This window comes from Kitasatospora paranensis (assembly GCF_039544005.1).
Lineage (GTDB): Bacteria > Actinomycetota > Actinomycetes > Streptomycetales > Streptomycetaceae > Kitasatospora > Kitasatospora paranensis.
Genome location: NZ_BAABKV010000001.1, coordinates 1,692,706 through 1,917,779, shown reverse-complemented (window position 1 = coordinate 1,917,779; position 225,074 = coordinate 1,692,706). Strand labels below are relative to the sequence as shown.

The 225,074-nt window shown below is 73.7% G+C and carries 197 protein-coding genes, 1 tRNA gene, 3 rRNA genes, 30 pseudogenes and 2 riboswitches (2 of these 233 only partly in view); of the genes and pseudogenes, 115 read left to right on the top strand and 116 right to left on the bottom strand.

Going from position 1 to position 225,074, the window contains the following annotated elements:
* From ABEB13_RS09640 to ABEB13_RS09620, 6 genes are all read left to right on the top strand, one after another.
* A protein-coding gene (locus ABEB13_RS09640; protein ID WP_425559875.1) for a hypothetical protein crosses the window boundary here: on the top strand, window positions 1–439 show its end. 3,632 nt of this gene lie to the left of the window's left edge; only the last 439 of its 4,071 coding nucleotides appear in the window; its start codon lies off the left edge, out of view; its stop codon occupies window positions 437–439.
* The gene (locus ABEB13_RS40450; RefSeq protein WP_425559874.1) at window positions 388–933 is read left to right on the top strand and encodes a hypothetical protein; all 546 of its coding nucleotides are present in this window, start codon (window positions 388–390) and stop codon (window positions 931–933) included. Before ABEB13_RS09640 ends, ABEB13_RS40450 begins: the two co-directional genes overlap by 52 nt.
* A 212-nt stretch (window positions 934–1,145) precedes the next feature.
* Window positions 1,146–1,700, top strand: coding sequence for a hypothetical protein (locus tag ABEB13_RS09635; protein ID WP_345705149.1), 555 nt, complete (start codon window positions 1,146–1,148; stop codon window positions 1,698–1,700).
* Window positions 1,701–1,820: 120 nt separating this feature from the next.
* Window positions 1,821–2,582, top strand: coding sequence for a metallophosphoesterase (locus tag ABEB13_RS09630; protein WP_345705148.1), 762 nt, complete (start codon window positions 1,821–1,823; stop codon window positions 2,580–2,582).
* Between the two features lie 78 nt (window positions 2,583–2,660).
* Window positions 2,661–3,353 carry a VOC family protein gene (locus ABEB13_RS09625; protein ID WP_345705147.1) on the top strand — a complete coding sequence of 231 codons (693 nt, stop codon included), beginning with the start codon at window positions 2,661–2,663 and terminating at the stop codon, window positions 3,351–3,353.
* A 90-nt stretch (window positions 3,354–3,443) separates the two neighbouring features.
* Window positions 3,444–4,307, top strand: coding sequence for an SMP-30/gluconolactonase/LRE family protein (locus ABEB13_RS09620; protein ID WP_345705146.1), 864 nt, complete (start codon window positions 3,444–3,446; stop codon window positions 4,305–4,307).
* 69 nt (window positions 4,308–4,376) lie between these two features.
* On the opposite strand, the gene ABEB13_RS09615 is transcribed toward ABEB13_RS09620, so the two are convergent.
* Window positions 4,377–4,739 (bottom strand): SSI family serine proteinase inhibitor, encoded by a 363-nt coding sequence (locus ABEB13_RS09615; RefSeq protein ID WP_345705145.1) that lies wholly within the window; start codon window positions 4,737–4,739, stop codon window positions 4,377–4,379.
* A 171-nt stretch (window positions 4,740–4,910) separates the two neighbouring features.
* On the opposite strand from ABEB13_RS09615, the gene ABEB13_RS09610 reads away from it, so the two are divergent.
* Together ABEB13_RS09610 and ABEB13_RS09605 are read left to right on the top strand one after the other, a co-directional pair.
* Window positions 4,911–5,108: a hypothetical protein gene (locus ABEB13_RS09610; protein WP_345705144.1), complete on the top strand. Its 198-nt coding sequence runs from the start codon at window positions 4,911–4,913 to the stop codon at window positions 5,106–5,108.
* A 2-nt stretch (window positions 5,109–5,110) separates the two neighbouring features.
* Window positions 5,111–5,455, top strand: a complete 345-nt coding sequence (locus ABEB13_RS09605) for an ArsR/SmtB family transcription factor (protein WP_345705143.1) — start codon at window positions 5,111–5,113, stop codon at window positions 5,453–5,455.
* Between the two features lie 52 nt (window positions 5,456–5,507).
* On the opposite strand, the gene ABEB13_RS09600 is transcribed toward ABEB13_RS09605, so the two are convergent.
* Window positions 5,508–5,861 carry an ArsR/SmtB family transcription factor gene (locus tag ABEB13_RS09600; protein ID WP_345705142.1) on the bottom strand — a complete coding sequence of 118 codons (354 nt, stop codon included), beginning with the start codon at window positions 5,859–5,861 and terminating at the stop codon, window positions 5,508–5,510.
* 113 nt (window positions 5,862–5,974) lie between these two features.
* Between ABEB13_RS09600 and ABEB13_RS09595 the strand changes: the two genes are divergently transcribed.
* Window positions 5,975–7,066 carry an NADH:flavin oxidoreductase/NADH oxidase gene (locus ABEB13_RS09595; protein WP_345705141.1) on the top strand — a complete coding sequence of 364 codons (1,092 nt, stop codon included), beginning with the start codon at window positions 5,975–5,977 and terminating at the stop codon, window positions 7,064–7,066.
* A 30-nt stretch (window positions 7,067–7,096) separates the two neighbouring features.
* Here ABEB13_RS09595 and ABEB13_RS09590 read toward each other — a convergent pair whose 3' ends face one another.
* Together ABEB13_RS09590 and ABEB13_RS09585 are read right to left on the bottom strand one after the other, a co-directional pair.
* Window positions 7,097–7,411: a hypothetical protein gene (locus ABEB13_RS09590; RefSeq protein ID WP_345705140.1), complete on the bottom strand. Its 315-nt coding sequence runs from the start codon at window positions 7,409–7,411 to the stop codon at window positions 7,097–7,099.
* A 146-nt stretch (window positions 7,412–7,557) separates the two neighbouring features.
* Window positions 7,558–8,253, bottom strand: coding sequence for a FadR/GntR family transcriptional regulator (locus ABEB13_RS09585; protein ID WP_345705139.1), 696 nt, complete (start codon window positions 8,251–8,253; stop codon window positions 7,558–7,560).
* Window positions 8,254–8,364: 111 nt separating this feature from the next.
* Between ABEB13_RS09585 and ABEB13_RS09580 the strand changes: the two genes are divergently transcribed.
* Both ABEB13_RS09580 and ABEB13_RS40445 read left to right on the top strand, forming a co-directional pair.
* Window positions 8,365–8,916 carry a gluconokinase gene (locus ABEB13_RS09580; protein ID WP_345705138.1) on the top strand — a complete coding sequence of 184 codons (552 nt, stop codon included), beginning with the start codon at window positions 8,365–8,367 and terminating at the stop codon, window positions 8,914–8,916.
* 34 nt (window positions 8,917–8,950) lie between these two features.
* A pseudogene (locus ABEB13_RS40445) lies at window positions 8,951–10,416 on the top strand (GntP family permease).
* A 233-nt stretch (window positions 10,417–10,649) separates the two neighbouring features.
* On the opposite strand, the gene ABEB13_RS09565 reads toward ABEB13_RS40445, so the two are convergent.
* From ABEB13_RS09565 to mmuM, 5 genes are all read right to left on the bottom strand, one after another.
* Window positions 10,650–12,245, bottom strand: a complete 1,596-nt coding sequence (locus ABEB13_RS09565; RefSeq protein WP_345705137.1) for a glycerol-3-phosphate dehydrogenase/oxidase — start codon at window positions 12,243–12,245, stop codon at window positions 10,650–10,652.
* 148 nt (window positions 12,246–12,393) lie between these two features.
* Window positions 12,394–13,911, bottom strand: coding sequence for a glycerol kinase GlpK (gene glpK, locus ABEB13_RS09560; RefSeq protein WP_345705136.1), 1,518 nt, complete (start codon window positions 13,909–13,911; stop codon window positions 12,394–12,396).
* A 109-nt stretch (window positions 13,912–14,020) separates the two neighbouring features.
* Window positions 14,021–14,740, bottom strand: coding sequence for an MIP/aquaporin family protein (locus tag ABEB13_RS09555; RefSeq protein ID WP_345705135.1), 720 nt, complete (start codon window positions 14,738–14,740; stop codon window positions 14,021–14,023).
* A gap of 342 nt (window positions 14,741–15,082) precedes the next feature.
* Window positions 15,083–15,847, bottom strand: coding sequence for an IclR family transcriptional regulator (locus tag ABEB13_RS09550; RefSeq protein WP_345705134.1), 765 nt, complete (start codon window positions 15,845–15,847; stop codon window positions 15,083–15,085).
* A gap of 93 nt (window positions 15,848–15,940) precedes the next feature.
* Entirely contained in the window at window positions 15,941–16,861 is a 921-nt protein-coding gene (gene mmuM / locus ABEB13_RS09545) for a homocysteine S-methyltransferase (RefSeq protein ID WP_345705133.1), read from the bottom strand.
* Window positions 16,862–17,076: 215 nt separating this feature from the next.
* Here mmuM and ABEB13_RS09540 point away from each other — a divergent pair, with 215 nt between their 5' ends.
* From ABEB13_RS09540 to ABEB13_RS09520, 5 genes and pseudogenes are all read left to right on the top strand, one after another.
* Window positions 17,077–18,315: an NUDIX hydrolase gene (locus ABEB13_RS09540; protein WP_345705132.1), complete on the top strand. Its 1,239-nt coding sequence runs from the start codon at window positions 17,077–17,079 to the stop codon at window positions 18,313–18,315.
* 755 nt (window positions 18,316–19,070) lie between these two features.
* Entirely contained in the window at window positions 19,071–20,063 is a 993-nt protein-coding gene (locus tag ABEB13_RS09535) for a hypothetical protein (protein ID WP_345705131.1), read from the top strand.
* 91 nt (window positions 20,064–20,154) lie between these two features.
* Window positions 20,155–21,480, top strand: coding sequence for an adenylosuccinate synthetase (locus ABEB13_RS09530; RefSeq protein WP_345705130.1), 1,326 nt, complete (start codon window positions 20,155–20,157; stop codon window positions 21,478–21,480).
* On the top strand, window positions 21,477–22,031 hold the full coding sequence (locus ABEB13_RS09525) for an NUDIX domain-containing protein (RefSeq protein WP_345705129.1): 555 nt from the start codon (window positions 21,477–21,479) through the stop codon (window positions 22,029–22,031). The genes ABEB13_RS09530 and ABEB13_RS09525 overlap by 4 nt, the downstream gene beginning before the upstream one ends.
* A 222-nt stretch (window positions 22,032–22,253) precedes the next feature.
* Window positions 22,254–24,258 (top strand): annotated as a pseudogene (locus ABEB13_RS09520) (acetoacetate--CoA ligase).
* Between the two features lie 102 nt (window positions 24,259–24,360).
* Here the strand turns inward: ABEB13_RS09520 and ptsP are convergent.
* Both ptsP and ABEB13_RS09510 read right to left on the bottom strand, forming a co-directional pair.
* Window positions 24,361–26,031 carry a phosphoenolpyruvate--protein phosphotransferase gene (gene ptsP / locus ABEB13_RS09515; RefSeq protein ID WP_345705128.1) on the bottom strand — a complete coding sequence of 557 codons (1,671 nt, stop codon included), beginning with the start codon at window positions 26,029–26,031 and terminating at the stop codon, window positions 24,361–24,363.
* Window positions 26,032–26,068: 37 nt separating this feature from the next.
* Complete coding sequence (locus tag ABEB13_RS09510) at window positions 26,069–26,518, bottom strand: PTS sugar transporter subunit IIA (protein ID WP_100891229.1); 450 nt, start codon at window positions 26,516–26,518, stop codon at window positions 26,069–26,071.
* Between the two features lie 700 nt (window positions 26,519–27,218).
* Between ABEB13_RS09510 and ABEB13_RS09505 the strand changes: the two genes are divergently transcribed.
* From ABEB13_RS09505 to ABEB13_RS40440, 14 genes and pseudogenes are all read left to right on the top strand, one after another.
* Window positions 27,219–28,740: ribosomal RNA gene (locus tag ABEB13_RS09505) — 16S ribosomal RNA — on the top strand.
* Window positions 28,741–29,022: 282 nt separating this feature from the next.
* Window positions 29,023–32,128, top strand: a 23S ribosomal RNA gene (locus ABEB13_RS09500).
* Between the two features lie 90 nt (window positions 32,129–32,218).
* A 5S ribosomal RNA gene (rrf, locus tag ABEB13_RS09495) occupies window positions 32,219–32,334 on the top strand.
* The 16S, 23S and 5S rRNA genes sit together here, the layout of an rRNA operon.
* A 125-nt stretch (window positions 32,335–32,459) precedes the next feature.
* Entirely contained in the window at window positions 32,460–33,068 is a 609-nt protein-coding gene (gene clsA / locus ABEB13_RS09490; RefSeq protein ID WP_345705127.1) for a cardiolipin synthase ClsA, read from the top strand.
* Window positions 33,069–33,211: 143 nt separating this feature from the next.
* Window positions 33,212–35,706 (top strand): annotated as a pseudogene (locus tag ABEB13_RS09485) (sugar phosphate nucleotidyltransferase).
* 158 nt (window positions 35,707–35,864) lie between these two features.
* The gene (locus ABEB13_RS09480) at window positions 35,865–36,860 is read left to right on the top strand and encodes a DUF881 domain-containing protein (protein WP_345705126.1); all 996 of its coding nucleotides are present in this window, start codon (window positions 35,865–35,867) and stop codon (window positions 36,858–36,860) included.
* Window positions 36,857–37,189, top strand: coding sequence for a small basic family protein (locus ABEB13_RS09475; RefSeq protein WP_030269510.1), 333 nt, complete (start codon window positions 36,857–36,859; stop codon window positions 37,187–37,189). Before ABEB13_RS09480 ends, ABEB13_RS09475 begins: the two co-directional genes overlap by 4 nt.
* Before the next feature lie 262 nt (window positions 37,190–37,451).
* Window positions 37,452–38,195, top strand: coding sequence for a DUF881 domain-containing protein (locus ABEB13_RS09470; RefSeq protein WP_345705125.1), 744 nt, complete (start codon window positions 37,452–37,454; stop codon window positions 38,193–38,195).
* 201 nt (window positions 38,196–38,396) lie between these two features.
* Window positions 38,397–39,281: an FHA domain-containing protein gene (locus ABEB13_RS09465; protein WP_345705124.1), complete on the top strand. Its 885-nt coding sequence runs from the start codon at window positions 38,397–38,399 to the stop codon at window positions 39,279–39,281.
* Window positions 39,282–39,399: 118 nt separating this feature from the next.
* Window positions 39,400–40,089 (top strand): transcriptional regulator FtsR, encoded by a 690-nt coding sequence (ftsR, locus tag ABEB13_RS09460; protein ID WP_425559958.1) that lies wholly within the window; start codon window positions 39,400–39,402, stop codon window positions 40,087–40,089.
* 103 nt (window positions 40,090–40,192) lie between these two features.
* Window positions 40,193–40,663 (top strand): bifunctional nuclease family protein, encoded by a 471-nt coding sequence (locus tag ABEB13_RS09455; protein WP_100891234.1) that lies wholly within the window; start codon window positions 40,193–40,195, stop codon window positions 40,661–40,663.
* A gap of 238 nt (window positions 40,664–40,901) precedes the next feature.
* Window positions 40,902–41,590: pseudogene (locus ABEB13_RS09450) on the top strand (MerR family transcriptional regulator).
* 229 nt (window positions 41,591–41,819) lie between these two features.
* Window positions 41,820–42,527, top strand: coding sequence for a SanA/YdcF family protein (locus ABEB13_RS09445; protein ID WP_380231169.1), 708 nt, complete (start codon window positions 41,820–41,822; stop codon window positions 42,525–42,527).
* Between the two features lie 86 nt (window positions 42,528–42,613).
* Window positions 42,614–44,189, top strand: a pseudogene (locus ABEB13_RS40440) (DNA polymerase IV).
* A gap of 14 nt (window positions 44,190–44,203) precedes the next feature.
* Here the strand turns inward: ABEB13_RS40440 and ABEB13_RS09430 are convergent.
* The gene (locus ABEB13_RS09430; protein WP_345705120.1) at window positions 44,204–45,691 is read right to left on the bottom strand and encodes an MFS transporter; all 1,488 of its coding nucleotides are present in this window, start codon (window positions 45,689–45,691) and stop codon (window positions 44,204–44,206) included.
* A 199-nt stretch (window positions 45,692–45,890) separates the two neighbouring features.
* Window positions 45,891–47,204, bottom strand: a complete 1,314-nt coding sequence (locus ABEB13_RS09425) for a DUF2382 domain-containing protein (protein WP_345705119.1) — start codon at window positions 47,202–47,204, stop codon at window positions 45,891–45,893.
* Window positions 47,205–47,440: 236 nt separating this feature from the next.
* Window positions 47,441–47,545, top strand: a riboswitch (glycine riboswitch).
* Window positions 47,546–47,680: riboswitch (glycine riboswitch) on the top strand.
* A gap of 88 nt (window positions 47,681–47,768) precedes the next feature.
* Here ABEB13_RS09425 and gcvP point away from each other — a divergent pair.
* Window positions 47,769–50,642: an aminomethyl-transferring glycine dehydrogenase gene (gcvP, locus tag ABEB13_RS09420; RefSeq protein ID WP_345705118.1), complete on the top strand. Its 2,874-nt coding sequence runs from the start codon at window positions 47,769–47,771 to the stop codon at window positions 50,640–50,642.
* Between the two features lie 113 nt (window positions 50,643–50,755).
* Here gcvP and ABEB13_RS09415 read toward each other — a convergent pair whose 3' ends face one another.
* On the bottom strand, window positions 50,756–50,947 hold the full coding sequence (locus tag ABEB13_RS09415) for a DUF5999 family protein (RefSeq protein WP_095876357.1): 192 nt from the start codon (window positions 50,945–50,947) through the stop codon (window positions 50,756–50,758).
* Window positions 50,948–51,285: 338 nt separating this feature from the next.
* Window positions 51,286–51,861 carry a hypothetical protein gene (locus tag ABEB13_RS09410; protein ID WP_345705117.1) on the bottom strand — a complete coding sequence of 192 codons (576 nt, stop codon included), beginning with the start codon at window positions 51,859–51,861 and terminating at the stop codon, window positions 51,286–51,288.
* A 352-nt stretch (window positions 51,862–52,213) separates the two neighbouring features.
* On the opposite strand from ABEB13_RS09410, the pseudogene ABEB13_RS09405 reads away from it, so the two are divergent.
* Window positions 52,214–53,712, top strand: a pseudogene (locus ABEB13_RS09405) (glutamate-cysteine ligase family protein).
* 46 nt (window positions 53,713–53,758) lie between these two features.
* Window positions 53,759–54,628: a CPBP family intramembrane glutamic endopeptidase gene (locus ABEB13_RS09400; RefSeq protein ID WP_380231138.1), complete on the top strand. Its 870-nt coding sequence runs from the start codon at window positions 53,759–53,761 to the stop codon at window positions 54,626–54,628.
* A 42-nt stretch (window positions 54,629–54,670) separates the two neighbouring features.
* Here the strand turns inward: ABEB13_RS09400 and ABEB13_RS09395 are convergent, their stop codons facing one another.
* The 6 genes from ABEB13_RS09395 to ABEB13_RS09370 form a co-directional block, all read right to left on the bottom strand.
* Window positions 54,671–54,967, bottom strand: a complete 297-nt coding sequence (locus ABEB13_RS09395; protein WP_345705115.1) for a hypothetical protein — start codon at window positions 54,965–54,967, stop codon at window positions 54,671–54,673.
* A 276-nt stretch (window positions 54,968–55,243) separates the two neighbouring features.
* Window positions 55,244–56,584, bottom strand: coding sequence for an MFS transporter (locus tag ABEB13_RS09390; RefSeq protein ID WP_345705114.1), 1,341 nt, complete (start codon window positions 56,582–56,584; stop codon window positions 55,244–55,246).
* A 74-nt stretch (window positions 56,585–56,658) separates the two neighbouring features.
* Window positions 56,659–57,372, bottom strand: a complete 714-nt coding sequence (locus tag ABEB13_RS09385) for a dienelactone hydrolase family protein (RefSeq protein ID WP_345705113.1) — start codon at window positions 57,370–57,372, stop codon at window positions 56,659–56,661.
* A complete protein-coding gene (locus tag ABEB13_RS09380) occupies window positions 57,369–58,841 on the bottom strand; it encodes a sugar porter family MFS transporter (RefSeq protein ID WP_345705112.1) in 1,473 nt (490 codons plus the stop codon). Before ABEB13_RS09380 ends, ABEB13_RS09385 begins: the two co-directional genes overlap by 4 nt.
* Before the next feature lie 76 nt (window positions 58,842–58,917).
* Entirely contained in the window at window positions 58,918–59,556 is a 639-nt protein-coding gene (locus ABEB13_RS09375) for an FMN-binding negative transcriptional regulator (RefSeq protein WP_345705111.1), read from the bottom strand.
* A 10-nt stretch (window positions 59,557–59,566) separates the two neighbouring features.
* The gene (locus ABEB13_RS09370) at window positions 59,567–60,220 is read right to left on the bottom strand and encodes a pyridoxamine 5'-phosphate oxidase family protein (protein ID WP_345705110.1); all 654 of its coding nucleotides are present in this window, start codon (window positions 60,218–60,220) and stop codon (window positions 59,567–59,569) included.
* A gap of 34 nt (window positions 60,221–60,254) precedes the next feature.
* On the opposite strand from ABEB13_RS09370, the gene ABEB13_RS09365 reads away from it, so the two are divergent.
* Window positions 60,255–61,601 carry an aminotransferase class I/II-fold pyridoxal phosphate-dependent enzyme gene (locus tag ABEB13_RS09365; RefSeq protein ID WP_345705109.1) on the top strand — a complete coding sequence of 449 codons (1,347 nt, stop codon included), beginning with the start codon at window positions 60,255–60,257 and terminating at the stop codon, window positions 61,599–61,601.
* A gap of 198 nt (window positions 61,602–61,799) precedes the next feature.
* On the top strand, window positions 61,800–62,951 hold the full coding sequence (locus ABEB13_RS09360; RefSeq protein ID WP_345705108.1) for a GDSL-type esterase/lipase family protein: 1,152 nt from the start codon (window positions 61,800–61,802) through the stop codon (window positions 62,949–62,951).
* A 10-nt stretch (window positions 62,952–62,961) separates the two neighbouring features.
* Here ABEB13_RS09360 and ABEB13_RS09355 read toward each other — a convergent pair whose 3' ends face one another.
* Both ABEB13_RS09355 and ABEB13_RS09350 read right to left on the bottom strand, forming a co-directional pair.
* Window positions 62,962–64,374 (bottom strand): glycoside hydrolase family 47 protein, encoded by a 1,413-nt coding sequence (locus tag ABEB13_RS09355; RefSeq protein ID WP_345705107.1) that lies wholly within the window; start codon window positions 64,372–64,374, stop codon window positions 62,962–62,964.
* 143 nt (window positions 64,375–64,517) lie between these two features.
* Window positions 64,518–65,885: an NAD(P)/FAD-dependent oxidoreductase gene (locus ABEB13_RS09350; RefSeq protein ID WP_345705106.1), complete on the bottom strand. Its 1,368-nt coding sequence runs from the start codon at window positions 65,883–65,885 to the stop codon at window positions 64,518–64,520.
* A 127-nt stretch (window positions 65,886–66,012) separates the two neighbouring features.
* Between ABEB13_RS09350 and ABEB13_RS09345 the strand changes: the two genes are divergently transcribed.
* The 4 genes and pseudogenes from ABEB13_RS09345 (at window position 66,013) to purB (ending at window position 69,518) form a co-directional block, all read left to right on the top strand.
* On the top strand, window positions 66,013–66,774 hold the full coding sequence (locus tag ABEB13_RS09345) for a HipA family kinase (RefSeq protein ID WP_345705105.1): 762 nt from the start codon (window positions 66,013–66,015) through the stop codon (window positions 66,772–66,774).
* Window positions 66,764–67,159 (top strand): DUF3037 domain-containing protein, encoded by a 396-nt coding sequence (locus ABEB13_RS09340; protein ID WP_345705104.1) that lies wholly within the window; start codon window positions 66,764–66,766, stop codon window positions 67,157–67,159. The genes ABEB13_RS09345 and ABEB13_RS09340 overlap by 11 nt, the downstream gene beginning before the upstream one ends.
* A 70-nt stretch (window positions 67,160–67,229) precedes the next feature.
* Complete coding sequence (locus tag ABEB13_RS09335) at window positions 67,230–67,676, top strand: MarR family winged helix-turn-helix transcriptional regulator (protein WP_100891252.1); 447 nt, start codon at window positions 67,230–67,232, stop codon at window positions 67,674–67,676.
* A gap of 403 nt (window positions 67,677–68,079) precedes the next feature.
* A pseudogene (gene purB / locus ABEB13_RS09330) lies at window positions 68,080–69,518 on the top strand (adenylosuccinate lyase).
* Window positions 69,519–69,593: 75 nt separating this feature from the next.
* On the opposite strand, the gene ABEB13_RS09325 reads toward purB, so the two are convergent.
* Complete coding sequence (locus ABEB13_RS09325) at window positions 69,594–71,084, bottom strand: MFS transporter (RefSeq protein ID WP_345705103.1); 1,491 nt, start codon at window positions 71,082–71,084, stop codon at window positions 69,594–69,596.
* 74 nt (window positions 71,085–71,158) lie between these two features.
* Window positions 71,159–72,064 carry an AurF N-oxygenase family protein gene (locus ABEB13_RS09320; RefSeq protein WP_345705102.1) on the bottom strand — a complete coding sequence of 302 codons (906 nt, stop codon included), beginning with the start codon at window positions 72,062–72,064 and terminating at the stop codon, window positions 71,159–71,161.
* A 124-nt stretch (window positions 72,065–72,188) separates the two neighbouring features.
* On the opposite strand from ABEB13_RS09320, the gene ABEB13_RS09315 reads away from it, so the two are divergent.
* Window positions 72,189–73,184, top strand: coding sequence for a PHP domain-containing protein (locus tag ABEB13_RS09315; RefSeq protein WP_345705101.1), 996 nt, complete (start codon window positions 72,189–72,191; stop codon window positions 73,182–73,184).
* Between the two features lie 55 nt (window positions 73,185–73,239).
* Here the strand turns inward: ABEB13_RS09315 and ABEB13_RS09310 are convergent, their stop codons facing one another.
* Entirely contained in the window at window positions 73,240–74,061 is an 822-nt protein-coding gene (locus ABEB13_RS09310; RefSeq protein ID WP_345705100.1) for a tyrosine-protein phosphatase, read from the bottom strand.
* Between the two features lie 237 nt (window positions 74,062–74,298).
* Between ABEB13_RS09310 and ABEB13_RS09305 the strand changes: the two genes are divergently transcribed.
* Window positions 74,299–74,865, top strand: coding sequence for a DJ-1/PfpI family protein (locus ABEB13_RS09305; protein WP_345705099.1), 567 nt, complete (start codon window positions 74,299–74,301; stop codon window positions 74,863–74,865).
* A gap of 79 nt (window positions 74,866–74,944) precedes the next feature.
* Here ABEB13_RS09305 and ABEB13_RS09300 read toward each other — a convergent pair whose 3' ends face one another.
* Window positions 74,945–75,880 (bottom strand): carbohydrate kinase family protein, encoded by a 936-nt coding sequence (locus ABEB13_RS09300; RefSeq protein WP_345705098.1) that lies wholly within the window; start codon window positions 75,878–75,880, stop codon window positions 74,945–74,947.
* A gap of 42 nt (window positions 75,881–75,922) precedes the next feature.
* Window positions 75,923–76,771: an alpha/beta fold hydrolase gene (locus tag ABEB13_RS09295; protein WP_345705097.1), complete on the bottom strand. Its 849-nt coding sequence runs from the start codon at window positions 76,769–76,771 to the stop codon at window positions 75,923–75,925.
* Here ABEB13_RS09295 and ABEB13_RS09290 point away from each other — a divergent pair.
* Window positions 76,760–77,365, top strand: a complete 606-nt coding sequence (locus ABEB13_RS09290; RefSeq protein WP_345705096.1) for a TIGR03086 family metal-binding protein — start codon at window positions 76,760–76,762, stop codon at window positions 77,363–77,365. The two genes, ABEB13_RS09295 and ABEB13_RS09290, sit on opposite strands and share 12 nt — an antisense overlap.
* Before the next feature lie 57 nt (window positions 77,366–77,422).
* On the opposite strand, the pseudogene ABEB13_RS09285 reads toward ABEB13_RS09290, so the two are convergent.
* A pseudogene (locus ABEB13_RS09285) lies at window positions 77,423–77,811 on the bottom strand (SCO5389 family protein).
* Between the two features lie 266 nt (window positions 77,812–78,077).
* On the opposite strand from ABEB13_RS09285, the gene ABEB13_RS09280 reads away from it, so the two are divergent.
* Complete coding sequence (locus ABEB13_RS09280; RefSeq protein WP_345705095.1) at window positions 78,078–78,332, top strand: DUF2630 family protein; 255 nt, start codon at window positions 78,078–78,080, stop codon at window positions 78,330–78,332.
* Window positions 78,333–78,462: 130 nt separating this feature from the next.
* Here ABEB13_RS09280 and ABEB13_RS40435 read toward each other — a convergent pair.
* From ABEB13_RS40435 to ABEB13_RS09260, 5 genes and pseudogenes are all read right to left on the bottom strand, one after another.
* Window positions 78,463–78,864, bottom strand: a pseudogene (locus tag ABEB13_RS40435) (ferritin-like domain-containing protein); the annotation flags it as partial.
* A gap of 170 nt (window positions 78,865–79,034) precedes the next feature.
* Window positions 79,035–79,816, bottom strand: a pseudogene (locus tag ABEB13_RS09275) (SGNH/GDSL hydrolase family protein).
* Between the two features lie 113 nt (window positions 79,817–79,929).
* Window positions 79,930–80,769: an alpha/beta fold hydrolase gene (locus ABEB13_RS09270; RefSeq protein ID WP_345705094.1), complete on the bottom strand. Its 840-nt coding sequence runs from the start codon at window positions 80,767–80,769 to the stop codon at window positions 79,930–79,932.
* 130 nt (window positions 80,770–80,899) lie between these two features.
* Window positions 80,900–81,316: a hypothetical protein gene (locus ABEB13_RS09265; protein WP_345705093.1), complete on the bottom strand. Its 417-nt coding sequence runs from the start codon at window positions 81,314–81,316 to the stop codon at window positions 80,900–80,902.
* A gap of 38 nt (window positions 81,317–81,354) precedes the next feature.
* Window positions 81,355–81,879 carry a hypothetical protein gene (locus ABEB13_RS09260; protein WP_345705092.1) on the bottom strand — a complete coding sequence of 175 codons (525 nt, stop codon included), beginning with the start codon at window positions 81,877–81,879 and terminating at the stop codon, window positions 81,355–81,357.
* 125 nt (window positions 81,880–82,004) lie between these two features.
* Between ABEB13_RS09260 and ABEB13_RS09255 the strand changes: the two genes are divergently transcribed.
* Complete coding sequence (locus ABEB13_RS09255; RefSeq protein WP_345705091.1) at window positions 82,005–82,364, top strand: UBP-type zinc finger domain-containing protein; 360 nt, start codon at window positions 82,005–82,007, stop codon at window positions 82,362–82,364.
* A 92-nt stretch (window positions 82,365–82,456) separates the two neighbouring features.
* On the opposite strand, the gene ABEB13_RS09250 is transcribed toward ABEB13_RS09255, so the two are convergent.
* Both ABEB13_RS09250 and ABEB13_RS09245 read right to left on the bottom strand, forming a co-directional pair.
* Window positions 82,457–83,158: a LysE family translocator gene (locus tag ABEB13_RS09250; RefSeq protein WP_345705090.1), complete on the bottom strand. Its 702-nt coding sequence runs from the start codon at window positions 83,156–83,158 to the stop codon at window positions 82,457–82,459.
* 86 nt (window positions 83,159–83,244) lie between these two features.
* A complete protein-coding gene (locus tag ABEB13_RS09245; RefSeq protein WP_345709606.1) occupies window positions 83,245–83,766 on the bottom strand; it encodes a MarR family winged helix-turn-helix transcriptional regulator in 522 nt (173 codons plus the stop codon).
* Window positions 83,767–83,872: 106 nt separating this feature from the next.
* Between ABEB13_RS09245 and ABEB13_RS09240 the strand changes: the two genes are divergently transcribed.
* The 3 genes and pseudogenes from ABEB13_RS09240 to ABEB13_RS09230 all read left to right on the top strand — a co-directional run bounded on the left by ABEB13_RS09240 (window position 83,873) and on the right by ABEB13_RS09230 (window position 88,025).
* Complete coding sequence (locus ABEB13_RS09240; protein ID WP_345705089.1) at window positions 83,873–85,405, top strand: MFS transporter; 1,533 nt, start codon at window positions 83,873–83,875, stop codon at window positions 85,403–85,405.
* Between the two features lie 206 nt (window positions 85,406–85,611).
* Window positions 85,612–87,281 (top strand): annotated as a pseudogene (locus ABEB13_RS09235) (FUSC family protein).
* 231 nt (window positions 87,282–87,512) lie between these two features.
* Entirely contained in the window at window positions 87,513–88,025 is a 513-nt protein-coding gene (locus tag ABEB13_RS09230) for a MarR family winged helix-turn-helix transcriptional regulator (protein WP_345705088.1), read from the top strand.
* A gap of 36 nt (window positions 88,026–88,061) precedes the next feature.
* On the opposite strand, the gene ABEB13_RS09225 is transcribed toward ABEB13_RS09230, so the two are convergent.
* The 5 genes from ABEB13_RS09225 to ABEB13_RS09205 all read right to left on the bottom strand — a co-directional run bounded on the left by ABEB13_RS09225 (window position 88,062) and on the right by ABEB13_RS09205 (window position 91,707).
* A complete protein-coding gene (locus tag ABEB13_RS09225) occupies window positions 88,062–89,252 on the bottom strand; it encodes a globin domain-containing protein (RefSeq protein ID WP_345705087.1) in 1,191 nt (396 codons plus the stop codon).
* Between the two features lie 83 nt (window positions 89,253–89,335).
* A complete protein-coding gene (locus ABEB13_RS09220) occupies window positions 89,336–89,785 on the bottom strand; it encodes an RrF2 family transcriptional regulator (RefSeq protein ID WP_345705086.1) in 450 nt (149 codons plus the stop codon).
* Between the two features lie 65 nt (window positions 89,786–89,850).
* A complete protein-coding gene (locus ABEB13_RS09215; RefSeq protein ID WP_345705085.1) occupies window positions 89,851–90,567 on the bottom strand; it encodes a ketopantoate reductase C-terminal domain-containing protein in 717 nt (238 codons plus the stop codon).
* Window positions 90,564–90,959 (bottom strand): 2-dehydropantoate 2-reductase N-terminal domain-containing protein, encoded by a 396-nt coding sequence (locus tag ABEB13_RS09210; RefSeq protein ID WP_345705084.1) that lies wholly within the window; start codon window positions 90,957–90,959, stop codon window positions 90,564–90,566. The genes ABEB13_RS09215 and ABEB13_RS09210 overlap by 4 nt, the downstream gene beginning before the upstream one ends.
* Window positions 90,960–91,116: 157 nt before the next feature.
* Entirely contained in the window at window positions 91,117–91,707 is a 591-nt protein-coding gene (locus ABEB13_RS09205) for a TetR/AcrR family transcriptional regulator (protein ID WP_345705083.1), read from the bottom strand.
* Between the two features lie 412 nt (window positions 91,708–92,119).
* Here ABEB13_RS09205 and ABEB13_RS09200 point away from each other — a divergent pair.
* Window positions 92,120–92,659, top strand: a pseudogene (locus ABEB13_RS09200) (zinc-binding dehydrogenase); the annotation flags it as partial.
* A gap of 102 nt (window positions 92,660–92,761) precedes the next feature.
* Here ABEB13_RS09200 and efeU read toward each other — a convergent pair.
* The 4 genes from efeU to ABEB13_RS09180 form a co-directional block, all read right to left on the bottom strand.
* Window positions 92,762–93,616: an iron uptake transporter permease EfeU gene (gene efeU, locus ABEB13_RS09195; protein ID WP_345705082.1), complete on the bottom strand. Its 855-nt coding sequence runs from the start codon at window positions 93,614–93,616 to the stop codon at window positions 92,762–92,764.
* A gap of 39 nt (window positions 93,617–93,655) precedes the next feature.
* Window positions 93,656–94,948 (bottom strand): iron uptake transporter deferrochelatase/peroxidase subunit, encoded by a 1,293-nt coding sequence (gene efeB, locus ABEB13_RS09190; protein WP_345705081.1) that lies wholly within the window; start codon window positions 94,946–94,948, stop codon window positions 93,656–93,658.
* An 84-nt stretch (window positions 94,949–95,032) separates the two neighbouring features.
* Window positions 95,033–96,172, bottom strand: a complete 1,140-nt coding sequence (efeO, locus tag ABEB13_RS09185) for an iron uptake system protein EfeO (protein WP_345705080.1) — start codon at window positions 96,170–96,172, stop codon at window positions 95,033–95,035.
* A gap of 229 nt (window positions 96,173–96,401) precedes the next feature.
* Complete coding sequence (locus ABEB13_RS09180; protein WP_345705079.1) at window positions 96,402–97,772, bottom strand: phosphoinositide-specific phospholipase C-related protein; 1,371 nt, start codon at window positions 97,770–97,772, stop codon at window positions 96,402–96,404.
* A 146-nt stretch (window positions 97,773–97,918) separates the two neighbouring features.
* Between ABEB13_RS09180 and ABEB13_RS09175 the strand changes: the two genes are divergently transcribed.
* Window positions 97,919–98,551 (top strand): class I SAM-dependent methyltransferase, encoded by a 633-nt coding sequence (locus tag ABEB13_RS09175; protein WP_345705078.1) that lies wholly within the window; start codon window positions 97,919–97,921, stop codon window positions 98,549–98,551.
* On the opposite strand, the gene ABEB13_RS09170 is transcribed toward ABEB13_RS09175, so the two are convergent.
* A complete protein-coding gene (locus ABEB13_RS09170; protein WP_345705077.1) occupies window positions 98,548–99,681 on the bottom strand; it encodes a GntR family transcriptional regulator in 1,134 nt (377 codons plus the stop codon). The genes ABEB13_RS09175 and ABEB13_RS09170 overlap by 4 nt on opposite strands.
* 331 nt (window positions 99,682–100,012) lie before the next feature.
* On the opposite strand from ABEB13_RS09170, the gene ABEB13_RS09165 reads away from it, so the two are divergent.
* The 3 genes from ABEB13_RS09165 to ABEB13_RS09155 all read left to right on the top strand — a co-directional run bounded on the left by ABEB13_RS09165 (window position 100,013) and on the right by ABEB13_RS09155 (window position 103,233).
* On the top strand, window positions 100,013–101,059 hold the full coding sequence (locus tag ABEB13_RS09165; RefSeq protein WP_380231171.1) for a sugar ABC transporter substrate-binding protein: 1,047 nt from the start codon (window positions 100,013–100,015) through the stop codon (window positions 101,057–101,059).
* 42 nt (window positions 101,060–101,101) lie between these two features.
* Window positions 101,102–101,899 carry an ATP-binding cassette domain-containing protein gene (locus ABEB13_RS09160; protein WP_345705075.1) on the top strand — a complete coding sequence of 266 codons (798 nt, stop codon included), beginning with the start codon at window positions 101,102–101,104 and terminating at the stop codon, window positions 101,897–101,899.
* A gap of 65 nt (window positions 101,900–101,964) precedes the next feature.
* Window positions 101,965–103,233 carry a sugar ABC transporter permease gene (locus ABEB13_RS09155; protein WP_345709605.1) on the top strand — a complete coding sequence of 423 codons (1,269 nt, stop codon included), beginning with the start codon at window positions 101,965–101,967 and terminating at the stop codon, window positions 103,231–103,233.
* A 164-nt stretch (window positions 103,234–103,397) separates the two neighbouring features.
* Here ABEB13_RS09155 and ABEB13_RS09150 read toward each other — a convergent pair.
* Both ABEB13_RS09150 and ABEB13_RS09145 read right to left on the bottom strand, forming a co-directional pair.
* Window positions 103,398–103,894: pseudogene (locus ABEB13_RS09150) on the bottom strand (GNAT family N-acetyltransferase).
* 184 nt (window positions 103,895–104,078) lie between these two features.
* Window positions 104,079–104,648: a helix-turn-helix domain-containing protein gene (locus ABEB13_RS09145; protein WP_345705074.1), complete on the bottom strand. Its 570-nt coding sequence runs from the start codon at window positions 104,646–104,648 to the stop codon at window positions 104,079–104,081.
* A gap of 181 nt (window positions 104,649–104,829) precedes the next feature.
* Between ABEB13_RS09145 and ABEB13_RS09140 the strand changes: the two genes are divergently transcribed.
* Together ABEB13_RS09140 and ABEB13_RS09135 are read left to right on the top strand one after the other, a co-directional pair.
* Window positions 104,830–105,189, top strand: coding sequence for an STAS domain-containing protein (locus ABEB13_RS09140; protein WP_345705073.1), 360 nt, complete (start codon window positions 104,830–104,832; stop codon window positions 105,187–105,189).
* Between the two features lie 135 nt (window positions 105,190–105,324).
* Window positions 105,325–105,810 (top strand): universal stress protein, encoded by a 486-nt coding sequence (locus tag ABEB13_RS09135; RefSeq protein WP_345705072.1) that lies wholly within the window; start codon window positions 105,325–105,327, stop codon window positions 105,808–105,810.
* 95 nt (window positions 105,811–105,905) lie between these two features.
* Here the strand turns inward: ABEB13_RS09135 and ABEB13_RS09130 are convergent, their stop codons facing one another.
* Window positions 105,906–106,274: a DoxX family protein gene (locus tag ABEB13_RS09130; RefSeq protein WP_345705071.1), complete on the bottom strand. Its 369-nt coding sequence runs from the start codon at window positions 106,272–106,274 to the stop codon at window positions 105,906–105,908.
* 115 nt (window positions 106,275–106,389) lie between these two features.
* Between ABEB13_RS09130 and ABEB13_RS09125 the strand changes: the two genes are divergently transcribed.
* On the top strand, window positions 106,390–106,893 hold the full coding sequence (locus tag ABEB13_RS09125; RefSeq protein ID WP_345705070.1) for a metallophosphoesterase family protein: 504 nt from the start codon (window positions 106,390–106,392) through the stop codon (window positions 106,891–106,893).
* 38 nt (window positions 106,894–106,931) lie between these two features.
* Here ABEB13_RS09125 and ABEB13_RS09120 read toward each other — a convergent pair whose 3' ends face one another.
* On the bottom strand, window positions 106,932–107,726 hold the full coding sequence (locus ABEB13_RS09120) for a metal-dependent hydrolase (protein ID WP_100891285.1): 795 nt from the start codon (window positions 107,724–107,726) through the stop codon (window positions 106,932–106,934).
* A gap of 158 nt (window positions 107,727–107,884) precedes the next feature.
* Window positions 107,885–108,331 (bottom strand): annotated as a pseudogene (locus ABEB13_RS09115) (DUF5990 family protein); the annotation flags it as partial.
* A gap of 114 nt (window positions 108,332–108,445) precedes the next feature.
* On the opposite strand from ABEB13_RS09115, the gene ABEB13_RS09110 reads away from it, so the two are divergent.
* Window positions 108,446–109,147 carry an N-acyl homoserine lactonase family protein gene (locus ABEB13_RS09110; protein WP_345705069.1) on the top strand — a complete coding sequence of 234 codons (702 nt, stop codon included), beginning with the start codon at window positions 108,446–108,448 and terminating at the stop codon, window positions 109,145–109,147.
* A gap of 31 nt (window positions 109,148–109,178) precedes the next feature.
* On the opposite strand, the gene ABEB13_RS09105 is transcribed toward ABEB13_RS09110, so the two are convergent.
* The 3 genes and pseudogenes from ABEB13_RS09105 to ABEB13_RS09095 form a co-directional block, all read right to left on the bottom strand.
* On the bottom strand, window positions 109,179–109,964 hold the full coding sequence (locus tag ABEB13_RS09105) for a HEAT repeat domain-containing protein (protein WP_345705068.1): 786 nt from the start codon (window positions 109,962–109,964) through the stop codon (window positions 109,179–109,181).
* Window positions 109,965–109,995: 31 nt separating this feature from the next.
* Window positions 109,996–111,810: a murein biosynthesis integral membrane protein MurJ gene (gene murJ / locus ABEB13_RS09100; RefSeq protein WP_345705067.1), complete on the bottom strand. Its 1,815-nt coding sequence runs from the start codon at window positions 111,808–111,810 to the stop codon at window positions 109,996–109,998.
* A 124-nt stretch (window positions 111,811–111,934) separates the two neighbouring features.
* Window positions 111,935–113,103 (bottom strand): annotated as a pseudogene (locus tag ABEB13_RS09095) (DUF5685 family protein).
* Between the two features lie 302 nt (window positions 113,104–113,405).
* Between ABEB13_RS09095 and ABEB13_RS09090 the strand changes: the two are divergent.
* Window positions 113,406–113,807 carry a VOC family protein gene (locus ABEB13_RS09090; protein WP_345705066.1) on the top strand — a complete coding sequence of 134 codons (402 nt, stop codon included), beginning with the start codon at window positions 113,406–113,408 and terminating at the stop codon, window positions 113,805–113,807.
* A 227-nt stretch (window positions 113,808–114,034) separates the two neighbouring features.
* Window positions 114,035–115,048 (top strand): alcohol dehydrogenase AdhP, encoded by a 1,014-nt coding sequence (gene adhP / locus ABEB13_RS09085; RefSeq protein ID WP_345709604.1) that lies wholly within the window; start codon window positions 114,035–114,037, stop codon window positions 115,046–115,048.
* Window positions 115,049–115,230: 182 nt separating this feature from the next.
* Here the strand turns inward: adhP and ABEB13_RS40430 are convergent.
* Window positions 115,231–115,512: pseudogene (locus ABEB13_RS40430) on the bottom strand (DUF6188 family protein); the annotation flags it as partial.
* Window positions 115,502–116,632 carry an NUDIX domain-containing protein gene (locus ABEB13_RS09080; protein WP_345705065.1) on the bottom strand — a complete coding sequence of 377 codons (1,131 nt, stop codon included), beginning with the start codon at window positions 116,630–116,632 and terminating at the stop codon, window positions 115,502–115,504. The pseudogene ABEB13_RS40430 and the gene ABEB13_RS09080, both read right to left, overlap by 11 nt.
* 96 nt (window positions 116,633–116,728) lie before the next feature.
* On the opposite strand from ABEB13_RS09080, the gene ABEB13_RS09075 reads away from it, so the two are divergent.
* Window positions 116,729–117,079 carry a DUF488 domain-containing protein gene (locus ABEB13_RS09075; protein ID WP_345705064.1) on the top strand — a complete coding sequence of 117 codons (351 nt, stop codon included), beginning with the start codon at window positions 116,729–116,731 and terminating at the stop codon, window positions 117,077–117,079.
* Here ABEB13_RS09075 and ABEB13_RS09070 read toward each other — a convergent pair.
* Window positions 117,076–117,417, bottom strand: a complete 342-nt coding sequence (locus ABEB13_RS09070) for a hypothetical protein (RefSeq protein WP_345705063.1) — start codon at window positions 117,415–117,417, stop codon at window positions 117,076–117,078. The genes ABEB13_RS09075 and ABEB13_RS09070 overlap by 4 nt on opposite strands.
* A gap of 35 nt (window positions 117,418–117,452) precedes the next feature.
* Between ABEB13_RS09070 and ABEB13_RS09065 the strand changes: the two genes are divergently transcribed.
* Window positions 117,453–118,187, top strand: coding sequence for an aldo/keto reductase (locus tag ABEB13_RS09065; RefSeq protein WP_465262245.1), 735 nt, complete (start codon window positions 117,453–117,455; stop codon window positions 118,185–118,187).
* Between the two features lie 497 nt (window positions 118,188–118,684).
* Here the strand turns inward: ABEB13_RS09065 and ABEB13_RS09060 are convergent, their stop codons facing one another.
* Window positions 118,685–118,876, bottom strand: a complete 192-nt coding sequence (locus ABEB13_RS09060; RefSeq protein WP_100891297.1) for a YegP family protein — start codon at window positions 118,874–118,876, stop codon at window positions 118,685–118,687.
* 102 nt (window positions 118,877–118,978) lie between these two features.
* Window positions 118,979–119,911 carry a non-homologous end-joining DNA ligase gene (ligD, locus tag ABEB13_RS09055; RefSeq protein WP_345705062.1) on the bottom strand — a complete coding sequence of 311 codons (933 nt, stop codon included), beginning with the start codon at window positions 119,909–119,911 and terminating at the stop codon, window positions 118,979–118,981.
* Between the two features lie 113 nt (window positions 119,912–120,024).
* Between ligD and ABEB13_RS09050 the strand changes: the two genes are divergently transcribed.
* On the top strand, window positions 120,025–120,369 hold the full coding sequence (locus ABEB13_RS09050; RefSeq protein WP_345705061.1) for a hypothetical protein: 345 nt from the start codon (window positions 120,025–120,027) through the stop codon (window positions 120,367–120,369).
* Window positions 120,370–120,494: 125 nt separating this feature from the next.
* Here ABEB13_RS09050 and ABEB13_RS09045 read toward each other — a convergent pair whose 3' ends face one another.
* The 9 genes and pseudogenes from ABEB13_RS09045 to ABEB13_RS09005 all read right to left on the bottom strand — a co-directional run bounded on the left by ABEB13_RS09045 (window position 120,495) and on the right by ABEB13_RS09005 (window position 129,758).
* Window positions 120,495–121,886 (bottom strand): NADP-dependent succinic semialdehyde dehydrogenase, encoded by a 1,392-nt coding sequence (locus tag ABEB13_RS09045; protein WP_345705060.1) that lies wholly within the window; start codon window positions 121,884–121,886, stop codon window positions 120,495–120,497.
* Window positions 121,887–122,065: 179 nt separating this feature from the next.
* Window positions 122,066–123,054 (bottom strand): annotated as a pseudogene (gene sph, locus ABEB13_RS09040) (sphingomyelin phosphodiesterase).
* 215 nt (window positions 123,055–123,269) lie between these two features.
* Window positions 123,270–123,926 (bottom strand): SDR family oxidoreductase, encoded by a 657-nt coding sequence (locus tag ABEB13_RS09035; protein WP_345709602.1) that lies wholly within the window; start codon window positions 123,924–123,926, stop codon window positions 123,270–123,272.
* Window positions 123,836–124,405 carry an SDR family oxidoreductase gene (locus tag ABEB13_RS09030; RefSeq protein ID WP_345705059.1) on the bottom strand — a complete coding sequence of 190 codons (570 nt, stop codon included), beginning with the start codon at window positions 124,403–124,405 and terminating at the stop codon, window positions 123,836–123,838. Before ABEB13_RS09030 ends, ABEB13_RS09035 begins: the two co-directional genes overlap by 91 nt.
* 107 nt (window positions 124,406–124,512) lie before the next feature.
* Window positions 124,513–125,085: a TetR/AcrR family transcriptional regulator gene (locus tag ABEB13_RS09025; RefSeq protein WP_345705058.1), complete on the bottom strand. Its 573-nt coding sequence runs from the start codon at window positions 125,083–125,085 to the stop codon at window positions 124,513–124,515.
* 156 nt (window positions 125,086–125,241) lie between these two features.
* Window positions 125,242–126,443 (bottom strand): annotated as a pseudogene (locus ABEB13_RS09020) (glycerophosphodiester phosphodiesterase).
* A gap of 163 nt (window positions 126,444–126,606) precedes the next feature.
* Complete coding sequence (locus ABEB13_RS09015; protein ID WP_345705057.1) at window positions 126,607–127,488, bottom strand: hypothetical protein; 882 nt, start codon at window positions 127,486–127,488, stop codon at window positions 126,607–126,609.
* Between the two features lie 273 nt (window positions 127,489–127,761).
* Complete coding sequence (lepB, locus tag ABEB13_RS09010) at window positions 127,762–128,517, bottom strand: signal peptidase I (protein ID WP_345705056.1); 756 nt, start codon at window positions 128,515–128,517, stop codon at window positions 127,762–127,764.
* 188 nt (window positions 128,518–128,705) lie between these two features.
* Window positions 128,706–129,758: a helix-turn-helix transcriptional regulator gene (locus ABEB13_RS09005; RefSeq protein ID WP_345705055.1), complete on the bottom strand. Its 1,053-nt coding sequence runs from the start codon at window positions 129,756–129,758 to the stop codon at window positions 128,706–128,708.
* Between the two features lie 301 nt (window positions 129,759–130,059).
* Between ABEB13_RS09005 and ABEB13_RS09000 the strand changes: the two genes are divergently transcribed.
* The 7 genes and pseudogenes from ABEB13_RS09000 (at window position 130,060) to ABEB13_RS08970 (ending at window position 135,712) form a co-directional block, all read left to right on the top strand.
* Window positions 130,060–130,995, top strand: coding sequence for an endonuclease/exonuclease/phosphatase family protein (locus ABEB13_RS09000; RefSeq protein ID WP_345705054.1), 936 nt, complete (start codon window positions 130,060–130,062; stop codon window positions 130,993–130,995).
* A 182-nt stretch (window positions 130,996–131,177) separates the two neighbouring features.
* Window positions 131,178–131,480 carry an urease subunit gamma gene (locus ABEB13_RS08995; RefSeq protein ID WP_345705053.1) on the top strand — a complete coding sequence of 101 codons (303 nt, stop codon included), beginning with the start codon at window positions 131,178–131,180 and terminating at the stop codon, window positions 131,478–131,480.
* Window positions 131,477–131,845 carry an urease subunit beta gene (locus ABEB13_RS08990; RefSeq protein WP_345705052.1) on the top strand — a complete coding sequence of 123 codons (369 nt, stop codon included), beginning with the start codon at window positions 131,477–131,479 and terminating at the stop codon, window positions 131,843–131,845. Before ABEB13_RS08995 ends, ABEB13_RS08990 begins: the two co-directional genes overlap by 4 nt.
* Window positions 131,838–133,603: pseudogene (locus ABEB13_RS08985) on the top strand (urease subunit alpha). The gene ABEB13_RS08990 and the pseudogene ABEB13_RS08985 overlap by 8 nt, the downstream one beginning before the upstream one ends.
* A pseudogene (locus ABEB13_RS08980) lies at window positions 133,600–134,258 on the top strand (urease accessory protein UreF). Before ABEB13_RS08985 ends, ABEB13_RS08980 begins: the two co-directional pseudogenes overlap by 4 nt.
* Window positions 134,248–134,937: an urease accessory protein UreG gene (gene ureG, locus ABEB13_RS08975; RefSeq protein WP_380231164.1), complete on the top strand. Its 690-nt coding sequence runs from the start codon at window positions 134,248–134,250 to the stop codon at window positions 134,935–134,937. Before ABEB13_RS08980 ends, ureG begins: the two are co-directional and overlap by 11 nt.
* Window positions 134,934–135,712: pseudogene (locus tag ABEB13_RS08970) on the top strand (urease accessory protein UreD). The gene ureG and the pseudogene ABEB13_RS08970 overlap by 4 nt, the downstream one beginning before the upstream one ends.
* 72 nt (window positions 135,713–135,784) lie before the next feature.
* Here ABEB13_RS08970 and ABEB13_RS08965 read toward each other — a convergent pair.
* Window positions 135,785–136,696, bottom strand: coding sequence for a cytochrome c oxidase assembly protein (locus ABEB13_RS08965; protein WP_345709601.1), 912 nt, complete (start codon window positions 136,694–136,696; stop codon window positions 135,785–135,787).
* A 275-nt stretch (window positions 136,697–136,971) separates the two neighbouring features.
* Between ABEB13_RS08965 and ABEB13_RS08960 the strand changes: the two genes are divergently transcribed.
* A complete protein-coding gene (locus ABEB13_RS08960) occupies window positions 136,972–138,111 on the top strand; it encodes an AI-2E family transporter (protein WP_345705050.1) in 1,140 nt (379 codons plus the stop codon).
* Window positions 138,112–138,192: 81 nt separating this feature from the next.
* Window positions 138,193–138,561 carry a hypothetical protein gene (locus ABEB13_RS08955; RefSeq protein ID WP_345705049.1) on the top strand — a complete coding sequence of 123 codons (369 nt, stop codon included), beginning with the start codon at window positions 138,193–138,195 and terminating at the stop codon, window positions 138,559–138,561.
* Between the two features lie 28 nt (window positions 138,562–138,589).
* Here the strand turns inward: ABEB13_RS08955 and ABEB13_RS08950 are convergent, their stop codons facing one another.
* Window positions 138,590–138,949, bottom strand: a complete 360-nt coding sequence (locus tag ABEB13_RS08950; protein WP_345709600.1) for a hypothetical protein — start codon at window positions 138,947–138,949, stop codon at window positions 138,590–138,592.
* 216 nt (window positions 138,950–139,165) lie between these two features.
* On the opposite strand from ABEB13_RS08950, the gene ABEB13_RS08945 reads away from it, so the two are divergent.
* The 5 genes from ABEB13_RS08945 (at window position 139,166) to ABEB13_RS08925 (ending at window position 142,873) form a co-directional block, all read left to right on the top strand.
* Window positions 139,166–139,549: a VOC family protein gene (locus ABEB13_RS08945; RefSeq protein ID WP_345705048.1), complete on the top strand. Its 384-nt coding sequence runs from the start codon at window positions 139,166–139,168 to the stop codon at window positions 139,547–139,549.
* A gap of 299 nt (window positions 139,550–139,848) precedes the next feature.
* Window positions 139,849–140,820 carry a SigB/SigF/SigG family RNA polymerase sigma factor gene (locus tag ABEB13_RS08940; protein ID WP_345705047.1) on the top strand — a complete coding sequence of 324 codons (972 nt, stop codon included), beginning with the start codon at window positions 139,849–139,851 and terminating at the stop codon, window positions 140,818–140,820.
* Between the two features lie 25 nt (window positions 140,821–140,845).
* Window positions 140,846–141,259: an ATP-binding protein gene (locus ABEB13_RS08935; protein ID WP_345705046.1), complete on the top strand. Its 414-nt coding sequence runs from the start codon at window positions 140,846–140,848 to the stop codon at window positions 141,257–141,259.
* 159 nt (window positions 141,260–141,418) lie between these two features.
* A complete protein-coding gene (locus tag ABEB13_RS08930; RefSeq protein WP_345705045.1) occupies window positions 141,419–141,841 on the top strand; it encodes a hypothetical protein in 423 nt (140 codons plus the stop codon).
* Window positions 141,842–141,931: 90 nt separating this feature from the next.
* Window positions 141,932–142,873, top strand: coding sequence for a hypothetical protein (locus tag ABEB13_RS08925; protein ID WP_345705044.1), 942 nt, complete (start codon window positions 141,932–141,934; stop codon window positions 142,871–142,873).
* Between the two features lie 27 nt (window positions 142,874–142,900).
* Here the strand turns inward: ABEB13_RS08925 and ABEB13_RS08920 are convergent, their stop codons facing one another.
* Window positions 142,901–144,106: a PP2C family protein-serine/threonine phosphatase gene (locus tag ABEB13_RS08920; protein ID WP_345705043.1), complete on the bottom strand. Its 1,206-nt coding sequence runs from the start codon at window positions 144,104–144,106 to the stop codon at window positions 142,901–142,903.
* 151 nt (window positions 144,107–144,257) lie between these two features.
* Here ABEB13_RS08920 and ABEB13_RS08915 point away from each other — a divergent pair, with 151 nt between their 5' ends.
* From ABEB13_RS08915 to ABEB13_RS08900, 4 genes are all read left to right on the top strand, one after another.
* Window positions 144,258–144,494 carry a DUF6296 family protein gene (locus tag ABEB13_RS08915; RefSeq protein WP_100891318.1) on the top strand — a complete coding sequence of 79 codons (237 nt, stop codon included), beginning with the start codon at window positions 144,258–144,260 and terminating at the stop codon, window positions 144,492–144,494.
* A 93-nt stretch (window positions 144,495–144,587) separates the two neighbouring features.
* Entirely contained in the window at window positions 144,588–145,088 is a 501-nt protein-coding gene (locus tag ABEB13_RS08910) for a hemerythrin domain-containing protein (RefSeq protein ID WP_345705042.1), read from the top strand.
* Between the two features lie 126 nt (window positions 145,089–145,214).
* Window positions 145,215–145,436, top strand: coding sequence for a hypothetical protein (locus tag ABEB13_RS08905; RefSeq protein WP_345705041.1), 222 nt, complete (start codon window positions 145,215–145,217; stop codon window positions 145,434–145,436).
* 103 nt (window positions 145,437–145,539) lie between these two features.
* Entirely contained in the window at window positions 145,540–146,121 is a 582-nt protein-coding gene (locus ABEB13_RS08900; RefSeq protein WP_345705040.1) for a hypothetical protein, read from the top strand.
* Window positions 146,122–146,203: 82 nt separating this feature from the next.
* Here the strand turns inward: ABEB13_RS08900 and ABEB13_RS08895 are convergent, their stop codons facing one another.
* The gene (locus ABEB13_RS08895) at window positions 146,204–146,575 is read right to left on the bottom strand and encodes a DUF1801 domain-containing protein (RefSeq protein ID WP_345705039.1); all 372 of its coding nucleotides are present in this window, start codon (window positions 146,573–146,575) and stop codon (window positions 146,204–146,206) included.
* Between the two features lie 214 nt (window positions 146,576–146,789).
* Here ABEB13_RS08895 and ABEB13_RS08890 point away from each other — a divergent pair, with 214 nt between their 5' ends.
* Window positions 146,790–147,152, top strand: coding sequence for a PRC domain containing protein (locus ABEB13_RS08890; protein WP_100891323.1), 363 nt, complete (start codon window positions 146,790–146,792; stop codon window positions 147,150–147,152).
* Between the two features lie 114 nt (window positions 147,153–147,266).
* Here the strand turns inward: ABEB13_RS08890 and gndA are convergent, their stop codons facing one another.
* Both gndA and ABEB13_RS08880 read right to left on the bottom strand, forming a co-directional pair.
* Complete coding sequence (gndA, locus tag ABEB13_RS08885) at window positions 147,267–148,712, bottom strand: NADP-dependent phosphogluconate dehydrogenase (RefSeq protein ID WP_345705038.1); 1,446 nt, start codon at window positions 148,710–148,712, stop codon at window positions 147,267–147,269.
* Window positions 148,713–148,865: 153 nt separating this feature from the next.
* Complete coding sequence (locus ABEB13_RS08880; RefSeq protein ID WP_345705037.1) at window positions 148,866–149,021, bottom strand: DUF6131 family protein; 156 nt, start codon at window positions 149,019–149,021, stop codon at window positions 148,866–148,868.
* A gap of 267 nt (window positions 149,022–149,288) precedes the next feature.
* Between ABEB13_RS08880 and ABEB13_RS08875 the strand changes: the two genes are divergently transcribed.
* From ABEB13_RS08875 to ABEB13_RS08850, 6 genes are all read left to right on the top strand, one after another.
* On the top strand, window positions 149,289–149,498 hold the full coding sequence (locus ABEB13_RS08875) for a hypothetical protein (RefSeq protein WP_345705036.1): 210 nt from the start codon (window positions 149,289–149,291) through the stop codon (window positions 149,496–149,498).
* An 89-nt stretch (window positions 149,499–149,587) separates the two neighbouring features.
* Window positions 149,588–149,664: transfer RNA gene (locus ABEB13_RS08870), tRNA-Met, on the top strand.
* A 236-nt stretch (window positions 149,665–149,900) separates the two neighbouring features.
* The gene (locus tag ABEB13_RS08865) at window positions 149,901–150,494 is read left to right on the top strand and encodes an NADPH-dependent FMN reductase (protein WP_345705034.1); all 594 of its coding nucleotides are present in this window, start codon (window positions 149,901–149,903) and stop codon (window positions 150,492–150,494) included.
* Window positions 150,495–150,815: 321 nt separating this feature from the next.
* Complete coding sequence (locus ABEB13_RS08860; protein ID WP_345705033.1) at window positions 150,816–151,718, top strand: hypothetical protein; 903 nt, start codon at window positions 150,816–150,818, stop codon at window positions 151,716–151,718.
* 23 nt (window positions 151,719–151,741) lie between these two features.
* Window positions 151,742–152,566 (top strand): OmpL47-type beta-barrel domain-containing protein, encoded by an 825-nt coding sequence (locus tag ABEB13_RS08855; protein ID WP_345705032.1) that lies wholly within the window; start codon window positions 151,742–151,744, stop codon window positions 152,564–152,566.
* Between the two features lie 214 nt (window positions 152,567–152,780).
* The gene (locus ABEB13_RS08850; protein WP_345705031.1) at window positions 152,781–153,350 is read left to right on the top strand and encodes an NUDIX domain-containing protein; all 570 of its coding nucleotides are present in this window, start codon (window positions 152,781–152,783) and stop codon (window positions 153,348–153,350) included.
* A gap of 132 nt (window positions 153,351–153,482) precedes the next feature.
* Here the strand turns inward: ABEB13_RS08850 and ABEB13_RS08845 are convergent.
* Both ABEB13_RS08845 and ABEB13_RS08840 read right to left on the bottom strand, forming a co-directional pair.
* Window positions 153,483–154,654, bottom strand: a pseudogene (locus tag ABEB13_RS08845) (serine hydrolase domain-containing protein).
* Window positions 154,655–154,825: 171 nt separating this feature from the next.
* Complete coding sequence (locus ABEB13_RS08840; protein ID WP_345705030.1) at window positions 154,826–158,098, bottom strand: LamG-like jellyroll fold domain-containing protein; 3,273 nt, start codon at window positions 158,096–158,098, stop codon at window positions 154,826–154,828.
* A 961-nt stretch (window positions 158,099–159,059) separates the two neighbouring features.
* Between ABEB13_RS08840 and ABEB13_RS08835 the strand changes: the two genes are divergently transcribed.
* From ABEB13_RS08835 to ABEB13_RS08810, 6 genes and pseudogenes are all read left to right on the top strand, one after another.
* Window positions 159,060–160,148: an ABC transporter substrate-binding protein gene (locus ABEB13_RS08835; protein WP_100891330.1), complete on the top strand. Its 1,089-nt coding sequence runs from the start codon at window positions 159,060–159,062 to the stop codon at window positions 160,146–160,148.
* A gap of 166 nt (window positions 160,149–160,314) precedes the next feature.
* Window positions 160,315–161,828, top strand: a pseudogene (locus ABEB13_RS08830) (sugar ABC transporter ATP-binding protein); the annotation flags it as partial.
* A 163-nt stretch (window positions 161,829–161,991) separates the two neighbouring features.
* On the top strand, window positions 161,992–162,960 hold the full coding sequence (locus tag ABEB13_RS08825) for an ABC transporter permease (protein WP_345705029.1): 969 nt from the start codon (window positions 161,992–161,994) through the stop codon (window positions 162,958–162,960).
* Window positions 162,957–164,006 (top strand): ABC transporter permease, encoded by a 1,050-nt coding sequence (locus ABEB13_RS08820; RefSeq protein WP_345705028.1) that lies wholly within the window; start codon window positions 162,957–162,959, stop codon window positions 164,004–164,006. The genes ABEB13_RS08825 and ABEB13_RS08820 overlap by 4 nt, the downstream gene beginning before the upstream one ends.
* Window positions 164,007–164,086: 80 nt before the next feature.
* A pseudogene (locus ABEB13_RS08815) lies at window positions 164,087–165,102 on the top strand (LacI family DNA-binding transcriptional regulator).
* A gap of 164 nt (window positions 165,103–165,266) precedes the next feature.
* Window positions 165,267–166,357 (top strand): annotated as a pseudogene (locus ABEB13_RS08810) (aldose epimerase family protein).
* Window positions 166,358–166,993: 636 nt separating this feature from the next.
* On the opposite strand, the gene ABEB13_RS08805 reads toward ABEB13_RS08810, so the two are convergent.
* Entirely contained in the window at window positions 166,994–167,371 is a 378-nt protein-coding gene (locus ABEB13_RS08805) for an aggregation-promoting factor C-terminal-like domain-containing protein (protein WP_345705027.1), read from the bottom strand.
* Window positions 167,372–168,072: 701 nt separating this feature from the next.
* On the opposite strand from ABEB13_RS08805, the gene ABEB13_RS08800 reads away from it, so the two are divergent.
* A complete protein-coding gene (locus ABEB13_RS08800; protein WP_345705026.1) occupies window positions 168,073–168,411 on the top strand; it encodes a hypothetical protein in 339 nt (112 codons plus the stop codon).
* Window positions 168,412–168,526: 115 nt separating this feature from the next.
* On the opposite strand, the gene ABEB13_RS08795 is transcribed toward ABEB13_RS08800, so the two are convergent.
* The 15 genes and pseudogenes from ABEB13_RS08795 to ABEB13_RS08725 all read right to left on the bottom strand — a co-directional run bounded on the left by ABEB13_RS08795 (window position 168,527) and on the right by ABEB13_RS08725 (window position 187,572).
* The gene (locus tag ABEB13_RS08795; protein ID WP_345705025.1) at window positions 168,527–170,005 is read right to left on the bottom strand and encodes a vWA domain-containing protein; all 1,479 of its coding nucleotides are present in this window, start codon (window positions 170,003–170,005) and stop codon (window positions 168,527–168,529) included.
* Window positions 170,006–170,167: 162 nt separating this feature from the next.
* On the bottom strand, window positions 170,168–171,358 hold the full coding sequence (locus ABEB13_RS08790) for a serine hydrolase domain-containing protein (RefSeq protein WP_345705024.1): 1,191 nt from the start codon (window positions 171,356–171,358) through the stop codon (window positions 170,168–170,170).
* A 488-nt stretch (window positions 171,359–171,846) separates the two neighbouring features.
* The gene (cpt, locus tag ABEB13_RS08785; protein WP_345705023.1) at window positions 171,847–172,395 is read right to left on the bottom strand and encodes a chloramphenicol phosphotransferase CPT; all 549 of its coding nucleotides are present in this window, start codon (window positions 172,393–172,395) and stop codon (window positions 171,847–171,849) included.
* Window positions 172,392–173,078, bottom strand: coding sequence for a hypothetical protein (locus ABEB13_RS08780; RefSeq protein ID WP_345705022.1), 687 nt, complete (start codon window positions 173,076–173,078; stop codon window positions 172,392–172,394). Before ABEB13_RS08780 ends, cpt begins: the two co-directional genes overlap by 4 nt.
* 111 nt (window positions 173,079–173,189) lie before the next feature.
* Complete coding sequence (locus ABEB13_RS08775; RefSeq protein ID WP_345705021.1) at window positions 173,190–174,332, bottom strand: LCP family protein; 1,143 nt, start codon at window positions 174,330–174,332, stop codon at window positions 173,190–173,192.
* Window positions 174,329–174,508 (bottom strand): hypothetical protein, encoded by a 180-nt coding sequence (locus ABEB13_RS08770; RefSeq protein WP_345705020.1) that lies wholly within the window; start codon window positions 174,506–174,508, stop codon window positions 174,329–174,331. Before ABEB13_RS08770 ends, ABEB13_RS08775 begins: the two co-directional genes overlap by 4 nt.
* A 31-nt stretch (window positions 174,509–174,539) precedes the next feature.
* A complete protein-coding gene (locus ABEB13_RS08765; RefSeq protein ID WP_345705019.1) occupies window positions 174,540–175,331 on the bottom strand; it encodes a hypothetical protein in 792 nt (263 codons plus the stop codon).
* Entirely contained in the window at window positions 175,328–177,274 is a 1,947-nt protein-coding gene (locus ABEB13_RS08760; RefSeq protein WP_345705018.1) for a glycosyltransferase, read from the bottom strand. Before ABEB13_RS08760 ends, ABEB13_RS08765 begins: the two co-directional genes overlap by 4 nt.
* Window positions 177,275–177,422: 148 nt before the next feature.
* Window positions 177,423–179,525, bottom strand: coding sequence for a hypothetical protein (locus tag ABEB13_RS08755; protein ID WP_345705017.1), 2,103 nt, complete (start codon window positions 179,523–179,525; stop codon window positions 177,423–177,425).
* Window positions 179,522–180,939: pseudogene (locus ABEB13_RS08750) on the bottom strand (D-ribitol-5-phosphate cytidylyltransferase). Before ABEB13_RS08750 ends, ABEB13_RS08755 begins: the two are co-directional and overlap by 4 nt.
* Before the next feature lie 722 nt (window positions 180,940–181,661).
* A complete protein-coding gene (locus tag ABEB13_RS08745; RefSeq protein WP_345705016.1) occupies window positions 181,662–181,967 on the bottom strand; it encodes a hypothetical protein in 306 nt (101 codons plus the stop codon).
* A gap of 300 nt (window positions 181,968–182,267) precedes the next feature.
* On the bottom strand, window positions 182,268–184,748 hold the full coding sequence (locus ABEB13_RS08740; RefSeq protein ID WP_345705015.1) for a pyridoxal phosphate-dependent decarboxylase family protein: 2,481 nt from the start codon (window positions 184,746–184,748) through the stop codon (window positions 182,268–182,270).
* Window positions 184,748–186,118, bottom strand: a complete 1,371-nt coding sequence (locus tag ABEB13_RS08735) for an MFS transporter (protein WP_345705014.1) — start codon at window positions 186,116–186,118, stop codon at window positions 184,748–184,750. The genes ABEB13_RS08740 and ABEB13_RS08735 overlap by 1 nt, the downstream gene beginning before the upstream one ends.
* On the bottom strand, window positions 186,115–186,771 hold the full coding sequence (locus ABEB13_RS08730; protein WP_345705013.1) for a TetR/AcrR family transcriptional regulator: 657 nt from the start codon (window positions 186,769–186,771) through the stop codon (window positions 186,115–186,117). The genes ABEB13_RS08735 and ABEB13_RS08730 overlap by 4 nt, the downstream gene beginning before the upstream one ends.
* 33 nt (window positions 186,772–186,804) lie before the next feature.
* On the bottom strand, window positions 186,805–187,572 hold the full coding sequence (locus ABEB13_RS08725) for a TetR/AcrR family transcriptional regulator (protein ID WP_345705012.1): 768 nt from the start codon (window positions 187,570–187,572) through the stop codon (window positions 186,805–186,807).
* A gap of 331 nt (window positions 187,573–187,903) precedes the next feature.
* Here ABEB13_RS08725 and ABEB13_RS08720 point away from each other — a divergent pair, with 331 nt between their 5' ends.
* The 3 genes and pseudogenes from ABEB13_RS08720 to ABEB13_RS08710 form a co-directional block, all read left to right on the top strand.
* Window positions 187,904–188,929: an MFS transporter gene (locus ABEB13_RS08720; RefSeq protein WP_345705011.1), complete on the top strand. Its 1,026-nt coding sequence runs from the start codon at window positions 187,904–187,906 to the stop codon at window positions 188,927–188,929.
* Window positions 188,848–189,327 (top strand): hypothetical protein, encoded by a 480-nt coding sequence (locus tag ABEB13_RS08715; protein WP_345705010.1) that lies wholly within the window; start codon window positions 188,848–188,850, stop codon window positions 189,325–189,327. The genes ABEB13_RS08720 and ABEB13_RS08715 overlap by 82 nt, the downstream gene beginning before the upstream one ends.
* Before the next feature lie 3 nt (window positions 189,328–189,330).
* Window positions 189,331–189,446: pseudogene (locus ABEB13_RS08710) on the top strand (helix-turn-helix domain-containing protein); the annotation flags it as partial.
* Window positions 189,447–189,510: 64 nt separating this feature from the next.
* Here ABEB13_RS08710 and ABEB13_RS08705 read toward each other — a convergent pair.
* The 4 genes from ABEB13_RS08705 to ABEB13_RS08690 all read right to left on the bottom strand — a co-directional run bounded on the left by ABEB13_RS08705 (window position 189,511) and on the right by ABEB13_RS08690 (window position 192,931).
* A complete protein-coding gene (locus tag ABEB13_RS08705) occupies window positions 189,511–190,023 on the bottom strand; it encodes a hypothetical protein (protein WP_345705009.1) in 513 nt (170 codons plus the stop codon).
* Between the two features lie 282 nt (window positions 190,024–190,305).
* Window positions 190,306–191,106 carry a class I SAM-dependent methyltransferase gene (locus tag ABEB13_RS08700; RefSeq protein WP_345705008.1) on the bottom strand — a complete coding sequence of 267 codons (801 nt, stop codon included), beginning with the start codon at window positions 191,104–191,106 and terminating at the stop codon, window positions 190,306–190,308.
* Window positions 191,107–191,228: 122 nt separating this feature from the next.
* Window positions 191,229–191,399, bottom strand: coding sequence for a DUF5670 family protein (locus tag ABEB13_RS08695; RefSeq protein WP_100891355.1), 171 nt, complete (start codon window positions 191,397–191,399; stop codon window positions 191,229–191,231).
* A gap of 212 nt (window positions 191,400–191,611) precedes the next feature.
* A complete protein-coding gene (locus ABEB13_RS08690; protein ID WP_345705007.1) occupies window positions 191,612–192,931 on the bottom strand; it encodes a serine hydrolase domain-containing protein in 1,320 nt (439 codons plus the stop codon).
* 264 nt (window positions 192,932–193,195) lie between these two features.
* On the opposite strand from ABEB13_RS08690, the gene ABEB13_RS08685 reads away from it, so the two are divergent.
* Window positions 193,196–194,827 (top strand): cellulose binding domain-containing protein, encoded by a 1,632-nt coding sequence (locus tag ABEB13_RS08685; RefSeq protein ID WP_345705006.1) that lies wholly within the window; start codon window positions 193,196–193,198, stop codon window positions 194,825–194,827.
* A 132-nt stretch (window positions 194,828–194,959) separates the two neighbouring features.
* Here the strand turns inward: ABEB13_RS08685 and ABEB13_RS08680 are convergent, their stop codons facing one another.
* Window positions 194,960–196,093: an FAD-dependent oxidoreductase gene (locus ABEB13_RS08680; RefSeq protein WP_345705005.1), complete on the bottom strand. Its 1,134-nt coding sequence runs from the start codon at window positions 196,091–196,093 to the stop codon at window positions 194,960–194,962.
* 145 nt (window positions 196,094–196,238) lie between these two features.
* Between ABEB13_RS08680 and ABEB13_RS08675 the strand changes: the two genes are divergently transcribed.
* The 4 genes from ABEB13_RS08675 to ABEB13_RS08660 all read left to right on the top strand — a co-directional run bounded on the left by ABEB13_RS08675 (window position 196,239) and on the right by ABEB13_RS08660 (window position 200,103).
* Window positions 196,239–196,934, top strand: coding sequence for a TetR/AcrR family transcriptional regulator (locus ABEB13_RS08675; protein ID WP_345705004.1), 696 nt, complete (start codon window positions 196,239–196,241; stop codon window positions 196,932–196,934).
* A gap of 110 nt (window positions 196,935–197,044) precedes the next feature.
* Window positions 197,045–198,712: a glycoside hydrolase family 43 protein gene (locus ABEB13_RS08670; RefSeq protein ID WP_345705003.1), complete on the top strand. Its 1,668-nt coding sequence runs from the start codon at window positions 197,045–197,047 to the stop codon at window positions 198,710–198,712.
* A gap of 57 nt (window positions 198,713–198,769) precedes the next feature.
* Entirely contained in the window at window positions 198,770–199,267 is a 498-nt protein-coding gene (locus ABEB13_RS08665; RefSeq protein WP_345705002.1) for a GNAT family N-acetyltransferase, read from the top strand.
* Between the two features lie 143 nt (window positions 199,268–199,410).
* Entirely contained in the window at window positions 199,411–200,103 is a 693-nt protein-coding gene (locus ABEB13_RS08660; RefSeq protein ID WP_345705001.1) for an SDR family oxidoreductase, read from the top strand.
* A gap of 133 nt (window positions 200,104–200,236) precedes the next feature.
* On the opposite strand, the gene ABEB13_RS08655 is transcribed toward ABEB13_RS08660, so the two are convergent.
* The gene (locus ABEB13_RS08655) at window positions 200,237–201,217 is read right to left on the bottom strand and encodes a tyrosine-type recombinase/integrase (protein ID WP_345705000.1); all 981 of its coding nucleotides are present in this window, start codon (window positions 201,215–201,217) and stop codon (window positions 200,237–200,239) included.
* Window positions 201,218–201,386: 169 nt separating this feature from the next.
* Entirely contained in the window at window positions 201,387–201,686 is a 300-nt protein-coding gene (locus ABEB13_RS08650; protein ID WP_345704999.1) for a DUF4193 domain-containing protein, read from the bottom strand.
* 194 nt (window positions 201,687–201,880) lie between these two features.
* Here ABEB13_RS08650 and sigK point away from each other — a divergent pair, with 194 nt between their 5' ends.
* Together sigK and ABEB13_RS08640 are read left to right on the top strand one after the other, a co-directional pair.
* Window positions 201,881–202,516 carry an ECF RNA polymerase sigma factor SigK gene (gene sigK / locus ABEB13_RS08645; protein WP_345709599.1) on the top strand — a complete coding sequence of 212 codons (636 nt, stop codon included), beginning with the start codon at window positions 201,881–201,883 and terminating at the stop codon, window positions 202,514–202,516.
* A gap of 149 nt (window positions 202,517–202,665) precedes the next feature.
* Window positions 202,666–203,061: a hypothetical protein gene (locus tag ABEB13_RS08640; RefSeq protein WP_345704998.1), complete on the top strand. Its 396-nt coding sequence runs from the start codon at window positions 202,666–202,668 to the stop codon at window positions 203,059–203,061.
* A gap of 25 nt (window positions 203,062–203,086) precedes the next feature.
* Here ABEB13_RS08640 and ABEB13_RS08635 read toward each other — a convergent pair whose 3' ends face one another.
* The 8 genes and pseudogenes from ABEB13_RS08635 to ABEB13_RS08610 all read right to left on the bottom strand — a co-directional run bounded on the left by ABEB13_RS08635 (window position 203,087) and on the right by ABEB13_RS08610 (window position 208,873).
* Window positions 203,087–203,401 carry a hypothetical protein gene (locus tag ABEB13_RS08635; protein ID WP_345704997.1) on the bottom strand — a complete coding sequence of 105 codons (315 nt, stop codon included), beginning with the start codon at window positions 203,399–203,401 and terminating at the stop codon, window positions 203,087–203,089.
* A gap of 95 nt (window positions 203,402–203,496) precedes the next feature.
* Window positions 203,497–204,462 (bottom strand): hypothetical protein, encoded by a 966-nt coding sequence (locus tag ABEB13_RS08630; RefSeq protein ID WP_345704996.1) that lies wholly within the window; start codon window positions 204,460–204,462, stop codon window positions 203,497–203,499.
* Window positions 204,463–204,563: 101 nt separating this feature from the next.
* Window positions 204,564–205,049, bottom strand: a complete 486-nt coding sequence (locus tag ABEB13_RS08625) for a hypothetical protein (RefSeq protein ID WP_345704995.1) — start codon at window positions 205,047–205,049, stop codon at window positions 204,564–204,566.
* 486 nt (window positions 205,050–205,535) lie between these two features.
* A complete protein-coding gene (locus ABEB13_RS08620) occupies window positions 205,536–206,753 on the bottom strand; it encodes an ABC transporter permease (protein WP_345704994.1) in 1,218 nt (405 codons plus the stop codon).
* Window positions 206,750–206,887, bottom strand: coding sequence for a hypothetical protein (locus ABEB13_RS40425; protein ID WP_425559986.1), 138 nt, complete (start codon window positions 206,885–206,887; stop codon window positions 206,750–206,752). Before ABEB13_RS40425 ends, ABEB13_RS08620 begins: the two co-directional genes overlap by 4 nt.
* Window positions 206,888–206,977: 90 nt before the next feature.
* Window positions 206,978–207,040 (bottom strand): annotated as a pseudogene (locus tag ABEB13_RS40420) (hypothetical protein); the annotation flags it as partial.
* A gap of 119 nt (window positions 207,041–207,159) precedes the next feature.
* Window positions 207,160–207,396, bottom strand: a pseudogene (locus tag ABEB13_RS40415) (ATP-binding cassette domain-containing protein); the annotation flags it as partial.
* Between the two features lie 112 nt (window positions 207,397–207,508).
* Complete coding sequence (locus tag ABEB13_RS08610) at window positions 207,509–208,873, bottom strand: peptidoglycan-binding protein (protein ID WP_345704993.1); 1,365 nt, start codon at window positions 208,871–208,873, stop codon at window positions 207,509–207,511.
* 323 nt (window positions 208,874–209,196) lie between these two features.
* Between ABEB13_RS08610 and ABEB13_RS08605 the strand changes: the two genes are divergently transcribed.
* Both ABEB13_RS08605 and ABEB13_RS08600 read left to right on the top strand, forming a co-directional pair.
* A complete protein-coding gene (locus ABEB13_RS08605) occupies window positions 209,197–209,622 on the top strand; it encodes a hypothetical protein (RefSeq protein ID WP_345704992.1) in 426 nt (141 codons plus the stop codon).
* Window positions 209,623–209,718: 96 nt separating this feature from the next.
* A complete protein-coding gene (locus ABEB13_RS08600; RefSeq protein WP_345704991.1) occupies window positions 209,719–210,639 on the top strand; it encodes a hypothetical protein in 921 nt (306 codons plus the stop codon).
* A 544-nt stretch (window positions 210,640–211,183) separates the two neighbouring features.
* Here the strand turns inward: ABEB13_RS08600 and ABEB13_RS08595 are convergent.
* A complete protein-coding gene (locus ABEB13_RS08595) occupies window positions 211,184–211,654 on the bottom strand; it encodes a GNAT family N-acetyltransferase (RefSeq protein WP_345709598.1) in 471 nt (156 codons plus the stop codon).
* 178 nt (window positions 211,655–211,832) lie between these two features.
* The gene (locus ABEB13_RS08590) at window positions 211,833–212,240 is read right to left on the bottom strand and encodes an arsenate reductase ArsC (protein WP_345704990.1); all 408 of its coding nucleotides are present in this window, start codon (window positions 212,238–212,240) and stop codon (window positions 211,833–211,835) included.
* Window positions 212,241–212,399: 159 nt separating this feature from the next.
* On the opposite strand from ABEB13_RS08590, the gene ABEB13_RS08585 reads away from it, so the two are divergent.
* Both ABEB13_RS08585 and ABEB13_RS08580 read left to right on the top strand, forming a co-directional pair.
* A complete protein-coding gene (locus ABEB13_RS08585; protein WP_345704989.1) occupies window positions 212,400–212,711 on the top strand; it encodes an ArsR/SmtB family transcription factor in 312 nt (103 codons plus the stop codon).
* Between the two features lie 116 nt (window positions 212,712–212,827).
* A complete protein-coding gene (locus tag ABEB13_RS08580; protein ID WP_345709597.1) occupies window positions 212,828–213,586 on the top strand; it encodes an aquaporin in 759 nt (252 codons plus the stop codon).
* 112 nt (window positions 213,587–213,698) lie between these two features.
* Here the strand turns inward: ABEB13_RS08580 and ABEB13_RS08575 are convergent, their stop codons facing one another.
* The 3 genes from ABEB13_RS08575 to ABEB13_RS08565 all read right to left on the bottom strand — a co-directional run bounded on the left by ABEB13_RS08575 (window position 213,699) and on the right by ABEB13_RS08565 (window position 216,108).
* Window positions 213,699–214,586, bottom strand: coding sequence for a hypothetical protein (locus ABEB13_RS08575; RefSeq protein WP_345704988.1), 888 nt, complete (start codon window positions 214,584–214,586; stop codon window positions 213,699–213,701).
* Window positions 214,583–215,245, bottom strand: coding sequence for a hypothetical protein (locus tag ABEB13_RS08570; RefSeq protein WP_345704987.1), 663 nt, complete (start codon window positions 215,243–215,245; stop codon window positions 214,583–214,585). Before ABEB13_RS08570 ends, ABEB13_RS08575 begins: the two co-directional genes overlap by 4 nt.
* A gap of 509 nt (window positions 215,246–215,754) precedes the next feature.
* Window positions 215,755–216,108, bottom strand: a complete 354-nt coding sequence (locus tag ABEB13_RS08565) for a metalloregulator ArsR/SmtB family transcription factor (protein WP_345704986.1) — start codon at window positions 216,106–216,108, stop codon at window positions 215,755–215,757.
* Window positions 216,109–216,239: 131 nt separating this feature from the next.
* Between ABEB13_RS08565 and ABEB13_RS08560 the strand changes: the two genes are divergently transcribed.
* On the top strand, window positions 216,240–217,622 hold the full coding sequence (locus tag ABEB13_RS08560) for an FAD-dependent oxidoreductase (protein WP_345704985.1): 1,383 nt from the start codon (window positions 216,240–216,242) through the stop codon (window positions 217,620–217,622).
* Window positions 217,623–217,659: 37 nt separating this feature from the next.
* Here the strand turns inward: ABEB13_RS08560 and ABEB13_RS08555 are convergent, their stop codons facing one another.
* The gene (locus tag ABEB13_RS08555; protein WP_345704984.1) at window positions 217,660–218,076 is read right to left on the bottom strand and encodes an SAV_915 family protein; all 417 of its coding nucleotides are present in this window, start codon (window positions 218,074–218,076) and stop codon (window positions 217,660–217,662) included.
* A gap of 418 nt (window positions 218,077–218,494) precedes the next feature.
* Here ABEB13_RS08555 and ABEB13_RS08550 point away from each other — a divergent pair, with 418 nt between their 5' ends.
* Window positions 218,495–218,719 carry a hypothetical protein gene (locus tag ABEB13_RS08550; protein WP_345704983.1) on the top strand — a complete coding sequence of 75 codons (225 nt, stop codon included), beginning with the start codon at window positions 218,495–218,497 and terminating at the stop codon, window positions 218,717–218,719.
* 93 nt (window positions 218,720–218,812) lie between these two features.
* Here ABEB13_RS08550 and ABEB13_RS08545 read toward each other — a convergent pair whose 3' ends face one another.
* From ABEB13_RS08545 to ABEB13_RS08535, 3 genes and pseudogenes are all read right to left on the bottom strand, one after another.
* Window positions 218,813–219,334 (bottom strand): universal stress protein, encoded by a 522-nt coding sequence (locus ABEB13_RS08545; protein ID WP_345704982.1) that lies wholly within the window; start codon window positions 219,332–219,334, stop codon window positions 218,813–218,815.
* 233 nt (window positions 219,335–219,567) lie between these two features.
* Window positions 219,568–219,711: pseudogene (locus ABEB13_RS08540) on the bottom strand (diaminopimelate decarboxylase); the annotation flags it as partial.
* 258 nt (window positions 219,712–219,969) lie between these two features.
* Window positions 219,970–220,365: a hypothetical protein gene (locus ABEB13_RS08535; RefSeq protein ID WP_345704981.1), complete on the bottom strand. Its 396-nt coding sequence runs from the start codon at window positions 220,363–220,365 to the stop codon at window positions 219,970–219,972.
* A gap of 330 nt (window positions 220,366–220,695) precedes the next feature.
* Between ABEB13_RS08535 and ABEB13_RS08530 the strand changes: the two genes are divergently transcribed.
* The 6 genes from ABEB13_RS08530 to ABEB13_RS08505 form a co-directional block, all read left to right on the top strand.
* Entirely contained in the window at window positions 220,696–221,244 is a 549-nt protein-coding gene (locus ABEB13_RS08530) for a universal stress protein (RefSeq protein WP_345704980.1), read from the top strand.
* Window positions 221,245–221,260: 16 nt separating this feature from the next.
* The gene (locus ABEB13_RS08525; protein WP_345704979.1) at window positions 221,261–221,692 is read left to right on the top strand and encodes a hypothetical protein; all 432 of its coding nucleotides are present in this window, start codon (window positions 221,261–221,263) and stop codon (window positions 221,690–221,692) included.
* Window positions 221,693–221,877: 185 nt separating this feature from the next.
* On the top strand, window positions 221,878–222,438 hold the full coding sequence (locus ABEB13_RS08520) for a hypothetical protein (protein WP_425559873.1): 561 nt from the start codon (window positions 221,878–221,880) through the stop codon (window positions 222,436–222,438).
* Window positions 222,439–222,576: 138 nt separating this feature from the next.
* On the top strand, window positions 222,577–223,251 hold the full coding sequence (locus ABEB13_RS08515) for a response regulator (RefSeq protein WP_345704978.1): 675 nt from the start codon (window positions 222,577–222,579) through the stop codon (window positions 223,249–223,251).
* Window positions 223,252–223,405: 154 nt separating this feature from the next.
* Window positions 223,406–223,657 (top strand): trehalase-like domain-containing protein, encoded by a 252-nt coding sequence (locus ABEB13_RS08510; protein ID WP_345704977.1) that lies wholly within the window; start codon window positions 223,406–223,408, stop codon window positions 223,655–223,657.
* On the top strand, window positions 223,615–225,074 hold the 5' portion of the coding sequence (locus ABEB13_RS08505) for a glycoside hydrolase family 15 protein (protein ID WP_345704976.1). The gene runs 160 nt beyond the window's last position; 1,460 of the gene's 1,620 nt are visible here — the first part of the coding sequence; the start codon lies at window positions 223,615–223,617; its stop codon lies beyond the right edge, outside the window. Before ABEB13_RS08510 ends, ABEB13_RS08505 begins: the two co-directional genes overlap by 43 nt.

Sequence of the window (225,074 nt, the reverse complement as noted above, 5' to 3'; positions counted from 1 at the left end):
GGCCCGCTACGAGGCGGTCCGCACCCCCGCCCGCCAGCAGATCCGTGAGCTGCCGACCGCCACGCTGCCCGACCACGCCGCAGCCTGGGCCACCGCCTTCGCCCCCGGCTGCGGGTGCTCACCGACGAACTCGCCCAACTGGAGCGCAACCGCGGTTCGATCGTCGACCGGCTGCGCGGCCTGGTCGAGTCCTCGCTCGCCACCCTGCGCGCCGCCCAGCGGCTCTCCCGGCTCCCCGAGGGCCTGGGGGAGTGGTCCGGTCAGGAGTTCCTCCGGATCCGGTTCGAGGACCCGGACCACGCCACCCTGGTCGAACGGCTCGGCGAGGTCATCGACGAGGCCACCCGCGCCGCCGTCCGGAAGAACTCCGACCTGCGCCGCGACGGCATGTCCCTGCTGCTGCGCGGCGTCGCCGCCGCGATCGGGCCGCGCGGCGTGAGCGTCGAGATCCTCAAGCCGGACGCGGTGCTGCGCGCCGAGCGCGTCAGCGTCGGCCAGATGTCCGACGTCTTCAGCGGCGGGCAGCTGCTCACCGCCGCCATCGCGCTCTACTGCACGATGGCCGCGCTGCGCGCCAACGACCGCGGCCAGTCCCAACTGCGGCACGCCGGCACGCTGTTCCTCGACAACCCGATCGGCCGGGCGAACGCCACCTACCTGCTGGAGCTGCAGCGCGCCGTCGCGGACGCGCTCGGCGTCCAACTGATCTACACCACCGGCCTGTTCGACACCACCGCACTGGCGGAGTTCCCACTGGTCATCCGGTTGCGCAACGACGCCGACCTGCGGGCCGGCCTCAAGTACATCTCGGTGGAGGAGCACCTGCGCCCCGGCCTGCCGGCCGCCCAGGACCCGGACGGCCCGGCGATCCACGGCGAGATCACCGCGACCCGGATGTTCAGGCGTCCCGCGGAGCCCGCACCGGCGGGCTGACCGCGGGGGTCGCCGCGGCGTAGAGTCGGGGTGCGACGCACCGCCGCGCGCGCCGAAGGGGAGGGTGACGATGCCTCAGTCGGAGCTCAGCGCTTGCCTGACGGCCTGTCGGAGACGTGTCCGGCGGGATCCGGCGCCGCCCGCCGACGCCCTGCGGGTCCGCGTTGCCGGGTGACGCGCGCGCCGTCCGGCCGGCCGTCGAGGCGGCCCGGGTGGGACCGCACCTGCCACTGGACTCCGCGCTCGTCCGCTGCCCGCGCTGCGACGCCCGGGCCGTCCGCACCGGGACACGGGTGGCCTGCGCGGGCTGCGGACTCGTCCGCACCGCGGGCCACGCCTTCCAGGGGCCCGTCCAGGTCGTCGTCGACAGCCGCTGCGGCACCTGCGGCCGGGCGGCGCGGCGTGAGGTCGAACGCCCGCAGTGGCCGGACACCGTCCGGGCGCTCGCCCTGCGGTGCCCCTGCGGCACCGTCGGGCGCCATCCGGTGGAGGTCTACCCGTCGTGGTGGCGCAACCAGGGGGTCGACCCGGTCTCCGGGCTGGCGCTCTGGCTCCGCGCCGAACTGCGCGGCCAGGTGCTCTGGGCGCTCGACGCCGAACACCTGGCCTACCTGGAGGGGTATCTCGGCGGCGAGCCGGGCTTCCGGCCGGGCGCGCGCTACGGCACGCTGGGAAGCCGGCTCCCCGCCTGGATCAAACAGGCCCGCAACCGCCAGGACGTCCTGCACCGCCTGCGCCGACTGCGGGCCCTGCTCGCCGACACCTGACCCCGATACCCCACCCCGACACCTGACCCGGACACCTGACCCGGACACCTGACCCGGACACCTGACCCGGACACCCGAGCCCCGACGCCCTGACGCCGACACCCGACCCGGAGGCCACGCATGCCGGTGCTCGCCCACCTCAGCGACATCCACCTCGGCCAGGACCACGACGGGGACGCCGGGGCGCGCGCCGCCGCCCGCGCCGAGCGGGTGATGACCTACCTGGAGCAGTTGCCCGGCCCGATCGACGCCGTCCTGGTCACCGGCGACATCGCCGACCACGGCCTGGCCGCCGAGTACGCCGAGGCTGCCCGGATCCTCGCCTCCGACCGCCACCCGGTGCTCGCCTGCCCGGGCAACCACGACGACCGCGCGGCCTTCCGCCGGGACCTCCTCGGCGAGGAGGCGTCCACCGGCCCGGTCGACCGGCTGCACGAACTGCCCCGTCTCACCGTCCTGTTGTGCGACTCCGGCATCCCCGGACGCAACGAGGGCGCGTTCGGCGACGACACCCTCGCCTGGCTGGACGCCGCCCTCAGCCGGGCCCGCCGGGACGTCCCCGCGGTGGTGGCCTTCCACCACCCGCCGGTGGCCCTGCACTCCCCGATCCCCGACGGCATCCGGCTCCGTGACGAGCAGCGGCTGGCCGCGGTGGTGCGCTGCCACCCGCAGGTGAAGGCCGTGTTCTGCGGTCACGCCCACACCGGCGCGGTGACCCGGTTCGCCGGCCTGCCGCTGGCCGTCGCCCCCGGCGTGGTCTCGACCGGCACGCTTCCCTGGGAGGGCGGCTCCGGCCTGGCCTTCGACCACCCGCCGATGATCGCCTTCCACGTGCTGGACGACGACGGCCGGCTCACCACCCACCACCGGGTGGTGGTCTGACGCCCGCCGACCCGCCGGGCGTCGGAGCCTGTCCGGAACGGGGCGGGCCGGCCGGCAGCGCGCTGCGAGGATGCGGCCATGGAGCGGATCCCGAGTCTGCGGGAAGTGTCGGAGGCGGTTCACGGCTCCGGGTGGCGCCTGGTGCTGGGGACGCTGCAGACGTCCGTCCCGGCCGGTTCGCCGGCCCGGGCGGTCGGCCTGGCCGCGGATGCCGTCGAGGTGTGCGGCGACGACGCCGACCGCCACCTTCGGGTCGACGTCCGTCCCGACCGGGTCGTCCTCACCCTGCAGTCGTCGGACGAGGCAGCGGTGACAGCCCGGGACATCGCCCTCGCCCGTCGGATCTCCGCCACCGCGGCCGCGTCCGGGACACCGACCGGGCCCGGCATCGGCGCGCCGGCACCGCGGTCCGTCCAACTGCTGGAGATCGCGATCGACGCCCTGGACATCGCCGGGATCCGGCCGTTCTGGAAGGCCGTGCTCGGCTGCACCGACGAGGCGGGCGCCGACGGACCGCAGGACCCGCTCGTCGACCCGGTCGGGCAGGGCCCCGCCCTCTGGTTCCAGCAGATGGACGGGCCGCGCGCGCAGCGCAACCGCATCCACCTCGACGTCTCCGTACCGCACGACCAGGCACCCCGGCGGATCGGGACGGCCCTGGCGGCCGGCGGCCGGCTGGTGTCCGCGACCCGCGCGCCCGCCTTCTGGGTGCTCGCCGACGCCGAGGGCAACGAAGTCTGCGTCACCACCTGGCAGGGCCGGGACGGCTGAGCGCGCGGCCGGCACCACCGCACCGTCGGCCGGTCGTCGGACAAGCCTTAGCATCGGGCCCGGATCTGCCCGTCCGTCCGAGGAGCCCCGATGCCCCGACTGCTGTCCGCCGACCTGGTCGTCCCCGACCGTCTGCACCTCGCCGAGAGCCCGCTCTGGGACGACCGCACCGGCGTGCTGCGCTGGGTGGACATCCTGGCCGGCCACGTCCACGGCTGGGACCCGGCGACGGGGGAGCGGACGCACTTCGACGCGGGGCTGCCGGTCGGCGCGATCGCTCTCCGCGCCTCCGGCGGCCTGGTGCTGGCCGTCGCCGACGGCTTCGCCGTCCTGGACGGCGAGCGGCTGACCCGGATCGCCGACCTGGACTCCGCCGACGGGCAGCTGCGGATGAACGACGCCGTCTGCGACCCCGAGGGCCGGCTACTCGCCGGCACCATGGCCTACTCCCACGAGGCGGGCCGGGGCAGCCTCTACCGGCTGGACGCCGACCACAGCGTGCACACCGTGCTGCCGGCCGTCACCATCTCCAACGGCCTGGACTGGTCGCCCGACGGTGCCACCGCCTACTACGCCGACAGCCCCACCCGCGAGGTCCGCGCCTACCGCTACCGGGACGGCGCCCTGCTCGACCCCGAGCCGTTCGCCGCGTTCACCGACGGTGTGCCGGACGGCGTCACCGTCGACGCCGAGGGCGGTATCTGGGTGGCCGTCGCGTTCGCCGGGCGCGTCCACCGCTACCTGCCGGACGGCACCCTGGACACGGTGGTGCGGGTGCCCGCGACCATGACCACCAGCTGCGCCTTCGGCGGGCCCGGCCTGGACACCCTGTACATCACCACCGCCACCGAGAACCTGTCGCCGGCCGACCTGGCCGCGCAGCCGGCCGCGGGAGGGCTGTTCGCCTGCGAGCCCGGCATACGGGGACGCCGGGCCCACCGCTTCGCCGGCTGACCGTCCGCCGCGGCCCGGGCCGACCGGAGCCCGGCCGCGGCGGGCCCGGCCGGCTCAGAACCGGCCGGCTCAGAAGGCGAACAGCGTGCCGGTCGCCTGGTGCAGCGTGCAGGAGTTGGCAAACTCGCGCGTCCAGCGCACCACCCGGCCGTCCCAGAGCCCGTCCGCCCGCGCGGTCACCGGCTGGTACACCATCGGGCAGATTCCGTTGCCGTGCGGCAGCCGGTCCGGGTCCCCGTCGGCGGCCGCCAGCTCGGCACAGGCCCGTGCGGCCTGCGGGTGGCCGCCGCCGGGGACCCCCGAGCACAGCAGGTCCAGGCGGTGGTCCCCGGCCGACAGGGTGAGCCGCGACGGCACCACCCGGGCCGCGGCCGGCCCGGGCAGCAGGAGCAGGGTGAGCGCGGCGGCGGCCGCGGCGGCGATGGTGCGCATGGCGCATCCGTACCAGGGGCCGGGCCCGGCCGTCCGGAATGTCACCCGGACGTGGGCGTGGCGTCCGTCCGGCCCGGAACTTGAAGAAGTCTGCGCAGTCTTGGATGCTGGATCTCCCGGGTCTTTCCCGGGGTGGCGGGCCGGCGCCGAAGCCGGCAACGGAGGTCGGCCGTGACGGACCTGTTCCGCGAGGAGCTCGGGGCTCAGCTGATCCAGGCCCGCGCCGAGCTGGCGATCGCGCTCTCGGCGGGGGACGACGACGGCGTGCAGGCGTACCGGGGCCGGATCGGCAGTCTGTTGCGGATCGCCGGGCGGCACGGCATCACCCTGCCGCACACGCCGGACGAAGAGGAAGACGAGGACGACTGAGCATGCCGGTCCCGCTCTACCAGGCCAAGGCGGAGTTCTTCCGTACGCTCGGGCACCCGGCCCGTATCCGCATCCTCGAACTCCTCCAGGACGGCCCCCGTCCCGTCCGTGAGCTGCTGGCGGAGATGGACATCGAGCCGTCCAACCTCTCGCAGCAGCTCGCCGTGCTGCGCCGGACGGGTCTGCTGGTCTCGACCCGCGAGGGCAACACCGTGGTCTACGAGCTGAGCACGCCGGACGTCGCGGACCTGCTGCGGGCGGCCCGGCGGATCCTCACCGAGATGATCACCGACCAGGGCACCCTGCTGGCGGAGCTGCGCGGCAGCGTCGGCGTGCCCGTGCTCTGACCCCCGCCGCCCGTCCGGCCCGGCCCGGTCCGTGCCGTCGGCCCGCCGGCGCTCAGTGGCCGGCGGTGGCCCGGTAGCCGCCGACCACGCTGTCCAGCAGCCCGGGGAAGCGTGCGGCGAGGTCGTCGGCGCGCAGGGCGTTCATCTTCGACGTGCCGCGGCGGCACTGCCGGATCAACCCGGCCTCGCGCAGCACCCGGAAGTGGTGGGTCAGGGTCGACTTGGCGACCGGCAGGTCGAAGGCCAGGCAGTTGACCTCGTGCGGGGCGCCGGCGAGCGAGGCGACGATCCGCAGCCGGACGGGGTCGGCGAGTGCGTGCAGCACGCTCTCCAGCCTGATGTCGGCGACGGCCGGCTCCGGCAGGGCGGCGGCGGTCGCGGGGCTGTGGTCGGTCACGCTCCTCATGGTAGGAGACGCCCTCCGGCTTGTACGAGGATCATCGTAGTTTGACAGCCATCGTAGTACGAGAGTTATCGTACTTTTCAGCCCGATCGCCGCCGTCCCCCGTAGGAGCAGCCGTGAGCGCCCTGTTCGAGCCGATCACCCTCCGTTCCCTGACCGTCCCGAACCGGGTCTGGCTGTCGCCGATGTGCATGTACTCCGCGGCTCCGGACGGTCCCGAGCAGGGCGTCGCGACCGACTTCCACCTCGCCCACCTGGGGTCGCGGGCGGCCGGCGGGGCCGGACTGGTGATGGTCGAGGCGACCGCCGTCCGCCCCGACGGGCGCATCTCGCCCTACGACCTCGGGCTGTGGAACGACCGCCAGCAGGAGGCGCTCGCCCGCATCGCCGCGCTCATCGCCGCCCACGGCTCGGTGCCCGCCATCCAGCTCGCCCATGCCGGCCGCAAGGCCTCCAGTGACCGCCCGACCGCCGGCTCGGTCGCGCTCGGCCCGGCGGACGGCGGCTGGCAGCCGGTCGGCGCCTCGCCGGTGGCCTTCGGCGACCGGCCCGTCCCGGACGAGCTGACCGTCGACGAGATCGCCGCCGTGGTGGACGACTTCGCCGCCGCGGCCGCCCGGGCGGCCGCGGCCGGCTTCCGGGTCGCCGACATCCACGGCGCCCACGGCTACCTGGTGCACTCCTTCCTGTCGCCGCACTCCAACCACCGCACCGACGGCTACGGCGGGTCGTTCGCCGGCCGGGCCCGGTTCGCCCTGGAGGTGGCCGCGGCCGTCCGCGCCGCCTGGCCGGCCGACCTGCCGCTGTTCTTCCGCGTCTCGGCCACCGACTGGCTGGACGGCGAGCCCGGCTGGACGCCGGAGGAGACGGTGCTGCTCGCCAAGGAGCTCCAGGCGGTCGGCGTCGATCTGATCGACGTCTCCAGCGGCGGCATCGCCCCGCACGCCAGGATCACCACCGGCCCCGGCTACCAGGTGCCGTTCGCCGAGCAGATCCGCGCCGGGGCCGGTCTGCCGGTCAGCGCCGTCGGACTGATCACCGAGCCGGCCCAGGCCGAGGAGGTCGTCGCCGCCGGCCGGGCCGACGCGGTGATGCTCGGCCGCGAACTCCTGCGCGACCCGTACTGGCCCCTGCACGCCGCCCGCGAACTGGGCGCCGAGCGCAACTGGCCCCACCAGTACGGCTACGCGGTCGGCTCCCGGGGCTGACCCGCCGTCAGGGTGGGTCGGCGGGAGGGCCTAGCCCCGCAGCGGCGCCCGGCCGTCGGCCGGGCGCCGTCGGCGCTCCCGGCTGCCGTCCAGCGGCGAGGCGGAGTTCGGCCCGCGCCTGCGCTGGGCCGCGATCTGACGCGAGATCAGGATCTCCAGCAGGCTCCAGACCGTCCCGAACACCCCGAGCCCCATCCCGAACAGCGACAACGGCAGCAGCCTGCTGTGCGCGTACGAGGCGAGCACCGCGACCGTCAGGGCGACCAGGGTCAGCGAGAAGCTCAGCCAGGCCCGGACGGCGGCGGCCCGCACCTCGTCCGGCAGCCGGCGGCGTACGGCGGACATCGGCGACCCCCAGCGCAGACCTGCCACTCGGCGGCGCGCCCCTGCGCGCCCCACCGCAACCCTGCCCCGGCGGGCGCCCGGCATGCGGCCGAAGGGCCGAATCCACCGGAATTCGGCGCAATCAGGCGGGCGTTCAGGTACGAACCTCAGTCGAGGGTCGCACTCAGCTCTTCGAGCGCCCCCGCCACGATGGTGCGCATGGCGCGCTCGGCGAGCTCGGCATCGCCCGCACAGACCGCCTCCGCGACCTCCCGGTGCAGGCGGACGGCGTACGGCTCGGGCCGGTGCGGCATCAGCTGGTGCTCGGTGCGGCCGGTGAGCACCGCGCCCACCGTGTCGCCGAGGTGCGCGAACATCTCGTTCCCGGAGGCGCGCAGCACCGTGGCGTGGAAGTCGATGTCGTGCTGGAGGAAGGTCGTCAGGTCCGCGTGGCGGGCGGAGACGGTGAGTTCGGTCGCGAGCGCGCTCAGCTCCCGCCGGTGGTCGTCGGTGGCGTGCCGGGCGGCGAGCGCCGCCGCGGCGGGCTCGACGGCCAGCCGCAGCGCGCCGAGCGAGCGCAGCTGGGCGGGCCGGTCGGCGCCGGCGAGCCGCCAGCGGATCACCATCGGGTCGAAGACGTCCCACTGGGCCTTCGGCTGGACGGTGGTGCCGACCCGGCGCTTGGCCGTGACCATCCGCATCGACTCCAGGATCCGCACCGCCTCGCGGACGACCGTCCGGGAGACGCCGTAGCGCTCCTCCAGCTCCTCGGCCCGCAGCACCGTCCCCGCCGGGATCTCGCCGGAGGCGATGGCAGGGCCGAGATCCGCGAGCAGGCGGCCGGGGAGGCCCTGGATGTCCATCGGGCCAGCCTATCCGGAAGCAAAAGTATGACGATTGGGTTTCAGTGGCTTGAATAAGTCATACCTTTGCGCCAAGGTTGGCCGCGGATCAGGCAGAACAGGAGCACCACCATGGCTCTCAGCGTCGAGAACCACCCCGGGGAACGCCCGCCCGTCATCGTCGTGATGGGCGTCTCCGGAGTCGGCAAGACCACCGTCGCCCGGCTGCTCGCGGAGCGGCTCGGACTGCCGTACGCCGAGGCCGACGACTTCCACCCCGCCGCCAACATCGCCAAGATGAGTGCCGGGACCCCGCTCGACGACCACGACCGGGAGCCCTGGCTCCGCGCCCTCGGCGACTGGCTCGGCGGTCGGTCGCGGCTCGGCGAGGGCGGCGTCGTCACCTGCTCCGCGCTCAAGCGCCGCTACCGCGACACCCTGCGCGCGGCCTGCCCCGACGCGTTCTTCCTACACCTCAGCGGCGGTCAGGACCTCGTGCACGACCGTCTCGCGCACCGGGTCGGCCACTTCATGCCGACCTCCCTGCTCGACTCCCAGTTCGCCGCACTCGAACCCCTCGGGACCGACGAGCGCGGCATCGTCCTGGACGTCGGTCCCGGCCCCGAAACCCTCGTCGAGAAGGCCGCAGCACTCTTCGGCCACGTCAACGGAGACCTCGCGTGACCCCCACCCTCCTGCTCGCGGCGGCCGCCCCGCCCTGCCGCACACCGACAGCAACGGCAGACTCCTCCTCGCGGTGCTGCTCGCCATCGGCGCCATCGTGCTGCTGATCACCAAGCTGAAGCTGCACCCCTTCCTCGCCCTCGTCCTCGGCTCCGGCCTGCTGGCCGCCATTGCCGCCGTCCCCTTCGACAAGCTGCTCACCAGCTTCGCCACCGGGTTCGGCAGCACCGTCGCCGGCGTCGGCCTGCTCATCGGCCTCGGCGCGATGCTCGGCAAGCTGCTCGCCGACTCGGGCGGTGCCAACACCATCGCCGACACCGTGCTGGCCCGGACGGGGCGGCGCGGCCTGCCCTGGGCGATGGCCCTGATCGCCGCCGTACTGGGCCTGCCGCTCTTCTTCGAGGTCGGCGTCGTCCTGCTCGTCCCGATCGTGCTCCTGGTCGCCCGCCGCGGCAACGTCCCCGTCCTGCGGATCGGCATCCCCGCACTGGCCGGCCTCTCCGTGCTGCACGGCCTGGTGCCCCCGCACCCCGGCCCGCTGGTCGCCGTCGACGCCCTGCACGCCGACCTCGGCGTCACCCTGGCCCTCGGCCTGCTGATCGCCGTCCCCACGCTGATCATCGCCGGCCCGCTCTTCGGCCGGGTCGCCGAGCGCTGGGTCGGCCCGCTCGCGGCGCCCGCCGCGCCGGACGGCGACGCCGCCCCCGGCACCCGCCCGGCCGCCGGCGACGGTGGCGACGCCGCCCCGCAGGAGGCGCCCCGGCCGGTACCGCCGCCGGGACGGCCACGGCCACCCGCACCGCGCTGCCCACCGCCGTCGGCGCCGAGAAGACCCCGCGGTTCGGCGCCGTGCTCACCACCATCCTGCTCCCGGTCGTGCTGATGCTCGGCAAGGCGCTGGTCGACGTGGTGATCGACGACCCGAAGGCCGTCCTGCAGCGCGTCCTCGACTTCGTCGGCTCGCCGCTGATCGCCCTGCTCGCCGCCGTCCTGCTCGGCATGGTCACCCTCGGCCGCGCGGCCGGCTTCGACAGGCAGCGCATCTCCGACACCGTCGCCGCCTCGCTCGGCCCGATCGCCGGCATCGTCTTCATCGTCGGCGCCGGCGGCGGCTTCAAGCAGACCCTGATCGACGTCGGCGTCGGTCAGGCCGTCAGCGAGTGGGCCACCGACTGGCACGTCTCCGCGCTGCTGCTCGGCTGGCTGATCGCCGTCCTGATCCGTCTGGCCACCGGCTCCGCCACGGTCGCCACGATCACCGCGGCCGGCATCGTCGGCCCGCTCGCCGCCGGCATGTCGACCAGCCACGCCGCCCTGCTGGTCCTCGCGATCGGCGCCGGTTCGCTGTTCTTCTCGCACGTCAACGACGCGGGCTTCTGGCTGGTCAAGGAGTACTTCGGGATGAGCGTCGGACAGACCGTCAAGTCCTGGTCGGCGATGGAGACGGTGATCTCGGTGGTCGCGATCGCCCTGATCCTGCCGCTCAGCCTGATCGTCTGACGGCCGCGGCCCGACGGCCGGGGCCGCGGCCACGGCCCAAGGGCAGCCCCTGAACGAGCCCCCGGTGCACTCCCCTGCACCGGGGGCTTCTCCCGCCCGGCCGGCGCCGCCCTGCCCCGGACGCGCCGGAGGGCGGACACCCCCGGTGCCCGCCCTCCGCCCCTCGCCCCTCGCCCGCCGCCCGCCGCGCGCGGCCGCTGCTCCGCCGCGCGCAGCGGGCGAGGGGTTGCGTTCTACTTCTTTCCGCGGTTCGCGAGGAAGGTCTCGACCTGCTGCCGGATCTCCGGCGTGTCCAGGCCGCGCACCGTCATCGTGGTGCGGCGGCGCAGCACGTCGTCGACGGTGTAGGCCCACTCGTTGTCGGCGGCGAAGGCCACCTGGGCCCACACGTCCGGGCCGTCCGGGTGGATCGGCTCGCCGAGCGCCGGGTCGGCGGCGATCAGGTGGGCGATCTCGAAGGAGAGCGTCCCGTAGTGGCCGGCCAGGTGCTTGGCGACCAGCGGCTCCATCCGGGAGCCGGGCTCGCGGTCGACCAGCAGGCGGTGCGCGACGGCGTTCGGCGCGCCCACGCCCGGCAGCGGCACGGTCGCCGGGAACGGCGACATGTCCTCCGCCAGCCCGGTGCCGGGGACGTTGCGGAGCTTGTCGAGCACCGTCCGCCCGATGTGGCGGTAGGTCGTCCACTTGCCGCCGGCGACCGACAGCATGCCGCCGCGGCCCTCGGTGACCACCGTCTCGCGCTTGGCGGCGGAGGTACCGCCCGGGCCGCCCGGCAGCACCCGCAGGCCGGCGAAGGCGTAGGTGATCAGGTCGCGGTCGAGGTGCTCGTCGCGGATCGCGTGCCCGGCCTCGTCCATGATCTGGTCGATGTCGGCCTCGGTGGCGCGGACGTCGGTCGGCTCGCCGGTGTACTCCTCGTCCGTGGTGCCGAGCAGGACGTGGTCCTCCCACGGGATCGCGAACGACACGCGGTACTTGTCGATCGGGATGGTGAGCGCCGCGCGCCACGGGGTGCGGCGCTTGACGACCACGTGGGCACCCTTGGAGAGCCGGATGGACGGGGCCGCGCCCGCGTCCTCCATCTTCCGCAGGTGGTCGACCCAGGGGCCGGTGGCGTTCAGCACCAGGCGGGCCGAGACGCCGAACTCGGTACCGTCCAGGCGGTCCTTCAGTTCGGCGCCGGTGACCCGGCCGCCGGTGAAGCGCAGGCCGGTGACCTCGGCGTGGTTGAGCACGACGGCGCCGGACTCCACGGCGGCGCGCACCGTCATCACGGCGACCCGCGAGTCGTTCATCTGGTGGTCGCCGTAGACCGCGACCGCCTGCAGGCCCTCGGTGCGCAGCGCGGGCACCTGCTGGGCGGCGTGCGCGGCGGTGGAGACCCGGCCCATACCGTCGCGGAACGCGGACAGCGCCGAGTAGAGGAAGACGCCGGCGCCGAGCTTGGGGGCGCTGTGCGGGCCGCCCTTGTAGACCGGGACGAAGAAGGTCAGCGGGTTGACCAGGTGCGGGGCCACGTCGGTGGCCAGTGCCCGGCGCTCCTTGTGGTTCTCGGCGACCAGCTTGACCGCGCCGGTCTGCAGGTAGCGCAGGCCGCCGTGGACGAGCTTGGAGGAGGCACTGGAGGTGGCGCCGGCGAAGTCGCCCGCGTCGACCATGGCGACCTTCAGACCCGCCTGGGCCGCCGTCCAGGCGGTTGCGGTGCCGAGGATGCCGCCGCCGATCACCAGCAGGTCGTAGGTGGCCTTGCCGAGCAGTTCGCGGGTCTCGGCGCGGGAGGCGGTGTGGCCGGTGGTGAAGCCGGCGCCCAGGGTCGGGATGCTTGCCATGGTGTGGTGTACGGCGTCCGGGGCGGGCGCCGTGTCTCCTCTCGGTGTGCGGTGCGGTCTCCGCGGGGAGACCGGGGCCGGCCCGGTGCGGCGGGCCGGAACGTCACGGGGGCCGGCCGGGGCGTCACTGCCCCGGCCGGCCGGTCCGTCAGCTCTCGTCGTCCTCCTCCACCCAGCCCATCGTGCGCTCGACGGCCTTGATCCACTTCTTGTACTCCCGCTCCCGGGTGGCGTCGTCCATCCGCGGGGTCCATTCGGCGGCGCGGTGCCAGTTGGCCCGCAGGGTGTCGAGGTCGTTCCAGAAGCCGACCGCGAGGCCGGCCGCGTAGGCCGCGCCGAGGGCGGTGGTCTCGGCGACGTACGGGCGCTCGACGGGGGCGTCGAGCACGTCGGCGATGTTCTGCATGAGCAGGTTGTTGGAGGTCATGCCACCGTCGACCTTGAGCGCGGTCAGTTCGACGCCGGAGTCCTTCTGCATGGCGTCGACGACCTCGCGGGTCTGCCAGGCGGTGGCCTCCAGGACGGCCCGGGCCAGGTGGCCCTTGGTCACGTAGCGGGTGAGGCCGGCGATCACGCCGCGGGCGTCGGAGCGCCAGTACGGGGCGAACAGGCCGGAGAAGGCGGGGACGAAGTAGGCGCCGCCGTTGTCCTCGACGGTGGAGGCCAGCGTCTCGATCTCGGCGGCGGTGGAGATGATGCCGAGCTGGTCGCGCAGCCACTGCACCAGCGAGCCGGTGACGGCGATCGAGCCCTCCAGGGCGTAGACCGGCTTCTGGTCGCCGATCCGGTAGCCGACGGTGGTCAGCAGGCCGTGGTAGGAGTTGACGATCTTCTCGCCGGTGTTGAGCAGCAGGAAGGTGCCGGTGCCGTAGGTCGACTTGGCCTCGCCCTCGTCGAAGCACGTCTGGCCGAACAGGGCCGCCTGCTGGTCGCCGAGCGCGGAGGCGACCGGCACGCCGGCCAGGTCGCCGACCGCCTCGCCGTACACCTCGGCGGAGGAGCGGATCTCCGGGAGGACGGTGAGCGGCACGTCCATGGACTCGGCGATCTTCTCGTCCCAGGCCAGGGTGTGCAGGTTCATCAGCATGGTGCGGCTGGCGTTGGTGACGTCCGTGACGTGCTTGCCGCCGTCGACGCCGCCGGTGAGGTTCCAGATGACCCAGGTGTCCATGGTGCCGAAGAGGATGTCGCCGGCCTCGGCACGCTCGCGCAGGCCCTCGACGTTGTCCAGCAGCCAGCGGATCTTCGGGCCGGCGAAGTAGCTGGCCAGCGGCAGGCCGGTCTCGCGGCGGTAGCGGTCCTGGCCGACGTTGCGGCCGAGCTCGCGGCAGAGCGCCTCGGTGCGGGTGTCCTGCCAGACCAGCGCGTTGTGGACGGGCTTGCCGGTGTGCCGGTCCCACAGCACGGTGGTCTCGCGCTGGTTGGTGATGCCGATGGCGCGGATGTCGTCCCTGGTCAGCCCGGCCTTCTCCAGCGCGCCGCGGATCACCGACTGCACCCGGGTCCAGATCTCGGCGGCGTCGTGCTCGACCCAGCCCGGCTGCGGGAAGATCTGCGAGTGCTCCTGCTGGTCGACGGCGACGATCCGGCCGTCGGCGCCGAAGATGATGCAGCGGCTGGAGGTGGTGCCCTGGTCGATCGCGGCGATGTAGTTGCCAGAAGTCATGGGGTCCTCGGCTCTGGAAGAGGGTTTGAGGGGCGGGCGGGCCTGACGTCGGGTCAGTCCCCGTGGGCGGGTACGGGGCAAACCTGCCCCGGCCGGCCCGGCGGTCGGATCAGAAGGCGAGGTTGTACAGGCCACCGGCGAGCAGGGCGCCGATGATCGGGCCGACCACCGGGACCCAGGCGTACGACCAGTCCGAGCCGCCCTTGTTCGGGATCGGCAGCAGGGCGTGGACGATGCGCGGACCGAGGTCGCGGGCGGGGTTGATCGCGTAGCCGGTCGGGCCGCCGAGCGAGAGGCCGATGGCGACGACGGTGAAGGCGACCATCAGGATGCCGGTGCCGGACAGTCCGAGGCCCTTGTTGAGGCCCTGGGTGAGGATCGCCAGGCAGAGGACGGCGGTGCCGATGATCTCGGTGAGGAGGTTCTGGATCGGGTTCCGGATCTCGGGCCCGGTGGAGAAGATCCCGAGGGTGGGCTCCTCGTTGGCCTGGAACTGGCCGAGGTAGGTGACCCACACCAGGGCGGCGCCGATGATCGCGCCGAGCATCTGGGAGCCGATGTAGAGCGGCACCTTGCTCCAGTCGCCGCTCTCGGTGGCGAGGGCGATGGTCACGGCCGGGTTCAGGTGGGCGCCGGACTTCGGGGCCGACATGTAGGCGGCGACCAGGACGGCGAAGCCCCAGCCGAAGGTGATGGCGAGCCACCCGGCGTTGACGGCCTTGGACTTCTTCAGCGTGACGGCGGCGCACACGCCGCCGCCGAGGAGTATCAGCGCGGCGGTGCCGAGGGTTTCGCCGACGAAGATGTCGCCGTTGGAGAAAGCGGACACAGAGACTCCCTTGTCCTATGACCCGATGGGGAGGGGGTGGGGGTGGGGGCAGGAGACCGGGCGACCACCGATGCGGGTGAGCGCGGTGCGGGTGAGCGCGGGGTGGGAGTGAATCTCCCGGCCGCCGTTCGACAATGTCGACCGACATGCGGAAGCTTCCACCGCCCCCGCCCTCCACGTCAAGGCGGGGTTACGTACCTGTGACGGTCGCCGTCGCCCGGTGGCGTGCGGCGATGGGGCGCCAGCGTAAGGGGGCCAAGGCCGCGAACCGGGGCAAAACGCCAGGGCGCGGACGGGCGGTGGCCCGTCCGCGCCCTTCCGGCACGGCCGATGGTCCTGCGGTCAGAAGCGCCCGGCGCCCAGATCCCGGGAGATCGCCCGGGCCGCGCTGCGCACCGAGGCGACGAGGCCCGGCTTGACGAAGCCGTTCTCCGTCACCGTCTCCACCGGCCCGTTCACGCACACGGCGCCCACCGGGTTGCGCCGGCGGTCCTGGATCAGCGCGCCGATCGAGGCGACGCCCTCCCAGGTCTCCTCGATCGAGTCCGCCCAGCCCCGCTCGCGGATCAGCGCACACTCGGCGTCCACGTCGGCCGGGTCGGTCAGGGTGCGCAGCGTGTAGGACTCCAGCGGGCCGTCGCCCAGCTCGCCGCGCGCCACGGGGTCGTAGGCCAGCAGCACCTTGCCCAGCGCGGTGCTGTGCAGCGGCTGCATCGAGCCGACCTCCAGCACCTGGCGGGTGTCGTCCGGGCGGAAGACGTGGTGCACGATCAGCACGCCCCGCTGGTGCAGCACGCCCAGGTAGACCGTCTCCCCGCTGGCCCGGGCCAGGTCGTCGGCCCACACCAGCGCCCGGGCGCGCAGCTCGTGCACGTCCAGGTAGCTCTGGCCGAGCCGCAGCAGCTCGGCGCCGAGCTGGTACTTCCCGCTCTCCGGGTCCTGCTCGACGAAGCCCTCCTGCTGGAGGGTGCGCAGGATGCCGTGCGCGGTGCCCTTGGCGAGGTCGAGGGCGGTGGCCACTTCGGACAGTCCGAGCCGGCGCTCGCCGCCGGCCAGCAGCCGCATGATCGCGGCAGCCCGGGAGAGCGACTGGATCGGGCCGGGCATCGGCTACCTCCGCTGACAGGCGGTCGACATTGTCGACCGCAGTGGTATCGCCAAGAGTCTGCCAGGCCGACGGCCGGGCGTGCACCTTTCGGGTCAGTCCGCTGCCCGGACGGCGGCGGCCAGGGCCGCGATCTCCCGCTCGCCCACCCGGCAGCAGCCGCCGATCAGCCGGGCGCCCGCGGACCGCCAGGACGCCACGCGGGCCGGGGCGAAGGTCGGCTCGCCGCGCCAGTCGCGGGCCGCCGCGTCCCACCGCTCGCCGCTGTTCGGGTAGACCACGATCGGCTTGGCCGTGGTCGCCGCGGCGATCTCCACCGCCCGGTCGGCGTCCTCGGTCGAGCAGCAGTTCACCCCCACGGCGAGCACCGCGTCGCTGGCGGCAGCCAGCGCGAACGCCTCCGCCAGCGGCTGCCCGGCCCGGGTCCGGCCGCCCGCCGCGCTGTACGAGAGCCAGGCCGGCACCCCCAGTCCGTCGATCGCCCGCAGCAGGGCCTCGGCCTCGTCGGTGTCCGGGATCGTCTCGATCGCCAGCACGTCGGGCCCGGCCGCCGCCAGCACCTCCAGCCGCGGCCGGTGGAACCGCTCCAGGGCGGCGACGCCCAGCCCGTACCGGCCCCGGTACTCGGAGCCGTCGGCCAGCACCGCGCCGTACGGGCCCACCGACGCCGCCACGTACAGCGGCCGGTCGGCCCGGGCCAGCCGCGCCGCCTCGCGGGCGAGGCCGACGCTCAGCCCGATCAGCCGCGCCGCCTCCGGCCGGTCCAGGCCGCGGCGGGCGAACCCCTCGAAGCCCGCCTGGTAGCTCGCGCCGATCGCGACGTCCGCGCCGGCCCGGAAGTAGCCCAGGTGGGCAGCGGTGAGCGCCTCGGGCCGGTCGGCCAGCAGCCGCGCAGACCACAGGGCGTCCGACAGGTCGTGGCCGGCGTCGGCGAGCTGGTTCGACAACCCGCCGTCCAGCACCAGCGGGCCGGCCGCGAGGGCCGCGGCGAAACCCGGCGGGGGAGCGGCGGACATGGGGTACCTCCTGGTCGGCGGTGGTGTCTGCACTGTAGAACGCACGTCCGCGGCCCGGGGATCCGATCGTGGGTCGAGGGCGGTCGGCCGGCGGGTCGGCCGGCGCCCGGGCGGACCACTCGTACGGGTGATCGAAAGTCGCTGGCGGGCACCGGCCCCCTGCGCTACGTTGTTCTCACTCGGAGAACAATCGACCACGGCGAACGAGGTGCACGATGACGGGCTGGCGAGGCGACGCGACCACGGGCGACGACCCGCCCGAGCCACGCGCCACCGAGCGCGACTGGCTCGCCGCGTACGACCCGCGCGCCTTCACTCCCGTCGCCGTCACCGTCGACGTCGTGGCGCTCACCCTGCGCGGCGGCGACCTGCACGTCCTGCTCGTCGAGCGGGCCGAGCCGCCCTACCAGGGCTGCTGGGCCCTGCCCGGCGGCTTCCTCCGCGCGGGCGCGGAGGGCCTGGCCGAGGCCGCCGTCCGCGAACTCGCCGAGGAGACCGGCCTGGAGGGCAGCATCGAGATCGACGCCGCCCTCAGCCGGATCCACCTCGAACAGCTCGGCAGCTACGGCGCACCCGAGCGCGACCCGCGGATGCACGTGGTGTCGGTCGCCTACCTCGCCTTCGCCCCAGGCCTGCCCGATCCCCAGGCCGGCACGGACGCCGCGGCCGCCGCCTGGCACCCCGTCTCCGCGCTCGACCTCACCAGCCCTCAGACCGCCGGGGCGTCCGCCGACACCCACGGGGGTGGCGTCGGCGGGCACCCCGGCATCCCGCTCGCCTTCGACCACGCCCGGATCCTCGCCGACGGCCTCGACCGGGCCCGCGCCAAGATCGAGTACAGCCCGCTCGCCACCGCCTTCCTCCACCACGACTTCACCATCCCCGAGTTGCGCGCCGTCTACGAAGCCGTCTGGGGCGAGCGTCTGCACGCCGGCAACTTCCACCGCAAGGTGCTCTCCGTCCCCGGCTTCGTCGAGTCCACCGGCACCACCACCGAGCGCGGCGGCAGCCGCGGCGGGCCCCGCGCCCGCACCTACCACCCCGGCGACGCCCGCGTCCTGCACCCCCGCTGCTCCGCCCCGGCCGGGAGGAGGACGTGCGATGACCGCCCCGCACCCGCCCCACCCCGGGCCCCCGGCAGGGGCGCCCGCCGCGGCACCCGCCACCCCGCGCACGTTCGCCGAGGCACTGGCCGCCGTCACCGCCGCGACCGACCCCGCCGACCTGTTCCCCGCCGACCCCGCCGCCGCCGGCCGGCGCCACCGCCGACTCGCCCGGCTCCTCCACCCCGACACCGCACCGCACACCCACCGCACCGAGGCGGCCGCCGCCTTCCTCGCCCTGGGCCGGCTCTGGGCCCGCCACGGAGCAGCAGCCCCAGGCAGCGACGGCACCGACCGGCTGCGCACCGACCGCCACAGCTACCGGCTCGGAGCCACCCTGACCACCGGTGACATCGCCGTGCTGCGCAGCGCCACCACCGACGACGGCCTCGACGTCCTGCTCAAGATCCCGCGCAACCCCGCCGACAACGACCTCATCGAGGCCGAGGCCGCCGCCCTCACCCGGCTCGCCCGCCACGGCGACCGCCGCCACCTCGCCTACGTCCCGTCCCTCGTCGAGACGTTCCGCCACCACGACACCGCCGACCCGGCCGCCGCACCCCGCCAGGTCAACGTCCTCGCCCGCCGGCCAGGGCTGCACCCGCTCACCGACGTCCTGCGGGCCCACCCCGACGGCCTCGACCCGCGCGACGCCGCATGGATGTGGCGCAGACTGCTGGTCGCCCTCGGCTTCGCCCACCGCGCCGGGGTGCGCCACGGCGCCGTCCACCCCGAACACGTCCTGATCCACCCCGCCGAGCACGGCCTCGTCCTCGTCGACTGGTGCTACGCCACCACCGGCCCGCACACCCCGGCCACCGCCCTGGTGGAGCGCCACCGCAGCCGGTACCCGCCCGAGGTCCCCGCCCGCCGACCCGTCACCGAGGCCACCGACATCCACCTCGCGACCCGCTGCATCGAGCAGCTGATGGCCCCCGCGCACCCAAGCCGATGCGCGCCTTCATCGCCGGCTGCACCCTGCCCGCCGAGGCCCGCCGCCCGCACGACGCCTGGCGGCTCCTCGCCGAGCTCGACGACCTGCTCCACCGTCTCTACGGCCCGCGCACCTTCCGGCCGTTCCACCTTCCCCCTCCTGAGGAGAGCTCATGGGCAGCGGCACCTGGTCCACCGACGTCTACGACGCGGCCGCGACCTACCGCGCCGGCACCGGCGCCAGCGCCTTCGCGTACAGCGACTCCGCCACCCGCGGCGCCCGCTCCACCTGGCAGGCCCACCCCACCCTCGACCCGTCCGGCCTCACCACCCGTGAGAGCCGCGACTCCGACGAGCACCCCGACTCGCTCGCCGTCGCCGTCCTCTTCGACGTCACCGGCTCGATGCAGACCGTCCCGCGCGTGCTGCAGACCAAGCTCCCGGAGCTCTTCGGCCTGCTGCTGCGCAAGGGGTACACCGAGCACCCGCAGATCCTCTTCGGCGCCGTCGGCGACGCCACCTGCGACCGCGTGCCGCTCCAGCTCGGCCAGTTCGAGTCCGACAACCGGATGGACGACGACCTGGGCAACATCCTGCTGGAGGGCGGCGGCGGCGGTCAGATGACCGAGTCCTACGAGCTCGCCATGTACGCCATGGCCCGCCACACCGCCCTCGACTGCGTCGAGCGCCGCGGCCGCAAGGGGTACCTCTTCCTCATCGGCGACGAACTGCCCTACGGCAAGGTCAAGGCCCGCGAGGTCGCCGCCGTCCTCGGCGAGACCATCCCCGAGGACATCCCCGTCCCCGTGATCCTCGCCGAGCTCCAGCGGCTGTACCACGTCTACTTCATCCTCCCGGCCGGCACCGCCTACGCAGGCAGCGCCGAGGTCCTCGGCACCTGGCGCAAGCTGCTCGGCCAGCACGTCATCGAGCTCGACGACCTCGACGCCGTCTGCGAGACCATCGCCCTCACCATCGGCCTGGGCGAGGAGGCCATCGACCTCCAGGAGGGCCTCGACGACCTCACCGACCTCGGCTCCGGCTCCGTCGCCACCGTCGGCAAGGCCCTCGGCGGCCTCGCCCGCCGAACCACCGGCGTCGCCGTCCCCGGCCCCTCCCTGCTCGACGCCACCGACCGCGCCGCCACCGGCACCACCCGGCTCTGACGACCTGCGGCCCACCCCGCCCGACCCGCGGCCCATCCGGCCCGCGATCACCCACCCGGCGGGGCGGGCCGCCCGCACCGAACGGCCCCCGATGACCGCACCCCACCCCGACGGCCACGTCATCGTCTGCGACCTCGGCTTCGGCGACGCCGGAAAGGGCACCGTCGTCGACCACCTCTGCCGCAGGCAGCCCGCAGGCCGGCCCTACCGCGCCGTCGTCCGGCACAACGGCGGCGCCCAGGCCGCCCACAACGTCGTCACCGACGACGGACAGCACCACACCTTCGCCCAGTTCGGCTCCGGCACCCTCGCCGGCGTCCCCACCCACCTGTCGCGGTTCGCCCTCGTCGACCCGCTCGCCCTCGCCGCCGAGGCCCGCCACCTCGCCGGCCTCGGCGTCCCCGACCCGTTCGCCCTGCTCACCGTGGACCGCCGCGCCCTGCTCACCACCCCGTACCACGCGGCCGCCAACCGGCTCCGCGAACAGCGCCGCGGCGCCGCCCGCCACGGATCCTGCGGCCTCGGCATCGGCGAGACCGCCCACTACGCCCTCCAGTACCCGGCGGACGCCCCGACCGCCGGAGACTGCACCACCCCCGGCCGGCTCCGCCACCTCCTCGACCTCCTCCGGGCCCGCCTCGCCGAGCAGCTCGGCCTCACCCCCGAAGACCTGCCCGCCCCGCCACCCGCCGACTGCACGGCGGCGTTCACCGCCTTCGCCGCCCGCGTCCGCCTCACCGACCCCGGCCACCTCGGCCGACTGCTGCGCAGCGGCCCCGTGGTCTTCGAGGGCGCCCAGGGCGTCCTGCTCGACGAACACCACGGCTTCCACCCGTACACCACCTGGTCCACCACCACGTTCGACAACGCCGAGACCCTCCTCGCCGAGGAGGGCGCCGCCCGGGCCGCCCTCCGCCTCGGCGTCCTGAGGACGTACACCACCCGGCACGGCGCCGGGCCGCTGCCGACCCACGACAAGGACCTCACCGTCCCCGAACACCACAACGGCACCGGCCCCTGGCAGGGCCCCTTCCGGATCGGCCACTTCGACACCGTCGCCCACCGCTATGCCCTCGCCGCCGCCGGCGGCGCCGACGCCCTCGCCCTCACCCACCTCGACATCCCCGCCCACCACCGCGACCTGCGCATCGCCGAGACGTACGAACTCGACGGCACCCCCTGCACGCCCTCGCCTGCGGTCACCCCGGCGACCTCACCGCCCAGGCCGCGCTCACCGACGCCCTGCAGCGCGCCCGGGCCGGTCGGCTCACCGACCCCGGCCCCGACCCGCAGGCCTGGTCCGAGGCGGTCGGGGAGCGCCTCGCCCTCCCCGTCCTGCTCGAGTCCCACGGCCCGACGTCCCGTCAGAAACGCCTCCGCGGGCCCTCCGCCCGGCGCGTTACCATCCACCCCATGACGACCACAGACCAGGCCGACCGGAAGACCTACGGCCCCGGCTCGCACTGCCACTGGTGCGGTACCCGCTACACCGAGGGCACCACCGGCTGGCCCCGGACGTGCCCCGGCTGCGAGGAGGTCAGCTACCGCAACCCGCTGCCGGTGGTCGTCACTCTGCTGCCCGTCGTCGCCCCCGAGGCCAACGGTCTCGTCGTCATCCGCCGCACCATCGAGCCCGGCCGCGGCGAGCTCGCCCTGCCCGGCGGATACATCGACTACGGCGAGAGCTGGCAGCAGGCCTGCGTCCGGGAACTCCGCGAGGAGACCGGCATCCGCGCCGACCAGGGCCAGGTCGCCCTGGTCGCCACCGACTCCGACACCGCCGGCGGCTTCCTCTGCCTCTTCGGCATGCTGCCCCCGCAGCGGATCGGCGACCTCCCGCCGTCCGTCCCCACCGACGAGACCGAGGGCTGGCAGTTCCTTCCCACACCCTCGCAGCTGGCCTTCCCGTTCCACACCCGGGTCGCCCACGCCTGGTTCAACGGCGACTACGCCCACCTCGCCCGGTAGCCCGACCAGGGCCCGGCGCCATGACCCGGCACCACGACCTGAAGCCATCGCCCGAAGGCATGAGCCGACGGCGCGGCCCGTCCGGCCGGGCTCTGGCGCGCCCGACGATCACATGGCAAGGTCTGCTCGTCAGCCACCACGCGGGCGGCCCGCCACAAGCAGCACCGCCCACCGCCCCCGGCCCCCGGGCAGGGAGCAACACCACCCCGGGAGACCACCACCGTGAGCACCCCACCCGACGGCCGACCGCTCTGGCGCCCCGACCCGGCCAGGGCCGCCGCCAGCCGCATCGTCGCGTTCCAGTCCTGGGCCGCAGAGCACCACGGCGCCCCGGCCGCCCCGCTCGCCCCCGCCCCGGACGACACCGAGGCCGCCGCCCGCTACGCCGCCCTGCACACCTGGTCCACCGACGACCTGGACCGCTTCTGGTCCGCGGTCGCCGAATGGTTCGACGTGCGCTTCGCCGCCCAGCCGCAGGCCGTCCTCGCCGACCCGGCGATGCCGGGCGCCCGCTGGTTCCCCGGCGCCCGCCTCAACTACGCCGAGCACGCCCTGCGGGCCGCCGAGGACAGCAGCCGCGCCGACCGGCCCGCGATCCTCCACCTCGACGAGACCACCGAGCAGCCCACCGCCCTCACCTGGGCCGAGCTCGGCTCCTCGCCGCCGCCCTCCGGGCCCGCGGCGTCGGCCCCGGCGACCGGGTCGGCGCGTACCTCCCGAACATCCCGCAGGCGATCGTCGCGCTCCTCGCGACCGCCGCCGTCGGCGCCGTCTGGACGTCCTGCGCCCCCGACTTCGGCGCCCGCAGCGTCCTCGACCGGCTCCAGCAGATCGAGCCGGTCGTCCTGTTCGCCGTCGACGGGTACCACTACGGCGGCAAGGACCACGACCGCACCGACGTCGTCGCCGAACTCCGCCGCGAGCTGCCGTCCGTGCACACCGTGGTGCACGTCCCGCTGCTGGGCGCCCCCGCCCCCGAGGGCGCCCTGCCCTGGGAGGACCTCGTCGCCGACGACACCGAGCCGGTCTTCGAACAGCTCCCCTTCGACCACCCGCTCTGGGTGCTCTACTCCTCGGGCACCACCGGCCTGCCGAAGGCCATCGTCCAGAGCCAGGGCGGCATCCTGCTGGAGCACCTCAAGCAGGCCTCGCTCCACCTCGACCTCGGCCCGGACGACCGCTTCCTCTGGTACACGTCCACCGGCTGGATGATGTGGAACTTCCTGGTCGCCGGCCTGCTCGTCGGCGCCACGGTCGTCACCTACGACGGCAGCCCGGGCCACCCGGACACCGGCGCCCTCTGGTCGGTCGCCGCCCGCACCCGCGCCACCGTCCTCGGCACCTCCGCCGCGTACGTGATCGCCAGCCGCAAGGCCGAACTCCACCCCGGCCGCGACCTCGACCTCTCCGCCGTCCGCTGCATCGGCACCACCGGCTCGCCGCTGCCCCCGACGGGTTCCAGTGGATCTACGACGAGGTCAAGCACGACGTCTGGCTCGCCTCGGTCAGCGGCGGCACCGACGTCTGCAGCTGCTTCGTCGGCGGCGTCCCCACCCTCCCCGTCCACCTCGGCGAGATCCAGGCCCCCTGCCTGGGCGCCGCGGTCGAGTCCTGGGACGTCCACGGCGACCCGCACACCGACCAGGTCGGCGAACTCGTCGTCACCAAGCCGCTGCCGTCCATGCCGATCGGCTTCTGGAACGACCCCGACGGCGCCCGCTACCGCGACAGCTACTTCGACATGTTCCCGGGCACCTGGCGGCACGGCGACTGGATCACCGTCACAGGCCGCGGCACGGTCGTCATCCACGGCCGTTCCGACTCCACCCTGAACCGCCAGGGCGTCCGCATGGGCTCCTCCGACATCTACGAGGTGGTCGAGCGCCTCCCGGAGATCGCCGAGTCCCTCGTCATCGGCGTCGAGGAGCCCGACGGCGGCTACTGGATGCCGCTGTTCGTCGTCCTCACCACGGGCGCCGAGCTGGACGACGACCTGCGCGCCCGGATCCGCACCTCGCTGCGGTCCGAGCTCTCCCCGCGGCACGTCCCCGACGAGGTCATTGCGGTCACCGGCCTCCCGCACACCCTCACCGGCAAGCGGATCGAGGTGCCGGTCAAGCGACTGCTCTCCGGCACCCCGCTGGAGCAGGCGGTCAACCCCGGCTCCGTCGACAACCTCGACCACCTGCGGTTCTTCGAACGCCTCGGCCAGGACCGCCGAGGCTGACCCACCGGGCCCCGCCCGGCCCCGTCCCGCGGACGCGAGCAGGGGCGCTTCCAACCCCCACGGTGGAAGCGCCCCTGCGGCCCCGGCCCTGCCCCGGGGCGCCTATTCGCCGGACAGCACCTGATGCGCCGCCGCCCGCGCGTCGGCAGCGTTGTCCGCCGCCCGCGCCGCCGCGGCCGCACGCCTGCACTGCGCCAGCGTGTACTTGGCGAGCGCGGTCCGCACATAAGGAATGGACGCCGCACCCATCGACAGGCTCGTCACCCCGAGTCCGGTGAGCACACAGGCCAGCAGCGGGTCCGCCGCCGCCTCCCCGCAGACCCCGCAGCTCTTGCCCACCGACTGCGCGGCCTCCGCCGCGGCCGCCACCAGGTCGAGCAGCGCCGGCTGCCACGGGTCCTGCAGCCTGGCCAGTGCCCCGACCTGCCGGTCGGCCGCGAAGGTGTACTGCGCCAGGTCGTTCGTCCCCAGCGACAGGAACTCGACCTCCTGGAGGATCGACCGCGCCCGCAGCGCCGCCGACGGGATCTCCACCATCGCGCCGAACTTCGCGACCAGGCCCGCCTCCCGGCAGGCGTCGGCGAACGCCTTGGCGTCCTGCCGGTCCGCCACCATCGGCGCCATCACCTCAAGGTGCACGGGCAGCCCCTGGGCCGCCGTGGCCAGCGCCCGCAGCTGCCCGGCCAGCACGTCCGGGTGGTCGAGCAGGGTCCGCAGGCCCCGCACGCCCAACGCCGGGTTCGGCTCGTCCGTCGGCGTGAGGAAGTCCAGCGGCTTGTCCGCACCCGCATCCAGCACCCGGACGACGACCCGGCTCTCCGGGAACGCCTCCAGCACCTTCCGGTAGGCCTCGACCTGCTTCTCCTCGGACGGGGCCTTCGCCGAGTCGTCGAGGAACAGGAACTCGGTACGGAACAGCCCGACGCCCTCGGCCCCGGCCTCCAGCGCCGCCGGCAGGTCGGCCGGGCCACCGACGTTGGCCAGCAGCGGCATCCGGTGCCCGTCCGAGGTCACACCCGGCCCGGACGAGGCCGCCAGCGCGGCCCGGCGCTCCGCGGCCAGCTGCCGCAGTTCGTCCTGCTTCTCCACCGACGGGTTCACCAGCACCTCGCCGCTGCTCCCGTCGACCGCCACCACGACACCCTCGGCCACCTCGGTCGCCCCGGGCAGCGCCACGACCGCCGGCACGCCGAGCGCCCGCGCCAGGATCGCGCTGTGGCTGGTCGGCCCGCCCTCCTCGGTCACGAAGCCGAGCACCAGCGCCGGGTCCAGCAGCGCGGTGTCCGCCGGCGCGAGGTCGTGGGCGAAGAGCACGTACGGCTCGTCGCTGTCCGGCACGCCCGGCATCGGCACGCCGAGCAGGCGCGCGACGATGCGGTTCCGGACATCGTCCAGGTCGGCGACCCGCCCGGCCAGGTAGTCGCCGGCCGCGGCCAGCAACGCCCGGTAGGCGGCGAAGGCGTCGTAGATGCCCCGCTCGGCGCTGCTGCCGACGGCGATCCGCCGACTGACGTCCGCCATCAGCTCCGGGTCCTGCGCCATCAGCGCCTGGGCCTCCAGGACGGCCTGCGCCTCACCGCCCGCGAGGTTGCCGCGGGCGATCAGGTCGGCGGCGACGGCGTCGACCGCGGCCTGGGCCCGCGCCTGCTCGTGCGGTGCGTCCTCGCTCGGGATCTGCTTCGCGGGCGGCTCGAGCTCGGCCGTTCCCATGTGGCGCACAGGGCCGATGGCGACCCCATGGCTGACCCCTACGCCCCGCAGCATCGGTTCCACGTTCTGATTTTCCTTTCACCCGGGAGGGCGGGCCGTGTCAGTTCCAGGTGAAGAGTTCGCCGCCGAGGGCGACGTCGCCGCTCTCGGCGACCCCGCTCAGCGCCTCGGCCGGCGCCTCCAGCGCGACGATCGGGGAGATGGGGGACTTGCCCTTGGCCTCGACGTCCGCCGGGTTCCACTTGATGACCGGCTGGCCGCGCTTGACCTGATCGCCCTTGGCGACCAGCAGCTCGAAGCCCTCACCATTGAGCTGCACGGTGTCGATGCCGAGGTGGGTCAGCACACCGTGGCCGTCCGCGTCCATGACGACGAAGGCGTGCGGGTGCATGGAGACCACGAGGCCGTCCACCGGCGCGACGGCCTCGGTGGGCCGGCGCACGGGGTCGATGGCCGTGCCGGGTCCGACCATCGCGCCGGAGAAGACCGGGTCCGGCACGGCGGCGAGCCCAACGGCCCGGCCGGCAAGCGGCGACGTCACAGTGGTCATGGTGGAGCCTCCCAGGTGCGGAGTACAGCACGTGCGGCCGCCGGACAGCGGCGTCGACATCAGCTGAAGCCTAAATTATGTCAACTTCGGACATATCGTGACGTAAGTACCTGGTGCCCCGGTCGGGCGAACTGCCCGCCCCGACTGCACCGGACCGCCTGTGGCGTGTCGTCAGGCCCGCAACCGCAGGCTGGCACGACACCAAGTGGTCTAGTCCTCTTGCGCGATGCGCCGCACTCTACGGCATCCGTCCGAGTGGCGACGAGACGGCGGCACGGCTCCGGCTGCAGCCCGCCCTCGGCCGTCCGGGTGACACCGGCGCGGCTCGATTAGGCGCTCGGGTGAGGACCGGCTATCGTTGCTCAGGTCGCCACGCGGCGATGGTTAACTCCGCAAGTCGGAAACGTAAACGTCTGGTTAAACAGTCGGAAACGTTCTGATAAGCTGGGAACACGAAAGAGCGAAACGCCCGGAGGGTCCGCTGGAAGGCGGTCCGAAGGAAGTGTCCGTTCCTTGAGAACTCAACAGCGTGCCAAAAGTCAACGCCAGATATGTTGACATCCCCGGCCGGTCGGTTTCGATCGGTTGGAGATTCCTTTTGAAGTAACAAACACAGCGAGGACGCAGTGCGCGGGGTTCACCTCATTCCGGTGACCGCCGTGCCGCTCAACGCGGGTGTGAACCCGATTACGGGTAATCATTCACGGAGAGTTTGATCCTGGCTCAGGACGAACGCTGGCGGCGTGCTTAACACATGCAAGTCGAACGGTGAAGCCCTTCGGGGTGGATCAGTGGCGAACGGGTGAGTAACACGTGGGAAATCTGCCCTGCACTCTGGGACAAGCCTTGGAAACGAGGTCTAATACCGGATATGACCTGCTCCTGCATGGGGGTGGGTGGAAAGCTCCGGCGGTGCAGGATGATCCCGCGGCCTATCAGCTTGTTGGTGGGGTAATGGCCTACCAAGGCGACGACGGGTAGCCGGCCTGAGAGGGCGACCGGCCACACTGGGACTGAGACACGGCCCAGACTCCTACGGGAGGCAGCAGTGGGGAATATTGCACAATGGGCGAAAGCCTGATGCAGCGACGCCGCGTGAGGGATGACGGCCTTCGGGTTGTAAACCTCTTTCAGCAGGGAAGAAGCGCAAGTGACGGTACCTGCAGAAGAAGCACCGGCTAACTACGTGCCAGCAGCCGCGGTAATACGTAGGGTGCGAGCGTTGTCCGGAATTATTGGGCGTAAAGAGCTCGTAGGCGGCCTGTCGCGTCGGATGTGAAAGCCCGGGGCTTAACCCCGGGTCTGCATTCGATACGGGCAGGCTAGAGTGTGGTAGGGGAGATCGGAATTCCTGGTGTAGCGGTGAAATGCGCAGATATCAGGAGGAACACCGGTGGCGAAGGCGGATCTCTGGGCCATTACTGACGCTGAGGAGCGAAAGCGTGGGGAGCGAACAGGATTAGATACCCTGGTAGTCCACGCCGTAAACGTTGGGAACTAGGTGTTGGCGACATTCCACGTCGTCGGTGCCGCAGCTAACGCATTAAGTTCCCCGCCTGGGGAGTACGGCCGCAAGGCTAAAACTCAAAGGAATTGACGGGGGCCCGCACAAGCAGCGGAGCATGTGGCTTAATTCGACGCAACGCGAAGAACCTTACCAAGGCTTGACATACACCGGAAACGGCCAGAGATGGTCGCCCCCTTGTGGTCGGTGTACAGGTGGTGCATGGTTGTCGTCAGCTCGTGTCGTGAGATGTTGGGTTAAGTCCCGCAACGAGCGCAACCCTTGTTCTGTGTTGCCAGCATGCCTTTCGGGGTGATGGGGACTCACAGGAGACTGCCGGGGTCAACTCGGAGGAAGGTGGGGACGACGTCAAATCATCATGCCCCTTATGTCTTGGGCTGCACACGTGCTACAATGGCCGGTACAAAGGGCTGCGATGCCGCGAGGCGGAGCGAATCCCAAAAAGCCGGTCTCAGTTCGGATTGGGGTCTGCAACTCGACCCCATGAAGTTGGAGTTGCTAGTAATCGCAGATCAGCATGCTGCGGTGAATACGTTCCCGGGCCTTGTACACACCGCCCGTCACGTCACGAAAGTCGGTAACACCCGAAGCCGGTGGCCTAACCCTTGGGAGGGAGCCGTCGAAGGTGGGACCAGCGATTGGGACGAAGTCGTAACAAGGTAGCCGTACCGGAAGGTGCGGCTGGATCACCTCCTTTCTAAGGAGCACACAGCAGCTTCGGACGAGTGTTCCGGAGTGCTAGCTCATGGGTGGAACGTTGACTATTCGGCACGGTCGGTGACGGCTGCCAGTACTGCTCCTTCGGGGGCGTGGAACGCAGGTTTGAGTCGGTCGGGTCGGGCACGCTGTTGGGTCCTGAGGGAACGATTTTTTCGTTCGCCTCTGGGATGCCGGCCTCACTTGAGGGTTGTCTTCGGACGATTCGCGGGTGGGTGTCTGGTCGTTGTTTGAGAACTGCACAGTGGACGCGAGCATCTGTGGCCAAGTTTTTAAGGGCGCACGGTGGATGCCTTGGCACCAGGAACCGATGAAGGACGTGGGAGGCCGCGATAGGCCCCGGGGAGCTGTCAACCGAGCTTTGATCCGGGGGTGTCCGAATGGGGAAACCCGGCAGTCGTCATGGGCTGTCACCCATACCTGAACACATAGGGTATGTGGAGGGAACGCGGGGAAGTGAAACATCTCAGTACCCGCAGGAAGAGAAAACAACCGTGATTCCGGGAGTAGTGGCGAGCGAAACCGGATGAGGCTAAACCTGATACGTGTGAGACCCGGCAGGGGTTGCGTATGAGGGGTCGTGGGAAAGTTCTTCAGTCGTCTGCCGGCGGCTGGGTGAGTCAGAAACCGTTGGTGTAGTCGAAGGACATGCGAAAGGTCCGGCGTAGAGGGTAAGACCCCCGTAGACGAAACATCAGCGGCTCACTTGAGCTTCTCCCAAGTAGCACGGAGCCCGAGAAATTCCGTGTGAATCTGGCGGGACCACCCGCTAAGCCTAAATATTCCCTGGTGACCGATAGCGGATAGTACCGTGAGGGAATGGTGAAAAGTACCGCGGGAGCGGAGTGAAATAGTACCTGAAACCGTGTGCCTACAAGCCGTGGGGGCAGTCTTCGGACTGTGACTGCGTGCCTTTTGAAGAATGAGCCTGCGAGTTTGCGGTGTGTAGCGAGGTTAACCCGTGTGGGGTAGCCGTAGCGAAAGCGAGTCCGAATAGGGCGTTACAGTTGCATGCCCAAGACCCGAAGCGGAGTGATCTAGCCATGGGCAGGTTGAAGCGCGGGTAAGACCGTGTGGAGGACCGAACCCACCAGGGTTGAAAACCTGGGGGATGACCTGTGGTTAGGGGTGAAAGGCCAATCAAACTCCGTGATAGCTGGTTCTCCCCGAAATGCATTTAGGTGCAGCGTCGTGTGTTTCTTGCCGGAGGTAGAGCACTGGATAGGCGATGGGCCTCACCGGGTTACTGACCTTAGCCAAACTCCGAATGCCGGTAAGTGAGAGCACGGCAGTGAGACTGTGGGGGATAAGCTCCATGGTCGAGAGGGAAACAGCCCAGAACACCGACTAAGGTCCCTAAGCGTGTGCTAAGTGGAAAAGGATGTGGAGTCGCAGAGACAACCAGGAGGTTGGCTTAGAAGCAGCCACCCTTGAAAGAGTGCGTAATAGCTCACTGGTCAAGTGATTCCGCGCCGACAATGTAGCGGGGCTCAAGTACACCACCGAAGTCGTGTCATTCACAGAATACGCCCAACGGCGCTGTGGATGGGTAGGGGAGCGTCGTGTGCCGGGTGAAGCAGCGGAGGAATCCAGTTGTGGACGGTTCACGAGTGAGAATGCAGGCATGAGTAGCGATACAAGAGTGGGAAACTCTTGCGCCGATTGACCAAGGGTTCCTGGGTCAAGCTGATCTGCCCAGGGTAAGTCGGGACCTAAGGCGAGGCCGACAGGCGTAGTCGATGGACAACGGGTTGATATTCCCGTACCCGCTTTGAAGCGCCAACGTCGAACCTCTTGATGCTAAGCCCGTGAAGCCGGCCTGGAGTCTTCGGACGAAGGGACGTGGTGGAGCCGGTGACCCAACAGGGTAGTAGGTGAGCGATGGGGTGACGCAGGAAGGTAGTCCAGCCCGGGCGGTGGTAGTCCCGGGGTAAGGGTGTAGGACGAACGGTAGGCAAATCCGCCGTTCACGTAGTCTGAGACCTGATGCCGAGCCGATTGTGGTGAAGTGGATGATCCTATGCTGTCGAGAAAAGCCTCTAGCGAGTTTCATGGCGGCCCGTACCCCAAACCGACTCAGGTGGTCAGGTAGAGAATACCGAGGCGTTCGGGTGAACTGTGGTTAAGGAACTCGGCAAAATGCCCCCGTAACTTCGGGAGAAGGGGGGCCAGTCCTGGTGATGACATTTACTGTCTGAGCTGGGGTTGGCCGCAGAGACCAGCGAGAAGCGACTGTTTACTAAAAACACAGGTCCGTGCGAAGCCGTAAGGCGATGTATACGGACTGACGCCTGCCCGGTGCTGGAACGTTAAGGGGACCGGTTAGTCACGATTCGTCGTGGCGAAGCTGAGAACTTAAGCGCCAGTAAACGGCGGTGGTAACTATAACCATCCTAAGGTAGCGAAATTCCTTGTCGGGTAAGTTCCGACCTGCACGAATGGCGTAACGACTTCTCGACTGTCTCAACCACAGGCCCGGTGAAATTGCATTACGAGTAAAGATGCTCGTTTCGCGCAGCAGGACGGAAAGACCCCGGGACCTTTACTATAGCTTGCTATTGTTGTTCGGTTCGGCTTGTGTAGGATAGGTGGGAGGCTTTGAAGCCGTGACGCCAGTCATGGTGGAGCCATCGTTGAAATACCACTCTGGTCGTGCTGGATGTCTAACCTGGGTCCGTGATCCGGATCAGGGACAGTGTCTGGTGGGTAGTTTAACTGGGGCGGTTGCCTCCTAAAGAGTAACGGAGGCGCCCAAAGGTTCCCTCAGCCTGGTTGGCAATCAGGTGTTGAGTGTAAGTGCACAAGGGAGCTTGACTGTGAGACTGACGGGTCGAGCAGGTACGAAAGTAGGGACTAGTGATCCGGCGGTGGCTTGTGGAAGCGCCGTCGCTCAACGGATAAAAGGTACCCCGGGGATAACAGGCTGATCTTCCCCAAGAGTCCATATCGACGGGATGGTTTGGCACCTCGATGTCGGCTCGTCGCATCCTGGGGCTGGAGTAGGTCCCAAGGGTTGGGCTGTTCGCCCATTAAAGCGGTACGCGAGCTGGGTTTAGAACGTCGTGAGACAGTTCGGTCCCTATCCGCTGTGCGCGTAGGAGTGTTGAGAAGGGCTGTCCCTAGTACGAGAGGACCGGGACGGACGAACCTCTGGTGTGCCAGTTGTCCTGCCAAGGGCATGGCTGGTTGGCTACGTTCGGGAGGGATAACCGCTGAAAGCATCTAAGCGGGAAGCCTGCTTCGAGATGAGCACTCCCACCTCCTTGAGAGGGTAAGGCTCCCAGTAGACGACTGGGTTGATAGGCCGGATATGGAAGCCCAGTAATGGGTGGAGTTGACCGGTACTAATAGGCCGAGGGCTTGTCCTCAGTTGCTCGCGTCCACTGTGTTGTTCTGAAACAACGACCCCGACCCCGATTCTTTTTCGGGTGTGTCGGTGGCGGACAGTTTCATAGTGTTTCGGTGGTCATAGCACGAGGGAAACGCCCGGTCACATTCCGAACCCGGAAGCTAAGCCTCGTAGCGCCGATGGTACTGCAGGGGGACCCTGTGGGAGAGTAGGACGCCGCCGAACAATTCTTGAGAAGCCCCCACCCGTGACGGGTGGGGGCTTCTTTGTTGTAAGGTCACTGCTGCACAAGTCGTCGTACGGCAGTCACCGCACCGCCCGTACAGCTCGGTCATCAGGAGGGTCCCCAGGTGGAGGTTCAGGAGACGCGCGTGCAGACCGACCGCGTCCTCACCATCCCCAACCTGCTGAGCATCGGTCGGCTGGTCGGTGTCCCGATCTTCCTGTGGCTGATCCTCTGGCCGGTGTTCGGCGGGCCGAACAACGACGGCTGGGCGATCGTCGTGCTGATGCTCAGCGGCATCAGTGACTATCTGGACGGCAAGCTGGCCAGGCGGTGGGGCCAGATCAGCCGGCTCGGCCAGATCCTGGATCCGGCCGCGGACCGGCTGTACGTGCTGTCGACCCTGGTCGGTCTCACCTGGCGGGAGATCCTCCCGCTGTGGCTGACGGCGCTGTTGCTGGCGCGTGAACTCTTCATTGCGTCCCTGCTGCCGATTCTCAACCGGCACGGTTACGGCCCCCTGCAGGTGAGTTTCCTGGGCAAGGCGGCCACGTTCAATCTGATGTACGCCTTTCCGCTTCTGTTGCTGGGATCGGGCGACGGATGGTTGGCGACGGTTGCCGAGCCGGTCAGCTGGGCATTCATCTGGTGGGGTACGACGCTCTACTGGTGGGCGGGCATCCTGTACGCCGTCCAGGCCCGTCGGATCGTGAAGGCGGCCGGCGCTCCTGCCTGACGTTCTCCACGGTTGCTGACAGCATCTCTACGTCCGACTTGCCGCGACACGGTGAGTCGGACGTTTTTATCCGGGTAGAGAAGCTCTGGAACGGTTTTGATGGATCCGCAGGGTTCACCACCGCGAAGGAGGACGCACCCGTAATGAAAGCCGTCGTGATGGCGGGAGGCGAGGGTACTCGTCTCCGACCGATGACCTCCAGCATGCCGAAGCCACTGCTCCCGGTGGTGAACAGGCCGATCATGGAGCACGTGCTCAGGCTGCTGAAGCGGCACGGCCTCTCGGACACGGTCGTCACCGTGCAGTTTCTCGCCTCCCTGGTGAAGAACTACTTCGGGGACGGCGAAGAGCTGGGGATGCACCTGACCTACGCCAACGAGGAAGTCCCGCTCGGTACCGCGGGCAGCGTCAAGAACGCCGAGGACGCCCTCAAGGACGATTCGTTTCTTGTGATCTCCGGTGACGCGCTCACCGATTTCGATCTTTCCGAGCTGATCGCGTTCCACCGTGAGAAGGGTGCACTGGTCACCGTCTGCCTGACGCGGGTGCCGAACCCGCTCGAGTTCGGCATCACCATCACCGACGACGAGGGGCGCGTCGAGCGCTTCCTGGAGAAACCGACCTGGGGGCAGGTCTTCTCCGACACGGTGAACACGGGCATCTACGTCATGGAGCCGGAGGTCTTCTCGTACGTCGCCGCCGGCGAGTCCGTCGACTGGTCCTCCGACGTCTTCCCCCAGCTGCTCAAGGAGGGCAAGCCCGTCTACGGCTACATCGCCGAGGGCTACTGGGAGGACGTGGGCACCCACGAGAGCTACCTGAAGGCCCAGGCGGACGTCCTGGAGGGCAAGGTCGACGTCGAGCTGGACGGCTTCGAGATCTCGCCCGGTGTCTGGGTCGCCGAGGGCGCAGAGGTCGACCCGGAGGCCGTCCTGCGCGGGCCCTCTACGTCGGCGACTACGCCAAGGTGGAGGCCGGCGTCGAGCTGCGGGAGCACACCGTGCTCGGCAGCAACGTGGTCGTGAAGCGGGGTGCCTTCCTCCACAAGGCCGTCGTGCACGACAACGTCTACGTCGGACCGCAGTGCAACCTGCGCGGGTGCGTCATCGGGAAGAACACCGATGTGATGCGGGCGGCCCGGATCGACGAGGGCGCCGTCATCGGCGACGAGTGCCTGATCGGCGAGGAGTCCCTGCTCGCCGGCAACGTCCGGGTGTACCCGTTCAAGACCATCGAGGCCGGCGCGGTCGTCAACACCTCGGTGATCTGGGAGTCGCGCGGCCAGGAGCACCTGTTCGGCGTCCGCGGCGTGTCCGGGATCCTCAACGTCGAGATCACGCCGGAGCTGGCCGTACGGCTGGCCGGGGCGTACGCGACGACGCTGAAGAAGGGCGCGACCGTCACCATCGCGCGTGACCACTCGCGCGGTGCCCGTGCACTCAAACGAGCGATGATCTCCGCGCTGCAGACCAGCGCCATCGACGTCCGCGACCTCGAGAACGTCCCGATGCCCGTCGCCCGGCAGAACACCGCCCGGGGCAGCGCGGGCGGCATCTTCCTGCGCACCACCCCGGGTGTGGCCGACTCGCTGGACATCCTGTTCTTCGACGAGACCGGCGCGGACCTCTCGCAGGGCGGCCAGCGCAAGCTGGACCGGGTGTACGCGCGCCAGGAGTTCCGGCGGGCGTTCCCGGGCGAGATCGGCGACCTGCTGCACCCGTCGAGCGTCTTCGACTCGTACGCGCGCAACCTGCTGCGGGCCGTCGACACCTCCGGGGTGCGCGAGGCGGGCCTGAAGGTCGTGGTGGACGCCGCGCACGGCAGCGCCGGACTCGTCCTGCCGAGCATCCTCGGCCGGCTCGGTGTGGAGGCGCTCACGGTCGACAGCGGGCTCGACGAGGCCAGGCCGACCGAGGACGCCGACGAGCGGCGTGCCGCGCTGGCCCGGCTGGGCGAGCTCGTCGCGTCGTCGCGTGCGGCCTTCGGCGTGCGCTTCGACCCGGTGGGCGAGCGGGTGTCCTTCGTGGACGAGCTGGGCCGGGTCATCCAGGACGACCGGGCCCTGCTGGTCCTGCTCGACCTGGTCGCCGCGGAGCGGCGGAGCGGCCAGGTCGCGCTGCCGGTCACCACGACCCGGATCGCCGAGCAGGTGGCGGCGTACCACGGCACCCAGGTGACGTGGACGACCACCTCGCCCGACGACCTGGCCAAGGCGGCCGCGGGAGAGGGCACGGTGTTCGGCGGCGACGGGCGCGGCGGTTACGTGGTGCCCGAGTTCAGCGGCGTGCTGGACGGCCCGGCGGCGTTCGTGCGGCTGGTCGGTCTGGTCGCCCGGACGCAGCTCACGCTCAGCCAGATCGACGCCCGGATCCCGCAGGCGCACATCCAGCGCCGCGACATCGCGACGCCGTGGGCCGCCAAGGGCATGGTCATGCGTTCGGTCGTCGAGGCGGCCGGGAACCGCAAGCTGGACACCACGGACGGCGTGCGCGTCGTCGAGGCGGACGGCCGGTGGACCCTGGTGCTGCCGGACCCGGCCGAGGCCGTCACCCACCTGTGGGCCGAGGGGCCGGACGACCAGGCCACCGAGCAGCTGCTCGACGAGTGGGCGGCCGTCGTGGACGGCGCCGGGCGCTAGGCACCCGGCGGTACCTGGGCCGGTGCCGGGCGGTGGACACGCCCGGCACCGGCCCGGTCACGTTCCGGTGACCGGGCGGAGCGCCGACGGCGGGGCGGTGCGACGGCGGTGAAGGGGGCTGTGCCGAGGTGCCCCCGGCGTCATGGGACGATGTCCGGATGCCAGCAACGCCGACGCCGAGTGAACGGGACGGGCGGTTCAACCGTCCGGACGCCTCGATGTCCCTGCTGACCAATGTGATGGACCACAGCCTGGACGAGGGATACGCCGAGGCGGCCGCCCGCGGCGACGGGCCGACCAGGCTTCCGGGCACCCGGCGCGGGCGGCTCACCCTCGCCCTCGGGCTCGCCCTCGCGGCCACCGTGGTGACGGTCGGCGGGGTCAACGCCTCCAAGGCCGAGCCGACGCTCGCCAAGGAGCGCGACGCCCTCGTCCACCGGGTCACCGACGAGACGCGGACGGCCGACGACCTCCAGCGCAAGGTCGAGGACCTCCGCAACCGGGTGGGCAAGGCCCAGCAGGACGCGCTGCCCAGCGGCGGCGACGAGGGGCTCGCCGAGCTCGCGGCCGCGGCGGGCACCGGGGAGATCCGCGGGCCGGGCCTGAAGATGGTCCTCGACGACGCCCAGGGCACCGCGGGCGGCGGTTCGGCGAACGACCCGCGGCAGGCCGACGGCTTCAGCAACGTGGGTCGCCTGCGCGACCACGATCTCCAGCTGGTCGTCAACGGCCTGTGGGCCTCCGGGGCCGAGGCGCTCTCCATCAACGGCCAGCGGCTCACCGGGCTCTCCGCGATCCGGGCCGCGGGCGACGCGGTGCTGGTCGACAACCGCCCCCTGGTGCCGCCGTACACCGTCCTCGCCATCGGGGACGGTGCGCACCTGCAGAGCGCCTTCCCGCAGACCGCCGAGGGGCGCTACCTGAAGCTGATCGAGGACACCTACGGGATCAAGGCCTCGATATCGGTGCAGGACCGACTGACCCTGCCGGCGGCGCTGGGCGTGACCCTGCGCACCGCCCGTCCGGAGACCGCCCCGCCGAGCCCGTCGCCGGCCTCGGGGCGGGCTTCCGGCGCGACCGGCTCACCGGGCACCGCGCCGCGGACCGGCACCGCCAAGCCGCACACTACCGGGACAGGAGTACCCACACCGTGATTGCCGTTCTAGGACTTGTGATCGGCGTGGTCGTCGGCCTCTTCGTGCAGCCCGAGGTCCCGGACGCCGTGGTGCCGTACCTGCCGATCGCGGTGGTCGCGGCGCTCGACGCGGTCTTCGGCGGCGTCCGGGCAATGCTCGACGGGATCTTCAACGACAAGGTCTTCGTGGTCTCGTTCCTCTCGAACGTGGTGGTCGCGGCCCTGATCGTCTTCCTCGGCGACCAGCTCGGCGTCGGCGCCCAGCTGTCGACGGGTGTGGTCGTGGTGCTCGGCATCCGCATCTTCTCCAACGCGGCCGCGATCAGACGACACGTGTTCCGGGCGTGAGGGGGACGGGCGTGGCAGACGACGAGAAGCACCCCGAAGGCATCGAGGACATCGAGGACATCGAGGGCGTCGAAGGCAGGGACGGCAACGAGGCGGTCGCCGAACCCGGCGGAGTGAGCGGATCCACCGGAACGGCCGGTCCGGCGACGCCCGCGGAGGCCCCTGAGCCGGCCGACCCCGCCGACCCCGCAGAATCGGACCCCGCCGGATCCGACTCCGCGGAGTCCGGCCCGAGGCCGAGGCCGAGTCCGGGCCCGAGGCCGTGCCCGCGGCCGCACCGGCATCCGACGCGCGGCGCAGGCTGCGGGCCGCGCTCTGGCCGCCGCGGGTCTCGCGCGGCCAGCTGGTCGTGGCCGTCCTGCTGTTCGCGCTGGGGCTGGGTCTGGCGATCCAGGTGCGTTCCACCAACGACCACAACCAGCTGCGCGGTGCGCGGCAGGAGGATCTTGTCCGCATCCTCGACGAACTGGACAGCCGCCAGCAGCGTCTCCAGCAGGAGAAGACGCAGCTGGAGCAGAACCTGACCCAGTTGGAGAACAGCTCCAACCAGGCCAGGGACGCCCAGGAGCAGACCAGGAAGAAGGTGACGGAACTGGGCGTGCTGGCAGGTACCGAGCGGGCCACGGGACCCGGGATCGTACTCACGATCGATGATCCCCAAGGGCAGGTGAAGGCGGATATGCTGCTGGACACCCTGCAGGAACTCCGAGCGGCGGGGGCGGAGGCGATTCAGATCAACGACGTGCGTGTGGTGGCGGGCACCTACTTCACCGACGGTTCGCCGTCCGGCGTGCAGATCGACGGCCGCAGCGTCTCGCAGCCGTTCCGGTTCACCGTGGTCGGGAACCCCCAGGACCTCACGCCCGCGCTGAACATCCCCGGCGGTGTCGTGCGGACGCTGGAGAAGGACCAGGCCACGGCGACCATCACCCAGCAGCAGAAGGTCGTCGTGGACGCGATCGCGACGCCCAAGCCGCTCCAGTACGGCAAGCCGGCGGCGAAGTGACGGACCGACTGCCGTACGGTCCGTCAGCCGACCGCAACCCCGGTGGCCGTTGCGGGGCCCCGGTGAGGCACACTGGGATGTTCCAACCGGCTGGCACGCCCCACCGCCTGGTCGGGCCCGGCCGGATGCCGGGCATGCCGCCTGTTCGAGCCTGTCACCCTGCCCCGCGGGCGGGTCTGTCACACGCAAGGGGATTCGCCCGTGAGTCTGTTCTCGAAGCTGTTCGGCCGCAACAACCGCCGTGAGGCGGCAGTCGAGGCGCCGACCGCCCGCCACCGCCGGATGGAGGACGAGGCGGCCGTGCCCGGCATGCGGTCCGCCCCGGCGGGGGAGCAGTACGTGGAGCGGCCGCAGTACCTCGACGCCGGCGGCCAGGGCGGCACGCCGTACGGGGGCAATCAGCCGGGCTACGGCGCGTCGCACGACGCGGGCGCGGCGCCGCGCATAGGTTTCCCGGCAGCACCCTCAACCTCCGGTGGAGGGTTTACCCCGGACCCCTACGCCGGGCACACCCAGCCGGGTGTGCCGCGCCAGGAGGCTGTGAACATGGCTGGCACCACTCCGTGTCCGCGGTGCGGCAACCAGAACCCGGTCACGGCCCGGTTCTGTTCCAACTGCGGAACGCCGCTGCGCAGCGCGCCGGCCGAGGGTGCCGTCGAGACCACCTCGACCATCTCGATCTCCGGTCTCGAGTCGTACGACCCCAACGCCACGTCCACCGGTGCCACCCCGGCGCTGTCGGCCGAGGTGCTGGCGGCGATCGACGCCCTGCCGCCGGGCTCGGCCCTGCTGATCGTGCAGCGCGGACCGAACTCCGGCAGCCGCTTCCTGCTGGACGCGGACCTCACCACCGCCGGCCGTCACCCGCAGGGTGACATCTTCCTGGACGACGTGACGGTCTCCCGTCGGCACGTGGAGTTCCGCCGGCTGCCCGGCGGCGGCTTCTCGGTCGCCGACGTGGGCAGCCTGAACGGCACGTACGTGAACCGGGAGCGGATCGACGAGGTCACGCTGAACAACGGCGACGAGGTGCAGATCGGCAAGTACCGGCTGGTGTTCTTCGCCGGCCACGGCCGGGGGTACTGAATCCGACTTCGGCAGGAGCCCGAGTGACCGCGAATACTCCCACCACTCTCGGGGCCACCCCCGTGCCCGCCACACGACGTGCGGCCGAGGTACGGGGAGGCGCGACGAACTGCTCTCCATCGGGGCGGTGCTGGCGTTCCTCCGGGACGACTTCCCCGAGGTCACCATCTCCAAGATCCGCTTCCTGGAGGCGGAGGGGCTGGTCGACCCGCAGCGCACCCCCTCGGGCTACCGCAAGTTCAGCGCGGCCGACGTCGAACGGCTCGCGTACGTGCTGCGCATGCAGCGCGACCACTACCTGCCGCTGCGGGTGATCCGCGAGCACCTGGACGCCATCGAGCGGGGCGAGGCCCCTCCGGCGCTGCCCGCGCCGGAGGCCCGGCCGGGCCCCCTGGAGGAGGCCGACCGGGAGCTGGCGGCCGCCAGCGGCGTCGTGCTCGGTGTCCGGCTCGGCCGCGCCGAGCTGCTCGCCGCGGCCGAGGCCCAGGAGGGCGAACTCGTCGAGTGGGAGTCGTACGGGCTGGTCAGTGCCGGTCCGGACGGCGGTTACGACGGCGAGGCGCTGCAGATCGCCCGGCTGGTGGCCGAGCTCGGCCGGTTCGGGCTGGAGCCCCGCCACCTGCGGGCGATGAAGGCCGCCGCCGACCGGGAGATCGCCCTGGTCGACCAGGTGGTGGCACCGCTGCGGCGGCACCGCAACCCGCAGACCAGGGCGCACGCCGAGGCGACCGCGCGCGAGCTGGCCACGCTGTCGGTGCGACTGCACGCGGCGATGGTCCAGGCGGGCCTGCGCCCGCGTCCGAACTGACCGCCGGCGGGCGGGGGCCGGGCCGTGCGTGTGCCCGGCGGATCGGCCCGCCTCCGAGGGGCTGCGCTTTCCTATCGGCGGCCCGGGCCATAGGGTTGCCAGTGTGAATGAGCTCGACGTCGTGGGTGTCCGGGTGGAGATGCCTTCCAACCAGCCGATCGTGCTGCTCCGGGAGATCGGGGGCGATCGGTACCTGCCGATCTGGATCGGCCCGGGCGAGGCGACCGCGATCGCCTTCGCCCAGCAGGGCATGACTCCCGTCCGGCCGCTGACCCACGACCTTTTCAAGGACGTGCTCGACGCCTTGGGCCAGCAGCTCACCGAGGTCCGGATCAGCGACCTGCGCGAGGGTGTCTTCTACGCCGAGCTGGTCTTCGCCAGCGGGGTCGAGGTCAGTGCCCGCCCCTCGGACGCGATAGCTCTGGCGCTGCGGACGGGCACGCCGATCTTCGGCAGCGAGGAGGTCCTCGCCGAGGCCGGGATCGCGATCCCGGACGAGCAGGAGGACGAGGTCGAGAAGTTCCGCGAGTTCCTCGACCAGGTCTCGCCGGAGGACTTCGGCGGCCAGCAGTAGCCGGGCAGCGGCCCCGCCGGGCCGCTGCGCCACGGCTGTCGGCCGTGGAGTCGGCAAATTTTCGCCGTCCTACCCGCCCCGAGGGCACGAAAAACCACTCGCCCGAGTGAAATCTTCGCTGCAGCCCGGCGTGGCGATCGTTGACGGGTCTCTGGCGACTGCCTACCGTCAGGGATGGCTCCGGTGGTTAGGCCACCCGGGCGTCACCGACCCGCAGGACGAGTGGACGGAGGTTGGCATGAGCGGTACCGGCGATGAAGCTGCCGCTGGAGGCGTGTGTGCCGTGCACCTCCCGCGCGCCGCCCGCCGTTCCCTCCCGTCCGCCTGGGACGCCCCGCCGTCCGAGGCCCCCGAACCCGAGCTGCCCCGGGTGGGGCGCTTCCCCGCGGTACAGGCCGGCCAGCCGGCCATCGAACGGATCCCGCCGACCTCGGCGCTGATCGGCTACCGCGGGCCGACCGCCTGCGCCGCCGCCGGCATCACCTACCGTCAGCTCGACTACTGGGCCCGCACGGGGCTGCTGGAGCCGAGCGTGCGCACCGCCTACCCGGCCGGTGCCCAGCGGCTCTACGCCTTCCGCGACATCCTGTTCCTCAAGGTCGTCAAGCGGCTGCTGGACGCCGGTGTCTCGCTCCAGAACATCCGCGTGGCCGTCGCCCACCTGCAGGCCGCGGACCTCGGCGGGGGCTGGCCGACCTCACCCTGATGTGCGACGGCGCCACGGTCTACGAGTGCACCAGCCCGGCGCAGGCCGTGGAACTGCTGGGCGGCGGGCAGGGCATGTTCGGCATCTCCGTCGGCGCGGTCTGGCAGGAGCTGGAGGCGACCCTCGGCCGCCTGCACGCCGAGCGCACCGACACGGGTGAGACGGTGCTCGGCCAGGACCCGGCCGACGAACTGGCACAGCGCCGCAACCGCGCGGTCTGACTCCCCGCGCGAGGGGCCCGGCGGGGAACCGTCCGGGCCCCTCGCCGCGTCCGGGACATCGACGAGTCGATCAAGGGGGCGTGGGGTGCGGCAGCGCGCGGCAGGGGCGTACGGGGCGGTCCGGGGAGTACTGCGGGCGCTGCCGCCGGTGCTGCGGCCGCTGCTGCGGGTGGTGCGGAGCCGGTGCGGGCGGCTGCTGCGTCCCCTCCGGGAGCCGCTGCCCGCCTCCCTGCCCTTCCACCGGCGGGTGACGGCCCGGCTCGCCCTCGTGCCGGGCCTGGGCAGCCGCTCCGGCCGGCGCCGGTGGTTCCGGGCGGTCGTGGTGCTCACGGTGCTGGCACTGGCGCCGAGCACCTGGCTGTGGGTGCGGTCCGGCGACCGGGTCGGCACCGTCCGCACGGCTCCCGCCGCACCGGTGGCGATGGTGTTCGGCGCGGGCCTCTTCGACGGCGAGCCCTCGCCCTACCTGGCCGGGCGCCTCGACGCGGCGCTCGACCTCTACCGGCAGCACAAGGTCCGGGCGATCCTGGTGACCGGCGACAACAGCCGCACCGACTACGACGAGACCGACGCCATGCGCACCTACCTGGTGGCGCACGGGGTGCCCGCCGTCCGGGTGGTGGGCGACTACGCGGGATTCGACACCTGGGACTCGTGCACCAGGGCGCACCGGATCTTCGGGGTCGACCAGGCGCTGCTGGTCAGTCAGCGGTTCCACGTCCGCCGGGCACTGGCGCTCTGTCAGGCCGCCGGGATCGACTCCTACGCGGTCGGGGTGGAGGAGCCGCACGACACCACCTGGTACTACGGCGGGCTGCGGGAGATCCCCGGCGCCGGGAAGGCCGCACTGAACGTGTGGCTGCGCCCGGACCCGCAGTTCCTCGGCGCCAAGGAGCCCGGCATCGCCCGCGCCCTCGCCGACGCCGGCACGGACTGACCCCCGGGGCCGGTCCGGAGGGGCCGACGCCGCCGGACGGGCGGCCGTTCGGCCGACCTGTCAGTGGGCTGCGGGATGATCGCCGTGTGCGCACTGTGCCGAGCATCATCCACCTCGACATGGACGCCTTCTTCGCGGCGGTGGAGCAGGCGGCCAAGCCGAGCCTGCGCGGCAAGCCGGTGATCGTCGGCGGGCTCGGCGGGCGCGGGGTGGTCTCCACCGCGTCGTACGAGGCCCGCCGGTTCGGTGTGCACTCGGCGATGCCGATGGCCCAGGCCCGTCGGCTCTGCCCGAACGCGGCCTTCCTCTCCGGGCGGTTCGACGCCTACCGCCAGAACAGCGAGATCGTGATGGGCCTGCTGCGCGAGCGCTCCCCGCTGATCGAGCCGCTCAGTCTGGACGAGGCCTTCGTGGACCTGGAGGCCGGTCCGTACGGCCCGGCGCTGGCCGCCGCGGGGCCGGGCGAGGGGCCCAGCTGGTGCTGGCGGTCGCCGAGGACCTGCGCGCCGACATCGTGGAGCGCACCGGGCTGACGGCCTCGGTGGGGGCGGCCGGCTCCAAGCTGATGGCCAAGATCGGCTCGGAGCAGGCCAAGCCGGACGGCCTGGTGCTGGTGGAGATCGGGTCCGAGCGCGCGGTGCTGAGCCCGATGCCGGTGCGGGCGCTGCCCGGCATCGGCCCGGCCACCGAGCAGGCGCTGCGCCGGGCCGGGCTGACCACGGTGGCCGACCTGGCCGAGGCGGGCGAGGCGGAGCTCGTCCAGCTGCTGGGCCGTGCGCACGGCACGGGTGTGTACCTGATGGCCACCGCGCAGGACGACCGGCCGGTCGTGGCGGACCGCGACGCGAAGTCCGTCTCGGTCGAGGACACCTTCGAGGTGGACCTCGCCGACCGGGAGCGCATCCTGCACGAGATCGACCAGCTGGCGGCGCGCTGCGTCCGCCGGCTGCGCGCCACCGGCCGGTCGGGGCGGACGGTGGTGCTGAAGGTGCGCCGCTTCGACTTCTCCACGCTGACCCGATCCGAGACGCTGCGGGCGCCGACCGACGACCCGGGGGTGATCGCCGAGACGGCGCGGCGCCTCGCCGCCCAGGTGGACACCACGGGCGGGGTGCGACTGCTGGGGGTGGGCGTGGCACAACTGGCCGACTTCACCCAGGAGGACCTCTTCGCGCAGGCGGCGCAGGCCGCCCGGGCGGAGGCCGGGGCGGAGGCCGCGGAGGCCGCCGAGGCGGTGGGGGAGCCGGCGGCGGCCGAGGAGGGGGCCGCCGAACCGGAGGCGCCCGAGCTGCGCCGCTGGTCGCCGGGGCAGGACGTGGTGCACGAGGAGCTGGGGGCGGGCTGGGTACAGGGCAGCGGGGTCGGCCGGGTCACCGTCCGCTTCGAGACCCCGGAGAGCGGGCCGGGCCGGATCCGTACCTTCCCGATCGACGATCCGCTGCTGCGGCCCTCCGGCGCGCTGCCGCTGCGGCCGCAGGTCTGACCCGCCCGGGGGCGTCCCGGCCGGCCTCCCGGGCTGCCCGGCGGCTGCCCGGGAACGCCGAGCGGCCCCGCACCGTCCCGGATGCGGGGCCGCTCGGCGGGCCAGGCCGCCCGGTGGTCGTGATCCCACGACCGGCCACCGGGCGGCCCGGCCCTCTCACGCCGTGTCCGGCGGCGTGAGAGGGGACGCCTCGTCAGGCGTCGGTCCTGGCGAGCGCGGGCGCGGCGGCCGGTTCGGCTGCGGCGGGCGCGTCGGTCGACTTGATCCGGCGGATCGCGAACGGCACCAGGCCGGCGACGATGCACATCGCGGCGGCCGTCCAGAAGGCGTGCTCGTAGGCGTGCAGGGTGGGCAGCGCGATCGGGATCGGCAGCTTCATCGTGTCGCCGGTGAGGATGGCGGCCATCACGGCGGTGCCGATGGCGCCGCCGACGGTGCGCAGCACGGCGTTCATGCCGTTGGCGATGCCGCTCTGCTCGGCGGGCACGGCGCCGTTGATGTAGGCGGGCATGGCCGCGTAGGCGAGGCCGACGCCGAGGCCGAAGACGGCCGAGGCGAAGTAGATGTCGAACTCGTGGCTGTGGCGCAGGGCGAGGTAGGCCATCGAGGCCGCGCCGAGCACGCCGCCGAGGACCAGCGGCAGGCGCGGGCCGCGGCGGGCGATCATCAGCGCGCCGAGCGGCGCGGCGACCATCGAGCCGAGCGCGGACGGCAGCAGCATGACGCCGGCGTGCAGCACGGTGGCGGTGAAGCCGTAGTGGGCGAGCTTGTCCGGGGTCTGGGCGAAGTTGCTGATCACCATGAAGGAGCCGTACATCCCGAAGCCCATCAGCAGGCCGGAGATGTTGGTGAAGGCGACCGCGGGGCGGGACAGCATCTTCATGTCGACGAGCGGGTGGGTGACCTTGACCTCGATGAGGATCCAGACCAGGGCGACGACGGCGGCGACGGCGAAGAGGCCGAGGGTGCGGGTGGAGGTCCAGCCCCAGTGGTTGCCCTGGCTGACGGCGACGAGCAGCGCGGAGAGCCAGCCGGCGAGGGTGATCGCGCCGAGCGGGTCGGCGCCGCCCTCCTTGTCGACGACGGGGTCGCTCGGCACCCGGATCGCGACCAGGGCGATGGCGAGCAGGCCGAAGGCGAGGCCCATCCAGAAGATGGACTTGTAGTTCCAGTGCTCCAGCAGCAGGCCGGTGGCGACCAGGCCGAGGCCGCTGCCGACGCCCATCGAGGCGCTGATCGCGGCGACGCCGCCGGTGACCTTCTGGCGAGGCAGTTCGTCGCGGACGATGCTGATGGCGAGCGGGAGCACGCCACCGCCGGCGCCCTGCAGGACGCGGGCGACGACCAGCCAGGTGAAGGAGTGCGTGCCGACGGCGAGGGCGGAGCCGGCCACGAGGCCGGCCAGCGAGACGAGCAGCATCGGCTTGCGTCCGCGCAGGTCGCCGAAGCGGCCGAGCAGCGGGGTGAGGACGGCTGCCGAGAGCAGGTTGGCCGTCATCAGCCAGGTGATGCTGGAGCCGGAGACGTTCAGTTCCTTGGCCAGCGACGGCAGGATCGGGACGACCGCGGTCTGCACCACGCTGAACGCCAGCATCGCGAGGACCAGGGCGGGGAGCACCCGCGCGCTGCTCGGCTTCTCGGCTGCGGTGGTGGGCTGTGGGGCCTCACTCACGGTTCTCATTCCTCCTGTTAGGGCTGCCCGTTCCGGTGGACGGGCAGCCCTGTGCGGAGGCCCCCGACTGCTTCAGACGAGCGATAGTGAATCAACTGAAGTAACGATGCACGCCAATACTTCAGTGTGTCAAATATCGATCGGTGAAGTTTGGGCAACGCGCAGGCCCCGGCCCGCTGCAGCGGGCCGGGGCCTGAGGGACGCCGGCTCAGGAGGGCCGCAGCGACTCCGGCCGCACCGTCCCGTTGGGCGAAGCCGTCCGTGCGGCCACGCCGGCCGGCACCGGCCCGGCGGAGTGCACGGGGGCCGGCCCGGCATGGGGTGCGGCGGCCTGCCCGTGGCCGCCGTCGGCCGCGGCCGGACGGTTCTGCGGTGCGGCGGCCCGGTCGGCCTGCTGCGGGCCGTGCGGCTGCTGGGCGGTGCCGTCGTGGACCTCGACCTGCTCGCGCCGCAGCTCCTCGCGGACCACCTCCTCCTCGGTGTACCGCTCGACCACCAGCCGCACCCGCTCGACCGGCGCCAGGTACTTGCGGACCACCGGGCGCTCCTCGCGCAGGGTGACCTCCTCCATGGCCTCGGCGATCTCCTGCTCCGTCAGCGACGCCCGCTCGGCGTCGGTGACCGGCACCCGCTCCACGCGCACCCGCTCGCGCACCACCGGCACCCGCCGCTCGACCGCCTCGGAGGTCACGTACTTGCGCAGCCGTGCCGTGCCGAGCACGTGCCACTCGGTGCTGATGTCCAGCCGCTCCTCGCGGCAGGTCACCTCGACCGGGCCGCTGGGGGCCGCCGTCGAGGCCGCCGTCCGGGCGGCGGACGGGGCGGACTGCGCGGACGGGGCGGGCCGGGCGGCGACCTGGGTGCCCTGGGCGGCCTGGGTGGCAGCCGCGGTGGGCAGCCGGCGGACGTTGTCGACGAGGGTCTGCGCCGCCGGACGCGGGTCGGCCGCCGCCCCGTGGGACGCCGTGCCGTCCGCGGGGCGTCCGGTGCCCCGGGCCGCCTCGGGCTGCGGCGCGGTGGCCGGCCCGGCCGTCGGCCGCTGCTCCTCGACCGCCCGGTCGTGCACGGCGCCGCCGTCGGCGCGGGCATGCCCGCCGTCCGGGCCGCCGGCCGCCGGACGGCCGGACACCGCGCCGAATTCCGCGTCCTGCGCCCGACCGGTGCCCACCGGCGCCGCGGCCGCCGGCGGGGCGGTCGGCCGCCCGTTGCCGGAGGTGTCCAGCCCGTAGTAGCGGTACAGCTGCAACTCCTGCGCGGGTGAGAGGTGCTGCCCCACGCCGAAGTCCGGGGACTCCTTGATCAGCGACTTGTCGTACGGGACGCGCAGTTCCTCGCCCGAGAACTCGCTGGTGGTCAGCGGGACGAAGGCGTCCCGGCCGAAGATCCCGGTGCGGACCGCGGCCCACTCGGGCTCACCGGTCGCGTCGTCGAGATAGACCTCGTCGACCGTGCCGATCTTGTCACCGTTCCGGTCGACCGCCTTGTGCCCGATCAGGTCTCGCGGATCGATATCGGTCTGCACGCTGTCCTCCAGTGCACCTGCTCCTGCGGTCGTCGGGGACGGGGGCGGCTGGAGGAGCTGGCCAGACGCCATCTCACACGAAACGCCACGAACCGGATGGCGGCGAGCGGAGCACGTCCGTCCGTGGGCGGCCCTGCTCCGTCCGGGCGACGGCGCCTCCGACCGGCGGCCGTGCGACGGCCGTCACAGCAGCCGTGATCCACCCGGGTCCCGCTGGTACCCTGGGCGGCGACCGCCGAGCCCGCGCGGGAGAGTCCCCACCCCGCTGAACTGGCGGGACGGGGCGCCGAAGGAGCAACTCCTCCCCGGAATCTCTCAGGCATCCGTACCGCGTGGGATAGGTCACTCTGGAAAGCAGGGCAGGGCCGTTGGCACAGGAGCCGCCGGTACCACCCTCACCGACGGTGCAAGTCGACAGGATGCCTCCGGGCGCCGGTACGGCGAAGCTCTCAGGTACCGATGACAGAGGGGGAGGCCTGACGGGTTCGTGCGTTCCTGGCCCCCCACGGCGGCCGGCCGTCGCGCGCACCCCCGCCGGTCCGTGACCAGGAGGCCTCGACCCCCATGAACGCCCAGCCGACTCTCACCGAGCTCGAAGCGGCCAGCCCCTTCGAGACCCGCCACATCGGCCCCGACACGGCCGCCCAGGACAAGATGCTGGCCCAGGTCGGCTACGGCTCCCTGGACGAGCTGTCCGACGCGGCCGTGCCCGAGGCCATCCGCAGCCTGACCGCCCTCGGGCTGCCGGCCGGCCGCAGCGAGGCCCAGGTGCTCGCCGAGCTCCGCGAGCTCGCCGACCGCAACCAGGTCCTCACCCCGATGATCGGCCTCGGCTACTACGGCACCTTCACGCCGCCGGTCATCCTGCGCAACGTGCTCGAGAACCCCGCCTGGTACACCGCCTACACCCCGTACCAGCCGGAGATCTCGCAGGGCCGCCTGGAGGCGCTGCTCAACTTCCAGACCGTGGTCTCCGACCTGACCGGCCTGGCCACCTCCGGCTCCTCGCTGCTCGACGAGGGCACCGCCGCCGCCGAGGCGATGGCGCTGGCCCGCCGCGTCACCAAGGTCAAGGGCGGCGTCTTCCTGATCGACGCCGACACCCTCCCGCAGACCGTCGCGGTGATCGAGACCCGTGCCGTGCCGACCGGTGTCGAGGTGGTCGTCGCCGACCTGTCCGACGGCATCCCGGCCGAGATCGCCGAGCGCGGCGTCTTCGGCGTGCTGCTCCAGTACCCGGGCGCCTCCGGCGCCGTCCGCGAGCTCGCCCCGGTCATCGAGCAGGCCCACGGCCTGGGCGCGGTCGTCGCCGTCGCCTCCGACCTGCTCGCCCTCACGCTGCTGAAGTCCCCGGGCGAGCTGGGCGCCGACATCGCCTGCGGCACCTCGCAGCGCTTCGGTGTCCCGATGGGCTTCGGCGGCCCGCACGCCGGCTACCTCGCCGTGCGCGCCGAGTACGCCCGGAACCTGCCCGGCCGCCTGGTCGGCGTCTCGGTCGACGCCGACGGCAACCGCGCCTACCGCCTCGCCCTGCAGACCCGTGAGCAGCACATCCGCCGCGAGAAGGCCACCAGCAACATCTGCACCGCCCAGGTGCTGCTCGCCGTGATGGCCTCGATGTACGCCGTCTACCACGGCCCGGACGGCCTCGCCGACATCGCCCGCCGCACCCACCGCTACGCCGCGGCGCTCGCCGAGGGTCTGCGCGCCGGCGGCGTCGAGCTCGTGCACGGCACGTTCTTCGACACCGTCACCGCCCGCGTCCCGGGCCGCGCCGACGAGGTCGTCGCCGCCGCCCGCGCGGCCGGCGTCAACCTGTACCGGGCCGACGCCGACACCGTCTCGATCTCCTGCGACGAGACCACCACCCGCGAGCACCTGACCGCCGTCCTCGGTGCGTTCGGTGTCCGGGGCGCCGAGCTCGCCGAGACGGCCGACGTGCTGCCCGCCGCGCTGCTGCGCGAGGACGAGTACCTCACCCACCCGGTCTTCCACAGCCACCGCTCGGAGACCGCGATGCTGCGCTACCTGCGCCGCCTCTCGGACCGCGACTACGCGCTGGACCGCGGCATGATCCCGCTGGGCTCGTGCACCATGAAGCTCAACGCGACCACCGAGATGGAGCCGGTGACCTGGCCCGAGTTCGGCCAGCTCCACCCCTTCGCCCCGGCCGAGCAGGTGCAGGGCTTCCTCAGCCTGATCCACGGCCTGGAGCAGCAGCTCGTCGAGGTGACCGGCTACGACGCCGTCTCCATCCAGCCGAACGCCGGCTCCCAGGGCGAGCTGGCCGGTCTGCTGGCCGTCCGCGCCTACCACCACGCCAACGGCGACACCCAGCGCGACGTCTGCCTGATCCCGTCGTCCGCGCACGGCACCAACGCGGCCTCCGCGGTGATGGCCGGCATGCGGGTCGTCGTGGTCAAGACCCTCACCGACGGCGACGTCGACGTCGAGGACCTCAAGGCCAAGATCGAGCAGCACCGCGACCAGCTGTCCGTGCTGATGGTCACCTACCCGTCCACCCACGGCGTGTTCGAGACCGAGATCACCCAGATCTGCGCCATGGTGCACGAGGCCGGCGGCCAGGTCTACGTCGACGGCGCCAACCTGAACGCCCTGGTCGGCCTCGCCAAGCCGGGCAAGTTCGGCGCGGACGTCTCGCACCTCAACCTGCACAAGACCTTCTGCATCCCGCACGGCGGCGGCGGCCCGGGCGTCGGCCCGGTGGCCGTGCGCGAGCACCTCGCCCCGTACCTGCCCAACCACCCGCTCCAGCCGGAGGCCGGCCCGGCCACCGGCGTCGGCCCGATCTCGGCCGCGCCGTGGGGCTCGGCGGCGATCCTGCCGATCTCCTGGGCGTACGTCCGGCTGATGGGCGGCGAGGGCCTCAAGCGCGCCACCCAGGTGGCCGTGCTGAACGCCAACTACATCGCCAAGCGGCTCGCGCCGTACTACCCGGTGCTCTACACCGGCCCCGGCGGCCTGGTCGCGCACGAGTGCATCATCGACCTGCGCCCGCTCACCAAGGCGACCGGCGTCACCGTCGACGACATCGCCAAGCGCCTGATCGACTACGGCTTCCACGCACCGACGATGTCGTTCCCGGTGGCCGGCACGCTGATGATCGAGCCGACCGAGTCCGAGGACCTGCACGAGATCGACCGGTTCTGCGCCGCGATGATCGAGATCCGCGCGGAGATCGAGAAGGTCGGCTCCGGTGAGTGGGACGCCGAGGACAACCCGCTGCGCAACGCGCCGCACATCGCGGCCCGCCTGGCCGGCGACTGGGCGCACGCCTACAGCCGCGAGGTGGCCGTCTTCCCGGCCGGCGTCAACCCGGCCGACAAGTACTGGCCGCCGGTGAGCCGCATCGACGGCGCCTACGGCGACCGGAACCTGGTCTGCTCCTGCCCGCCGCTGGACGAGTACGGCGCCTGATCCCGGGCACCGACAGGGGCGCGGGGCCTGCGCACGGACCGGGGAGCACCAGTTGCTCCCGGGCCGGGCGCGGCCCCGCGCCCCTGCGCGTTGTCGGACGACCCCCGGCCGCCTCAGGCGGCCACGGCCAGCGGGCGGCGCGGGGCGATCACCCGGCCGTCGGGGAGGAGTTCGCCGGTGTCCTCGAACAGCAGGACACCGTTGCAGAGCAGGCTCCAGCCCTGCTCGGGGTGGCGGGCCACCGGTACGGCCGCTTCGCGGTCGGCCGACTCCGCCGAAGGGCACTCAGGACGGTGCTGGCACACAGCTCGTACCTCGCTTTGCTCATGATCCCGCCCCACCGCACGGCACCCCCCGAGGCGTGCCGCCCTGCCGGCGGATCCTCACTCGCCGGCCCAGGTGTGAGTCGACGCTCCGGTGGGTAGGACAGAGCCCGCTCCCACGCTGGTTCCCAGTGTCGGCATCCGCGGTCCGTCTCGCAGCTGTTTCGTGACATGCGCCACAACCCGCGTCCGGAGATCACCCGTTCAGGCGGCGGGCGGCGGCCGCAACGCCCGGACGGGCCACCGGCCGCCTGACCCTGTCGAGTCAGGGCCGATGGCCCGTCCGGGTGATGCGCCCTCCTCGGGCCGGCCCCTCCCCGTCAGCCCCGCCCGAGCAGCAGGGGTGCGCCGTCCACCTCGGGGCGGTCCAGCGCGGTGAGCAGCTCGCCCGCCTGGTACACCCGGTGCGCCGTGACCCCGAGCGGCGCCGGCGACAGCGGGATCAGCAGGTCGTCCGCCCCGCCCGGCTCGGGGCCGGTCAGCCACAGCGCGGTGGCGTAGTGCCCGGGCATCGACAGCAGCCGCGGCTGGTGCCGGATGCGCGAGCCCTGTGCCAGCTGCCAGGCCTGCCGCAGCGCCTGCACCGTGGAGTCCAGGTACGGGCCGGCGGCGAAGTGCGCGAAGGTGTGGCCCACGCCCGGTGTCTCGCTCACCTCCGCGGCCGCCACGACGCCCGCGGTGCCGTGCTTGATCAGGAACCGCCAGCCGGTGCGCCGTGCGGAGGCGAGGGCAGGCCCTTCGAGGACGTACACGGCCAGCGGGTGCGCCGGCAGCAGGGGGCCGGGGGTACTGCGGAGCACGGCGGCCGCCGGCCGCCGGTGCGTGCTCTCGTCGTCGAGAGCGGCCAGGACGGCGCGCAGGGCGCTGGGCGGCGGTTGAGGGGTCTGCAGAGTCATGGCGGGTCGCCTCTCCGTGCGAGATCGGCGTGCGAGTGCGGCATACCGGCGTGGCGTCGGTGTGTGACGGGACCTGGGCCGTGTCCGGTTGGGCATGATCGCGGTGCGGGCGCGGCACCACGCCTGCACGAGGTTGTCGTGCGGCGGGAGGCCGGGCGGGCGCGCAGTGCGAATTCTACTCGAACAGGTGCGCAGGGTGACCTTGATATCACGTTCGGTGGCGTGCGGCAAGTCGGGATTCTACTGACGAGTCGTCAGATCCCGTCGCCGCCAACCTGTTCGAGTGCCCGGGCTATCGATCTTCCGGATGGGCATGATGCTTGCACGGTCGACCTAGGGGAGGAGGGCACTCATGGGCGAGAAGGTCGTTGCCACTCGCGCTGAACTGTCCGACCGGCAGCTGTACCGACGCAAGCTCCAGTCCTGTCTGGACGTGCTCGAACGGATGCTGCGCGAGGGACGCTTCGACCGCCCCAGAGCCATGATGGGCCTGGAGATCGAGCTCAACCTGGTGGACGAGCAGGGCCTGCCGGTCATGCGCAACGCCCAGGTACTCGAAGCCATCGCCTCCGCCGACTTCCAGACCGAGCTCGGCCGGTTCAACATCGAGGTCAACGTCGCCCCCGGCGGCTCGGTGGGCACGTCCTGGAGGACCTGCGGGAGGAGATCGACACCTTCCTGCGCTACGCCGACCGGCGGGCCGCCGAGGCGGGCGCCCGGATCGTCATGGTGGGCATCCTGCCGACCCTCGACCTGGACCACACCGGTCTCGACAGCATGTCCCACAACAACCGGTACACCCTGCTCAGCGACCAGATCCTGGCCGCTCGCGGCGAGGACATCGCGCTCGACATCGAGGGGGTCGAACACCTGGCCGTGGAGTCGGTGTCGATGGTCGCGGAGGCCGCCGCCACCTCGCTGCAGCTGCACCTCCAGGTCACCCCCGAGCGGTTCGCCCCGGTCTGGAACGCCGCCCAGGCGGTCTCCGCCAGCCAGGTCGCCCTCGGCGCCAACTCGCCGTTCCTCTTCGGGCGGGAGCTCTGGCGCGAGACCCGCCCCGTGCTCTTCCAGCAGGCCTGTGACACCCGTTCGGCGGAGCTCAAGGCCCAGGGCGTGCGCCCCATCACCTGGTTCGGGGAGCGCTGGGTCGACTCCGCGCTCGACCTGTTCGCGGAGAACCTGCGCTACTTCCCGGCCCTGCTGCCGATCTGCGACGACGAGGACCCGGTCAAGGTGCTCGCCTCGGGCGGCGTCCCCAAACTCGCCGAGATGCGCCTGCACAACGGCACCGTCTACCGGTGGAACCGGCCCGTGTACGACGTCGCCGACGGGGTCGCCCACCTGCGGGTGGAGAACCGCTGCCTGCCGGCCGGTCCCACCGTCGCCGACACGCTCGCCAACGCGGCCTACTACTACGGGCTGGTCCGGGTCCTGGCCGAACAGCCCCGGCCGGTGTGGAACCGGCTGCCGTTCGAGCGGGCCGACGAGAACTTCCACACCGCTGCCCGGTACGGCATCGACGCCGTGCTGCACTGGCCCCGCTCCGGTCGGGCCGGCCGCGGCACCGGCCCCGTCGCCGTCACCGACCTCGTCCTCGGCGAGCTCCTGCCGCTGGCCTACCAGGGACTCGACGAGTGGGGAGTGGAGCCCGCCGACCGCGACCGCTACCTCGGCATCATCGAGCAGCGCTGCCTGCGCCGCACCAACGGCGCCGCCTGGCAGGCCGCCACCGTCCACCGGCTGCGCGAGCACTTCCACATGGACCGCACCGCCGCCGTCGCCGCGATGACCAGGAGGTACCTGGAGCACATGCGCACCGGGGAGCCGGTGCACACCTGGCCGGTGGGCTGAGCGTCCGGCCCGCCCAGCAGCCGCCTTCTCATCCCGGTGTGCGAGGATGATCGGCCCGGAGACCGCCCAGGTCCCCGGGCCGCGGCCGGTACCGGCCGCGGCCGCAGCGCCGCGGGCGGGAGACCAGGTGACCAGCGTTTCGATCGAGCCCGAGACCGGCACGCCGGCCCGCCGCCTGCTCGGTGTCGAGCTGCTCATCGTGCTCGGCCTCTCGCTCGGTGCCAGCGGCATCGGCGCGCTGATCAGCTTCGCCGACTCGCTCACCCAGCCGATCGCGCTCGGCCAGCAGGTCGCGACCCTCAACGGCTCCCGGGCGCCCGGCCGCCCGTGGATCGACCTCGCCTGGCAGCTCTACTACATCGCCCGCGGCCTGATGCCCGTCGCCCTGGTCGGCTACCTCCTGGTGCGCGAGTCCACCTCGCTGCGGGTCCTCGGCTTCGACCTCGGGGACAAGCGCCGCGACCTCGGCCGCGGCGTCCTGGTGGCCGCCGCCATCGGCGGCACCGGGCTCGGCCTCTACCTGGCCGCGCAGGCGGCCGGGTTCAACCTGACCGTCGCCCCCTCGGGACTGCCGGACGTCTGGTGGCGCATCCCCGTCCTGACCGCCTCCGCCTGGCAGAACGCCATCCTGGAGGAGGTGATCGTGGTCGGCTACCTGCTGCGCAGGCTCGGCCAGCTGGGCTGGTCCTGGCCGGCCGCGGTGGTCGCCAGCTCCGTGCTGCGCGGCTCCTACCACCTCTACCAGGGCGTCGGCGGGCTGGTCGGCAACATGGTGATGGGCGCGGTCTTCTGCCTGCTCTACCGCCGCTGGGGCCGGGTGATGCCGCTGGTGGTGGCGCACGCCCTGATCGACACCGTCGCCTTCGTCGGCTATGCCCTGCTGGCCGGCCACGTCAGCTGGCTGCCGACGGGCTGACCCCGGGCCGACCCGGGTCCTGCCGGGTCGCCGGGCGCGGCGTCAGCGGGCCCGCCACGTGCGGGGCGGGCGGCGCAGCAGCCGGTCGACTTGGTACCGCTCCAGACCCTCGGCGGGGTCGATCCGCAGCAGCAGCCGGTCGCGGCGCAGCAGCGAGTTGCGGACGAGCCGGGGCGGGATGACGTCGTCGATCCAGGCGAACGGGCGGCCCTGGGCATGGCGCAGCAGCGGCGCCCACTTGGCGCCGGAGAAGAGCTCCATCAGCCGGATCCGGGGGTCGCCGGGCTGCCGCCGGTAGCCGTTGACCCGGACGACGGGCAGGTCCGGCAGGCCGAGCACCGGGCAGAGCAGCTCGTTCGCCGACTCCTGCCAGGTGGTGGCCCAGCAGAGTTCGTAGTGGTCGGCGAGTTCGCGCAGCCAGGCGCCGTGCCGGGGGTGAGCAGCACCTCGTACCCGAGCATCTCGTGGCGGTGGAAGTCGTCGGCGGGGTAGGGGTCGGCGGGGTTGAGGACGCCGTCGACGTCCACGTACAGCAGGGGCTTTGGGGGCACGGGCGCTCCGCTCGGGTGGCCGGGTACGTTCGGTACGGACGCGCCGGCGCCGGGCCCGGTTGCCTCAGCGGGCGTCGGCGGTCGCGGGGACGGCCGCCGGTACGGGGGCGGGGGCGGGCGCGGGGGCGGGCGAGCCGGCCACCGGGGCGGACGTGCGCCGGGTCAGCCGGCGGACCTCCGGGACGGCGAGGACGACGACGGCCAGGGCGACGGTGACCAGCGCGCACGTCCACAGCGCGCCGTCCAGGCCGAGGGCCTCGGCGGCCGGGCCGGCCAGGGCGGTGCCGAGCGGGGTGAGCGCGATGGAGCCGAAGTGGTCGTACGCGGAGACCCGGGAGAACATCTCGGCGGGGATCTCCTGCTGCATGGCGACCATCCAGTTGACGCCGAAGACCGTCACGCCGCAGCCGGAGACGAACATCGCGGCGATCAGCACCGGCAGGCCCGCCCCGGCGGCCAGGGTCAGCGCGGGCAGGGCGAACAGGAAGACGCCGAGGTTGCCGACCAGCAGCAGCCGGCGGGGCTGCCAGCGGGCCATCAGCAGGCCGGCGGCCAGCATGCCGATGCCGAGGGCGGCCATCGCCAGGCCCCAGGCGTCGGCGCCGCCGAACCGCCGGGCCGCCACCACCGGGCCGTAGACCGCCTCGACCGCCGCGACACAGGCGATCATGAGGGAGAACTGCAGGACGACCGCCCAGAGCCAGCGGCGCGAGACGAACTCCCGCCAGCCCAGGCGCAGTTCGTGGACGAGCCCGGGGCGGGCGACGTCCGGCCGCAGCTGTTCGACCTTCAGCAGGGCGCGCAGGGAGCCGGCCACCGCGAACCCGGCGGCGTCCACCAGCAGCACCCAGCCGGGGCCGACCGCGGCGGCCATCGCGCCGCCGAGCGCCGCGCCGCCGATCTGCGAGCCGTTCAGCGCCATCCGGTAGACCGAGAAGGCCTTGCCGGCGTCGGCGGCGGCCACGCTCTCCATGATCATGCCCTCGGAGGCGGGGGCGTAGAACGCCTGCCCGGCGCCGCCCGCCGCCGCGCACAGCAGCAGCGACCACAGCGGCGTGGTGCCGGCCAGCACCAGCGCGGCGAGCACCGCTTGCGAGAGGGCGTTGAAGAGGTTGGCGGCGACCATGACCCGGTGGCGGGGGATCCGGTCGGCGAGGGCCCCGCCGATCAGCAGGAACAGCACCAGCGGCACCAGCCGCGCGGCTGTGACGTACCCCACTTGGGTCGCGGTGCCGCCGGCCTGCAGGACGGCGAAGGCGGTGGCGATCGGCGCGGCCGCGTTGCCGAGCCCGCTGACCACCGTGGCGGCGGTCTGGATGCGGAAGTTGCGGCCGGCCCAGGCGAACCGGGCACGGGGCGCGGGCATCGGGGCCGACGCGGGGGAGGGGGCGGGGGCGGAGGTCACTACGAGACTATCGGCCCTCGCCGTCCGGAAGTCCATCCGATTACCGGTGCACCGCGTCCGGCAGTCGCCCCGGGTCAGCCGAGGTGGCCCCAGAGGAAGCTGAGGGTGCGCTGCCAGGCGATCCGTGCCTGGAGCGGGTCGTAGGTGCCGAGCAGGTTCTCGTCGTTCATGAAGGCGTGCCCGGCCGGGTAGAAGTGGATCTCCGGTCGGCGGTCGGTGGCCTCGCCGATGAGCATGGCCGCGTCGTCCACCGCCTTCTCGGTGAGCGAGGCGTCCTGCTCGCCGTAGTGCCCCAGGACGTGCGCGGTCAGCCCCCGGTAGGCGAAGCCGGGGATCTTCGGCAGACCGTAGAACGGCACCACGGCGGCCACCCGGTCGCCCTGGTCGGCGGCCAGGAGCAGGGCCAGGCCGCCGCCCATGCAGAAACCGACCACGCCGACCGCGTCACCGACCACCTGCGGGTGCTCCAGCAGCAGGTCGACCGCGCCGCCGAGGTCCCGGGCGGCCCGGTCCGCAGGCAGCGCGGCGAGCATCCGGGCCGCCTCGGCGCGGTCGTGCGTGGTCGCGCCCCCGTACAGGTCGGGAGCCAGGGCGACGAAGCCCTCCGCCGCGAAGCGGTCCACCATCGCGGTCATGTGGCCGGTGAGCCCCCACCACTCCTGGACGACGACCAGCCCGGGGCCGACGCCCTGCGGCGGGAGCGCGAGGTAGCCGTGGGCCGTGCGCCCGTTGCTGGGGAACGTGACGTTCTGCGCCGAGCCGCCCGGCGCCGCCTGCGGCCCGCTCATCCCATCTCCTCCAGGGCCTTGCCCTTGGTCTCCTTGATGCAGAACGCGACGAACGGGATCGACAGCAGGGCGAAGACCGCGTAGATCACGTAGGTCGCCGACAGGTTCCAGTCGGCGAGGTCGGGGAAGCTGACGGTGATCGCCCAGTTGGCGATCCACTGCGCCGAGGCCGCGACGGACAGCGCGAGGGCTCGGATCGCGTTGGGGAACATCTCGCCGAGCAGCACCCAGACCACCACGCCCCACGAGAAGGCGAAGCAGAACACGAAGACGTGCGCGGCCACCAGCGCCACCGTCGCGTAGCTGTCGGCGAGCGTGGCGGTGTCCCCGGTGCCCTCCCGGAAGGAGAACGCCCAGGCCGCCGTACCCAGCGAGAGCGCCATGCCGGCCGAGCCGGCCAGCGCCAGCGGCTTGCGGCCGATCCGGTCGACCAGGGTCATCGCGAGCACCGTGCCGACCACGTTCACGATCGAGGTGGAGAGGCTGATCAGCAGCGAGTTCGACTCGTTGATGCCGACCGACTGCCACAGGAACGACGAGTAGTAGAAGATCACGTTGATGCCGACGAACTGCTGGAACACGGATGCGCCGATGCCCACCCAGACGATCGGCAGCAGCCCGAACCGGCCGCCGAAGAGGTCCTTCATCCGCGGCTTGCGGCTGGAGTGCAGCACCGAGCGGATCTCGGCGACCCGGGAGTCCAGGTCGATGTCCGCACCCTCCACCTCGGTCAGCACCTTGCGCGCCTGCTGCTCCCGGTTGTCGGCGATCAGGAAGCGCGGCGACTCCGGGATCGCCAGCGCCATCAGCCCGTACACCAGGGCCGGGACGGTCTCCACGCCCAGCATCCACTGCCAGGCCTGGATCCCGGCCAGGTGGTTGGTGGACTCGCCGCCCGCCGCCTGGTTCAGGGCGTAGTTGGCGAGCTGCGAGACGGTGATGCCGAGCACGATCGCCAACTGCTGGAAGGATGCCAGCCGGCCGCGGTACGCGGTGGGGGAGACCTCCGCGATGTAGGTCGGGGCGATCACCGACGCGATGCCGATCGCGACGCCGCCCACCACCCGCCACACGGCGAGCACCTGGATGCTGGGCGGGAACATCGACCCGACGCCGCTGATCGCGAAGAGCGTGGCGGCCAGCAGCATCGTGCGCACCCGGCCGAGGTGGTCGGCGAGCCGCCCGGCGACCACCGCGCCGGCCGCCGATCCCAGCAGCGCGATGGCCACCACGAACGCCGTCTCGCCGTTGCCGACACCGAAGTGCTTCTGGATGCCGGTGACGGCGCCGTTGATGACGGCGCTGTCGTAGCCGAACAGGAAGCCGCCCATCGCGGCGGCGGCGGAGATGAAGACGACATGGCCGAGATGACCCTCGGCGTGCGGCGGGGACGAGGTGGACACGGCGACGGGCTCCTCGACGGTGGACGGCCCGCCTGCTCGGCCGGATGGACAGGATCCGGCCCACATTCCATCAGCTCGACGACCGGTATGCCCGCTTTTGCGGCTGATGAGACGACAGGTGGCGGATCGTCCGGGCGATCCGTCAGCCGCCCTCCGCCGGACAGGCCGCTGCCCGCCGGGCGTTGCGGCGCAGCAGCTGCTCCCGTGCCCCGGCGTCCGAGCCGGTGCCGCGCGCGGCCAGCCGGTCGGCGATCCCCGCCTGTGCGTCGACGGACTTCTTGTCGTCGTACTTGAACTTCGCCCGCACCTCGTGGACCGTCAGCCGCAGCCCGGTGATGCCGGAGAGCAGCGGGCCGTGCGGCGCCTCGCCCGGGACCACCGGGTACGCCGCCTCGGGCTGGAAGCGGCCGAGCTGCCGGGTGACGATCTCGGCCTTGCCGGCGGCGTCCTCGACGATCCGCGCGGTGCACGAGAAGTGCACCGAGGCGTAGTAGCTGGTCGGAGTGCCCGGTTCGCCGCGCCAGTAGCCGGGCGCGAAGGCGTGGTCGTCGGTGACGGCCAGGGTGGCCTGCGGGTCGGCCCGCAGGGCGGCGATCAGCGGGTTCGGCGCGGCGAGGTGGAGCAGGATCTCGCCGGCGTCCGCGTCCAGCAGGAAGTGCGTGGGGGTGAGCACCGGGCCGGCGCCGGCCGGTCCGTTGGCGGCCAGCAGGCCGAAGTCGCGGTCGGCCGTCCAGGCCCGCCACTCCGCCTCGTCGCCCCGGTCCCAGGATCGGATGAGCACCGCCGCCCCCTCAGCCGAGCTCGGCCAGGTAGCCGGGCAGCGCCGCCGTGCTGTCCGGGTGCGGCACCGGAGTGCCGTACGCCGTCCGCATCGGGACGACACCGGACCAGTGCGGCAGCCCGCGGTCGGCCTCGTCGTCGTTCGCGCCGTCGTCGCGGGTCTTCGCGGAGACCTCGTCCAGCACCAGCCGGACGACCGCGGTCGCGGCGAGCTCCTTGGCGTTGGCGGCCCGGACGTCCGCCGAGCGGCCGGGCACCGCCTGGTCGACCAGGGCGTCGAGCGCGACCGCCAGCTCCTCGGGGTCGGTGACCTGGTGCGCGGTGCCGTGCGCCACCACCGAGCGGAAGTTGACGGAGTGGTTGAACGCCGACTTGGTGAGCACCAGGCCGTCCACCAGCGTCACGGTGACGCAGACCGGCATGCCCTCGTCGGCCCCGGCGGCGCGCAGCGGACGGCTGCCGGTCGAGCCGTGGACGTACAGCCGGTCGCCGACCCGGGCGAAGATCGTGGGCAGCACGACGGGGGCGCCGTCCACGACGAAGCCGAGGTGGCATATCCAGGTGCTGTCGAGGACGGCGTGGATCTCCTCCCGCTCCCAGGTGGCCCGCTCGCGGTACCGGGTCGGAGTCGTGCGGGCGGTGCGGGCGTAGGCGGTGTCCGACATGACAACCTCTCTGCACTAGTGCATAATCTCTTTTGTGCTAGGAGACTATCCGATCAAGGGTCGGCGTGCCAGCGAGATCGCCGCCGACGTCGAACGCGCCGTGGGCGCCGGCGAACTGCCGCCCGGCGCCGCCCTGCCGCCGCTGCGCGACCTCGCGGCCGACCTCGGGGTCAACCCCAACACCGTCGCGGCCGCCTACCGCCTGCTCCGCGACCGCGGCGTCATCGAGACGGCCGGCCGCAAGGGCAGCCGGGTCCGCCCCCGTCCGGCCACCACCTCCCGCGACGAGATCGCCCTCCCCGTCCCGCCGGGCGCCCGCGACCTCTCCACCGGCAACCCCGACCCCGCGCTGCTCCCCGCCCTCGGGCCCGCCCTCGCCGTCGCGGCGGCCGCCGCCGACCGCGCGCCGGTGCTCTACGGGCACCCGGCGGCCGACCCCGGTCTGCTCGCCCTCGCCCGCGACTCCTTCGCCGCCGACGGCGCCCCGGGCGGCGCGCTCGCCGTCTGCTCGGGCTCCCTCGACACCATCGAACAGGCCCTGGTGACCCGGCTGCGTCCGGGCGACGCCGTGGCCGTCGAGGACCCGGGCTGGGGCAGTCTGCTCGACCTGCTGCCCGCGCTGGGCCTGGTGCCCGCGCCGGTGCGGCTGGACGACGAGGGGCCGCTGCCCGCCGAGGTCGACCGGGCGCTCGCCGGGGGCGCCCGCTGCCTGGTCGTCACCAACCGGGCGCAGAACCCGACCGGTGCCGCGCTGACCCCGGCCCGCGCCGCCGACCTGCGGGCCGTGCTGGACCGCCACCCCGGCACCCTGCTGATCGAGGACGACCACGGGCACGGGATGGTCGACCAGCCGTTCCAGTCGCTCGCCGGCGGCCCCGACGGCGTGCCCACGCGGGCGAGCCGGCTCCTCGTCCGGTCCGCGGCCAAGGCGTACGGGCCGGACCTGCGGCTGTCGGTGGCGGTCGGCGACGAGGTGACGATCGGCCGGATCCTGGGCCGCCAGCGGCTGGCGACCGGCTGGGTGAGCCATCTGCTCCAGCAGGCCGTCGCGGAGCTCTGGCGCACCGACGCCGTTCCGGTGGCCGGGCCGGCGGCGGCCTACCGGGCCCGGCGGGAGGCGCTGCTGGCGGCGCTGGCCGGGCACGGCATCGCGGCGCACGGCGTCAGCGGGCTGAACGTGTGGGTGCCGGTGCCGGACGAGACCGCGGTCACCGCCGCGCTGCTGCAGCGCGGCTGGGTCGCGGCACCCGGCGCGCGGTTCCGGCTGCACTCCCCGCCGGGCATCCGGCTCACCTCGGCCACCCTGGCCGCCGACGAGGCGGTGCGGCTGGCCGGCGATCTGGCGCAGGTGCTGGTCACCGGCCGGGGGCGTCGCGGCTGAGCTGAGCGGCGGGCGCCCGGCGGGCGTGTGGCGGCGGTCACCCAGGGAGAAATGCGGTCACCCTGCGAAGTGGTCCGGTCGGATACCTGGCGGTAACAACCGCGGGCATGTCATCTTCTCCACGCCACCGGCCGGCGGTCCACCCTCACCAGCGCCTCGCGCCCCCACACGCGCGAGGCCGTCCGCAGGAGTTCCGCCGTGCCCGAGTCCCGCACGCACCACAGAGCCGCCGCCCTGTTCACCGCCGCGACCCTCGCCCTGCCCCTGCTGCTGTCCGTCCCCGGCCCGGCCGCCGCCGCCACCGGGCCCACCGCCGTGGTCGCCATGGGCGACAGCTACATCTCCGGCGAGGCCGGCCGGTGGCAGGGCAACAGCGACACCGCCTCCGGCAGCCGCGACGGCACCGACCGCGCCTGGACGGGCAGCGGCTACGACCCGGCCCGCGTCTACGGCGCCACCTACGCGAGCGGGTGCGACCGCTCCGACGTCTCCGAGGTCCGCTCCGCCCCGACCGTCGCCCAGACCCAGGTCAACCTGGCCTGCTCCGGCGCCACCACCGCCAACGTGTTCCGCGCCGCCAACGGCGGCCAGTCCTTCAAGGGCGAGGCCCCGCAGGCCGACCAGCTCGCCGCGGTCGCCGCGAGCAACACCGTCAAGCTGATCACGATGTCCGTCGGCGGCAACGACCTCGGCTTCGCCGACGTGATCTCCACCTGCGTGCAGGACTACGAGATCTGGTACTCGTACTGCAACGACGACCAGCAGGCCGCGGTCGACGCGAAGATGGCCACCGCGATGGCCGGCGTCGGCAAGTCGATCGACGAGGTCCGGGCGGTGATGTCGGCCGCCGGGTACACGAGCGGCAGCTACCGGATCGTCCTGCAGTCCTACCCGTCGCCGATCCCGCGCGCCGCCGAGAACCGCTACCCGGAGAGCGGCTGGAGCCGGACGAGCACCGGCGGCTGCCCGTTCTGGGACGGCGACGCCACCTGGGCCCGCGACACCCTCGTCCCGGAGATCTCCGACCACCTCGCCGCGGTGGCGGCGGCCAAGGGCGTGCAGTTCCTCGACCTGCGCGACCTGCTGCAGGGCCGCGAGGTCTGCTCCACCGCGACCCGGCTCGCCACCCCCACCACCGCCCCGTCCGCGACCACCAGCGAGTGGGCGCGCTTCCTCGACATGGGCACCACCACCCAGGGCGCCCTCCAGGAGTCCTTCCACCCGAACGCCTACGCCGAACTCGCCCTCGGCCGCTGCCTCACCCTGCTGAACGCCCGCACCACCGGCAACTGGTCCTGCCGCAACACCCCCGGCCAGGACGCCGCCGGGATGTACCTGACGGCGCGGTAGCGGCGCCCGCTCAGCCGCGGACGGCGCCGCGCAGCAGCTTCCCCTCCGTCGACAGCAGCCCGGAGCGGTAGTCGAAGCGCGGCGCCGCCGCGAACATCAGGTACAGGTACTTCGGGTTCTCCGCGAACCAGTACCCCGGGGTCAGGTCGCCCCGCCGGACGGGCGAGACCTCGTCGGCGACGGTGTAGCCGCCCGGCACCCGCAGGTTGTCCCGCAGCCCCTGGAAGTACCGGTACGCGGTCTCCTTGAAGGACGCCTCGCCGGTGAGCCGCCACAGGTCGAAGGAGGAGTTGACGTACTCGGGCCGCAGGTCGTTGCGGCCCGAGACCACCGAGGCACTCCCGTAGTCGATCGCCTCCGGCACCACCGCGTTGTTGCCGAGGATCATCGTCCAGGTGCCGTAGTAGTCCCGGGCGGCCGCCAGGTCCCCGCCCTTGCCGAGCAGGCCGGCGTAGAACGAGCCGAGTTCGGAGGCCTGCCGCCCGACGGTCTTCCCGCTGGCGTAGTCGACCTGCCGGTACCAGGCGTAGCCGCCGCGCTGCTCCAGCTGGCGGCGCGCCACCGCGTCCGTCAGCAGCCGGTACCAGTCGCGCAGCTCGCCGTCGCCGAACAGCTCGGCGCCCGCCCAGAGGTACTCGTAGAACGAGTCGACCGGCGGGTTGGGCGCGCAGGAGGTGGTGTCCTTCCAGCGGCCGGTCTCGATGTGCAGCGAGGTGCCGAGCAGGTCGATCCCGGACCGGCGCTGGACGACCGCCCGCATCGCCCGCTTGGCCGCGTCCCAGTACTTCTGGTCGCCCGTCAGCTGCGACAGCAGACCGAACTCCAGGATGTTGGAGCCGATCTCGGCGAGCGGGCTGGTGGTGCCGGAGACCGCGCCGGTGCGCAGGTTGACGTATCGGTAGGGCATGCCGGTGGGGGAGCGGGTGAAGGCGGGCAGCAGCCGGTCGGCGAGCTCCCGGCAGCGGTCCAGCAGGGCCTGCCGCCCGGTGCACAGGTGGCCGGCCAGCAGCCCGCCGACCAGCCGGATGACGGCCTCGAAGACCTGGACGTCGGCGTCGGCTGCCGGGTCGAGGTGCGCCTCGATCCAGTCGGCGCCGAGCCTGACGTCGTCGTCCAGCTCCATCAGCCACAGCGTGTCGAGCGCCTCCACGATCGACAGGCCGAACGAGTGCCCGCCGGCGAAGAAGTCGTTGTGGGTGCCGGAGACCGGACGGACCTCGTCGTAGCCCCAGGCGGCCTGCTTGTAGCCCTCCCAGCTGTGCACGAACTCGTCCCGGATCTCACGGGCGGCGGTGCGGTCCGCAGGCAGGTCGTAGGCGGGTGCGGCGAAGGCCGCCGCGGGCCGGGCGAGCGCGGCGCCTGCGGTGGCCGCCGCGGCGGCGGACAGCACGGTACGGCGGCGGGGCAGGGAGATGGGTCGCATGCTGCCGGACGCTAATCGCGGCGACGCTGCGTGGTCCGACAATCACGCCAGCACGCGTGTCGGCGCTACCGCCCAGGTCAGAGCGGTAGCGCCGGAGCCGGGTCGGCGGGCGGATTCACCCGACCGGTACCGGTGGCCGTCCGTCAGGTGGCGGAGCCCTTCGCCAGCAGCGACTGGGCGTGCTCACGGACCTGGTCCCGGGTCAGATACGCGTCGGTGTACTCGAAGTCCTGCAGCCGGGCCGGCTGCCGGGCCAGGAACCCGGTCCGCACGAAGTCGTCGCCGGCGGTCGCGTTGAGCAGCCAGTTCGCGCCCACCCGGAACTTGCCGGCATTCGTCCGCATCGCCATCAGGTGGTAGCTGCGGGCCACCAACTGCGCCGGGACACCGTGCAGTTCGATACCGAGCGGCTTGGAGACGGCATCCTTGCCGCCGAGGTCCACCACCAGGCCGAGGTCCTTGTGGTAGTACGGCTCCAACGGCTGGTTGCGCAGCGCGGCGGCCACGTTGTCGGCGACCGCCTTGCCCTGCCGGGCCGCGTGCTGGGCGGTGGGCGGGCAGACCGCCCCGTCGCCCTTGGCGAGGTCCGGCACCGCGGACGCGTCGCCGATCGCGAAGACGCCGTCGAACTGCGGCACCCGCATCTCCGCGGTCACCGCGATCCGGCCGCGCACGGTCTCCGCGTCGAGGGTCCTGATCAGCGGGCTGGCCGTGACACCGGCCGTCCAGATCAGCGTCCGGCTCGGCAGCACCCGGCCGTCGGTGAACTTGACGCTCTCCGCGCCGACCTCCGCGACCGAGACGCCGAGCGACACCTCGACGCCCCGCCGGCGCAGGATCTCCAGCGCGGTGGTGCCGAGCTTGTCGCCGAGCTCGGGCATCAGCTTCGGGGCGATGTCGATCAGGTGCCACTTGATCAGGCGCGGGTCCAGCCGCGGGTAGCGGCGGATCGCCGCGGTGGTGAGCCGCTGCAGGCAGGCCGCCGTCTCGGTGCCCGCGTACCCGCCGCCGACCACCACGAACTGCAGCCGGGACTCCCGCTCGTGCTGGTCCAGCGTGGCCGAGGCCAGGTCGAGCTGGGCGATCACGTGGTCGCGGACGTACGCCGCCTCGGCCAGCGTCTTCATCCCGCGCGCGTAGTCGGTGAGGCCGGGGATGTCGAACGTCCGGGTCACGCTGCCCGGCGCGAGTACCAGGTAGTCGTACCGCTGCGCCACCACCTCGTCGGTGATCTTGCGGACCACGATCACCTTGGACCGCGGGTCCACGCCGATCGCCCCGCCCGGCACGATGTGCGTGCGGCGCAGCGTGCGGCGCAGCGACACCGCCACCGACTGCGGAGTGAGGACCCCGGCGGCGACGTGCGGCAACAGCGGCAGGTAGAGCTGGTAGCCGAACGGGGTGACGAGCGAGATCTCCGCGTCGGCGGGTGCGAGCTTGTGTTCCAGCCGGCGGGCGCACTCCAGTCCGGCGAAGCCGCCGCCGACGATCACGATCCGAGGTCGCTCCATCGTCCATCCCTCACGTGCTGGTCCGAGCCGCACAGGGCTACTGTCCCGCCACACTCGCACGGACGAACGGCGCCTGCCACCGCAGTGCGGCGCCGCCCGGCCCGCGCCCGGTCGGTACGCTGGCCCGATGCTCACCGAGGTGACGGCGCTCCGCTATGTGACGCCACTGCGAGAAGGCGGGTCCATGCCGGGCCTGATCGAGGCCGACGACCGGCGGCTGTACGTGCTCAAGTGGTGCGGCGCCGCGCAGGGCCGCAAGGCGCTGATCGCCGAGGTGCTGGCCGGTGAACTCGGCCGCGGACTCGGCCTGCCGGTGCCCGAACTCGTCCTGCTCGACCTCGATCCGGTGCTCGCCCGCAGCGAGCCCGAGGTGCAGATCCAGGACCAGATGCGGGCCAGCGGGGGAGCCAACCTCGGCATGGCCTTCGTCAGCGGCGCGCTCAACTTCGACCCGCTCTGCTTCGACGTCGATCCCGAACTCGCCGGGCAGGTCCTCTGGTTCGACGCGCTGATCGGCAACGTGGACCGCTCCTGGCGCAACCCCAACATGCTGATGGCGGCCGGCGGGCTGCGGCTGATCGACCACGGCGCCACCCTGATCTTCCACCACCACTGGCCCGGCGCGGCCGGCTGGATCCCCCGCCGGTACGACGCCGGGGACCACGCCCTGCTGCGCGCCGCGCCGGACCTCAAGGCCGCCGACGCCGAACTCGCCCCGCGCGCCGCGGCGGCCCTGGAGGCCGCGCTGGAGGCCGTCCCCGATGTCTGGCTGACCGACGAGCCGGGCTTCGAGGGCCCGGAGGCGCTCCGCGCCGCGTACCGCGCACAGCTGACGGCCCGCCTGGCGGGCCCCGCGACTGGCTCCCGGAGGTGGCCCGATGACCGGTGACGACACCAGGTACGACGACTACGAGTACGCCGTCGTCCGGGCGGTGCCGCGGGTCGAACGCGGCGAGTTCGTCAACGTGGGGGTGCTGCTCTACTGCCGGCAGAGCGGCTACCTCGGTGCCCGCACCCACCTCGACCAAGGGCGGCTGCTGGCGCTCGACCCGGTCGCGGACGTCGCCGCGGTGCGCCGGGCGCTGCACGGCGTGGAGGGCGTGTGCGGCGGCGCCGAGGCGGCCGGCCCGGCCGCCGGGGACAGCCCCGGTCAGCGGTTCCGCTGGCTGACCGCGCCCCGCAGCGCGGTGCTGCAGCCCGGCCCGGTGCACACCGGCCTGACCGCCGACCCGGAGGCCGAACTGCGGCACCTCTTCGAGCAGCTGGTGCTCTGAGCCGTACCGGCCCGATCCTTTGGTCACTCGAATCTGGAGCTGGTGAACCATCTCGTCGTACGCTGTGCCCATGGGCACCTCAGCCACCACCGCACCGTCCACCACGGACCTGATGGAGTCGGTCGCCGCCGTCGGCGCCGCCTACTTCCAGGACTTCGCCGCGGCGGCCGCCCGGCACGGCCTGAACTCCTCGCAGGCGAAGGCCCTCAAGGCCGTCCTGGAGCCGGTGCCGATGCGGGCGCTGGCCGGCCGGCTCGGCTGCGACGCCTCCAACGTGACGGGCATCGTCGACCGGCTGGAGGCCCTCGGGCTCGCCCACCGGGAGGCCGCCGCCGGCGACCGCCGGGTGAAGATCGTCGGCATCACCGACCAGGGCCGCGAGGTCCTGGAGCGGATCCGCACCGACATGGTCCGCGCACACGAGGCCTTCGACAGCCTCGACCCCGAGCAGCGCACGGCCCTGGACGGGCTCTGCCGCCAGGTGCTGCCCCTGCTCACCGGCACCCGCCCGGCCTGACACCCCGCGGCCCGGGCCTCGAGGCGCGCCGGTGCCGAAGGCCCGGGAGGACCGGGCGGAGTGGGGAACCGGGCGGGCGGGAGAGGGCGGGCAGCTGCCCTTCCGCCGCGCGCAGTTCCCCGCGCCCCTGGTGGTGGACCCGCCACGGGAAGCTCCCGCCCCGAGCCGAAGGGCGCGCCGGTGCCGAAGGCCCGGGAGGACCGGGCGGAGTGGGGAACCGGGCGGGCGGGAGAGGGCGGGCAGCTGCCCTTCCGCCGCGCGCAGTTCCCCGCGCCCCTGGTGGTGGACCCGCCACGGGAAGCGCCCGTCCCGAGCGACGAACATCGGCACCAGGCCGGAGCGCCCGGAGGCGAGCGGGCGAAGGAGCAGCCGGCGGCGTCCGCGCTGACCTCGACTGTTAGGCTTGCGAAGCGTGAGCGCGAAGCCCCAGATCCCCAATGTCCTGGCCTCCCGGTACGCCTCGGCGACCCTGGCCCAGCTGTGGTCCCCCGAGCACAAGGTGGTCCTCGAGCGCCACCTGTGGCTCGCCGTGCTGAAGGCCCAGCAGGACCTCGGCATCGAGGTCCCGGCCGGCGCCGTCGCCGACTACGAGCGCGTCGTCGACCAGGTCGACCTGGAGTCGATCGCCGCCCGTGAGCGGGTCACCCGGCACGACGTCAAGGCCCGCATCGAGGAGTTCAGCGACCTCGCCGGCCACGAGCAGATCCACAAGGGCATGACCTCGCGCGATCTCACCGAGAACGTCGAGCAGCTGCAGATCAAGCAGTCCCTGGAGCACGTCCGGGACCGCACCGTCGCCGTCCTCGTCCGTCTCGGCAGCCTCTCCGCCCAGTACGGCGAGCTGGTCATGGCCGGCCGCTCCCACAACGTCGCCGCCCAGGCCACCACCCTCGGCAAGCGCTTCGCCACTGTCGCCGACGAGCTGCTGGTCGCCTTCGCGCGGCTGGAGGAGCTCATCGCGCGCTACCCGCTGCGCGGCATCAAGGCCCGGTCGGCACCGCGCAGGACATGCTCGACCTGCTGGGCGGCGACGCCGACAAGCTCGCCGAGCTGGAGCGCCGGGTCGCCGGCCACCTCGGCTTCGACAACGTGCTCACCAGCGTCGGCCAGGTCTACCCGCGCTCGCTGGACTTCGAGGTCGTCACCGCCCTCGTCCAGCTCTCCGCCGCGCCGTCCAGCCTCGCCAAGACCATCCGCCTGATGGCCGGCCACGAGCTGGTCACCGAGGGCTTCAAGGCCGGCCAGGTCGGCTCCTCGGCCATGCCGCACAAGATGAACACCCGCTCCTGCGAGCGCGTCAACGGCCTCGCCGTCATCCTGCGCGGCTACGCGTCGATGACCGCCGAGCTCGGCGGCGACCAGTGGAACGAGGGCGACGTCTCCTGCTCCGTCGTCCGCCGGGTCGCCCTGCCGGACGCGTTCTTCGCCTTCGACGGCCTGCTGGAGACCTTCCTGACCGTCCTCGACGAGTTCGGCGCCTTCCCGGCCGTGATCGAGGCCGAGCTCGACCGCTACCTGCCGTTCCTGGCCACCACCAAGGTCCTGATGGGCGCGGTGCGGGCCGGCGTCGGCCGGGAGACCGCGCACGAGGTCATCAAGGAGCACGCCGTCGCGTCCGCGCTCGCCATGCGCGAGGGCGCCCGCGAGAACGCCCTGCTCGGCCGCCTCGCCGACGACGAGCGGATCCCGCTCGACCGGGCCGCCCTCGACGCGCTGCTCGCCGACCGGCTCTCCTTCACCGGCGCGGCCGGCGCCCAGGTCGCAGAGATCGTCCGCCGCATCGAGGCCGTCGCCGACGCCCACCCTGCCGCCGCCAAGTACGCGCCCGGCGACATCCTGTAACGGCTCTCCCCGGGACTCTCCGGGGCACGCCCCCAGGGGCGCGGAGGACTGCGCAGTCCTCCGCGCCCCTGTCGGTCAGCCGGCCCGGTCGACCGGGTGCCCCGGGTCCATGGGCGGGGTCGTGGTGTCGCACCGCCAGCCGCAGTTGGGTTCGGCGATCTCCCGTTCGGGCTCCAGCGCGTCGCTGCGGATGGTGAGCAGGGCCAGCAGGCCACCGGTGGCGAGCAGGCCGGCGCAGATCAGCATCGCGGTGCGGAACGCGTCGTCGACCTCGGCCGGCACCCGGTAGGCGCTTCCGCTCAGACCGGCCAGCGCCGGCAGGGCCGCCACGGCGAGCAGTCCGGCGGCGCGCGCCGCCGCGTTGTTGACCCCGCTGGCGATGCCGGCCCGCCGGACGTCCACCGCGGCCAGGACGGTCGCGGTCAGCGGCGCCACGAGCAGCGTCATGCCGGCCCCGAGGACGGTCACGGCCGGCAGCACGTCCGTCCAGTAGGACGCGCCCGGCCCGATCCGCAGCATCAACAGCACCCCGGCGGCACAGATCATCGGGCCGAGGAACAGCGGCAGCCGCGGGCCGACGGTGCGGCCCAGCCGGCCGGCGCGACTGGAGAACGCCAGCATCAGCAGGGTGATCGGCACCAGCGCCACACCCGCCGTCAGCGGGCTGAAGCCCGAGACGATCTGCAGCTGCACCGTCAGCAGCAGGAAGATCCCGCTGAAGGCGGCGTACACGCAGAGCGTCACCAGGTTCACCGAGCTGAACAGGCGCGAGGAGAAGAGCTCCATCGGCAGCATCGCGTGCGGGGTGCGTCGCTCCACCAGCACGAACGCGACCCCGCAGAGCACCCCGAGCAGCCCGGCGGCCGGGGCCGCGGCGCTGCTGACGTCGGTGAGCGCGTACGTCACCCCGGCGAGGGCGAGGGCGGCGAGCACGGCGCCGCGGACATCGAAGCGGCCCGGGTCGTCCGGATCCCGGGTCTCCGGGACGTGCCGGGCCGAGACGGCGACCACCACGACGGCCACCGGCACGTTCAGCAGGAAGATCCACCGCCAGCCCGGGCCGCTCACCAGCCATCCGCCGAGGAACGGGCCCACCGCGGCGGCCACCCCGCCCAGCCCCGACCAGGCGCCAACCGCGCCGGCCCGGTCGTCGGGCTGGAAGACCGCCTGCAGCATGGCGAGCGAGCCGGGGGTCAGCAGCGCGCCGCCGACGCCCTGCAGGGCCCGGGCCGCGATCAGCACCTCGATGGTCGGCGCCGCGGCGCAGATCGCGGAGGCCGCCGCGAACCAGCAGACCCCGATCACGAACACCTTGCGCCGTCCGTACCGGTCGCCCAGCGAACCGCCGAGCAGGATCAGCGCGGCGAGGGTGAGCAGATAGGCGTTGACCGTCCACTGGAGCTGCGCCAGCGACGCGTCCAGGTCCTCGCCGATGCGTGGCAGGGCGACGTTGACCACCGTGCCGTCGAGCATCGCCATGCCGGACCCGAGCACCGTCGCCAGCAGCACCCACCGGGCGCGTGCCGAGCCGAGCCGGAGTCCCTCTGCCGTTCCGTTGCCGTCCACCCTCCGATCCTGCGCCACGAACGCCCCCGGCCGCACCCCGCTCGGGCGGATCGCCCTGGGGGCGCTGCCGCCGCTCAGTGCGGGCCGAGCAGGCCGGCCCGGCGCCACTGCGGCGCCGTCCGCCGGTCGATCACGCCGATGTCGGTGAAGAACGTCATCGCCTTGCGCGCCCAGTCCACCCGGGTCTGCTGCCACGCCGGGTTCTGCGCGGCCGCCCGGCGGGCCTCCCGGGTGTCCAGCCCGGCCAGCGCGTACACCCGCGGCTGCACCAGTTCGGCCACCGCGAGCCGGGCCATCACCACCAGCCCGCGCCGGAACACCGCCCGCCGCGCCGGGGTCATCGCCGCCCACCGGCGCTCCAGCTCCGGCTTGGCGAAGCCGATGTGCCGGGCCTCCTCCACCACGTGGATCCGGGCCACCGCGCGCGCCAGTGGCTGGAGCGACTCGTCGCGGATCATCTCGCGCTGCATCGCGTCGGTGAACTCCTCGACGAAGATCGCCCCGGCGAAGGTCAGCGTGGTGTCGTTCAGCAGGAAGTGGATCTTCCCGCGGCGCTGCGCCCGGGCGGAGGCCCGCGCCGAGGGGTAGCCGGTGGCGGTGATGTAGCGGGCGAACATCGTCGAGTGCCGGCACTCGTCGGCCACCTCGGTCAGCGCGTACTGGGCGTGCGGGGTGGTCAGGTCGTCGTCGTAGACGTGCCGGATCAGCCCCTCCATCAGCACCAGCTCGAACCAGATGCCGGCCGCCGCGCTGGAGGCGAACTGGTGCACGCTGAGCTGCGCCTGCTGCCGGGGCGTCAGCCGGGACCACAGCGGGGTGCCGTGCAGCGAGACCCGGTGCGCCGGCAGGGCGAAGTCGTCCGGATCGACGGGGGCGTCCCAGTCGATCGCGGTGAGCGGGTCGTAGGTGTGCTTCGCGGAGGCGCGCAGCAGGCGTTCGGCGTTGGTCTCGCGGTCCTGGGTCGGCGTGGCGTCGCGCATCGGGGCTCCGGTGAGGGTGGGGGTGCCGGGCGGAGGTCGCCAGCAGTCAACCAGTTAGACGCCCTGTCAACAAGGCCTCCCGCGTCCGGGAGCGGCCTGCCGCGAACCCCGCCACACTGGGCCCATGGAGCCGGTCGCCGCCCTGGAACGCATCGCCTTCCTGCTGGAGCGCGAGGACGCCTCCCCGTACCGGGTGAAGGCCTTCCGCACCGCCGCCCACGCCGCCCGCGGCCTCCCCGACGGGCCCGTCGACACCGCGAGCGCCGCCCGGCTGCCCGGCGTCGGGCCGGTCACCGCCCAGGTCATCGCCGAGGCCTCGACCGGCGGGACCCCCGGCTATCTCGCCGACCTCATGGCACGCGCCGGCCCCCTCGCCGAGGGCGGCGAGGAGCTGCGGGCGGCCCTGCGCGGCGACTGCCACCTGCACTCCGATTGGTCCGACGGCGGCAGCCCGATCGCGACCATGGCCCGCACCGCCCGCGCCCTCGGCCACGAGTGGGCCGTGCTCACCGACCACTCGCCGCGCCTCACCGTCGCCCGCGGACTCACCGCCGAACGGCTGCGCGCCCAGATCGCCGAGGTCGCCGAGGTCAACCGCGCCCTTGCGCCCTTCCGGCTGCTCACCGGCATCGAGTGCGACATCCTCGACGACGGCGGTCTCGACCAGGACGAGGACCTGCTCGCCGAACTCGACCTGGTGGTCGCCTCCGTCCACTCCAAGCTGGCGATGGAACCGACCGCCATGACCCGGCGGATGGTCGCCGCCGTGCGCAACCCGCTGGTGGACGTCCTCGGCCACTGCACCGGCCGCCTGGTCGGCGGCAAGCGGGCCCGCGCCGAGTCCCGGTTCGACGCCGACGCGGTGTTCACCGCCTGCGCCGCGACCGGCACCGCGGTCGAGATCAACTGCCGTCCCGAGCGCCGCGACCCGCCCTCCCGGCTGATCGCCCGCGCGCTGGAGGCCGGCTGCCTGTTCTCCGTCGACACCGACGCCCACGCCCCTGGCCAGCTGGACTGGCAGGCCTACGGCTGCGCCCGGGCCGCGGCCGCGGGCGTCCCCGCCGACCGGGTGGCCAACACCCTGCCACTGGAGGCCCTGCTCGCCTGGACCTCCCGCTGACCCCCGGTGCCGGCCGGGACGGACCCGCGCCGCCGGGACGGCCCCGCGCGGCCGGTCAGAGCGTCAGGTTCTCCCGGAGACGGCCGAGGGTCTCGTCCTTGAGGCCGAGCGCGGCCCGGGCGTAGCACTCCGCGTCGCCCCAGCCGTCGGCCACCGCCTGCAGGGCGGCGTGCAGGTAGCCGGGCCTGACGCCGAACACCGCGTCGGCGATCTCCGGATCGCCGCCGGCTGCGGTGAACTCCGCCACCAGCGGCGCGAACTCGGCCCGGACGGCCGCCCCCACCGACAGGTACTCCGCCTCGACCGTCCGCACGTCCGCGCCGAGCAGCAGCAGGACGAGCGCCGTCGCCCAGCCGGTGCGGTCCTTGCCGGCCGTGCAGTGGAACAGCACCGGGCCGCCCTCCCGGTGGGCCAGCGCGGTCACCACCTGCCGGTAGGCGCGCCGCGCCGACTCGGCCGTCACGAACGCCCGGTATCCGGCCTCCAGCGCGCGGGCCGCGCCGCCGGACCGGAACTCGCCGTCCGACGCAGCCGGGTCGGCGAGCACCGCGGCCAGCCGGGCGGCCGTGCCGGTGCCGGTGGGATCGGCCATCACGTCGGCGACCAGCAGGTGGGCGCCGCCGGGCATCCGGTCCGGCCGCTCGGTGCGTTCCCGTTCGGTGCGCAGGTCGATCACCGTCCGGACGCCCAGCCGGGCGAAGACCGGATCGGCGGCCGCGTCCAGCCGGTCCAGCCCGCCGGAGCGGAACACCCGGCCGGCCCTGATCCGGCCGCCGGGGAACTCGATGCCGCCCAGGTCGCGCAGGTTGGCGACCGTGCTGGAGCCCACGATCTGCGAGCACTTCATGGCGACCTCCGGGCCAGGGACACGACTCATCTGCACGCTAGGCGCCGGCCCCGCCGGACGCTCGCGGAGCGCGTCCGCCGGGCTGACCCGACCGTCCGAACGGCGGGGGCGCGTGTCAAGGTCCAGGAGCGCACAGCAGGCGCACGCCGGAGCAGGCAGCGCACGCCGCCCGTGCATCGCGCGCCGCATTGCCCGGCGGCCCGACGGACGGCAGTGTGTGTCGGGGCTCACAGCAGGTGGGCGCAGCGAAGGGACGGTACCGCCGGCATGGCAGCCAAGGTTCTGATCGTCACCGGTGACGCGGCGGAGTCGCTGGAGGTCTTCTACCCCTACCAGCGGCTGCGGGAGGAGGGGTACGAGGTGCACATCGCGGCACCGTCCAGGAAGACCCTGCAGTTCGTCGTGCACGACTTCGTCGACGGCTTCGACACGTACACCGAGAAGCCGGGTTACACCTGGCCCGCCGACGTCGCCGTCGCCGACGTCGACCCGGCCGACTACGTCGCGCTGGTCATCCCGGGCGGCCGGGCGCCGGAGTACCTGCGCAACAACGCCGACGTGCAGCGGATCGTGGCGCACTTCTTCGAGCTCGACAAGCCGATCGCGCAGATCTGCCACGGCCCGCTGATCTCCCTGGTCGGCGGGGCACTCGCCGGCCGCCGCACGGCCGCCTACCCGGCCCTGGAGCCCGACGTCGTCGCCGGCGGGGCCGGTTACGTCGACGGCGAGGCCGTCGTCGACGGTGTCGTGGTCTCCGCCCGGGCCTGGCCGGACCACCCGGGCTGGATGCGCGCCTTCATCGAGGTACTGCGCGACAAGGCGCCGGTGGAGTAGCCGGAGCAGCACGGCCACCCGGGGCCGGCGCGGCGGCGACGCGGCGCCGGCCCCGGTGCGTGGCGGGTACGGCCGGTGGTCAGAGCCGGTCGGCCCACGGCGGGTTCGGTCCCGGCACCGCGCAGGTCAGCGCGGCCACCCGGGCGGCGAACCGGCAGGCCGCGGCGGTCTCGTCCACGGTCAGGCCGGCCGGGCGCCCACCGAGCAGGCCGCGCCCGCCCAGGTGGTGCAGCAGCCCCGCGGTGAACGCGTCCCCCGCACCGACGGTGTCGACCACCGTGACCGGCACCGCCGGCACCGTGATCCGCGTGCCGTCCAGTGACGCCAGCGCTCCGTCCGCGCCCAGCGTGATGACGACCAGCGGCGTCCCCGCGGCGTGGAAGCGGTCGCAGACCTCCTCCAGCGGCCTGCCCGGATACAGGTGGTCGAGGTCGTCGGAGCTGAGCCGCAGCAGGTCGGCCAGCTCGCACCAGCGCGGCAGCCGCTCCCGGTACCGCGCCGGGTCGACCAGCAGGGGCCGCACGTTGGGGTCGACGGACACCGTCGCGGTGGCCGCCGCGGCCGCCAGGAACTCCTCGATCGCCGGGCCGCCCGGATCGCGGGCGAGCGCGAGCGACCCGGTGTGCACGCAGACCGAGCCGTCGGCCGGCCGGGCCGCCAGCTCCGCGGCGGTCCACTGGAAGTCGGCGGTGCCCTCCGCGTGGAACGAGTAGACGGCCCGGCCCTCGGCGTCGAGTTCGGCGACGGCCAGGGTGCTGGGCTCGGGCGCCGCCACGCAGCCGGTGAGGTCGACCCCGGAGCCCTCCAGCTGACTGCGGAACAGCCGTCCGAACACGTCGCCCGACAGCCGGCCGCGGAAGCGGGTGGGTGTGCCGAGCCGGGCGAGGGCCACCGCGGTGTTGGCGGGCCCGCCGCCCGGGTGGACCCGCAGCGCGAGCTCGCCGGGGCCGCTGCCGGCGGCGTCGGTGAAGGCGTCGGCGACACATTCGCCGATGACGGTGACCGGGCTGCGCACGGCGGCTGACCTCCTGCACGGGGGCGGGGCTGACGGCGTCCATCATGCCGTCCGGCGCGGCGCCCGCGGCAGGCCGGTGCCGGTCGGTCGGCCCGCGCCGTCCGCGCCGTCCGCGCCGAGCAGGGCGGCGACGAACCGCCGCCGTTCGGCGGGGTGTTCGCCGAACCGCCGGGCCAGCGCGTGCCCGGCCCGCGGCAGATCCAGGCGGGTGAACGCGGACCGGGCGGCGAGGGCGTCCGCCACGGCGACGGTCACCGCGGCCGGAATGACGTCGTCGTGGCCGGGGACGGCCAGCACGGAGCGTCCGGTGAACGCCCGCAGCGACGTCAGGGCGGCCGAGTCCCGCCACGCGCCAGGCCGCCGGATCGCCTCGGTGAACCCGGCGCCGAACGGCAGCTCCCACGCGGCCCGCGGGTAGACGGCGGGCGCGCACAGCCCGATCGCCCGCACCCGGGGGCCGTAGGACGCGGTGAGGTCGGCGACGGTCTGGCCGCTCATGCTGAAGCCGGTCAGCACCAGGTCGTCCGCGCCGGCCCGCCGGTCGATCAGCGCCGCCGCCTGGCGCAGCCGGCGCCGCAGCGACAGCTCGGCGAGGGTGCCGGTGCTCGCGCCGTGGCCGGAGAAGTCGAGGGCCAGCACCCGGCAGCCGCGGCCCGCGAGGTCGTGGAGCAGCGCCTCCAGCCAACCCTGGTGGCTGTCCCCGGCGCCGTGCAGCACCACGGCGGTGACCGGTGGGCCCGGCACGGCGGGCGGCAGGTGGACGGCGGCGATCCGTTCGCCGTCGGTGTCGAGGTGGAATCGCTCCATGCCGGTCACCACGTCCGGGCGCCGGCCGGGGTTCCAGGTGCCGGGTCGGCCGATCGGGTGAAAGGTGGAGGCATGGTCGTTCATGTCGACGAGGTGCTGCACTTCTACGAGAACGCGCAGGAGGCCGTCGGCCGCCAGGTACGGGCGGCGGCCGACGGCGCGCTGTGGCCGGGGCCGACGCCGTGCGCCGACTGGAGCGTGCGGGAGCTGGCCAACCACGTGGCCTCCGAGCAGCTGTGGGCCCCCGCGCTGCTGGCCGGCCGGACGGTCGCCGAGGTCGGCGACCGCTTCGACGGCGACGTCCTCGGCGACGATCCCGCCGGGGTGTGGACGGCCTGCGCCGCGGCGGCCCTGGCGGCGTTCGCGGAGCCGGGGGCGCTGCAGCGCACCGTGCACCTCTCCTACGGCGAGCGCCCGTCGCTCGACTACTGCCGGGAGATGACGGTGGACGCGATCGTGCACGCCTGGGACCTGGCGGTCGGGGTCGGCGCCGATGCCGGGATCGACCCGGCGGCGGCCGAGTTCGCGCTCGCCCAGGTGACGCCGTACGCCGACGGGCTGGCCTCCTCCGGAGTGTTCGGCCCGCCCGTTCCGGTGCCGCCCGGAGCGGACGCGCAGACCCGGCTGCTCGGCCTGCTGGGCCGGGATCCGGCCGACCCGCTGCACACCGCGGGCTGACGCCCGCCGGTCCGCTGCCCACCCGTCCGTCCTGCCCACCCGCCCGCCTGCCTGGCGTCAGCAGCTGCGCAGGCCCGGCACCTGGTTGAGCAGCTGGGCGCGGACGGAGGTGAAGCGCCGGTACGCCTCGCCCTGCTCGCCGCCCGGACGGAAGACCGCCACCCGGTGGCAGTTCTGGAAGGCCAGCACGACGTCGAAGTGCCGCTCCAGGCTGCCGCGGATCGCGTCACTGGCCATCGCGCGCAGCAGTTCGGCCCGCTCGGCCTCGCTCGGCGCGACCGTGTTGTCGGCGAACTCCTCGGGGAGTCGTGCAGTTCGTCCGTCAGCTCGGCGACCAGCCGGTACGCGTACGGCAGCGAGGTGCGGACGGTGTCGATGAACTCGGCGTCGTCGACCTCGCCGTGCTCGGCCTTCTCCAGCAGGGCGGTGGGGACGTTCAGGGACATGGGTGGCTCCATTCGACAGTTATTGGAAGCGAAAACCATTGCCAACAATGACCATCCTGATCCTGGCCCTGACGTGGTGTCAACCCGCCCCTCACCCGCACGGGTGCAGGCGCCCCCACGGCCGCCCCGCGGCCGCCACACCGCCGCCCGGGGCACGCGGGCCTGCGGCGGCCGCGGCGAAACAGCGGCCGAATCGGCCTAGGCTGAAAGGAGGGGCGGGCTCGGGGACAAGGTCGTACGGACGGAGGTGCCCGGTGGAACAGCAGGTGAGCGAAGGGACCGACCGGCGGATCCTGGACCGCATCGGGGAGATGGTGGAGGCCGAGCGCGTCCTGCGGGAGCAGCTGGCCGCCGGCCGCATCGACCCCGAGGTCGAACAGCAGCGGCTGCACGAACTGGAGGCGGAACTCGACCAGTGCTGGGACCTGCTGCGCCAGCGCCGCGCGCGGGCCGACGCCGGCGAGGATCCGAATCTGGCGGCCGTCCGCAGCGTCGAGGACGTCGAGCGCTACGAGTCGTGAGGCCCGGCCGGCGGTCCGGCGGCGGCCGGGTCGGCGGCCCCGGGGTCCCGGTGCGGGCTGCGACGGCGCCCGCCAGTTCGCCGGCGTTGCGTTCGACGTCGGCGACGAGGGCCTCGATCAGCCGCCGGCTCCCGGCGTCGCGGTTGCCCAGCCAGGCCGCGATCTCCCGGTACGAGGCGACGACGATCCGCTCGGCCCGCAGGTCACGGGCGAGCATGGTGGTCAGGGCGGCCTCGCCGGGGACCGAGTAGTCGGTGTGCGCCCGCTGGGCGAGCGTGTCCGGGTCGAAGTTGGGGTGCCCGCCGAGCGCGACGATCCGCTCGGCGACCGCCACGGCGTGCCGCATCCCCTGCTCGGCGTGGTCGGTGAAGAGTGCGGCGATCCCGCGCTCACCGGTGCCCTGGACGGCCAGCGCGTTCCTGGTGCGGCGCAGCCAGCCGACCACCTCGGTCGCGATCACGTCGTTCAGGACGCTCACCACCTGCTCCTCCGGCAGGCGCCCGGTGGGGCCGGTTGCCGGTTGCGCGCTCATCGTCCGGTGCGCCTCGCGGCTGATCCTGGTCACGTCGACGGCGAAGTCGGTCATGGCGGTGCCTCCTCGGGGCGGGTGGCGAGCCCCCGTACGACCGTATGCCGCGTCGGGGCGCGGCGAAACCGGGCCCGTGGCGCCGGTGCGGTCGGCCGCGCCGGCGCCCGGCGGGGTCAGAGCGGCAGCAGTTCGGGCCGCTTGGCCTCGACGTGGTCGCCGGAGGACTCGCCGCGCAGCCGGCGGCCGACCCATGGCAGCAGGTAGGCGCGCGCCCACTGGAGGTTCTCCCGGCGCTGCTCGGCCGGGGTCTGTTCGGGCCGGGCGGGCCAGGGCGCCTCCGGGTCCTGGTCGGCCGCCAGGCCGAGGAGCGGGCGGCGAGCAGGGCGACCCGCTGGTGGCCCTCGGGGGAGAGGTGCAGCCGGTCCTCGCTCCATGCCCGCCGGTCGTGCACCGAGCGCAGCGACCAGAGGTCGGCGACCTGGCAGCCGTTGCGGTCGGCGATCGCCCGCAGGTGGCCGTTGTACGTCGCGATCTTGCCGCGCAGGTGGCGGAGCACCGGTACCGTCCGGGTGTCGAAGCCGGTGCAGATCAGGATCGTGCCGGTGTGCTCGCGCAGCTCCAGCACGGCGTCCTCGAAGCGCTCGGCGACCTCGTCCGGGTCGCTGCCCGGCCGCAGGATGTCGTTGCCACCGGCGCAGAAGGTGACCAGGTCGGGCCGGATCCGGCGGACCTGCGGCACCTGTTCGGCGGTGACCTGGTCGAGCAGCCGTCCGCGGACGGCGAGGTTGGCGTACCGGAAGTCGCCGGCGGGGCGGCGGGCGGCCAGCATCGCCGCGAGGCGGTCGGCCCAGCCGGCGAAGCGGCCGTCGGGACCGGGGTCGTTCAGGCCCTCGGTGAAGCTGTCACCGAGGGCTGCGTAGGAACCGAGGTCAAGGGTCTCCTGATGATCGTCCATACCGTAGATGTTTCACCTTGTGAAGTGACCTACGCCACCGTAGGTGACCGGTGGCGGTGCGTGATTTCCGCCACCCCGGGGCGTGCGTGCGGCGCCGCCGCCCGGGGCGCGGCTCAGGCCGCCGCCGCGCAACTGTCCAGGATCACCCGGGCGACCAGCTGCGGATCGTCGCTCATCGGCACGTGGCCGCAGCCGGGCAGCCGGACCAGCCGGGCGCCCGGGATCTCGCGCAGCGCCCGGACGCCCTGGCGGCGCAGCAGCACCCGGTCGCGGGTGCCCCAGGCGATCGTGACCGGCACGCCGGCGATGTCGCCGGTGAAGCGGGTGCGGCGGCCGGCGGCCAGCGTCGGGGCGAAGCCGGTCGCCCCGCGCAGGGCCCGGGTCTCGGCCGCCGCGCCCTCCGGCGAACGGCGTCCGGGCCGGGCGTAGATGCTGCTGACCAGGACCGTCCGTCCGGCTGCCGACCGGGACAGCGCGTCGACGGCGGACGGCGGCAGCAGGGTCGCGCCCAGCCGCATGTACGCCAGGACGGCGAAGGCGTAGCGGCGCTCCGCCTCGGACCAGAATCCGGCCGGGGCCAGGGCGGTGACCGAGCGGGCCGCCCCGGCCCGGCCGAGTCCGAGGGCGAGCAGTCCGCCGAGCGAGTTGCCGGCCACGTGCGGGCGGTCGAGCCCGAGCGCGGCGCAGAACGCGGCGAGGGTCGGGACGGCGGCCGTCAGGTCGTACGGCACGCCGTCCGGCAGGCCGGGGGAGGTGCCGAAGCCGGGCAGGTCGACCGCGATCACCTCATGGCGCTCCGCCAGGGCCGGCAGGACCGGCTCCCAGCCCTGCCAGTGGTGTCCGACGCCGTGCAGCAGCAGGAGCGGGCTGCCGCTGCCCCGCCGGTGGTAGCGGACGGTGGCGGTGCGCGACCCGTACGGGGCGGGCAGCGGGAAGGTGACCTCGGCGGACATGCGGCTCCTCGGCGGCGCGCGGCGGACGTTGTTGGACGGAACGTCAGTAAGGATTACCGGTCGGTAGCCCCGAGGGCAAGAGCATCGTGCCGCGCCCGCACTCCTGTCCCCGCTCCGGCCCGACGGTGCGTCAGAACAGCGCGCCCTGGGCGTCCGGCGCGGGCGGCCGGCGGTGCGGGCGCAGCTCCACCCCGCTGCAGGGCGCAGGCGCCGCCGCCCGCAGCGCCCACCCGGTGAGCCGGCGGGTGTCGAGCAGCAGCGGTTCACCGCCGTCCGGCTGGTCCAGGAAGACCATCCGGCCGATCGGCGGCCGCAGCACGCCGCAGACGGTCGCGCCGTCCGCCAGGGCGGTCACCTCCCGGTACGACGGCGGCGGGCCGTCCGTCAGGCCGAACAGCTCCACGTGGTCCACCACCGGCCCGTCCGGGTAGGTGGTCAGCGGATGCCCGGCCAGCAGTTGCAGCGCGGCCGCCCGGGCACCGGCCACCCTCGCCCGGCGCTCCGCGGCCCCCGGCAGGTGCCACCACTGCTCCGCCTTGGCCCGCACCCCGAACCGCTCCCGCGCGAGCCCGGAGCCGCTGACCGTCAGTTCGGCCCGTCGGACGGCGGGCAGCGACCCCGGGCCACGAAGGTGAAGACCGGCGCGCCCTGCTCCAGCAGCCGGGAGCGGCCGCGCTGCTCGGCGGTCAGCCCCACCTTCACCAGGTCGCCGCCGAACCACGCCAGGTACAGCCGGTACGTCCGCCCGTCGTCCAGGATCCGGTCCCTGGCCAGCGCCAGGCCGCGGTCGACCTGCTGGCACGGCACGCACAGCACCGCCCCCGCCACCGGGTCGATCTCCGCCCGGTGCGGACAGTCACGCCGCTCCGGCTCGCCGGCCAGGTGCGGCCCGGAGCACCGGCGCGGCCCGCCCAGCCGCCAGCCCACCGCCGCCCCCGGCTCGACCACCCGCTCGTGGCGCACCCCGCCGCGCACCGCGCCCAGCACCGGCCGGTCGTCCTGCCAGTGCAGCCCCGTGCAGCGCCAGCGCGTCGACCGCCCTTCCACCGCCGCCTCCTCGATCACCGTTCCGCCGTCCCCGCTGTCCGCGCCGATCCCATCACGCGCCACTGACACCCCTGGCCCCGACGGCCGTTCCCCGGACGGGCGGGCCGCCGCAGACCGGCGTACGTTCGCCGGAGGGGGAACGTCCGGAGGCCCGCACGCCCGGGCCCGCACGTCGAGGAGGCACCTGCATGAGCGAGCAGGAGGTACCGGGGATCGACCCCGCCGCCCTGCCGAGCGGGGACGGCTGCGCCGAGTGCCTGGCCGGCCAGGACGCCGGCTGGTGGCTGCACCTGCGCCGCTGCGCCGCCTGCGGCCACATCGGCTGCTGCGACTCCTCGCCGTCCCAGCACGCCACCCGGCACGCCCGGGAGTCCGGGCATCCGTTCCTCACGAGCTTCGAGCCGGGCGAGGACTGGTTCTGGAACATCGAGACCGACGAGTACTACACGGGCCCGCCGCTCGCCGGTCCGGCCTCGCGCCCGCCGACCCAGCCGTCGCCCGGCCCGGCCGGCCGGGTTCCCGGGGACTGGCAGAGCCTGCTGCACTGAGCCGCCCGCGCCGGGCCCGCGCCGGGCCCGCGCCGGGCCTGCGCCGGGCCTGCTGCACCGAGTGCGCTGCCCGCGCTCGCGGGCCGGCCCGATCAGTCGCCGAAGGCGAGTCGAAGGCCGAACGCCGCGATCACCCCGCCGGTGATGCGGTCGAGGACGCGCCGGGCGGTGGGGCCGGTCAGCCGGTGCCGGACGACCCGGGCGAAGCCCACCAGCACCGTCGACCAGACCAGGCCGAGCGCCAGGTGCTCGCAGGTCAGCAGGACGCCGAAGGCCAGGTGGGGTGCGCCGGGCGGGATGAACTGCGGCAGCAGGGCGACGTAGAAGACGCCGACCTTCGGGTTGAGCAGGTTGGTCAGTGCACCCCGGCGCCAGCCCGCGACCAGCCCGTTGCCGTCCGCGGGCCCGTCCGTGCGCTGCCTGTCCCCGCCGTGCCGGTCGCCGCCGTGCCCGTCCGCCGGTCCGTCCGCCGGGCTGCCGTCCGGGGCGGCCCCGGTGTCGCGGCGCCAGGAGTCGCGCAGCATCCGGGCGCCGGTCCACAGCAGATACCCGGCGCCTGCCCAGCGCAGCGTCTCGTAGGCCAGGTGCGAGGCGGTGAGGACGGCGGTGGCCCCGACGGAGGCGAGCACGCCCCACACCAGGGTGCCGGTCTGGATGCCGAGCACCACACCCCAGGCGCGGCGGCGCCGTCCGAGGACGGCGGTGCGCAGGATGAGGGCGGTGTCGAGGCCCGGCGTGAGCGTCAGCAGGCCCACCAGGAGGCCGAAGGACCAGAGGGCGGTGGCGGTGTCCATGCCCGCCGACCCTATCGGTGCGGCGTCCGGCCGCGGCCACCGGCCGGGTGCGACCCGGCCGATGCCGTACGGCGCGGTCGCCGCCGTCAGGCCTGTGCCCGGTCGCCCGCGTCCCCCGCCGGTCCGCCCGTCGGTCCGTCCAGCGGGTCGTCCAGCGGTCCGCCTGCCGGGGCGTCCGCCGGGCCGTCGGCCGGGCGGGGCCAACTGCGGCCCTCGTGCTGCTCGATGCTCATGTTGAAGCGGGCGAGCGCGCGGGCCAGCACCGCGACCTCCTCCGCCGGCCAGTCCGCCAGGACGACCGACAGGCCGTTGACCGACCAGTCGCGGTCCGCATGCAGCCGCCGCAGGCCGTCGCCGGTGATCCGGAGTTTGCGGGCGATGCCGCCGTCCGGGTCGGGGATGCGTTCGACCAACCCGTTGCGGAGCATGGCACCGGTCTGCCGGTTGATCGTCGAGGTGTCCAGGCCGAAGGCCTCGGCGAGTTGGCCGATCGACATCGGTCCCTCGGCCTCGATCCGGCTCAGCAGGGTGTAGGCGCTGCGTTCGAGCCGGCCGGTCGGCCGGTCGGTGCGCAGCGCGGCGATGACCTGGTGACGCCCGATCAGCATCAGTTCGCGCTCGATGTCGCCGATCTGGTCCTGCACTGTTCCTCCTCACGTTCCGTGGTCAGGGTAGCGCCGAAGGGCTTCATGCATGGTGCACATCATATGTATGATGCACAAGTCGCCTCGTGACTTGGAGTCCCCCGTGAGCTCACGCTCCGCAACCCCCGCCCGTCCAGGTGCGATCGTCGCCGTGCTGGCCGGTGCCGGCATCGTCGTCTCGCTGATGCAGACCCTGGTCGTCCCGCTCATCCCCGAGCTGCCGAAGCTGCTGCACACCACTCCGGCCAACGCCTCCTGGGCGATCACCGCCACCCTGCTCGCCGGCGCGGTCGCCACCCCCGTCCTCGGCCGCCTCGGCGACATGTACGGCAAGCGCCGGATGCTGCTGGTCAGCCTCGGCATGCTGGTCGTTGGCTCGCTGGTGCCGGCGGTCTCGACCGGGCTGGTCCCGATGGTGATCGGGCGCGCGCTCCAGGGGTGCGCGGCCGGCGTGATCCCGCTGGGCATCAGCATCATGCGCGACGAGCTGCCGCCGGAGCGGATGGGTTCGGCGATGGCCCTGGTGAGCTCCTCGCTCGGGATCGGCGGCGCGCTCGGCCTGCCGCTCGCCGCGGTGGTCGCCCAGCACGCCAGCTGGCACGTGCTGTTCTGGACCGCGGCGGTGCTCGGCCTGGTGGTCGTCGCCCTCGTCGCGACCCTCGTCCCGGAGTCCCCGGTGCGCGGGGGCGGCCGGTTCGACGTCGTCGGCGCCGTCGGGCTCTCGGTCGGCCTGGTCTGCCTGCTGCTCGCCATCTCCAAGGGCTCGGACTGGGGTTGGGGCAGCGGCAGCACGCTCGGGATGTTCGCGGCCGCGGTCGTCGTCCTGCTGCTGTGGGGCGTGTTCGAGCTGCGCACCACCAGCCCGCTGGTCGACCTGCGCACCACCGTCCGCCGTCAGGTGCTGATGACCAACGCGGCCTCGGTGGTGGTCGGTTTCGCGATGTACGCGATGTCGCTGATCATCCCGCAGTTGCTCCAGCTGCCGGCCGCCACCGGCTTCGGCCTCGGGCAGTCGATGGTCGCCGCGGGTCTGTGCATGGCGCCGTCCGGCCTGGTGATGATGGCTGTCTCCCCGGTGTCGGCCCGGCTCTCGGCCGCCCGCGGCCCCAAGGTGGCCCTGCTGGTCGGCACGCTGGTGATCGCCGCGGGCTACGGGCTGTCGCTGGCCCTGATGGGTCACGTCTGGGGCGTCGTCGTCTGCTCCAGCGTCATCGGCGCCGGTATCGCCTTCGCGTACGCCTCGATGCCGGCCCTGATCATGGGCGCCGTGCGGGCCTCCGAGACGGCCGCCGCCAACGGTCTCAACACCCTGATGCGGTCCATCGGCACCTCGACCTCGGCGGCGGTGATCGGCGTGGTGCTCTCCCACATGACCGTCCGGATGGGGCCGGTGGCGCTGCCGTCCGAGAGCGGGTTCCGGACGGGCCTGGCGATCGGGCTCGGTGCGGCACTGGCGGCCGCCCTGGTGACGCTGGCCGTACCCGGCCGCGCCCGCGACGCTGCGGCGGCGACGGCTCCGCGTGCGGCCGACGCCAATGCCGACGCCAATGCCGACGCCGACGCCGGGTCCGCGCCCGAGCCCGAGTCGGCCGCCCGCCCCTGAGTCGCCACCCGCCCCTGAGTCGCCACCCGTCGCCCCGCCGCCCACCTCCGCCGCCCCCGCGGGCGGCGGGCGGGCGGCGGGGCACACGGGCGTCCGCCCGCCGTAGCAAATCGTTTACGAGTAAAACACTTGCTAACATTGTTCGGGTGAGCAGCTCCACCCGTCCCCCCGCGACCGCCCGCCCGCGCTTCGTCCTGCGACGCCGACTGGCGGCCCCGCTCCGCCTCGGCCGCCCGTCCGACATCTGGTACAAGCCCGCACTCAGCGTGGTGGCCGCCGCGGCCGTCCCCGATGCACTCCTGCTCGCAGCCGGGCGCCTCGACCTCGCGATGGCCACCACCGCCGGCGCGCTCTGCGCGCTGTACGGCCACCACCTGCCGTACGCGGCCCGCGCCCGCGCCGTCGCGCTCGTCCTGCTCGGGATGCTCGCCGGCTTCGGTACGGCCATGGCCGCCGCGGCGCTCACCCACTCGGTCGTCGTCCTGGTCGCGGTCGGCGCCCTGCTCGCCGCCGTCCAGAAGGCGGTCTGCGACGCCACCCGGATCGGACCACCCGGCCACGTGGTGCTCGCCTTCGTCTCCTCGGCCGCGCTGTTCGTGCCGCTGTCCGCCCCGGCGATCGCCGGCCGGCTCGGTCTGGCCGCGGCCGCCGGCGCGTTCGCCTGGCTGGTCTGTCTGGCACCTGCACTGATCCGCCGCGACGGGCCCGAGCGGCACGCCGTCGCGCGCGCCCTCGACGCCGCGGCCGCGTACGCCGCCACCCCCGAGGGTCCGCACCGCACCCGGCCGCGCGCCGTGGCCGCCGCGGCCCTCCACGCCGCCTGGTCCTCGCTGCCGACGCCCGCGGACGGCCCGGCCCGGCGGGGCGGCGCGGACCGGTGCACCCTCGTCCGACTGCTCGGCCACGCCGAGGCCGCGCTCGCGGCCGCCCACACCGGTGGCCCCGCCCCGGGCGGCGCGGCCGACCCGGGGCGGCTGCGCGGACTCGCCCTGGCCCTGCGCACCGGCGCCCCCTGCCCGCCCCGGACCCGGCCGGCACCGAACACGTCACCGGACACGACACCGGGCACGCCGCCGTCGCCGGGCACGCCCCCGCACCCCGCCCCTCCCTGCTGCGCCTGCTCGGCCCGGGCTCGCCGCTGCTGCCGGTCGTGCACCGGACGTTCCTCGGCTGCGCCCTGGCCGGCTGGGGTGCAGCCGCGCTCGGCATCGGCCGCCCGTCCTGGGCGCTGGTCACCGCCGCCTCGCTCTACCAGGCCAACGGCACGCTCACCTGGCACCGGGCCGTGCAGCGGGTGGTCGGCAACCTGCTCGGGGTACTGGTCTTCGCCGCCGTCGTGCCCCTCGCCCACCTCGGCGCCGTCCCGCTGGTGCTCTGCTGCCTGGCCGGCAACTTCGGCGCGGAGGCGCTGATCGGCCGCAACTACTGGCTCGGCAGCATCTGCGTCACCCCGATGGCGCTGCTCGTCACCGAGTTCGGCCGCACCCAGCCGAGCGGCCCGCTGGTCGCCGACCGGATCCTCGACACCGTGGCCGGCGCCCTGCTCGGGCTCCTCGCCGTCCTGCTGGTCACCAACCGCAGGGCCGGCCGCCGGGTCGGCGCCACCGTCCGGGACGCCGCGGCCGCCCGGGAGCATGCCGAACACCTCCTCGCGCACCCCTCCCCGGAGCCCGCGGCCCTCGCCGCAGCGGGCCGCCGCCTCACCGGCGCCCTCGTCGACCTGCGGACCGCCGCCGACACCGCGGCCGGCGAATGGCCCCGACCGGACCTCCCCGACCGCGAGGTCGCGGCCGAGGAGCACGCCGGACACCGTACGCTCGCAGCGACGGTACGGCGCAGGGGCGGCCTCACCGGCCCGCTCGCCGCGGCCCGGTGAGACCCGGGCGGCCACCCGGCCGCCGGACCGCGGCAGGCGGCAGGACAGCACGCGGCAGGGCAGGCATGACGGCACGCAGCACGGCACGCGGCAGGGCAGGCATGACGGCACGCAGCTCGGCACACAGTACGGCGGGCAGGACAGCACGCAGAACGGGGCGGCAGGCATGACGGCACGCAGCTCGGCACACAGTACGGCGGGCAGGACAGCACGCAGAACGGGGCGGCAGGCATGACGGAGTCGGTGGCGCCGACGGACACGGTGGCGGCCGTCGTCGCGCAGTGGCGCGGCATCCACCCCCACCTGGACACCGGGCCGATGGAGATCATCGGCCGGATCAACCGCTGTGCCGCGCTGCTCCAGCAGGCCGAGGACGCACCGCTGCGCCGGGCCGGGCTCACCCGCCCGGAGTTCGACCTGCTCGGTGCGCTGCGCCGCACCGGGCACGAGCTGACGCCCGGCGAACTGGCGCGGGAGACCTTCTCCTCCGGGGCGGCCGTCACCAAGCGGCTGCGGCAGCTCCAGGACCGCGGCCTCGTCGAGCGGCGGGCGGACACCCGGGACCGCCGGGTGGCGCACCTGCGGCTGACGGACGCCGGTCGCGGCCTGGTCGACCGGATCCTGCCGGACCAACTGGCCTTCGAGCGCACGGTGCTCGCCGGGCTCACCGGGGAGCGCCACGGCGAGCTGGCCGGCCGGCTGGCGGAGCTGCTCGGGCAGTTGGAGGGCCGGATCGGCGGCTGACCGCCGGCCCGGCCCCTGTGGACGCGGTCGGGGGCGTCAGCCCTCCGCGCCGAGCCAGAGGTCCGGCCCGAACACCTCGTAGTGGATGTCGGCGGGGCGGATGCCCGCCGCGATCAGCTGTCCGCGCACCGAGCGCAGGAACGGCACCGGGCCGCACAGGTAGGCGGTGGCGCCGGCCGGCACGTCGATGCCGGACAGCTCCACCAGGCCGGTCCGGTCGGCCGGCAGGTCGTCGGCGGCCTGCTCGTAGAAGACGTGGGCCTCGGCGTCCGGGAGCTTGCCGACGAGCTGGTGCAGGTCCTCCCGGAAGGCGTGGCTCCCCGGGTCGCGGTCGCCGTGCACGGCGACGACGCGGCGGGTGGCGCCGGTGGCGGCCAGGTGGGCGAGCATGCCGATCATCGGGGTGCAGCCGATACCGGCCGAGGCGAGCAGCAGCGGCCCCTCCCCGTCGGCGAGCACGACGTCGCCGAACGGAGGGCTGATCCGGAGGGTGTCGCCGCTGCCGACCCGGTCGTGCAGGTGGTGGGAGACCTCCCCGGCGGGCGCGCCCGCCACCCGCTTGACCGCGAAGGAAAGCGCGCCGTCGAGCTGCCCGGTCAGGCTGTACTGACGGATCTGCCGGGCGCCGTCCGGGAGTTCGACCTCCACGGAGACGTACTGGCCGGGCCGGACGGCGGGCACCGGGCTGCCGTCGGCCGGGCGGACGACGAAGGTCGCGACATCGGCGGTCTCCGGGATCCGGGCGACCACGGTGTACGGGCGCCGGGCCTCGCCGGGAGCGGAGCCGGCCTGCGCGTACAGGTCGCTCTCCAGGGCGATCAGGGCGTGCGCCATCAGCCAGTAGACCTCGTCCCAGGCGGCCGCGACCTCGGGGGTGACGGCGTCGCCGAGCACCTCGACGATCGCGGCGAACAGGTGCTCGTGCACCACCTGGTACTGCTCGGGGGCGATGCCGAGCGAGGCGTGCTTGTGGGCGATCCGGGCGAGCATGGCGTCCGGGCGCACCTCGGAGTGTGCGACCAGCGCGGTGGCGAACGCCGCTATCGATCCGGCCAGGGCCTGGCGCTGGCTGCCGTTGGCCTGGTTGCCCCGGTTGAAGAGGTCCCGCAGCAGCTCGGGGTGGGCCTCGAAGAGCCGCTCGTAGAAGCGCGCGGTGATCTCGCCGACGGCACCGCCGACGACCGGCAGGGTGGCCTCGACGACCGGGAGGTTCTGCGGGGACAGCATCGGAGCTCCTAATTGGTATGTGATCTTCGTATTTTTGGCTGTGCGCGGCAATCGGCCGCAGGTCCGGCCGGTGCGGCCCGGGATCACTCCCGGGCGGTCGGGCGGACGGGCAGTCCGAGCAGCACGGGGCCGGTCGGCGAGGCGACCAGGTCGTCGACGCAGAGCGGGTCGAGTGCCGCGAAGAACGCCTCCTGGGCGCTGCGCAGCGCGCCGCGCAGCCGGCAGGCGGCCCGCAGCGGGCACGGCGGATCGTCCTCGCAGCCCACCACGTCACCGACCCCCTCCAACTCCCGGACCAGCGCACCCAGCGAGCCCGTCCGGCCGGCCAGGGTGAGCGCGAGGCCGCCGCTGCGGCCCCGCCGGGCCTCCACCACGCCGAGGTGCTGGAGTCGGCTGACCACCTTGGCCGCGTGCGTGTACGGCACGTCCATCGCCGCCGCGACCTCGCGGGTGGTCGGGTTGGACGCCTCGTCCAGCACGGCCAGCCGCATGGCGATGCGCAGGGCGATGTCGGTGCTCTTGGTCAGCCTCACGACCGGAAGACTATCTAATGCGAATCCTGGACTCGTCTTTGGGGGCGGTTTCCGGCCGGTGGCCGTCAACGGGCCGCCGTCAGCTCGGCGAGCAGCTCGGGGCCGGCCCAGGTGCGGGCCGCGGGGCCGGACTCCTCGGCCGCCCGGACGAGCTCGATCAGCCGGGCGTTCGCCGGGGCCGCCAGCCCGTGCCGCGCCGCCATCGCGACCACCTCGCCCTGGAGGCTGTCGATCTCCGTCCGCCGGCCGCGCTGCAGATCCTCCCAGGTCGACGACCGCGCCTCGGCGTCCACCTGCAGCGCTGCCGCCGCCAGCCGCCGGAAGACCCCGTCCGGCAGGGCCAGCAGCCTGGGCATCAGCGCGGTCGGCAGCGCCCCCAGCCGTGCCGGGCGGACCCCGTCCGCCCGCATCGCCGCCAGCGCCTCCCGCTGACACAGCGCCAGGCAGCGCCGGTAGGCGCGCGAGCCGAGCTCCTCGCGCAGCGGCAGGCCGGACAGCGCGTTGATCGCGTTGTTCAGGTTCATCAACAGCTTGCCGTGCTGCACCTCGCGCATGTCGGCGCGGCGCTCGATCGCCAGCCCGGCCTGTTCGGCGGCCTCCGCCAGCGCGATCCCGGCAGGCTGGTCGTCGATCATCAGGGCCCCGCCCGAGCCCTGGTGGAAGACGCCGGGCGCGGTCTGCAGCACGTTGTACGGGACCATCCCGGCGACCACCGGGTGCGCGTCGCCGACCGCGGCCCGCAGCTGCGCCGGGTTGTGCAGGCCGTTCTGCAGGCTGATCACCGCCGCGCCGGGGAGAGCCGGCCGGCGAGGTCCTGGCCGGCCCCGGTCGTCCCGCCCGACTTGACCGTCACCAGCACCAGGTCCGCGTCGCGCAGGGCCTCGGGCGACGTGGCCAGGCGCAGCCGGTCGGCCGGTATGCGGCGGGTGGGACGGCCGCCGCCGGTGAGGGTGAGGCCGTGTGCGCGCAGGATCTCCATCGCGGCGGGCCGTCCGACCAGGGTGACGTCCGCGACGGCGGAGAGCAGGCCGCCGAGGTGGCAGCCGATGCTGCCGGCGCCGAGGACGGCGATCACCGGGCGCCGCCCGGCGCCGGGTCGGTCGGTGCGCGGTCGGTCGGTGGGCGGTCGGTCGGTGGGCGCGTCCAGCGGTCGGTCGGTCGGCTCGGGCACCACGGTGGTTCTCCTGGCGTCGGCGGCAGGGCGTGCGGAGCACCCTAGCGCGGCGCCGCCACCGGGCCGCCGGTGTCCCCGTGTTCGTCCCGGCCGCTCCCCGCGTGGCAGGCTCGGCGGACCGCCCTGGCGGGCGGGACGGGCAGGCGGGACGGGCGGGTCAGCCGGCCGGGCCGACCAGGGCGGCGACCGCGCTGCGCAGGTGTTCCCGGGCGGCCCCGCCGTCGAGGTTCCCGGCGACCATGCTGCCGTCGCGCAGCAGGACCAGGATGCCGGCGGCGGTCTCCGGGTCGGGGTGGCCGCAGCCGGCGGCCAGGTCGGCCAGTGCGGCGCGGAACCAGCGGCGGTGCTCGGCGACGGCCTGCCGGACGGGGTGCGCCGGATCGGGGTACTCGGCGGCGGTGTTGATGAACGGGCAGCCCCGGAAGCCCGGACCGCAGATCTCCTCGGCCAGTGTCCCGACCAGCAGGTCGAGGACGCCGCGCGGGTCGCGGGCCGCGGCGCCGGCGGCGGCGAACCGTGCCCGGACGTCCCGGTCGCGCTGCTGGATGTAGGCGAGGACGAGTTCGTCCTTGCCGGGGAAGTGGCGGTAGAAGGTCGCCTTGGTGACGCCGGCCGCGGTGATCAGCCGGTCGACGCCGACAGCCTGGACGCCCTCGGCGTAGAACAGCCCGGACGCCGTCTCCAGCAGCCGCTCGCGCGCCGCTGACCTGCGCGAAGGGGCGTCGGCGAGTGCTGATCGAGCGTCCATGGGGCCAACATAACAGGCTGTTCGACCGGCCCGGGGCGACCTTTCCCAAGCCGGAACCCCGGGGCCGTGGACGGTGCCGCCGGGCCGCCCCTCCGCTCGTGCCGCGTCCGCCCGCCACCGGGCGCCCGTCGCGCCGCGGCGCCGCCCGGAACGTGACGCACCCCCTGCGGACGAGGCCGCCGACCCCGTTGACTACCACTGCTAGTTTACTGACGGGTAGCCCCGACCGTCACCGGACCACCACCGGACCATCAGCGGACATGAGGAGCGGCACGTGCAGCAGCACGCGGACCACTGCATCGGCGGACGCTGGCGGCCGGCCGCCGGGCCGGACACCATCGCCGTCGTCGACCCCGCCACCGAGCAGGTCATCGCCACCGTCCCCGCCGGCACCCCCGCCGAGGTCGACCAGGTGGTGTACGGGCTCGGCGGGATCGGACTGGCCGTCCTGCAGGCCGCGCGGATCGCCGGCGCCGGGCGGATCATCGCCGTCGACGTCGCGCCCGGCAAGGAGGAGCTGGCCCGGCAGCACGGCGCGACCGACTTCCTGATCGCGGACGACCGGACACCGAAGGCCGTCCGGGAGCTCACCGGCGGCCTCGGCGCCGACCACGCCTTCGAATGCGTCGGGCGGGGCGCCGCGATCCGCTCCGCCTGGTCGGCGACCCGCCGCGGCGGCCGCACCACCGTGGTCGGCATCGGCGGCAAGGAGGACGAGGTGTCCTTCTCGGCGCTGGAGCTCTTCCACTACGCCCGGACGCTGACCGCCTGTGTCTTCGGCAACTGCGACCCCGTCGAGTCGGTGCCCGTCCTGGCCGGCCACGTCCGCTCCGGGCGCCTCGACCTGGACGCGCTGATCACCGACCGGATCGGGCTGGCGGACATCCCGGCCGCCTTCGAGCGGATGACGGCCGGCCGCGGCGGCCGCTCCCTGGTGGTCTTCGACGGATAGGGCCCACCGGCCGCGCGCTCCCCGGAGGCTTCCGCCGGCCGCACCGACGCCGAGGCCCCCGCCGTCCGGTCGGACGGCGGGGGCCTCGGGGCGGATCGGGCATCAGGCCGACGGTGTCCCGGCGGGCTGGACGGGTGCGGCCGGCTTCGGCGCGGTCGAGCCGCCGGAGCGCCGCAGGAACAGCGCCAGGGTGGGCGCCAGGTAGAGCACCCAGACGATCACCTGGAGCGCGGTCGGGTCCGGCTGGAAGTTGAAGACGCCCTTCAGCAGGGTGCCGTACCAGCTGTCCTTCGGGATGGTGCTGGAGATGTCGAACAGCACGTCGTGCAGGCCGGGGATCCAGCCGGCCTCCTGGAGGTCGTGCACGCCGTAGGCGAGCACGCCCGCGGCGACGACGACCAGCATCGCGCCCGTCCAGGTGAAGAACTTCGCCAGGTTGATCTTCAGCGCGCCGCGGTAGAACAGCCAGCCCAGCACCACCGAGGTCAGCAGGCCGAGGACGGCGCCGACCAGCGGGCGGACCCCGTCGCTGGTGGCCTGCACGGCCGTCCAGATGAACAGCGCCGTCTCCAGACCCTCGCGGCCCACGGCGAGGAACGCCGTCAGCACCAGGGCGAAGGTGCCCATGGCGAGCGCCGCGTCCAGCTTGCCGTGCAGTTCGGTCTTCAGGTGGCGTGCCGTGCGGCGCATCCAGAAGACCATCCAGGTGACCAGCCCGACCGCGATGACCGACAGCGAGCCGCCGAGCGCCTCCTGCGACTCGAAGTCCATCTGCGTCGAGCCGTACTGCAGCACGGCGCCGAAGGCCATCGAGAGCACGACGGCCGCGGCGATGCCGCCCCACACGGGGGCGAGCCTGTCCCGCCGACCGGTCTTGACCAGGTAGGCGATCAGGATGCAGACGACGAGGCTGGCTTCGAGGCCCTCACGCAGGCCGATCAGGTAGTTGCCGAACACGGGGGCTCCTGGGGTCGGAGGTGGTACGGGGTCGGGAGGTCAGCCGAACAGGGCCTGGCCCCACCATTCGCCGGGCTTGCGGACACCGGGCGGGCACGCGAAGTGGGCGGAGCCGACGTGCGTGATGTACTCGTTCAGCTTGTCGTTGGCCGCGAGCTTGGTCTGCAGCGGCACGAACGCCTTGCGGGTGTCGCGCTGGTACGCGAGGAAGAACAGGCCGGCGTCCAGGCGGCCGAGGCCGTCCGAACCGTCGGTGAAGGAGAAGCCGCGGCGCAGGATCATCAGCCCGTTGTTGCTGTCCGGGTGGGCGAGGCGCACGTGGGAGTCCTGCGGCATCGCCGAGAGGTCCGGGGTGTCCCGCTCCTTCTGCTTGCCGTACGGCGCGCCCTCGCCCTTGGTGCGGCCGAAGACGTCCTCCTGCTCCTTGAGCGAGGTGCGGTCCCAGGCCTCGATGGTCATCCGGATCCGCCGCGACACCAGGTACGAGCCGCCGGTCATCCACTCCGGGCCGTCGCCGGGGGCGACCCAGACGTGGTCGGCGAGCTTCGCGGTGTCGGAGCCCGCGATGTTGTGGGTGCCGTCCTTGAAGCCCATCAGGTTGCGCGGGGTCTGTGCCTCGGGCGTGGTGGAGGAGGTCTTGCCGAAACCGAGCTGCGACCAGCGGACGTTGACCACGCCCATGCCGATCCGGGCCAGGTTGCGGATGGCGTGCACCGCGACCTGCGGGTCGTCCGCGCAGGCCTGGATGCAGATGTCGCCGCCGACCCGGCCGTCCTCCAGCCGGTCGCCGCGGAACTTCGGCAGGTCGATCAGCGCCTCCGGGCGCCGCGCCTTGAGGCCGAAACGGTCGACACCGTCCTTCTCGAACAGCGTCGGACCGAAGCCGATGGTCAGCGTCAGCCGGGAGGCGGGCAGGCCGAGCGCCTCACCGGTGTCGTCCGGCGGGGCCTGCGGGACGCCGCCGGTGGCGCCGGCCCCGACCTCGCGGCCGCCGGTCATCGCGGCGGCGGCCTTCGTCCACTCCTTCAGCATCGCGACCAGCGCGGCGCGGTCGTTCGTGGCGACGTCGAAGGCGGCGAAGTGCAGCCGGTCCTGGACGGGCGTCGCGATCCCGGACTGGTGGTCGCCGTAGAAGGCGATGTCCGCGGTCGAGTCGACGGCCGGCGCGGCGGCGCCGTCCTCCTTCATGGTGGCGGCGGCGACCGACCCGGCCGCGGCCGCGCCCAGGGCCAGGCCGGCACCGGCCCAGCCGATGAGGGCGCGCCGGCTGGGGGCGGGCTGCTCGGCGGCCTGGTCGGCCGGGGTGGCGGGCTGAGCGGTCTCGGCGTCCACGGGGTTCCTCACGGGGCTGGCTCGGCGGTACTGACTCGGCGTGCGGATGCGGCGGCCGGTGGGGCCGCCGCACCCGCGGCCGTGCTACGGGGTGACGACGGCGGCGGCGAGCTTGGAGAGCGGCTCGCCCAGCGAGTTGACCGCGTCGGAGAACGCCTTGCGCTCCGGCTCGGTGACCTTGTCGTAGGAGGTGTAGGTGCCGTCGGCCTGCTTGTACTTGGCGAGCAGGGCGTTGATCGCGGTGAACTCGCCGTCGAGGGTCTTGGCCAGGGCCGCGTCCTTCTCCGCGACGACCGGCTTCAGCAGCGCGTACGCCTTGTCGGCGCCGTCGACGTTGGCCTGGAAGTCCGAGAGGTCGGTGTGGCTGTAGCGGTCCTCCTCACCGGTGATCTTGTTCTTGGCGACCTCGTCCAGCAGTTCCTTGGCGCCGTTGGCCATGCCGGTCGGGGTGATCTCGGCCTTGGGGATGCGGGTCTGCCAGTCCTTCAGGTCGGCGACGAGCTGGTCGGCCAGCTTCTTGTCGTCGTCGGTGACCTTGCCGTCGGCCCAGATCGACTTCTCGAGCTTGTGCCAGCCCGTCCACTGCTGGCCGGCCTCCAGGCCGTCCTCGCGGGTGTCGGTCTTCGGGTCGATGTCGCCGAAGCTCTCGGCGACCGGCTCGGTGCGCTCCCAGCCCACCCGGGACGCGGCGAAGAGCGACTTCGCCTTCTCCAGGTCGCCGGACTTGACCGCCTCGGCGAACTGCGTGACCACCGGGATGGTCGCGTCGGCCTGCTGCTGGGCGTAGGCGCGGTAGGCGTCGACGGCGGACTGCAGACGGGGGTCGGCCTTGGCGGTGCTCGCACCGTCACCGGTGACGGTGATCTTCTGGCGGATGCCGTCGCCGGTCATGCCCGGCTTGCAGGCGACCTCGTACGAGCCCGGCTTGATCTCGGCGGAGATCGTGGCCCTGGTGCCGGGGCCGATGTTCTCCCGCTCGGTCACGATCTTGTCGCCGGCCGCGTAGACGTAGACCTCGGTGGCCTTCGACCCCTTGTTGTGCACCTCCAGGTGCACGGTGCCGCCGGGGAAGGTGGTGGTCGACAGCTCGCAGGCCGAGTCGGAGGCGTTGACCTGGACCGCGTCCGCCGATCCCGCGTCGTCCTTCTTCGAGCAACCGGCCAGGGCGGCACCGGCGACGGCGAGGGACAGCAGCGTGACTGCGGTGGAACGACGGGCGGGCATGGCAGGCTCCGTGGGTGCGGGGTCAGTGGTCCGGCAGGCAGACAGTAAGGGAAGCAAGGCTAACCTAACAACCTTTCGGGCCGTCAGCTCCGGCGCCCCCGCACCGCCCGCCCCCGGGCACTCCGGGGCGCACCCCGGGGCACCCGGCCGTCCCCGCACCGTCCCCGCGCCACGGCAGGCCCGCCGCAGCAGGATCGTTCGTCTGCGGAGCCAGGCTGCCCCGGCCCGGTCACCCGGCGTCCGCGTACCCGTTCAGGGCAGCCACCGCTGCGCCCGGGTTACCAAGGTCATAGCGGTCGACGGCCAGGAACGAGGGCTTCTTGCGGGCCGCCGGGCGGCAGAACCGCTCCGCGCGGTCCAGCAGCTTCCCGTTGTCGCCCGAGGCGGTCGGTGCGACCGTGACGTCCCGGAAGTGGTTCATCACGAACAGCGGGCGGAAGCCGGGCTCCGTCCGGGTCAGCGGCACGACGTCGTCCGCGCCGTACCAGCGGCTGTAGCAGGACCAGTCCGAGGTGCCGATGCCCGAACCCATCGACCAGTAGTTCTCCACCGTCCACTCCCGCTGGTACATCACCCCGAACGAGTCGCGGGTCAGTCCGGCCGCCTGGTCGGCCGCCCGGCTGTGGTCGGTGAACAGCAGCAGCCGGTGGTTGCCCGCGACCAGGTCCGCCACCCGCGGCCAGCCGTGCTCCCGGACCCCGGCGGTGTCCGGCCGGAACAGCACCTCGGGCAGGCCGCGCACCCGCGCCACCTCGGCACGCAGCACCCCGGGGTCGACGTAGTCCTCCAGGAAGACCGTGGCGATCTCCGACGGGTGCCGGTCGAGGAAGTCGACGATCCGCTGCAGGTCGACCCAGAGCGCGACGGGCCGGCTGACCCAGAAGCAGCTGTCGTGGCAGAGGATCGCGCCGTCGGGCGTCTGGTGGATGTCCAGCATGAACCCGCGCACGCCGTCGGCGAGCTGCTGGTCGATGCCGCGCGCCTGGTTCGGCGCCAGGTTCACGAACGGCGGCGCGAACCCGCCGTCCACGCCGTTGGCGTACGCGTTGTGCGCCGTCAGGAAGGTCATCCGGTCGAGGGTGCGCAGCTCCGGGCCGGGCATCGGCACGGTCGCGGGGGAGAGTGGGGTGAGGTACCAGTCGGTGAGCGGGCCGCTGCCCGCGACGATCAACTCGGCCGGGTAGACGGCGCCCGCGGGCTTCGGGGCCACGCTCAGGTACTGCTCCGCGCCGGGCACCCGCAGCCGGTGCGTCTGCGCCCCGGAGGACAGCACCTCCCACACCGCGGCCGGGTCGGCGCAGCCGACCACCACCGCCCGGGAGCCCGAACGGCCCAGGCAGCGCCCGGCCTGGTCGGTGCTCTCCAGCACGGCCCCGGCGCCCTGCGGCCGCAACGTCCACTGCTGATGGTCCTCGTTGCCCCGGGGGTTGTGCAGGGCCACCGTGCCGCCCGCGTCGGCCGCGTTCAGTCCGGCGACGGCGCTCTGGACGTAGTACCCGCCCGGCGGGAGGTCCGCGGCGGCGGCCATCGCGGGCGGGCCGGCGCAGAGGGCGGCGAGCTGGGCGGCGGCGAGGAGCAGGCCGGTCCGGATCGTGCGCATCGTGGTCCTCCCGTGGGGCCCTGAGGCGGCGTCACCCCATCGAACCGCATCCGGGCGTCATGTACCAGACAATGTGCATGCCCCGTCCGGTGCGTCCGGGACGCCGGCGACGTCCGCGACGTACGATGCCGAGGAGGAGGCCGCCGATGGACCGTCAGGACTGGGACGCCCGCTACCGCGCCGCCGAGCTGCTCTGGGGCGCGGAACCCAACCGCCGGCTGGTCCGCGAGTGCGCGGACCTCCCGCCCGGCCGGGCCCTGGACCTCGCCGCCGGCGAGGGCCGAAACGCCATCTGGCTCGCAGGCCGCGGCTGGCAGGTCACCGCCCTGGACTTCTCCGCCGTCGCGCTGGAGCGCGGCCGGGCGCTGGCCGCCGCCGGCCCGCCCGGCGCCGCCGACCGGATCACCTGGACGGTGGCCGACGCCCGCACCGCCGCGCCCGTGCCGGGCGGTTACGACCTCGTGCTGCTCGCTTATCTGCACCTGCCCGCCGCCGGTCGCCGGGCTGCGCTGCGGCACGCCGCGGACGGGCTCGCTCCGGGCGGCACCCTGCTGGTCATCGGCCACGACTCGACCAACCTGGCCGAGGGTGTCGGCGGCCCGCAGGACCCGGCGGTGCTCTTCACCCCGGACGACGTCCTCGCCGACCTGGCCGGCGTGGGCCTGACGACCGTCCGCGCCGAGCGGGTGCACCGCACGGTGCCCGCCCCGGACGGCCACGGCACGGCGGGCCGCGCGGTGGACGCCCTGGTGCGAATGCGCAGGCCCGACACTCCCTAGACCCCGGCCGCGGTCCGCTCCGCGGTTCTTTCCGCAGTCCTCCCCGCGGTCCTCGCCGCGGCCTGGGTGGGGGCGGGCCGGGTCCGCCGGGAGCGCGGGGAGGCCTCCAGGGCGCGCAGGCCGCCGGCGCGGAAGCGGTCGCGCCAGGCGGTGACCAGCGCCGTCGAGTGCCCGAGCCGACCGGCGACCTCCTCGGCGGCGGCCTGCTCGCAGCCCAGCACGATCCGCGCCCGCAGGGCCAGTCCGCGGTCCGGTGCGTTGGGCGACGCCCAGGAGTGCAGCACGGCCCGGTCCGAGGCGCCGATCGCCGCCGCACCCGCCGTCCGCGGCAGCCGGTCGCCCGGGAGGATGGCCTGGCTGTCGGCGTACCGCAGTTCGGCGCCCTCGTCGCTGATCCGGAAGGCGGTGCCGATCAGCGCCCGGCCGTGCTGGTCGGTGATGGTGCGGTGGACGGCGAGTCCGTCGGCTGCGCCGCCGCCGGGTGCCGGGGCGCGGACCAACTGGACGCGGTCCGCGGCGCGCAGCCGCAGCCCGGCCATCGCCGACCACAGGTAGAGGTCACCGAGGTCGGCGGTCGGCCCGCCGGTCCGATCGGCGGCCGGCCCGGCGTCGGCCGCGGCGGCGGCCCGGCCGAGTTGGGGCACCAGCAGCACCAGCACCGGCGCGAACCAGGTGGTCGCACGCTGCAGGGCGGTGCCGTCCGGGCCGGTCAGCCGGTGGTCGTACGTCAGGGCCGCCCGGTCGGGCGGAATGTCCAGCGCCGCGGCGGCCCAGCGCTCGGGTGTCCGCCGCGCCAGCCGGCCGCCGCCGGCCGCCGGCCGGTCCGGTGGCAGGAAGGAGCCCGGGAACGAGGTGGCCGGCGTGCGGCTGAGCGAGGCCCGGACGGGCCTGGCTCCGGGTGGCGCCAGTGCGTAGGTGCCGAGATGGTCGCCGGCCACCCGCCCCTGGGTGCGCAGGTGCTGCAGGGCGGCGCGGACCGTCTGCCGGTTGACCCCGTAGGCGGCGGCGAGCCGGCGTTCCGAGGGCAGGTTCAGACCGGCGGGCAGTCGCCCGGTGCTGATCCCTGCCGCGAGATCGTCTGCGATGTCCTGGTACGCCGCGGCGCGGCGCGTCCTCTGCTGAGCAGGCATGACGAGGAGACCCCCACTGGTCGTTCCGTAGCCCTACCCCATGACCGTGCACGGTCAGCTTAGGGTATTGGTCTGGACCACTGGTCGGTTTCCGGTGAATCTCCTGTGCAGGATCCGGGGCCTCCTCCCGGCACCCGATCCGCACCGCGTCGCGCCGAGTACCGCCGAACGGGCGGTCTTGTGCGGCTCGTTCGGCCCAGCCGCTGTCGCGGCACCGGCCGGGTCCTCGCAGACTCGAATCCAGGGGTGAGATCGACTGAGAGGCTGTCCCGTGAAGCTCGTCGTCCGTCACATCGTCATCACCGCCACGGCCGTCACGCTCGGCCTCGGCATGGCCGCCTGCGGCAGCGCCGCGCAGTCCACCGGGTCCGGCGCATCCGGTTCGGCGGCTTCCGGCGGCACCGTCAAGGTCGGTCTTCTCCTCCCGGAGTCCAAGACCACTCGCTACGAGCAATTCGACAAGCCGCTGCTCGAGGCGAACATCAAGAAGCTCGTCCCGGGTGCGCAGATCGACTACTACAACGCCAACCAGGACGCGACGCTCCAGCAGACCCAGGTCGACACCGCCCTCACCAAGGGCAACAAGATCCTCGTGCTGGACGCCGTCGACTCCAAGTCCATCCAGGCCTCCGTGCAGAAGGCCCACGACGCCGGCGTCAAGGTGCTCGCGTACGACCGGCTCGCGCAGGGCCCGGTCGACGCGTACGTCTCCTTCGACAACTACAAGGTCGGCCAGCTCCAGGGTCAGGCCCTGGTGGAGGCCGTCGGCGCCAATGCGAGCAAGGGCTCGATCATCATGATCAACGGCTCGCCGACCGACCCGAACGCGGGCCAGTTCAAGGCCGGCGCGCACAGCGCGATCGACGGCAAGCTCACGATCGGCAAGGAGTACGACACCCCGAACTGGGACCCGAACACGGCCAACCAGGAGACCGCCGCCGCGATCACCGCCATCGGCGGGCCGAACGTCGTGGGCATCTACTCCGCCAACGACGGCATGGCCGCCGGTGCCGCCACCGCCATGAAGGCCGCCGGCATCAGCGTCCCGCTGACCGGTCAGGACGCCCAGCTCGACGGCATCCAGCGCATCCTCGCCGGCACCCAGACGATGACGATCTACAAGCCGTACGGACCCGAGGCCGAGGCCTCCGCCGCGATCGTCGCCAGCTGGGCCAACGGCGCCTCGCTCACGCCGACCGAAGTGCCGACCACCGCGACCAGCGGCAGCGGCCAGAAGGTGCCCGCCAACCTGATCACCCCGATCGTGGTCACCAAGTCCAACATCAACGACACCGTGGTCAAGGACGGCCTCTACACCGTCGCGCAGATCTGCACTCCCACCTACGCCGACGCCTGCAAGGCCGCCGGCCTCCAGTGACGCGGGTCCCCACCCGTCCGACCGACAAGGGAGTTGATATCCGTGGAAGGCCCACCCGTTCTGGCGTTGCGCGGGGTCTCCAAGCGGTTCGGCGCCGTCCAGGCGCTCACCGACGTGGAACTCGAGGTGCCGGCCGGTGAGGTCGTCGCGCTCGTCGGCGACAACGGCGCCGGCAAGTCCACGCTGGTCAAGGCCATCGCCGGGGTCTACACGCCGGACGACGGCGTGATCGAGTGGGAGGGGCGGTCGGCCAGCATCCACCGCCCCCAGGACGCCCAGCACCTCGGGATCGCGACCGTCTACCAGGACCTCGCGCTCTGCGACAACCTGGACGTGGTGGGCAACCTCTTCCTCGGCCGGGAGATCCGCAGGTTCGGCATCCTGGACGAGGTCGCCATGGAGAAGCGCTCCCGCGAGCTCCTCGACACGCTGTCGATCCGCATCCCCAGCGTGCGCATCCCGATCGCCTCGCTCTCCGGCGGCCAGCGCCAGGTCGTCGCGATCGCCCGCGCCCTCGTCGGCGAGCCGAAGATCGTCATCCTGGACGAGCCCACCGCCGCCCTCGGTGTCGAACAGACCGCGCAGGTGCTCGACCTCGTCGAGCGCCTGCGCGAGCGCGGCCTCGGCGTCATCCTGATCAGCCACAACATGGCCGACGTCATGGCCGTATCGGACAAGGTCGCCGTGCTGCGGCTCGGCCGCAACAACGGCGTCTTCGACCGGCGCGCCACCAACCAGGAGGAGATCATCTCCGCCATCACCGGCGCCACCGACAACGCCGTCACCCGGCGCAGGGAACGCGGTCAGATCCAGGAGCAAGGACAGGAGGGAGAGCAGTGACCGACGACCCCACCGGCGGGACCGGCCCGGAGCGGCACGAGCGCGCCCCGCTGCCCGAGGACAGCATGCCCAAGGGCGGTGTCAACGCCCCCGTCGAGGTCGCCGCCGCCGCAACCCCGGCGGTCGACCCCCGCCTGATCGTCCGCCAGCAGGGCCTGAGCGGGTACGTGCAGGAGTTCCGCCGCCGGATCGGCAGCGGCGAACTCGGCTCGCTCCCCGTCATCGTCGCCCTGATCGTCATCTGGGCCGTCTTCGGCAGCCTCAACTCCACCTTCCTGTCCGCCCAGAACCTCTCCAACCTCTCCCAGCAGATCGTCGGCACCGGGATGATCGCCATCGGCGTGGTCTTCGTGCTGCTGCTCGGCGAGATCGACCTGTCCGTCGGCTCCGTCAGCGGACTCTGCGCGGCGATCTACGCCGTGCTGCTCGTCACCCACGGCGTCAACCAGTGGGTGGCACTGCTGGCGGCCCTGGCCGGCGGCGCGGTCGTCGGCCTGATCCAGGGCTTCTTCTTCGCCAAGGTCGGCGTGCCGGCCTTCGTCGTCACCCTGGCCGGCAACCTCGGCTGGAACGGCCTGATGCTCCAGATCCTCGGCAGCACCGGCACCGTCAACCTGCCCGGCACCGACATCGTCTCCAGGCTCTACACCACCATCTACGGCCAGCAGGCCGCCGCCTACGGCGCCGCCGCCGTCGGCGTCGTGCTCTTCCTCGTCTCCTCGCTGGTCGACACCCGTCGACGGCGGGCCGCCGGAGTGCCGTTCCGGCCGCCGATGGACATCGCGCTGCGCACCATCGCCATCGCCGTCGTCGGCTTCCTCGCCGCGTACACCCTCAACCAGTACAAGGGCCTGCCGCTCGCCCTGCTGATCTTCCTGATCTTCATCGTGGTGCTGGACTTCGTGCTCCGCCGCACCACCTACGGACGGCAGATCTTCGCCCTCGGCGGCAACATCGAGGGCGCCAGGCGCGCCGGTATCAACGTGTCGTGGACCCGGATCTCGGTGTTCATGATCACCTCCACGATGGCGGCTGTCGGCGGTCTCTTCCTGGCCGCGCAGATCCAGTCGGCCAGCCAGACCTCCGGCGGCGGCAACCTGCTGATGAACGCGATCGCCGCGGCGGTCATCGGCGGCACCAGCCTCTTCGGCGGCCGGGGCAGCACCTGGTCGGCACTGCTCGGTGCGCTGGTCATCGGCTCGATCCAGTCCGGCATGAACATCGAAGGCCTCAGCAACGCCCTCCAGTTCATGATCACCGGTGCGGTGCTGCTGGCGGCGGTCGTCATCGACTCGCTGTCGCGCCGGACCCAGAAGGCGGCAGGCCGGGCCTGACCCTGCTGACCGCGACCGCTGTTGTCCCGCGGTTCCGAGCCCCCTGCGGACCGTGCCGTGCGGCCCCCGTTCCCCCGTCCCCGGACGGCGGGGCGGGGGCCGCGGGCGTGCCCGGGGGCTCCTGCGGGCCACCGCCAACGGGCGGCCGCGCTCGGCGGGGTGGGTCAGGTGCCTGTGGTGAACAGGTGCTTGTAGTAGACGGTGGTCGGCCGGAGCGTGCCGGCCGGATCGGTCGCGTAGTCGGGGATGGAGCCCAGCGGCGTCCAGCCGGCGGCGCGGTAGAGCCGCTCGGCGGCGCTGCCGGTCTCGGTGTCGAGCACCAGGAGGGTCCGGCCCGCCCGGAGTGCCGCCGCCTCGACGAGGGCCAGCAGGTGTCGACCGAGACCCCGGCCGCGCGCCGCGTGGTGCACCATCAACTTCGCCACCTCGGCCCGGTGCCGGCTGTTCGGCAGCTCAGCCAGGGCCAGGCTGACCGTGCCGGTGAACGCCCCCGGCGCGCCGGTCGCCCAGACCAGCAGGTGGCCCCCTCGACGGCATCCGCCCGTGCGCGCCACCAGGCCGAGGCCTCCGCTGTCGTCAGCGTCGCGGGGAAGCCGAGCGAGGCCCCGCCGCGGACGGCGTCCAGCAGCAGGTCGGCGAGGCCCGGCGCGGAGTCGCGCAGCGCGTCCGCGTCGAGGGGGAGGGGCGAGCTGTGGGTGTGGGTGGTGTGGGTGTGGGGCCTCGGGGGAGTGGCGGAGGTCGGGTGCGGCAGGGACGGGGACACGGTGCTCCCTCGGGACGGTCGGGTGGTCGGGTGGTCGGGTGGGGGTGGTCGGGTGGGGGTGCGTCCGGCCGGGGCGCGGGCCTCAGGGCAGGACGAGGGCGAGGACGTAACGGGCGGGCTCCGGCCCGGGGTTGCGGAACGCGGAACGCCCCCAGAGCCGGAAGCGCAGGCAGTCGCCGGGTGCCAGGCGGTGCAGCTGCTCCTGCACGGTCAGCTCCAGTCGGCCCGCGAGCAGCCAGAGGTGCTGCTCCAGGCCGGGGACGGACGGGCCGTCGTAGGCGATCGACGCGTCGGCCGGGAGGATCCCCTCCACCAGCTCGCCGCGCATGCCGCTCTGCGGCGGCGAGACCGACCGCCGGACGAATCCGGTGGCCGGGTCCGTCCACACCGGCTGGTCGTGCGCGCGCAGCAGTCCGGCCGCGTCCTGCTCCACCTCGGCGAGCAGCTGGGACATCGTCCGCCCGTAGGCCCGGCAGAGCCGGCCGAGCAGGGCCGCGGTCGGGCTGATCTCGGCGCGTTCCAGCCGGGAGAGGGTGGAGCGGCTGATGTCCGCACGTCGGGCGAGCTCCTCCAGTGACCAGCCGCTGCCCGTCCGCAGCTCGGCGAGCCGGGAGGCCAGGCGGAGGTCCAGTGGATCGATGTCGGGTCCCATATTCGAGATGATATCCCAAATATGGGACAACCTCTCATATCTGGGCCGCGCTTGGTGCTCCGACAGTCCCAGGCGCGGCAGGGGCAGGGCTGCCCCGGCCGAACAGCCGAACAGCCGGACGGGGGTGGCCGACCTATCGTGGAGAGGCGGTGCGGGGGTGCAGGCGGGCGAGGAGCGAGCGATGGAACCGGACGGCGGACAGTTGGACGTCGAGGTGCGGCAGACGGCGCATGCCGTGGTCGTCCGCCCCGAGGGCGAACTCGACCGCGACGGTGAGGGACCGCTGCGCCGTGCGCTGGAGCAGGCCGTCGCGGCCCCGGCCGTCCTGCTGGTGGTCGACTGCGGCGGACTGACCTTCTGCGACTCGGCCGGGCTCGACCTGCTGCTCGGCGCCCGCGAGGCGGTCGAGACCGCCGGCGGCACCCTCGTCCTCGCCGAGCCCGGCCCGGCGATCATCGGGCTGCTGGAGATCGCCGGGGCCGAGGAGGTACTGCGGGTCTACAGCACCGTGGCGGAGGCGCTCGCGGCCGACATCGGGTGAGGCCGGGTGGGGTCGGGTGGGGTCGGGTGAGGTCGAACGGCCCCTGCGGTGGCAGGCCTGCACGGTCCGCAGGGTGCCGTCCCGGGGCCGCCCCCGGCCTTCGCACGGTCCGGCCCCGGGGCTACGCTCGGGGCCGTGAGTGATGACACGTCCGCCGAGCGGGTGCCGGCTGCGGGTTCCGGCTTCGAGCGGGGCACCGACGGCCCCAAGGTGATCGTCGCCGGGGCCGACGGCTCCGAGGCGTCCTGGCGTGCGGTCGCGTACGCCGCAGGCCTCGCCCGCCGCCAGAACGCCCTGCTCGCCGTCGTGTTCGTGCAGCCGCTGCTCGGGGCCGCGGCCGCCCTCGGCGTCCCGGTCGCCGAGGCCACCGGTGCCGTCGCCGAGCAGTTGGTCGGCGAGATCCGGGCCTCCGTCGAGCGGCTGCGCGGCGTCTACAGCGTTCGCTGGAAGTTCGTCACCTTCCCCGGCGACCCGTACAACGGGCTCGTCCGGGCGGCCGACGAGCTGAAGGCGGACGCGGTGGTGGTCGGCGCCTCGGAGCGGGCCGGGCACCGGATCATCGGCTCGGTCGCGGTGCGCCTCGTGAAGGCCGGCCGCTGGCCGGTCACCGTCGTGCCCTGACCGGCGGACTTCCGCTCCCCGCCGGATCACCGCCCCACCGGCCGGGCGGACGCCTCGCCCGCCCGCCGGATCGCCCGCTCCGGGTGCGGTCGCGGTCAGGCCTGGCGCCGCACCCGCAGCGCCCACAGCACCAGCGGTGCCTGCAGCGGCAGACGGGCCAGCGCCATCGAACGCCACGGCTCCGGACGGTCGCGCCAGTCGTAGGCCATCTTCACGTTGGCCGGGAACACGGCCGCGAACAGTCCCGCCGCGGCCAGCGCCCCGGCGGCCCGGGTGCGGGGTGCCAGTACGGCAGCCCCGACCGCCAGTTCCGCCGCCCCGCTCGCGTACGTCCAGCTGCGCGGCGAGCCGGGCAGTGCACGGGGGACGATCGCGTCGAACTGGCGCGGAGCGGCGAAGTGCGCCACCCCCGCGGCGATCAGCAGACCGCCGAGCGCACGGGCGGACGGGAAACGGGCGGGCATCGGCGCACCTCTCCGGCGAAGGACACTTTGGTTACCCGACAGTAGTATCCGGATGCCCGCCGCGGGAAGGGCGTGCCGCGGCCACCCCCGCCGTGGCGACCTGCAGACTGCCCGGGTGCGTCTCCTCCTGGTCTCCGACACCCACGTCCCCGCCCGCGCCCGCCGGCTCCCTGCCGACCTGCTCGCCGCGATCGACGACGCCGACGCGGTCGTGCACGCCGGGGACTGGACCGACACCGGCACCCTCGACCTGCTGGCGGAGCGGGCCGGCCGACTGATCGCCGTCCACGGCAACAACGACGGACCCGAGCTGCGCTCCCGGCTGCCCGAGACCGTCCGTGCCGACCTCGACGGGGTACGCCTCGGCGTCGTCCACGAGACCGGCCCGGCGCAGGGCCGCGAACGGCGCTGCGCCGAGCGCTTCCCCGACCTCGACGTCCTCGTCTTCGGCCACAGCCACATCCCGTGGGACACCGTCGCCGCCAACGGGCTGCGCCTGCTCAACCCCGGCTCGCCGACCGACCGCCGCCGACAGCCGTTCTGCACCTACATGACCGCGCAGATCCGGGACGGCCGTCTGGACGACGTCCTGCTGCACCGGCTGCCGCCGAGAGTCTGAACGGACGTCGGCCGACGGGAGCCGGGCAGTCGAGGGTGTCAGCCGACGAATCCCAGCGCGGCGACCGCACCGAGCGCGCCGAGGCCCATGAAGACCGGCATCAGGACCTTGATCTCCACCCAGCTGCCGGCCCGGAAGCGCATCGCCTTCGGCGGGCCGATCGGGTACCAGCGCTTGCGGCCGATCGGGATCGGCCACAGCACCGGGCACCCGGAGACCGTCAGGGCGTCGCCCAGGCAGTGGATCAGCGAACCGAGCGCCACCGGCAGGCCGATCCACAGGTACTCCTGGCCGGGCTGGTCGAACAGCCACCCCGCACCGTTGCCCGGCTTGTCGAGCACGCTGGCCAGCGTCCACGCACTGGTCGCGCCGAGCAGCCAGACCAGGATGTCGCTGGACATCCGCGCCTGCCGCCACAGCAGGCCCTCGACGGCCAGCACCATGTGGATGAACAGCACCACCAGCACGCCCCAGCGCCCGCCGTACGCCGAGAACACCGATGCCACCGCGCCGGAGAGCGCGGCCCAGAGCCAGGTGTGCGTCAGCGTCCGGTGACCGCCGTTGCGCTTCGGGTCGCCCTTGCCGCGGGTGGCCTTGTAGGCCGCGGCGCCGATCTTGTCGATGACCTCGCACAGACCGCGGGAGATCGGCCCGAACGCCCGGGAGACCGTCGCCGCCTTGTGGTCGAGGTCGGGGGCGAGCGCCGCGCCCGCCGATATCAGCGCGCCGGCCAGCAGGACCGGCCACGGCATGGGGTTGTCCAGCGCGTACGCCGCCGCTCCAGCGGCCAGCCAGGCCGTCGCGCCGGAGAGCGCGTGTGCCGGTCCCATCATGGTGCTTCCCACCCCATCCGCAGTGCGGGCGCGCACCTGCGCGCCCGGTCGGGCGCAGCATAGCCGAGACGATCAAGGGTTCGACGGGCGGGCCCTGACTGCGGTTCAGCCCCTGCGGGGCCGGGGTCGGCCGTACCGGAACCGGTCGCCCGGGGCCCGGCCGACCACGTGATGAGCGGGGGCTCGACCTGGGCGCAGAGCGGTCGGCCGCGGGCGTCGGTCAGCCCGAGCCGCCCGACCAGGAGGCCCGTCCCGACGGCGGCGGCGAGCACGTCCGGATCGACCGCCTCCAGCATCAGCTTGGCCCGCCGGAACATCCGAAACGCCCCGGTCTCGTCGACCTCGCCCCAGGACAGGTAGACGAAGCGTCCGCCCGGTCCGCCCTGGACGTACGGGCCGCGCAGGTCGGTGCCGGTCGGGGTCGGGGTGGCCGTGCACTCCAGCGTCCAGCCGGACGCGGCGGCGTCCCCCGGCTGCAGGTCGAGCAACTCGCCGGGCCGGCTGCGGCGTTGCACGGCGACATGGATGTTCGCCGCTCCGGGGAAGCCGGTACCGGGCGCGCAGGTCCGCCCCGGCAGGTCGAAGGCGTCGATACGGATCCTCATCGCGCCATCATCGCCGGGCCGGCCGGGCCGGCGACGGAGGAGGTCCGTCGCTCCGTTGCTCCGCTCCGCGCGAACGGCCCGGACAGCTGCCGTCGGTCCTGGGAGGGTGGCGGGATGGGTGACGACTGGTTGGTCCACCGCTTGGACCTGGGGTACTTCGTCCGCCCGGCCGCGGAGGCCGGTGGTCCGCGGCCGCGGGTGGAGCCGGTGCTGGCCTACCTGGTGCAGGGCCGGGGTGAACTGGTGCTCTTCGACACGGGTATGGGAGCGGTCGACCCGGAGACGGAGCGGTACTACCGGCCGCGTCGCCGTCCGCTGCCCGAGGCGCTGGCGACCGTCGGGGTCACGACCGCCGATGTCTCACTGGTGGTCAACTGCCACCTGCACTTCGACCACTGCGGTGGGAACCCGCTGCTCGCCGGTCGGCCGGTGCTGGTCCAGGCCGTCGAACTGGCCACCGCCCGGGCGGGCGGGTACACCATGGACGCGTTGGTCGACTTCCCCGGCGCGCGGTACGAGGAGCTCACGGGCGAGGCCGAGATCCGGCCGGGGCTGCTGGTCCTGCCGACACCGGGGCACACCGACGGCCACCAGTCGCTGGCCGTCCGGCGGAGCGACGGCACGGTGCTGCTCGCCGGCCAGGCGTACGACTTCGCCTCCGGGTTCGGGTCGGACCGGGCGGCGCGTTCGGCGGCCCGCGACGATGCGGAGCCGCCGCTGCCCGGCCGGCGGGCCTGGCTCGACCGGCTGGCCGAGCTCGACCCGCGGCGCGTGCTCTTCGCCCACGACGGCGCGGTCTGGGAGCCGCCGCGCTGACACCCGGACGGCGTCCGTGGCGGGCAAGGGCTCAGTCCCGTACGGCCTCGACGGCTTCCCTGACCGCGGCGGTGGGGTCCTCGGCGAGCCGGTCCAGGAGCTCGGCGACGCCCGGCGTCCGCCAGCGGCCGACGGCCCAGGCGAGCGCCTCGCGCACCTCCGGGTCGGGGTGCTCCACCAGATGGGCGAGGACGGGCAGCGGGCCGCGGCGCCGCATGCCGAACCAGTGCAGGGTTTCCCGCAGCGCGGCCGAATCCCCTGGCCTGCCCGCCGCCTCGACCCGGGCGATCAGGACACGTGCCGGCGGCGGTGGGCCGTCCAGCTCGTGCGGACGCCGCTCGCGCAGCCGCCGGGAACCGTACTCCCCGCGGACCCGGCAGCCGTAGCACGTGCAGGGCACCCGGCCGTTGGAGTCCGGGAAATACCGCCAGCCGGCCACCTGCGGAGCGCTGCGGATCCGGCGCACCTCACGGGCCGTCACCGCCCGTGGCACGAAGACCTCCCAGCCGCGCGGGTCCGCCATCGCGGCGAGCCGGGCCACCGCCTCGGCGGCCGTCACCCGTTCCGGTGGCCGGTTGTAGCGTCCGACGGTCACCGGTTCCGCGTCGTCGAGCCGCAGGTGGACGGCGACCATTCCGCCGCGGTTGCCGTGGCGGGCCAGCTCGCGCAGCCACTGGTGGGTCAGGGTGTGCGACCGCAGCACCGGGAAGCAGAACACGCCGCGCGAGCCCTCGCGCCCGCGGCTGTCCGCCCGGATCCCGACCCGCCGGATCCTGGGTGCGTCGGCCGCTGAGGTGAGGTGGACGAAGGAAGCCATGGCGTCCGATGCTAGCGCCGCGTCCGGCAATCTAGGCGGGGTAGCGGATCCGCAGTCGCCGGGCCAGCGGGGCTACCGCGGGGCCCGCGCCGAGGGGCCGGGCGAACAGGAAGAGGGAGATCAGTACCGCCGCCGAACCGGCGGCGAGGCCCGCCAGGTTGCCGGCCGTGCCGTCGCCGAGGGCGGTGCCGATCCGACCGGCGGCCCAGTGCCCGGCCAGCGCCCCGGGCAGGCAGGCGAGGCCGATCGCCCCGTGCAGGAGGGTCACCCCGCCGCCGTCCAGGCCACTGCGGATCCGCCCCCGCGGTCCGCGCGCGGTCGCGTCCTGCCCGTTGGCCGCGACGGCGGCCCGGAGCCGTCTGCCGAGCACCACCCCGGTGACCGCCACCCCGAGGAGGCAGGCCGCGCTCTGTCCGAGGGCCATCCCCACGATGATCTGTCGCAGCGGCAGGGTCAGGTAGGCGGCTCCGGCCAGGCCCGCGTTGGTGGCGGTGGTCAGCAGGGTCAGCCAGAACGGTGTGCGGGCGTCCCCCAGTGCGTAGAAGCCGCGGGCCAGCGCGTACTGCGCGCAGAAGGCCGGGATGCCGATCGCGAAGGCGACGAGCGTCTCGGCGATCACCCGGGCGTCGCCCGCGTGGACCTGGCTGTGCCGGTAGGCGACGGCGCTGATCTGCGGTGCCAGCGCGAGGAACAGCACGGTGGCGGTGACCACCGGAGCGGCGGAGGAGCGCAGCACACCGGCCAGATCCGTCCCGATCGCCCGGTACCGGCCCGCAGTCGCGGCGCGTGACATCCGCGGCAGGACGGCGGTCACCAGCGAGATCGTGATGATGCCCTGCGGGATGACGAAGAAGGCGTAGGCGTTGGTGTAGGAGGCGATCCCCACGGCGTCGGGCAGATGGGCCAGTTCGGCCCGGTGGCCCGCATCGGCGCTGAGCCGGCTGATCACGGCCCAGGAGACCTGGGTGGCCACGACGAGCAGCAGCGCCCAGCCGGCGGAGCGGATCGGCCGTCCGAGGCCGGTGCCGCGCCAGTCGAAGCGCGGCCGCCACCGGTACCCGGAGCGCCGTATCGACGGCACCAGCGCGAGGGCCTGGACGACGATGCCGAGCGTACTGCCGACGCCCAGCAGCGCGGTGGCGCCCGGCGTCACGCCGTCCGCGTGTTCGGCGTGGTACCCGACGCCGATGTAGAGCCCGAAGACGCCGATCGACACGACGTTGTTCAGCACGGGGGCCCACATCATCGCGGCGAACCGGTCGCGGGCGGCGAGGATCTGGCCCAGCAGGTTGAACACGCCGTAGAAGAAGACCTGCGGCAGGCAGTAGCGGGCGAACGCGATGGTCAGGTCGCGCTCCGGGCCCGGCCCGTAGGGCGAGTAGACGTCCACGAGGAAGGGTGCGGCGGCGACCGCACCGGCCGTCAGCACGAGCAGGGCGATCCCGGAGATGGTCAGCAGCCGGTCGGTGTACGCGGCGCCGCCGTCCCGGTGGGTCTGTGCGGCCCGGACGAGTTCCGGGACGAACACCGAGGCGAGCACGCCTCCGATGAGCATCTGGTAGATGGTGTTGGGCACCGAGTTGCCGAGGTTGAAGGGATCGCCGACGTCGTGCACGCCGAGGGCGGCCGCGACCGCGGAGTTCCGGACGAAGCCGAGCGCCCGGGAGGCCGTCGTGCCGAGAGCCATGACCATGCCGTTGCGGCCGGGTGAGGCAGCCGGCTCGGCGGGTGCCGTCGGCGTTGCGGCAGCCGCCTCTTGGCGGGGTGCGGGGATCCGTAACGGCACGGTCGGCGGGTCGGTGCTGTCGTGCGGGTCCGCGGCCCCCGCGGTGGCATGCGTGTCCATGGCCCCCCGGCTCGGTGTCCTGTGCCCGCGGCGGTGACCGCGGTGCACGTCCTGCGCTGTACGTCGTTCGGCGGCCCCCAGGCCGCACCGGGCGGAGCGGTCTGCCCCGCGGCGCTGCGCCGGGTCAGCTGCAGTCGCAGCCGCAGTCGCAGCAGTCGCACCCGTCACATCCGTTGCAGCAGTCACAGTCGCCGCATCCATCGCACGCATCGCACGCGTCGCAGCAGTCGCAGTCGCAGTTGCGCTGGCACCAGCCGTCCCGGCGCTGCCGGCTGAACGGGTCGTCGTGCTCGCAGCACATCAGCTGGCACGTGCAGGCCATCACCGCCCACACCGCGCAGCCCGCCAGCGGGGAGCGCGGCTGCGGCGGCTTCGTCGGGGGTTCCCCGGTCAGCGGCCCGCCCGGGTGCTGACCGTGCGCGGCGGCCGAGCACCCGGCGCCGTGCCCGAACTCCCGGTCCACGGCGAGCCCCGGTTCGTGCGCCAGCAACCTGTGCACCAGCGCCCGTTCGTGGAACCGGACGTCCTTCAACGCCAGGCGTATCCCGTGCACCGCGTCCCGGCACAGCCGTTCGGCCTCGGCGCGGTCCGTCCCCGTCGCCGTCAGCGGGTTCCACCGGCCGCCGGCCGCGTCCGCGGACTGGTCCTCCGCGGCGTCCAGCAGGTGCGCCAGCCGCCCGAACAGCCGGCCGGCCTCGGCCAGCGCGGCGGCGTTCTCCGGCCGCCCCGCCAGCGCCGCGGTATGGGCGAACGCCGCGGCAGTCGCCGTCTCGGTCGGCTCGGTCACCAGCAGCACCGACGACCCCGGCCGGGCCGCGAGCTCCAACTCCTCCTGGCGTCCGGCCGCTTCCAGCAGCACCGCGGTGTCGAAGCCGAGTCCGGCGCCGCCGCCCGCGCTCTTGCGGTCCCAGCGGCGGGCCACCGCCCGCGCACCCGCGGCCACCGGTCGGCGGGCGAACACACCGTCCGCGTCCAGCACGTGGTCCCGCACCTTCACCGAGGCCAGCGCCAGCGACACCGCGGCCGCCAGCCGCGCCCCTCGCCGCGCGCGACCTCGGCGGTGCGCATGCCGCGCAGCGGGCAGGGCCCGGCCGTCCGCCGGCCGCCCGCCGACCGCGGGGCCTGCGCCTCGACCAGCACCGACACGATCAGACCGTCGTAGTTGGTGGCCGTCCTGGCCAGCTGCCCGTGGTCGTCGCGCAGGGCCAGGCACAGCCCGCACAGGTGTGCCAGCCACGAGCTGCGCAACCCCTCCGACAGGCTGTGACGGCACGGCCTGATGATCCCGAACACCGTTCCCCCTTCGGCCCGGCCCGGCGGCCGGCCTGAACGGCCGTCATCCTAGACGAGCCCTCCGGACGTCGTCCGTGGCCGTCGTACAGAACCGTCGGGCATGGGCCTGCCGGACACAGGCCTGCCGGACACAGGCCCGCCGGACGCAGGCCCGCCGGGCGCAGGCCCCGCCGGGTCGGCCGAAGGGCCCTCGACGGCGCGGCGGCCCCCGCGTAGGGTCGGCGGTGCGGCATCGCGTGTCGGTCACCGGCCGGGTGAGGCATGGAGGTGTCCGCGAGGTGCCTTACGGAGGCATTCCGCACATGTCCGTCGAGTTGAACCACACCATCGTCCACGCCCGGAACAACCGGGAGTCCGCCGAATTCCTGGCGGGGATCCTCGGCCTCGCTGCCGGGGCCGAGTGGGGCCCCTTCGTCCCCGTCGCCACCGCCAACGGCGTCACCCTGGACTTCGCCACCGTCCCCGCCGGGCCGATCACCGCCCAGCACTACGCCTTCCTCGTCTCCGACGACGAGTTCGAGGCGGCGTTCGAGCGGATCCGGCAGGCCGGGATCACCTACTACGCCGACCCGCGGATGGCGCTGCCGGGCGAGATCAACCACCACCACGGCGGCCGGGGGCTGTACTTCCTGGACCCGGCCGGCCACGGCATGGAGATCATCACACGCCCCTACGGCAGCCACCCGGTGACGCCGGGCCGCTGAGGCCTGTGACCGACCCGCCGCGTGCGGGGGCTCCGCGGTGACGCCGCCGCCCCCGCATGCGGTACCCGTTCCTCCGGGTTAGCGTGGCTTCGCGCCGCCCGCCGCAGGGACGGCCCCGCCCGACCCGGCCGCCCGACCCGGCACCGGTGGCGCGCCACCCTCCGAGACCGGAAGGCCGCCCCGTGAACGATGCCGCGATGCACCGCGCCCCCGCGCCCGGCGCCACGATGAAGGCCGCCGTCGTGCGCGACTTCACCGCGCCGCTCACCGTCGAGGACCGCCCGCTCCCCGAACCGGCCCCGCATCAGGTCAGGGTCAGGATCGAGGCCTCGGGCCTCTGCCACACCGACATCCACGCCGCACGCGGCGACTGGCCCGTCCGGCCGAGCCCGCCGTTCGTGCCCGGCCACGAGGGCGTCGGCGTCGTCGAACAGGTCGGCGACCAGGTCCGGCACGTCCACGTCGGCGAGCGGGTGGCGATCCCCTGGCTGGCCGACGCCTGCGGCCGCTGCGACCACTGCGTCACCGGCTGGGAGACGCTCTGCCTCCAGCAGCACAACTCCGGCTACTCGGTGGACGGCGCCTACGCCCAGTACGCCCTCGCGCACGGCGACTACGTCGTCCCCGTCCCGGACGGCATCGATCCGATGGACGCGGCGCCGCTCTCCTGCGCGGGTGTCACCACCTACAAGGCCGTGAAGATCGGCGGCGCGCGGCCCGGGTCCCGGGTCCTGGTCTCCGGCATCGGCGGCCTCGGCCACCTCGCCCTCCAGTACGCCCGGATCTTCGGCGCCGAGACCGTGGCCGTCGACGTCACGGACGCCAAACTCGACCTGGCCCGCGAGCTCGGCGCCGACCACGTCGTCGACGCCCGGACCCAGGACGTCGCCGCCGAGGTGCAGCGGCTCGGCGGCGCCGACGCCGCGATCTCGCTCGCCGTCAGCAACGAGTCCTTCACCGCCGCGTACGGGGCGCTGCGGCGCGGCGGCGTCCTCGTCCTGGTGGCGCTGCCCGCCGAGGGCACGCTGGAGATCCCGGTCTTCGACACGGTGCTGAACGGCACGTCCGTGGTGGGGTCGATCGTCGGTACCCGGCAGGACCTCGCCGAGGTGTTCCGGCTGCACGCGCTGGGCCGCACCCGGGTGATCCGGGAGTCCCGGCGGCTGGAGGACGTCAACACCTGCTTCGAGGAGGTCCTCGCAGGCACGGTCTCCGCACGCCTGGTCTTCGACCTGCGCTGACACGGGGCGTACCGACGCCGGGGGCACCGGCCTCGCCCGGGCCCGCCCGGGAGGGGCCGCCCCGCAGTCGGACCGCCAGGGCGGTCAGACCGCCAGGTAGCCGCCGGGCTCCGCCGTGAACAGCGGCCCGTGCGGGCCGGCGACCCGCCAGGCCTCGGCTCCGGCCGGACCGCCGGTGTCCGGGGGACGGAGAGCTGCCCGGCGGCGCCGAAGTCCAGCTCCAGACCGCCGGCCCGGGTGACCCCCGCGCCGATCACCCGGGCACCGACCAGCGCGGACAGCGCCCCCGAGGGGCCGAGGGCCAGCCGCGGGTAGAAATGCTCGACCTCGGTGGCCGTCCGCAGCCGGAAGTCGTTCGCCGCCGTCACCACGACGCCCCCGGACAGCGCCACCGTCAGGCGGCCGGCGACCGAGATCGCCTCGACCCGGCAACCGGTCAGTGCGGACTCGATCTCACCGGCCACGGGACCTCCTCGGACAGCACGACGCGCGTCGCTCCATTGTGTCCCGGTGCCGTCCCACCGCCCAGCGTTCAGGGTGTCGGCGCGCCCCCGACCAGCTCGATCGGGCCACCCGGTGCGTCCCGCGCCGCCAGACAGGCGGCCGCCCGCGCCCCGGCCCGCCCGGCCGGTACCGCCCGCAGGCCCGGGACACCGCCCGCCCCGGCGACCGTGCCGCCGTCGAAGACGTACACCAGCCGGGCGGGCCCGCCGCCCCCGGCAGCCAGTCCAGGCCGAGCAGCCGGCCCGTCCCGCCCTCCAGCCGTCCCCGGACGGCCCGGGCCGCCGCCTGCCGGGGCGTCTCCGCATCCGCCGCGACCACCGCGCCCGGCAGCCGCACCGCCTCCGCCGCATCCGCCCCGGTGTCCCTGCCCGTCCCGCCGTCCGCGCCCGTCCCGCCGTCCGCGTCCGCCCCCGCGTCCTCGACCAGGATCCGGCCGGCGGGATCGGTGGCCAGCACCCGGACCTCGGCCCGGATCCGCGGCCGGGTCGCGATGTAGGTGTCCCGGTCCAGCGGTGGCGTCACCGGCGGCCGGTCCCCGCCCGCCAGCTCCAGACCGGCCGCCGCGGTGTACGCCGGCGTCGGGAGCGGCGGCAGGAACGCCCGGCTGTGGCCGACCGGCAGGCTGTCCTCCAACTCCACCGGACCGGCCCCCGCCGGCGCCCGCAGGCAGGCCGCCACCCGCCGCGACAGCTTCGGCGGCAGCGCCGACGCGGCCTGCGCGGCCGTCACGAACACGTACCCGCCGAGCTCGTCCTCCTGCAGCCGAAGCCCGGACAGCTGAGTGGCGGTCAGCGGCGATGCCCAGTAAAGGAAGGAGACGATCGGCGGCCGGAAGACGTCCAGCGACCAGTCGACGCACGCCAGCGCGCCCAGCTGCGCCCGCACCCCCAGCTCCTCCGCGACCTCCCGCACCGCGGTGTCCCGCGGGGTGGCGTCCTGCACCTCCCAGCCGCCGCCCGGAACCTCGACCGGGTGCCTGCTCTCGTACACGGCGCGCACCACCATCAGCCGCCCCGCACCGTCCGGGAACAGCACCCCGGCCGCCGCCAGCGGATCGCACCCCGTCCTCGCAGCACCCACGCTCCACCGTCCCCCTGTGTAGGCCGTACGGACAGCATCCAGGACACTCCGCAGCGTACGCATGCTTCCGGCCCGTCAGGGCGCGAGCATGGCCGGATGGCCGTCACGAGTCGAAGGATCTACGCCGAGCCGGCGCCGGACGAGGGCGTCCCGGTCCTCGTCGACCGGCTGTGGCCGCGCGGACTGCGCAGGGAGGACGCCGGCTTCGACGAGTGGCTGCGCGCCGTCGCCCCGTCCACCGGGCTGCGCCAGTGGTACGGCCACGACCCGGAGCGGTTCGACGAGTTCCGCCGGCGCTACCTCGGCGAACTGGAGGAGCCGGACGCCGCGGCGGCCCTCGCCCACCTGCGACAGCTGGCCGCCGCGGGCAACGTCACCCTGCTCACCGCGACGAAGGACCTGACGATCAGCCATGTTGCGGTACTGGCCGATCTTTTGGGGAGCTAGAGCGATCGCCCGGGCTCCTGCTCCCGGGGTGCCGCGGCGGCGGGAAATAGGCGTTGGACGGCTGCCACGATGGCGGCTCGGCGCGCGGACAGGAAGGCCGTGCGCTCCGCCGCGTCGGCGGGCAGCAGGTCGGACTGGCCGACCCGGGCGATCGCGAGCTGGTTGACGAACATCAGGATGTCGGCGGGATCCCACGCCGGGTCCAGGTGGCCCGACGTCTGCGCCAAGCGCAGTTGTTCGGTCTTGCGCCGCACGGTCGCCCGGAGCGGGTCGCCCGGGTCGCCTACTCGACGCTCGCCCGCGGTTTCCTCAGCGGCGCGGTCACCTCCCCGGACCACTGCGACGCCGCCGCCTTCCGCCGGCGGCTGCCCTGGTGGAAGCCCGGAACTTCGAGGCGAACGTCGCCGTCGCCGAGGAGCCGGCCGGGTTCGCCGAGGGCAAGGGCATCACGCTCGCGCAGCTGGCGCCGGCGTGGCTGCTGGCGAAGAAGGACTACGTCGTCCCCATCCCGGGTTCGCGCCACCCCGACCGGGTCGCGCAGAACGTCGCGGCCGCCGACATCACGCCGACCGCCGAGGACCTAGCCGTCATCGCCGCGATCGCTCCCGACGGCGCCCTCGGCGGACGCCTGGGCTGGCGCCGCGCGCGCGTGCCCCGGCGCCCGAACGCCCGGCTGCCCGCCCTTCCCCTGCCCGGCCGGACACGTCGTTCCGTCGTTCGGAGGGCGCCCCGCTCGGGCGACCCGCCGGACAGCAACCGGCCCGACCGCGCCGCGGCGCGGGTACGAGCGGAGCACCCCGGTCAGGTACACCAGAAGAGGAACGGCTTGCAGGACTGCGAGGGCTTCGGGGCGGGGCTCCGGCTCGGTCGCGGGGCCCCGGTGCCGGACGTCGGCGCGGAGGTCCCGGCACCCGTGGACGCCGACGGGTCGGGGGCGGACGCGGAGGCCGACGCCGACGCGCTGGCCGAGGCGCTCGGCCGCGCGCTGCGGGACGGCCGGACCGACGTGCTCGGCGCGACGGAGACCGGCACGGCGCTCGCGGGTGCCGCCGTCGCGCTGCCGGCGGAGCCCGCCACCTGGTCCTCGACGGACGCGGTCACCGGCTGAGCCGCCCCGCTGCCGTCCGGTGCGGCCAGCGCCAGCACCCCGGCGGCGCCGCCGAGCGCCAGCCCGGCGGCCGTCAGCAGCAGGGCCCGGCGCCGCCGGGGCGCCCTGCGCCGTCGGCCGGGGGCACTGGAAGAGGATCGCGGTGCGGCGCTCGCGGGCCGGACGATCGCCGGCCCCGGCTGCGCGGCACCGGCCGTGGCGCCACAGCCCGGGCACGAGAGGGCCCCGTTGAGGTGGCGTCGGCAGGGTGCGCAGTAGTCCATGGGATCTTCCCGGTCGGGTGTCGCGCCTGGCGCGACCTTGGGAGGACCCTATGCAGGGCACCCGAACGATCGACAGGTGTCACGTGTGAGGCTTTCGCGGAGATCCGATGGGTCCGTCACGTGCACGACAGCGCCCGTCCGGGGTCGACCTCACCGGACCGACACGCTGCCGCGGGACGCGGCGGGGCCGGCCGCCCCTGGGGGACGACCGGCCCGACGGTGCCGGAACCCGGGTCAGCCCTGGGCCCCGGAGACCTCCAGCACCTGCGCGTACGGCGCGAGCTTGCGCAGCGACTCGATGCTCTTCAGGCAGTCGTCCTTGGACTCCTGCGGGGCACCGGTGATGACCACCGTGCCGTTGCTGGCCTTCAGCCGGAAGCGGTGGTTGCCGGACTCGTCGACGTACAGCTCGAACTTTCCTGCCATGACTGTGTGCACCTCTCGATGGGGAACCCCCTCACCGGGGACGGTAGGAGCCGAATCCCCCGACGCATGTCGGACGCGTCGTTCGGGTGCACGGGGCCCGGGTCACTCGCGCACCACGTCCTCGGGGCGCTTGTCGGTCCGCAGCCCCTGGTAGCGCGGGGCGCGCAGGCGGCCGTCGCGGGTCCACTGGGTGAAAGCCACCCGGGCGACCAGCCGGGGCTCCACCCAGTGCGCCGTCCGCTCGGTGGCGGGCGGGTCGGCGAACGGCGGGTCCGGGCGGGCCAGGGCCGCCAGCAGACCGGTCAGCCGGTCCAGCTCCCGGGCGTCGAACCCCGTCCCGACCTTGCCCGCGTAGCGCAGCGCGCCGTCCGCGTAGTGGCCGACCAGCAGGGCGCCGAAGCCATTCCGCCGGCCGCCCGGGTCGGTGTGGCCGCCGATCACCAGCTCCTGCCCGGCCGTGCACGGCAGCTTCAGCCAGTCCGGTGAGCGGCGCGGCACGTAGCGGCTGTCGGCGCGCTTGGCGACCAGCCCCTCCCAGCCGCGGGCGCACGCCTCGGCCAGCGGCACCGGCCCGTCGGCCGCGACGTGCTCGGTGAAGAACAGCGGCTCCGCGAAGTCGAACGACTCGCGGAGCAGCTGCTTGCGGTCCAGCAGCGCGAGCCCGGTGGTGTCGTGCCCCATCAGGGCAGGCAGGTCGAACAGGAAGTACGACACCCGGACGCCGGTGGCCAGCGCCCGCTGCGGGTCGCGCAGCTGCATCCGCCGCTGCAGCCGGGCGAAGCTGGTCGCGCCCCGGTCGTCGAGCGCGACGATCTCCCCGTCCACGGCGAACCGCGGTACGGGTTGCGCGGCGAGCGCAGCCGCCAGCTCCGGGTACCCGGCCTCGATCCGCTGCCCGGTGCGGGAGTACAGCCGCACGGCGTCGCCGTCGCGTTCCGCGATCGCCCGGACGCCGTCCAGTTTGCGTTCCAGCAGCCAGCCGGAGTCGAACGTGCGACGCTCGCTGGTGGCGGCCAGCATGGGGTGGATCTGCACGTCAGCGGGGTACCCGGTGGCCCGGCGACGGGAAACCGCTGCGGCCGCGGTGCCGCCGGAACGGCCCCGTGCCACAGTGGAGGACGGGGCCGTCCGCCGAAAGGGGTCCGCAGATGGAACCGACACCCGCCGACCGTCCGGCCGCCGCGCCGCCGGTGGCCGGACCGGCCGCCCGCGAGGCGTCGCGCGCAGGGGCGCAGGACGCCCGGGGCACCGCGCCGAAGCGACCCGGCATGGTGACGAGGGTCCGCCGCGTGCTCGACGCCATGTCGATGTCCGCGGTCGTCTTCTGGGTCGCCCTGTCGATGGGCCTGCTCCTGGTGTGGGTCCAGACCACCTCGAACTGGATGACCGCCTTCTGCTCCCTGGTGTGGGCGATCACCGCCGTCGTCCTGGTCGGCCGCTTCGACGGCCAGCACGCGGCCGCCGCCCGGCGCCGCCATGTCGCCGCATCCTGAACACCTGTCGCCCTGACATGGCGACAGAGAGAAAGAGAGACAAAGAGACAGAGCGTCACCGCGGCCCGCCCGGCCCGCCCGGCCCGTCCGGCGCGACGAGCCGGGCGGGCGTTGGGCCCGCGCGGTCAGCGCGCGCGCCACACGGTGGTCACGTTGCAGAACTCGCGGATCCCGTGCTCGGACAGCTCCCGGCCGTAGCCGGAGCGCTTGACACCGCCGAACGGGAAGGCCGGGTGCGAGGCGGTCATCCCGTTGAAGAACACGCCGCCCGCCTCGATGTCGCGGATGCACCGCTCCTGCTCCGCCGCGTCGCTCGTCCACACGTTGGAACTCAGCCCGAACGGGGTGTCGTTGGCGAGCGCCACCGCCTCGTCCAGGCTCTCCGCCCGGTACACGGTGGCGACCGGGCCGAACGCCTCCTCGTGGTGGATCCGCATCTGCGGGGTCACCCCGGTCAGCACCGTCGGCAGGTAGAACCAGCCGTCGTCCAGGCCCTCCGGCCGGGCGCCGCCGCACTCCGCCACCGCGCCCCGGGCCACCGCGTCCGCCACCAGTTCCTCGATGTCCGCCCGGCCCTGACGGGTCGCCAGCGGGCCGACCTCGGTCTCCTCTGCGAGCGGGTCCCCCACCCGAAGTTCCCGCATCCGGTCGGCGAACGCAGCCGTGAACGCCGCGTACACCTCCGCGTGCACGATGAAGCGCTTCGCCGCGATGCAGGACTGCCCGTTGTTCTGCACCCGGGCCGTCACCGCGCACTTCACCGCGGCGGCCACATCGGCCGACGGCAGCACCACGAAGGGGTCGCTGCCGCCCAGCTCCAGCACCGACTTCTTGACCTCGTCGCCGGCGACGGCGGCCACCGACCGGCCCGCGCCCTCGCTGCCGGTGAGCGTCACGGCCGCCACCCTGCGGTCCCGGATCACGCCCTCGACCGCCTTGGAGCCGATCAGCAGGGTCTGGAAGCAGCCCCGCGGGTAGCCCGCCTCGCGGAACACCCGCTCCAGGGCCAGCGCCGTCCGCGGCACGTTCGACGCGTGCTTGAGCAGCCCGACGTTGCCCGCCATCAGCGCCGGGGCCGCGAACCGCACCACCTGCCAGAGCGGGAAGTTCCACGGCATCACGGCCAGCACCACGCCCAGCGGCCGATAGCGCACCAGCACGGAGGAGGCACCGGAGTCCGCGACGTCCGCCGCCTCCGGGTGCTCGTCGGCGAGCAGACCGGGCGCCCGGTCCGCGTACCAGCGCATCGCCTTCGCACACTTGGCGACCTCGGCCCGGGCAGCGCCGATCGGCTTGCCCATCTCGATCGTCATGGTGCGGGCGATCTCCTCCTGGTCCGCGTCCAGGCGGTCCGCCGCCCGCCGCAGCAGCGCCGCCCGCTCGTCGAAGGAGGTGAGCCGGAAGGCCGTGAACGCGTCCTCGGCGAGCGCCAGCCGCTGCTCGACGGCGGCGTCGTCGTACGGCGTGAAGGTCTCCACGGTCTCCCCGGTGGCCGGGTTGACGGTTGCGATGGCCATGGCTGCTCACTCCTCGGTTCGGATCGGCTCTGTCCCACCCTGCCCCCGTTACCCCGCAGACGCTTGGCGCAACGCGCACGGAGCGGCCGGGTGGCGTGTCCCGCAGACCCGGACGGCAGCCTCAAGGGCCCCGGGCGGTGCCGCTGGACCGACCGGTCGGTCCAGCGGCACCGCCGCGGTCAGTGCGCGGCCAGCGGGTAGTGGTCGGACAGGTCGGTGTACGTGTAGCTCCGGCCCCAGCTGCTCACCGTCCACGGCGCCGCGTGGGACCGCAGGACGGTGTTGGTGTACTGCTGCGGCCGGGCATGGTCGGCCCGGTACAGCACGTAGTCCAGGTCCTCCTTCGGCTCACCGGGGTACCGGTACGCGGCGATCGAGTTGTCCGCCGTGTCGAAGGAGTAGGGCCAGCCGGTGCGGGCGGAGGCGGGCGCGAGGTTCCCGTTGTCCAGCAGCGCCTGGTACTCCGAGCCGTGCGAGTCGATGTTGAGGTCCCCGGCCACCACGATCGGCTCGCTCGCCGGGATGTGCCTGCCGTCCAGGAACGTCCGCATCGCGGTGAGCTGCGCCGCCCGGATGCCCGCCGCCTGGCCGCTGGAGCAGCCCGAGTCGGTGGACTGCAGGTGGGTGCCGACCACATGGGTGCGAACGCCGGCGACGTCCAGGACGGCGTACACGAAGCCCTTGTTGGACCACCAGTCCGAGCCGCAGGCGTCCTTGTAGACGTACTGCTCCCGGTGCAGGATCGGCCACCGGCTGAGCAGCGTGACCCCGCCGTCCTCCGGGGTGGTGGAGCTGTAACTGCCCGAGGTCGCGTCCCAGCCGTTCGTGGACCGGCCGACCACGGGCGTGTGGTACGGGTAGGCCGCCGACGCCTGGGCGGTGAGGGTGTCGGAGGCGGCGTTGTCGAACGCCTCCTCCAGGACCACCACGTCGTGGCCCTGGAAGAAGTCCGCCGCGGCGATCGCCCGCGCCCGGTGGTCCTGGCCCCAGTTCGGGTACAGGGCCGTGCTCATCAGGAACGTGTTGTAGGTCAGGACGTCGAGTGCGGGTGCCGTGGTGGGTGCGGTCTCGGCGCTGGCCGCGGGCGCGGCGGCCAGGGGCCCAGCAGGGCGGCCGCAGCACAGACGGCCGCGGCCATGCGGGCGCGCCGGACGGTCGGCAAGGGCATCGTGGCTCCGTGAGGGTATGTCGTGAACCCGCCGAACGGCGAGCTGTTGTCCAGTCAACTCGCTGACATCGACAGCCATCAAGGGGTCGTTCCGGACCGTCCGGCGAGCGGCGGGCGAACGCAGCGGGAACACGTGCTGCCGGTCCTGTGCCTGCTGCGTCCGCCGCGTCCGCTGCGCCGGCCCCCCTCACGGTGGGCGCGGCCGGGCGTCGGCCTCAGGCTCCGGAGTCGGAGTCGGGGGTGGCGCCGGTGCCGGGGGTGGTGCGCGGGGCGGGGGCTGCGGCCGGCAGGCGGTCGGCGGCCAGGCGCAGGGCCCAGCGTCCGAGCAGCTCCTCGACCGGCGGGTGGGCCCGACCGGCCGCCCTCGCGAGCGCATCGGCCGAGGCGGTGTCGTAGCGGTCCTCGGTGAGGAACGTCAGCGCCTCCGGCTCCACGCCGGTCAGGGCGCGCGGCAGCCGCCGTACCAGCCCGGTCGGCAGCACCACCCGCGGCGCCCGGACGCCGAGCCGGCGGGCCACCAGGGCGACCAGCTCCGGCAGCGGGGGAGTGGCCGGGTCCAGCACGGTGTGGAGCTGGACGGGGGCCGTGTCGTGGTCGGGGGCGACGGCGATCACGGCTGCCAGGTGGTCGACCGCCACCACCGGTACGAACGTCCGCCGGGTGCCGGCCAGGGCGGGCAACCGGCCCGTCCGCAGCTGCTCCACCAGCGGGGCCAGCCCGATGTACTGGCCCGCCTCGCCGGTCTGCGAGTGCCCGATCACCACGCCCGGGTTGACCACGGTCAGCGGGACCCCGAGCTCCGGGGCGAGGACCCGGACGGCGGCGTCGCCCTCGGTCTTGGACGCCTCGTACGGGCCGAGCGCCCGGTACAGACGGTCGGCGTCGGCGGCCGGCAGCGGGTGGACGGGCGCGGCCGAACGGCCGACGCGGTAGCCGGAGAGGTGGACGAGCCGGCGCAGCCGGGGCGGCCGGCCGCCCAGTTCAGGGTGTGCACGGCGCCGTCCAGATTGGCGGCGCGGGCCTCGGCGCGGGAGAGGCCGAAGGCGTACCGGGCGGCGAGGTTGTGGACGTCCTGCACGTCGGACAGGGCGCTCTCGTCCGTGCGGGAGAGGCCGAGACCGGGTCGGGTGATGTCCACCGTGACGCCGGTCAGTGCGGCGAGTTCGGTCTCGTCGGCGCCGTGGTCGCCGAGCCACCGGCGGAGTTCCGCCTCGCGGGCCGGTCCGCCGCGCAGGCCCACGGCGACCGTCCGGCCGCGCCGGAGCAGCTCCAGGGTGAGCCAGCGGCCGAGGAACCCGCCGGCGCCGAGGACCAGGGCGGTGGGGCGGGGGAGGGAGCGGGTGTCGTCCATCAGGGGATCCGTTTCGTCGACTTATTCCATGGACCGGTCTACATAATTTTTGGGGCTGAGGCTGGAGCGGGGCAGGAAGCAGTGCTGCCGAGCACGGGCGGCGGCTCTCAGTCGCGGAGCAGGATCTCCGCGGCGCGGGCCGCCTGGTCGAGCGGGGCCCGGCTGTGCTGCACCCGGGCCAGCAGCAGGGCGCCCTCCACGAGTGCGAGCAGGGCCCCGGCCAGTGACTCGGCCGCGGCGGCGTCGCGGCCGTACCGGACCAGCATCCGGGCGAGCGAGTGCTGCCAGGCCTCGTACGCGTCGGCGCAGACCCGGCGGAGCCGGTCGTGGCCCGCCGCCGTCTCCAGGGCGACGGTGGCCAGCGGACAGCCCTTGGCGTAGTCGGATTCCGTCATCCGCTCGGCGAAGATCTCCAGCAGGCCGTGCACCGCCTCGACCGGGGTCAGTTCGCCGCCGGTGATCCCGGCGATCAGGTCGGTGACGCCCTGTCCGGCCTCCTGCAGGGACAGCGCGACCAGCTCGTCCTTCCCTTCGGGGAAGTGGAAGTAGAGCGAGCCTCGCGGTGCCCCGCTCTCGGCCAGCACCTGGTTCAGGCCGGTGCCGTAGTACCCCTGTGCCTCGATCAGCAGCCGGGTTGCCTGCAGCAGCCGGGTACGCGTCTCCTCGCCCTTCGCTCCCATGCCGCAAACTGTAGACCGACCGACATATTTTCGTCCATGCGCCGCACCGACCGCATGCCGCCACCGCCGCCGTATCGCCGCGCCACTGCCGCGCCACTGCCGCGCCGCGCGAAGGCGGCCGTCCGACCGGACCGGGGTCGGACGGCCGGCGGTGGGTCAGCCGACGCCCTGGGCCGACCAGAAGTCCTGCCGGGCGAGCCGCGCGGTGTCGCTGTTGTCGGTGAAGAAGCCGTCCACGCCGAGGCCGTAGAGGTACCGGGCCCAGCCGATCGCGTCGCCGTAGGCGTTCGGGTCCGTTCCGCGACGGTAGTCCAGCGGGAGGAAGGAGTTCTCGTTGCGGACGGTGTACGGGTGCACCACCAGTCCGGCCCGGTGCGCGTCGGCGACCAGCGTGGTCGGCGCCTGGAGCTTCCCGGTCGCGTCCACCGGCGCGACGAGCTGGGTGGTCGGCCCGATGCCGTGGGCGAACGAGGCGAGCCAGTGCAGGCCGTCCGGCTTCACCAGATCGGCCACCGTCCGGCTGTCCCCGGCGAGTTGGAAGTCGAACGGGCGGGTGTCGGCCGTGCCGAGCAGTTGGATGCGGGGGTTGTCGACCAGCCGGGCGAGCCGCTGCAGGCTGCTCGGTTCGAAGGACTGCAGGATCGCCCGGCCGCCCCGCCCGGCCAGTCCGCCGCGCTTCAACTCGTCGGCGAGCCGCTCCTCCAGCAGCAGACCGATCGACCGGAAGTAGCTGGGGTGCTTGGTCTCCACGTACAGCCAGACGTCGCGGCCGAGGGTGCGTGAGCGCTGCCTGGCGAAGTCGACCACCTCGCGGAAGGTCGGCACCGGCCACCGGCCGTCGTACAGCGTGTTGTGCTGGCGCTGCTGCGGCAGCCGCTCCTTGGCGCGCAGCGTGCGCAGTTCGGCGAGGGTGAAGTCCTCGGTGAACCAGCCGGTGATCGCCGTGCCGTCGACGGTCCTGGTGGTGCGCCGGGCGGCGAACTCCGGGTGGTCGGCGACGTTCGTGGTCTCGGCGATGTTGTTCTCGTGACGGACCACCAGATGGCCGTCCCTGGTCGGCACGAGGTCCTGCTCGATGACGTCCGCGCCGATCTCCAACGCCAGTTCGTACGAGCCGCGAGGGTCTCCTCCGGGCGGTAGCCGCAGGCTCCGCGGTGGCCGACGACCAGCGGGTGCGGCAGCCGGTCCAGCCCGGTGCCCGTCCGGACGGGCGGGCGGGTGCCGACGGCCTGCCGCGCGTCGGCGGCGTCGGCCGTCGCGCCGACCGTGCCCAGCGAGGCGGCTCCGAGGCCCGCCGCCCCCGTGGCCCGCAGGAACACACGCCGGGACGAGCCCGGTCCGATCGGACGCTGCGTCATGTCGTCTCCCTGTCCAAGGTGCCGGTGCCTGACGCCCGCACCCTACGCAGCGCCGCCGGACCGCCCGGTGAACCCCGAGCGACCCCCGCCCAACCCGAGCCGAAAGCCCGTACCCGACCGTCTCGGTCTCGGTCTCCGACCGCCGTGCCCGGGCCGCCGCCGGTCACTCCTCGCCGGGCGGCAGGATCCAGTCGAAGGGCATGAACTCCGATGCCCAGCCGGCGGTCCCGGCCAGTTCGCCGGCGGCCTCGGGAGTGCGGAGCAGGCAGCGGTGACGGAGCAGTTCGCGGCGTTCGAGGGGCGTCAGCAGCCGTTCCTCCGGGCTGAGATTCTCCGGGTGGTCCGGGCCGAGCTCCGGGTCTCCGTCGATCGGGCGGTCGCCGGCCACGTTGAGCCGGTCACCCGACGACGTCCGGTAGTCCAGACGGAGGTCCGTCCTCCACTGGGAGTTGCCGCCCCAGCCCTGGGACAGGTCGACGGTCGGCCGGTGGCGGCGCCGGAAGCTCCAGTACAGCGGCGAGCGGTCGGCGACGCCGCGCTGCGCCCGCCGGGCACCGGCCCGGACGCGGACGCCCGCCCGGCCGAAGACGAGGTCGCCGAGCAGCAGGCTCGGCCAGAGCACCTCGATGACCTCGATCGGCGCCCGGGGGTCTTCGCTCTGCTCGACCTCGACGATCTCGTGCAGGAGCGGGTCGAAGACCGCACTCCCGGACGGTGTCATGCCGAGCGCGGCGAACAGGCCCAGGTACCCGGCGTCCGTCAGTGCGGGGCCCGGCACGGCGATCTCCGCCGTACGGCCTGCGGGTTGCCGGCCCAGTAGCAGGACGTCGCTCACCCGGCCCAGGGCGTACAGCTCGTGGAGCAGCGGCCGGACGGTGCCGTCGGCAGTCCACCATCCGCTGCACTCGGCCGCGACGGCGAGCGAGTTGCGGTAGCCGCCGCGGGCCCGGTCGAGCCACCGTGCGACGACGTCCCCGGAGGCCTCCGTCCCCTCGCACCCCGTCAGGTCATCGTGGAGTTCGCGCGCTCCCACCCCGTTCAGCATGGTCCGACCCTACGCGGAGGTCGGCCGGCATCCGGAGCTGTCCGGGGTGTCCGCACCTCTGCGCAAACGCCCCGCCGGGCGGTGGCGTTGTCGTGGGCGCCATGCCGGTCGCCACACCCGTCGCCGCCGCGGGCACCACGTGCGCGTCAACAACTCCGCCTCCGCCCGACGCTCGGACGGTGGGGCGGGTGCCGGCACCATCGGATCCGCAACGCGTGCGGCAGCGTCCGGTGGCCGCAGGAATAGAGGGCCACCGCCCGGGTCGACCCGGCGTCAGCCCGTCCCGCTCCGTCCCGCGTTACGGACCCACCGGCAGCGAATCGCCGCGGCCCGGATCGCCCGGCGCCATGCCCGGAATCCCCGGAGTCCCCGCTGCCCCCGCCCTTCCCGCCGGTCCCATCGCGCCAGCCGGACCCGGCAGGATCGGCTCCTCGGGGATCGGGGCGACGGGCGGCGCCGCCGCCGGGAGGAGAGGACCAGGGTAGTCGGCAGGGCGATCACGCCGACCAGCGTCAGGACGACGCCGATGGCGCTCCGGAGCATCAGGTCCGACACCCGCTGCGCCTCCGGGCCCGCGACCGCACCGGTGGAGGCCCACACCACACGGCCGCGGACGGCGGTGTCGGGCACCGTGCCGTTCGACCGGTCGCGGAGGAGCTGCGGGTACTGCGAGTCGACGGAGTCCGGGCGGTTGTCGCCGAGGAGGAAGAGGTGGTGCTGGGCCACCGTCAGGTCGAAGGTCCGTGTGGCGCCGCGGACGTACGGCTCCGCCAGGGCGGAGCCGTTGCGGCGGATCCCCGGACCGCCGCAGCAGGACAGCCGGTCGCCGCCGACCCCGAGCACCCGCTTGATCGCCAGGCTCCCGCTGTCGCCGACGAACTCCGGCACGTCCACGAGCACGAGGTCGCCGTCGTGCACCTCGGCGGGGGCGACGTCCGCCACCAGCAGGCGGTCGCCCGGACCGAGGGTGGGGGCCATCGCGCCGCCCACCACCGTGACACGGCGGTAGCCGGTGGTCAGATCGGCCACGGCCGGCGCTGCCAGGGCCGGCCCCGCCATGAGTACCGCTGCAGCCCCCCACACGACCGTGCGCCAGCCGCGCCCCCGCACCATTCCCCAGCCCTCCCACGCCACCGACGCCGTCCACGGCACGGGTCCGCCCGGCCGCCGGTCGGACCATCCTAGGGAGGGCGGGCGGTACCGGGGGAGACGGGTCGTCAGTCCGGAACCCAGCCGCGGCGGTGGGCCTGCCAACCGAGCTGGATCCGGGTCTCCGCCCTTGCCAGCGCCATCAGCCGGCTGATCCGCCGCTGGACGGTGCGCAGCCCGAGGCCGAGCTGGTTGGCCGCCGACTGGTCGGTCGCGCCGGCCAGCAGCAGGGCCAGGATCCGCCGGTCCACCGTGTCGGGTTCGCCCGCCGGTGCGGCGCCGACCGTGACCGCGCCGTCGTCCCGGCCGAGCGGGTGCGCCCACTCCCAGGTCTGGTCGAACAGCACCGTCAACACCCGTACCAGGGCGGGTGCGCGGACGACCAGGGCGACCGGCTCCGCCCCGCTCCTGGTCTCCGTGAGCGGGACGAGGGCCGCGGTGCGGTCGGCGACGATCAGTTTGGTCGGTACGTCCTCCACCACCCGCACCTGCTGTTCGCGGTCCATGGCCTCGAAGAGCGTGGCCGCGGCGTCCGGCTCCTCCAGGGCCCGCCGCTCCATCACCACCCGGTACCGGACACCGCGTTCCACCGCCGCCGTCTCGGCGCCGGTCGCGTCCGCCCGCACCACCTGGTACCTCCCGGTGACCAGGGCGAGGATCTCCTCCGTGGCCGCCGCCTGCAGTTGCGCGACCCGGTGGCCGATCGCGGCGTGGCCGGCGACCACCTCCACCAGGTCGCGGTGCGTGCCGTCGCCGCCTGCCGTCCGGTACGCCTCCGCGAGGGCGGCGGCCGCGAGTTCGGCCTGGCGCAGGGCGTGCCGGCGCCCGGTGAGCAGCGCCTCCAGGGCGACCGTCGGCGGGGCGGCGGCGTACCGGGCGCTGCCGTCGCGCTGCGGCGCGATCAGGCCGCGTTCGGCGAGTGCCGCGAGTGCCGCCTCGGTGGCGGTGAGGTCGTTGCCGCAGCGGGCCGCCAGTTCGGCGGGTGCGCCCGCGCCGCGGACGACGAGGTCGGTGTAGAGCCGTTCGGCGCGGTCGTCCAGCCCCACCGCCGCCAGCATCGCCGCCCCGTCCGCCGGCATCGCTGCCCCGTTCGCCGGCACCGCCGTCCCGTCCGCGAGCATCGCCGTCCTTTCCGCATCCCGTCCGCGGGATGGCCGATCGAGAGCGTGCGTCGGTCGCCGGCCGTGGCGGTCCTGCGCCCCGGCGGTGATCCGCCAACGAACATCATGGCCGCTCAGGGGCCTCCCCGGCCAGGTCCACCGGCACATTCCGTCCCCGGCACGCCCGCCGCCACGCCTCGCCCGCCGCCGCAAGGGTCACCCCGCAACGGGCTCGCGCAACGGGCTCGCGCAACCGCGCACCGGCCCGCGGCGTCCCGGGCAGAGACGATCACGCGGCGGGCAGGGACACCCGGGAGGCACGATGGGGGAGCGGCAGCGGCCGGAGCGCCGGCGGGGGTGGGCCACGGTGGCCGCGGCCCTGCTGCTCGCGCTGCTGACGGCCGGCCACCGCCTGGTGCCCGACGGCGGCGCGCACCTCGGCAGCCTGCTGGAGGCCTTCCTGCCCTGGCTGGGCCTGGGCGTGCCCGTGCTGCTCGCGGTGGCCCTGTGGCGACGCTCGCGCACCGCACTGCTCGCCGTCCTCGTACCGGCGCTCGCGTGGACGGCGGTGTTCGGCGGGCGGCTGCTGCCGGCGGACACCGGGCCCGCGGACCTCACCGTCCTCCAGCACAACGTCGACGACGGGAACGCGGACCCGGAAGGCACCGCGCGGGCCCTGCTCGGCCGGCACGCCGATCTGGTCGCCCTGGAGGAACTCGCTTCCGGCGAGGCCGTGTACGAGCGGGTGCTCGCCCACGACTACCCCTACCGGGCCCGCTCCGGCACCGTCGGGCTCTGGTCGAGGTACCCGCTCACCGACGCCCGCCCGGTCGACATCAAGCCCGCCGCGGTGCACGTCTACTGGAAGCGCGGGGTGCGGGCCACCGTCCGCACCCCGCAGGGGGAGGTCGCCGTGTACGTGGCGCACCTGCCGTCCGTCCGGGTGCACGCCACCGGCTTCGCGGCCGCGGGCCGGGACGAGAGCGCCCGGCGGCTGGCCGCGGTGATCGACGCCGAGCCGATCCGCCGGGTGATCCTGCTCGGCGACCTCAACTCCACGCTGGACGACCGCGGTCTGGCCCCGCTGACCTCGCGGCTGACCCCGGCCAGGTCCGGGTTCGACTTCAGCTGGCCGGCCGGCCTGCCGCTGGCCCGGATCGACCAGGTGCTGTGCCGCGGCGCCGTGCCGGTCTCCACCCGCACCCTGGCCGCCACCGGCAGCGACCACCTCCCGGTGGAGGTACGGATCCGGCTCTGACACGCCGTCGGTGCGGCCGGTGCCGGGGTGCGGGGGCGGTGCGGCGGTATACAGGGGCACGTCCGGTGGCCGGCCCGCCGTGGTTACAGCGCGGAAAGTCCGGCGTAACGCCGCGTCAACGAAGGGTTGGTGCACTGACCGGACCCGCCGAGCCAGCGCACTCCCCACCCGAGGACGCCACGATGAAGCTCACCCCGCGCGAGCAGGAACGCCTGCTCATCCACGTCGCCGCGGACGTCGCCCGGTCCCGGCAGGCCCGCGGCCTGCTGCTCAACCATCCCGAGGCCGTCGCCCTGATCACCTCGCACGTCATGGAGGGCGCCCGGGACGGCCGTACCGTCGCCGAGCTGATGGAGTCGGGCCGCCACGTGCTGGCCCGCAAGGACGTCATGGACGGCATCCCGGAGATGATCCCCGACGTCCAGGTGGAGGCCACCTTCCCCGACGGCACCAAGCTGGTCACCGTGCACGGGCCGATCCTGTGACCGGCCCCGACGCGGAGGCCGGCCCCGCCGGCCGGCCCGTGCCCGTGCCCGTGCCCGTGCCCGGCGAGATCCTGTACGGCGACGGCGACATCGGCCTCAACGCGGGCCTGCCGGTGACCCGGATGATCGCCGTCAACGCCGCCGACCGGCCCGTCCAGGTCGGCTCCCACTACCACTTCGCCGAGGCCAACCCGGGCCTGGAGTTCGACCGGGCGGCCGCGCGCGGCCGGCGGCTGAACATCCCGGCCGGCACCGCCGTCCGTTTCGAGCCGGGCATCCCGGTCGAGATCGAGCTGGTGCCGATCGGCGGCCGGCGCGAGGTGCACGGACTGCGTGCCGAGACCGGAGGGCCGCTCGATGACTGACCGTCCCGTGACCGGCCGTCCCGCGACCGGCCGTCCCGCCCTGTGGCTCACCCGGGAGCGCTACGCCGACCTGTACGGCCCCACCACCGGTGACCGGATCCGGCTCGGTGACACCAATCTGCTGATCGAGGTCGAGGAGGACCGCAGCCGCGGCGGCGACGAGGCCGTGTTCGGCGGCGGCAAGGTCCTCCGCGAGTCGATGGGCCAGTCCCGGGCCGCCCGCGCCGATGGCACCCCGGACACCGTGATCACCGGCGCGGTCGTGCTCGACCACTGGGGGTGGTCAAGGCCGACGTCGGGATCCGCGACGGCCGGATCACCGCCCTCGGCAAGGCCGGCAACCCGGAGACGATGGGCGGCGTCCACCCCGACCTGGTGATCGGCCCGGAGACCGAGGTGATCTCCGGCAACGGGAAGATCCTCACCGCCGGCGCGATCGACGCCCACGTGCACTTCATCTGCCCGCAGCTCGCCGACGAGGCGCTCGCCGCCGGCATCACCACGCTGGTCGGCGGCGGCACCGGCCCGGCCGAGGGCAGCAAGGCCACCACCATCACCCCGGGCGGCTGGCACCTGGCGCGGATGTTCGCGGCGATGGACGACCTGCCGCTGAACATCGGCCTGCTCGGCAAGGGCAACACCGTCAACACCGCGTCCATGCACGACCAGTTGCGGGCCGGAGCGCTCGGCTTCAAGATCCACGAGGACTGGGGCGCCACCCCCGCCGCGATCGACGCCTGTCTGCGGGTCTGCGAGCAGACCGGCGCCCAGCTCGCCATCCACACCGACACCCTGAACGAGGCGGGCTTCGTCGGTGACACCCTCGCCGCGATCGCCGGCCGGGGCGTCCACGCCTACCACACCGAGGGCGCCGGCGGGGGCCACGCGCCCGACATCATCACCGTGGTGTCCCAGCCCAACGTGCTGCCCAGCTCCACCAATCCGACCCGCCCGCACACCGTCAACACCGTCGACGAGCACCTCGACATGCTGATGGTCTGCCACCATCTCAGCCCGCACGTGCCCGAGGACCTGGCCTTCGCCGAATCCCGGATCCGTCCCTCCACCATCGCCGCCGAGGACGTGCTGCACGACCTCGGCGCCATCTCCATCATCAGCTCCGACTCCCAGGCGATGGGCCGGATCGGCGAGGTCGTCACCCGCACCTGGCAGACCGCCCACGTGATGAAGGCCCGCCGCGGCGCCCTGCCCGGCGACGGCCGCGCCGACAACCTGCGGGCCCGCCGCTACGTCGCCAAGTACACCGTCAACCCGGCCGTCGCCCAGGGCCTCGACCACGAGATCGGCTCCGTCGAGCCGGGCCGGCTCGCCGACCTGGTGCTCTGGACACCCGCCTTCTTCGGCGTCAAGCCCGACCTGGTGCTCAAGGGCGGCCAGATCGCCCGGGCCCAGATGGGCGACGCCAACGCCTCCATCCCGACGCCGCAACCCGTCCTGCCCCGGCCGATGTTCGGCGCCACCGGCCGCGCCCCGGCCGCCAACTCGTTCAACTTCACCGCCCGGGCCGCCCTCGACGACGGCCTGCCGGAGCGCCTCGCCGAACAGTTCGGCATCGGCAAGCAGTTCACCGCGATCCGCAACACCCGCGGCGTCACCAAGGACCACATGGTCAACAACACCGCCCGTCCCGACGTCCGGGTCGACCCCGACACCTTCACCGTCACCATCGACGGGGAGACCGTCGCCCCCGCCCCCGCCACCGAACTGCCGCTCGCCCAGCGGTACTTCCTGTTCTGATGACGGCCGCCCTGCTGCTCCTCGCCGACGGGCGGTTCCCCGCCGGCGGGCACGCCCACTCCGGTGGCGCCGAGGCCGCCGTCAAGGCCGGCCGGATCCACGACGCCGCGAGCCTCGGCGCGTTCCTCACCGGACGCCTGCACACCACCGGCCTGACGGCCGCCGCACTCGCCGCCGCCGCGGCGACCCCGGCGCCGACCACGACGCCCTCGACGAGGCCGCCGACGCCCGCACCCCCGCACCGGCCCTGCGGGCCACCAGCCGCCGGCTCGGCCGCCAACTGCTCCGGGCCGCCCGCGCAGCCTGGCCGCACCCCGACCTCGACCGGCTCGGCGGACGGCACCCCCGCGGCGCCCACCACCCCGTCGTCCTCGGCCTCACCGCCCGCGCCGCCGCCCTCACCCCCGCCGACGCCGCCCGGCTCGCCGCGTACGAGTCCGTCAACGGCCCCGCCACCGCCTGCGTCCGGCTGCTCGGCCTCGACCCGTACGAGGTCGCCGCCCTGCTCGCCCGGCTCGCCCCGCAGCTCGACGCCGTCGCCGCGGACGCCGTCCGGGCCGCCGCACTCGGCGACCTGCCCGCCGCCTCCGCCCCGCTGCTCGACGTCCACGCCGAACAGCACAGCACCTGGAAGGTACGCCTCTTTGCATCGTGACCACGTGGACCCCCACGAGCTGCCCGTCCGCCACACCCACACCGAGCGCCCCGGCCGGGCCCTGCGGATCGGCCTCGGCGGCCCGGTCGGATCCGGCAAGACCGCGACCGTCGCCGCCCTCTGCCGCACCCTGCGCGACGAGCTCTCCCTGGCCGTCGTCACCAACGACATCTACACCACCGAGGACGCCGAGTTCCTGCTGCGCAACGCCGTCCTGCCGCCCGAGCGGATCACCGCCGTGGAGACCGGCTGCTGCCCGCACACCGCCATCCGCGACGACATCTCCGCCAACCTGGAGGCCGTCGAGGACCTGGAGGACGCCGTCGGCCCGCTCGACCTGATCCTCGTCGAGTCCGGCGGCGACAACCTCACCGCCACCTTCAGCCGCGGCCTGGTCGACCACCAGATCTTCGTCATCGACGTCTCCGGCGGCGACAAGATCCCCCGCAAGGGCGGCCCCGGCGTCTCCACCTCCGACCTGCTCGTCGTCAACAAGACCGACCTCGCCCCGCTGGTCGGCGCCGACCTCGCGGTGATGGCCCGCGACGCCAGGGCCCAGCGCGGCGACCTGCCGACCCTCTTCACCGCGCTCACCGCACCCGACGGCATCGCCCCCGTCGCCGCCTGGGTCCGCGAACGCCTCGCCGTTTGGGTCCGCACCCGGGTCACCGCCCCGTGACCGGTTCGGCCCTGACGGCGTCGGCCCGCATCACCGCGGCACCCGACGGCCGGGGCGGCACCGCCCTGCCCGTCCTGGTGGGCGCGGGCCCGCTCGCCCCGCGCCGTACCCGCGCCGCCGGGCCCGGCGCCCACGTCACCGTGGTCGGCTCGATGGCCGCCCCGCTCGGCGGCGACCACCTGGCGCTCACCCTCGACGTCCGGCCCGGCGCGACCCTCACCGTGACCACCGCCGCCGCCACCGTCAGCCTGCCCGGCGCCGGCGGCGAACCCGCCCGCTACGACCTCGACATCACCGTCGGCGAGGACGCCGAACTGCACTGGCTGCCCGAACCTGTCATCGCCGCCACCGGCAGCCACCTCCTGCTGCGCACCCGGATCACCCTCGCCCCCGGCGCCCGGCTGCGCCACCGCGAGGAACAGGTCCTCGGCCGCGGCCACGACCGGGCCCGCACACCCCCGGGCGGCTCACCGCCCGCCTCACCGTCCACCAGTCCGGCCGGACGATCCTCGACCAGCAGACCGACCTCGGCCACGGCGCCCCCGGCTGGGACGGCCCCGCCGTCCTCGGCCCGCACCGCACCACCGGCCAGCTGCTCACCGTCCACATGCCCGCCCCGCCACCGCCCCCGGCCGGCGCCGACGCCGCGCTGCTCGGACTGCCCGGGGACGGAGCCGTCCTGCTCGCCGCACTCGCCCCGGACGCCCTGACGCTGCGCCGCCTGCTCACCGCCCCCTCGCCCGCCCGGGCCGCCGCGGCCGCCGGCGCGGTCTGAGCACCCGCCGCCCGGCCCGGGGACGACGCGGCCCCGCCCCACCGGGGTGGGACGGGGCGCGCGGTGCTCCGCTCAGCCGGCGTCGGCCGCCTTCTGGCCGCGCCGGTTCAGCTGGGCCAGGTAGGCGTTGTAGGCGACCAGCTCGGCGTCGCCGTCCCGGTCCGCCGCCCGGTCGCGGCGCCGCGCCTGCCGCTCCTCCGAGCGGGCCCACTGCAGGGTCAGCGCGATCAGCACGATCGCCGTCGGGATCTCGCCGAACGCCCAGGTGATGCCGCCGGCGATCTTCTGGTCGTCCAGCAGGTGGGTGCCCGGCGGCGAGGAGGCCGCGTTGAAGGTGGACACCAGCTGCTCGGTGGCCATCATCACCGCCACGCCGAAGAAGGCGTGGAACGGCATCCCCATGAACAGCTCGATGATGCGCAGCACGAAGCCCGGCCGGTTCGGACCGGGATCCACGCCCATGATCGGCCAGAAGAACAGCAGGCCGACCGCCAGGAAGTGCACCATCATCGCGATGTGCCCGATCCGGGACTGCATCAGGAAGTCGAACAGCGGCGTGAAGTACAGCACGTACAGGCTGGCGACGAACAGCGGGATGGTGGCCGCCGGGTGCGACACGATCCGTACGTACCGGCTGTGCAGCAGCGCCACCAGGAGCTCGCGCGGGCCCCGGCCGTTGCCCTTGCCCGCCGGGCGCAGCGCCCGCAGCGCGAGCGTGATCGGCGCGCCCAGCAGCAGCATGATCGGCGACAGCATCGACAGCACCATGTGCTGCATCATGTGGGCGCTGAACAGCACCATGCCGTAGTCGTTGAGCCCGGTGTTGGTGACCAGCAGGACGGTCGCCACGCCCGCCGTCCAGGCGATCACCCGGCCGATCGGCCACCGGTCGCCTCGGCGCCACAGCCGGACGACGCCTGCCGTGTAGAGGCCGAACGCCAGCAGTGCGCCGACCAGGAAGGGCCAGTCCGGTGACCAGTGCAGCGCGGCGGAGGGGTGAACGGCCCGAGCGTCCCCCGCCGTGGTGGTGCATCCCTGTCATGCCGTCGCCCATCGGCGGGTCCCGCTTTCCCTGGTGCCGGCCCGCCCACCTGCGGGCCGGTCCGGTTCGTCCGTTTTGCTTCGGCCCAGCCTAGGCCGGGCTTACAGGCCGCCCGCACGCGCCCCGCCGCCGCGGGTCACCCGCACGCACCGCGCCACGCCGCCCGGCGGGGCGGACACGGAGCGCGACCGCCAGGCTGGGGAGGAGACAGGAGGCGATGCCCCATGGCCGACCCGCGGCGCACCGGGCGGCGGACACCGCGGTTCCCGGCGGTCCGCCGGGACGCCGCGCAGCGCTCCGGCCCCCGCCCGTCCACCCGGTGCTGACGGCGGCCGCCGACTACGCGTGGCGGCTGTTGGTCGTGGGCGTGGCGGCGTACGCGGTCTTCACCGTGCTGGAGCGGTTCCAGCTGGTCGCCGTCTCCGTCTTCCTGGGCCTGGTGATCACCTCGGTGCTCCGCCCGCCGGTCGAGGTGCTGGCGCGCCGGATGCCGCGCTGGCTGGCGGTGCTGATCGGGATGCTCGGCACGATCGTCGTGGTCGCCGGACTGCTGGCGCTGGTCGGCAACGCCGTCGCGGACGAGGCGGACCGCCTCGGCAAGGAGTTCGGCGGCGGACTCGACCGGATCGAGAAATGGCTGCAGGGGCCGCCGTTCCACGTCCGCGCGAGCAGCGTCGCCGACCTGCGGGACAAGGTCGCCTCGTACCTGAGCGCACACCGCTCGACGCTGATCAGCACGGCCGTCAGCGGCGCCGGACGGCTGGTCGAGGTCGCCGGCGGGGCGGCGCTGGCGGTGTTCTGCTCGGTGTTCTTCCTGCACTCCGGCGAGAGCATGTGGCGGTGGTTCCACGGGCAGCTGCCCGTGCGCACCCGGGCCTCCTGGGACGGCGGCGGCCGGGCCGCCTGGCGCACCTTCGCCGGGTACACCCGCGGTGTGGTGATCGTGGCGGCGAGCAACGCCGTGCTGGTGGGCATCGCGCTGTACATCCTGCGGGTGCCGCTGGCGCTGCCGCTGGTGCTGCTGGAGTTCTTCGCGTCGTTCGTCCCGCTGATCGGCTCGCCGGTGGCGATGGCGGTGGCCTCCGTGGTGGCGCTCGCCGCCCGCGGGCCGGTGATCGCCATCGTGGTGCTGCTGCTGATCGTCGTGATCGGCCAGATCGAGGGCCACCTGCTGCACCCGTTGGTGATGAGCTGGGCGGTTCAGCTGCACCCGGTGGTGGTCGCGGTCTCGGTGCTGTGCGGCGGCATCGCCGCGGGCGTGATCGGCGCCGTGGTGGCCGTCCCGCTGGTCGCCGTGGTCTGGTCGGTGCTCAACGCCCTGCGCGGCCGCGGGCCGCACGCGCAGCAGGGGCCGTAGCGGGGCCCGGGCGGGTCTGCCGCGGATGGGCCGCCGGATCGGGGGCACACGCCGTCGGAGACCTCCGGAAGGAGAACCCCGATGCTGATCCTCGGACTTCTGCTGCTCGCGGCGACCGGTGCCTTCGCCGGGCTGGCGATCGCCGACAACCCCGGCGGCGGACCGGACTACGCCGTCACGGTGCTCGGCCACGGCGTGGGCACCGTGAACACCCTCGGCGCGTTCGTCGCGGGCGCCGCGCTCACCCTGGCGTTCCTGCTCGGCTGCGTGATGGCGTCCTCCGGGGCCCGGCGCGCCCGCCGCCGCTCCGCGGAACTCCGGGCGGCCCGCGCCGCCGGGCTGACGGCCCGGCCCGCACGGGCGGCGGCCCGCCGCGCCGCCGCACCGGCCGGGGCCGACCCGGTCAAGCCGTCGCTCGGGCGCCGGCTCGTCCACCGGCTCGGTCACTGACCGCGGGCCCCGCCCGGCGCCCCGGACGTCACCTCGTCCGGCGCCGGGCCCTCATCTCGGCCTCCGCGATGTGGTCGCGCCCCGGGCAGAGTGCCGCGCGGACCTGCTGCTCCGCCTCGGCGAACGCCCGGTGGTAGCCCTCGTCGTACGCCTCGACGACCTGGAAGGTCCACATCCCCGGCAGCACGTCGCGACCCTGCACGGTCCGTTCGACCAGGTCGGCCTGGGCCGTGTGGCCGGCCCGCCGCAGCGCCTCCACGGCCTCGCCGACCAGCCGGTCCGCGCCGCCGGTCAGCTGGTGGAAGTCGTACAGCCGGCCGCGGGCCCGTTCGGTGGTCTCCCACGCCTCCGACAGCAGGCCGAGCGCCGCGACCGTGGCGTCGTCCATGTCCGCCGGGCGCCGGTGCCGCTCGGCCGTCTCGTCCTGGTGCACGGTGCGCTCCTCGCGTGGCGACGGCCCCGGCCCGACCTCCGGGACGGGCGGGCCCGCACCCGGCCGGCGCGGGCAGGGCCCTCCCGGCGATCGTCGCCGCGGTCCGCGGCAGGGTCAACCAGGCCCGCCGTTCCGGCACCGCCGATCCCCCGCCTCCGTACACTCACGGGCATGGCATGCCGCATCAGTGAGCTGGTCATCGACGCCGCCGACCCCGAGGCGCTCGCCGTCTTCTGGAGCAACGTCCTCGGCTACGTCGAACTCGGCCGGGAGGACGACGGGAGCATCGAGATCGGGCCGCCCGACGCCGGCTTCGGCGGCCCGCAGCCCACCCTGGTCATCAGCCCCAGCAGCGACCCGCGCCGCGGGAAGCTCCGGCTGCACCTCGACGTGAGCGCCACCGACCGAGACCAGGACGCCGAGCTGGAGCGGCTGCTCGCCCTCGGCGCCGGGCCCGCCGACGTCGGCCAGAGCGGCGCCGAGAGCTGGTACGTCCTGGCCGACCCGGAGGGCAACGAATTCTGCCTCCTGCGGGCCCGGATCCGGCCCCTCTGACCAACGGCGTCCCGGCGCCGGGACACCCCCGTCCGGGCCGCGGCGCTTTCCCCGCCCGCGACGGAGGCGTAGGCTCGGGACGCGGAGCGCGCACGGAAAGCAGCGCGCCCGGACCGGCGGGCCCGAGGCCCCCGGCGTTCGACGGCACGGTCCACGTGCCGGGACACCGTCGCCTGAAGAAGCCGGGCGGACAGGTCTCCCTTCCGCCGAGGCGGCGCCTGCGCGCCCGGTGGATCCCTCCCGTCCGCGGAGATGACACCGTGTCCTCCACTGCTGCCCCTGCGACCACGCCCGTCCCTGTGACCACGACCTCCGAAGGCGCGCCGCTGCCGCTGCCCGGCTCGGCGCGGCCGTCCGGCGACCGACCGTCCGACCTCCCGCACCGCCCCAGCACCGAGGAGATGCGGGCGATGGGCAAGGCGGAGGCCCGCGTCCTCAGCGACGCCCTCTTCGCCCGCCTCGCCGCCCTCGAACCGGGTACCGCCGCCTACAGCTACGTCCGCGGCACGATCATCGAGCTGAACATGCCGCTGGTGCGGTTCGTCGCCGCCGGGTTCCGCCGTCGGGCGGCCGAGCCCGACGACGTCCTCCAGGCCGGCACGGTCGGCCTGATCAAGGCCGTGGACGGCTACGACCACACCCGCGGGGTCGAGTTCCTCACCTACGCCATCCCCACCATCACCGGTGAGATCAAGCGCTTCTTCCGGGACACCACCTGGCCGGTCAGGGTGCCCCGCAGCGTCCAGGAGCTCTACCTGGTGGTGGCCCGCGCGTCCGACCGCATGGAGCAGCAGCTCGGCCGGCTGCCGTCGAGCGCCGAGCTCGCCCGGGAGCTCGGCATCGACGAGGCCGAGGTGACCTCCGGGCAGTGCGCCGGACGCGTCTACCGGGCGGACTCGCTGGACTCGCTGCGCGAGGACCACGCCGACGAGGCGGGCGGCTCCCGGCTGGACCGGCTCGGCGCCCGCGATCCCGAACTGGCGCTGGTCGAATTCCGGCTCTCGGTGCGCCCGCTCGTCGCCGACCTGCCGGAACGCGACCAGACCGTGCTGCGGCTGCGCTTCTGGGAGGGGCTGACCCAGTCGGAGATCGCCGAGCGGATCGGCGTCTCCCAGATGCACGTGTCGCGGCTGCTGGCCGCCACCCTGGCCCGGTTGCGCGACGGCCTGGACGACGACGGGCCGCGGCCGCCCGCTCCGGGTGACACTGAGGGGGCGGGTGCGGCGCGCCCGCACCGCGGAGGCCGAACCCCCGGCGGCCGCGCCGGGTGAGGCCGCCGCGCCGGACGGAGGTGCCATGGACGACGGTCCGCCGCAGGTCCGCCGGCTCCTCCTGCGGGAGACGGTGGGCTCGGTGAGCCGGTGCCGCGCGTTCGCCCGGGACGTCCTCCAGGACTGGGGCTGGCTGGGGAGCGCCGATCCGGCCGTGGCGGCCGCCGCCGAGGACGTCCTGCTGATGGTGGCGGAGCTCGCCGCCAATGCCGCGATGCACGCCGACGGCGCGCGCGAGCTCGTCCTGCTCCGCTCCTCGGACGCCCTTCGGGTCGAACTCCTCGACGGGAACCCCGAGCCGCCGGCGCTCCGCACCGACCGCCGCCCCGGCCACCCCGGTGGTTACGGCCTGCTCGTGGTCGAGCGCCTCGCCCGCTCCTGGGGCAGCCGTCCGTTGCCCGGCGGCAAGGCCGTCTGGGTGGAGGTCGCGCCCCGCTGACGGGCCGGCCGCCACCCGTCCGGGGGACGCGGGCCCGGCCCGCCGCACCCCGGGTACCCGGGAGGGGTACCGTCGTCCCGGTGCGGCCGACCGCCCGGCCGCACCCTGGCGAGCGACGGGGGAGGGGCCGCGCATGGACACCGCCGGCCGCCCCGGGCCATGGCCCGGCCGATCGCGGTCGCCGCCCTGCTGCTGGGACTGATCCTCATGCACGGCTCGCCCGTCGCGGCGGCCGGCTGCCACACCCCGGCGACACCCGCAGCGGCGATGGCCGGCCCGGCCGGGACCCACGGCGGCGCCCACCGGACCGAGCCGGCGGCGGCCGAGGCGGCCCGGGCGCCGGGCGGCCACGCCGCCGTCCGTCCGGGCGCCGCGCCGGCCGGCGCCGGGACGTGCCTCTCCACCCGGGCCCAGGGCCGTACCGGGCCGGTCGCGCCGCCCATGCTCGCGCTGCTCGCCGCCGCCCTGTCCGCCGCCCGCGGCCCGTTCCGGCCGCCGGCCGCGGCCCGGGCGCCGCGCCGCCGGGGCCCACCCCGTGCGGGCCGGGCCCTGCTGCTGCGGGTCTGTGTCGCACGGACGTGAGAGGGCCCGCCGGACGGCCCGCCCGGGCCCCGGCCTCCGGTCCCCTCCCCTCCGCGCGCCGCTGCGCCGCGCCCAGCCGAAAGACCTGAGATGTCCTCCACCTCGCGTACCTCCCGTCGCCGTGCCCTGACCGCGTGCGCCACCGCGGTCGTGCTCACCGCCCTGCTCGCCGCCTGCGGCCCCGGCGGGGCGGCCCATGACTCCGCCGGCACGCACCACGACCCGGCCGCTTCGGCCCCCGCCTCGGCCGCCGACCCCTCGGGTCACCCGGCGGCGGGCGCCGCCGACGGCATGGCCGACATGCCCGGCCCGGACGGCGGCACCGGCCTCACCGACACCGTCCAGGGCTACCGCCTCACCGCGCCGGACACCCCGCTGCCCGCGGGCGCGGCGGCCGACTACCGCTTCACCGTCACCGGCCCCGACGGCCGGGCGGTCACCGACTTCGCCGTCGACCAGACCCAGCGGATGCACTTCTACGCCGTCCGCTCCGACCTGACCGGCTTCCAGCACCTGCACCCCACCATGGCCGCGGACGGCACCTGGACGGCCTCGCTGGCCGCACTCGCGCCCGGCACCTGGCGCACCTACGCCTCCTTCGTCCCGAAGAGCGGCGGGGCCGCGGGCAGCGCGCTCGTGCTCTCCCGCCCGGTCACCGTGCCCGGCACCGCCGCGGCCGTCCCGCTGCCGCCCGCCGCGACCACCGCACAGGTCGACGGCTACACCGTCACCGTCCGGGGTGAGCCGATGGCCCGGATGGCCCACCCGATGACGGTGCACATCGCCCGCGACGGCGGGCCGGTCACCGACCTGCAGCCCTACCTCGACACCTACGCCCATCTGACCGCCGTCCACGCCGGTGACCTGGCCTTCGCCCACCTGCACCCCGCGACCGCCGTCGACGGGGACCACGGCGGCCCCGACCTGACGTTCCACGCCGAGTTCCCGCAGGCCGGCGACTGGCGGCTGTTCCTGCAGTTCCGTGCGGGCGGCCGGCTCCACACCGCCGAGCTGACCCTCCGGGTCGGCTGACCTGGCCCGTCCCGTCCCGGCGGCCGGTCAGTCCGCCGGGACGGGCGGGTGCCACTCGACCAGCACGATCGTCGCGTCGTCGTCGAGGCGGCCGCGCTGGTGCTCGAGGATCGTCGAGACCAGGCGGCGCAGCGCCTCCGGAGCCCGTTCGCCGGCGGCGGCGGCCCGCACGACGTGGTCGGTCAGCCGCAGCTCGCCGAAGCGGCCCCCGTCGAACGCCCGGGCCTCGGTCACGCCGTCGGTGTGGACGAGGATCCGGTCACCCGGCTCCAGTTGCGCGGTGTGCACGGTGCGGCGCGCGCCCTCGGCGGCGGCGCCGAGCCCGAGCGGCAGTTCGCCGGGGTGTTCCAGCGCGCCGGCGACCACGTGCCCGCGTCTGATCAGGAGCGGCGGCGGGTGGCCGCAGTTGAGCCAGCGGAACAGCCCGTCGGCGACGTCCAGCGTGCCGAGGACGGCGGTCAGCAGCCGGTCCGGGATCCAGCGGGCGAGTGCCTCGTCGACGGCGGTCATGACGTCGTGCAGATCCCCGCCGGCGCGGCGGGCCGAGCGGCAGCCGGCCATCGCCACCGCCGCGGACAGCCCGGCGGCGAGGTCGTGCCCCATCGCGTCCACCACGGCCAGGTGCAGCCGCCCCGCGTGCAGCGCGTGGTCGAAGGCGTCGCCCCCGACCTCGTACGCCGGTTCCAGGACGGCACTGGACGTCACCCGGTCGGTGCCGATGCTGCGCGGCGGCAGGATCGACCAGACGAGTTCCGCCGCCAGGCTCATGGGTGCCGTGCGGACGGTGCGGACGATCGTGTCGCTGAACCCGCTCTTGGCGACGACGGCCAGGCAGGCGGCGTCGGCGAGGGCCCGGCAGCGGTCCTCCGGGCCGGGGTGGTCGCCGCGCGCGGTGACCTCCAGGACGCCGATCCGTTCGATGCCGTTGATCAGCGGCAGCCAGATCCGCAGCAGACCGTCGTCCTCGCGGGCCACCCGGACGGACGTCTCCCGGTAGGCCCGGCCGGCCAGCGTGCCCTCCACCCCGAGCGCGCGGGCGGCGCCGTGCCCGTCGTCCAGCGGGACGAGCAGGTGCTGCTGGACGTCGGCGAGGAGGATCCGGGCGCCCTCCAGGCCGAGGTCGCGCGCCGCCGCGTCGACCAGCATCGGCAGTCCGTCCGGAGAGGTATGGTGCGAGCGAGCCAGCAGCGCGGCGAGCGCCTCGCCCGAACCGTCGTGTGCCACCCTGCTCACCGCCCGCCTCCCCGGTCGCCCGGCCTGCCTTCACGGTACGCCGGGAGCACGGCCCGGTCGCCGCGGCCGGAGCCGGGTTTGGCACCGACCGGGCCGGGCAGGCGCGGGACGACGAGTGACCCGCCCGGCGGGCGGGAGAACGGAAGCGGTGATGGACACCGGCAGGCGGTGGGTACTGACCTACCCCGGTGCGCCCGGCGCGCACGAGCGGCAGCAGACGGCCGTGGTGGAGTACCGCGGCGGGGTCGGACCCCAGGGCCACGCCCTGTGCACCGACGAGAGCGGGCGGATCCAGGTGGAGATCACCGAGGACGGGTTCGCCCATCTGATCGCCTGGGCGGACCTCCCCGATCCGCAGACCCCGATCCACGCCGAACCGCTCGCCTGAGGCGGGGCCGATCCCCGGGACGACCCGCGGACGGATGCCGCACGGCGTCCCCGACGGCGTCACCCGGAGCCCCGACGACGGGAGGAGAGCACGATGGCCGGACACGGCACCGACGTGGTCACCCGACTGGAGGCCGACCACCGGGCGGTCGAGGCCCTGTTCGTCCGGCTCGGGACGGCCGCCGCCGGCGAGCGCAGGGAGCTGGTCGACACACTGGCGGACCACCTGCTGCGGCACGCGACCGCCGAACGCACCTACCTGCACCCGGCCATCCGCAGATACGTCCTGGGCGGCCGCGCCATGGCGGACCGGGAGATCGACGACCACGCCGGGATCCGCCGTCTGATCGGACGGCTGCACGGTGCCGCGGACGACGACCCGGGAACGGAGCGGTTGCGCGGCCGGCTCCTGGAGGCCGTGCACGCCCACGTCCGCGAGGAGGAGCTGCACGTCTTCCCCGCGCTGCGGGCCGCGGCCGGGCAGGCCGTCCTCGACGCCCTGGGGGAGCAGCTGCACACCTGCCGGTACGTGCAGCCGCACGCCGCGCACCGGCCCTGCACCCCTCCCGGCCGGAACCCGGCGACCGGGTCCTGAACCCCGCTCGAAGCCGGTCCTGAATCCCGCTCGACCGGTCCGCCCCGGCGGTGCCGTGCGATCGACGGCGCCGGGCGGTCGCGGCACCATCGAGGCGTGAGCACCCGGACGAAGGGAGATCCCCCGATGAGCGTGCGACGCAGGGCCTGGGCCGGGACGGCCGCCATGGCCGACCGTGACGGGCGCCGGGCCGAGGCCGGAACGCGCGCCGACGCCGAGGTCGGCGGTGCCGACCTCCTCGACGCGGACGGCCGGGACGGCGCGACGCAGGGTGACCTCGCCCCGGACGGCGACGACCGAACGGGCGAGGGCCCCCGGCCGCCTGCCGCGGACACCGCAGCGCCGTGACACGGACGGGTGCGCCCGGGTGGCTGACGCGGCGGCCGCTGCCGATGCTGACAGCGAGTGGTCGAGTGACCACGAACCGTTGTGCGCTATTCGAGGAGTTCCCGTGGCACGCCCAGTTTCCGCCGAACCGTCCGTCTCGACGGCTCCCCCGTCCGCGCTCCACCCCGGCCCGGACGAAGGCGAGCCGGGCGGCCTGGCGGTGGTGGTGCTCGACGCCGCGGCCGGCCGCCGTCCTGCGGGCGAGGTGGCGGAACTGCTCCGGCTGCTCGCCGGCCACACCTTCCCGGGCGCGGAGACCGCCCTGCGGGCCGCTGCCGTCAGCCGGCCGGTCGGCGACCTGGCCGAACTCGTCATGGCGCTCGGCCGGGACGACCCGGCCGGTGACCTCGTGCTGACGGAGGCCGTGCTGCGGCGGCCGGTGGGAGAGGTGGCCCAGCTCGCGGAGCTGGCCGGGGAGCACGCCTCGGCCGCCTTCGGCCGGGCGCTGACGAGGGCCGCCCTGGTCCGTCCGGTGGCCGACGTCGCCGACATGGTCCGCACGCTGCCGATGACCGGCCCGCGGCCGGCCGTCCTGCCGGCGCCCGCGGACGCCGGGTCGTCCCGGACGCCGGAGGACGCGGCGGAGGCCAAGGCACCCCGCGCCCGGGCGCTGCGCTGGCCGGGGGCCGCCGCCGTACGGAACTGACCGGCTCGGACTCGGACTCAGGCGCCTGCCCGCGACCGTGGGCAGGCGCCCTGCTGTCCGGGCCCGGTCCCGTCCGGGGCGGTCACCCGGCGACGGCCTGCTCCAGGTCCCGCGCCGCGGCCAGCCAGCCGGCGAACAGTGCGGCGTCCACGTCGGCGGTCGACCGGAGCCGCACGCTCGCCATCGAGCGGGCCCCCGCCGCCAGCCGGCCGGACGGGTCGGCGACCTCCTGGCCCCGCCAGAGCCCGAAGGCGAGGTGGCCGGCGTAGGCCTTGACGAAGCAGACCGGCGCCTTGCCCGGGGCCGCGCCCAGGCTCCACACCGGGTGGCCGTGCCAGACCGCTCCGGTGCCGGGCACCGCCTGCTCGATCAGGGGGAGCAGCAGGTCGCAGATCCGCTGCTGGGCCTCGGGGAGCGAGGCGGTGTAGTCGTCCACGGTGGCGGAGCGGGTCATGTCGTGTCCTCGGTGTCGGTGCCGTTCCCGGCGGTCCGGTCGATCTGCCACCCGGACGTCGACCGGGCGATGCGACAGGGAACGCCGTGCGCCGCCCGATGCCGTCGACAAGGGCGCAGGTGTGCGGGCCGGATCCGGGGGCAGTCGACCGGTGCGCGGCCGCCGGAACGGACGGCGGCCGGGTGACCGCAACGAGAAACGAGAGGTGAGGACCATGAGCGGCATCGAGATCTGGGAGTTCCGCACCACGTCCGGTCACGTCTCCGGCTCCGACCTGGTGGGCTTCGGCGTCGAGGCGACCGACGGGCACATCGGCAGGATCGACCGGCACTCCGAGGAGGTCGGCGCGTCCCACCTGGTGGTCGACACCGGCCCGTGGATCTTCGGGCGGCAGGTGCTGCTGCCCGCCGGCACCGTGGTGAGCGTCGACGAGGAGGAGCGCAAGGTCCACGTCGACCGCAGCAAGGACGAGATCAAGAACGGCCCGGAGTACCACCCGGACCAGCACGGCGGCGACCCGGCCTACAAGGAGCTGTACGGCGGCTACTACGGCCCGTTCTACGGCCCGCCGCTCTGATCTGCGCTCCGCCACCCGCCGGCCGGCCTGATCCGGGCCTGTCGCCCCCGGACGCCGGGGTGGGCCGCCGCCGCACCGGTGGCGGCCCGCCCCGGCGTCCGGGCGTGCGGCGGGTCAGCGCTCCTCCTCGGGGCGCCCGGGCTCCTCCCAACGGGTGTGGAAGGAGCCGTCGCGGTCGATGCGGCGGTACGTGTGCGCGCCGAAGAAGTCCCGCTGGCCCTGGATCAGCGCAGCCGGCAGCACCCGGGCCCGCAGGCTGTCGTAGTACGCCAGTGCGGTGGCGAAGCCGGGCGTCGGCACCCCCAGTTGAGCGGCGGTGGACACCACCCGGCGCCAGGCCGACTGCGCACCGGCCAGGGCCTGCAGGAAGTGCTCGTCGGTCAGCAGGGAGGGCCGCTCGCGGTCGCCCTCGTAGGCCGCCCGGATCCGGTCGAGGAAGCGCGCCCGGATGATGCAGCCGCCGCGCCAGATGGTGGCCATCGCCCCCGGGTCGATCCGCCACCCGTACTCGTCGCTGCCGGCCTGGATCTGCTGGAAGCCCTGGGCGTACGCGACGATCTTGGACGCGTAGAGTGCCTGCTCGACGTCCTCGGCGAAGCGGTCCGAGGCCGCGCTGTCCAGCCAGGTCTCGGTCGGGCCCGGCAGCCCGGCGGAGGCCTTCCGCAGCTCCGCGTGGCCCGACAGCGAGCGGGCGAAGACCGCCTCGGCGATGCCGCTCACCGGCACCCCGAGTTCGAGGGCGGTCTGCACCGTCCAGCGTCCGGTGCCCTTCTGCTCGGCCCGGTCGAGCACCACGTCGACGAAGGGCCGGCCGGTGGCGGCGTCGGTGTGGGCGAGGACGTCGGCGGTGATCCCGATCAGGTACGACTCCAGGCGGCCGCCGTTCCACTCCCGGAACACCGCGGCGATCTCCGGTGGCTGCAGCCCGCCCGCGTGCCGCAGCAGGTCGTACGCCTCGGCGATCAGCTGCATGTCGGCGTACTCGATGCCGTTGTGCACCATCTTCACGAAGTGGCCGGCGCCGTCCGGGCCGACGTGGGTGCAGCACGGCCGTCCGTCGACCTGGGCGGCGATGTCCTCCAGCAGGGGCCCCAGCACCCGGTAGGACTCCTCCGAACCGCCGGGCATGATGCTCGGGCCCTCCAGGGCGCCCTGCTCGCCGCCGGAGACACCGCTGCCCACGAAGTGCAGGCCCCGCTCGCGCAGGGCCTGCTCGCGCCGTCGGGTGTCGAGGAAGTGCGCGTTGCCGCCGTCGACCACGACGTCCCCCTCGTCCAGCAGCGGGACCAGCTCGTCGATGACGTCGTCCGTCGGCTGCCCGGCCTTGACCATGATCACCAGCCGCCGGGGGCGCTCCAGGGCGGCGGTGAACTCCTCCAGCGAGGCGGTCGCGGTGAAGTCGCCCTCGCCGCCGAACTCGTCGACCAAGGCCCTGGTCCGGGCCTCCGTCCGGTTGTGGACGGCGACCCGGTAGCCGTGGCGGGCGAAGTTGCGCGCCAGGTTGCGGCCCATGACGGCCAATCCGGTGACGCCGATCTGTGCCAGGGGCCGCGCAGTCATGACGGGGACTCCAGATGCCTCGACGAAGGGACTCCGTCCACCACCCTTCCGCGATCCCGCCCGCCGCGCATCCGCACCGCGGTGGCGCCGGGCTCCACGACGCGGCCGGCGGCCCGCACGTGCTGTGCGGGCCGCCGGCCGGGAGGAGGGGCGTCACCAGTAGTGGCGCCGGCCGCCGACCGCGTGGCCGACGGAGCCCGCGACCCAGAGCACGAGGCCGATCACGGCGAGCAGGAGGCCGATCGTCCACAGGATGGAGATTCCGGTGACGAAGCCGATGAGAAGGAGAAGGACGCCGATGAGGATCATGAGAGCTCCGTTCGGTGCGGAGGCGGGGTGCCGCCGGTCCGGGTGCCGCCGGAAGGGGTGGCACGAGGAGCGTCTGCTCGGCTTCGGCGTCGGGAAACCTGCCGGGGCCCCGCCGTCGCAATGGTGGTTCTCCGCGGGCGGTCGCAGCCGTCGGGCCGGGTGCGGACGGGCCGCCGCGCCCCTGCCACGACCGTGCCGGGCCCGCCCGCGGCCGTCGGCACGCCCCCGCGGTCACCAGCCGGTGTCCGGACCTGACACACTGCGATCATGAACACCGACCGCCGCCCCCTGGGCCGGCCCGCTTTCTCCGAACCCGCCACCCAGGACACCGGCATGCCCCGGCCCCGCAGGCTGCCTCCCGTCGGCCAGGCGGTGTTCCTGTCCCCGCCCGACCTCGACGAGCCCGAGACGACGGACGCCGTCCGACCGGGGCTGCCCGGCGAGATGACCTTCACCGCCCCCGACGACCGGGCCTGACCCCGGCGCCCCCGCACCCGGTCCGCGGTAGGGCCGCCGATATGGATTAACGGAAAGCCGCCCACGTGCCGTACAGTCGTGACCAACGACGCGGGGTGGAGCAGCTCGGTAGCTCGCTGGGCTCATAACCCAGAGGTCGCAGGTTCAAATCCTGTCCCCGCTACCAGTACAGGACGGCCCGGATGCGCACTGCGCATCCGGGCCGTCCTGCGTGCTGTCCGGGCCCTGCGGCCGCCCGTCCCCTGCCGCCCTGCCCGCGCCCCCGTTCCCGGTGGGACCTGCCGTCCGCAGCGGATCGCGCTTGACCTCAACCGCACTTCACCTTGTTGTCTGGTCACAGACGGCCCCCGAACGGGTGGCCGGCCGCTCTTCCTTTCCGAAATGCCTTTCCAGGAGGATTCAGTGACACAGCGTCAGCTCAGGGTCGCGGTCATCATCGGCAGCGTCCGCGACGGCCGGTTCGGTCCGGTCGTGAGCCGGTGGTTCGCCCAGCAGGCAGAAGGGCACGGGGACTTCGAGGTGGACGTGATCGACCTTGCCGAGGCCGACCTGTCGATGGTGCTCCCCGCGTTCGGGGCGACTCCGGCGCCGGAGACGCTCGCCGCCGTGCAGTCCGTCAGCACGCGACTGGCCGAGGCGGACGCCTTCGTGGTGGTGACGCCCGAGTACAACCACAGCTACCCGGCGTCCCTGAAGAACGTGATCGACTGGCACAACGCGCAGTGGCATGCCAAGCCGGTGGCGTTCGTCGCCTACGGCGGCCTCTCCGGCGGCCTGCGCGCGGTCGAGCACCTGCGGCAGGTCTTCGCCGAGCTGCACGCCGTCACCGTCCGGGACACCGTGAGCTTCCACGGCGCCTGGTCGCAATTCGACGACGAGGGCAACCCGAAGGACCCGGACGCCGTCAACGCCGCGGCCAAGACCATGCTCGACCAGCTCGGCTGGTGGTCCCTCGCGCTGCGCGAGGCCCGCGACAAGCGGCCCTACCGCACCTGACGGGGCCGACGACCCGTCCGGCCCGACCGACACCCGCCGGGCGGTCGGGCCGGACGGGAGCCGTGCCTCCCCAGGGCGATCGTCCGAGAGAGTGACCGTCCGTCAGGTCGTGACGGGGCACCGTCGGCACGCGCCCTAGCGTGATGGTATGGATACAGAACACGCATCCGGCGCATCCGCCAGGGCGGGCAGACCGGGCGGGCCCGGCCACCCGCCGCGGACCGGGATCTCCGCCGTGCTCGTGATGGCCCTGGCTATGCTCACCTTCGCCGCCGTCGTCTCGCCCGCCGCCGCCGCGCGCGCGAGGGCGGCGGTGTGACGGTGAACTTCACGAACAACAGCGACCGCGCCCTGACGCTCGCGAGCCTCACCGCGACCCGGGGATGCCTGATCGGCGGTCAGCCGGGCGAGATCGCCCCGGGCACCTCGGCCAGCTGGTCGTCCGCGCCCTGCCTCGGATCGAACGGCAGCGCGGGCAACGCCTCCTTCCGGATCGCCGGAGAGGACACCGGCACGGTGCAGGTGAGCTGGGACAGCCCGACCACCGGGCCGAACACCTACACCCAGACGGCGCCGGGCGGCTACGTCATCGGCCGCACCGGCGGTGCGGGCGCCAACCCGACCGTCCAGTTCACCTTCGACTGCAACTCCACCACCTGCGACGGGATCCCCGACGACTGGAAGCGCAACGGCGTGACCCTCGATCCCGGTGACGGCAGCGGGCCGCAGTTCATCGACCTGCCCGCGATGGGCGCCGACGTCAACAAGCCGGACATCTTCGTGCAGCTCGACTGGATGGCCGACGCCACCCACAGCCACGCGCTCGACCCGCAGGCGATCCGCCGGGTGGTCGAGGCGTTCAAGAACTCCCCTACACCAAGCACTCGCCGTCCACCGGCATCAACCTGCACATCGACGCCGGGCCGGGGAGCATCCTCGACTTCGACACGAACACCACCTGGGGCGATCTCAGCAGGGCACGGCAGCTGCCCGAGCAGGCCAACCTCGGCACCCTCGACGGCAACGGCAACTACCGCTGGGACGCCTTCAACACCATCAAGACGCAGGCGGGCGGCTTCGTCAGCTCCGGGCGGGCCCCGATCTTCCGGTACGCCGTCTCGGCCGACCGCCTGTGGCCCGGCTCGACCACCCTCGGGATCGCCGCACTCCCGGGCAGCGACTTCATCCTCAGCCTGGGTGCCCTCGCCGCCGACATCCCGCTGATCCCCGCGCAGGCCGTCGACTTCATGCACGAACTCGGCCACAACCTGAGCCTGCGGCACGCCGGGGACACCGACCTCCCGAACAACAAGCCGCAGTACTTCAGCGTGATGAACTACTCCTTCTCCGTCCGGGGCCTGACCGCCGGTGCGACCACCGGCATCGCCGACTACTCCCGCGACGTCCGCAGCCTGAACGAGCCCTTCCTGGACGAGAACGTCTACCCGTTCAGCAGCAGGGACTACGACGTCGTCCACTACTGCAGGAACGACCCGAACGGGCCGTACATCACCACGGCGAGGAGCAAGGGCTGGGTCGACTGGAACTGCAACGGCGTTCAGAACCGCGGCGTGGTCAACGCCGACGTCAACGGTGACGGGCAGTACACGCGGCTCACCGGTCACGACGACTGGAGCGCCCTGCGGCTGCGGGCCGGCGAGATCGGCCAGGTCGGCGCGGCCAACCTCCCCGACGCGCCGACCCCGAACAACGAGCCGACCATGGAGCAGGAGGAGGGCGTGCTGCCGCTGGACACCACGCCGCCGGTCACCGCCGCCGCCACCGACTCGGCCGCCGAATGGAAGGACCGCTACACGAGGGACGTGACCGTCACCCTCAGCGCCACCGACGACATCTCGGGCGTGAGCACGACCGAGTACAACCTGGACGGCACCGGCTGGACGGCCTACACCGGCCCGATCGCGGTGACCGGGGACAGCCGGCACAAGCTGCTGTACCGGTCGACCGACTTCGCGGAGAACCAGGAGGCCGACAAGTCCCTGACCCTGTGGATCGACTGCGGGCACGGCCACGAGCACGACCCCGGCCACCCGTCGGGCCCGGACTCGTGAGCATGACGGTCACCGCCGCGGGCTGAACGGCAGCGCCCGGGTCCGGCCGGCCCCGGGCGCTGCGGTGCCCGTCGGTCCGGGACCTGCTGCGCGACCGGCACCCGACCCGGCCCTTCACCCGGTGGAGCTCTGCGTACGGGGGCGCGCCGTCTTGACCGGCGCGCCCGCGGTGGCTGGACTGTGAGGAGACCCACGGCGAGAGGGAGGGCGGCCGATGGCCGACGACGGCAACCGGCGCAGGCTCGACCGGCAGGTGCTGCACGACGGCCCCTACCTGAGACTTCTGGCCGACACGGTCGAAGGGCTCGCGCCGCCGGGCGTGTACGAGCATGTGGAGGTCTCCGACGCCGTCCGGGTGGTCGCCGTCGACGCCGACGGGCTGGTGCTGCTCGTCCAGGACGAGTTCTACCTCACCGGCCGTCGGATGACGCACCTGCCGGGCGGCGGCATCGAACCCGGCGAGGAGGCGCCGGCCGCGGCCGCGCGCGAACTGGAGGAGGAGACCGGATGGCGGGCCTCGGCCTGGCAGCGGCTCGGCCTGATCCACCCGCTGCCGTCCAGCACCGCCGCCGTCACCCACCTCTTCCTCGCCCGCGACCTGACGCCCGGCCGGATCGCCCGGGACACCACCGAGGAGCACATGACCGTGCACCGGGCCACCCCGGCCGAGGTGCTGGCGATGGTGCACGACGGGACGATCACCGAGGCCGGCAGTGTCGCCGCGATCCTGCAGGCCGCCCACCTGCTGCGCCCCGGGAACGGCGACCGACGCAGCGACGGCTGAGGCAGCGGCGGCTGAGGCAGCAGTGGCCCCGGGCACGGCGATCCCGCCGACGGTGACCCCCGGGGGCGGTGCGGACCGTCCCCGGGGGCGCCGACGGGAGACCCGGCGGCCGGGCGCCGGGCCGTCCACCCGTCAGGCAGCGGCCGCCGCCGCGGCGGCGACCGCCCGGATCAGCCGGGCGTTCTCCGGGGCCGCACCGCCCGGGAAGGCGAAGCGGCGGCGGTTGTAGCCGTAGGCGAGACCGAGACCGAGACCGAGACCGAGGCCCGGGTCGGCGAAGGCCAGCGATCCGGCCGCGCCGCTGTGCCCGAACGCGCCCGCGCCCAGGACGGGAAACGCGTCCGACACGGCGGAGAAGCCGAGCGCGAACGCGTTGTGCTTGCCCAGCACGACGTCGTGGCCGACCGAGTGCACCTGCGCGAACTCCGCTGCGGTGTCCGGCTTGAGCAGCGGCGCCCGGCCGTCCACGGTGCTGATCGCGGCCGCGTACATCCCGGCCATGCCCCGGGCGGAGCCGATGCCGCCGACCGAGGCGGGGCCCTTCGCGCGGACGACCCGGTGGTTCGGCAGGGCGTCCAGTGGCTGCTCCGGGCGGCTGCCGTTGAAGGCGATGCCGCGCAGGCTGCCCGGCCCGGCCGCGGTGGCGGCCAGCACGGCCCGCTGCGCGGGGGTGGGCAGCATCGGCTGGGTGGTCCGGAAGCGCGCCTCCTGCTCCTCGGGCAGCCCGAGGAAGAAGTCCAGCCCGTACGGGGCCCGCACCCGCTCCTCGAACAGCTCCTGGATCGTCCGGCCGGTCACCCGGCGGACCACCTCCCCGTCAACGCGCCGATCACCAGGGCGTGGTAGCCGAACGCCGCACCCGGCCGCCAGCGCGGACGCTCCGCCGCCAGCCGCTCGGCCAGCACCCGGTCGTCGGCCAGTTCCTCCAGGGAGAAGCCGCCGTCGACGCCGATCACCCCGGCCCGGTGCGCCAGCAGGTCCCGCAGGGTGATGTCCTGCTTGCCCTGCGCGGCGAACTCCGGCCAGTACGCGGCGACCCGCTCGTCCGGGTCGAGCGCCCCCTCCTGCACGAGGAGCGCCACCACCAGGTGCGCCGCTCCCTTCGTCGAGGAGAACACCCCGGTGAGGGTGTCCCCGTCGAACTCCGGCCCCGTCCAGAGGTCGACGACCCGCTCGGCGCCGTGATGGACGACCAGCTGCGCCGCGTAGTCACCGCCCTCGTCCGCGGCCACGGCCGCGAACTCCTCCCGCACTGCCTCGAATCCCGCCCCGACGCTGCCGGAAACCTCGATGCCGTCCGTCATGGACCCTCCCCGCTCGTGTGTTGACCGGATGTCAAACCCTCTGGCGGTGGCGGTGATTCCCGCGGCACGCAGCCATCTGCCGGGAGGGTGCGCGGCCGGGAACGACAGCGCCGGTCCCGGCGGGGCGGAGGTGGTCCGCCCCGCCGGGACCGGCGGGCCCTGCCGGGCCGGCTACTGCGGGAGTTCGGCGGTGTGCAGGGCGCTCACCTCCGCGGCGGTCAGGGCCCGGTCGTAGGCGTGCACCTGGTCGATCGAGCCGTTCCAGAAGTCGCCGTTCGCGCCGTTGTACTTGGCGCGGCCCACCGCGAGCGGGCCGGTGCTGACGTCGGCCGGCCCGGACGGGACGCTGGCGGCGAGGGTGCCGTCCACGTACAGCTGGATGGTGGCGGTCGCCGCGTCGTGCACGCCGACCAGGTGGTACCAGTGGCCGAGCTGCGGGGTGATCGGCAGCCGGGCGCGGTTGGCCCCGGGCAGGCTGAAGGCGAACGCGCCCTGCCCGTACTGGAGGTAGAAGGGGTTCTCGATGCGGCGGCCGTCCTGGCTGACGATCGTGGCGTAGTTGCCGGGGAGGGCGTCCAGGGTGGCCCAGGCCGACACCGAGTAGCTCTTGGTGGTGTCGAGCACGGGGCCGGCAGTCTGGGCGTACTGCGCCTGGCCGTTGAACTTCAGGGCGCTGCCGCTGACGCCGGGGGCCCAGCTCGTCCCGCCGGTCAGCGTGAGCGGGCTGTGGTTGGGGCCCTGGTCGGCGGCGGTGGTGCCGGTGTTCTCGTCGAGCGACCAGGAGCCGCCGCCCTTGAGCTCGGAGCGCGCGCCGGCCGCGGCACCGGCCGCGATGACCTTGAGGTTGATCGCGCGGACCTGCGCCGGGTCGACCTTGATCTCCCGACGGTCGTACGACCAGAGGCCGTTGAGCTCGTGCTCCACGTCGGTGACCTGGGTGTAGACCGAGCCGGAGAGCTCGGCGCCGGCCGCCGCCAGGTAGAAGGTCTCGGTGTTCTGGACGTACTTCTGGGTGAGCGCCGCCTTGTCGTTCACGCCGCTGTAGATGACGGTCGGCGCGCCGGGCCACAGGTGGCCGGGGGAGCGGAGGGTGAACCCGCCGTGCTCGCCGTCCATGGCCGCCCGGGTGGCGTCGGGGAACGCCGGGTCGTTGTTGCCGTAGTCGTGGTGGTCGATGATGTCGCCCTTGCCGGAGTCACCCTTGGAGGCGCAGCAGTTGACGCCGCTGTGGGCGTTGACCAGGCGGGACGGGTCGGCCGCCTTGACGGCGTCGGCGAGCTTGCCGGTGGCGGTGCGGTCCCACTCGCCCCAGCCCTCGTTGAAGACGATCCAGCCGATGACCGAGGGGGAGTTGTGCAGCAGCTTCATCTCGGCCGTGCCCTCGTCGACGAACTCCTGCTGGCCGGCGGCGGTGCTGTAGTCGCCGGAGACGAAGTCCTGCCAGACCAGCAGGCCCAGCTTGTCGGCCTGGTAGTACCAGCGCGGCGACTCGACCTTGATGTGCTTGCGCACCGCGTTGAAGCCGAGGTCCTTCTGCGACTGCAGGTCGAACCTGATGGCGGCGTCGCTGGGCGCGGTGTAGAGGCCGTCCGGCCAGAAGCCCTGGTCGAGTTCGGCGAGCGAGAAGATCGGCTTCCCGTTGAGGACGATCTTCTGGTAGCCGCCGACGTCGGCGAGGGCGATCTTCCGCATGCCGAAGTAGCTCTTGATGCTGTCGGTGGACTTCCCGCTGGTGAGGGTGACCTTCAGGTCGTAGAGGTACGGGTCGTCGGGCGTCCACAGGTGCTGGTTGCCCACCGGGAGGTGGAGCAGGGTGTTGGCCGGGCCGCTGATGGAGCCGACGGTGTTGCCCGCGGCGTCCTTGGCGACCGCCTTGACGATCGTTCCGGCGGGAGCGCCGGGGGAGTTGACGGTGACGGCCAGGATGCCGGCGTCGATGTCGGGCGTGGTGGTGATGCTGTCGATCGAGGTGGTGGCGACCGGCTCCATCCACACCGTCTGCCAGATGCCGGACGACTGGGTGTAGACGATGCCGCCGGGGGAGTTGGACTGCTTGCCGAGCGGCTGGTTCGCCCCGGCCGTGTCGGTGACCGCGACCACGATCTCCTGCGGGCCGGTGCCCTTGACCGCGTCGGTGATGTCGGCGCCGAAGCCGGTGTAGCCGCCGGTGTGCTCGGCGACCTTCGTGCCGTTGACCCAGACGGTGGCCTGGTAGTCGACGGCGCCGAAGTTCAGCTTGAGGCGCTGCCCCTGGCCGATCTTCCAGCCCTTGGGCACGGTCACCGTACGCCGGTAGAACATGTGGTCCTCGTGCCGCTCCAGGCCCGAGAGCTGGGACTCGACCGGGTACGGCACGATGATCTTCTCGCCGAGGTCCTTGCCGAACACCGGCTGCTGCCCGGCGGAGGCGGCGGCGAACTGCCAGGGGCCGTTCAGGTTCAGCCAGTCGGAGCGGACCTGCTGCGGGCGCGGGTACTCGGGCAGCGGGTGGTTCGGGTCGACCTTGTCGCCGAACGGCGTGGTGAGGCGGTGGGTGGAGGCGTTGTCCGCCGTGCGCGCCATCTCCGGGACGGCCTCGCCGCCGGAGGTGAGGCCGCCGGTGCCGTCGTAGCGCACCCGGACGTTCTGCCCCTTCTGGATCGGTTCGGCGAGCTTGACGATCAGCGAGCGCTTGTCGTCCTTGGCGACCGCGACGGACTTCAGCGGCATCGCGGTGGTGTCCGCCTCGACCCGCAGGTGGTCCGCCACCGTCGCCGCGTTGCCGACCCTGCCCTGGAAGGTGGCCTGCACCTTGAGGCCGTCCTGGGCGACGGACAGCGCGACCGGGTACACGCTGAACCCGTCGGGCGGGGTGAACGCGGACTCCGGCACGATCTGCTTCGCGAGGCCCGGAGCGGACCAGCGCAGGTACATGTTGGCGCCGCCGGTGTCCTGGAACATCTCCAGCCGGAAGTCGTGCTGCTCGCCGGCGGTGAGGTGGACGGCGGCGCTGGTCTGCTCGTGGTCCCAGTCGCCCACCCAGTGGTCGATGACCGGCTGGCCGTCGATGAACAGCCGGAAGCCGTTGTCGCCGATCGCGTAGAAGGTGTAGTCCCCGGTGGTGGGGGCCTGGATCCGGCCTGTCCAGCGGGCAGTGGTGTTCTCCTGGCGGCCGGTCAGCTCCTGGAAGGTGTCGGCCAGGCCGGGCAGGTCGATCTGCGGGTCGAGTTCGGTTCCGCCGAGCTCGGCGAAGTCGTGGGCGCCTGGGGCCGACATCCGGTAGTACTCGCCCTTCAGGCCGTGCACCTGGGCGTTGGGGTCGCCGGCGGCGAAGGTGGTCGCGGCGTCGGCGGGTTCGGCGGCCGAGATACCGGGGGCCAGGCCGACCACCGGCAGCGAGAGGGTCGCTGCCAGCAGCAGCGCCCACATCCCGCGCCGGTGTCGGATGGCTGGCTGTCGTCTCATGCGGTTGCTCCTCACACGGGGGAGTAGAGGGTCGTGGGGCAGCCCTCGCCGCGGCGATCCGCTCGCGCGAGGGACGTGGGTGGTGTGTCGCCGGTGGCGACGGGCGGGGCGGCCGCGGGCAAGGGGCGACCGGCCGGGTCGTCGCGGCGGCGGGGTGGTGCCGGCGAGGACCCGCGGCGGGGGTGTCGGGACGCCGGGCGGGTGGCCCGCTCCGGGGAGCCGGGTGGGGGCGGGCCGGTGCCGGGCGTGGCGGGCCCTGGGCCCGGCTCGGCGTCGTCGGGCAGGGCTGGACGGCGGCGCCGTCGGCAGGCCCGGCCCGCGGCTGTCCGGTGGGCGATCGGGTGGTTTCGCGGGGTGGTGCCCGCCTCTTGCACAACGTTGGAAAAGCGGACAGGGAGAATGACAGCACGGGCTTGCGACGGTGTCCACCCCTTGCGGTCGCCGATGTACGGGAATGTGTCGCCCGGTGGTCGGCCGTGTGTCGACGACCCGTCAACCTGGGTCCCCTTCCGCCGTGCAGATCCCCTGACGGCCTGTCGGTGCGCGGGCCTGCGGCGGCGCGCGGCCCGGGGTGGTGCGCGGCCCACCCGCAGGCCGGACCGGGGCCGGGCCCGCCGCTCGCGGGCGGTCGGGCCGTGGCGGCGTCAAGCCCTGCGGCGTCCGCGGGCGTTGGTGCAGGGGTGGTCGCGGTGCGTGGTCGGTGAATGAGCAGAAATGAGTCCGCAACACTCTTGCCCGGCGGATCGGGCCGCATATATAACGTTGTAAACAGCGCCACCGAGGGGCCCCGCAGGCCTCTTCCCGCTCTTCCCTGCCGACGGATTCACCACCCTTGTCGGCCAGGTGCCCGGTGCGCCTCCGGCGACCGTCGTTCCACCCCGCACACACTCCCGCACGCACCCCCACCGCGCCGCCGGCCCACCTGCCCGGTGCCGCCGTCACCTCGCCAAGGAGTCCCTCCATGAACGCCACGCACGGACCCCGCAGACTCGTCGTCGCCACCCTGATCGCCGCCGCCGTCGGCATCGCCGCGACCGGCTGCGCCAAGTCGGAGACCCCGGCCTCCGGCTCGGGCGACGGGCAGGCCGCGCAGGTCGCCAGCCCGACCGCCGCGGCCTCCGCCGCGGGCGGCGGCTGCACCCTCTCGGCCTACGGCGCCACGAAGATCGACCTGAAGGACGCGGTCGTCGGCTTCTCCCAGTCGGAGAAGGAGGCCAACCCGTTCCGCATCGCCGAGACGCAGTCCATCAAGGACGAGGCCGCCAAGCTGGGCGTGAAGAAGCTGCTCACCACCAACGCCCAGTCGCAGCTGTCCAAGCAGATCAGCGACATCCAGGACATGCTCAACCAGGGCGCCCAGGTGCTGATCGTCGCCCCGCTGAACTCCGACGGCCTGCAGCCCGCGTTCGACGCGGCGGCCGCCAAGCACGTGCCGGTCATCACCATCGACCGCAAGGTCAACGCCACCGCCTGCAAGGACTACCTGACCTTCATCGGCTCCAACTTCGTGGAGCAGGGCAAGCGGGCCGCCGACGCGCTCGTCACCGCGACCGGCGGCACCGGCAAGGTGGCCATCCTGCTCGGCTCCTCCGGCAACAACGTCACCACCGACCGCACCAGCGGCTTCGTCGACGAGCTCAAGGCGAAGGCGCCCGGCATGGAGATCGTCGCCCAGCAGACCGGCGAGTTCGCCCGGGACAAGGGACAGCAGGTGATGGAGCAGCTGATCCAGTCCAAGCCGGAGATCACCGCGGTGTACGCGGAGAACGACGAGATGGGCCTCGGCGCGGTGACCGCGCTGAAGAGCGCGGGCAAGAAGCCGGGCAAGGACGTCAAGGTGGTCTCCATCGACGGCACCCGCAACGCCGTCCAGGCGCTCGCCGCCGGCGACTACAACGGCGTCATCGAGTCCAACCCCCGCTTCGGCCCGCTGGCCTTCGCCACCATCCAGAAGTTCTTCGGCGGCGAGGGCATCGCGGACAGCGTCGTGATCTCCGACCGGGCGTACGACCCGAGCAACGCCGCCGCCTCGGTCGCCGGCGCCTACTGACGCCACGCCCCGACCGCGGGCCCGGCCCGCACCTCGGGCCGCCGCGTCCACCCCGGGCGCGGCGGCCCGGCACCACCCCTACGACCCTCCGGAAGGCCAGAAGCATGGCACCCCCGAAGCGGCGGCCGTCCGGGCCGCAGGCAGCGCCCTCCCCGCAGCGACACCCGTGCTGGAGGCCCGCGGTGTGAGCAAGCGGTTCCCCGGCGTGGTGGCCCTCGACGACGTCTCCTTCTCGCTGCGCCCCGGCGAGACCCACGCCCTGGTCGGTGAGAACGGGGCGGGCAAGTCCACCCTGATCAAAGTCCTGACCGGCGTGCACCGCCCCGACGACGGCGAACTCCTCCTCGCTGGCTCGTCGGTGGCCTTCGCCCGGCCCTTCGAGGCCCAGCAGGCCGGCATCTCCACGATCTACCAGGAGGTGAACCTCGTCCCGCTGATGAGCGTGGCGCGCAACATCTTCCTCGGCCGCGAACCCAAGAAGCGCCTCGGCCTCATCGACTTCCCCCGGATGCACCGGGAGGCGGCCGACCTGCTCGCCGGCTTCGGCGTGCACGTCGACCCCCGCCGCCCGCTGCACACCCTCGGCCTCGGCACCCAGCAGATGGTCGCGCTGGCCCGCGCGGTCTCCGTCGACGCCCAGGTCGTCGTGATGGACGAGCCCACCTCCTCGCTCGAACCCCGCGAGGTGGAGACGCTGTTCCGGGTCGTCGGCGAACTGCGCCGCCAGGGCATCGCGATCCTCTACGTCAGCCACCGGATGGACGAGCTGTACCGGCTCTGCGAGCGCGTCACCGTGCTCCGCGACGGCCGCCACATCCACACCGGCGACCTCGCCGACCTGGACCGCATGCAGCTGGTCTCGATGATGCTCGGCCGGGAGATCTCCGAGGTCCGCCGGCACGGCGTCACCGGCTTCGGCGCCGAGGAGCACGCCGTCGTCCGCGAACCGGTGCTCGCCGCACAGGGCCTGACCCGCCGCCACCAGCTCGACGACGTCAGCCTCGCGCTGCGCCCGGGCGAGGTGCTGGGGCTGGGCGGTCTGCTGGGCTCCGGGCGCAGCGAGACGGCGAAGGCCCTCGCGGGTGCGCTGCCGCTGGACGGCGGCACCGTCACCGTCGGGGGCGGGTGCTGCGGCGGCACGGCTCGGCCTCGGCGATCCGGGCCGGGATCAGCATGCTGCCGGAGGACCGGAAGGCGGAGGGGATCGTTCCGGGTCTGTCGGTGCGGGAGAACATCGTGCTCGCCGCGATGCCGCGGCTGTCGCGGGCCGGGATCGTCTCCCGGGCCCGGCAGGACCGCGTGGTCGAGGTCTTCATGAAGCGGCTGCGGATCAAGGCGTCCAGCCCGGAGCAGAAGGTCTCCGAACTGTCCGGCGGCAACCAGCAGAAGGTGCTGCTCGCGCGGTGGCTCTGCCTGGAGCCGAAGGTGCTGCTGCTGGACGAGCCGACCCGCGGCATCGACGTCGGTGCCAAGGCCGAGGTGCAGACGCTGATCGACGAACTCGCCCAGGAGGGCCTGGCGGTCCTGCTGATCTCCTCCGACATCGAGGAACTCGTCGAGGGCGCCGACCGGATCGTGGTGCTGCGCAGCGGCGCGGTCGCCGGCGAACTCACCGGCGACGAGGTGGGCGAGGCCGAACTGCTCGCCGTCCTCGCCGACCACGGCCCCGCCGCCTCCGACACCGACACCGACACCGCCTCCGACACCGACACCGCCTCCGACACCGACACCGATTCTCCCGACGGCACCCCCGGTACCGCCGACGGCGCACCCGCCGCCGAGGCCGGCGGCCCGAAGGTGCCCGACCAGCCCCGTCCGGCCCGCGCCGGCAAGGAGGACCCCGATGACCCAGGCGACCGCCGTCCCCGCGCGCGGCCTGACCCGGCTGCCGAGTTCCGCGTGGTTCCAGGAGTACGGCGTCTATGCGGCGCTCGCGGTCCTCCTGGTCTTCAACGCACTGTTCACCGAGCGGTTCCTGACCGTCGACAACCTGCGGACCCAGCTCGTCCAGGTCGCCCCCGTGGTGATCGTGGCCCTCGGCATGGCCCTGGTGATCGGCACCGAGGGCGTCGACCTGTCGGTCGGCTCCACCATGGCGCTGGCCTCCGCCCTGCTGCCGCTCTACCTCGGCTACGGGCTGGTGCCGGCCCTGCTGATCGCCCTGCTCACCGGCGCGGTGGTCGGCCTGATCAACGGCGCCCTGGTGTCCGTCGTCGGGCTGCAACCGATCGTCGCGACCCTCGCCCTGTTCGTCGGCGGACGCGGTCTGGCCCTGGTCTTCGCCGACGGCCAGCTCAAGCAGATCGTCAACCCCGACCTGCTGGCGCTCGGCACGGACAGCGTCCTCGGGGTACCGCTGGTGGTCGTCATCGCGGGCCTGCTGGCCCTCGCCGTGGCCTTCCTCGTCCAGCGCACCACCTTCGGCCGGCAGGTGGTCGCCGTCGGCGGCAACCGCGCCGCGGCCGCCCTGGCCGGCCTGCCGGTCAAGCGCCTGCTCACCGGCGTGTACGTGCTGTGCGGCGTCCTCGCCGCGCTGGCCGGCGTCCTCGCGACCGCCCGGCTGACGGCCAGTGACCCGTCCTCGCTCGGCAACCTGATGGAACTCTCCGCCATCACCGCCGTCGTGGTCGGCGGCACCCCGCTCACCGGTGGCTCCGTCCGGGTGCTCGGCACCGTCGCGGGCGCCCTGCTGATGCAGCTGCTGCGCGCCACCCTCGTCAAGCACGACCTGCCCGACTCCACCGCCCAGATCGCCCAGGCGGCCATCATCCTCGCCGCCGTCTATGTCGCCCGGGAGCGCCGATCCCGATGAACCCCACTCCCGCACTCGGCCTGTCCGAGCCCGCCACCGCCCGGCCCGAGGGACCGGCGGCGCCGCCCGCCGGCCGCGCCCCAGCGACGACCGGTCGTGAGCGCCTCCTCTCGCTCGTCCAGCGCCAGGGCGTGCTCGCCGTCCTGCTCGCCGTGGTCCTCGTCTCCTCCTTCGTCTACCCGACGTTCGGCACCCTCGACAACGCCCGCGGGGTCACCGTCCAGGCGTCCTTCCTCGCGATCGTCGCGCTCGGCATGACGCTGGTCATCATCACGGGCGGCATCGACCTGTCGGTCGGCTCGGTCTTCGCCCTCGGCGGTGTGCTGGCCGCCTGGGCCTCGCAGTGGGGCATCGTCCCGGCGCTGCTGCTGCCGCTCGTGGTCTGCGGCGCGATCGGCACGGTCAACGGCCTGCTGGTCGCGAAGGCCGGCATGGCGCCCTTCATCGTCACGCTGGCCTCGCTGCTCGCGGCCCGCGGCCTGCTGCTCGCCATCACCCACGAGGGCGCGACCACCTACCTCGTCCCCCGGCACTCCGCGTTCGCCGAGCTCGGCCAGGGCACCGTCTGGGGCTTCGGCCACCCGCTGATCGTGGCGCTGGCGCTGTTCGGCCTCGGCGGCGTACTGCTCCAGCGGACGTCCTTCGGCCAGACGCTGTTCGCGGTCGGCGGCAGCTCGGACGCGGCGACCCTGATGGGACTGCCGGTGGCCCGGGCCAAGGTGACGGTCTACCTGCTCAGCGGCCTGCTGGCCGGCCTGGCCGGTGCGATCAACGCGGCCCGGCTCTCCTCGGGCGTCACCATCGTCGGCGTCGGCATGGAACTCGACGCGATCTCGGCCGTCGTCATCGGCGGCACCCTGCTGGTCGGCGGCGCCGGCACGGTCAGCGGCACCCTGTGGGGCGTCCTCCTGCTGGCCGTCATCCAGAACCTGATCAACCAGATCGGCTCGCTGAACTCCTCCTACCAGTCGGTGGTCAGCGGCGGCTTCCTGATCCTGGTCGTGGTCGCGCAGCGCTACCTCGTCCGCGGCCGCAGAACGACCTAGGTCGGGTCCGGGCGGTGCGCCCGGACCCCACGCCGGCCCCGGCCACCGCCGGGGCCGGTCCCAGTCAACGAAGGAGTGCCGTGGGCGTCAGCCTCAAGGACGTCGCGCAGCGGGCGGGCGTCTCCGTCAAGACCGTGTCGAACGTGGTCAACAGCTATCCGCACGTCACCCCGCAGATGCGGGCCCGGGTGCAGAAGGCCATCGACGAGCTCGGCTACCGGCCCAACCTGACCGCGCGCCACCTGCGCAAGGGACGCACCGGCATCATCGCCCTCGCCGTCCCCGAACTCGGCAACCCGTACTTCGCCGAACTGGCCGGCGCCGTCATCGACGCCGCCGCCCGGCACGACTACACCGTGCTGGTCGACCACACCGCGGGCCGCCGCGAGCGGGAGATCCACGTCAGCCAGGGCTTCAGCTCGCACGTCATCGACGGACTCATCCTCAGCCCGATCCACCTGGAGACCGAGGACCTCACCGGCCGCGACGAGACGGTGCCCCTGGTGCTCCTCGGCGAGCGCGAGTACGAGGCGCCGTACGACCACATCGCCATCGACAACGTCGCCGCGGCCCGGGAGGCCGTCCGCCACCTGCTGTCGCTGGGCCACCGGCGGATCGCCTTCCTCGGCTCCCGCACCGGGCACGAGCGCCAGCCCGCCCACATGCGGCTGCGCGGCTGGCGCGAGGAACTCGTCGCCGCCGGCATCGAACCGGACGAGGCACTGGTCGTCGTCACCGACGGCTACGGCCGGGCCGACGGCGCCGCCGCGATGGCCGCCCTGCTGGACCGCGGCGAGCGGCCCGACGCGGTGTTCGCCTACAACGACCTGATCGCCATCGGCGCCATGCGCACCCTCACCGAACGTGGCCTGCGCATCCCGGAGGACGTCGCCGTGGCCGGCTTCGACGACATCGAGGACGGCCGCTTCTGCGCCGTCCCGCTGACCACCATCTCCCCGGACAAGTCCGCCATCGCCCGGCTCGCCGTCGACCGGCTCACCGCCCGCCTCACCGGACAGCCCCCGCCGAGCCCCGGCGCGAGCGGCCGGGCCACCGGCTCGTGATCCGCGACTCCACGGCCGGACGGAGCCGCTGATCCGACGCCGGAGCACGCACACGGCCGCGGGATCGCGCCGTGCGCGTGCGCCGCTCCCCGCCGCCGACCCCGGCCCCCGCGCCCCCGCCCCTCCGCGCTCCCGACCATCCACCGTCCCGGCCGCCGCCCCGCCGGGCGCAGCCGCCCGTCCCGAGGACACGACCATGCCCCGACCCACCGTCCGCTGCCGGCCGTTCGGCACCCTGCCCGACGGCACCGCCGTCCAGGCCTGGCAGCTCGACTCCGGCACCGGTGTGCACGCCGAGATCCTCACCTACGGCGGCATCCTCCACCACCTCGCCGTCCCCGACACCGCCGGTGAGGCCGCCGGTGTCGTCCTCTCGCTGGCCACCGCCGAGCGCTACGCCGCGCAGAGCCCCTACCTCGGCGCGCTCGTCGGCCGCTACGCCAACCGCATCGCCCACGGCCGCTTCACCCTCGACGGCACCGAGCACCGCATCCCGGTCAACGACCGCGGCCACGCCCTGCACGGCGGCCCGGACGGCTTCGACCGCCGCATCTGGCAGGCGGCCGCGGTCGAGGACGACGACCGCGCCGCCGTCCGCCTCTCACTGCACAGCCCGCACGGCGACATGGGATTCCCCGGCGCCCTCGACGCCACCGTCACCTACACCCTGGGCGCCGACGGCACCCTCGCGATCGACTACACCGCCGCCACCGACCGGCCCACGGTCGTCAGCCTCACCAACCACGCCTACTTCAACCTCACCGGCCGGCCCGACATCCTCGACCACACCCTGCAGGTCGACTCCCGGCCTACCTCCCCGTCGACGCCCACGGCATCCCGACCGGGCCACCCGCACCCGTCGCGGGCACCCCCTTCGACCTGACCTCCCCGCAGCGGATCGGCGAGATGCTCGACAGCCCCGAGCCGCAACTGCGCGACGCCGGCGGCTACGACCACTGCTGGATCCTGAGCCCCCGCGACCGCCGGGCGGCGCCGCGCCGGGCCGCCCGGCTCAGCGCCCCCGCGGCCGCCCGCGTCCTGGAGGTCTGGACGACCGAACCGGGTGTGCAGGTCTACACCGGCAACCAGCTCGACGGCACCCTCACCGGCCCCGACGGGCGCGGCTACGGACGCCACGCCGCGATCTGCCTGGAGACCCAGCACTTCCCCGACGCCCCCAACCGGCCCGCCTACCCGAGCACCGTGCTGCGCCCGGGCGAGCTGTTCACCAGCCGCACCGAGTACCGCTTCCCGCACCTGCCCGGGCCGGGCCGCCCGCGGTCCTGACCACGGGCAGTCGTGCTGCGCGTGCGCCCGGACGGGTGCAGAGTCGGAGCGCAGCCGGGTGCGCACCGCACGTGTCGGAGGCTGCACACCGAAGGAGCCCGTCGTGACCCGCCAACCGCTCTTCAGTCCCGCCCCGATCAGGTCCTTCCGCCCGTCGACCCTGCCGCCGTGGCCGCCCCGGATCCCCCGGCAGTGCAGCCCGGGCGGCACCGGCCAGGAGGGATCGCGTACGCCGTGACGGCCCGGCGCGGCGGGCCGGCCGCAGGTGCCCAGGCGCTCTGCCGCCGACCGCGGTCACCCGAACGGCTCAGCCGGTGACGGTGTGCCGCGGGCCGTTCCGCAGGCCGCCGTCCGCAGGCGGTCGCCTGCAGGCTCTCGCCCGCGGTCGGGCGTTCCGGCCGACCGCGGGCGGCCCGTCCGGGCCGTCGCGGCGTGCGGTGCCCACCATCGCCGAAAGCCCGCCGGCCGGGCACCCCGGTGCCCGGTCCGCTCGTGGCGGACGGGTCGTCGGGGTGCCCGGCCGGCGGGCTCTGCCGCGGGGCGCGGCCGGTCCGGGTCAGGTCCGGACCGGCCGGGACGGCGCGGTCACTCGGTGCAGCGCACGGGGTTCAGCCGGTGGGCTTAGTACCGGTGGGCTTAGTACCAGTGGTGGTTCTGCCAGAAGGACCAGGCGGCGTTCGGGCTGCCGTAGCGGGAGTTCATGTAGTCGTAGGCCCACTTGATCTGGGTCTTCGGGTTGGTCTTCCAGTCCGCACCGGCGGAGGCCATCTTGGAGCCCGGCAGGGCCTGGCCCAGGCCGTAGGCGCCGGAGGAGGCGTTGGTGGCGTGGACGTTCCACCCGGACTCGTGCGAGATGATCTGGTTGAAGGACGCCAGCTGGTTCGCGGGCACGACCTGGGCGGCGATGCTCTGCGGGGACAGCGAGGCCGCGGAAGCGGTGGCGGCCGGGGCGACGGCGGCACCGACGGCGGCAAGACCGGCGGCGGCGGTGACCAGAGCGGCACGGGTACGCATACGAGTGGAAATAATGGGCATGGAAATACTGACCTCAATCGGGTTGGCCGCGTCCCCGCCGGTCCGATCGCACGTGTCGGTAGCACGTGGGTGGAGCCGGGAGGCTCCGTGATCGGTGCGGGGCACGGTGGCACGACGCGTTCTTGGCCGTGTCCAGGAGGAACTGGCCTGCGGTGTTGTCCGCAGTCCCAGGTGTCTGGGCGACTCCGCAATTGTTAGCGGGCCGGGAACCCCCGCCAAGAGCCCCCTGCTACGACGGACCTCCGTAGTGACGAGTCGTCACTGGGTCGGCCGAGGGGCCGCGGCGGCGCTGCGGCGCGGGCGTGCGCGGGTCGCCATCATGCCGCTGACCTGCAAGGACGCCTCCGGGCGGGCAGGAGCCGAGAGGTTCGTCCGCGATCAGGCCTTTCGTCCGTTTTGTTCTCCTATGGATCGTCGTTGACCCCTGGGGCGTGTGAGCACCCTCACCGGCGGGGCGCGTTTTGTTGACCGATTTGTAGGGGATTGCCCGATTTCATTCCGGAGTTGGCGGTGACCCGCGCGACACGGAGAGGGGCTCCGGCCCTTCGCCGGCGGGTGCGGGTGGCCCGGGTCACAGGGGGCGTCCCGCGGGGCCCCCGGGAGCCCCCGGAATTGTCATACCCCCCGCCTAGCATGGGAGTTGTCAGCGAGCGCCCCACCACCGCACCAGGAGGTCGTCGATGTCCGCTGCCCTGTCGACCCGCGCCGTCCCCTCGGCCGGCCAACCCGCCGCCCCGCCCCGTCCCGCGCGCGCCAAGCGCACCGCTCGTCCTGTCCGACCCGTCCGCCGCTCCGGTCCGCCCGCCGTCCAGCCACTGCCGGCCGGGCTGCCGCGCGACTGGTACATCGACCACAACCGCCGCCTCAAGGCCATGCGCCTGGCGGTCGTCCTGCTGGACTCCGGCATCTACCGGCCGGAGCAGGCGACCAACCGGCGGATCCGGGCGATGGCCGTCCGGGTCGGCATCCACCGCCCGTCCGCGGCGACCTGCCGTGCGGTGAGGTCGCTCCTGGTGTAGCGGAGGGCAGCACTCCGTCACGGCGCCCCGCCGCGCCCCGGCCACGGGGCGGGCGGGGCGCCGTCGTCGTCCGGAGGGCAGCTCCCGGTGGTCCCGGGCCCGGGACCACCAGGGCTCAGCGCAGGATGCCCGCCCGCTGCGCCGCCGCCAGCCAGAGCGGGAACTCCGACAGCAGCCGGTCGTACAGCTCCGCGTCGGAGAGCACGGCGATGTCGTCCACCGCGAAGAACCCCACGTTGTCCACGCGCCGGCCCGGCAGTGTGTCGAACCGCTCCAGCACCCCGTAGTCGGCCTGCCCCAGTCCCACGAACTGCCAGAACACCGGCTCCTCGACCGCCTCCCGCAGCTGGCCCTCGATCTCGGCGTTGCGGTAGACCCCGCCGTCCGAGAAGAACAGCACCAGCGTCGGGCCGTCCGCCGGCTGGGCCCGCACATGGGCGCGCACCTCCGCGATGACCCGCTGCTCCTCGTTCTGGACACCCACCATCCGCATGTCCACCTGCCCGGGCAGCAGGCCGCGGCGCGGCTTCCGGGGGCGGCCGAAGAGGCTGATCTCGCCCACCCGGACGTGCCGGGCCAGCCACTCCGGCAGCCCGGCGAGGGTGAGGTCCGGGAGGCGGGCCGGATGCGTCGCGAACGTCCAGGCGGGCATCGGGCGCCCCTGGCCGAGCTGTGCGGCCACCGCGGCCATCCGCTCCACCACCCCCGTCACCGTGCCCTGCCAGTAGAGGGGCGCCATCGAGCCGGACGCGTCCAGGACGAGCACCACCCGGGCCGAGACGCCCGCCGCACCGTGCTTCGCCAGACTGACCGCGACCTGCTGCTTGCGCAGGGACATCCGCTTGCGCATGTCCACCGGCAGCACGTCCTCCTCCGGAGCGGCCGTCGGCGGCGTGCCGTACGCCCCGGCGGTCGGCGGCATCCGCAGCTGCACGGTCGGCGTGGGTGTCGCCGGTGGCGGGACGGGAGGGGTGGCCGGGGGCGGCATCCGCAGCTGCACGGTCGGGGTGGGTGGCGGTGGGGCCGGTGGTGCCGGTGGTGCCGCCGGGGTCGGCGTCGGCGGGGCCTGCGGCGTGGGCAGGGGCGGCGGGAGCGGTTCGGTGGCGCCGAAGGCGGCCGTCAGGCCGGCCCACCCCGTCGCGTAGCCCTGTCCCACGGCGCGGAAGCGCCACTGCCCGGCGCGGCGGTACAGCTCGCCGCCCACGATCGCCGTCTCCCGGGTCGCGGCGATCGCGAACTCGGCCACCGCGGCACCGCTCCGGCCGTCCGTCAGGGACAGGCGGAGGTCGGCCAGTCCGCCGAACGTCCCGTCCTCGGCCGTCGCGCAGAGCAGCACCCGGTCCACGGCCGCGCCGAGGGCGGCGAGGTGCACCTCGATCCGCCCGTCGGGATGCCCCCGCACCGGCTCCGACGCATGGGACGGTCGCGGACCGCCCACCACCGCATCCGCGCCGACCCGTCCGTCCGGGCCGACCAGCAGCGCCCACACCCGCACCCGGGGTCCGCCCGGCCGCGCCGTCCAGCCGAACACGGCCAGCACGGAGTCCGCCGCGACCGGGGAGTTGGCGCCCTTGGCCAGAGAATTCGCCGTCATGTCCCCAGTCTCCCAAGCCGACGGCCCCCGGCCCAGGTATCCGCTCGACCAGCCCCGGCCGTCCAAGGGCCTCCCGGCACGACGCGGTTCGGCGCCCGGGCTCGCGTCGGAGTCCCGCCTTGCCGTCGGTGTCCGCGTCGACCGGGCACGTGGTCCCCGGGCCTACCGCGGCGGGACGGGGCGGTCGTAGACGTTGTCCGGCGTCGCGATTTCGGTGATCGACCGGGCGAGGAGCGTGGACGGCTCCTGGCCGGCGGAGAACATGTCCGTGTTGATCATGATCACGAGGGTGGCCCGCTGCGACGGCAGGTGGACGGTCACCGTCTCGTAGCCCGGGATGGAGCCGTTGTGCCCGATCCATCCGCCGGTCTCGAAGATGCCCAGACCGTAGTCCGTGCCGGGGAAGCCGGTCGGCAGCACCGTGAGCCGCTCCCGCTGGGTCTGCGGGCTGAGCAGTGTCCCGGTGGCGACGATCCGGGCCCAGCGGCGCAGGTCCTGCAGGTCCGAGATCATCGCCCCGGCGGCCCAGGCCCAACTCGGGTTCCAGTCCGTGGAGTCCGTGATGGCGCCGCTCAGCGTCTGGTCGGTGTACCCGCGCGGGTGCGGCTCGGGGAACTGGGGCCCGCTCGGGAAGAACGTGCGGTGCAGGCCGGCCGGACGGAGGACCCGCCGCCGGATGACGTCGGCCAGCGCGAGGCCGCTCACCTTCTCGATCACCAGGCCGAGCAGGACGAGGTTGGTGTTGGAGTACTGGAACATCGCGCCCGGCGCGAAGGTGTTGTCGTGCTTGAAGCCGTAGGCGAGCACCTCGCGCGGGGTGAACGAGCGGCTCGGGTCGCTCTCCAGTGCCTGCACGAAGTCCGGGTCGGAGGTGTACGGGAACAGGCCGCTGCGCATCCCGGCAAGCTGACGCAGCGTGATCCGGCGGCCGTCGGGCACACCGTGGACGTAGGCGGAGATCGGGTCGTCCAGGCCGATCCGCCGTTCGTCGACGAGCTGGAGCAGCGCGGTGACCGTGAAGGTCTTGGTCTCGCTGCCGATCCGGACGAGGACATCGGTGGTCATCGGCCTGCCGGTGGCGGTGTCGGCGACCCCGGTCGCGCGGACGTAGCGTCCCTTGCCCGGCATCCACAGTCCGGCCACGACACCGGGGATGCCGGCCTGCTTGCGGACGTCCTCGATGGCCGTGTCCAGCCGGGCGGTCAGCTCGGGGCCGAGGCCGTCCGGCGGGCAGTCGTCCTCGCCGTGGCGGTCCCGGCCCGCGGCGCGGGCGGCCGTGGCAGGGGCCGCGGCCAGGACGGACGCGGCGAGGAGCGCCGTGGTGAACGTACGGCGGGAGGGGGTGCTGTGCATCGCGGGGTGTCGCCTTCCGGTCGGGGGCTCAGACGGCAACGTCACCACCCGGACCACGGGCGGAGGGCCCCGTCCGGTGCGCAGCCGGACGAGTCCACTCGTTCGGCGCCGCGACGGGCCCCTGCGGGCTTCCGCTCGGCGCCCGCTCCCGACGCCGCGGCGGGAACCGCTGTGGCAGAATCGCCGCCCGGGGTGCCGACCGATGCCGGATCTCCTGCCGACGCTGCCACCCGGCTACCGGGGACGTCCGATCACCGCCGACGACATCGGCACCGTCCACCGTCTGGTGGCCGCCTGCGAGCGCGAGCTGTACGGCCGGGTGCGACGCACTCGCTCACCGGAGCACTCGCCCTGTACCTGCCCGTCGGCATGGAAGTCCGCCACAGCGCCACCGTCCGGACGAAGCGGCTGCGACCGGCCTGAAGGCTGGGGCCCGATGCGGCGAGAGGTACGCGACCTGCCGGAACTCCGTTGCCGCGAAGCGTCGTTCAGGCCGAGTCGGCCGGTTCGGCGAGATGCCGGGCCACACGCCGGGCACACGCCATCGACTCGGCCTTCCCGGTGTCGACCTCCAGGTCGTAGACCACGCCGCGGTGGACGGCGTCCGCCTGCGACGCCGCCATCCCGGTGACCCGGTCGCCCCGGGCCACCTCACGGTCCGCGGCGACCGCGGCATCGCACCGGACACCCACCCACAGCACCGGCAGACCGGCCAGCGCGTCGCGCCACCGCTGCTGCGAGGCCGCTCCGCCGAGGAACACGTCGTCGACCAGAATGTGCGCGCCCGCGTCGGCCATCGCGGCCACCCCCGCCATCCATGCCGCCTCCAGCGCCCGGAACGCCTCCCCGACGGACACCCCGCCGTCCGGGGCGAACCCGATCCCGGCCCCGGAGGTCCGCAGGGCGGCGGGCAGGGCCTCGACCAGCGTGTCGACCCCGACGGCCAGCCAGGCGCCCGGCAGCACCGCCTGCAGACACCGGACGAGCCCCGACTTGCCGGAGCTGGAGCCGCCGTTGAGCACGATCACCTGGGTCATGACGCCACGATAGGCGGCCCGCCGGGACGACCGGAACGGGCGGTGCCGGCCCGCGGTGCGTGAACAGTGAGGAACTCCCGCAGCTCCGCGTCGGCGGCATCCCGGGCCGTGTCGGATCCCCACCACCAGTCGAAGGGACTGTGGCCCAGGTCGAAGTCCTCCCACCACCGAGGGGCGCTCCGTGCCAGGTGGGCCCGGGCCGTCATCGAGGTGTCGGTCGCCCACCGGGCGAGGAAGGGAGTCGCGGACGCACGGGCGATCGTGCAGGCCGCCAGGACGTCCGCCGCCGGGGTGGGCGGGGTGTCCTCGGCGAGCGCCGCGGCCCACCAGGCGTCCAGGAACCTGGCGACCGCCCGGGACTCCGGGGCCGGCCACTGCTGCCACCCCGCGGCGGCCAGCCCGCGGGCGAGGCGGTCGGGATCGTCCGTCCCCTCGGCCAGCAGGGCGACGAGCCGGGGCAGGATCCGGCGCATGACGGCGGGCCGGTCCTCCCAGTGGGTCGGGTCCTTCCCGGATATCCGGGCAACGTCGTCGGGAGGCAGCGGCGCGCCGGGCGACCGCAGGATGCGGAGCGTGGCGTCGCCGAAGCAGCGGCCGCAGCCGGTCTCGTCCGAGTGGACCGCCGCGCCCCGGAAGGCGACGGCGACGGCGGCAACGGCTGCCGGAAGGGGGAGTGGGGGCATGGGGGCTCCGCAGAGGCTCCGGCCGCACGACGACGGCCGAAGACCGCGATGCTACCGGACCGCGCCCTCGGCGAGGGCGGACGGTGCCTGGGCATACGTGGCAGCCGCGGGTCAGGGCTTCCAGGTCTCGCCCTTCGCCGCCTTCGGCCAGACCGTGTCCTTGCGGACGGCGGTGAACAGCTCGGCCGCGCGCGCGTCGTCCAGCAGCACGACACTCTGCTTCTGCCGCCAGCCCGTGCCGGTGGTGGGCACCGTCCGGAAGTCCAGCTGCGAGGTGCGCACGTTCTTCAGGCTGCTCGCCAGGCCCAGCATGTCGGTGAGGGCGAAGCCGCTGTCGACGGTCATCGTCCGGGTCATCGAGTCGAGCAGGTCCTTCGTCCGCAGCGGGTGCGACAGCACGCCCTCGTCGAGGGTCTTGCCGGCGATCGCCGCGAGCAGCTGCTGCTGCCGCACGACGCGGTCGAAGTCGCCGCGGGCGAGCCCGTGGCGCTGCCGGACGAACTGCAGCGCCCGGGCGCCGTCGAGGTGGTTGACGCCGGCGGCGAAGTCCACGTGCTGGGAGGGGTCGTGGGCGGCGGCCGGAAGGGTGACGTCCACCCCGTCCAGGGCGTCGACCATGGCCTTGAAGCCGTCGAAGTCCACCGCCACGTAGTGGTCGATCCGGATCCCCGTCACGCCCTCGACGGTGGCGACCAGCAGCCGCGGCCCGCCCCAGGAGAAGGCCGCGTTGATCTTGGCCTCGCCGTGGCCCGGGATCGGCACCCACGAGTCGCGGGGGATCGACACCGCCCGGATCGCCGAGCGGTCCGACGGGATGTGCAGCACCATCATGGTGTCGGTGCGGTTGCCGCGCTGGTCCTCGAAGTCGGTCTGTGCCTCGCTGCCGGTGGAGGCCGGGCCGCGCGAGTCGGAGCCGACCAGCAGGATGTTCATCGCCTTGCCCGCGGCCGGGTCGGCCTCCGGGCGGGGGCCCGCGTCCGGCAGGGCCGCCCGGTCGAACACGCCGTCCTCGCGGTGGATGTTGGAGCCCAGCTGGTGCACCGTCCACCACGCCGCCCCGGCCCCGCCCAGCAGCAGGACGCCCAGCAGGGCCAGGGCGATCAGCAGCGGACGGCGCCGCCGCCGGCGGGTCCGGCCGGGCGCGGGTACGGCCGGACCGCCCTCGCCGGTCGCCGGGTCGGTGGCGGCCGGCTCGTCGGCGGACATCAGGTCCGCGAGCGCGTGCGGGGGGTCGACGGGGGAGTGCGTGGTCAACGGGCTTCCTTGTAGTAGATGCTGGCCAGTCGGGTGCTGCCGTCCCGGATCGAGGCGAGGCCGAACGCCAGCCGCGGCCGGTGGCTGTCCGCCGGGCCGGGGAGGAGGACGGCCATCCCCTCGGGTTCGCGGTGGGGCAGCTGCGCACCGTCGGTGAGCTGGCGGGACGCCAGCACACGGCCCCCGGCACGGACAGGTCGGTGCAGGTCACCCAGGTGTTGCCGGTGGGCGCCACCGAGTCGGCGACGCCGTACGGGCTGCCTTCGAGGGTGTAGAGGTACCGGTCGTAGAGGGCGAAGCCCTGGGCGTACGGCTTCGGGTTCGCCCGGGTGACGTGCGGTCGCGGCGCGGGCACGTCGTGGACGGGCCTGTTCCCGCCGGCGGCGACGGCTTCCAGGTCGTACACCCGGAACCGCTGCTCGCCGCCGACCTGGAAGCGGACCGCCAGCCGGCGCTGCCGCGGGTCGACCGCGCAGGTGACCCGGCGCGCCCCCGGGACGAGGTCGAACTCCTCGACCTCGCCGGAGTCCGCGTCCACCTCCCCGCCGTCGGCGAACCGGACCCGCGCCACCCGGGTGCCCCAGGCCGTGCCGTCCTCGTCGGCGGGGAGGACTCCACCCAGACGTGACTTCCCGTGCCGTCGGGGACGACACCGATCTGCCCGCCGTGGCCGAAGCCCCTGAGCATCATCTCGGCGTCGAGCCCGCCGTCCAGCGAGAGCCGGGAGAGCCGCAGGTCGCCCCTGGCCCGGTCGCGGATCTGCGCGGCGATGATCCACCGGTTGGTGTTGTCGAACGAGAAGGACTGCATCACCGTGCCGGTGCCGGCCAGTTCGGCCTCCCGCAGGAGCGCACCGGAGGCCGCGTCGAGGGCGAACGGGCCCTGCGCGCCGCCCTGCCGCCCGGCGCGGGGCGACACCGCGACCCCCAGTCCCAGCACGCCCGCGGCCCCCAGCCCGCCGAGCAGCAGCGAGCGCCGCCGCCGGTCGGCGCCGGTCACGGGCGCGCCCCTGCCACCGACCACGAACCCGGCCCGGCCTGACCGAGCGTCAGGCCGAGCGCGGCCGACTTCCCGGCGCCGTCCTGACGGAGGTGGATCTCCCACGCGCAGGCGCCCGGCGCCGCCGCCGCTCCCGCCGCCGGCCCGTCGGGGCCCAGCGCACCGACGGGCGCCGAGAACTCCAGCACGGCGAGGTCGGCCGCCTCGCCGGGCGCGATCCGGCCCGGCACCGCCAGCGTCCGCCCCGGCTCCGCGGCCAGCGTCACCTCGACGGCCACCGGCCGCTCCAGCGGGGCGAGTTCGACCGGGATGCGGACCCGGAGCGCCGGGCCGTCCGCCCACACCGCCGACCGGTCCGGCTCCCGGACGGCCTGCTTCAGCGCACCGGGCGCCGCGGGGGCGACCCGCACGCTGAGATTGCCGGTCTTCGTCCAGTAGGGCGCCACCAACGTCGCGTCGGCGAGGAACGCGGGCCTCAGCTGACCGTCGGCGACCGGGCTGCGGTTGTCGCCGATACGACGCGGGCGGCGCCAACCGCACGTCTCGATCAGGATGTTGAAGTCCCACAGGCCGGTCACGGGCCGGTCGTGGTCGGCGCGGGCCGCGTCGAACTCGGTGGTCGCCTCCACCCGGACGGACACCGTCGGCAGCCCGTCCGCGTTGCGGCCCAGCGGAATGCTCACCAGCCGGTGGTGCCCCGGCAGATAGACGTCGGTGTTGTCGTCCCGCAGCCGGGCGTAGCCCCGCAGCGCGGTGGCGGCGAGCGCCTCCGTCATGTCCGCGGCCTCGGCGACACCGGGCAGGGCCAGCAGGCCCGCCGGCAGGTCCCAGCGCAGGCGGTCGCCGTCCACGACGAACCGCACCGGCCGGACGGTGCCGTCCTTGCCCTGGTGGAGGAGGTCGCTGCTGGTCATCACCGAGAACCGGCCGGCGTTCCAGCCGAGCGCCTCCACCCGGGTGTGGTGGGTGAACCCCGCCTCGTGCCGGGCCAGCACCCGGAGGTCCTCCGCGCTCCCGGAGCGCAGCACCGCCGATCGGACCCGCAGGGTGGCGGGCAGGTGCGCGTCGACCTGCGGGGGCACCTCCCGCTGCACCAGGTCGAGGATCGCCCGGTGCGTCTTCGCGTACCCGGCGGCGCTCTGCCCGAGGACCCGCTCGTCCAGCCGGCCGAGCAACTGCTCCTGGTACCAGTGGGCGATCAGGGCGTCCTGCTGCGGGCCGGGCGCGACGCCCTGCCGGACGAGGCCGAAGAGGGCGGCCACCGAGCGGCAGACGTCCGCGATGCCGGTGCCGGCGTGCGGCGGCGGCCCCGGATCGGATCGGCGCACCGCGTGGTAGCAGGTGTAGTCGTGCACCACCGAGACGCTGCCGGCCGCCAGATGGGCGCGCAGGGTGAAGAGGTGGTCCTCCAACGGCACCCGCCCCTCCGGGAAGCGCAGCCCCTGGCGGAGCAGGAACGACCGGCGGAAGAGCTTGAGCGCCGTCATGGACTGCACCAGCGCCGGGTGGGTCAGCAGATGCCCGCGCTCCAGCGGCAGGGCGGTGGCGTCCCGCGGCACCGGGCGGCCGTGCCCGGCCGTCCGGGGCACCACGATGTCGGCGTCCGCCCGGACGGCCTGCGCGTACAGGCGCTCCAGCGCCTCCGGGGCCAGCCGGTCGTCGCCGTCCAGGAAGAGCACGAACTCGCCGACGGCCTCGTCGACACCGATGTTGCGCGGCCGGCCCGGCCCGCCGCTGTGCTCACTCGCCACGACGCGGATCCACCGGTCGAAGGCGGTGTCGCCGCGCAGTGACTGCACCGTGGTGTCGGTGGACCCGTCGTCGACGAGGATCACCTCGAAGTCGCTGCGCGGCATCGTCTGCGCCCGCAGCGACTCCAGCGTCGGCCAGAAGCGCGCACCGCAGTTGTACACGGGCACGACAACGCTGACCCTGACCGTCATGCTGATCCCACTCCTCCTCCGCGGCGTCCGGGCTTCCGGGTGCGCCCCGGGATCCGTTCGCCGAGCGGCCGCCCCGGCCCGCACGGGTGTGCGGGGCTCCGGGACGGCCATCGTCCGTGCCGCCGGTCGACGGCGGCCCACGAGTCCTCTACCAGCCGAAGTACGCCGGATCCCGGTCACGCCGGAACCAGCCGAACGCCGCGCGGGCCTCCGGCTCCTCGTGCCTCTCCCACTGCGGGGCAGGAAGCGCCCCGCCGCTCTGCTGCTCCCACTGCTGGACCTCGGCCTTGCGGGCCAGGGCCTCGACGGCGTGGTTGAACCGCTCCATCGAGGTGGGCGTGTCGGGGCCGAGCACGTACTCCTTCAGCGACCTCCGGTGCGGCTGCATCGGGTCGAACCAGGGGGCGCGCACCGAGTCCAGGATCTCGGCGAGCCGGGTGCACTCGCGGTCGAGCAGGTACGCGCCGCCGGCCGTCGTGTAGGCGGCGCGGAACTCCTCGTCCGGCAGGTTCCCGGCGTTGGTCAGGACGTACGGCTTGAGGCTCGCGACGAAGTCGGCGACCACGCTGGAGACGTCGCTGATCAGGATGTCCGCCTGGTTGAAGCACTCGTAGAGCGTCGGCAGCGACTTCAGGATGACGTTGTGGCGGACGGCGCCGCGGCTCTCCCAGAAGATGCGGTGCCACTCGTCGTGCAGCGCCTGCCACTCGGCGGCGCCGTCGCCGCCGGCGATGCGCCCGGTGCGGGTCTGCTCGGCGTCGTCGCCCGTCCGGTTGCGGCCGGACAGCTCGTCGAGGCGGGCCTGGATGTCCTGGAGCCCGGGCCTGGCGGCGGCCACCGCGGCCGCCGTCGCCCTGGCGTCGCGCTTGCGGTTGTCGGCCCGCAGCAGGTCCCGGATCGCCTCGTCGGCCGCGGCGGCCTTCGCGGAGCGGCGACCGGTCAGCGGGTGCGGCTTGTAGATCACCCGGACGTTCTGCGCGAGCAGCATCCTGACGAGCCGCACGCCCATCGGGATCAGCGACGTGTGGCAGTCGTCGTCGCTCCAGCCCTCCCAGGTCGGCGCGTACAGCACGACCGGCAGCGGGCCGGGCGTGTGCTCGGCGTACATCCGGATCGGCTCCAGCTGCGGGCGGCCCACCTCGACGATGGCGTCGTTGCTGATCGCGTGGCGCACCCGCTGGTACCGGTCGCGGCCGGCCCGGCCCGCGACCCAGATCTCGTCGAACACCTTGCTGACGCGGTTGCTGCTGGCGAGCTTGTCACTGTCGCCGTGGCCGATGAAGACGTGCTTGGCCTCCGCCACACGCAGCATGTGGACGTTCTTGCCCGCGTTGCCGGGGTACAGCACGACCCGCAGGTCCGGCAGTTCCAGCTCGGCCAGGTCGTCGGCCTTGGGCACGCAGACGACCGGGATGTGCGTACGGCTCAGGAAGCGGAACGCGCCGCGCTCGCGGAGGACGATCAGCGGACGCAGGTGCAGCTTCTCCAGGGTCTCGATCCACATGTTGACCTGGTACATGAAGTCCTGCGACACCGCGGCGAAGCTGAAGTACAGCGCCACCTGCGGCCGGTATTCCGCCAGTTGGAGGTTGACGGCCTCGATGATCCGCTCCCGGCGGGGCATCCGCCGGGCCCGCCGGAACTGCCCGAGCAGGGCGATCAGCATCAGGACGGGCAGCAGCAGGCTGAGCCCGTAGCCGCCCTCGGTCAGCCGCCACTGCCCGGTGACCATGCCGGCGAGCAGCCCGGCGTGCATCGGCAGGTCGAGGTGCAGCAGCTTGCGCAGGTACCGGTCGTAGAGGAAGCCCGGCGGGCTCTTCGGGATCTCGATGGAGCTCAGGTGGAGGTTGCGGACCACCACGGGCAGCACCCGGCCGAGCCGGATGCTCCGGTGCAGCGCCGTGTAGAGCATCAGCAGCACGGACTGCGCACCGCAGACGATCAGGCCGGTGATCACCAGGTTGTCGGGGGCGTCCAGCCGATCGGCGAGCACCAGCAGCATGGCCGTGCGGGCCAGGAACCGCAGGATGCGGTTGAGCCGCAGCTGCGCCATCCGGCCGATGAATTCGGGCTCCTTGCCGTGCAGCCACTCGTCGGTCAGGTAGCTGAGCGCGGACGCGGCGACGAATCCCCAGAGCGACGGCAACAGTGCGCACACCGGTATCGCCGCGAAGGAGGCGCCGAACAGCAGGACGAGGAGGAAGCCGGATCGCGTCCTCACCCGCAGGACGGAGCGGATGCGTCGGATCACGAGGCGGCCACGGTGCGGGTGGGGTCCTCGCGCCGGACATCGATCACGTGGCCCGTCAGGTCGGACACCAGGGTGTCCACCGAGGTGCGGGCCACCGTCCCGGAGTCGAGCAGGGTGCCGGACGGCTCGGCGCCGAAGGCGCGCTCGCGCATCGGGGTGCGCGTGCGCTCCGGGTTGACGCAGTTGACCCGGACGCGGTGCGGCGCCCACTCCTCGGCCAGCGCCTGGGTGAGGTTGACCACCGCGGCCTTGGCCGAGGAGTACAGGCTGTAGTCGGCCCGGCCGCGGGTGTACGAGCTGGACGTGAAGAGCAGCAGTTGCCCCGCCGTGCTGCTCAGGTACGGGAAGGAGGAGCGCGCGATGTGCACCGGGGCCAGGTAGTTGACCCGGACGGCCTCGTCGATCACGGTGTGGTCGGTGTCCGCGAGGGCGCCGATCCGCAGGACCCCGGCGGTGTTGATGACGTAGTCGATGCGGCCGGTGGCGCCGTGCGCCTCGGCGAGCGCGCGGTCCACCGCGGCCGGGTCGCCGACGTCGACGCCGTTCAGGCTGCGGCTGAACCGGAAGACGTCCGCCCCGTGGTGCTCGGCCAGGTCGGCGATGTCCGCGCCGATGCCGTAGCTGCCGCCGAAGACGACCAGTGTCCTGCCGCGCAGCCCGCGGTCGTAGGAGTCCTCGCCGGCGTGCGCCGGGGCCGTCCGCGAGACGAGCTGGAAGAGCTTGTCGGCGATGAACAGGTCGACCGGTTCGGTGACCTTCATGTTCTGCTCGCTGCCGTGCACCAGGGCGATCGGCACCTCGGGCAGGTAGCGCAGGACGACGCCGCAGTCGTCGGTGGCGGCGAAGTCCGGGTCCTCCGCGGCCAGTTTGTAGGCCTGACGGATCGTGGAGATCCGGAAGCCCTGCGGGGTCTGGCCGCGGCGCAGGGTCGAGCGCTCGGGGATGCCGGTCAGGACGTCCCGGTCGGCGACCACGATGGTGTCGGCGGAGGGGATCACCACGTCGACCGCCGCGTGCTCGCGCAGCGCCGCGACGCAGTCCCCGATGATCGCGTGCGTGACGAAGGCCGCACCGCGTCGTGGAACAGGACGTTGCACTCCTGGTCGCCGAGGGCGTCCAGGGCGCACAGGGTGGACTCGTTGCGGGTGGCCCCGCCCTGGACGACCCGGCTGACCTTGGTGAAACCGCCGCGCCGCACGATCTCCTCGGCGGCTGCGAGATGGCCGGCCGTCATCACCACGATGATCTCGTCGATGTCGGCCGACGACTCGAAGACCTCGAGGGTGTGCTCGATGATCGGCTTCCCTGCGACCTTGACGAACTGCTTCGGGAGCGGCAGGCCGATGCGCTGACCGACGCCGCCGCCGAGGACCACGGCCACGGTGCGCACGGCAGCCTTCTCTTCCAAATTCATCGCTACCTGTCGGGAAACTTGAGGTGAATGGCGAGTGGAAGGTTAGCAGGCAGATGTTTCGCGATGGTCACGAATTAAACGACCGCATTCCCCCTCCCGTGGTGTTCTGACAAAACGGACAGACGGCGCACTTCCGTCATCGAATTCTGATGAACTGTCAGGAGATGGGCGTCCGAAAGTTTCGGTCGTTCCGGGGTGGGGCGGGGCGCGGAAAGGGCATGTCCGGGGGTGGCGACAGTCGGTCTGGGCGCCCCTGGAGCGCTCCTGACCTGCCACGTGGTGGGGTGCGGACGGCCCGGTCGGGGTGGTCCTGAGCGCCCCATCCCTGGGTAAAGGGTGTGGATTGTCTTCCCCTGCCCGTCGATCCGGGTGTCATTTCCCATCGCCGTACGCCGGGGCGACGTGAGCATGCCGAGGTCGCTCATGTCCGTATTCGGGCGAAGGTGTACGCGTTCGAACCGTTCCGGCGGACTTCTCCCGCCGATGCGGCGGAACCGGCGCGGAAGGCGGCCCCTCGGCCGATGACCGAGGGTGATCCCGGCCGGAACGGATCCGCCCGCGGCCGCGTCGGGGTGTTTGCCGTTCCAAGACCCGCGCGATGGCGGCCGTTGACCCGAGCACGCCCGCCGGGGCGGGGCGGTGCCCCGCGGACACCGCCCCGCCCGCACGCCCGGGCCCGCACGCTCCGACCCGACCCGGCCTGCCTCCGCCTGCCGGTCTGCCTATGCGTCCCGGTGCCGGTCGAGCTCCTGCCGTCGGGCGTCGAGCGCCCGGGTGAGCATCCGCTCCCGGTAGGGGTTCGCCTCGCCCAGTGCCGACGCCACCGCCACCGCCTCCTCCAGGAGTGCCAGCCGCCGTTCCGGCAGGTCCCGCACCTGGTACGACCGGGCGGCCTCCACCAGCACGTACGCGAGCTTGGAGCCGTGGACCTCCGGTTCGACCTGCGTCAGCAGGCGGTACACCCCCAGTGCGTCCGGCCCGCGGAACACCCGCCGCTCCGCGCTGAGCAGCCTGACCCGCGCCCGCATGACCCTGTCCTGATCCAACGATTCCCCTTCGCACGGTCACCCCCCTACGCCGGCCTCCCCGTGAGGCATGGCGGAACGACGGGACGGCAGCCGCAGCGCGGCGCCGACCCGTACGTCGGAGAGTGGATGCCGTCGAGTCTGCGGCCCGGAACGGGCCGTGACAAGGAGGATCGGGCGTGCTCCCGGTCCTACCGCACAGGGCCTCCGAACAGGCATGATGGACCTGACACTCGGCCGGGGCCGGGTCCCCGGGCGGCCCTGGTGGGCGGGGGTGGTTTGCCACGGACGGCATCGCGGGATTCACTGGGAAGCGAGTCGTAGCGAGCGTCCGAGGGGCCATCGATGAGCAGCGCCTTCCCGGCCAGGGGTCAGGACGCGGTCGCCTGGGTGGCGGCCGCGATGCCCGGCCCGATGATGCGTGCCCTCGACCTGCGCGGAGGCGTCCCGCACGGGGTGCGCCAGGAGATCGCCCGCCAGCTCGCCGAGGGCGCGTCGGCCGCCCGGTTGCGGGAGCGGATCGAGCGCCGCTGGTGGGACCGGTTCGCACAGCTGCCCGGCCCTGAGCTGCTGGAGCGCGCCGACGAGATCGTGCTCGCCCTGGTCGCCGAGCCGACCTGTCCGCTCGGCTGCGAGGACGGCTGGCTGCTGGAGCAGTCCCGGGTCTGCCCGTGGTGCCGGCCCAACGGCACCGTCATCGACGTGTCGCCGGACGAGGAGCCGGGCGGCCGGCGCCTCGACGCCGACGGTCAGGCGCGGCGTGCGGCCGAGGTCCGTGCGCTGATGCGCGCCAGCCGGCGCTACCCGGGCGCGGGCCGCTGACCGTCGGGTGCCGAGGACCGGGCCGTCCGCTCGCCGATCCCGGGCCCCCGGGCCCGGCCGCGGTGTCAGCGGGGATGCAGCGTGCACGCGTGGACCAGGTAGGCGCCCAGCAGGCCGTCCCGGTCGCCGTCCTTGAACGCAACGGCCCGGCCCGCCAGGCGGTCCTGCTCGGCGCGCAGTTCGAGCCCGAAGCCGGGGCTGTTCAGTCGGGCGTCGGCGGTTGGCAGTTGAAGCGGCGCGCTCAGGCGCAGATCCCAGCGCCGGGAGGCGACGGCCGGTACGGAGACCGGCGGGCCGTTCGCCAGGCGGACCTCCACCAGCCCGTCGGCCAGGATCCCGATCCGCAGCGGGATGTTCCCCTCCGCAGTGCCGACCTCTCCGGCCCAGGCGCCCTCCGCCGATGGCATCCGCATGGCCATAGGCCTTCCCGCACCCGCCCCCTCCGGAGGAAGGCGGCCCGTCCGGCGCCGGACCGGCGCCCGTGGCGGAGGCCGTTGCCGCGCTGTCAGCCCGCGAGGTGCGGGCTGTACAGGGCGGAGAGGAAGCGGGTGACGATGACCTCGCGGGTGGCCGGGGGAGCGCGTCCAGCAGCCGGTTGACCGGTGCCATCCGGCCGGCGTCGGGGCCGGTCAGCTCGGCGCCGACGGCCGGGAGCAGGGCGGCGAAGGCGGCGTTGTCGAGCGAGCCGAAGTCCAGGTCGCCCAGCAGGGCGACGAGTTCGGCGGGTGGCTGCGGCGGGCCCAGCGGCCGGACCGCGTCGGCCGCCTCGGCGAGGACGGCCAGCAGTTCGGTGACCCCTCGCTCGCTCACGCCGGTGAGCGTCAGGTGCAGGTTGGCGGGCAGCCCGTCCAGGCTCAGCTGCGGCTGCAGGAAGAAGCCGCGGGCGCGGGCCTCGTCGGCCAGGGCGAACAGGTCGAGGCTGTCGGAGCCGAGTGCGACCAGGGTGGCGTCCGGGCTGCCCAGCACCGTCAGCCCGTCGATCGCCCCGACCCCGTCGATCAGCCGGCGGGTGGCGGCCAGCGCGGCACGGCTCAACTCCCGGTAGCCGTCCGCGCCCAGCGCCTGCATCGTCGCCCAGGCCCCGGCCAGCGGCCCGGCGCCCTTGCTGCTCTGCACGGTGGAGTTGACCACGGTGTAACCGGGCCAGGCCGCGCACGCGTAGTACGCGCCCAGCCGCATCGCCTCGTCCCGGAACAGCAGGACGGAGGCGCCCTTGGGCGCGTAGCCGAACTTGTGGAGGTCGCAGGAGAGCGAGGTGACGCCCCGCACCGTCAGGTCGAACGCCGGGATGTCGGCCCCGCAGTCGGACAGCCACGGCAGGAGCCAGCCGCCGACGCAGGCGTCGACGTGGCACGGCAGTCCGCGGTCCGCCGCCATGGCGGCGATCTCCGCCACCGGGTCGACCACGCCGTGCGCGTACGAGGGCGCCGAGACGACGACCAGCACGGTGGAGTCGTCGCAGGCCGCGGCCATCGCCTCGGGGACGGCACGGAAGGTCTTCGGGTCCACCGGGACGGTCACCACCCGCACACCGAGGTAGCTGCCGGCCTTGTGGAAGGCGGCGTGCGCGGTGACGGGCACCACGATCCGGGGCTCCGGCACGTCCGGCCGGGCGTCCCGGGCGGCCTTGACCGCGAGGAGGATCGACTCGGTGCCACCGCTGGTGAAGATGCCCGGGGTGGCGGCGTCGCCACCGAGCCGGGAGGCGACCGCGCCGACGACGCTGCGCTCCAGGGCGACGATGCTCGGGAAGGCGGTCGGGTCCAGCCCGTTGGTCTCCATCAGGGCGAGGTACGCCTGCTCCGCGGCCTCGCGCACCTCCGGGCGCCCGCTGTCGTACACGTAGGCCGCGGTGCGGCCGCCACGGGTGGGCAGGTCCGCTGCGGTCAACTCGGCTATTTCGGCGAGGAGTTCGGTGGTGGTACGGCCGATTTCCGGCAGGCCCGGGCGGCTGGACGGCATCAGACGGGATCCTTTGCGGTGGCGGTGGGGCTGTTGTTGGGGACGGCGGTTGCGGCGGTGGCGGTGGCCGCGTGGCGGCCGTAGCGGCGCAGCGCGGGCAGCGAGAGCAGCATCAGTGCGGCGGGGACGAGGCTGAAGCCGAGCAGGACCCCGGTGCGGGCCGCGGCGCTCTGGGCAACGGGGTGGTCCAGGGTCGAGGAGACGAAGCCGGTGGCGGCGAGCGCCAGCGAGTAGGCGCCCGGCCCGGCGGCGAGTGCCCCGGTCTCCCCGGCCGTCCACAGACCGGTGAACGCGCCTGCCTGGGTGTGTCCCGTCCGGGCGGCGTCGGCGAGCACCGTGTCCGGCAGCAGGGCCAGTGGCAGCACCTGGAGCGCGGCGTAGGCGACTCCCAGCACCATGCACAGGGCGAGGACCGCCGGGACGCTGCCCGCGGTCAGGGCCGGCAGCAGCGCCGCGGCCGCCAGGGCGTAGCCGACGGTGGCGGCGACCAGGCAGCGCAGCCGTCCGAAGCGCCCGGCGGCCCGGGCCCAGAGGGGGACGGCCGCCGCGCTGGGGGCGACCAGGCAGACGAAGAGCACGGAGGTCAGGCCGTACGAGCCGAGGCGGTAGACGGCGACGTACGGGGCGGCGGCGAGCATGACGGCGACCGCCGCGGCCTGCAGGACGAAGGACGTGAGCAGGGCGAAGAACGCCCGGTTGCCCCGGGCGGTGCGGAACGCGGCGACGAGGCCCAGGGGTTCGGGACCGGGCCGGGACCGGACCCAGCGGGTGCCCAGGGCCGGGATCGTCATCGTGACCCCGATGGTCAGGGCCACGGTCACCCCCATGACGGCGTACCCCGTCCGGCCGCCCCCTGCGGCGTCCACCAGCGCCGGGGCCAGGCCGCCGGCCACCAGGATGCCGAGGGTGAGGAAGACGATCCGCCAGACCATGACGCGGGTGCGCTCCGTGCTGTAGTCCGACATCTCGGCGGGAAGCGCCACGTAGGGGACCTGGAAGACGGAGAAGACGCTGGCGGCCAGGACGAAGGTGACGGTCACCCAGACCGCGGCCGCGCCGCCGGTGAAGGGGCAGCAGAACATCACCGCGAAGGCGGCCGGCACGGCGAAGGCGCCGGCCAGGAGCAGCCGGGAGCGGCGGCCCGTGCGTATCGCCTCCCGGTCGCTGGCCGCACCGACCAGCGGGTTGAGCAGTACGTCCCAGGCTTTGGGCAGGGTGACGACGAGTCCGGCGACTCCGGCCGGGACGCCGAGGGTGTCGGTCATGAAGAAGAGCAGCAGGAGCCCGGGCACGGTCGAGAAGACGCCAGTGCCGACCGAGCCCACGCCGTAGCCGAGCAGTCGGCGCCGGGACAGGGCGGTGCCGTTCACCGTGCGCCCGCCGACTCGCCCTGGAGGAGCCCGAGTTCACGCAGGACGACGGAGTGCAGGTGGCGCCGGAAGCGGTCGGTGGCGGCCGGGTCGTCCGGGCCGCGGCGCACCGCGTCGGGATCGAGGATGCCGGAGCGGCAGAAGCCGTGGGTCATCCACAGGGCCGTCCAGACCGTCAGCTCCAGGTCGACGGCCGGGTACCCGTCCCGTCCGGACGGCTCCGCCGGGGACAGCGCGGCGGCCACGGCCTCGCGGACGGACTCGATCAGCGGGCGGGCGTAGGTGGCCTCCAGCTCCGACACCTCGGCGGCGTCGGCGAGCCAGCGCCGCATCCACAGCGACGGAACGTGCGGCTGCGCGATGCAGAAGTCCAGGTACCGGTCGAGGAGGCCCGCGACCGCCGCGGTGGGCGAGGTGGCGGCGGTGCTGCGGAACTCGGCGAGCGCCCCGGTCAGCGCCGCCTGCTCGGCCTCGTGCGCGCGGCGCATCACCTCCCGGTACAACTCGGTCTTGCCGCCGACGTGGTAGTTGACCGTGGCCAGGTTGAGGCCGGCCTCGGCGGCGATCTGCCGGGTGGTGGTGCCGTCGTGGCCGTGGGCGGCGAAGAGCCGGGTGGCCGCGGCGAAGATGCGTTCGCGACTGGTGTCGGGCATGGCGGGGAAGTTATCACCGCCGACGCCTCTCGTTCAATCGTTTGATGGAGACGTGCACGAAGGACATCTCCGATGGTCTGCCAGGGAGGTGCAACGCGGGTCGTCCGCCTGTCGGGCGGCGGGTGATCGACGCCGACGGGCGGGGCGCCGAGGGCCCTCACGCCCAGGGCTCTCACCCCCGGGGCCCTCAGGCCCGGGGGCGACTCCACTGCGGAGGGCGACGAAGAGGTGCTCGACGCGGGCGCGGTGGTCGTCCACGACGGAGCTCGGCGGCTCTCCCGCGATGAGCCGGCGTGCGGTCTCCATCAGCACGGTGGCGTAACCGGCGATGAAGAAGGCGGCGAGCAGTGGGCCGTCGCCCTCGAAGGCCGGGTCGTGCGCCAGTTCCTCGGTGAGGGTGTGCTGGAGATCGGCGGCGATCTCCCGCGCGCGCGCGACCAGGGCGGGCGACGCCGCGACCGTCCGGAAGAACGGGACGGATCGCTCGTCGACGCCGGAGAGCGGGTGGCGGCCGTCGACGAGGCGGAGGGCCGTCCCGCGCAGGGACTCCGTCACGTCGACGCCCGGGGTGCGGTCGCGCACCGCCGCGCGCAGCAGCTCGACGGCGTCGACCGTGCGGTCCAGGAGGAGGTCCTCCTTGCGCGGGAAGTGCTTGAAGACCGTCACGCTGGAGACCCCGGCCTCCCGGGCGACCTCGGCGACCGTGACGGTGTCGAAGCCGCGTTCGAGGAACAGTCGGGTCGCGGCCTCCGAGATCCGCGCGCGCGTCTGCGGCCCGCCCCGCTCACCGGTCCTGGGCATCCGGCCCCACTTCCTTGTGTAACTAAACTTAGTCGCATAACCTAGTGGTACGGCCTCCGACGGACCGCTCTCATTATCGTCGGGGCGCCCGCACCGGAATGCCCCGCCGCAGCGGAGCCGTCCCCGGCCGGCGGCCGGCCGCCGAGTCGACCGACGCGCCCAAGAGCGGCCGCATCGCGTCGCACCGCACCAAGGCGCACCCGCATTGCGGCCGACTCCGGCCCGCGGAAGGACAGCCGCCGGACCATCGCCACGACATGAAGGAGTTCACCATGCCCAAGGAACCGGCCGAACGGGCTCCGCGCTCCCCCGATCGTTGCGGGAGGCGTGGGTGGCCCTGGCCGGGCTGTCCGCGGTGTTCCTGTTCGAGATGCTGGACAACTCGATCCTGAATGTCGCGCTGCCCACGATCGGACGCGAACTGCACGCCTCCACCACCGCGTTGCAGTGGGTGACGGGCGCCTACGCGGTCGTGTTCGGCGGGTTGATGCTGGCGTTCGGCGCGATGGCCGACCGGTTCGGCCGGCGCCGGGTCATGCTCGTCGGGCTGGTCCTGCTCGGCGTGGCGAGCCTGGCGACCGGCTTCGTCACCACGGCGGGGCAACTCATCGCCGTCCGGGCGGCGATGGGCATCGCCGCGGCCATGACGACACCGGGGTCGATGGCCCTGGCCTTCCGCCTGTTCGCGGAGGACGGCCTGCGCGTCCGTGCGACCACCCTCATCACGACCGTGGGCCTGGTCGGGCTCGCGATCGGCCCGACCATGGGCGGCCTCGTACTCGCGATCGCGCCCTGGCAGGTCCTGCTGCTGGTGAACGTGCCGATCGCCGCACTCGCGGCCGTCGGCGTGCGGATCGGCATCGCCGCGGACGAAGCAGCCGACCTGCACCCCGATCCGCTGGACGTGGCAGGCGCGGTGCTGGGCACGGCGACGATCGTGCCGGCGCTCGTCGCCCCGACGCTCTTCGTCGACCGGGGCGCGGATGCGTGGCTCCCGTGGGCGGTCACCGCCGCAGCCGTCGTGGCGGGGATCCTCTTCGTCCTCCGCGAGCGCTCGGCGCCCCACCCGTTGCTCGACCTCGCACTGGTGGCGCGGCCGCTGGTCTCCAGCGGCCTGGCCTACAAGGCCGCGGCCGGGCTGGCGACCGCCGGCCTCGGCTACCTGGTGACGCTGCAACTCCAGCTCGCCTGGGGTGGAGCCCCGGCCTCGCCGCCGTCGGGATGCTGCCGCAGGTCGTCGTCCTCGTCGCGGGCGGCGCGTTCATCCGCCCGTTCGTGCAGCGGGTCGGCCTCGACCGGGCGGCCCGGCTCAGCGCCGCAGCGGTCGTGTGCGGGCTCGCCGTCCACGGTCTGCTGAGCCGTTTCGGCTACGTGTGGGTCGCGCTCGCGCTCGTGCTCGTTGCCGCGGGGATGCGCGTGGTCGGCGTCGTCGCCGGGGTCAACGTGCTCCGGGGCCTGCCGGAGAACCGGACCACGGTCGGCGCGGCGCTCACCGACACCGCCACCGAGGTCACCTCCGGCGTCGGCATCGCCGTCACCGGCACCATCCTCGCGGCGCTGTTCACCGGCGACATCGCCGCCTCGACCTGGACCACGCAGCAGACCGCGCAGTTCCAGCAGGCGGTCACGGTCGCCGGCCTCACACTCACCGCGGTCGCGGCGGCGCTCGTCGGCTGGGGGATCGTCCGGATGCGGCCCGCCGCGACGGGCCGCGCCACCGCGCCCGTCGACGACACGACCCCCGAGTACGCCTGAAACTCGGCCGGCGGCAACCGTGTCCCGGTGATCGCGCGGTCGTGCAGGCCGACGAGGACACCGTGCGGGACGTGATCCACCGGTTCGACGAGATCGGCCTGGCCGCTCTGGACCCTCGGATCCCCGCGAGTTCACGGAAACTGAAGCTGGTTCAGCATGAAGGCGCGGGTCGATCGGTGTGCATCAGGTCCGTGCGTCCGTGGGTTCGAGTGAAACGCCAGGGCGCGGAGCCAGTCGGCGTGCTTCGGTCGCGACTTCTGCGTCGACCTCCGAAGGGGCCCTGCCGCCCCCGTAGTCGAGCATGTCGTACTCGTCGTCGAGCTCGGCGAGCCGTTCCGCAAGGGGAAGCTCATGCCCGAAACGCTGGTGGACGCGGAAGGCGAGCTCCCGAGGGGTCAGCTCGCCGGCCAGCATCTGGCCCGCAAGTGCTCGCGCGGCGGCTTCCTGGCCGGGAATGCTCCCGACTGGATAGAAGGTGAGGCCCAGCTCGTCGAGCGCGGAGGGGAGAATCTCGGGCACGTCGTAGTCCGCTTCAGCGCGTGTGCACGCTGCCAGGGCCCGCAGGCCGGGACTGTCGAGTCCGGCAACGAGTGCATCGCATGCGGCGCTGACCACATCGCTTGCTCGGACCTCGCCGATGCTCCAGAGAACGGCGTGGTCCTGCAGGCTGCTGGCTGCTGATCGGGTCGACGGCATTGACACATGATCCCCGCAAGGGGTGGCCTGGTCGAGCGGGTTTCACCGGCCCCTCTGCTCTGTGGCCTGCGACAGAGGGCGTGGGCGGAGTCCGCGTAGCGGATCGCGGTCTTCTCGCCAGGCCGAAGACCTCGGCGGACGGATGATCGGTGCCCGCGAACTGAGCACGTTCATCCGTTCTCAGATGAGCACTTCGATGAGTACGTGGGCACGGTTGCTGACGCGATGAGCGACGCGGGGTGCCGGGGCCGGGGTGTTCCCGGTCTGTGGATCGGCGGGTTGTCAGTGGCCGGAGCCTGCCTTGACCGCTTTCGTGGCGAAGTAGCCGGAGAGCCAGCCGGCGGTGGCGTCCGAGTGGTGCGGCGCCTCGGCGAAGCCGGTGATGGCGAAGCCCGCCGCGATCTGCCCGCCGAGCTGCTCGGTGAGCGTGTGGCTGTACTCGACCGGCGCGTCGAGGCCCCACAGCCGTTCCCGCTCCTCGGGCGCCAGGTGGGTGAGGTCGCTGTAGGGCAGGCGGTGGCGCACCACCAACTCGCCGCGCGCCTCCAGGGGCTCGGCGTCGAAGAGGTAGACGTCCGGGTTGAGGAAGCCGGACAGCAGTGTCCCGCCGGGGCGCAGCACGCGGTGGCACTCGCGCCAGACCGGCGCCGGCTCCGGGATGAACAGGTTGGAGACCGGGTGGACGACCAGGTCGAACGAGGCGTCCGGGAACGCGCTCAGGTCGCGCGCGTCGCCGAGCACGGTGCGCAGGTCGAGCCCTTCCCGCGCCGCGACCGTCTCGTCCTGCGCCAGCTGGCGGGGCGAGTTGTCGAAGACGGTCACCCGCGCGCCCGCCGCGGCCAGTACCGGGCCCTGCTGCCCGCCGCCGGAGGCGAGGCAGAGCACGTCGCGACCGGCGATGTCCGGCGGGAACCAAGTCGGGTCGACCGGCTCGTGCCCGATCAGGACGATGGACCACTGGCCGGCCCGCGCCTTCGCGATCTCCTCGGGGCCGACCGGGCGCGACCACTCGTTGTCCTTCTCCACCTCGCGGTCCCAGGCGAGGCGGTTGTGCGCGACGGGGTCGAGGGGAGTCGGGCTCATACGCCACACCCTAGTTGGTGCACCGTCCGGCCGGCAGGTGTCCGTGGCCGTCACCGGCCCGCTGCGGACATGCGGCGGGGCGCGCCCCGGCAGGACGCGCCCCGTTGCCGTGCGTGGTCAGGTCACCAGCGGTACCAGCGGTGACGGCGTCCCGAGGAGTGGGTGCCACGGGCGACGAAGCCCAGCAGCCAGAGGACGAGCACGATGACGGCGATCCACCACAGGGCCTTCAGGGCGAATCCCGCGCCGAAGAGGATCAGGGCGAGCAGCAGAACGAGAAGCAGGGGAACCACGGTACGACCTCCCAGTCGGTGTCGGCCGTCGACTGCCCCGTGATCGAACGTTCATTCCTGCGGGGATCGCACTGTCCTCCGGGCACGCCGGGCACGCCGGGCACGCCGGGCACGCCGGGCACGCCGGGCACGCCGGGCTCGCGCCACGACGCGGCGGCCGCCCCGGGCTCGCGTCTGCCCGGGGCGGCCGCCGCGTCGTGGCGCCGCCGCGGTCAGTGCGGCGGGAAGAGCTTCGCGATGACGAGCTTGGTCAACTGGTCGGCCGGCGCGGAGCCGTCCGGCGACTGGTTGAGGTTGACCAGGACGACCACGGTCGCGTGGCGCTCGGGGTCGTAGCCCTCGAAGCTGTTGTAGCCGGGGATCTGGCCGTCGTGGCCGATGAAGCCCTCGATCTCGGCGATGCCGAGGCCGTACTGCGGCGCACCGGGCTGGTCGGAGGTGGGGACGAAGGTGAGCCGTTCCTTCTGCAGTTCCGGGCTCAGCAGCATCCCGGTGGCCAGCGCCGGCGCCCAGCGCCGCAGGTCGTCGACGGTGGAGACGGCGGCGCCCGCGGCCCAGGCCCAGGAGGCGTTGACGTGCGTGACGTCGTACGGGTTGCCGGCCGACCAGTCCGCCCAGGCGGCGTCCTTGCCGGTCAGGACCGGGGCCGTCAGGCTGTCGACGTTGCTGATGAACTGGTACCCCTGGGCATGCGGACGGGGGACGGTGGTGTCGCTGTCCAGGCTGGTCTCGTGCAGGCCCACCGGGTTGAAGACGCGCTTCTGGAACAGCCGGGCGAGCGGCTGGTGGGTGAGCTGTTCGGCGATGAGGCCGAGCAGGATGTAGTTGGTGTTGGAGTAGTGCCAGCCGGTGCCGGGCGGGAAGTACGCCGGGTGCCGGAAGGCGACCGCCAGCAGCTCCTGCGGCGTCCACTCGCTCTCGGGGTGCTGGTCGAGCCGCTGGTTGAAGGCGAGGTCCTCGGAGTAGTTGTACAGCCCGCTGGTCATCTGGAGCAGCTGACGGATGGTGATGTGCTCGCCGTTCGGCACCTCGGGGCGGAACTTCGCCACCGGGTCGTCGAGGGAGAGCCTGCCCTCCTGGACGAGCTGGAGGACCACCGTGGCGGTGAAGGTCTTGGTGATGCTGCCGACCCGCATGTGCTGGTCGGTCCTGACGGGGGCTCCGGTCGTGAGATCGCTCGTGCCCAGGGTCGTCGTCCAGGTGCCCCACTCGGGTGTGCTGATCGAGACGATCGCTCCGGGGATGCGCAGCTGCTGCATCGTCGCGATCAGATCGGGCGTCAGCTGCTCGGCGAACGGAGCGGTGCGGGCGACGCGGAGGTCCCGCGGGGCGGCGGGAGCGCCCAGGGCCGGCGCTGCGGCGGTCAGCGGCAGCACGGCGGCCAGCAGCAGCGCGGCGCAGGCGCGGGTCCGGGCGCTGCGGGTCCGGGGCGGTCGGGGGAGTCGTCCGTCGGGGCTCGGTCGGGAGCGGTGCGGGCCATCGGGCCGGTCTGCATGGGTGGCGTCCAGGTCGCTTCGGGGGAGTGGTCCCACCCGGTGTAGCACCGGGCGGCGGCCCTACGACCGCCTTGCGCCGTCGGTGGGCGTTTTCGGTGGGGATGTTCGGTGGGCGTTCGGCGGGCCTGCTCGGCGGACGGGCCGAACGCCCGGGCCGGTGTGCGGTTTTCACGATTAAGAAACCTTCCTATTGACGCTCACCTGTGGTCTGGACCAATCTGTGGGGGCCGCGCGGTTGCATCCCCCACACATCCAGGCGGCGCGGTTCTGCCGCGCCCCGAAGCCGAGGAGAACTCGCCCATGAGGCGCGTCACCTTGCCCCTTGCCGCCGTTTCGGCCGCGGCGCTGGCCGCTGTCCCTCTTGCCGCCGGAGGGGCCCACGCCGACACCGGCCTGACCGGTCTGATCGCCACCTACGCGGTCACCCAGAACTGGCAGACCGGCTTCGAGGCCGGCTACACGATCACGAACCACACGAACGCCTCGGTCGGCACCTGGTCGCTCTCCTTCGACCTGCCGACCGGCGAGAGCGTCAGCGGCGCCTGGAACGGCACCCTCACCTCGGCCGCCGTCCCCGGCGGTACCCGGTACACGATCACCCCGCCGAGCTGGGCCGGCGCCCTCGCGCCCGGCGCGACCGCCGCCGTGGTCGGGTTCGACGTGTCCAACGGCAGCGCGGCCCAGGTCGCACCGGCCAACTGCCGCATCAACAACCAGCCGTGCGAGGGCCTGCCGCCGGACACGACCGCACCGACCACGCCCACCGGGCTGAAGGTCACCGGCACCGGAGTCGGCAGCATCTCGCTCGCCTGGAGCGCCGCCACGGACAACCAGGCCGTCGCCGGCTACCACCTCTGGGAGTCCGGCGCGGTGGTCGCCACCGTCACCGGCACCGGCGCGAGCCTGACCGGCCTGCTCCAGGGCAGCGCCCACACCGTCGGCGTCTCCGCCTTCGACGCGACCGGCAACGAGTCCCCCGTCTCGGCCGCGGTGACCGGCACCGCGGGCAGCGGTGCCGTCCCCGGCGCTCCCGCCCCCTACGTCGACCTGGGCGCGTACCCGACGCCCAGCCTGCCGGCGCTCGCCGCCGCGAGCGGCCTCAAGCAGTTCTCCCTCGCTTTCCTGATCAACGGCAGTCAGCCCTGCACCGCGAGCTGGTTCGGCGCCTACGACCCGGCGACCGGCTGGGACAAGGCCGACATGGATGCCGTCCGCGCGGCCGGCGGCGACGTCCGTCCCTCCTTCGGCGGGGCCAACGGCACCGAGCTGGCGCAGTCCTGCACCACCGTCGCCGCGCTCGCGGCGCAGTACCAGAAGGTCGTCGACGTCTACGCCCTGGACCGGATCGACTTCGACATCGAGGGCGGTGCGGTCGCCGACAAGGCCTCGGTCGACCGCCGGTCGGCGGCCGTCGCGCAGGTCCAGGCCGCGCAGCGGGCCAAGGGCCGTGACCTGAAGGTCAGTCTGACCCTGCCGGTGCTGCCCACCGGCCTCACCGCGGACGGCCTGTACGTGCTCCAGTCCGCGAAGAACGCGGGCCTGTCGGTGGACGTGGTCAACGCGATGGCGATGGACTTCGGCGACTCGGCGGCGCCGAACCCGAGCGGCCGGATGGGTGCCTACGTGATCCAGTCGGCGCGGGCGACGCAGGCGCAGATCCTGCAGGTCTGGCCGAACCTGACCGCGGCCCAGGCCTGGGCCGCGGTCGGCGTGACGCCGATGCTGGGTCAGAACGACAGCCCCACCGAGGTGTTCGGCCTGACCGACGCCCAGCAGCTCGTCACCTTCGCCCAGCAGAACCACCTCGGCGAGCTCGCCTTCTGGGAGATGACCCGGGACGCCAATGCCTGCCAGGGCGGGCTGTCGCAGTGCACCAACGTCACCCAGACCCCGTACCAGTTCTCCAAGCTGTTCGCCGGCTTCGCCGGCTGACACCCGCCCCGGGCCGGGGCCGACCCGCGCCGCGTGAGTTCCGCCCCCACCGGGCTCGCGCGGCGCGGCGGCCCCGGTCCGGTTCTCCGGTTCTCCGGGGCGCGGGCGGCCGGGCGTCCGTGCGGCCGCGGTTCACCCGGCCTGGCCGCCGTCGGTGAAGAAGGCGACGAGGCTGTGGGGTGCGGTGGCGCCGTAGCAGAGCTCCCGGATGCGGACGGAGTCGGCGGCGGCCGCCGCGCTGCGGGGGAACAGGGCCTGCTCGTAGGCGGTGAGCGCGGCCTCGGCGTCGTCGGGGTGGGCGGCGAGGGCCTTGCCGAGCTCGGCGCCGTCGTACATGGCCAGGTTGGCGCCCTCGCCGGACGGGGGCATCAGGTGGGCCGCGTCGCCGAGCAGGGTCACTCCCAGCACCCGGTCCCACCGGTGGTCCTGGGGGAGGGTGTGGAGGGGGCGCAGCACCGGCGGCGTGTCGCCGTCGGTGATCAGTGCGGTGAGCTCCGGCGCCCAGCCGTCGAACTCCCGCACGATCCGGGCGGTGGCCGCGGCGGGATCGGCGAAGTCGATTCCGGCCAGCCACTCCGGCGACGCGGAGAGCGCGACGTAGGTGTGGAGGGTGCCGCCGCCCTCCCGGTGCGCCTGGATCCCCTTCCCCGGCGCGAGCGCGGACATCGAACCGCCGCCGACCGTCTTCGCGGCGACCGGGTGCCGGGTGTCCCCGTCGAACAGGTAGGTCTCGACGAGCGACATGCCGGTGTACACGGGCGAGGCGCCGGAGAGCAGCGGCCGGACCCGGGACCACGCCCCGTCCGCGCCGACCAGGAGACCGGTCTGCACCGTCGCCCCGTCCGCGAACGACACCTCGTGCCGCCCGTCGCCCAGCGACCGGACGGCGGCGGCCTTGCGCCCCCAGTGGATCGTGCCGGCCGGCAGCGAGTCGATCAGCATGCGGCGCAGGTCGCCGCGGTGCACCTCCGGGCGCCCGCCGGTGCCGTCGTCGGGCTCGTCGAGCAGGACGGTGCCGTCCTTGTCGAGCACGCGCGTCGCCTCGCCGCCCTGGTGGACGAGGCCGAGGAACTCCTCGTGGAGGCCCGCGTCCCGGAGGGCGGGTTGGCCGTTGTGCGCGTGGATGTCGAGCAGGCCGCCCTGCGCGCGGGCGGCCGGCGAGGGCTCCGCCTCGTGGATCGTGGACGGGATGCCGTGGACGTGGAGGACGCGGGCGAGCGTCAGCCCGCCGAGCCCTGCGCCGATGATCGTGACCGGTGTCGTCATGGTGCTGCCTTCCTGATCGCGGCGGACCGTCGGGCAGGCGCCCGGCGAGCCGGCCTGGAACGGCGTTCCAGCATCTCCAGAATGGAACGGCGTTCCAGACATTGTCAAGCTGGAACGACGTTCCAAGGCGCCGTAGGATGGCGGCATGGCAACCAGGACGCGCCGCCCGGAACGACGGCAGGACCCGCTCTCCCGGGAGCGCATCGTCGGCGCCGCTGTGGAACTCCTCGACACCGTGGGCGAGAGCGGGCTCACGTTCCGCGCACTCGCGGAGCGTCTCGCGACCGGCCCGGGAGCGATCTACTGGCACGTCACGGGCAGGACGGAACTCCTCGGCGCGGCCACCGACGCCGTCGTCGCGACCATCGCCGACGACGACGCCGACGCGACGCCGCAGGAGGCGATCCGCGCCCTCGCCCTCGGCGTGTTCGACGCGATCGACGCCCACCCCTGGGTCGGCACACAGCTCGCCCGCGGACCGTGGCAGTCGCGCACGCTGCGGGTGTTCGAGCGCATCGGACGCCAGCTCCAGGCGCTCCGCGTGCCCGACGCCGCGCAGTTCACCGCGGCGTCGGCGCTGCTGAACTACATCCTCGGGGTGGCCGGCCAGAACGCCGACAACACCGAGGCGGCCAAGCCGGGCATCGACCGGACGGAGTACCTCGACGCCATGGCAGCCGCATGGGAACAGCTCGACCCGGACGAGTACGCGTTCACCCGCACCGTCGCCGACCAGCTGCGCAGGCACGACGACCGGGCGGAGTTCCTCGCCGGCATCGACCTCATCCTCGCCGGAATCACCGGCCCCGGCCCCGGCCCCCGCACGGCCGGTAGCCGGTAGCCGGTGGCCATCCGCGGCGACCCCGTTGCCTGCGAACGTGTTCGACCCTACGATCCGGAGCGGCCGACGGCACGAGCCGGGGCCCCGGCACGGTGGGGAGAAGTGGCCAAATGCTGCGTCAGGACACGGGCACGATCAGGAATCCCGTCCTGACGGGCTCGCACCCCGACCCGTCCATCCTGAGGGTCGGAGCCGACTACTTCCTCGCGACGTCGACCTTCGAGTGGTACCCGGGCGTGCGCCTGCACCACTCCCGGGATCTGGTGCACTGGCAGCCGCTCGGCGGCGCACTCGACAGCACGCGGCTGCTCGACCTGACCGGCTGCCCGGACTCCGGCGGGGTCTGGGCCCCCAACCTCAGCTACGCGGACGGCCTGTTCCACCTCGTCTACAGCAACGTCTCCACCTACGCGGCCGGCTTCACCGACAGCCCCAACCAGCTCGTCACGGCCCCGACGATCCACGGTCCGTGGTCCGACCCCGTCCCGCTGCACTCCCGCGGGTTCGACGCCTCCCTCTTCCACGACGGGGACGACAGCCGGCTGCTCAACCTGGTGCACGACTGGCGGCCGGGCCACGGAGGGAGCGCCGGCCTGGAGGCGACCCGCTACGACCGCGCCGCCAGGCGCCTGGTCGGTGCGCCGGTACGGATCGCGCTCCCGCCCGGCTCCGGATGGATCGAGGGCCCCAACCTCTACCGCCGCGGCGCCTGGTACTACCTGCTCACCGCCGACGGCGGCACCGGATACCAGCACCAGGTCACCGTCGCCCGAGCCGCCTCGCTCGCGGGCCCCTACGAACGCGACCCCGACGGGCCGCTCCTCACGGCCCGCAACCATCCCGACCTGCCCCTGCAGAAGGCCGGCCACGGCAGCCTCGTCCACACTCCGGGCCCCGACGGGCACACCTACCTCGCCTACCTGGTCGGCCGCCCGCACGGACGGCACGGCCCGTGCATCCTGGGCCGCGAGACCGCGCTGGCACCCGTCACCTGGTCGCCCGACGGATGGCCCCGCACCCGCGGCGGCCTGCCCGGCCTCGACGTCCCCGCCCCGGGCCCGGCCCGGGATCCGGCCCCCGACGCAGACCGTCCGCACGCCGCAGACCCGCAGGTCGGTGACCCGCACGGCGGGCACGCCGACGGCTTCGACGCGCCGACGCTCGGGCCCGACTGGTCGACGCTGCGCCGCCCCGCCGGTGCGGACTGGCTGTCGCTGACCGAACGCCCCTCCCATCTGCGGATCCGCGGTGGCCGCTCGCCGCAGAGCCTGATCGGCCCCAGCCTGGTGGCCCGCCGTGTCGCGGGGCCGCGCTGCCTGTTCGAGGCCACGGTGGACTTCCGGCCGAGCAGCTTCCACCATCTCGCCGGCATCACCGCCTACTACAACACCCGCAACTGGTACTTCCTCCACGTCACCGCCGACGACGCCGGCCGGCCGGTCCTCCGCCGGGCCGGCTGCGACGGCGGGGTGACCACCGTCGACGAGGCCGGTCAGGAGCGCCTGGGCGACGCGGCGGACGGAGCGCGGCTGCGGCTCGGGCTGGACCTGGACGGTGCGGTGCTGCGCTTCCGCCGTGACACGGGGACGGGCTGGCGCCCCATGGGCCCGCCCCTCGACGCCACCGTCCTGTCCGACGAACACGCCGAGGAGATGGACGAAGGCGGGATCCGGGTCCTGGGCTTCACCGGGGCCTTCGTCGGCCTGTGGGTCTGGGACTTGACCGGCGGTGCGAGGCCCGCCGATTTCGACGAGGCCGTCCACCGCGCGATGCCGTAGCCGATCCGACCGGGCGGCGGTGCGCCCGGTGGCCCGTCCGCAGTAGCCTCGACCCTCATGAGTTGGCTGCCTGACGACTTCGTCCACCCCGTCCACGTGCCCGTGCCCGACAGCGCACTTCACCTCCGGCCGATCCGGGAGGCGGACGCGTCGATCGACCACCCCGCCGTGATGGGATCCCGCGAGCGCCTGTGGGAGATGTTCGGGCCGGCCTGGGGCTGGCCCAAGGAGACGATGACGGCGGAGGAGAACCGCATCGACCTGCGGCGGCACGAGAAGGAGATGGTCGCGCACCAGTCCTTCAACTACGCACTGCTGGACGAGGAGGAGACGGCCGTCCTCGGCTGCGTCTACATCGACCCGCCCGAGCGCGCCGGCTCCGACGGCGAGATCTCCTGGTGGGTCGTCGACGCACTCGTCGGCGGCGAGGCGGAGCGCGCGTTCGACGCGCTGGTGCCGCAGTGGATCGCCGCCGACTGGCCCTTCCGGCAACCCCGCTACCTGGGCCGCGACATCAGCTGGCAGGACTGGCTGGCGCTGCCCCCTGCCCCCTGAGACACCCGGTCCGATGTCCCGTGGGAGCTCGCACCGGCGGCGGAGCGGGCCCGGGGCCGGTGACACCCCTGGCAGCAGCTCACCCCACGTATAGTGCAGGCGTTTTGGGGAACTGATGACCACGTCGCCGAGGAGGCCGCTGCATGGAGCCCGTCACGCTGATCACAGGTGGATCGACCGGAATCGGTGCCGCCACCGCCCGCACCCTCCTCAAGCAGGGCCACCGTGTGGCGGTCACCGGACGTGACGCGGGCAAGCTGGCCGCCTTCGCCGATTCGGCCGGAGCGGGTGAGCGGCTCCTGACGATCACTGGCGACGCCGCCGAGCCGGAGGACGTGGCCGCCGCCGTGGGCCGCGTTGTCCAGGGGTGGGGCCGACTGGACAACGTCACTGCCAACGCCGGTTTCTCGCTGCCCGGCAACCTGGAGAGCCACGCCCCCGAGGACATGCGCGCCATGGTCCTCACCAACGTTCTGGGCCCGGCCCTGCTGGTGCGTGAGACGCTGCCGCAGTTGAGGGCATCGCAGGGCCGGATCGTGTTCGTCGGTTCCGTCGCCGGGGTGCGCAACACGCCCGGCAACCTGTACTCGGTCACCAAGTGGGCCGCGCACGCGCTGGCGGAGAACACCCGGCTGCTGGTCGGCAAGGACCGCATCGGCGTGACCGTCGTCGCCCCCGGAGTGGTCGACACCGCGTTCTGGGCCGAGCGCGGCGGCACCCCCGAGGAGGCGATGACCCCCGAGCAGATCGCGGCCGCGATCGCCTTCGCGCTCAACCAGCCCGCGGGCGTGGACATCAACCAGATCACCATGCGCCCGACCGGGCAGCTCGGCTGACGCGAGTAAGGCGATCGAAGCGGCGCCGAAAGCCGGGCAGTCGGGCGGGGGAGGACTCGCATGATCCGGTGGGGAGTGGAGGAGGCGCCTTCACGGCGCGGGTGTCCTCGCGGGCACTGACGACGACCCCGGGCTATGGGTCGGGGAGCGGAGTGGCGGTGCGGCGGAGGACGGTCACGCCCTGGAGGTCGGCCGGTTCGAGGTCGATGGCGCGGCGCAGTTGCTCCATCCGCTTCGGCAGCGGCTCCCAGCCGGGCTCGCCGGCCATGTCGATGTTGAGGGCCTGGATCTCGCGGACGTAGGCCCGGGCCAGGCCCCGGAAGTGCAGCGGAAGGCCGGGCCGGCTGCGGCCGCTGGGGGAGATGCTCACCCACAGGGCGGTGGTGGTCTCGTTCGTCGGGCCGGCGGGCTTCGCGGCGTCGCGCAGGACCAGGCGGCTGCGGACGGTCAGCCAGTCCCGCAGGGCGGCCCGACCCGGACCGGACAGCGCGACCGTCTCGGTGACCGGTTCGGCCAGCAGATCCCGGTGCTGGGGAAGCCGGGTGACCCGGATCCTGCCCCGGCGGAGGTCGACGTCGTCCACGCGAAGGGTGCAGAGCTCGCCGGCCCGGCAGCCGGTGTCCATCACCGTGGCGATGATGGCGAGCACCCGGCTCCGGGCCTGCGACCGGCCCGGCCGGACCGCGCGTTCCAGGTGGCCGAGCAGAATGCTCCGCGGACGGGCGGCGACCACCGGCCGGAGCACGACCTGCAGGTCGCGGTCCGGGAGTACGACGGCGAGCCCCGCCCGGGCGCCGAGGATCTGCAGGCAGTCCTCCCGCACCTTCATGGACGCCGACGACGCCTGGTCCGGCCGTGCGGTCGGCTTCCGCCGCAGCAGGCCCAGTTCGGCGGCCCGGAGGTAGGCGGCGAGGGTGTCCGGCGCCAGCAGTTCGCCGAGCGACCGGGCGGCCGCCGCCGGGACGGCGTCCCGCTCCAGGGCAGTGCGGATCTCACCGGCGACCCACCGCAGTTGCTTCGCCCGGGACGCGCTCGTGGGCGGTGCGCAGGCGCATTCGACCGCGGCGTTCAGCTCCTCGATCGAGGGCGGCGTGCTCACCGGAACGTCTGCCATGGGGCCACTCTAGGGCCGAGAGCCGGGACCGCACCCGGCTCCGCACGTCGCCAATAACTGGCCTGGGGCGCCACCGTCCCCCGGGGGAGGGCGGCGAGGTGGTGCCCGCCGTCTCCGGCTCCCCGCCCCGGTGGTGCCCGCCGCTTCCGGCTGTCCGCCCGGCGGCGCGTCAGTCGCAGTCGCGGCAGATCTGCTGGTTCTTCCTGCTGCGGGCGAGTCGGCTGCGGTGGTGCACGAGGTAGCACGCGGTGCAGGTGAACTCGTCCTGCTGCTTGGGGAGTACGGGGACGCTGAGATCCTCGCCGGAGAGGTCCGCGCCGGGCAACTCCGTGGCGTAGTCGGCCTCCAGTTGGTCGACGACGTCGACCGTGGAAGCCCTCGCCGTGGCGCGGGTGGCCTTCAGCGTGCGGAGGCCGTCGTCCTGCTGATCGTCCTCGCCCGCACGCGGCGCGTCGAAATCGGTGGCCACTGGTGATCTCCCTGCGGTGATCTCTGTCGGTACGGGCCGGGCAGGAGGTGCGCTCGGCCCGCCGTGGCGGACGCCACCCGCTCGATGAGAGCACAGGTGCGGGCGGCAGCCCGGCAGACGCGGCGGACGGGCGACCTGCCGGTGTGTCCCCGGCCGACCCTATCGACGCACGAACGCTGCAAGTCGCAGGGCGCATGTCGACCCGGAAGAGTCGTGCCGTGACCGCACCGCAGGTACGCCCACTCGACTCCCCCGCCACCGCAGGGCCCCCGTCGTCGCAGGTCGGCGACGGGCTGGACGGCGTGATGCCGCTGGTCGCGGCGGGTGACGAACGGGCTTTCGGGCTGCTGTACGACGCCATGGCGGGGCCGGTGCTGGGGCTCGTCCGACGAGTGCTGAGGGATGCGGCGCAGTCCGAGGAGGTGACGCAGGAGGTTCTGCTGGAGGTCTGGCGCACGGCTGCGCGCTACCGGCCCGAGCGGGGCGGGGTGGCGGCCTGGGTCCTGACCATCGCCCACAGCCGCGCCGTCGACCGCGTGCGTTCGGTCCGGGCCTCAGCCGACCGGGACAGGCGGGTGACCGCCGCCTCGCACCTCCCGCCGTCCGACGAGGTCGTCGAGGCGGTCGAGCGCAGGCTGGACGGCGACCGGGTGCGGGAATGCCTGGGGGAACTGAGCGAGGTCCAGCGGCAGTGTCTGACCCTCGCCTACTACGGCGGCCTCACCCAGACGCAGATAGCCGATGCCGTCGGTGCGCCTCTCGGCACCGTCAAGACCCGTATGCGCGACGGGCTCATCCGGATGAGGCGCCTCCTCGCAGCCGAGCAGTGAGGCGGCGAGCAGTGGGACGGCGAGCGGTGAGACAGCGAGTCGGGAGGAAGGAGCCGGGAGGCGGGGAGCGCCCAGGGTCGTGGAGTGCGCAGGTCGGCCGTCGGCCTGTCGCCGCGTCAGAAACCGGGTGTCCTCTGTACGGTATCGGGATGATCACGACCGTTGCCCTGCATGCCGATCATCTCGCGAGGGGACTGCGGGATGCGGCGGCCGCTCGCATTGCCGCGCTCCGCCCGTCCCAGGGGGCCCCGGCCGCGGGCGGGACGGACTGTCGCCTCGGTGGGCCGGGTCTCGACGGCGACCAGGGGAACGCCTCGGCCGAGGTGGCGGAGCTGGTCCAGCTCCGCGCCGATGCCGGTCGCGCCTGGGCGGAGGACCGCTGGGTGGATCTCGTTCACCTCGCCCGCAGTCACGGACAGCACCTGCGGCTTGCCGAGCCCGTCGCGGAGTCGATGCGGTGGATCGAGGTCGCGACGGGGGCAACTGCGGTCTCCCCGTCCGCGCACGCGGTTGGCGCGCCGCGGTCGGGGCAGTACGAGGGGTGAAGCCTGTTCGGGCCCGGCGGAGCCGTCACTGCGTGCTGCTGTCCTTGCGTCCGCCGGTGCCTCGCTGACCCCTCATCATCAGGACGAGGCCGACCAGCATCACTCCGCTGCCGGTCAGCGTGCCCCACTGCCGGATGCCGAAGGTGTCGACCGCCAGACCGAAGACCAACTGCCAGCACAGTGCGAGGGCCACCACCAGTTGGCCCCAGCCGTAGCGGCGGGGGAGACGGACATGGCGCCGGTTCATGGGCAGCACCCAGCCGCGGCTGATCGCCGCCACACCGGAGGCGGCGAAGAGCGACGCCAGCAGGACGACGGGTAGGGCCAGGTAGATCTTCACGATGCCTCACTCGCCCACCGGACGTGCGCCGGAGAGCAGTTGATCATCCCACCGGCCGCCCCCGGCGTCCACACCCGTCACCCGTCACACCCAGGTCAGGACGGCTGCCGGTCCAGAATGTCGGCGGTGGTCCGCAGCACGTGGTCGAGGACGCTCCGGTCGGCGGCGAGCCGGGTGGCGTTCTCCGCGATGAGCCGCCGCTGGACTTTCGACTCGGCGCCGAACCAGATCTCGGCGACCCCGGTCCGGCGCCGGCAGACGATGTCGGCCGAGGCCGTGGCGGTCTCCAGCGGCGTGACGATGTGCGGGTCGGCCGCGAACCGGGCGTCGTCGTTCGCGTCCATCGGAGCGGCGTAGTCGTAACCCTGCCCGCGCATGCAGGAGGACCACCGGGCGAAGACCTCCCGCACCTCCGGTTGCGTCTGCGACTCCGCGAAGGACCGGCTCGACAGCTCCCTGACCAGCGCGGACACCCCGCGGGTCGCGCTGCCGAGAGTGCGGCGCGCCTCGCCGTAGCAGCCTTCCTGCGGAATCCTCCGGCCGGCCGCCGCCAGTCGCCCGGCGGCTGCGGCGGCCGCGTCCGCCTCCTCCGGGGGCAGGCCCTGGACACCGCCGAGGGCGACCAGCGTCTCCGTCGAGGGGGTGGGTTCCGCCTGCTGGGCTCGGAGCGCCGCGTCGTACCGGGCCTGTTCGGCGGCGTCCGGCTTGTAGCCGCGGGCCGCGGACAGCTCGGCGTCATGGATGCCGTACCGCCAGTCGGTCAGGGTACGGGGCCCGATCCTGGGAATCTCGGGGGCCCGCCGCCATGTGACGCCGAGGCCGTTCATGCACTGCTCGACGAGCGCGGACTCGGCCCGTCCGATCGTCGACTCCTGGGCCCAGCTGGGGCGGTAGGCCTCCAGCGGGAGGTGCCATGCCGCCGGGTCGGGGTCCGTCCCGGCGATGGGCCCGGGAGCGGTCGGTGTGCCGGACGCGGACGGGATGGATGCGGACGGGAAGGAGGTGGGTCCGGCGGCGGACGACCCGGCCGCCAAGCCCCCCACCAGAACGGATGTCATCACCAGGAGCACCGTCGCCGATCCCCGCGCCGTGCGGTGTGCCGCTCCGGTGGATGCACCGCGCACGATCGGCTGCTCCTTGTGTCGGGCCCGGCGCACGAGGGTTACTCGTAGACGGCCATGCTGGCGTTGTTGTTGTACGTGGCGACGAGGTTGCCGCCGGTGTTGGGGTAGAACGCGTCGGTGTCGCCGTGGGACCAGGAGTTCACGCTGACCACGACCAGGTGGCCGCCGTAGTTGTAGACGGAGGCGGTGTTGTTCTTGACGTTCTGGCCGGCGCCGTTGCCCGTGCCGGAGCAGAAGGTGAGTGCCTTGACGCCGTTGTTCGTCTGCAGGGCGTCGAAGTTGCCGATGCCGTGGCCGGCGTTGACCCAGGCCCCCTGGTAGCCGGAGTTGTAGAAGAGGCGGAAGCGGAACCAGTCCGAGTGTGCCGCGCACTTCTCCGACGAGTAGTACGAGTCATTGTCGTCGTTGGCCGCCGGCGCTTCGGCGAACGCAGGCAGCGCGGTGGCGAGGCTCGCCGCCGCGGCCACCGTGGCCAGGACGGCGGCCCGAACTCCGCGCCGGCTCTTCGAGGGTGAAAGCTTCACAGCAGGGACTCCGTCGTCAGGGGGAGGGGCTGGTACCGGTGGGTCCGGACGGGATCGCCGGGCCCGATATCACCGGGTTTGACCGGTCTTTCCAGGGGCGTGGACAGCCCGCCGAGGTTCGACGGCCAGGCACGGAGGGCCAAAAGCCACAGGAGGCCCGTGACGGCTGGATGGGGACCGAAATGGTCCGGCACCCCGGTGGTTCCGAGTTCGGCGGCTCCAGGGCCGTTTGTGGGTCCCGAATTCTGTCCGCTTTTGCGCACTTTCATAAGATTCGACCCGATGTGGTCCGTCCCCGTTCGTCGGGACCGGAGCTGCCCACCACGGGCTCCGGTTCCGACGAACGGGCACCGGCCCGCCGCCGTGGTCATGCCCCGAAGGCTAGGCGCCGCCGGTAGCGCAGGTCGTATCGCCCTTGTATCGCCGGCGCACACCCCCTCCTCCGGGACGCTACGCCCACCCCCATCACCGCTCCGACCTGCGGATTCACCGGCGCAGGGCCTCGACGGGCTCGATCCTGGCGGCCCGCAGCGAGGGGTAGCTGCCCGCCAGGATCCCGGTGACCGACCCGATCAGCGGGGCCGGGAGGACGGCCCACATGGAGAGCGCCGCGGTCCAGTCCTGCGCGACGGCGACGGCCAGCACGACGGCGACACCGAGGCACGTGCCGACGAGCCCGCCGAGCGTGCCGAGCGCCGCGGACTCGGTCAGGAACTGGAACGCGACGTGCCGAGGGCGCGCCCCCAACGCACGGCGCAGGCCGATCTCGCCGCTGCGTTCGAGGACCGCGACGAGGGTGGTGTTGGCGATCCCGACCGCTCCGATCAGCAGTGATATGCCGGCGAGCAGCAGGAAGAGCGTGCCGAGGTCGTTGGCGACCCCGCTCTTCAGCGTGGTCGGGTCCGGCGGGGCCGACACCTTGAGGAACTGCGGGGCGTCCGGCCGGAGTGCGAGGGCGAGCTGACCGGCCACCACCTGCGCCGCGCCCATCCTGGTGTCCACCACCATGCTCGCCCGCGGGTCCTGCGGGGAGCCGTACGCCGCCATGGCGGTGCTGGACGGGATGACGACGGCGTTCAGCAGCTCGGGGAACCGGCTGATGTCGTCGAGGATGCCGACCACCGTGTAGGGCGACCCGTCGATGAAGACCGCGGGCTGCGCGTCGAGCCGGCTGATGCCCAGGCGCTCGGCCGCGCCCCGGCCCAGGACGGCGACGCGTTCCTTCCGGTCCTGGTGGAAGCGCCCGAAGAGCACGCCGTCGGCGAGCGTCGGATGCATCGCCACCAGGGCTTCGGGCTCGGCCGCGTACAGCCCGAGGCCCTGGCCGGTGCCCTCCGGTGCGAAGGGCGAGGAGGCGACGGCCTTCGGGTGGATCGGCAGCGGCCACCAGATGCCTGCGCCGACCGTGCCGTTGATGGCCCGGGCCCGGGCCGAGGCGTCCGCCGGGAACGCCATGGGCGCACCCTCGTCGCCGGGGCCGATGTCCTGCACGGTCACCTCGGTGGCGGCCAGGAGGTTGAACCGGCCGTCGATCTGGCTGCTCGCGGTGGCGGTGAGACCGAGCACGGCGACGAAGGCGCCGATCCCGAGGACGGTGCCGAGCATGGTCAGCACCGAGCGGCCGGGGCGCTGCAGGACGCCCGACAGTGCTTCGGAGACGAGGTCGTGGACGGAGAACCGGGAGGGGGCAACGGTCGTCTTCATGCGTTCACCCGCTCGCCGAGCACGCCGTCCCGGATGGCGAGGCTCCGCTGGCCGCGGGTCGCCACGGCCGGGTCGTGGGTGATGACCATGATCGTCAGGCCGTCCCGGTGCAGCGAGTCGAGCAGCCGCAGCACGGACTCGGCGGTCGCGGAGTCGAGGTTGCCGGTCGGCTCGTCGCACAGCAGCAGGGCCGGCTGGTTGACGAGGGCCCGGGCGATGGCGACGCGCTGGCGCTCGCCTCCGGACATCCGGGTGGGCAGGGCGTCGAGCCGGTGCCCGAGCCCCACCTGCCGGAGCGCCTCGACGGCCCGGCCCTGCCGCTGCCGGCGGGGGTGCCGTTGTAGAGCTGGGCGAGGATCACGTTCTCCGTCGCCGTGCGGTAGGGCAGCAGGTGGAAGGCCTGGAAGACGAATCCGATGCGGCGCCCGCGCAGTGCCGTGCGGTCCGCGTCCGGCAGGGCGGCCGTGTCGAGTCCGTCGAGCTCGTAGGTGCCCTCGGTCGGGCGGTCGATGAGCCCGGCGATGTTCAGGAACGTCGACTTGCCCGATCCCGAGGGGCCGACGACCGTGACGTACTGGCCGGCGGAGACCGTGAGGTCGAGCGGGCGCAGGGCCTGGACCGGCGGTGTGCCGGGGTACGTCATGCCGATCCCGGTCATGCGGATGACTTCGGTCATGATCCGCTCACCAGCACCTGGTCGCCCTGGGCGAGTTCGCCGGACCGGACGGGTGTGACCTGGACGAATCCGCCTCCGGTCAGGCCGGCGACGACCTGCACCCGGCGGGTGGGGGCCCGGAGCTGTCCTTCGTGGCTTTTACCACGGAGGCGACTCCGTCAGCGCCGGTGGACACGGCGGAGAGCGGCACGACCAGGACGTCCGCCCCGCTGGAGGCCGAGGTGACGGTGAGCTGGACGTCCTTGCCGGCCCACTCCGGGCCCAGGTCGTCGACGGGGTCGATGGTGACCCTGCTGGTCAGCGCGCCGCCGCCGGATCCTCCGCCCTGTCCGCCGTCCGCCTGGGCGTCGGCGGCGGAGGGCTCGCCGATCGAGGTGATCTTCCCGGCGACGTGCTTGCCGGTCGCCGTCACGGTGATCTCGACCGGCATGCCGGGCTTGAGCAGGGCCGCTCGGTCGGGCGTCATCTGGGAGTGCACGCCGAGGCGGCCGGTCGACAGCGTGATCAGCGGTGCCTTCACGGGGTCGCCGACCTTGGCGGTGAACGCGGTGACCTGGGCGGGGAAGGCCGGGAGGAACACCGCCTCGGAGATCGGGATCATCGGCCCGGTGGTGTCGACCGTGGTCCGGTAGTCGTCCTGGGCCGAGAGCAGCGCCTTCTTGGCGTAGGCGAGTTGGGTCGCCAGGCTTTCGCCGCCGCCGGACGCCCCGGACTTCCCGCCGGGCGGGGTCGTCGCGGGGGTCCCCGAGGCCGCGTGGATCTGCGCGTCGAGGGCGTCGACCTGCCGTTGCGCGGTGTCGACCGCCTGCTGGGCGGTCTTCAGCTTCGCCTGGTCGTCGACGCCGGTGACCGGGTGGTCGAAGCCGAGGTGGGCGTACATCTTCGCCACCGCCTGCTTCGTGGCCGGCCCGAACCTGCCGCCGTCGTCCCCGGTTGTCGGGTAGCCGAGGCTCTTGAGCGCGGCCTGCAGCTGGGCGACGTCCGTCCCGTGGTCGCCGGGCTTCAGATCGCGGTAGATCGGAACCGCTCCGGGCAGGGCGATCAGCGGCCGCCCGGAGACCTCCAGCAGGACGTCCCCGGGCCGGACGGCATCGCCCGTCTTGACGTGGACCGCCGTCACGACCTGCACCGCTGCACCCTGGCCGCCGCCGAGCGGGGTGACCTGGAACTGCGACGAGGCCTCGACGCTCCCGCGTGCGACCACCGTGTCGGACAGGACGCGCTTCTCGACCGTCGCGGTGATCATCGACAGCGGTGGCGCCTTGGTCTCGGCCGCCAGCTGGCCCGGCGACTTGACGTACGTCGAGGCCACGACGCCGCCGGTGGCCAGGAGCGCGGACGCCACCGCCAGCGCGATGAAGAGCCGGCGGCGTGAGGCCGCGCCCGAGGGCGGCGCCTGCTCCTCGTCCCGTGGCCCGACGTTCTGTTCCAACAGCTCTGTCACTTCGACTCCTCGACGACCCGGGTGAACGTCGAAGGCTGCCAACGAAGGTGACGATGAGTCAAGGAAGGTCGTTCAGGGCATGGCAAATCGGACAGGGCTCATGTGATCTGCGCCACACGAAAATGTCCACATGGTGAGATGGCCCAGCTCACGCCTCTTCGTCCGGCCCGGCCGTCAACTCGCCCATGGAAAAGATCGATTGACGACCCGTCCGTTCAGGGAGGAGTGTCTGGGACGCCGCCCCGCTCGGGGCGACGGGGATACGGGATTCGTTCCCGCGGCGAATTCGCCACCCCGCGGCGCATTTCCGAAAGGGTTCAGAAATGTCCTTCGTTCGTAAGTCCGCATTCGTGGCCGCCGCCGCCGTCACCGCGGCCGTGCTCGGCTCCGGAATCGCGTTCGCCGACAACACCAGCTCCTGCACCGACAGCGACAACGGTGCCGGTGGCGACGCCTGCCTCTACTTCAACTCGAACTACGCCGGTGCCCGCGTCGGTGACCCGTACGCCAACAACTACACCGACAGTGGCAAGACCTACACCTTCCACAGCTGGGCCGGCGGCAGCAACGGCGCCGGTGTCGCGGTGAAGAACAACGCGGCCTCGGTGTCGAACTGGGACCACAACCTCACGCTGCACATCTGGTACAACTCGAACCAGCAGGGCGCTGTTCAGACCATCGGCGTCTTCGGTGACGCGAACCTGAACTCCACCCTGAAGAACGAGAACGCCTCGCAGTCCTGGGGCTGACGGATCACCACCGCCCATTCCACGCCGCCCGGCCCAGCGCGCGGGCCGGGCGGCGTGGCGGCATCCGTCCACACCGTAGAGGACAGGAAAGGTTCCATGCGCACCGCTCACCTCGCCGCCGCGATCGGCGTTCTCGCCGTGCTGACCACCGGATGCTCCGCCGTCACGAATTCGGCGCACGGTTCGCCGGGCCCGGTCGACGTCACCAGTATTCCGATGATGACGACGGCCAAGGACAAGACCCTTCCCATCGAGGACTATCTGCTGAACGGCCGGCAGATGGCGCAGGTCCAGAACGCCATCAACATCCTCGAAGTGCGCTGCATGGCGCGGTTCGGATACACCTACGCGCCGCTGACCCCGAACCTGGACAGCCCCATCACGCAGACCGTCCGCCGCTACGGTGCCACGGACCTCTCGGTCGCCTCTTCCTACGGCTACCACGCCCCGGCCGGCTTCAGCGCCGACAAGTCCGGCCAGCCCACGCTCACCGACGAGGAGCGTCAGGTCCTGACCGGAGGTCTGGAGCCGGGGCAGATCAAGGCCTCTCCTTCGCAGAGCGCGAAGACCGCGGCGAACGGCCAGTCGGTGCCCTACGGCGGATGCACCCAGGAAGCCACCGGCAAGGTGCAGCCGGGCCGGGGAATGAAGGAGGCCGAACTCGCCGACGACATCAACCTGGGCGACTACCAGCGCTCCATCGAGGACCCGCGGGTCAAGAAGGCATTCGCCGCGTGGAGTTCCTGCATGAAGGAGAAGGGGTATTCCTACCCCTCGCCGATGGATGCGATGAACGACCGGAAGTGGGCGGCGTCCAGCCCCTCCCCGGAGGAGATCGCGACGGCCACCGCGGACCTGGAGTGCAAGTCCAAGAACAACGTGATCGGCATCTGGTTCGCCGTGGAGAGCGCCCTCCAGCGCCATGACATCGACGCGAAGATCGACTCTCTCACGAAGGTGAAGGACGACATCCAGTCCGCCCTGAAGCGGGCCGCGGATGTGACGGCCGAGAAGTAGTCGCGCTGCCCCGGAGCGGATCGCCGGCCGGGTTCCATCGACGTTCCCATCCTCCCCGATCGGAATGGGACGGTTCTGAATTCACGAACAGCTGGATGCTGAAACCGGTCCGAGTGGAATCCCGGAGCGCCGTTGCCCCGGCGGGTCGATCCCCGAGGGTTTTCTTCCGGCCGTCCGGTGAATCCTCGTGCTCGGCATTGCCGCGGGATGGGAGGGCCGAACGGATCGGTGTGCGGGAATTGGCCGGGCGCAGCGCCACGCCCACGCCGAGCGGCGGCCCGTTGCACTCCGGCGTGCTTCGGTCCGGTGGGCATTGTCATTCGGATACGTATCGGATGCGGATGATTCCGACGGGCCCATTCGGAGTGGTCGGCCATGTGTGGTGAGGGCGTCCGAAATGCGGGGTGCGACGAGGCGGCCGCCGGCTCCTGCGGCCCAGCCCCTGACGTACGGAGCTCCGGCCCCGCCGGCCTACACGACCCGCTTGGTGATGACAGAGGGTGACGAAATGGCGGGCGTGGGACCCGACCCCGGTTCTGCGCTCTCAGATGACGGAGCTGCGTCGCTCCAGCAGCATGACGTCCCGCCAGACGCCGTGCTGCCGGCCGACGCGCTCCCGGGTGCCGATCACGCGGAAGCCCGCCCGCCGGTGCAGGGCCAGGCTCGCGTGGTTCTCGGGAAAGATCCCGGACTGGATGGTCCAGATGCCCGCGGCCTCGGTCGAGGTGATGACCGCGTCCAGCAGCATCCGTCCGACTCCCCGCCCCTGTGCGTCGGGGTGCACGTAGACGGAGTGCTCCACCACGCCCGCGTACACGCATCGGCTGGACACCGCGGAGACGGCGACCCAGCCGAGGACCGTTCCGTCGTGGTCGACGGCGACCCAGCGGTGTTCCGGCAGGCGTGCGGCGTCGAACACCGGCCAGGCGGGTGCGGTGGTCTCGAAGGTGGCGTTGCCCTCGTCGATGCCTGCCTGGTAGATCGCGAGCACCGCTTCGGCGTGCGCCGCGGTCATCGCCACGACGGAAGAACCAGGGGCCGTCGGCAGGTCGGTGCGGGGGATGCCTGCGTCGTGGGGGCGCCGGGACACGAGGTCGTCACACTCCTTCGCGGGGATTCGCCCTGCTCCATCGACGGTCAACGATAGGGCAGGCGTGCGGGTGCCGGGCGTGCGGGACCTCGCGTCGGGGCGGCTACCTCGCGTCGATCTCGGCGATCAGGCCCTCGACGAGCAGCCTGATCCCGTCGCGGATCGGCCGGACGGCCTCGACGCCCTGGCCTGCCGGGTCCTCCAGCTTCCAGTCCAGGTAGGTCTTGCCGGGGAAGTACGGGCAGGCGTCGCCGCAGCCCATGGTGATGACGTAGTCCGAGGTCTCGACCGCCTCCGTGGTCAGGATCTTGGGCGTCTGGTCGGAGAGGTCGATACCGAGTTCGGCCATGGCCGCGACGGCGGCCGGGTTGACCCGGTCGCCCGGGGCCGAACCGGCCGAGCGGACCTCGACCCGGTCGCCGGCCAGGTGCCGCAGGAAGCCGGCGGCCATCTGGGAGCGGCCGGCGTTGTGGATGCACACGAAGAGGACGGACGCGGCAGGTGCGGGCATGCGGGTGTCCTTGCGGATTCCGGCCCGCTCGCCGGCGGGCGTGACGTGGTCCGGGCGACTCCACCGGCGCGCGGTGGGCGTCGCCCGTTCGGGCGGGCCCGCTTCCGGCTGCTCGATCGGACTCGCCAGGCCTGGACTTCGCCTGTAACGTATCAGCCCATGGTGACGTCAGTCGATGGTGATCTGTTGAAGGCCCTGGCCGATCCGCTGCGGATGCAGATCGTCCGGCTCCTCGCCCATGAGGCGCTCTGCACCACCCACCTGGTGGCCGAGACCGGCGCGCGCCAGACCAACCTCTCCAACCACCTGAGGATCCTCCGGGACGCCGGTGTCGTCGACACCGAGCCCTGCGGGCGCTTCACCTACTACCGGCTGCGCCCCGAGGCGCTGCAGATGCTCGCCGACGAGTACGCGGCCCTGGCCGTGCGTGCTCGCGAGGGTGCTGCCGCCGACCGCAAACGGTCCTGCTGAGTCACCGAACCCGTTCCGCCCGGTCGGCCCCGGCCGCCCGCGGCACAAGGAGTCACGCCGTGAGCACCGACAGCCCCGTCCGGCCCATGGACACCGATCCGGTGGCCTCCGATCCCATGGCCACCGATCCCGCACCGACCACCGCGGGGTCGCCCGAACCGGCCCCGGGGCCGGCGCCCGTCGTGCCGCTGCGCAACCGGGTGGCGGCAGAACTGGTCGGGACCGCCGCCCTGGTGGCGGTCGTGGTCGGCTCCGGGATCCAGGCCACCGGGCTCAGCGGCGACGTCGGCCTGCAGCTGCTGGCCAATTCGCTGGCCACCGTCTTCGGGCTCGGTGTGCTGATCCTGCTGCTCGGTCCCGTCTCGGGCGCGCACTTCAACCCGGTGGTGACGCTGGCCGAGTGGTGGACGGGCCGGCGGAAGGCCGAGGGGATCGGCCTGCGGGAGGTCGCCGCTTACATCCCGGCCCAGATCGTCGGCGCGATCGGCGGGGCGATCCTGGCGGACGCGATGTTCGGCAGGGCTCCGGTGCGGTGGTCGACGCACGACCGCTCCGCGGGGCACCTGTTGCTCGGAGAGGTGGTCGCCACCGCGGGCCTGGTGCTGCTGATCCTCGGCCTGGCCAGGACCGACCGGGTGCGGTTCGCCCCCGTCGCCGTCGCCTCCTACATCGGCGCGGCGTACTGGTTCACCTCCTCCACCTCCTTCGCCAACCCGGCGGTCACGATCGGCCGCGCGTTCACCGACACCTTCGCCGGCATCGCACCGGGCTCCGTGCCGGCCTTCGTCGGCATGCAGTTCGTCGGCGGCGCGGTGGGCCTGGCCCTGGTCGCGCTGGTCTTCACCCACCGCGGCCGCCGCTCCACGGGAGGCTGACCGGACACGGCGACGGCCCTCTCCCCGGGTGAACGGGAGGGGGCCGTCGGTGCGTCCGGCGCCACGGCGGGCCCGGCCGGCCGGGGCATCCGGCGGGCGGGGCCGGCCGCCGTCACGGGTAGCCGAACGGCTGCAGGATCGGCCCGCACACGTGCCACTCGCTGCCGCCCTCGCTGGCGTGGTGATCGAGGTGCGCGCACCACCACAGCACCAGGTCCTGGCCGTTGATGTTCTCGCCGGTCGCCTGGGTGAGGATCTGGTCGTCCTGGGACGTCCCCAGCCGCCCCCGCAGGTCCTCGGTGCCGTGGTAGGCCAGTACCGCCGCGTCCAGTCGTCCGAACCCGTCGGCGACACCGTCGAACGGGCCCGGTGCGATCACGTACCCCGTCAGGGTGCCGAGCGGATTGGACTTGTTCAGCACCGCGTAGGTGCTCCGGGGCGAGCGGGCGACCACCGATTCCGTGCCGTACGGCAGCCAGCCGGGGCCGTAGCCCCAGTCCGTACCGACCTGGAGGTGTTCCAGCGCGAGGTTGTTCGCGGCGCCGACGATGTCGAAGTCGAAGCGCCAGTACACGTGGTGCCGGTGGTTGTACGGCGCCTGCAGTCCGGCGCTGTACAGCTGCGGCAGGATGATCCCGTCGCTGCGGAAGATCCATCGGTTCGTCAGCCGGTAGTTGCCGATGGTGTGGTAGCTCTCGACCACGAGGAAGCGGTAGGCCGGATTCGTGCCTTCGTAGACCTTGACAGGCCCCTGCATGTTCCCGCTGCTCAGGGCATCCTTGTACGGGCCCGCAGGGCCGTCGTACTGGACCCGGATCATCGGCAGGCTCGCCTTGTACAGGACGGTCTGGCCCTTGTAGCGCACGTTGGTGAAGGCGATGGCCTCACTGTCTCCGTCGACCATCTGCCACTGGAAGCTCCACACCGGGGCCTCCGGCGGCCACTGCACCTGTCCGCCGGACGACCGGACGAAGGTTCCGGACAGGGATTGCACGGTCATGACGACATCTCCTGGGGTATCCGGCCGGCCGTGACGACGGCCTGGTCGGTGAGGTCGACGACGGCGAACGCGATCGGCAGGCGCCTGTCCCTGGGGCCGAACCGCAGGTCGACCAGCCGGTGCCCGTACCGCGGGCTGCGGAAGTCGACCTCCTCGACGATCAGACCCATGCCGGTGCCGAGGTCGATGTCGGGGTCCACCAGTCCGTCCGCGCCGCGGAGCAGTTCCAGGGCCTGGCTGCGCTCGGCAGCCGCCAGCGGAGGTTGCCGATCCGCCGTGCTCACTTCGAGAACCCTGGCGGCATCGAGGTCGACCAGTGCCTCCACGACCTGGCCGTCGGTGTAGTTGTACATGGTCACCAGCGGGTGTTCGCTGTCCCGCCCGGTCGCTGCCGATCCGACCCCGAGGACGTCGCAGCGCTTGCCGGTCAACTCCCTGTCGACCGCTTCGGACGCGAGTGCCACCTCCACCGCGCGCCGCCGTCCGTCGTCGGCGAGGTTGGATTCCATCGGCTCGAACTCCACCGGCGTGGTCTGCACGTGCGGCAGGTGTCGGCGGAAACTCTTGGCATCACTGAACGGGGGGTCGATGACGGGGCCGAGGTCCACCAATTCGACGCGCAGAAGTTCGGGCGGCGGAAGGCTGAAATCATCAGGCATGGCTGTACCTCTTCACGGGTGCACGGCCGACGGGCGGCAGAGATACCGCGAAGCCGGACCACGGCACCGGAATCTGGGTTTTCGCTGGGCATGACGGGCCGGGGCCGTCCGGAACGGCAGGGCTGCGCGGCGCTGCCACGGACCTTCGGCCGGCCGCCGGCTGTGCAGGGCCCTGTCGGGCTCTCGACGCCCTCGTCTCCGTGCGCGCCGTGCGTTCCGTGTGCCCCGAGCGGTGGCTCGCCCGCGCGTTCGGGCGCCCCGGCCCACGCTTCCTTGTCCTCTCACTCTCCTCCTTCATTGATGGACAATCAAGCGTGTCCATCGGAGGCGTGGGGAGTCGGCAGTGCCGGGCGCCTTGGCAATTGTGACCGATTGTCACATCTCGGGAGTGTACGGACCGAATCCCCGGTTCGAGTCGTGGCGGGCGACACCGAGGGTGACCGGTCGGGCTCCTGGAAAAATCGCCGGCCTGCGCATTCTCCGGAAGATTCGCCGGGGAGTTCGGCGGCTCAGCGCGTCAGGTCCAGCAGGGCGGCCATGCCGGCCACCGCCGAGGGTGCGACCCGGTAGTAGACCCAGGTGCCCCGGCGCTCGCTGGTGAGCAGCCCGGCCTCGCGGAGCTTCCTCAGGTGGTGCGAGACGGTCGGCTGGGACACCCCGACGTCCTGGATGTCGCAGACGCAGGCCTCTCCGCCCGGGTGCGAGGCGATCTTCGAGAACAGTCGCAGCCGCACCGGGTCGGCCAGCGCCTTGAACATCGCGGCCATCCGCACCGAATCCTCGACGGACAGCTCGGCGGAGGTGATCGGCGGGCAGCACGGCGCCGCGTCCGGCTCCAGGATCGGCAGCTCCAGGTTCGACATGCGTCTATGTTGACATCCATCGATGCAGTGCGGCAAGCTCGAGATATATCGACGAATGTCGAATCAGCGCGTCCCTGGCCGGCCGACCGCCTTCCTTCACCCGAATCACCCGAATCACCTGGAGGACCGTGATGAGCGAGAACAGCACCGCCCGGCCGCTGCCGATCGTCGTGGTCGGCGCCGGTCCCGTCGGGCTCGCCGCCGCCGCACACCTGATCGAGCAGGGGCTGGACCCGCTCGTGCTGGAGGCCGGCCCCGCCGCCGGCACCGCGGTGCGCCAGTGGGGACACGTCCGGCTGTTCTCGCCCTGGGACGAAGTCGTCGACCTTGCCGCCGTACGGCTCCTCGCCCCCACCGGATGGCGCCGCCCCGACGGCTCGGCCTACCCGACCGGCGCCGACTGGGCCGACCGGTACCTGCAGCCGCTCGCCGACGTCCTCGGTGACCGCGTCCGCTGCAACACCCGGGTCACCGGCGTCGCCCGCGCCGGACGGGACCGGATCGTCGACGCGGGCCGCTCCGAGCAGCCCTGGACCGTCCACGTCAGCACGGCCGACGGAGCGGAGGAGCGCCTCGCGGCACGCGCCGTCATCGACGCCTCCGGCACCTGGTCCACCCCCAACCCGCTCGGCGCCGACGGCCTGCCCGCCCTCGGCGAGCGGGCCGCGAGCGACCGCATCTCCTACCGCATCCCCGATCTGACGGACCCTGCGGTCCGTGCCCGGTACGCGGGGCGCCGCACCGCCGTCGTCGGCACCGGAGCCTCCGCCTTCACCGCCCTCGCCCAACTCGCCGCCCTGGCGCAGGAGGAGAACGGCACCCACGCGGTGTGGGTGCTCCGGCGAGGCGTCACCGGCTCGACCTACGGCGGCGGTGAGGCCGACCGGCTCCCTGCCCGTGGTGCGCTCGGCCTCCGGGCCAAGGCGGCCGTCGAGGCCGGACATGCCAGCACCCTCACCGCCTTCCGCACCGCAGCCGTCGAAGGGGCCGACGGCCGGGTGGTCCTGATCTCCGAGGACGGCCGCCGCAGCGAGCCGCTGGACGAGGTCGTCGTGCTCACCGGTCTGCGCCCGGACCTGTCCTTCCTGTCCGAAGTCCGGCTCGGCCTCGACGAGCGCCTGCAGGCCCCCGCCGCCCTCGCCCCGCTGATCGACCCCAACCAGCACTCCTGCGGCACCGTCTACCCGCACGGCGCCGCCGTGCTCTCCCATCCCGACGGCGAGGTCTACCTGGTCGGCATGAAGTCCTACGGTCGGGCGCCGACCTTCCTCGCCATGACCGGCTACGAGCAGGTCCGCTCCGTCGCCGCCGCCCTCGCCGGCGACCACGAGGCCGCCGCACGGGTCGAGCTGACGCTGCCGGAGACCGGCGTGTGCGGCGGAGCCGGGCTCTTCGACCGGCCCGACGCCGAGCGGGCGGGCGGTGGCGGCTGCTGCTCGGTGCCCGCGGCACCGCAGTTGATCACCCTCGGTGCGGCCGCGGAGAGGGGCGGCTCCCCCTCCGGCTGCTGCTGACCGTGTCGGTGACCGCCGGTCAGGTCGAGCCCCGGCATCAGCGGGTGCGGTGGCCGTGCGGGCCCGGGGCGGCGGGGACGGGAGGGCGAGATGTCCCCTTGGGCTGCGGGAGTTGTTCGCCGGACGCCACCGGGTGGGTCTCCCACCGGCCGGAGACCGGGCGGGCGGCGGGCGCGACCAGTGGGGGATCGACGATCGGGGACGTGACGCCGAGCGGCCCGGTCAGGGACCGCAGCACGGGTTCGGCAAGCGTGATCCAGGGCTGCGCGGTGCCGAGCGCCGCGACGAGCCGGCCCGGACTGGTGAAGGCGACCGCGGTGCGGGCGCCGAGCGGCGTTCGGAAGAGACGGGCGGTGTCGCCCAGCGGTCCCGGCCGGACGGGGACGAGCAGGCGTCCGGCCGGGGCGGGTTCGGAAGGTTCCGGTTCTTCCTCGGTGGTGCAGCGGCAGGTCATGGTGGTCCTCCGAAAGGGTCGGCGGGCCCGACGTGTGGGAGGTGGTCCTCCCCGTCCGTCGGGGCGCAGCAGTGACGGTATCCCCCGGTGGAGTCCTCTTCGGCCGGGCCCTGACACGTCCTTGATCCTGCGAAGGCGCCTCCATGCACGGTGTTGACGTCGATGCGGGCGGGCCCGGTCCGGGCCGGCCCGGTTCCGGGGCCCGGTGTCCGGCCGGTGGGACGTCAAGGGTGTGTCAAGGCAGGTGGCGACGGCGTAGCCGGTGCGTCAAGACCGAGGACGTCCCTCGCGGCGGGGGTTCCACTGGAGGCGGACACCGGCACGCGGATGGGCCGCCCGAAGGCGCCCGGTCGCGTTGCATCCCCGGCTGTCCGCCGCACGGACCGTGCGGGGGCGTCGTTCCGAGGAGAGAACGGTCATGAGTACGACGAAGAGTGTCGCGTCCGCGGGTTCCGGTGCCGTCGACGGCCTTCCCGCCGTCGGTCCGGTGCGCACGGCCGACATCGTGCGGCTTCCCGTGCGCACCGCACTGCCCTGCGCCGGGAACGACGACGGCCCGGTCGCGTCCCCGGACGCCTCCCCGGACGCCGAGTGGCCCGGTCGGTGGACGCGGTGCCACAGCGCGCTCGGGTACGTGGACTGACCGCCGGAGCGGGCCTTGGGCCGTCTCCTGCGGGGCGGACGAGTCGTCCGGCCCACGGTGCCGGGCGTCCCGGTGGTCGGTGCTGCCTGTCCGTCACGACGCCGTGGCCGGACGGCGCGAGGGCGTCCTTCGGCCGGCCAGGAACGGCAGCGGAGCGCCGCTCCGTGCCGTGAGTTCCATGCTCTCCAGCAGGGCCGACGGTGACACCACGAGGACTTCGCATGCTGCGTGGGCACGGCAGTGGCGGGGCACCGACCCGTGCAGGGCATGGTGGAGGCGGCCGTGGCGGCCGCTGCCGACGACCAGCAGGTCGGTGGGCCGGTCGGCCGCCGCGACCAGGGCGCGGCCGGGATCGGAACGGACCACCAGTGGGCGGATCACCAGGTCGTTCGGGTAGCCGCCGAAGGCCTGCTCGAAGACCGTGTCCAGGCGCCGGCTCGCCGCGTGCTCCAGCTCCGAGGCCGGCCGCAGGCCCCTGTCGTCCGCATCCGACCAGGCGATCACCGGCACCAGCGTCGCCCCGCGCCGTCCCGCCTCGTCCACCGCCCGGTACACGGCGGCGAGACTGCTCAGCGAGCCGTTGACGCCGACGACGACCCGAACACCCTCGTTCATGGCAACCTGCCCTCGTTCGAACGCCCGGCCGCCAACCGCGACCCGGCCGACCCGGCCGCCAAACCGGCGACCCGGGCGGGGCCCCGGCGGCCCCGTGTCCATTCGAACCCCGGACAGCTCCCGGCGCCCCGCTCCCTGACGCACGCACTACGCGCCGGGCAGCAACCTTGACGCCGCCTTGACACCGGCGATTGCCGACGCGGGGCCGCGGGGCCCTTCCGCGGCGGCCCCGCTCACGGGTGGACCTCGCGGGCCCGGAAGTCCTCCACGGTCTCGCGCCGGATGAGCAGGCGGGACCGGCCGTCGCGGACGGCGACCAGGGCGGGCCGGCCGACCGGCTTGTAGCCGGGCGCCATGGAGAGCTGGTAGGCGCCCGCGGAGGAGCTCGGCGGGGTTGTCCACCGCGATCCGCCCCACCCGCAGACGCCGCGCCAGGCGCAGCTCTCCCGGACTCTCGGCGTTGCCGTGCCCAGCACCCGCCAGCGGCGTGCCGAACCGGTCGGCGGCATCGGCCAGGGCGACACCGCCGACCGTGAGCTCCCCGCTGCGCTCCAGCAGGGCGGAGGCCGGCCACGGGCTGCCGACGGTGGTGCCGCGGTGCTCGGCGGCGCGGCGCGGACGGACCGGGGTGAGGTTCATACGACGGCGCTCCTTGGGGTGGTCGCAGGGGGAAGCGGTGCCGCCCCGGGGACGAGTCGGCGCAGGACCAGTTCGACCCGGATACGGGCGGCGCCGGCCCGGCGCAGGCCGGCGGCGACCTCACGCAGCTCGCGCCGGTCGACACAGGCCAGATGCAGTTCGAGGTCGGCGTCACCGGCCAGCGCCAGCCCCCACTGCACCGCCGGGATCCGGGCCGCGACCTCCTCGAAGTCCAGCGGCACCGCGCCGTACGTCACCCGGGCCAGCGCCAGCAGCGGACGCTCGGGTGCCCGCCGGGCGGCGGGACCGGCCGAGGTGCCCCGCTGCGCCGGTTCCGGTTCGGGCTCCGGTTCCGGCTCGGACTCCGGGGGAGCGGTGTCTGCACAGGTCACGAGAGGTGCTCCAGGTGACGGAACGGATCCGGGACGGGAGTCCCGCCCCGGGGCTGGACGAGGGGCCGAACAGGACCGACGCTAGGTGGAGCCCGCCCGGTCGGAAGGATCCCTGACGCTGTGTTGACTGCCGGCGGACGATCCCTGACAGGTCCTTGACGCGCGCGGGCGGCCTCCGGCCTGCGGGCGGCCGGGGCGGCGGCCCGCGGGGTGCCCGTCAGGAACGCGTGCGGAACGCCCTCGCCGGCGTCAGGGAGGCGTCAAGGAACGGCCCGCCCGCCGATCCGTGGGATTCGCTGGGAGCAACAGCCGAGCGAACGAGGAACGGATATGACCGGCATCGACGAGGGCCATCACGACGGACGACGGACACGGCGGATCGTCGTCGGTGTCAGCGGATCCCTCGGCAGTCTGGCAGCGCTGCACCGGGCCGTCGACGAGGCCCGCCGCACCGACGCGGAGGTCCTGGCCGTCCTGGCCTGGCTCCCGCAGGGCGGCGAGCACCTCTATCGCCGCGCCCCCTGCCCGCCGCTGCTCACCGCCTGGCAGGAGTCCGCCGCCGCCCGCCTGGGCCAGGCACTGCAGGAGGCCTTCGGCGGTGCCCCCGCCGGCGTCCCGCTGCGCGCCCGGGTGGTGCGCGGCGACGCCGGCCTCGTCCTGGTGCGCGCGGCCGACCGGTCCGACGACCTGCTGGCGGTCGGTGCGGGCAGCGGCGGCCTGCTCCGCCGGGGCCTGCGGCCGTCGGTGACGACGCACTGCGTCAAGCACGCCGCCTGCCCGGTCCTCGCCGTGCCGAAGCCCGCACTCCAGAAGGAGCTGGAGGCCTTCCACCGCCGGAACGTCTGGCACCTGCCGGGCACCCCGGCCGCGATCCACTGAGAGGCAGGCACCGACCATGGACTTCTACTACGCCCGCCCCGGCGGACGCGCGCTGCGGCCGGTGGTGGACCGCCTGCCCGTGAGCATGTCGGGTGCCCTCGCCCTGGTCGCCTTCGCCGTCCTGACCACGGTCATGGCGGCGGTCGGGGAACGGCACGCCGGCGGCATCGTCCTCGCCGCCTTCGCCGCCCTCTGCGCCGTCCTCGGGGCCGTCTCCCGCCCGGCGGCGACGCCGCTGATCGCGGGCGCCGGATGGCTCTTCCTCAACGGATTCGTCGTCCACCGCTACGCCGAACTGGCCTGGGGCGACACGGGAGTGGAGTGCGCGCGGCTCGCTCTGTTCGCCGCCGCCGCCCTCGCGGCCGCGCTGCCGGCGGCACTGCCCCGCCGCAGGATCCGGATGCAGGTCCTGCGCGTGCCCGATCCCGCCCGGGAGAAACGGGAATGACCGGGCGCCACGGCGCTCCGTGGGAGCGGCCCGGGACGGCGGCGTCACCTGCGCGTCAAGGTCGTGTCAGGGCTCGGGCCGGCCGCGTCAGATTCCCGTATGGGTCGGGGGCGGGCCCCCGCGCACCCGACAGGATCGGGGAACGTTCGATTCGTGGAGGACCCCTTCGATGCTCGATGCCACCGGTGCGCAGCAACGGACTGCGGCGCAACCCCCGACACCGGCCCGCGGCCGGCCCGGCAGCGCGACCGGCTGAGCACCCCGGCGGCCTGGCCGCGCTGTCGCTCGACGCGATGATCCACCGCAGCTACGCCCGGATCGGCGAGCGTCTGGAACTCGGCCGCATCCCCGGCCCGGTCACCCGGCAGCGCTCCCTGGTCGTCGTCCCGGTCACCGCCATCACCCGGCTCACCCGTGACGCCCTCTGCGCCGCCGTCTCCCTCGGCGACGAGGTGCTCGCCGTCACCGTCGTCCACACCGCGCCCGACACCGAGGACCGGCAGGCGGCCGGGGTTCCCCCAGCCTCCGGCCGGGGTACCCCCGTCGCCGCGACTGGGAGCTGTGGCGCCCCGGCGTCCCGCTCGTCGAGATCCCCGACGCCCACCGCCGCCTCGGCCGGCCCATCGCGGCGTTCGTCGACCACCTCGGTACGGAGCGCACCTACGACCGCATCACCGTCCTCATCCCCGAGGTCGAACCCGCCCGGCTGTGGCAACGCGCCCTGCAGAACCAGCGCGGCGCCGTGATCGACCGCGCCCTGCGCCGGCACACCGACGCCGCCGTCCGCCGGCTGCGCCTTCGTATGCAGGCGAGTGCATGAAGGGCCCCGCACCCGCCGCGGGCCCGCCCGCCGGAGCCCTCGCGGACCCCAGGGAGGTGACGGCGTGAGCCGCATCCTCGTGGTGAACGACGAACCCGGCATCCTGCGGGCCCTCACGATCAACCTCCACGCGCGCCATTACGCCGTCCTCACCGCGGCCACCGGCGCCGAAGCCCTCGACCTGGCGGGCCGCGTCCTGCCCGAGGCCGTTCTGCTCGACCTCGGACTGCCCGACGCCGACGGCATGGACATCATCGGCAGCCTCCGCGCGTGGAGCTCCGTGCCGATCATCGTGGTGTCCGGACGCGACAACGCCGCCGAGAAGGTCCGGGCGCTGGACGCCGGAGCCGACGACTACCTCACCAAGCCGTTCGTCATGGACGAACTCCTCGCCCGCCTCCGCGCCGTCCTGCGCAGGTCCCCGGTCGAGGCGCCGCCGCTGCGGGCCGTCATCGGCGCCCACGAGGTGGACGTCGCGGCGGCCACCGTCGTCGGCCCCGAGGGACCGGTGCGGCTGACCCCCACCGAGTGGAAGATCCTCACCGTCCTCCTGGCCCGTCCCGGCCGACTCGTCCCCGGCCGGCAGATCCTGCACGACGTCTGGGGGCCCGAGCAGGAGGACCACGGCAACTACCTGCGGGTCTACTTCGCCGGCCTGCGCCGCAAGTTGGAGCGCGACCCCGCGCGGCCGCGTCACCTCGTCACCGAGCCGGGCATCGGCTACCGCTTCGACCCGTGACCCGGCGGGGCACGGGGGTGCCGCTGCACCGCGCGGTCCGGCGCCCCTCGTCCTCGCCCCCGGCCGCCACGTCCAGTGCTCCACAGCCGCGCTCCTCGGCTGCCGATCGGGCCGGGGCGGCGGACAATCGAGGGGTCGGCGGGAGGTGCTGCGGATGAGCGACGTGCCGATCGAGGGCTACGCGATGGTGTCCGACTGCCAGACCGCCGCGCTGATCAGCACGGGCGGCTCGGTCGACTGGCTGTGCATGCCGTGCTTCGACGCCCGGTCGGTGCTGGGCCGCCTCCTGGACGCGGAGGCGGGCCACTGGTCGATCAGGCCGGGGAGGCCTTCACGACCCGGCGTGCCTACCGGGACCGCACGATGGTGCTGCGGACCGACTTCCGGACGGATGCCGGAAGCGTGACCCTGACCGACGCGCTGGCCATGGGGTTCGGCCGGCGCGGACACGACCTCGGCAAGGACGCGCCGCACCTGTTGCTGCGGGTCGCGGAGTGCACCCGGGGCACGGTCGAGCTGGTGGTGGAATTCGCGCCGAGGCCCGAGTACGGCATGATCCGGCCGCTGCTGATCCCGGTCGACGGGGGGATGCGCTGCCACGGCGGGCCGGACTCGCTGTGCCTCTCCTCGCCGGTGCCGTTCGAGATCACCGACCGGGCACGCGGCCGGGTGCGCCTGGCCGCCGGCGACCGGGTGGCCTTCGCCCTCCAGTACACCCCGGCCGGGGGCACGCCCCGGCTGCTGTCCCAGGACGAGATCCAGGCGCTCCTCGACGACACCGTCCTCGCCTGGCAGTCCTGGTCCGAGCTGCACCAGACGTACGAGGGCCGGTGGGAGAAGGAGGTCCGGCACAGCGGCCGTGTGCTCCAGGCGCTCACCTTCCAGCCCACCGGTGCGATCGTCGCGGCGCCCACGACCTCGCTCCCGGAGACCGTCGGAGGGGTCCGCAACTGGGACTACCGGTTCGCCTGGGTACGGGATGCCTCGTTCACCCTCGACGCACTCTGGGTCGCGGCCTGCCCGGACGAGGCGGAAGCCTTCTTCGGCTGGATGGCGCAGGCCGCCGCGAACGATCCCGCACACACCCACGACATGCAGATCATGTTCGGGATCAGGGGTGAACGCGACCTGACGGAACGCGAGTTGGACCACCTCTCCGGGTGGCGGGGCAGCAGGCCGGTCCGGGTCGGCAACGCGGCCTGGCGGCAGCGCCAACTCGACGTCTACGGGGAGCTCCTGGGCGCCGCGCACCGGCTCCGGGCGTACCTGGGCGGCCTCGACCGTCCGACCAGGCAGTTCCTCTCGGGACTGGCCGATCTGGCCGCGGCCCGGTGGACCGAACCGGACCAGGGCATCTGGGAGGTCCGCAGCGGACCGCAGCACTTCGTGTACTCCAAGCTCATGTGCTGGGTCGCCCTGGCCCGCGCGATCGATCTTGCCGAGGATCTCGATGCCGCCGACCGCGTACCCGCGTGGACCCGGTCCCGGGAGGAGATCCGCGCGGCCATCGAGGAGCAGGCCTGGAGCGCGACGGCGGGCGCGTACACGCAGGCGTTCGGCTCCGACCGGCTGGACGCCTCGGTGCTCGTCATGCCGATCGTGGGATTCACCGAGGCCGGGTCGCCCCGCATGCGCGCCACCATCGACGCGATCCGCGACCGCCTCACCAGCCCGAGCGGGCTCGTCTACCGCTACCTGGACACGGACGACGGCCTAGCGGGGGAGGAGGGCACCTTCCTGCTGTGCACGTTCTGGCTGGCCCAGGCGCTCGCGATGGCCGGTGAGACCGAAGCGGCCATCGCGTACTTCGAGCGTGCGGCCGG

Coding starts and splice junctions, on each gene's coding strand:
- ABEB13_RS09240 (WP_345705089.1), top strand. CDS start 83,873: ATGCACAAGTCGCCTCGTGACTTGGAGTCCCCCGTGAGCTCACGCTCC.
- ABEB13_RS09270 (WP_345705094.1), bottom strand. CDS start 80,769: ATGTCCGCCGAGGTCACCTTCCCGCTGCCCGCCCCGTACGGGTCGCGC.
- ABEB13_RS08665 (WP_345705002.1), top strand. CDS start 198,770: ATGAGTTGGCTGCCTGACGACTTCGTCCACCCCGTCCACGTGCCCGTG.
- ABEB13_RS08555 (WP_345704984.1), bottom strand. CDS start 218,076: ATGACCTGCCGCTGCACCACCGAGGAAGAACCGGAACCTTCCGAACCC.
- ABEB13_RS09050 (WP_345705061.1), top strand. CDS start 120,025: ATGGAACCGACACCCGCCGACCGTCCGGCCGCCGCGCCGCCGGTGGCC.
- ABEB13_RS08590 (WP_345704990.1), bottom strand. CDS start 212,240: ATGCCCGCACCTGCCGCGTCCGTCCTCTTCGTGTGCATCCACAACGCC.
- ABEB13_RS09320 (WP_345705102.1), bottom strand. CDS start 72,064: ATGCGCGACGCCACGCCGACCCAGGACCGCGAGACCAACGCCGAACGC.
- mmuM (WP_345705133.1), bottom strand. CDS start 16,861: ATGTCCGCCGCTCCCCCGCCGGGTTTCGCCGCGGCCCTCGCGGCCGGC.
- ABEB13_RS09060 (WP_100891297.1), bottom strand. CDS start 118,876: ATGGCAGGAAAGTTCGAGCTGTACGTCGACGAGTCCGGCAACCACCGC.
- glpK (WP_345705136.1), bottom strand. CDS start 13,911: ATGACTTCTGGCAACTACATCGCCGCGATCGACCAGGGCACCACCTCC.
- ABEB13_RS09005 (WP_345705055.1), bottom strand. CDS start 129,758: ATGCTCGCGGACGGGACGGCGGTGCCGGCGAACGGGGCAGCGATGCCG.
- ABEB13_RS09600 (WP_345705142.1), bottom strand. CDS start 5,861: ATGAGGAGCGTGACCGACCACAGCCCCGCGACCGCCGCCGCCCTGCCG.
- ABEB13_RS09230 (WP_345705088.1), top strand. CDS start 87,513: ATGACGGAGTCGGTGGCGCCGACGGACACGGTGGCGGCCGTCGTCGCG.
- ABEB13_RS08850 (WP_345705031.1), top strand. CDS start 152,781: ATGGCCGACGACGGCAACCGGCGCAGGCTCGACCGGCAGGTGCTGCAC.
- ABEB13_RS09605 (WP_345705143.1), top strand. CDS start 5,111: ATGCCGGTCCCGCTCTACCAGGCCAAGGCGGAGTTCTTCCGTACGCTC.
- ABEB13_RS08675 (WP_345705004.1), top strand. CDS start 196,239: ATGGCAACCAGGACGCGCCGCCCGGAACGACGGCAGGACCCGCTCTCC.
- ABEB13_RS09550 (WP_345705134.1), bottom strand. CDS start 15,847: ATGCCCGGCCCGATCCAGTCGCTCTCCCGGGCTGCCGCGATCATGCGG.
- ABEB13_RS09015 (WP_345705057.1), bottom strand. CDS start 127,488: ATGCTGAACGGGGTGGGAGCGCGCGAACTCCACGATGACCTGACGGGG.
- ABEB13_RS08910 (WP_345705042.1), top strand. CDS start 144,588: ATGGCCGGACACGGCACCGACGTGGTCACCCGACTGGAGGCCGACCAC.
- ABEB13_RS09430 (WP_345705120.1), bottom strand. CDS start 45,691: ATGAGAACCGTGAGTGAGGCCCCACAGCCCACCACCGCAGCCGAGAAG.
- ABEB13_RS09165 (WP_380231171.1), top strand. CDS start 100,013: ATGGCCGCCTGCGGCAGCGCCGCGCAGTCCACCGGGTCCGGCGCATCC.
- ABEB13_RS08840 (WP_345705030.1), bottom strand. CDS start 158,098: ATGAGACGACAGCCAGCCATCCGACACCGGCGCGGGATGTGGGCGCTG.
- ABEB13_RS08700 (WP_345705008.1), bottom strand. CDS start 191,106: ATGAGCCCGACTCCCCTCGACCCCGTCGCGCACAACCGCCTCGCCTGG.
- ABEB13_RS09295 (WP_345705097.1), bottom strand. CDS start 76,771: ATGAACGACCATGCCTCCACCTTTCACCCGATCGGCCGACCCGGCACC.
- ABEB13_RS08760 (WP_345705018.1), bottom strand. CDS start 177,274: ATGACGGTCAGGGTCAGCGTTGTCGTGCCCGTGTACAACTGCGGTGCG.
- ABEB13_RS08925 (WP_345705044.1), top strand. CDS start 141,932: ATGTCCTCCACCTCGCGTACCTCCCGTCGCCGTGCCCTGACCGCGTGC.
- ABEB13_RS09585 (WP_345705139.1), bottom strand. CDS start 8,253: ATGGACATCCAGGGCCTCCCCGGCCGCCTGCTCGCGGATCTCGGCCCT.
- ABEB13_RS09625 (WP_345705147.1), top strand. CDS start 2,661: ATGGAGCGGATCCCGAGTCTGCGGGAAGTGTCGGAGGCGGTTCACGGC.
- ABEB13_RS08670 (WP_345705003.1), top strand. CDS start 197,045: ATGCTGCGTCAGGACACGGGCACGATCAGGAATCCCGTCCTGACGGGC.
- ABEB13_RS08655 (WP_345705000.1), bottom strand. CDS start 201,217: ATGGCAGACGTTCCGGTGAGCACGCCGCCCTCGATCGAGGAGCTGAAC.
- ABEB13_RS08935 (WP_345705046.1), top strand. CDS start 140,846: ATGGACGACGGTCCGCCGCAGGTCCGCCGGCTCCTCCTGCGGGAGACG.
- adhP (WP_345709604.1), top strand. CDS start 114,035: ATGAAGGCCGCCGTCGTGCGCGACTTCACCGCGCCGCTCACCGTCGAG.
- ABEB13_RS09385 (WP_345705113.1), bottom strand. CDS start 57,372: ATGAGCGGGCCGCAGGCGGCGCCGGGCGGCTCGGCGCAGAACGTCACG.
- ABEB13_RS08565 (WP_345704986.1), bottom strand. CDS start 216,108: ATGTCGAACCTGGAGCTGCCGATCCTGGAGCCGGACGCGGCGCCGTGC.
- ABEB13_RS09410 (WP_345705117.1), bottom strand. CDS start 51,861: ATGACTCTGCAGACCCCTCAACCGCCGCCCAGCGCCCTGCGCGCCGTC.
- ABEB13_RS08790 (WP_345705024.1), bottom strand. CDS start 171,358: ATGCACAGCACCCCCTCCCGCCGTACGTTCACCACGGCGCTCCTCGCC.
- ABEB13_RS09000 (WP_345705054.1), top strand. CDS start 130,060: ATGGGGGAGCGGCAGCGGCCGGAGCGCCGGCGGGGGTGGGCCACGGTG.
- ABEB13_RS08880 (WP_345705037.1), bottom strand. CDS start 149,021: ATGATCCTCATCGGCGTCCTTCTCCTTCTCATCGGCTTCGTCACCGGA.
- ABEB13_RS09540 (WP_345705132.1), top strand. CDS start 17,077: ATGACGGGCTGGCGAGGCGACGCGACCACGGGCGACGACCCGCCCGAG.
- ABEB13_RS09480 (WP_345705126.1), top strand. CDS start 35,865: ATGCCAGCAACGCCGACGCCGAGTGAACGGGACGGGCGGTTCAACCGT.
- ABEB13_RS09525 (WP_345705129.1), top strand. CDS start 21,477: ATGACGACCACAGACCAGGCCGACCGGAAGACCTACGGCCCCGGCTCG.
- ABEB13_RS08835 (WP_100891330.1), top strand. CDS start 159,060: ATGAACGCCACGCACGGACCCCGCAGACTCGTCGTCGCCACCCTGATC.
- ABEB13_RS09535 (WP_345705131.1), top strand. CDS start 19,071: ATGGGCAGCGGCACCTGGTCCACCGACGTCTACGACGCGGCCGCGACC.
- ABEB13_RS08550 (WP_345704983.1), top strand. CDS start 218,495: ATGAGTACGACGAAGAGTGTCGCGTCCGCGGGTTCCGGTGCCGTCGAC.
- ABEB13_RS08570 (WP_345704987.1), bottom strand. CDS start 215,245: ATGCCTGATGATTTCAGCCTTCCGCCGCCCGAACTTCTGCGCGTCGAA.
- ABEB13_RS08605 (WP_345704992.1), top strand. CDS start 209,197: ATGTCCTTCGTTCGTAAGTCCGCATTCGTGGCCGCCGCCGCCGTCACC.
- ABEB13_RS09355 (WP_345705107.1), bottom strand. CDS start 64,374: ATGCGACCCATCTCCCTGCCCCGCCGCCGTACCGTGCTGTCCGCCGCC.
- ABEB13_RS09075 (WP_345705064.1), top strand. CDS start 116,729: ATGGCCGTCACGAGTCGAAGGATCTACGCCGAGCCGGCGCCGGACGAG.
- ABEB13_RS09255 (WP_345705091.1), top strand. CDS start 82,005: ATGAGCGAGCAGGAGGTACCGGGGATCGACCCCGCCGCCCTGCCGAGC.
- ABEB13_RS08660 (WP_345705001.1), top strand. CDS start 199,411: ATGGAGCCCGTCACGCTGATCACAGGTGGATCGACCGGAATCGGTGCC.
- ABEB13_RS09380 (WP_345705112.1), bottom strand. CDS start 58,841: ATGTGGGCCGGATCCTGTCCATCCGGCCGAGCAGGCGGGCCGTCCACC.
- ABEB13_RS08620 (WP_345704994.1), bottom strand. CDS start 206,753: ATGAAGACGACCGTTGCCCCCTCCCGGTTCTCCGTCCACGACCTCGTC.
- gcvP (WP_345705118.1), top strand. CDS start 47,769: ATGAACGCCCAGCCGACTCTCACCGAGCTCGAAGCGGCCAGCCCCTTC.
- ABEB13_RS09350 (WP_345705106.1), bottom strand. CDS start 65,885: ATGGAGCGACCTCGGATCGTGATCGTCGGCGGCGGCTTCGCCGGACTG.
- ABEB13_RS08745 (WP_345705016.1), bottom strand. CDS start 181,967: ATGCGGGCGCGGGTCAGGCTGCTCAGCGCGGAGCGGCGGGTGTTCCGC.
- ABEB13_RS08905 (WP_345705041.1), top strand. CDS start 145,215: ATGAGCGTGCGACGCAGGGCCTGGGCCGGGACGGCCGCCATGGCCGAC.
- ABEB13_RS09510 (WP_100891229.1), bottom strand. CDS start 26,518: ATGACCACTGTGACGTCGCCGCTTGCCGGCCGGGCCGTTGGGCTCGCC.
- ABEB13_RS08595 (WP_345709598.1), bottom strand. CDS start 211,654: ATGACCGCGGCGCACGCCGAAGCGGTGCTCGCGATCTACCAGGCAGGC.
- ABEB13_RS08805 (WP_345705027.1), bottom strand. CDS start 167,371: ATGCGTACCCGTGCCGCTCTGGTCACCGCCGCCGCCGGTCTTGCCGCC.
- ABEB13_RS09345 (WP_345705105.1), top strand. CDS start 66,013: ATGCTCACCGAGGTGACGGCGCTCCGCTATGTGACGCCACTGCGAGAA.
- ABEB13_RS09130 (WP_345705071.1), bottom strand. CDS start 106,274: ATGCCCGCCCGTTTCCCGTCCGCCCGTGCGCTCGGCGGTCTGCTGATC.
- ABEB13_RS09140 (WP_345705073.1), top strand. CDS start 104,830: ATGGAACCGGACGGCGGACAGTTGGACGTCGAGGTGCGGCAGACGGCG.
- ABEB13_RS08780 (WP_345705022.1), bottom strand. CDS start 173,078: ATGCCCCCACTCCCCCTTCCGGCAGCCGTTGCCGCCGTCGCCGTCGCC.
- ABEB13_RS09565 (WP_345705137.1), bottom strand. CDS start 12,245: ATGGCAAGCATCCCGACCCTGGGCGCCGGCTTCACCACCGGCCACACC.
- ABEB13_RS08545 (WP_345704982.1), bottom strand. CDS start 219,334: ATGAACGAGGGTGTTCGGGTCGTCGTCGGCGTCAACGGCTCGCTGAGC.
- ABEB13_RS08890 (WP_100891323.1), top strand. CDS start 146,790: ATGAGCGGCATCGAGATCTGGGAGTTCCGCACCACGTCCGGTCACGTC.
- ABEB13_RS09615 (WP_345705145.1), bottom strand. CDS start 4,739: ATGCGCACCATCGCCGCCGCGGCCGCCGCCGCGCTCACCCTGCTCCTG.
- ABEB13_RS09045 (WP_345705060.1), bottom strand. CDS start 121,886: ATGGCCATCGCAACCGTCAACCCGGCCACCGGGGAGACCGTGGAGACC.
- ABEB13_RS08600 (WP_345704991.1), top strand. CDS start 209,719: ATGCGCACCGCTCACCTCGCCGCCGCGATCGGCGTTCTCGCCGTGCTG.
- ABEB13_RS08825 (WP_345705029.1), top strand. CDS start 161,992: ATGACCCAGGCGACCGCCGTCCCCGCGCGCGGCCTGACCCGGCTGCCG.
- ABEB13_RS08510 (WP_345704977.1), top strand. CDS start 223,406: ATGAGCGACGTGCCGATCGAGGGCTACGCGATGGTGTCCGACTGCCAG.
- ABEB13_RS08685 (WP_345705006.1), top strand. CDS start 193,196: ATGAGGCGCGTCACCTTGCCCCTTGCCGCCGTTTCGGCCGCGGCGCTG.
- ABEB13_RS08530 (WP_345704980.1), top strand. CDS start 220,696: ATGACCGGCATCGACGAGGGCCATCACGACGGACGACGGACACGGCGG.
- ABEB13_RS08560 (WP_345704985.1), top strand. CDS start 216,240: ATGAGCGAGAACAGCACCGCCCGGCCGCTGCCGATCGTCGTGGTCGGC.
- ABEB13_RS08575 (WP_345704988.1), bottom strand. CDS start 214,586: ATGACCGTGCAATCCCTGTCCGGAACCTTCGTCCGGTCGTCCGGCGGA.
- ABEB13_RS09175 (WP_345705078.1), top strand. CDS start 97,919: ATGGACCGTCAGGACTGGGACGCCCGCTACCGCGCCGCCGAGCTGCTC.
- cpt (WP_345705023.1), bottom strand. CDS start 172,395: ATGACCCAGGTGATCGTGCTCAACGGCGGCTCCAGCTCCGGCAAGTCG.
- ABEB13_RS09315 (WP_345705101.1), top strand. CDS start 72,189: ATGGAGCCGGTCGCCGCCCTGGAACGCATCGCCTTCCTGCTGGAGCGC.
- efeO (WP_345705080.1), bottom strand. CDS start 96,172: ATGCCCGCCCGTCGTTCCACCGCAGTCACGCTGCTGTCCCTCGCCGTC.
- ABEB13_RS08930 (WP_345705045.1), top strand. CDS start 141,419: ATGGCCCGGCCGATCGCGGTCGCCGCCCTGCTGCTGGGACTGATCCTC.
- ABEB13_RS09630 (WP_345705148.1), top strand. CDS start 1,821: ATGCCGGTGCTCGCCCACCTCAGCGACATCCACCTCGGCCAGGACCAC.
- ABEB13_RS09590 (WP_345705140.1), bottom strand. CDS start 7,411: ATGTCCGCCGTACGCCGCCGGCTGCCGGACGAGGTGCGGGCCGCCGCC.
- sigK (WP_345709599.1), top strand. CDS start 201,881: ATGTCGACCCGGAAGAGTCGTGCCGTGACCGCACCGCAGGTACGCCCA.
- gndA (WP_345705038.1), bottom strand. CDS start 148,712: ATGACTGCGCGGCCCCTGGCACAGATCGGCGTCACCGGATTGGCCGTC.
- ABEB13_RS09290 (WP_345705096.1), top strand. CDS start 76,760: ATGGTCGTTCATGTCGACGAGGTGCTGCACTTCTACGAGAACGCGCAG.
- ABEB13_RS08915 (WP_100891318.1), top strand. CDS start 144,258: ATGGACACCGGCAGGCGGTGGGTACTGACCTACCCCGGTGCGCCCGGC.
- ABEB13_RS08740 (WP_345705015.1), bottom strand. CDS start 184,748: ATGCCGTCCAGCCGCCCGGGCCTGCCGGAAATCGGCCGTACCACCACC.
- ABEB13_RS09025 (WP_345705058.1), bottom strand. CDS start 125,085: ATGGGAGCGAAGGGCGAGGAGACGCGTACCCGGCTGCTGCAGGCAACC.
- ABEB13_RS09335 (WP_100891252.1), top strand. CDS start 67,230: ATGGGCACCTCAGCCACCACCGCACCGTCCACCACGGACCTGATGGAG.
- ABEB13_RS09030 (WP_345705059.1), bottom strand. CDS start 124,405: ATGGACGACACCCGCTCCCTCCCCCGCCCCACCGCCCTGGTCCTCGGC.
- ABEB13_RS08955 (WP_345705049.1), top strand. CDS start 138,193: ATGCTGATCCTCGGACTTCTGCTGCTCGCGGCGACCGGTGCCTTCGCC.
- ABEB13_RS08730 (WP_345705013.1), bottom strand. CDS start 186,771: ATGCCCGACACCAGTCGCGAACGCATCTTCGCCGCGGCCACCCGGCTC.
- ABEB13_RS08585 (WP_345704989.1), top strand. CDS start 212,400: ATGGTGACGTCAGTCGATGGTGATCTGTTGAAGGCCCTGGCCGATCCG.
- murJ (WP_345705067.1), bottom strand. CDS start 111,810: ATGGACACGCATGCCACCGCGGGGGCCGCGGACCCGCACGACAGCACC.
- ABEB13_RS08895 (WP_345705039.1), bottom strand. CDS start 146,575: ATGACCCGCTCCGCCACCGTGGACGACTACACCGCCTCGCTCCCCGAG.
- ABEB13_RS09250 (WP_345705090.1), bottom strand. CDS start 83,158: ATGGACACCGCCACCGCCCTCTGGTCCTTCGGCCTCCTGGTGGGCCTG.
- ABEB13_RS08995 (WP_345705053.1), top strand. CDS start 131,178: ATGAAGCTCACCCCGCGCGAGCAGGAACGCCTGCTCATCCACGTCGCC.
- ABEB13_RS08640 (WP_345704998.1), top strand. CDS start 202,666: ATGATCACGACCGTTGCCCTGCATGCCGATCATCTCGCGAGGGGACTG.
- ABEB13_RS08960 (WP_345705050.1), top strand. CDS start 136,972: ATGCCCCATGGCCGACCCGCGGCGCACCGGGCGGCGGACACCGCGGTT.
- ABEB13_RS08950 (WP_345709600.1), bottom strand. CDS start 138,949: ATGGACGACGCCACGGTCGCGGCGCTCGGCCTGCTGTCGGAGGCGTGG.
- ABEB13_RS08680 (WP_345705005.1), bottom strand. CDS start 196,093: ATGACGACACCGGTCACGATCATCGGCGCAGGGCTCGGCGGGCTGACG.
- ABEB13_RS09155 (WP_345709605.1), top strand. CDS start 101,965: ATGCCCAAGGGCGGTGTCAACGCCCCCGTCGAGGTCGCCGCCGCCGCA.
- ABEB13_RS08725 (WP_345705012.1), bottom strand. CDS start 187,572: ATGCCCAGGACCGGTGAGCGGGGCGGGCCGCAGACGCGCGCGCGGATC.
- ABEB13_RS09310 (WP_345705100.1), bottom strand. CDS start 74,061: ATGAGTCGTGTCCCTGGCCCGGAGGTCGCCATGAAGTGCTCGCAGATC.
- ABEB13_RS09120 (WP_100891285.1), bottom strand. CDS start 107,726: ATGATGGGACCGGCACACGCGCTCTCCGGCGCGACGGCCTGGCTGGCC.
- ABEB13_RS09580 (WP_345705138.1), top strand. CDS start 8,365: ATGGCTCTCAGCGTCGAGAACCACCCCGGGGAACGCCCGCCCGTCATC.
- ABEB13_RS08800 (WP_345705026.1), top strand. CDS start 168,073: ATGTCCGCTGCCCTGTCGACCCGCGCCGTCCCCTCGGCCGGCCAACCC.
- ABEB13_RS08525 (WP_345704979.1), top strand. CDS start 221,261: ATGGACTTCTACTACGCCCGCCCCGGCGGACGCGCGCTGCGGCCGGTG.
- ABEB13_RS08875 (WP_345705036.1), top strand. CDS start 149,289: ATGAACACCGACCGCCGCCCCCTGGGCCGGCCCGCTTTCTCCGAACCC.
- ABEB13_RS09170 (WP_345705077.1), bottom strand. CDS start 99,681: ATGCCTGCTCAGCAGAGGACGCGCCGCGCCGCGGCGTACCAGGACATC.
- ABEB13_RS09305 (WP_345705099.1), top strand. CDS start 74,299: ATGGCAGCCAAGGTTCTGATCGTCACCGGTGACGCGGCGGAGTCGCTG.
- ABEB13_RS09090 (WP_345705066.1), top strand. CDS start 113,406: ATGTCCGTCGAGTTGAACCACACCATCGTCCACGCCCGGAACAACCGG.
- ABEB13_RS08945 (WP_345705048.1), top strand. CDS start 139,166: ATGGCATGCCGCATCAGTGAGCTGGTCATCGACGCCGCCGACCCCGAG.
- ABEB13_RS09225 (WP_345705087.1), bottom strand. CDS start 89,252: ATGCTGTCCCCGCAGAACCTCCCGGTCGTCGAGGCCACCCTGCCGGTC.
- ABEB13_RS09105 (WP_345705068.1), bottom strand. CDS start 109,964: ATGGCTTCCTTCGTCCACCTCACCTCAGCGGCCGACGCACCCAGGATC.
- ABEB13_RS08795 (WP_345705025.1), bottom strand. CDS start 170,005: ATGACGGCGAATTCTCTGGCCAAGGGCGCCAACTCCCCGGTCGCGGCG.
- ABEB13_RS09205 (WP_345705083.1), bottom strand. CDS start 91,707: ATGGACGCTCGATCAGCACTCGCCGACGCCCCTTCGCGCAGGTCAGCG.
- ABEB13_RS09370 (WP_345705110.1), bottom strand. CDS start 60,220: ATGTCGGACACCGCCTACGCCCGCACCGCCCGCACGACTCCGACCCGG.
- ABEB13_RS09245 (WP_345709606.1), bottom strand. CDS start 83,766: ATGCTGATCGGGCGTCACCAGGTCATCGCCGCGCTGCGCACCGACCGG.
- ABEB13_RS40450 (WP_425559874.1), top strand. CDS start 388: ATGTCCCTGCTGCTGCGCGGCGTCGCCGCCGCGATCGGGCCGCGCGGC.
- ABEB13_RS09530 (WP_345705130.1), top strand. CDS start 20,155: ATGACCGCACCCCACCCCGACGGCCACGTCATCGTCTGCGACCTCGGC.
- ABEB13_RS09620 (WP_345705146.1), top strand. CDS start 3,444: ATGCCCCGACTGCTGTCCGCCGACCTGGTCGTCCCCGACCGTCTGCAC.
- ABEB13_RS08705 (WP_345705009.1), bottom strand. CDS start 190,023: ATGCCGTCGACCCGATCAGCAGCCAGCAGCCTGCAGGACCACGCCGTT.
- ABEB13_RS09340 (WP_345705104.1), top strand. CDS start 66,764: ATGACCGGTGACGACACCAGGTACGACGACTACGAGTACGCCGTCGTC.
- ABEB13_RS09145 (WP_345705074.1), bottom strand. CDS start 104,648: ATGGGACCCGACATCGATCCACTGGACCTCCGCCTGGCCTCCCGGCTC.
- ABEB13_RS09180 (WP_345705079.1), bottom strand. CDS start 97,772: ATGCGCACGATCCGGACCGGCCTGCTCCTCGCCGCCGCCCAGCTCGCC.
- ABEB13_RS09110 (WP_345705069.1), top strand. CDS start 108,446: ATGGGTGACGACTGGTTGGTCCACCGCTTGGACCTGGGGTACTTCGTC.
- ABEB13_RS08580 (WP_345709597.1), top strand. CDS start 212,828: ATGGCCACCGATCCCGCACCGACCACCGCGGGGTCGCCCGAACCGGCC.
- ABEB13_RS09400 (WP_380231138.1), top strand. CDS start 53,759: ATGATCGGCCCGGAGACCGCCCAGGTCCCCGGGCCGCGGCCGGTACCG.
- ABEB13_RS08820 (WP_345705028.1), top strand. CDS start 162,957: ATGAACCCCACTCCCGCACTCGGCCTGTCCGAGCCCGCCACCGCCCGG.
- ABEB13_RS08855 (WP_345705032.1), top strand. CDS start 151,742: ATGCACGAACTCGGCCACAACCTGAGCCTGCGGCACGCCGGGGACACC.